This is a genomic window from Sulfurospirillum sp. HTRB-L1, assembly GCF_059415125.1.
This window is the reverse complement of the sequence record NZ_JCAHZR010000006.1, coordinates 1-170,950: the sequence shown is the minus strand read 5'-3', so window position 1 is coordinate 170,950 and position 170,950 is coordinate 1. Positions and strand designations below refer to the sequence as shown.

168 protein-coding genes and 2 tRNA genes are annotated in these 170,950 nt (G+C 47.9%); 57 read left to right on the top strand and 113 right to left on the bottom strand.

The genetic code is table 11. The annotated features are described in order from the left end of the window. Positions 1 to 99: 99 nt before the first annotated feature. Positions 100 to 459 (top strand): hypothetical protein, encoded by a 360-nt coding sequence (locus AC5SLM_RS11130; RefSeq protein WP_495251035.1) that lies wholly within the window; start codon positions 100 to 102, stop codon positions 457 to 459. Positions 460 to 756: 297 nt separating this feature from the next. Here the strand turns inward: AC5SLM_RS11130 and AC5SLM_RS11125 are convergent, their stop codons facing one another. The 9 genes from AC5SLM_RS11125 to AC5SLM_RS11085 all read right to left on the bottom strand — a co-directional run bounded on the left by AC5SLM_RS11125 (position 757) and on the right by AC5SLM_RS11085 (position 11,392). Beyond that, on the bottom strand, positions 757 to 945 hold the full coding sequence (locus AC5SLM_RS11125) for a hypothetical protein (protein WP_495251034.1): 189 nt from the start codon (positions 943 to 945) through the stop codon (positions 757 to 759). Between the two features lie 281 nt (positions 946 to 1,226). Next, positions 1,227 to 4,595: a MobF family relaxase gene (gene mobF, locus AC5SLM_RS11120; RefSeq protein ID WP_495251033.1), complete on the bottom strand. Its 3,369-nt coding sequence runs from the start codon at positions 4,593 to 4,595 to the stop codon at positions 1,227 to 1,229. A 150-nt stretch (positions 4,596 to 4,745) separates the two neighbouring features. Then, positions 4,746 to 5,093 carry a hypothetical protein gene (locus AC5SLM_RS11115; protein ID WP_495251032.1) on the bottom strand — a complete coding sequence of 116 codons (348 nt, stop codon included), beginning with the start codon at positions 5,091 to 5,093 and terminating at the stop codon, positions 4,746 to 4,748. Beyond that, a complete protein-coding gene (locus AC5SLM_RS11110; protein WP_495251031.1) occupies positions 5,083 to 5,325 on the bottom strand; it encodes a hypothetical protein in 243 nt (80 codons plus the stop codon). Before AC5SLM_RS11110 ends, AC5SLM_RS11115 begins: the two co-directional genes overlap by 11 nt. Positions 5,326 to 5,341: 16 nt before the next feature. Continuing rightward, the gene (locus AC5SLM_RS11105; protein ID WP_495251030.1) at positions 5,342 to 7,663 is read right to left on the bottom strand and encodes a hypothetical protein; all 2,322 of its coding nucleotides are present in this window, start codon (positions 7,661 to 7,663) and stop codon (positions 5,342 to 5,344) included. After that, positions 7,660 to 8,394 carry a DUF4373 domain-containing protein gene (locus AC5SLM_RS11100; RefSeq protein ID WP_495251029.1) on the bottom strand — a complete coding sequence of 245 codons (735 nt, stop codon included), beginning with the start codon at positions 8,392 to 8,394 and terminating at the stop codon, positions 7,660 to 7,662. The genes AC5SLM_RS11105 and AC5SLM_RS11100 overlap by 4 nt, the downstream gene beginning before the upstream one ends. Positions 8,395 to 8,498: 104 nt before the next feature. Beyond that, complete coding sequence (locus AC5SLM_RS11095; protein ID WP_495251028.1) at positions 8,499 to 8,771, bottom strand: helix-turn-helix domain-containing protein; 273 nt, start codon at positions 8,769 to 8,771, stop codon at positions 8,499 to 8,501. A gap of 508 nt (positions 8,772 to 9,279) precedes the next feature. Further along, positions 9,280 to 9,356, bottom strand: a tRNA-Met gene (locus AC5SLM_RS11090). Between the two features lie 47 nt (positions 9,357 to 9,403). After that, entirely contained in the window at positions 9,404 to 11,392 is a 1,989-nt protein-coding gene (locus tag AC5SLM_RS11085; RefSeq protein ID WP_495251027.1) for an AsmA family protein, read from the bottom strand. Positions 11,393 to 11,568: 176 nt separating this feature from the next. Here AC5SLM_RS11085 and groES point away from each other — a divergent pair, with 176 nt between their 5' ends. The 3 genes from groES to AC5SLM_RS11070 all read left to right on the top strand — a co-directional run bounded on the left by groES (position 11,569) and on the right by AC5SLM_RS11070 (position 13,864). After that, complete coding sequence (groES, locus tag AC5SLM_RS11080; RefSeq protein ID WP_495251026.1) at positions 11,569 to 11,838, top strand: co-chaperone GroES; 270 nt, start codon at positions 11,569 to 11,571, stop codon at positions 11,836 to 11,838. 34 nt (positions 11,839 to 11,872) lie between these two features. Further along, positions 11,873 to 13,507, top strand: coding sequence for a chaperonin GroEL (groL, locus tag AC5SLM_RS11075; protein ID WP_495251025.1), 1,635 nt, complete (start codon positions 11,873 to 11,875; stop codon positions 13,505 to 13,507). Between the two features lie 93 nt (positions 13,508 to 13,600). Continuing rightward, the gene (locus tag AC5SLM_RS11070; RefSeq protein WP_495251024.1) at positions 13,601 to 13,864 is read left to right on the top strand and encodes a CBU_0592 family membrane protein; all 264 of its coding nucleotides are present in this window, start codon (positions 13,601 to 13,603) and stop codon (positions 13,862 to 13,864) included. A gap of 17 nt (positions 13,865 to 13,881) precedes the next feature. On the opposite strand, the gene AC5SLM_RS11065 is transcribed toward AC5SLM_RS11070, so the two are convergent. The 6 genes from AC5SLM_RS11065 to AC5SLM_RS11040 form a co-directional block, all read right to left on the bottom strand. Continuing rightward, positions 13,882 to 14,031, bottom strand: a complete 150-nt coding sequence (locus AC5SLM_RS11065; protein ID WP_495251023.1) for a hypothetical protein — start codon at positions 14,029 to 14,031, stop codon at positions 13,882 to 13,884. Between the two features lie 106 nt (positions 14,032 to 14,137). Then, positions 14,138 to 16,084, bottom strand: coding sequence for an acetate--CoA ligase (gene acs, locus AC5SLM_RS11060; RefSeq protein ID WP_495251022.1), 1,947 nt, complete (start codon positions 16,082 to 16,084; stop codon positions 14,138 to 14,140). A 118-nt stretch (positions 16,085 to 16,202) separates the two neighbouring features. Further along, complete coding sequence (locus AC5SLM_RS11055; protein ID WP_495251021.1) at positions 16,203 to 17,843, bottom strand: cation acetate symporter; 1,641 nt, start codon at positions 17,841 to 17,843, stop codon at positions 16,203 to 16,205. Beyond that, positions 17,840 to 18,154: a DUF485 domain-containing protein gene (locus AC5SLM_RS11050; RefSeq protein WP_495251020.1), complete on the bottom strand. Its 315-nt coding sequence runs from the start codon at positions 18,152 to 18,154 to the stop codon at positions 17,840 to 17,842. The genes AC5SLM_RS11055 and AC5SLM_RS11050 overlap by 4 nt, the downstream gene beginning before the upstream one ends. Before the next feature lie 129 nt (positions 18,155 to 18,283). Continuing rightward, complete coding sequence (locus AC5SLM_RS11045) at positions 18,284 to 18,955, bottom strand: response regulator transcription factor (protein ID WP_495251019.1); 672 nt, start codon at positions 18,953 to 18,955, stop codon at positions 18,284 to 18,286. Beyond that, positions 18,952 to 20,484 carry a sensor histidine kinase gene (locus tag AC5SLM_RS11040; RefSeq protein ID WP_495251018.1) on the bottom strand — a complete coding sequence of 511 codons (1,533 nt, stop codon included), beginning with the start codon at positions 20,482 to 20,484 and terminating at the stop codon, positions 18,952 to 18,954. Before AC5SLM_RS11040 ends, AC5SLM_RS11045 begins: the two co-directional genes overlap by 4 nt. A 111-nt stretch (positions 20,485 to 20,595) precedes the next feature. Between AC5SLM_RS11040 and AC5SLM_RS11035 the strand changes: the two genes are divergently transcribed. Then, positions 20,596 to 21,573, top strand: coding sequence for an agmatine deiminase family protein (locus AC5SLM_RS11035; protein WP_495251017.1), 978 nt, complete (start codon positions 20,596 to 20,598; stop codon positions 21,571 to 21,573). Beyond that, a complete protein-coding gene (locus AC5SLM_RS11030) occupies positions 21,570 to 22,478 on the top strand; it encodes a cation diffusion facilitator family transporter (protein WP_495251016.1) in 909 nt (302 codons plus the stop codon). Before AC5SLM_RS11035 ends, AC5SLM_RS11030 begins: the two co-directional genes overlap by 4 nt. Here the strand turns inward: AC5SLM_RS11030 and feoB are convergent. Together feoB and AC5SLM_RS11020 are read right to left on the bottom strand one after the other, a co-directional pair. After that, on the bottom strand, positions 22,464 to 24,563 hold the full coding sequence (gene feoB / locus AC5SLM_RS11025; protein ID WP_495251015.1) for a ferrous iron transport protein B: 2,100 nt from the start codon (positions 24,561 to 24,563) through the stop codon (positions 22,464 to 22,466). The two genes, AC5SLM_RS11030 and feoB, sit on opposite strands and share 15 nt — an antisense overlap. Beyond that, entirely contained in the window at positions 24,551 to 24,787 is a 237-nt protein-coding gene (locus tag AC5SLM_RS11020; RefSeq protein WP_495251014.1) for a FeoA family protein, read from the bottom strand. Before AC5SLM_RS11020 ends, feoB begins: the two co-directional genes overlap by 13 nt. A gap of 166 nt (positions 24,788 to 24,953) precedes the next feature. Between AC5SLM_RS11020 and AC5SLM_RS11015 the strand changes: the two genes are divergently transcribed. The 9 genes from AC5SLM_RS11015 to darH are packed head-to-tail and all read left to right on the top strand — an operon-like array spanning position 24,954 to position 32,058. Next, complete coding sequence (locus tag AC5SLM_RS11015) at positions 24,954 to 25,205, top strand: phosphopantetheine-binding protein (RefSeq protein WP_495251013.1); 252 nt, start codon at positions 24,954 to 24,956, stop codon at positions 25,203 to 25,205. Further along, positions 25,192 to 26,292, top strand: coding sequence for a beta-ketoacyl-[acyl-carrier-protein] synthase family protein (locus AC5SLM_RS11010; RefSeq protein WP_495251012.1), 1,101 nt, complete (start codon positions 25,192 to 25,194; stop codon positions 26,290 to 26,292). The genes AC5SLM_RS11015 and AC5SLM_RS11010 overlap by 14 nt, the downstream gene beginning before the upstream one ends. After that, positions 26,292 to 26,936, top strand: a complete 645-nt coding sequence (locus tag AC5SLM_RS11005) for a beta-ketoacyl synthase chain length factor (RefSeq protein ID WP_495251011.1) — start codon at positions 26,292 to 26,294, stop codon at positions 26,934 to 26,936. Before AC5SLM_RS11010 ends, AC5SLM_RS11005 begins: the two co-directional genes overlap by 1 nt. After that, positions 26,933 to 27,286: a hypothetical protein gene (locus AC5SLM_RS11000; protein WP_495251010.1), complete on the top strand. Its 354-nt coding sequence runs from the start codon at positions 26,933 to 26,935 to the stop codon at positions 27,284 to 27,286. Before AC5SLM_RS11005 ends, AC5SLM_RS11000 begins: the two co-directional genes overlap by 4 nt. A 3-nt stretch (positions 27,287 to 27,289) precedes the next feature. Further along, positions 27,290 to 28,591: an alpha/beta fold hydrolase gene (locus AC5SLM_RS10995; RefSeq protein ID WP_495251009.1), complete on the top strand. Its 1,302-nt coding sequence runs from the start codon at positions 27,290 to 27,292 to the stop codon at positions 28,589 to 28,591. A gap of 9 nt (positions 28,592 to 28,600) precedes the next feature. Further along, positions 28,601 to 29,548 carry a dialkylresorcinol condensing enzyme gene (locus AC5SLM_RS10990; RefSeq protein WP_495251008.1) on the top strand — a complete coding sequence of 316 codons (948 nt, stop codon included), beginning with the start codon at positions 28,601 to 28,603 and terminating at the stop codon, positions 29,546 to 29,548. Then, the gene (locus AC5SLM_RS10985; protein WP_495251007.1) at positions 29,541 to 30,680 is read left to right on the top strand and encodes a beta-ketoacyl-ACP synthase III; all 1,140 of its coding nucleotides are present in this window, start codon (positions 29,541 to 29,543) and stop codon (positions 30,678 to 30,680) included. The genes AC5SLM_RS10990 and AC5SLM_RS10985 overlap by 8 nt, the downstream gene beginning before the upstream one ends. Further along, complete coding sequence (locus tag AC5SLM_RS10980; RefSeq protein ID WP_495251006.1) at positions 30,680 to 31,075, top strand: DarG family dialkylresorcinol biosynthesis protein; 396 nt, start codon at positions 30,680 to 30,682, stop codon at positions 31,073 to 31,075. Before AC5SLM_RS10985 ends, AC5SLM_RS10980 begins: the two co-directional genes overlap by 1 nt. After that, positions 31,072 to 32,058 carry a BtrH-related acyltransferase DarH gene (darH, locus tag AC5SLM_RS10975; RefSeq protein ID WP_495251005.1) on the top strand — a complete coding sequence of 329 codons (987 nt, stop codon included), beginning with the start codon at positions 31,072 to 31,074 and terminating at the stop codon, positions 32,056 to 32,058. Before AC5SLM_RS10980 ends, darH begins: the two co-directional genes overlap by 4 nt. Here darH and AC5SLM_RS10970 read toward each other — a convergent pair. The 5 genes from AC5SLM_RS10970 to AC5SLM_RS10950 are packed head-to-tail and all read right to left on the bottom strand — an operon-like array spanning position 32,055 to position 36,265. After that, positions 32,055 to 32,852 (bottom strand): hypothetical protein, encoded by a 798-nt coding sequence (locus AC5SLM_RS10970; protein WP_495251004.1) that lies wholly within the window; start codon positions 32,850 to 32,852, stop codon positions 32,055 to 32,057. The two genes, darH and AC5SLM_RS10970, sit on opposite strands and share 4 nt — an antisense overlap. 7 nt (positions 32,853 to 32,859) lie before the next feature. Beyond that, positions 32,860 to 33,999, bottom strand: a complete 1,140-nt coding sequence (locus AC5SLM_RS10965; protein ID WP_495251003.1) for a beta-ketoacyl synthase N-terminal-like domain-containing protein — start codon at positions 33,997 to 33,999, stop codon at positions 32,860 to 32,862. Beyond that, complete coding sequence (locus AC5SLM_RS10960) at positions 33,999 to 34,265, bottom strand: phosphopantetheine-binding protein (protein ID WP_495251002.1); 267 nt, start codon at positions 34,263 to 34,265, stop codon at positions 33,999 to 34,001. The genes AC5SLM_RS10965 and AC5SLM_RS10960 overlap by 1 nt, the downstream gene beginning before the upstream one ends. 12 nt (positions 34,266 to 34,277) lie before the next feature. Then, a complete protein-coding gene (locus AC5SLM_RS10955; RefSeq protein ID WP_495251001.1) occupies positions 34,278 to 35,408 on the bottom strand; it encodes an ABC transporter permease in 1,131 nt (376 codons plus the stop codon). Continuing rightward, positions 35,408 to 36,265, bottom strand: coding sequence for an ABC transporter ATP-binding protein (locus tag AC5SLM_RS10950; protein ID WP_495251000.1), 858 nt, complete (start codon positions 36,263 to 36,265; stop codon positions 35,408 to 35,410). Before AC5SLM_RS10950 ends, AC5SLM_RS10955 begins: the two co-directional genes overlap by 1 nt. A gap of 167 nt (positions 36,266 to 36,432) precedes the next feature. Between AC5SLM_RS10950 and AC5SLM_RS10945 the strand changes: the two genes are divergently transcribed. Continuing rightward, on the top strand, positions 36,433 to 36,831 hold the full coding sequence (locus AC5SLM_RS10945) for a hypothetical protein (protein WP_495250999.1): 399 nt from the start codon (positions 36,433 to 36,435) through the stop codon (positions 36,829 to 36,831). Here the strand turns inward: AC5SLM_RS10945 and AC5SLM_RS10940 are convergent. From AC5SLM_RS10940 to AC5SLM_RS10900, 9 genes are read right to left on the bottom strand one after another with little or no spacing between them, the layout of a single operon-like run. Continuing rightward, positions 36,826 to 38,010, bottom strand: coding sequence for an AMP-binding protein (locus AC5SLM_RS10940; protein ID WP_495250998.1), 1,185 nt, complete (start codon positions 38,008 to 38,010; stop codon positions 36,826 to 36,828). The genes AC5SLM_RS10945 and AC5SLM_RS10940 overlap by 6 nt on opposite strands. After that, positions 37,988 to 40,099 (bottom strand): MMPL family transporter, encoded by a 2,112-nt coding sequence (locus AC5SLM_RS10935; protein ID WP_495250997.1) that lies wholly within the window; start codon positions 40,097 to 40,099, stop codon positions 37,988 to 37,990. The genes AC5SLM_RS10940 and AC5SLM_RS10935 overlap by 23 nt, the downstream gene beginning before the upstream one ends. Beyond that, on the bottom strand, positions 40,083 to 40,568 hold the full coding sequence (locus tag AC5SLM_RS10930) for a hypothetical protein (RefSeq protein WP_495250996.1): 486 nt from the start codon (positions 40,566 to 40,568) through the stop codon (positions 40,083 to 40,085). Before AC5SLM_RS10930 ends, AC5SLM_RS10935 begins: the two co-directional genes overlap by 17 nt. Then, complete coding sequence (locus AC5SLM_RS10925) at positions 40,565 to 41,089, bottom strand: hypothetical protein (RefSeq protein ID WP_495250995.1); 525 nt, start codon at positions 41,087 to 41,089, stop codon at positions 40,565 to 40,567. Before AC5SLM_RS10925 ends, AC5SLM_RS10930 begins: the two co-directional genes overlap by 4 nt. Then, on the bottom strand, positions 41,089 to 41,781 hold the full coding sequence (locus tag AC5SLM_RS10920) for an SDR family oxidoreductase (protein ID WP_495250994.1): 693 nt from the start codon (positions 41,779 to 41,781) through the stop codon (positions 41,089 to 41,091). The genes AC5SLM_RS10925 and AC5SLM_RS10920 overlap by 1 nt, the downstream gene beginning before the upstream one ends. Beyond that, complete coding sequence (locus AC5SLM_RS10915) at positions 41,778 to 43,298, bottom strand: HAL/PAL/TAL family ammonia-lyase (RefSeq protein ID WP_495250993.1); 1,521 nt, start codon at positions 43,296 to 43,298, stop codon at positions 41,778 to 41,780. Before AC5SLM_RS10915 ends, AC5SLM_RS10920 begins: the two co-directional genes overlap by 4 nt. Further along, positions 43,295 to 44,137, bottom strand: coding sequence for an LpxL/LpxP family acyltransferase (locus AC5SLM_RS10910; protein WP_495250992.1), 843 nt, complete (start codon positions 44,135 to 44,137; stop codon positions 43,295 to 43,297). The genes AC5SLM_RS10915 and AC5SLM_RS10910 overlap by 4 nt, the downstream gene beginning before the upstream one ends. Further along, entirely contained in the window at positions 44,134 to 44,841 is a 708-nt protein-coding gene (locus tag AC5SLM_RS10905; RefSeq protein ID WP_495250991.1) for a glycosyltransferase family 2 protein, read from the bottom strand. The genes AC5SLM_RS10910 and AC5SLM_RS10905 overlap by 4 nt, the downstream gene beginning before the upstream one ends. Further along, positions 44,828 to 45,145 carry an ApeI family dehydratase gene (locus tag AC5SLM_RS10900; protein ID WP_495250990.1) on the bottom strand — a complete coding sequence of 106 codons (318 nt, stop codon included), beginning with the start codon at positions 45,143 to 45,145 and terminating at the stop codon, positions 44,828 to 44,830. Before AC5SLM_RS10900 ends, AC5SLM_RS10905 begins: the two co-directional genes overlap by 14 nt. 144 nt (positions 45,146 to 45,289) lie before the next feature. Here AC5SLM_RS10900 and AC5SLM_RS10895 point away from each other — a divergent pair, with 144 nt between their 5' ends. Then, the gene (locus AC5SLM_RS10895; protein WP_495250989.1) at positions 45,290 to 46,357 is read left to right on the top strand and encodes a class I SAM-dependent methyltransferase; all 1,068 of its coding nucleotides are present in this window, start codon (positions 45,290 to 45,292) and stop codon (positions 46,355 to 46,357) included. Between the two features lie 51 nt (positions 46,358 to 46,408). Further along, the gene (locus AC5SLM_RS10890; protein ID WP_495250988.1) at positions 46,409 to 47,284 is read left to right on the top strand and encodes a carbon-nitrogen hydrolase; all 876 of its coding nucleotides are present in this window, start codon (positions 46,409 to 46,411) and stop codon (positions 47,282 to 47,284) included. Here AC5SLM_RS10890 and AC5SLM_RS10885 read toward each other — a convergent pair. The 3 genes from AC5SLM_RS10885 to AC5SLM_RS10875 are packed head-to-tail and all read right to left on the bottom strand — an operon-like array spanning position 47,273 to position 50,420. Beyond that, positions 47,273 to 47,842 (bottom strand): NUDIX hydrolase, encoded by a 570-nt coding sequence (locus AC5SLM_RS10885; RefSeq protein ID WP_495250987.1) that lies wholly within the window; start codon positions 47,840 to 47,842, stop codon positions 47,273 to 47,275. The genes AC5SLM_RS10890 and AC5SLM_RS10885 overlap by 12 nt on opposite strands. Then, positions 47,835 to 49,208, bottom strand: coding sequence for a magnesium transporter (gene mgtE, locus AC5SLM_RS10880; RefSeq protein ID WP_495250986.1), 1,374 nt, complete (start codon positions 49,206 to 49,208; stop codon positions 47,835 to 47,837). The genes AC5SLM_RS10885 and mgtE overlap by 8 nt, the downstream gene beginning before the upstream one ends. Before the next feature lie 9 nt (positions 49,209 to 49,217). After that, on the bottom strand, positions 49,218 to 50,420 hold the full coding sequence (locus AC5SLM_RS10875) for a peptidoglycan DD-metalloendopeptidase family protein (protein ID WP_495250985.1): 1,203 nt from the start codon (positions 50,418 to 50,420) through the stop codon (positions 49,218 to 49,220). Between the two features lie 206 nt (positions 50,421 to 50,626). On the opposite strand from AC5SLM_RS10875, the gene AC5SLM_RS10870 reads away from it, so the two are divergent. The 3 genes from AC5SLM_RS10870 to AC5SLM_RS10860 are packed head-to-tail and all read left to right on the top strand — an operon-like array spanning position 50,627 to position 53,568. Continuing rightward, positions 50,627 to 51,340: a plasminogen-binding N-terminal domain-containing protein gene (locus AC5SLM_RS10870; RefSeq protein WP_495250984.1), complete on the top strand. Its 714-nt coding sequence runs from the start codon at positions 50,627 to 50,629 to the stop codon at positions 51,338 to 51,340. A 3-nt stretch (positions 51,341 to 51,343) separates the two neighbouring features. Further along, entirely contained in the window at positions 51,344 to 52,723 is a 1,380-nt protein-coding gene (locus AC5SLM_RS10865) for an FAD-linked oxidase C-terminal domain-containing protein (RefSeq protein ID WP_495250983.1), read from the top strand. Further along, on the top strand, positions 52,723 to 53,568 hold the full coding sequence (locus AC5SLM_RS10860) for a YihY family inner membrane protein (protein ID WP_495250982.1): 846 nt from the start codon (positions 52,723 to 52,725) through the stop codon (positions 53,566 to 53,568). Before AC5SLM_RS10865 ends, AC5SLM_RS10860 begins: the two co-directional genes overlap by 1 nt. Here AC5SLM_RS10860 and AC5SLM_RS10855 read toward each other — a convergent pair. The 8 genes from AC5SLM_RS10855 to AC5SLM_RS10820 all read right to left on the bottom strand — a co-directional run bounded on the left by AC5SLM_RS10855 (position 53,488) and on the right by AC5SLM_RS10820 (position 60,746). Continuing rightward, positions 53,488 to 54,753, bottom strand: a complete 1,266-nt coding sequence (locus AC5SLM_RS10855) for a ComEC/Rec2 family competence protein (RefSeq protein WP_495250981.1) — start codon at positions 54,751 to 54,753, stop codon at positions 53,488 to 53,490. The genes AC5SLM_RS10860 and AC5SLM_RS10855 overlap by 81 nt on opposite strands. Further along, positions 54,750 to 56,165 (bottom strand): replicative DNA helicase, encoded by a 1,416-nt coding sequence (locus AC5SLM_RS10850; RefSeq protein ID WP_495250980.1) that lies wholly within the window; start codon positions 56,163 to 56,165, stop codon positions 54,750 to 54,752. Before AC5SLM_RS10850 ends, AC5SLM_RS10855 begins: the two co-directional genes overlap by 4 nt. Beyond that, complete coding sequence (ispG, locus tag AC5SLM_RS10845; RefSeq protein ID WP_495250979.1) at positions 56,165 to 57,229, bottom strand: flavodoxin-dependent (E)-4-hydroxy-3-methylbut-2-enyl-diphosphate synthase; 1,065 nt, start codon at positions 57,227 to 57,229, stop codon at positions 56,165 to 56,167. Before ispG ends, AC5SLM_RS10850 begins: the two co-directional genes overlap by 1 nt. A 181-nt stretch (positions 57,230 to 57,410) precedes the next feature. Beyond that, positions 57,411 to 59,273, bottom strand: coding sequence for a primosomal protein N' (locus AC5SLM_RS10840; protein ID WP_495250978.1), 1,863 nt, complete (start codon positions 59,271 to 59,273; stop codon positions 57,411 to 57,413). Continuing rightward, a complete protein-coding gene (locus AC5SLM_RS10835) occupies positions 59,252 to 59,719 on the bottom strand; it encodes a type II secretion system protein (RefSeq protein WP_495250977.1) in 468 nt (155 codons plus the stop codon). The genes AC5SLM_RS10840 and AC5SLM_RS10835 overlap by 22 nt, the downstream gene beginning before the upstream one ends. Before the next feature lie 18 nt (positions 59,720 to 59,737). Next, on the bottom strand, positions 59,738 to 60,226 hold the full coding sequence (locus AC5SLM_RS10830; protein WP_495250976.1) for a type IV pilin protein: 489 nt from the start codon (positions 60,224 to 60,226) through the stop codon (positions 59,738 to 59,740). A 59-nt stretch (positions 60,227 to 60,285) separates the two neighbouring features. Continuing rightward, positions 60,286 to 60,516: a hypothetical protein gene (locus AC5SLM_RS10825; protein ID WP_495250975.1), complete on the bottom strand. Its 231-nt coding sequence runs from the start codon at positions 60,514 to 60,516 to the stop codon at positions 60,286 to 60,288. Continuing rightward, positions 60,513 to 60,746 (bottom strand): hypothetical protein, encoded by a 234-nt coding sequence (locus AC5SLM_RS10820; RefSeq protein ID WP_495250974.1) that lies wholly within the window; start codon positions 60,744 to 60,746, stop codon positions 60,513 to 60,515. The genes AC5SLM_RS10825 and AC5SLM_RS10820 overlap by 4 nt, the downstream gene beginning before the upstream one ends. 111 nt (positions 60,747 to 60,857) lie before the next feature. On the opposite strand from AC5SLM_RS10820, the gene uvrB reads away from it, so the two are divergent. The 5 genes from uvrB to AC5SLM_RS10795 all read left to right on the top strand — a co-directional run bounded on the left by uvrB (position 60,858) and on the right by AC5SLM_RS10795 (position 66,155). Further along, on the top strand, positions 60,858 to 62,834 hold the full coding sequence (gene uvrB / locus AC5SLM_RS10815; protein WP_495250973.1) for an excinuclease ABC subunit UvrB: 1,977 nt from the start codon (positions 60,858 to 60,860) through the stop codon (positions 62,832 to 62,834). Between the two features lie 46 nt (positions 62,835 to 62,880). Then, a complete protein-coding gene (locus AC5SLM_RS10810; RefSeq protein WP_495250972.1) occupies positions 62,881 to 63,105 on the top strand; it encodes a hypothetical protein in 225 nt (74 codons plus the stop codon). Further along, a complete protein-coding gene (locus tag AC5SLM_RS10805) occupies positions 63,095 to 63,418 on the top strand; it encodes a type II toxin-antitoxin system RelE/ParE family toxin (protein ID WP_495250971.1) in 324 nt (107 codons plus the stop codon). Before AC5SLM_RS10810 ends, AC5SLM_RS10805 begins: the two co-directional genes overlap by 11 nt. A 101-nt stretch (positions 63,419 to 63,519) precedes the next feature. Then, positions 63,520 to 65,625, top strand: coding sequence for an RNA degradosome polyphosphate kinase (locus AC5SLM_RS10800; protein WP_495250970.1), 2,106 nt, complete (start codon positions 63,520 to 63,522; stop codon positions 65,623 to 65,625). Then, positions 65,625 to 66,155 carry a gamma carbonic anhydrase family protein gene (locus AC5SLM_RS10795; RefSeq protein WP_495250969.1) on the top strand — a complete coding sequence of 177 codons (531 nt, stop codon included), beginning with the start codon at positions 65,625 to 65,627 and terminating at the stop codon, positions 66,153 to 66,155. The genes AC5SLM_RS10800 and AC5SLM_RS10795 overlap by 1 nt, the downstream gene beginning before the upstream one ends. Here the strand turns inward: AC5SLM_RS10795 and AC5SLM_RS10790 are convergent. From AC5SLM_RS10790 to AC5SLM_RS10770, 5 genes are read right to left on the bottom strand one after another with little or no spacing between them, the layout of a single operon-like run. Beyond that, positions 66,152 to 66,934, bottom strand: a complete 783-nt coding sequence (locus AC5SLM_RS10790) for a 3'-5' exonuclease (RefSeq protein WP_495250968.1) — start codon at positions 66,932 to 66,934, stop codon at positions 66,152 to 66,154. The genes AC5SLM_RS10795 and AC5SLM_RS10790 overlap by 4 nt on opposite strands. Then, positions 66,931 to 67,521, bottom strand: coding sequence for a phosphoribosylanthranilate isomerase (locus AC5SLM_RS10785; RefSeq protein ID WP_495250967.1), 591 nt, complete (start codon positions 67,519 to 67,521; stop codon positions 66,931 to 66,933). Before AC5SLM_RS10785 ends, AC5SLM_RS10790 begins: the two co-directional genes overlap by 4 nt. A 1-nt stretch (position 67,522) precedes the next feature. Beyond that, positions 67,523 to 68,164, bottom strand: a complete 642-nt coding sequence (gene rpe / locus AC5SLM_RS10780) for a ribulose-phosphate 3-epimerase (protein WP_495250966.1) — start codon at positions 68,162 to 68,164, stop codon at positions 67,523 to 67,525. Between the two features lie 8 nt (positions 68,165 to 68,172). Further along, positions 68,173 to 69,567 carry a chemotaxis protein CheX gene (locus AC5SLM_RS10775; RefSeq protein WP_495250965.1) on the bottom strand — a complete coding sequence of 465 codons (1,395 nt, stop codon included), beginning with the start codon at positions 69,565 to 69,567 and terminating at the stop codon, positions 68,173 to 68,175. Continuing rightward, positions 69,564 to 70,385 (bottom strand): HDOD domain-containing protein, encoded by an 822-nt coding sequence (locus tag AC5SLM_RS10770; protein WP_495250964.1) that lies wholly within the window; start codon positions 70,383 to 70,385, stop codon positions 69,564 to 69,566. Before AC5SLM_RS10770 ends, AC5SLM_RS10775 begins: the two co-directional genes overlap by 4 nt. Before the next feature lie 159 nt (positions 70,386 to 70,544). Between AC5SLM_RS10770 and rpmB the strand changes: the two genes are divergently transcribed. The 4 genes from rpmB to AC5SLM_RS10750 all read left to right on the top strand — a co-directional run bounded on the left by rpmB (position 70,545) and on the right by AC5SLM_RS10750 (position 73,429). Next, positions 70,545 to 70,733, top strand: coding sequence for a 50S ribosomal protein L28 (gene rpmB, locus AC5SLM_RS10765; RefSeq protein WP_495250963.1), 189 nt, complete (start codon positions 70,545 to 70,547; stop codon positions 70,731 to 70,733). A 27-nt stretch (positions 70,734 to 70,760) separates the two neighbouring features. Beyond that, entirely contained in the window at positions 70,761 to 71,903 is a 1,143-nt protein-coding gene (locus tag AC5SLM_RS10760) for a potassium channel family protein (protein WP_495250962.1), read from the top strand. After that, on the top strand, positions 71,896 to 73,086 hold the full coding sequence (gene argJ / locus AC5SLM_RS10755) for a bifunctional glutamate N-acetyltransferase/amino-acid acetyltransferase ArgJ (RefSeq protein WP_495250961.1): 1,191 nt from the start codon (positions 71,896 to 71,898) through the stop codon (positions 73,084 to 73,086). Before AC5SLM_RS10760 ends, argJ begins: the two co-directional genes overlap by 8 nt. Before the next feature lie 115 nt (positions 73,087 to 73,201). Further along, on the top strand, positions 73,202 to 73,429 hold the full coding sequence (locus AC5SLM_RS10750; protein ID WP_495250960.1) for an HP1242/YdcH family protein: 228 nt from the start codon (positions 73,202 to 73,204) through the stop codon (positions 73,427 to 73,429). On the opposite strand, the gene AC5SLM_RS10745 is transcribed toward AC5SLM_RS10750, so the two are convergent. Genes AC5SLM_RS10745 through yajC form a run of 14 tightly spaced genes read right to left on the bottom strand, consistent with a single transcriptional unit; the run spans position 73,426 to position 88,728 of the window. Next, positions 73,426 to 74,097 (bottom strand): 3-methyladenine DNA glycosylase, encoded by a 672-nt coding sequence (locus tag AC5SLM_RS10745; protein WP_495250959.1) that lies wholly within the window; start codon positions 74,095 to 74,097, stop codon positions 73,426 to 73,428. The genes AC5SLM_RS10750 and AC5SLM_RS10745 overlap by 4 nt on opposite strands. Further along, a complete protein-coding gene (locus tag AC5SLM_RS10740; protein ID WP_495250958.1) occupies positions 74,087 to 74,887 on the bottom strand; it encodes a TIGR00282 family metallophosphoesterase in 801 nt (266 codons plus the stop codon). The genes AC5SLM_RS10745 and AC5SLM_RS10740 overlap by 11 nt, the downstream gene beginning before the upstream one ends. Then, complete coding sequence (locus AC5SLM_RS10735; RefSeq protein WP_495250957.1) at positions 74,878 to 75,669, bottom strand: ATP-binding protein; 792 nt, start codon at positions 75,667 to 75,669, stop codon at positions 74,878 to 74,880. The genes AC5SLM_RS10740 and AC5SLM_RS10735 overlap by 10 nt, the downstream gene beginning before the upstream one ends. Beyond that, complete coding sequence (gene mfd, locus AC5SLM_RS10730) at positions 75,666 to 78,638, bottom strand: transcription-repair coupling factor (RefSeq protein WP_495250956.1); 2,973 nt, start codon at positions 78,636 to 78,638, stop codon at positions 75,666 to 75,668. Before mfd ends, AC5SLM_RS10735 begins: the two co-directional genes overlap by 4 nt. Before the next feature lie 6 nt (positions 78,639 to 78,644). After that, positions 78,645 to 79,058, bottom strand: coding sequence for a bactofilin family protein (locus tag AC5SLM_RS10725; RefSeq protein ID WP_495250955.1), 414 nt, complete (start codon positions 79,056 to 79,058; stop codon positions 78,645 to 78,647). After that, positions 78,998 to 79,897, bottom strand: coding sequence for a peptidoglycan DD-metalloendopeptidase family protein (locus AC5SLM_RS10720; protein ID WP_495250954.1), 900 nt, complete (start codon positions 79,895 to 79,897; stop codon positions 78,998 to 79,000). Before AC5SLM_RS10720 ends, AC5SLM_RS10725 begins: the two co-directional genes overlap by 61 nt. Further along, entirely contained in the window at positions 79,890 to 81,044 is a 1,155-nt protein-coding gene (locus AC5SLM_RS10715) for a bifunctional folylpolyglutamate synthase/dihydrofolate synthase (RefSeq protein WP_495250953.1), read from the bottom strand. The genes AC5SLM_RS10720 and AC5SLM_RS10715 overlap by 8 nt, the downstream gene beginning before the upstream one ends. Beyond that, positions 81,041 to 82,591 carry a GGDEF domain-containing protein gene (locus AC5SLM_RS10710; protein WP_495250952.1) on the bottom strand — a complete coding sequence of 517 codons (1,551 nt, stop codon included), beginning with the start codon at positions 82,589 to 82,591 and terminating at the stop codon, positions 81,041 to 81,043. Before AC5SLM_RS10710 ends, AC5SLM_RS10715 begins: the two co-directional genes overlap by 4 nt. Then, entirely contained in the window at positions 82,575 to 83,087 is a 513-nt protein-coding gene (lptE, locus tag AC5SLM_RS10705; RefSeq protein WP_495250951.1) for an LPS assembly lipoprotein LptE, read from the bottom strand. Before lptE ends, AC5SLM_RS10710 begins: the two co-directional genes overlap by 17 nt. Next, a complete protein-coding gene (gene leuS / locus AC5SLM_RS10700) occupies positions 83,088 to 85,532 on the bottom strand; it encodes a leucine--tRNA ligase (protein ID WP_495250950.1) in 2,445 nt (814 codons plus the stop codon). 16 nt (positions 85,533 to 85,548) lie between these two features. Further along, positions 85,549 to 85,887 carry a DUF6394 family protein gene (locus AC5SLM_RS10695; RefSeq protein WP_495250949.1) on the bottom strand — a complete coding sequence of 113 codons (339 nt, stop codon included), beginning with the start codon at positions 85,885 to 85,887 and terminating at the stop codon, positions 85,549 to 85,551. Between the two features lie 25 nt (positions 85,888 to 85,912). Then, positions 85,913 to 86,884, bottom strand: coding sequence for a protein translocase subunit SecF (gene secF / locus AC5SLM_RS10690; protein ID WP_495250948.1), 972 nt, complete (start codon positions 86,882 to 86,884; stop codon positions 85,913 to 85,915). A gap of 1 nt (position 86,885) precedes the next feature. Beyond that, the gene (gene secD / locus AC5SLM_RS10685) at positions 86,886 to 88,463 is read right to left on the bottom strand and encodes a protein translocase subunit SecD (RefSeq protein WP_495250947.1); all 1,578 of its coding nucleotides are present in this window, start codon (positions 88,461 to 88,463) and stop codon (positions 86,886 to 86,888) included. Beyond that, complete coding sequence (gene yajC, locus AC5SLM_RS10680) at positions 88,456 to 88,728, bottom strand: preprotein translocase subunit YajC (protein ID WP_495250946.1); 273 nt, start codon at positions 88,726 to 88,728, stop codon at positions 88,456 to 88,458. Before yajC ends, secD begins: the two co-directional genes overlap by 8 nt. On the opposite strand from yajC, the gene AC5SLM_RS10675 reads away from it, so the two are divergent. Then, entirely contained in the window at positions 88,698 to 90,029 is a 1,332-nt protein-coding gene (locus tag AC5SLM_RS10675; RefSeq protein WP_495250945.1) for an apolipoprotein N-acyltransferase, read from the top strand. The genes yajC and AC5SLM_RS10675 overlap by 31 nt on opposite strands. Here AC5SLM_RS10675 and metK read toward each other — a convergent pair. The 11 genes from metK to AC5SLM_RS10620 all read right to left on the bottom strand — a co-directional run bounded on the left by metK (position 90,000) and on the right by AC5SLM_RS10620 (position 100,654). Next, positions 90,000 to 91,208 (bottom strand): methionine adenosyltransferase, encoded by a 1,209-nt coding sequence (metK, locus tag AC5SLM_RS10670; protein WP_495250944.1) that lies wholly within the window; start codon positions 91,206 to 91,208, stop codon positions 90,000 to 90,002. The genes AC5SLM_RS10675 and metK overlap by 30 nt on opposite strands. Positions 91,209 to 91,464: 256 nt before the next feature. Further along, entirely contained in the window at positions 91,465 to 92,370 is a 906-nt protein-coding gene (locus tag AC5SLM_RS10665; RefSeq protein ID WP_495250943.1) for an AEC family transporter, read from the bottom strand. Between the two features lie 3 nt (positions 92,371 to 92,373). Then, positions 92,374 to 93,027, bottom strand: a complete 654-nt coding sequence (gene aat, locus AC5SLM_RS10660) for a leucyl/phenylalanyl-tRNA--protein transferase (protein ID WP_495250942.1) — start codon at positions 93,025 to 93,027, stop codon at positions 92,374 to 92,376. Then, the gene (clpA, locus tag AC5SLM_RS10655) at positions 93,020 to 95,194 is read right to left on the bottom strand and encodes an ATP-dependent Clp protease ATP-binding subunit ClpA (protein ID WP_495250941.1); all 2,175 of its coding nucleotides are present in this window, start codon (positions 95,192 to 95,194) and stop codon (positions 93,020 to 93,022) included. Before clpA ends, aat begins: the two co-directional genes overlap by 8 nt. 1 nt (position 95,195) lies before the next feature. Next, entirely contained in the window at positions 95,196 to 95,495 is a 300-nt protein-coding gene (gene clpS / locus AC5SLM_RS10650) for an ATP-dependent Clp protease adapter ClpS (protein WP_495250940.1), read from the bottom strand. Continuing rightward, on the bottom strand, positions 95,495 to 96,100 hold the full coding sequence (locus AC5SLM_RS10645; protein WP_495250939.1) for a thioredoxin domain-containing protein: 606 nt from the start codon (positions 96,098 to 96,100) through the stop codon (positions 95,495 to 95,497). Before AC5SLM_RS10645 ends, clpS begins: the two co-directional genes overlap by 1 nt. A 218-nt stretch (positions 96,101 to 96,318) precedes the next feature. After that, the gene (smpB, locus tag AC5SLM_RS10640; RefSeq protein WP_495250938.1) at positions 96,319 to 96,774 is read right to left on the bottom strand and encodes an SsrA-binding protein SmpB; all 456 of its coding nucleotides are present in this window, start codon (positions 96,772 to 96,774) and stop codon (positions 96,319 to 96,321) included. Next, the gene (locus AC5SLM_RS10635) at positions 96,767 to 97,549 is read right to left on the bottom strand and encodes a 4-(cytidine 5'-diphospho)-2-C-methyl-D-erythritol kinase (protein ID WP_495250937.1); all 783 of its coding nucleotides are present in this window, start codon (positions 97,547 to 97,549) and stop codon (positions 96,767 to 96,769) included. The genes smpB and AC5SLM_RS10635 overlap by 8 nt, the downstream gene beginning before the upstream one ends. Next, complete coding sequence (locus tag AC5SLM_RS10630; protein ID WP_495250936.1) at positions 97,546 to 97,782, bottom strand: carbon storage regulator; 237 nt, start codon at positions 97,780 to 97,782, stop codon at positions 97,546 to 97,548. The genes AC5SLM_RS10635 and AC5SLM_RS10630 overlap by 4 nt, the downstream gene beginning before the upstream one ends. After that, on the bottom strand, positions 97,776 to 98,597 hold the full coding sequence (locus tag AC5SLM_RS10625) for a pseudouridine synthase family protein (RefSeq protein WP_495250935.1): 822 nt from the start codon (positions 98,595 to 98,597) through the stop codon (positions 97,776 to 97,778). Before AC5SLM_RS10625 ends, AC5SLM_RS10630 begins: the two co-directional genes overlap by 7 nt. Beyond that, positions 98,597 to 100,654, bottom strand: a complete 2,058-nt coding sequence (locus tag AC5SLM_RS10620) for an ATP-dependent helicase (RefSeq protein WP_495250934.1) — start codon at positions 100,652 to 100,654, stop codon at positions 98,597 to 98,599. The genes AC5SLM_RS10625 and AC5SLM_RS10620 overlap by 1 nt, the downstream gene beginning before the upstream one ends. Before the next feature lie 280 nt (positions 100,655 to 100,934). Between AC5SLM_RS10620 and AC5SLM_RS10615 the strand changes: the two genes are divergently transcribed. Continuing rightward, the gene (locus AC5SLM_RS10615; protein ID WP_495250933.1) at positions 100,935 to 101,843 is read left to right on the top strand and encodes a LysR substrate-binding domain-containing protein; all 909 of its coding nucleotides are present in this window, start codon (positions 100,935 to 100,937) and stop codon (positions 101,841 to 101,843) included. On the opposite strand, the gene AC5SLM_RS10610 is transcribed toward AC5SLM_RS10615, so the two are convergent. Genes AC5SLM_RS10610 through AC5SLM_RS10595 form a run of 4 tightly spaced genes read right to left on the bottom strand, consistent with a single transcriptional unit; the run spans position 101,830 to position 105,569 of the window. Then, positions 101,830 to 102,291, bottom strand: coding sequence for a hypothetical protein (locus AC5SLM_RS10610; protein WP_495250932.1), 462 nt, complete (start codon positions 102,289 to 102,291; stop codon positions 101,830 to 101,832). The two genes, AC5SLM_RS10615 and AC5SLM_RS10610, sit on opposite strands and share 14 nt — an antisense overlap. Further along, entirely contained in the window at positions 102,272 to 104,014 is a 1,743-nt protein-coding gene (locus tag AC5SLM_RS10605; RefSeq protein WP_495250931.1) for a M3 family oligoendopeptidase, read from the bottom strand. The genes AC5SLM_RS10610 and AC5SLM_RS10605 overlap by 20 nt, the downstream gene beginning before the upstream one ends. Before the next feature lie 12 nt (positions 104,015 to 104,026). Continuing rightward, positions 104,027 to 104,599 (bottom strand): aminotransferase class IV, encoded by a 573-nt coding sequence (locus AC5SLM_RS10600; protein ID WP_495250930.1) that lies wholly within the window; start codon positions 104,597 to 104,599, stop codon positions 104,027 to 104,029. After that, positions 104,583 to 105,569, bottom strand: coding sequence for an aminodeoxychorismate synthase component I (locus AC5SLM_RS10595; protein WP_495250929.1), 987 nt, complete (start codon positions 105,567 to 105,569; stop codon positions 104,583 to 104,585). The genes AC5SLM_RS10600 and AC5SLM_RS10595 overlap by 17 nt, the downstream gene beginning before the upstream one ends. A 105-nt stretch (positions 105,570 to 105,674) precedes the next feature. Here AC5SLM_RS10595 and AC5SLM_RS10590 point away from each other — a divergent pair, with 105 nt between their 5' ends. Together AC5SLM_RS10590 and AC5SLM_RS10585 are read left to right on the top strand one after the other, a co-directional pair. Next, positions 105,675 to 108,806, top strand: a complete 3,132-nt coding sequence (locus tag AC5SLM_RS10590) for an efflux RND transporter permease subunit (protein WP_495250928.1) — start codon at positions 105,675 to 105,677, stop codon at positions 108,804 to 108,806. Beyond that, positions 108,803 to 109,240, top strand: coding sequence for a glycine zipper 2TM domain-containing protein (locus AC5SLM_RS10585; RefSeq protein ID WP_495250927.1), 438 nt, complete (start codon positions 108,803 to 108,805; stop codon positions 109,238 to 109,240). Before AC5SLM_RS10590 ends, AC5SLM_RS10585 begins: the two co-directional genes overlap by 4 nt. Here AC5SLM_RS10585 and AC5SLM_RS10580 read toward each other — a convergent pair. From AC5SLM_RS10580 to rraA, 6 genes are all read right to left on the bottom strand, one after another. Then, positions 109,237 to 111,573: an HD domain-containing phosphohydrolase gene (locus tag AC5SLM_RS10580; protein WP_495250926.1), complete on the bottom strand. Its 2,337-nt coding sequence runs from the start codon at positions 111,571 to 111,573 to the stop codon at positions 109,237 to 109,239. The two genes, AC5SLM_RS10585 and AC5SLM_RS10580, sit on opposite strands and share 4 nt — an antisense overlap. A 1-nt stretch (position 111,574) precedes the next feature. Continuing rightward, positions 111,575 to 113,779: a CHASE2 domain-containing protein gene (locus tag AC5SLM_RS10575; protein WP_495250925.1), complete on the bottom strand. Its 2,205-nt coding sequence runs from the start codon at positions 113,777 to 113,779 to the stop codon at positions 111,575 to 111,577. Between the two features lie 3 nt (positions 113,780 to 113,782). Beyond that, positions 113,783 to 115,084, bottom strand: a complete 1,302-nt coding sequence (locus AC5SLM_RS10570) for a surface lipoprotein assembly modifier (RefSeq protein ID WP_495250924.1) — start codon at positions 115,082 to 115,084, stop codon at positions 113,783 to 113,785. Further along, complete coding sequence (locus AC5SLM_RS10565; protein WP_495250923.1) at positions 115,084 to 116,736, bottom strand: FecR family protein; 1,653 nt, start codon at positions 116,734 to 116,736, stop codon at positions 115,084 to 115,086. Before AC5SLM_RS10565 ends, AC5SLM_RS10570 begins: the two co-directional genes overlap by 1 nt. 141 nt (positions 116,737 to 116,877) lie before the next feature. Continuing rightward, complete coding sequence (locus AC5SLM_RS10560) at positions 116,878 to 118,098, bottom strand: BaiN/RdsA family NAD(P)/FAD-dependent oxidoreductase (protein WP_495250922.1); 1,221 nt, start codon at positions 118,096 to 118,098, stop codon at positions 116,878 to 116,880. Next, positions 118,095 to 118,571, bottom strand: coding sequence for a ribonuclease E activity regulator RraA (rraA, locus tag AC5SLM_RS10555; protein ID WP_495250921.1), 477 nt, complete (start codon positions 118,569 to 118,571; stop codon positions 118,095 to 118,097). Before rraA ends, AC5SLM_RS10560 begins: the two co-directional genes overlap by 4 nt. A 239-nt stretch (positions 118,572 to 118,810) precedes the next feature. Here rraA and glmS point away from each other — a divergent pair, with 239 nt between their 5' ends. From glmS to AC5SLM_RS10530, 5 genes are read left to right on the top strand one after another with little or no spacing between them, the layout of a single operon-like run. Beyond that, entirely contained in the window at positions 118,811 to 119,215 is a 405-nt protein-coding gene (gene glmS, locus AC5SLM_RS10550) for a methylaspartate mutase subunit S (RefSeq protein WP_495250920.1), read from the top strand. Further along, positions 119,212 to 120,576, top strand: coding sequence for a methylaspartate mutase (locus AC5SLM_RS10545; RefSeq protein WP_495250919.1), 1,365 nt, complete (start codon positions 119,212 to 119,214; stop codon positions 120,574 to 120,576). Before glmS ends, AC5SLM_RS10545 begins: the two co-directional genes overlap by 4 nt. Continuing rightward, entirely contained in the window at positions 120,573 to 121,760 is a 1,188-nt protein-coding gene (locus AC5SLM_RS10540; protein ID WP_495250918.1) for a glutamate mutase L, read from the top strand. Before AC5SLM_RS10545 ends, AC5SLM_RS10540 begins: the two co-directional genes overlap by 4 nt. Beyond that, positions 121,750 to 123,327, top strand: a complete 1,578-nt coding sequence (locus AC5SLM_RS10535; RefSeq protein ID WP_495250917.1) for an AMP-binding protein — start codon at positions 121,750 to 121,752, stop codon at positions 123,325 to 123,327. Before AC5SLM_RS10540 ends, AC5SLM_RS10535 begins: the two co-directional genes overlap by 11 nt. A 27-nt stretch (positions 123,328 to 123,354) precedes the next feature. Further along, on the top strand, positions 123,355 to 123,819 hold the full coding sequence (locus AC5SLM_RS10530) for an acyl-CoA thioesterase (RefSeq protein ID WP_495251036.1): 465 nt from the start codon (positions 123,355 to 123,357) through the stop codon (positions 123,817 to 123,819). Here the strand turns inward: AC5SLM_RS10530 and AC5SLM_RS10525 are convergent. Beyond that, positions 123,816 to 125,249: a sensor domain-containing diguanylate cyclase gene (locus tag AC5SLM_RS10525; RefSeq protein WP_495250916.1), complete on the bottom strand. Its 1,434-nt coding sequence runs from the start codon at positions 125,247 to 125,249 to the stop codon at positions 123,816 to 123,818. The two genes, AC5SLM_RS10530 and AC5SLM_RS10525, sit on opposite strands and share 4 nt — an antisense overlap. Before the next feature lie 55 nt (positions 125,250 to 125,304). Beyond that, positions 125,305 to 126,171, bottom strand: a complete 867-nt coding sequence (locus AC5SLM_RS10520; RefSeq protein WP_495250915.1) for an AraC family transcriptional regulator — start codon at positions 126,169 to 126,171, stop codon at positions 125,305 to 125,307. A 105-nt stretch (positions 126,172 to 126,276) separates the two neighbouring features. Between AC5SLM_RS10520 and AC5SLM_RS10515 the strand changes: the two genes are divergently transcribed. Next, positions 126,277 to 127,443 (top strand): aminotransferase-like domain-containing protein, encoded by a 1,167-nt coding sequence (locus AC5SLM_RS10515; protein ID WP_495250914.1) that lies wholly within the window; start codon positions 126,277 to 126,279, stop codon positions 127,441 to 127,443. Here AC5SLM_RS10515 and AC5SLM_RS10510 read toward each other — a convergent pair. The 17 genes from AC5SLM_RS10510 to AC5SLM_RS10430 all read right to left on the bottom strand — a co-directional run bounded on the left by AC5SLM_RS10510 (position 127,440) and on the right by AC5SLM_RS10430 (position 139,954). Further along, positions 127,440 to 128,816, bottom strand: coding sequence for a PhoH family protein (locus tag AC5SLM_RS10510; protein WP_495250913.1), 1,377 nt, complete (start codon positions 128,814 to 128,816; stop codon positions 127,440 to 127,442). The two genes, AC5SLM_RS10515 and AC5SLM_RS10510, sit on opposite strands and share 4 nt — an antisense overlap. Before the next feature lie 112 nt (positions 128,817 to 128,928). Then, on the bottom strand, positions 128,929 to 129,291 hold the full coding sequence (gene rplS, locus AC5SLM_RS10505) for a 50S ribosomal protein L19 (protein ID WP_495250912.1): 363 nt from the start codon (positions 129,289 to 129,291) through the stop codon (positions 128,929 to 128,931). After that, positions 129,288 to 129,998: a tRNA (guanosine(37)-N1)-methyltransferase TrmD gene (gene trmD, locus AC5SLM_RS10500; protein ID WP_495250911.1), complete on the bottom strand. Its 711-nt coding sequence runs from the start codon at positions 129,996 to 129,998 to the stop codon at positions 129,288 to 129,290. Before trmD ends, rplS begins: the two co-directional genes overlap by 4 nt. After that, entirely contained in the window at positions 129,998 to 130,522 is a 525-nt protein-coding gene (gene rimM, locus AC5SLM_RS10495; protein WP_495250910.1) for a ribosome maturation factor RimM, read from the bottom strand. Before rimM ends, trmD begins: the two co-directional genes overlap by 1 nt. Then, positions 130,515 to 130,760: a KH domain-containing protein gene (locus tag AC5SLM_RS10490; RefSeq protein WP_495250909.1), complete on the bottom strand. Its 246-nt coding sequence runs from the start codon at positions 130,758 to 130,760 to the stop codon at positions 130,515 to 130,517. Before AC5SLM_RS10490 ends, rimM begins: the two co-directional genes overlap by 8 nt. Positions 130,761 to 130,762: 2 nt before the next feature. Continuing rightward, complete coding sequence (gene rpsP / locus AC5SLM_RS10485; RefSeq protein ID WP_495250908.1) at positions 130,763 to 130,993, bottom strand: 30S ribosomal protein S16; 231 nt, start codon at positions 130,991 to 130,993, stop codon at positions 130,763 to 130,765. Positions 130,994 to 131,063: 70 nt separating this feature from the next. Beyond that, positions 131,064 to 132,407 (bottom strand): signal recognition particle protein, encoded by a 1,344-nt coding sequence (ffh, locus tag AC5SLM_RS10480; protein ID WP_495250907.1) that lies wholly within the window; start codon positions 132,405 to 132,407, stop codon positions 131,064 to 131,066. Positions 132,408 to 132,489: 82 nt separating this feature from the next. Further along, the gene (locus AC5SLM_RS10475) at positions 132,490 to 133,233 is read right to left on the bottom strand and encodes an RluA family pseudouridine synthase (RefSeq protein ID WP_495250906.1); all 744 of its coding nucleotides are present in this window, start codon (positions 133,231 to 133,233) and stop codon (positions 132,490 to 132,492) included. Beyond that, complete coding sequence (gene waaA / locus AC5SLM_RS10470; RefSeq protein ID WP_495250905.1) at positions 133,230 to 134,444, bottom strand: lipid IV(A) 3-deoxy-D-manno-octulosonic acid transferase; 1,215 nt, start codon at positions 134,442 to 134,444, stop codon at positions 133,230 to 133,232. The genes AC5SLM_RS10475 and waaA overlap by 4 nt, the downstream gene beginning before the upstream one ends. Continuing rightward, positions 134,390 to 135,109 carry a zinc ribbon domain-containing protein gene (locus AC5SLM_RS10465; RefSeq protein ID WP_495250904.1) on the bottom strand — a complete coding sequence of 240 codons (720 nt, stop codon included), beginning with the start codon at positions 135,107 to 135,109 and terminating at the stop codon, positions 134,390 to 134,392. Before AC5SLM_RS10465 ends, waaA begins: the two co-directional genes overlap by 55 nt. A gap of 22 nt (positions 135,110 to 135,131) precedes the next feature. Next, positions 135,132 to 135,854, bottom strand: a complete 723-nt coding sequence (locus AC5SLM_RS10460) for a Nif3-like dinuclear metal center hexameric protein (protein ID WP_495250903.1) — start codon at positions 135,852 to 135,854, stop codon at positions 135,132 to 135,134. Positions 135,855 to 135,861: 7 nt separating this feature from the next. Beyond that, positions 135,862 to 136,722 (bottom strand): glycine--tRNA ligase subunit alpha, encoded by an 861-nt coding sequence (gene glyQ, locus AC5SLM_RS10455; RefSeq protein ID WP_495250902.1) that lies wholly within the window; start codon positions 136,720 to 136,722, stop codon positions 135,862 to 135,864. Positions 136,723 to 136,725: 3 nt separating this feature from the next. Beyond that, on the bottom strand, positions 136,726 to 136,986 hold the full coding sequence (locus AC5SLM_RS10450; RefSeq protein ID WP_495250901.1) for a glutaredoxin family protein: 261 nt from the start codon (positions 136,984 to 136,986) through the stop codon (positions 136,726 to 136,728). Further along, positions 136,961 to 137,437 carry a DUF3972 domain-containing protein gene (locus AC5SLM_RS10445; protein WP_495250900.1) on the bottom strand — a complete coding sequence of 159 codons (477 nt, stop codon included), beginning with the start codon at positions 137,435 to 137,437 and terminating at the stop codon, positions 136,961 to 136,963. The genes AC5SLM_RS10450 and AC5SLM_RS10445 overlap by 26 nt, the downstream gene beginning before the upstream one ends. 10 nt (positions 137,438 to 137,447) lie before the next feature. Beyond that, positions 137,448 to 137,945, bottom strand: a complete 498-nt coding sequence (gene purE / locus AC5SLM_RS10440; RefSeq protein ID WP_495250899.1) for a 5-(carboxyamino)imidazole ribonucleotide mutase — start codon at positions 137,943 to 137,945, stop codon at positions 137,448 to 137,450. A gap of 29 nt (positions 137,946 to 137,974) precedes the next feature. Further along, positions 137,975 to 139,231, bottom strand: coding sequence for a peptidase U32 family protein (locus AC5SLM_RS10435; protein ID WP_495250898.1), 1,257 nt, complete (start codon positions 139,229 to 139,231; stop codon positions 137,975 to 137,977). After that, positions 139,232 to 139,954, bottom strand: coding sequence for a chemotaxis protein (locus tag AC5SLM_RS10430; protein WP_495250897.1), 723 nt, complete (start codon positions 139,952 to 139,954; stop codon positions 139,232 to 139,234). A 98-nt stretch (positions 139,955 to 140,052) separates the two neighbouring features. Between AC5SLM_RS10430 and AC5SLM_RS10425 the strand changes: the two genes are divergently transcribed. The 5 genes from AC5SLM_RS10425 to AC5SLM_RS10405 all read left to right on the top strand — a co-directional run bounded on the left by AC5SLM_RS10425 (position 140,053) and on the right by AC5SLM_RS10405 (position 146,797). Further along, positions 140,053 to 141,288 (top strand): tetratricopeptide repeat protein, encoded by a 1,236-nt coding sequence (locus AC5SLM_RS10425; protein ID WP_495250896.1) that lies wholly within the window; start codon positions 140,053 to 140,055, stop codon positions 141,286 to 141,288. A gap of 135 nt (positions 141,289 to 141,423) precedes the next feature. Next, complete coding sequence (locus AC5SLM_RS10420; RefSeq protein ID WP_495250895.1) at positions 141,424 to 142,935, top strand: adenylate/guanylate cyclase domain-containing protein; 1,512 nt, start codon at positions 141,424 to 141,426, stop codon at positions 142,933 to 142,935. After that, positions 142,932 to 143,711 (top strand): histidinol-phosphatase, encoded by a 780-nt coding sequence (locus AC5SLM_RS10415; protein ID WP_495250894.1) that lies wholly within the window; start codon positions 142,932 to 142,934, stop codon positions 143,709 to 143,711. Before AC5SLM_RS10420 ends, AC5SLM_RS10415 begins: the two co-directional genes overlap by 4 nt. Before the next feature lie 72 nt (positions 143,712 to 143,783). Continuing rightward, a complete protein-coding gene (gene glnA / locus AC5SLM_RS10410; protein WP_495250893.1) occupies positions 143,784 to 145,214 on the top strand; it encodes a type I glutamate--ammonia ligase in 1,431 nt (476 codons plus the stop codon). Positions 145,215 to 145,321: 107 nt separating this feature from the next. Then, positions 145,322 to 146,797 carry a potassium/proton antiporter gene (locus tag AC5SLM_RS10405; protein WP_495250892.1) on the top strand — a complete coding sequence of 492 codons (1,476 nt, stop codon included), beginning with the start codon at positions 145,322 to 145,324 and terminating at the stop codon, positions 146,795 to 146,797. Here the strand turns inward: AC5SLM_RS10405 and AC5SLM_RS10400 are convergent. The 5 genes from AC5SLM_RS10400 to alaS are packed head-to-tail and all read right to left on the bottom strand — an operon-like array spanning position 146,794 to position 153,003. Next, positions 146,794 to 148,719: a penicillin-binding protein 1A gene (locus tag AC5SLM_RS10400; protein WP_495250891.1), complete on the bottom strand. Its 1,926-nt coding sequence runs from the start codon at positions 148,717 to 148,719 to the stop codon at positions 146,794 to 146,796. The two genes, AC5SLM_RS10405 and AC5SLM_RS10400, sit on opposite strands and share 4 nt — an antisense overlap. Further along, the gene (locus AC5SLM_RS10395) at positions 148,716 to 149,405 is read right to left on the bottom strand and encodes an ATP-binding cassette domain-containing protein (protein ID WP_495250890.1); all 690 of its coding nucleotides are present in this window, start codon (positions 149,403 to 149,405) and stop codon (positions 148,716 to 148,718) included. Before AC5SLM_RS10395 ends, AC5SLM_RS10400 begins: the two co-directional genes overlap by 4 nt. Beyond that, entirely contained in the window at positions 149,402 to 149,953 is a 552-nt protein-coding gene (gene maf / locus AC5SLM_RS10390; protein ID WP_495250889.1) for a septum formation inhibitor Maf, read from the bottom strand. Before maf ends, AC5SLM_RS10395 begins: the two co-directional genes overlap by 4 nt. Continuing rightward, the gene (locus tag AC5SLM_RS10385; protein WP_495250888.1) at positions 149,953 to 150,450 is read right to left on the bottom strand and encodes a hypothetical protein; all 498 of its coding nucleotides are present in this window, start codon (positions 150,448 to 150,450) and stop codon (positions 149,953 to 149,955) included. The genes maf and AC5SLM_RS10385 overlap by 1 nt, the downstream gene beginning before the upstream one ends. Continuing rightward, positions 150,451 to 153,003 carry an alanine--tRNA ligase gene (alaS, locus tag AC5SLM_RS10380; protein ID WP_495250887.1) on the bottom strand — a complete coding sequence of 851 codons (2,553 nt, stop codon included), beginning with the start codon at positions 153,001 to 153,003 and terminating at the stop codon, positions 150,451 to 150,453. Between the two features lie 293 nt (positions 153,004 to 153,296). Here alaS and AC5SLM_RS10375 point away from each other — a divergent pair, with 293 nt between their 5' ends. From AC5SLM_RS10375 to AC5SLM_RS10360, 4 genes are all read left to right on the top strand, one after another. Beyond that, a complete protein-coding gene (locus AC5SLM_RS10375) occupies positions 153,297 to 154,394 on the top strand; it encodes a DegT/DnrJ/EryC1/StrS family aminotransferase (RefSeq protein ID WP_495250886.1) in 1,098 nt (365 codons plus the stop codon). Continuing rightward, positions 154,388 to 155,290 (top strand): Gfo/Idh/MocA family oxidoreductase, encoded by a 903-nt coding sequence (locus tag AC5SLM_RS10370; RefSeq protein ID WP_495250885.1) that lies wholly within the window; start codon positions 154,388 to 154,390, stop codon positions 155,288 to 155,290. The genes AC5SLM_RS10375 and AC5SLM_RS10370 overlap by 7 nt, the downstream gene beginning before the upstream one ends. After that, positions 155,287 to 156,237 (top strand): ferrochelatase, encoded by a 951-nt coding sequence (hemH, locus tag AC5SLM_RS10365; RefSeq protein WP_495250884.1) that lies wholly within the window; start codon positions 155,287 to 155,289, stop codon positions 156,235 to 156,237. Before AC5SLM_RS10370 ends, hemH begins: the two co-directional genes overlap by 4 nt. An 80-nt stretch (positions 156,238 to 156,317) precedes the next feature. Further along, positions 156,318 to 156,749: a hypothetical protein gene (locus tag AC5SLM_RS10360; RefSeq protein WP_495250883.1), complete on the top strand. Its 432-nt coding sequence runs from the start codon at positions 156,318 to 156,320 to the stop codon at positions 156,747 to 156,749. Here the strand turns inward: AC5SLM_RS10360 and AC5SLM_RS10355 are convergent. From AC5SLM_RS10355 to flgB, 4 genes are read right to left on the bottom strand one after another with little or no spacing between them, the layout of a single operon-like run. Further along, entirely contained in the window at positions 156,726 to 158,513 is a 1,788-nt protein-coding gene (locus AC5SLM_RS10355) for a peptidoglycan D,D-transpeptidase FtsI family protein (protein WP_495250882.1), read from the bottom strand. The genes AC5SLM_RS10360 and AC5SLM_RS10355 overlap by 24 nt on opposite strands. A gap of 6 nt (positions 158,514 to 158,519) precedes the next feature. Then, positions 158,520 to 158,813 (bottom strand): flagellar hook-basal body complex protein FliE, encoded by a 294-nt coding sequence (gene fliE, locus AC5SLM_RS10350; RefSeq protein ID WP_495250881.1) that lies wholly within the window; start codon positions 158,811 to 158,813, stop codon positions 158,520 to 158,522. 6 nt (positions 158,814 to 158,819) lie between these two features. Then, positions 158,820 to 159,314, bottom strand: a complete 495-nt coding sequence (gene flgC, locus AC5SLM_RS10345; protein ID WP_495250880.1) for a flagellar basal body rod protein FlgC — start codon at positions 159,312 to 159,314, stop codon at positions 158,820 to 158,822. 10 nt (positions 159,315 to 159,324) lie between these two features. Beyond that, on the bottom strand, positions 159,325 to 159,753 hold the full coding sequence (flgB, locus tag AC5SLM_RS10340) for a flagellar basal body rod protein FlgB (RefSeq protein ID WP_495250879.1): 429 nt from the start codon (positions 159,751 to 159,753) through the stop codon (positions 159,325 to 159,327). A 147-nt stretch (positions 159,754 to 159,900) separates the two neighbouring features. Here flgB and AC5SLM_RS10335 point away from each other — a divergent pair, with 147 nt between their 5' ends. The 5 genes from AC5SLM_RS10335 (at position 159,901) to AC5SLM_RS10315 (ending at position 165,303) form a co-directional block, all read left to right on the top strand. Further along, a complete protein-coding gene (locus AC5SLM_RS10335; RefSeq protein ID WP_495250878.1) occupies positions 159,901 to 161,064 on the top strand; it encodes an FtsW/RodA/SpoVE family cell cycle protein in 1,164 nt (387 codons plus the stop codon). Then, positions 161,061 to 162,074, top strand: a complete 1,014-nt coding sequence (locus AC5SLM_RS10330; RefSeq protein WP_495250877.1) for a UDP-N-acetylglucosamine--N-acetylmuramyl-(pentapeptide) pyrophosphoryl-undecaprenol N-acetylglucosamine transferase — start codon at positions 161,061 to 161,063, stop codon at positions 162,072 to 162,074. Before AC5SLM_RS10335 ends, AC5SLM_RS10330 begins: the two co-directional genes overlap by 4 nt. A gap of 344 nt (positions 162,075 to 162,418) precedes the next feature. After that, a complete protein-coding gene (locus tag AC5SLM_RS10325; protein ID WP_495250876.1) occupies positions 162,419 to 164,110 on the top strand; it encodes an L-lactate permease in 1,692 nt (563 codons plus the stop codon). A 93-nt stretch (positions 164,111 to 164,203) separates the two neighbouring features. Next, positions 164,204 to 164,668 (top strand): GNAT family N-acetyltransferase, encoded by a 465-nt coding sequence (locus tag AC5SLM_RS10320; RefSeq protein ID WP_495250875.1) that lies wholly within the window; start codon positions 164,204 to 164,206, stop codon positions 164,666 to 164,668. After that, a complete protein-coding gene (locus tag AC5SLM_RS10315; protein WP_495250874.1) occupies positions 164,665 to 165,303 on the top strand; it encodes a LysE family translocator in 639 nt (212 codons plus the stop codon). The genes AC5SLM_RS10320 and AC5SLM_RS10315 overlap by 4 nt, the downstream gene beginning before the upstream one ends. Positions 165,304 to 165,439: 136 nt before the next feature. Here AC5SLM_RS10315 and AC5SLM_RS10310 read toward each other — a convergent pair. After that, a tRNA-Arg gene (locus AC5SLM_RS10310) sits at positions 165,440 to 165,516 on the bottom strand. 183 nt (positions 165,517 to 165,699) lie between these two features. Between AC5SLM_RS10310 and AC5SLM_RS10305 the strand changes: the two genes are divergently transcribed. Further along, complete coding sequence (locus AC5SLM_RS10305; protein WP_495250873.1) at positions 165,700 to 166,596, top strand: nucleoside recognition protein; 897 nt, start codon at positions 165,700 to 165,702, stop codon at positions 166,594 to 166,596. Here AC5SLM_RS10305 and AC5SLM_RS10300 read toward each other — a convergent pair. Together AC5SLM_RS10300 and AC5SLM_RS10295 are read right to left on the bottom strand one after the other, a co-directional pair. Next, the gene (locus tag AC5SLM_RS10300; RefSeq protein WP_495250872.1) at positions 166,559 to 166,942 is read right to left on the bottom strand and encodes a thioredoxin fold domain-containing protein; all 384 of its coding nucleotides are present in this window, start codon (positions 166,940 to 166,942) and stop codon (positions 166,559 to 166,561) included. The two genes, AC5SLM_RS10305 and AC5SLM_RS10300, sit on opposite strands and share 38 nt — an antisense overlap. Then, complete coding sequence (locus AC5SLM_RS10295) at positions 166,939 to 167,826, bottom strand: DMT family transporter (protein WP_495250871.1); 888 nt, start codon at positions 167,824 to 167,826, stop codon at positions 166,939 to 166,941. The genes AC5SLM_RS10300 and AC5SLM_RS10295 overlap by 4 nt, the downstream gene beginning before the upstream one ends. Before the next feature lie 82 nt (positions 167,827 to 167,908). On the opposite strand from AC5SLM_RS10295, the gene AC5SLM_RS10290 reads away from it, so the two are divergent. After that, a complete protein-coding gene (locus AC5SLM_RS10290) occupies positions 167,909 to 168,760 on the top strand; it encodes a prephenate dehydratase (RefSeq protein ID WP_495250870.1) in 852 nt (283 codons plus the stop codon). 9 nt (positions 168,761 to 168,769) lie between these two features. Beyond that, positions 168,770 to 170,836, top strand: coding sequence for a molybdopterin oxidoreductase family protein (locus AC5SLM_RS10285; RefSeq protein ID WP_495250869.1), 2,067 nt, complete (start codon positions 168,770 to 168,772; stop codon positions 170,834 to 170,836). Positions 170,837 to 170,950 lie beyond the last annotated feature (114 nt).

Here is a 170,950-nt window from a genome sequence, read left to right as displayed (position 1 = left end):
CGCCTTTTATCAAGCTCATGGCCGAACTTGAAATTAAGACCCTTGATGAGAGAATTGCGTTTTTGGACATAAAATAAAAAAGGACAAAAGGAGTTTTACATGTACGACAATGACCGAAGGACTGGAACGGACTATGAGTATGAAAAAAATCTCGATGCGCTCATGCAAAAGAGCTATCGCAAAGGCAAACAACTCATCAAGGTAAAATACGCTCCCGACACGGAAGAATTAAGTGACATGGGAACGGTCTATATCATTACCGATGATGTAGATTTTATCCATGCATTGAGTGAAATAAAGCATTATAAAAACATGGTTAAGTTCCTTGATAACAACAAGGACATGTATGTTGAGCTAGTAAAAACTCCCGATGCATTCGACCTTGAATTTGATGTGTCGCATACGATGCTAGAAGCGGTGGAAAACAGCGAAATGGATATTGAAGAGAAGTTGATATAAAGAGGCATTGTCCAGTTAGCCCCTATGCTTAAAAACTAACTGGACAAATCAAGGTGAAACATCATTATAGTTTGTTTGCGATTAAAATAACGATTTGCTTCCTGCTATCTCCTAAGCTTTTCAATTTCACATATATATAGTAAAGTTTTCCACAAATAGCGTGAACCGCACCATTGAATGTTAGGAAAATATACCATTCAAGAAGCACCCCAATGTTGTTGAATGGTAGGAAAATATACAATTCAAACCTACAAAAAACATTCAAACCACTTCAGTCGCACAATACACAAAAGATAATCATACAAGGTTTTGCGAACAGGCTTTAGATGCCTGCTGATAGCCCTTTAAAATACTCTCTATTTTTTGAGAGTGAGAGGGTTCATTCTTTGGGCTAGAGAGAGAAAGAATATCCTTACGATACGACTTGGCCTCTTCCTCCGTATTAAACAGCACGCTCCATGCAGAATATTTCTTATCTTGAATCATCATCATCCTTTTTAAAATTTTTCTTAAAAAAGTGAGTGAATATAATAAATAAATACTTAAGTCGATATAAATCAAAAAGCAAGTAAAGGGCGGGGCTTTTAAGGGGGGATTCAAAATCTAGGTTTGATTTTTTTACATGTAAGAGATTGCCCACCTCCCGATGGGGCACGACCGTTGAGCTTTGCGCCGTGAGAGCCTACGCTTCGCTACGGTCTCCGCACCCTATCGCTACGGTGCATTGCCCCGCAAGGGGGCGCACCTAAACCCTGCGGGGCTATCGGCTATCTTTTCCTCCTTTGGGCTTTTTGGATTTTTGAAGATGTATCATTCGACATACGTTCAACATCACTTGTTCTATCATTCGACAAGGATGTAGAATGATAGGTTTGAGATTCGAATGATACGTTTTCCGTCTCTCGCTTGATGAACGCCATGCGTTCTTCGTGTGGCGTAAGTTGGGTTTTTTCTTCTTTTTTCAACTCTTCCTTGGGGACGCTCTGTGTGCTTTTTTCCAAGTTGAGCGAATCTCGCCAACTTGTGCGGCGTATGATTCGACTTTCCACTTTCGCCTCTGTCGTATCATTCGCCTCACGTTCAGCCTGAAGGCGTATGATACGCTCCTGATACGCTCGATATGCCTTTTTCCACGCCAAAGATACGGCGGATTTCAGTCTTGAGCCAACATGGCCAAGGCTGTGAGTTGTCCGTCGCATTCCATGATGATTTCCATTTCGGGCGCCCATGTGAGCGTCCGCGCCACGGTGCAAAAGCATCTCAGGCCGCTTCTTTGAGCTGGATTTGCGAGGGCGTACCACATTGAGGAGGGGCATTCGCTGCAAGCTCCGCCCTCCACTGCATAATCCATCTGTGCCGTGAGTGCCTTGAATATTGGACTCACGTATTCTACTTGCTCCGAGTGCGTTTTTTCTGTGTTCATTGATTGTCTCCTGTTTTTGATTTTCCGTAAGGTATTCCAAGGTTGAACGCTTGAGCTGTCTTTGCCCAACATTCGACAAAAGTTCTTCTTTGTTTTGCGTGAAAAGTTGAAAGCCATGGGTAGCCCTAGAGGCCTGCACATATAAAGAATTCAAGTTCGCCATCTGCGAATCCGCCAAGGCAAGCACATTGCGCGAAGTCATCCCCTGACTTTTGTAATCCGTCACCGCATAGCCACGCTCGAAAAAATTGTGTTTCCTAATATCGAAACTCTTTTCGCGCCCACTGTCATTCCGCACAGTCACCATACCGTTCTCAATCTTCAGAATCGTGGCTACTTCGCCATTTTCAACCTTGAAGCCGTCTTTCCGACTGTGGATATTTTTCGTGAAAATGATTCTATCGTTCACCGCATAGTCCCGTTGCACCTCCTTGAATGTTTGAATTTCGCCATGCCGTTCGTAAACATCAATATCGCTGACCGAACGTCCAGAACGCACGCGTATGGTTCTATCATCCACCTGCCCCACAACCTCATACATTGCACCACGCTTTGCGCCCTCAATTTGCATGAGCATTCCTATTTCATAGCTTCGCGCATATTGTGAGGCTGTGCCATTGAGATTCACACTCTCCTTTGTGGTGATTTTGTGTCCGACACCAAGATTTGTATTTTGCGCTCGAATTGCCTCATTGAGTTTTTGCCTTTGGTCGTTTTTTGAGGCAATCACCAACGGTTCTCTGTCTCGCGCCTTTTTTTCGTTTTTGTTGCCCTCTTTGAGCCGCCAATACTCTTTTGAAATAGCTTCGATGGCTTCCTCTGCGCCAAGCTCGTGCAACGCATCGGCTTGCTCCAGTATTTGCAACGCCTCCTTCGCTTGCGCAACCGTGAGATGGCGCACAGCGTCTTTCATGTGCACGGTCTCCTGCCGCATGATTTGCGCCATGGTCACCGTTTCGATGTCGGTATTTTCAAGAACACCCTGAAAAGCGCCACCCGCCGCCACGGATTGAAATTGCGAATCATCGCCGACAAAAACAATGCGTGTATTGCTCTTTTCGGCGAGCTCTTGCAGCTGATGCCATTGCGCCGACCCAACCATTCCTGCCTCGTCGAGGATGAGAATGCGCAGGGGACTGTTTTCATTTCTCGGATTTTTTTCTTCCTCAAAGAAAAATTTGTGGATTGTGGAGGACTGAATATTTGAGTCTTTTTCCAACCCTTCCGCCGCCTTCGCCATGAAAGCAATGCCACGAAATTCGACGCCCAAATTTTCAGCTTCGGCGATTTTTCGGATGTTCTCCACGGAGAAAGTTTTTCCTGATCCTGCAAGGCCGCGAATGGCAATGAAGCGGTCTTGCGTCGTCAAAACAGCTTCGATGAACTCTTTCTGCCCTTCCGTCATGCGGAAGCCTTTTTGCGCCTCGGTGAGACGAATGTGTTTTTGAACCGCCTCCGCATCAAGCAGTTGTTTTTGAGTGCCTCGCCCGTTTTCCACCTGCGCCAAAATTTCCGCTTCCTTGCGAATCATTTCATGAGTCGAATAGACCCCAGTTTCAAGGGCACAAATGGTGGTATTTTTCGCCAAGGTCGTGCGATAGTCCTCCATGGTCAAACCATGGTGCAAGCCGTGCTTCATGCACTCCAACAATAGTTTTTTTTCTGAAAAAACGGACTCATTCGCAGTGATGGACTCCGCCGCCCTAGTGATGTGCTCCTGAATCAGATGTGGCGGGACAAATTCAGGCCCTTTCACTTTTTTGATACGATTTTCAAAAAACGTCCCGTCAAGCCCCGCTTGCACCATGCGTTCTTTCGTTTCTTCCTGCCACGCCACTAGATCTAGTTTCGTTTTTGCGTTTTTTGACTTCGCGTTGATCGCGTCCAAAGCCTTCGCGTGATTTGCGACTTCTCGCCCGATTTCTTTTTCATATTCCGCGAGTTTCGCGCGCAATTCGACGCTTCGCCCGCTGAATTCCTCGATTTGTTCACGAGAGTACCCTGCGAGCTCAAAGAATCCTGTTTTCGCGTTCACTTCAAGGCCGTATCCAAGCCCCCGCACCTCCTTTGCGAGCTCATTGCGGAACATTTGCCCAAGAAGCATTTTTGCGCGGTATATTTCGCTGTTTTGCATGGTGCCAGTGCGAGTTTTCCCGCTTTCATCGCGATAGCAAACGGTGTTGAGCAGGAAATTGTGCGCGTGCTCAAGCGGGTCAACAACACCCGTATCCGTCGCCCTCGTGTTGTCGTGCGCGAACGTAGCCCACGCGACACCAAGGGGCTCCACCTCGATGACACGCTCCCCGCCCCACACTTTTGCCTTTGCAAATTCCTTTTCTACAAGCTCCATGGCCCGCTGATTTGCGCGCATGTGGGCATCTCGAAGCTCTTGGGCTCTTGCGGTGTGACCGTTGTGCAACAAGCCCTGCACTTCAAGAGAAAAGGACTTCGGAGGGAAGGTGGAAATGTCGATTCCCGCCCTTCTTTCGGGGTCTCCCGCATTGCGAACTAGTGGTTGACCATTTTGCGCGTGAAAGCCGTTGAGGGTGGCCTCGAAGGTCTCTTTTGAGACCTCCTGACCTGAGGCAAGCCCAAGGGCTTCGAGGCCTTTTCCGTGAAAATGACCAATCTCAGAGTTTTGTTGGTAGTAGTTTTCTTTTCGGTAGTAGCCTAGTGCCTTGGAGGCAGACAGGGGTACGCTCATGGTCACCATTTCATGTCCTTTCTTCGGTTGGGGCACACCCGACCGAAGGCAACCAGTGACAACTGGGTCGGGTGTGAGTGAAATTCAAAAAAGCAAAAAAAGGTGGGAGAGACATGCATACCCAAGCTTCTGTGGCTTTCGGGGTGCTCATATCCATACCTATGCCTTCGAAATGCCTATGCACCCACTGTGATGGGTATGCCTATGTGCTTGGGCCAAGATAGAATCAAGCTTGGCTTTCGGTTGCCCCATGCGAAAAAACCCAAGAAACAGCCCAAGCCCCTGCGTGACATCCATACGCCATGCGTCACGCAGGGCTTCGACGTAGGGAAAATCCACGTCGTACCCATCAATCAGTGAAAGGGCCTCAAGCATGTGCGAGTCATCTACATGTAGAAAAAACTCGCTTCCATCCGCATAGACACACTGGATGCCATTCTCCATTTCCGAAAGCACCGTCACATTGTACATTTGGTGCACATGTTGCACGATAGATTCATTTTTCACGGCACACCTCCAAAATCAGCTCCCGCAAACTCATGTTTCCGAACGGTTGCGCTTTGGGCAAATGCTCGTTGAATTCGTTTTTCCCGAGAATTTGCGACCCGAGAATTTGCGACTCGATGTTTCCAAAACGCAAATTCAACTTCTCCAACTCCGTCGATTGGGAGTCGGCGGATAATCCGCCGAGGGCAAAACCCAAAACAAAACCCAAGATTCCCAAAATAGAACTTTTCATTTTTTCTCCTTTTTTTTCAATTCGCCATAGGGCGGCTGTACTGGCCGCCGCGATTGTCGATTTCTCGACCAATGATGCCCTGCGCATCGCCTCCTGATTCTTCGCCGACCCCTAGCATCTTCAGCAGGATTTCAGCCCCGTTGAAAACAATATAGAAACTCAAAACAACCCCAATGATTGCGAGCGCAACCGAGAAAAACCCTTTCAAGAAAAACAACCCAAAATCCGCGAAATTGTAGGACGCGCTTGTGACTCCCTGCGACATGGTGATGTGAAAAAAGTTTGCAAATTGCTCATCAATCAACATGTCCGTGATGGCGCGAAACAAGTCCAAAAATACGATACAAAGCGCCGCAGAAATGCTCAATGTCAGCGGACGACTCCATATCACGAGGCCCTTCGTCAAGAACTTCCGAATCGCATCCTCCGAGGAGGATGCGAGCATCCAAACGACCATATATGGGGAAATGAAGAGGTATACCACCATTGAAAGGAGCCAGTAGGTGATGACCAAAAACGTGGCGATGACGAGTGTGATGAGTGGGAGGTATTTCACGAGGTAGCTATACAAAAATATGGTAGCGCCGTGCGCCACGGCTTGCTTTGCGCCCGAAATCAAATTTCCAACAAATGGTATTTTTTCGAGGGTCGAAGTGGCACCTCCTACGGTCGCTGAAATCGTCGAAGTCACGGTACCCGCTGCGGGTAGCATCAAATATGGCAAGGTCTCGATGACGTCAGCGACGACAGAGTCGGCCACCACTCCTTTTTCCATCCCCTCGTTTTTTCTGATTTCCTCCCTCGTTTTTTCGAGGCTCGATTGTGATTTCACATTGCGGTCGTATAGCCCTATATTTTCGGAAAACATATTGCCCGATGCGATGAGCGGCAAAGAGAAAAACCCGAAACTTTCGATATTTCGAATCTGAGAATCCGCGAGACTCGAAAGTTGCGTCTGCACCCTCCTATCATTCGACGCCTCGCCGTAGTTGCCGAGAATTCGGTCGTTTTCCTCTTTTTGAGCGACGAGGGTTTTTTGCGCCGTTTCAGAAAAATCGCACAGTTCGAGCGACAGGAGTGCTCTGCGATACTCGGCTCGCAAGGGAGAAATGGTGCTCATTCCCTGCTGAACTCGGTATTTCCCACCCTCTTCTCGAAAAAAGATGTCTCCCACTGCCTTTTCACACGTGCCGAGAATGCCTTCATAGGCTTTGATTTTTTTCTCGTTCGCGACTTGCTCGATGGCTATTTTTTCGACCTCGTCTTTCGACAACAAGCCGCTGTTTTTCCTCTGCACATTCACATACGTCTGCCCGAAAACCTCCGTCACGGATGTTGCGAATTCAACGGATTTTCGGATGGCGGCGCCATAGATGGACTGGAAATTTGTGCGGGATATTTGATTTTCGGAAACCGTGATAGCCCCTGAAATCACGTAAAACGAGTAGATGATAGCCATCGTGTACACCCCCTTCCCCCAGTAATCCGCGGGGTCTTGTTTCCCGCTGATGGTGAGCGTCATTTTTCGGTTCATCAGGAAAAAAGCGGCGAAGGGGAGAACGAGAAAAAGGACCCAACTGTTGATTTGATTGAGCATTTCATCAACATTTGCGAACATAGAAATGTAAAAAAGTAATATCTTGTCGTCGAAGCTTTCCAATGAAAAAGATGGCGTGAAGCTTCCCTTGAGCCGAACGCGATTTTCGATGATTGAACGTTCAAAATCTATCACCTCGTCATCGAAAGTGAGCACCGCAACGAGAAATTGTGCGAAATCCACATCGCGGTCAGTGCGATTGATTTTTCGATATTCAGTGGCACGGTCTTTTTGCGTGGGAAGACTTGCGATGGCGGTTTGTATTTCCTCGGCCGAGGGCGTGGTTTGTGCTTTGATTCCATGGTGGATATATATGTATTCACCCACCTGCTCCATGGTGCCCTCGGAGTGGAAACTCAGGGTCACCTCGCCCGATGAATAGTCCATTTTTGCGACCTTTGCAACATATCCCTCGCGCACCTCGAAGCTCAAGGGAAGCTTTTGCGGGTCGGGGGTTGAGCGGAGGAATTTGAGAACTCCTTCCGCCTCCCTCTCTATTTGCGTGCTTTGCTGTTCTTGTGCTGGTTGCGCCTGTTGCTTTTGGATGGCTTGCGTGGGCATCGTGAAAGCATATGCATTTGAGCCCCCTAGGAGGCTCAGGAGGGCCCAAAGAAAGAAAAGGAATACCTTGGGTCGCATGGTGCTATTTTTCGCTGTTTTGCCCGCTCTTTCAGTGGAGCACAAAGCAGAGTCCGCAGGAAAGCTTTGGGCCCGCAAACGAAGTGCGCGAGGGGATGTCATTTGTCACCTCCCTTCAAGAGCAGGTGCTGATTTCGGAAAAGGAATTGCCACGTGTCGATTGCTTCTTGGGAACTCAGGTCTTTTTGTGACGCGCCATTTCGGAGGTATCCGTTTTTGATCCTGATAGGGGTTGTGATTCGAAACCCCATGGGGTTGTTTTGAGGCAGAAAAAATGCCCGCCCCTCAAATTCTCGAACGCAGTGGTTTTTGAACGAGTGGAGCGACGAGAAAGAGAGATTTTCTATATTTTTTTCTTCTGTGTTGTGTTGTGTTGTTTTCTTTTCTTTTAGCTCAGCGATAGCTCGGCTTCCGCTGAGCAAATGCTGACTTGAGTCTCCTTGACTCAATATTTCGATTTCTTTTTCCATTTTTTTCTTCCTTTCGAGCGCCCCTTTTTGCGCGTTGAGGCGCATTTGAGCGCATTTTTCATCGTATTTTTCCATGCGTCGACAAAGCGATGCGCTCAGGAAAAACTCATCGTTTTCAATCTCGAAAAGGCCATAGTTTCGGATGACCGTCTCGACTTTTGGCGCGCTTGTGCCGTATTTTCGCGCGAGGGAGGGAATGAGGCGTATCGGGTAGCGATATTTCTTCTCTGGGCACCCCCTCAATGTTTCGATGAGAACCCAATATACGCCGTATCCTTCGAGACCTAGTTCATCGATGAGGAGCATACATTTGGGGTCGTCCTTGGCGTTGAAATCGTGAGAAAACCAATAGTTTTCGGACATACGTATCCCTTTGTGTATTTTCATTTTTTGATTTTGGAGGGATTTTGGTACAATTGCAGACCAACACCCTCAACGGTGTTTTCTCCTCGCTCCCTTCTCGCAGTTCAAGCCTCGGAAACTTTCTCTGCTGAGGGGAGCTCTATCGTCGCTCGCAACGACCTGACTGCCACTTTTTGACCCTCTGCCCATGCGACGAGTTCACTTTGTTGATAGTATACTCGACCCCCAATCTTGAAGTACGGAAGGACTCTTTTGCACCGAAGCCCCGCTTGTGTGCTTTGGCGCAGGGGCGGAATGACCTCTATGTCGCCGATGCTCAAGCCCTTTGCCTCCAACTCGATGGAGGATATTTTTCTGTCTTTTTGCGAAAAGCTCATCTTTTCTCCTTTTTCGATTTTGATGCCGAAATCATGACATGTTTTTCGATTTTTCGCCTGAATTCATTGGCGCAGAATCCCTTGATTTAGGGCTTTTCGTTATATATTTCTTATATAAAAGTTATATAAAAGTTATATAACAGTTATATAATCTGAAGTTATGATTTCCCCAAATTTAGGGCTTTTGATTTTTTGGAAAAAAGCATTTTTTTTGATTTTTTTGAGGAAAAACTTTTGAAAAAAGAGTGTTTTTTGGGAGAAATGCAAGTGATTTTTGAGTGTTTTTGAGTGTTTTTGGCTATTTTTGAGAATAAAACTTAAAAAAATAAATTAATTTTGCTGGATTTTTTGGAAAAAAGTGAGATTTAAAAAAATAAATAGTCGAAGTGGGGTTTTGGAATACTTTGATTTTTTAAGTGCGGTAAATAGTGCGGTAAGGTGTTTTTGTGTGGTAAATTTCTTTTGTGGAAGAAGTGGTTTAAACGTCGATTTGAAGGGGTTTTGAAGATGGTGGCGAGGGGGGGACTCGAACCCCCGACCTCCGGCTTATGAGACCAGCGCTCTAACCAGCTGAGCTACCTAGCCACCTAAAATGAGGATGGCATTATATACCGCCACCCCTTATGTTTTGATTAAAATAGCTTTAATAAATCCCGAACAAGTCCTTTTGCTTCGTCTGGAACATGTTTTTCAATCTCTTTGTCCAGTTTCTTTTGAATATACTGGGATGCTTTGATGCTCACGCGTGGGTTTTGCATCTTTCCTTCGATGACACCGCTGAGGTCTTTCTTTTGCACCACGATGTCAAAGGGCACGCGCAGTTGCTCATTTTCGCGCCCAAGCGTTCCTTGCGAAACGCTCAACTGGCTCTGTTCTGCTTTCATTAGCAGGTCAAAAGTGACACTCGTGGGGGAAATCTTCCCTTCAAGCGTCGTGTTTTCATACAATTCCCGCGTGAGGTTAAACCCCGTGGCCACTTGCACCAAGCGCGTCAATTCACTCTCCACTAAGCGCCCTTGGGGAAACGCGGCTTGAAACGCACCCGTATCTTTAGCAACATTGTACACAAGCGTTGCGTTGCCCACTGACTCAAAAACATAGGGCACATCTAGCAATGCGCTCAAGCGTTCAAACACAACACCCGCCAACTCCGCGTCTAGCTGTTCATTGGCAAACACAAAACTACTTTTGCCTCCCAATACTTCCGTCTCACCCCGAGCCCGCGCGCCATGTTCATCAACCCCCACTTCTCCATTCATCGCAAAAGCGCCATGCAAGGCTTGTTTTGTGAGGGGTTTTAGCGCAAGCAATTCCTCTACATGTAACTGGTATTTTGTATTTAACGCCCCCGCTTTTAAATCACCCTGTCCTTGTGTCGTACGCAAGGTCCCCACAGAACTCACAACCTCACTCACAAACTCCACGTTTTCCCCCGCCAAAGAAGCATCCATCGTGGCCCCATAGGTCATCTTAGCAGGAAGCTCGACCCCAAAAAGTTCCAAAATCTCAGCGGCATTGGGAACACCATTGGCCAATCTAAAAGCCACGGTTCCCTTTCGCGTTGCCTGGCTTACTTGCGTGAGTTTTGCCTTTACATGTAAGGCCCCTTTGCTATAACGCGGCTTGCCTAGGCGCATCAAGATTTCTTCCAAAGCCACATTCTCCATGCTCACATCCAAAGCATCATTCTCATAAAACACGCTTATCAATCCGCCCAAAGAGGCCGTTGAAACCTCAGCGCGCAACTCTTCTTTGACTCCTTTTAAGGTAGCATCTAAGGCTAAATTTCCCGCCAAAGGCATTCCTACGAGAGATTCAAGCAAAGCAAGGTTTGGCACCACCACGCGCATTAGGGCATTCCATGCTAGCGTTTCTATATTGGCTTGAACCACAGGAAAACGCACCTCAGCAAGAGAGCTTACAAGCGCCCCCTTGGCCTCAAGTTCTTTGTCTTTTAGTACAGCATGAAGCTCGCCCACATAGGTCACTTTTGGCGGCAAGGCCACGCCGTAATGTTCTTGCACACGCGCCGCGTTAACCAAGCCATCTAAAAGCGTCACCTTACCCACTAGCGTTCCAGATTGTGCAGTGTGCGCTTCCACACTCACCCTTCCTTCGATAAAGCGCGGCTGCCCCAAGAGTTCTAGTATTTGGCCCACGTCAAGGTCTTTGGCTTCTACTTGTGCCGCGTTCAACATCTTCTCTTTAAGGGTTACTTCGTAGGCAATATCCGACCCAAAAGCCTTCCCTATCCCTTGGACAACAAAATCATGCACAAAACCTTTCGCCTCGCCCATTAATGTCAATTTCTCTTGAATCACCATCACAGGGGTCTCAAGCCCTTGGGCTTGGATGTCATAATCCAGCGCGAAACGTTGGTCAAAAAGATTAAAGGTCCCTTTTACCTCCAGTGTTGCGCTCTCCTCTACGTTTAGCACCGCTAAAAGGGAAGAAAAACGCAGTGAAAACTCCCGAATGTCTACCTTTTTTCCAAGGGATTGAGAGGCTTTTTTTTCAAGATACGGACGCACAAGGTTGTTGCCAACTTGCGTAAAAAGAACCCCATACACCACGCCCATGAGCACCAGCACCGCACCTATTATAATGGCGACTACACGCATAACTTCTCCTTTAACTTAACAAGTAAACTCAGAATATGTGAGTCACTTAGACTAAAGTATTGTGATATTTTTGCAAAAAACTGTTGACTTAAGACTAAAAATGTCGTATAATTTCATCACTCAAATTTTATGAGTGCTAAAAATTCAAAATCACTACCATAAGGAAGGACAAAAACATGAACTTTCAACCCCTAGGTCACCGCGTATTGGTTGAGCGTATCGAAGAACCAACCACCACTGCATCAGGTATTATTATACCTGACAACGCAAAAGAGAAGCCTTTGAGTGGCATTGTACGTGCCGTTAGTAAGAAAGTAGAAGACAAGGGCCTTGTGTCTGTGGAAGACAAAGTGGTTTTCGGAAAATACTCTGGCACTGAAATCTCCATTGGCGGCAAAGAATACCTTGTCCTTGAGACAAAAGACGTTCTTGGCGTCATCAAATAACCCCAATACTTACAATTAACTAAGGAGAATACCAATGGCAAAAGAAATTCACTATTCAGACACCGCACGTAACGAACTTTACGAAGGCGTTAAAAAACTAAACGATGCTGTTAAAGTTACCATGGGACCACGTGGTCGCAACGTGCTTATCCAAAAAAGTTTTGGCGCACCTAGCATCACTAAAGACGGCGTTTCTGTGGCTAAAGAAATCGAGCTTAAAAATGCTATCGAAAACATGGGTGCTCAACTGGTTAAAGAAGTGGCAAGTAAAACCGCTGATGAAGCGGGCGATGGTACTACTACCGCGACCGTTCTAGCCCACGCCATCTTCAAAGAAGGCCTTCGCAACATCACCGCAGGTGCAAACCCTATCGAAGTAAAACGCGGCATGGACAAAGCAGCTGAAGCGATTATCGCGGAGCTTAAGAAAATCGCCCGTGAAGTGAAAGACAAAAAAGAGATCGCACAAGTAGCGACCATTTCTGCAAACTCTGATAGCAAAATCGGTACACTCATTGCTGATGCAATGGAAAAAGTAGGCAAAGATGGCGTCATTACTGTAGAAGAAGCCAAAGGCATCCAAGACGAACTTGACGTGGTTGAGGGTATGCAGTTTGACCGCGGTTACCTTTCTCCTTACTTTGTCACCAACCCTGAAAAAATGCAAGCAGTCCTTGACCACCCTTACATTTTATTGTTTGACAAAAAAGTTTCCAACCTTAAAGACTTGCTTCCTGTGCTTGAACAAGTACAAAAAACAGGCAAACCCCTCCTTATCATCGCTGAAGACATCGAAGGCGAAGCCCTTGCAACCCTTGTTGTAAACAAACTTCGTGGTGTGCTTAACATCAGTGCGGTTAAAGCTCCTGGTTTTGGCGATCGCCGCAAAGCAATGCTTGAAGACCTTGCTATCCTCACCGGTGGACAGGTTATTAGCGAAGAATTAGGACGAACCCTTGAGAGCGCCACTTTGGCTGACCTTGGACAAGCTGCAAGCGTTGTGATTGACAAAGACAACACCACTATCGTGGATGGTGCGGGCGCTAAAGAAGCCATCACAGCACGCGTGAGTCAAATCAAAGCGCAAATGGCTGACACCACCAGCGATTATGACAAAGAAAAAATGCAAGAGCGTCTAGCAAAACTTAGTGGCGGTATCGCCGTTATCAAAGTGGGCGCTTCTACTGAAATCGAAATGAAAGAGAAAAAAGACCGTGTCGATGACGCTCTTTCTGCAACAAAAGCTGCGGTTGAAGAAGGTATTGTGATTGGTGGCGGTGCGGCATTGCTTCGCGCTAAAGCAAAACTTAACCTTAGCCTTAGCGGTGATGAAGCCATCGGCGCAGAAATCGTGGGCCGCGCTCTTAGTGCACCCCTTCGCCAGATTGCTATCAATGCAGGGTTTGACGCGGGTGTCGTTGTCAACGCTGTTGAGAGTAACACAAACGAAAACTTTGGCTTCAACGCAGCCAATGGCGAATTTGTAGACATGTTTGAAGCGGGCATCATTGACCCTGTTAAAGTGGCACGTGTAGCCCTTCAAAACGCTGTTTCTGTAGCAAGCCTTCTTCTTACCACTGAAGCAACGGTAAGTGAAATCAAAGAAGATAAAGCTGCTCCTGCAATGCCTGACATGGGCGGCATGGGTGGAATGGGCGGCATGATGTAGTGCCCCCTGAGGCTCCCTTCGCGGGGCCTCACCTCTTCTTTACATGTAACCCCCTCTTCTTTTCTTTCTGATTACTTTTTTAAGGAACCCACAGTGTTACTTTCTTTAGACGTATTTCAATGGATTGGTTTTTTTGGGATGGCATGCGTGGTGTATGCGTATTTTCTCATTCAAGCTGAAAAAGTCCACAAGAGCGATGCCCTCTACCAATGGCTCAACCTCATCGGTGCCATCTTACTCATCATTTCACTTTTTGTACATTTTAATTTGGGGTCGTTTTTGATCGAAGTATTTTGGATTGGAATCACTCTCTACGGAATGGTTAAAAGCCGAAGGAAAAAACGGGCAAACCCCTAAAGGCTTGCCCAAAGAGGCTAGTCTATCTCGATGCCATACTCATCAATCATAATATCTACAGCCACATTGTGACGCTTGGCAAGGACTTTGGTGAATTTATTATTTTTTACAAATTCAATAAATTCTGCAATCTTGTCTTCAAGCTCCTTCACCTGTTCTGCAGTCATATTATCCGGTTCGTACGTAATTTTCATGTCGACCACTTTATGATTTTTCATGGTACCCTCCAAAATTTTTGTCATTATACTTTTTCCATCTAATATTGGTGTGACACTAGGCCATGTTCTTGTAGAGCACTTCAATCTCTTCCACCACGCTTGGGTCCTCAAGGGTTGATGTGTCTTGGGTAATCGCTTCACCTTTAGCGATAGAGCGCAAGATACGGCGCATAATCTTGCCACTGCGCGTTTTAGGAAGTCCCGAGACCATCAAAATGTCATCAATCTTCGCAATCGGCCCAATCTCTTTAATGATAATCGTATTGAGTGATTTGAGAAGACTTATTTTATCTTCCTCTTTTTTGACAACCACATAAGCAAACACGCCTTCGCCTTTGATAGGATCAGGTCTTCCCACTACTGCCATTTCTGCTACATTGGGATGGTCACCAATAGCTGCTTCAATCTCCGCTGTGCCCATACGGTGTCCTGAAACGTTGATAACATCGTCCGTTCGGCCTGTGATGATGATGTACCCATCTTCGTCGTACATGGCCCCATCGCCTGTAAAGTAGACAGGTTTTCCATTCTTCTTGCAATCCCCAAAGTAGGACTTTTCAAAGCGTGCAGGGTCTCCCCAAATGTTGCGAATCATCGATGGCCACGGCTTTGTGATGCACAAGAAGCCCTTTTCGCCCACGGGCGTTGGGCTGCCCTCTTCGTCCATGATTTCTGCCATAATGCCTGGCAGTGGGAAGGTTGCGGATCCTGGTTTAATGGGTGTAGCCCCAGGAAGCGGGGTAATCATATGGCCGCCCGTTTCTGTTTGCCACCATGTATCGACAATCGGACAACGCCCGCCACCGATTTCATTGTAATACCACATCCACGCATCGGGGTTAATAGGCTCGCCCACCGTGCCCAATACCTTAAGACTGCTAAGGTCGTACTTGGCAGGCTCATCAGGCCCGAGTTTATGAAGCAAACGAATCGCCGTAGGCGCAGTGTAAAACTGGTTAATGCGAAGTTCTTCAATCATGTTCCACCAACGACCGATATTAGGATGCTGAGGCACGCCCTCGTACATCACTGTCGTTGCACCCATAGCCAAAGGTCCGTACACAAGGTAGGTATGCCCTGTAATCCACCCGATGTCTGCGGTGCACCAAAAGGTGTCATTTTCCTTCACATCAAACACGTGCTCCATGGTGTACTGCGCCCACAAGATATAGCCCGCGCTGTTGTGTTGCACCCCTTTGGGTTTGCCTGTACTGCCTGAGGTGTAAAGCAAAAAGAGCGGGTCTTCCGCGTCCATCACTTCGGGTTCACAGTGCTGAGACTCAAGGTGAATCAAATCGTTGTAAACAAAATCACGCCCCTCAACCATGTCAATATGTTCAAAGTTGCGCTTTACTACCAAGACTTGCTTGCACACCTCGCCCGCACCTTCTTCAAGGGCTTTATCGACCATGGGTTTTAGCAAATACGGCGTGCCACGTCGGTAAGCACCATCAGCTGTGATGACAAGTTTGGCTTCCGCGTCAATGATGCGGTCTTTGAGCGCTTCGGCCGAAAACCCTCCAAACACCACCGAGTGAATCGCGCCAATCTTTGCACACGCTAGCATGGCAAAAGCGGCTTCTGGAATCATGGGCATATACAGCACCACGCGGTCACCTTTTTTGATACCAAATTTATGCTTGAGCAAATTGGCAAAACGGTTGACACGGTAGTAAAGCAACAAGTAGGGAATAATACGGCGCGAACCGTCTTCCCCCTCCCAAATGATAGCGGCTTTGTTTTTTCGGGTTTTGAGGTGACGCCCGATGCATTGGTGCGTAACGTTGAGCTTACCACCCAAAAACCACTTGTAAAAAGGGGGGTTGCTTTGGTCGAGCACCGTATGAAACGGCTCAAACCAATCGAGTTTTTCTTGGGCTAACTTGCCCCAATATCCCTCATAATCTTCATTCGCTTGCAAGCGTAGCTCTTTGTACTCACACATATTTTTAATGCGTGCCTCTTTCGCAAAGGCGCGATTGGGTTCAAATATTTGTGACATTAGCACTCCTTTGGTAAATTTGCCTAATGATGTCTTTTGAAGGCATCACCTCTGTTTTCACACAAAAAAAAGAGGTGATGCCTTCAAAAATCTCCGAAGAGAACCTTTACATGTAAGCCTAATGGCTCAGCGTTCCTTCTGCTCCGATTCCCGTTTGTGAACGCACAAATTGGTCTTCGTAAGCCAATTTTTCTTTTTGCGCTGACGCACTGGTATCAAGGGTAGAAAACAACCAAATCCCAAAAAACGCCACACTCACTGAAAAAAGTGCGGGGTATTGGTAAGGGAAAATCGCCTTTGACGCATCCCCGTGGAAAATCTCACCCCAGACGATGGGGCCTAAAATCACCAACACTATGGCCGTAGCCAGCCCCAAACTTCCCCCAACAACCGCGCCACGCGTGGTTAATCCTTTCCAATACATCGAAAGAAAAAGGATAGGGAAATTCGCACTAGCAGCAATCGCAAAGGCGAGGCCAACCATAAACGCAATGTTTTGATTTTCAAACGCAATGCCAAACACAATCGCTAGCACACCAATGCCTACTGTGGCGTATTTGGAGATGCGAATCTCTCGCATTTGGTTCACTTCGCCCTTAGCCCATACACTGGCGTACAAATCATGGCTAATGGCCGAAGCGCCAGCCAAAGTAAGCCCCGAAACCACGGCCAAAATCGTTGCAAAAGCCACTGCGGAAATAAAGCCTAGAAACAAATCCCCGCCAACAGCGTGGCTTAAGTGAATCGCCGCCATATTATTCCCACCAAACAAATCGCCACTCACGCTGTCCATGTACGCAGGGTTTCCCAGCAACAAGACAATCGCTCCAAAGCCAATAATGAAGGTTAAAATGTAAAAATACCCAATAAACCCTGTCGCGTAAAAAACCGATTTGCGCGCTTCTTTAGCGTCTTGCACCGTGAAAAAACGCATCAAAATATGGGGCAAGCCTGCGGTGCCAAACATAAGCGCAATCCCAAGGGAGATGGCCGAAATGGGGTCGCTCACCAAACCGCCTGGTTGCATGATACTCACATCATTTTTAATTTCCACCGCACTTGCAAACAGCCCTTCGATGCTAAAATCCACGTGCATCATCACCACAAAGGCCATGAAACTCGCGCCCAAGAGCAACAACACCGCTTTGATAATTTGCACCCATGTGGTGGCAAGCATCCCCCCAAAGGTCACATACATCACCATCAAAAACCCAACCAACACCACCGCAAGTTCATAAGGAATCCCAAACAACACTTGGATGAGTTTCCCTGAGCCTACCATTTGGGCAATCAAATACAAAATCACTGTCGCAATCGACCCAAAGGCCGCAAGGGTGCGAATGGGCATCTGGCGTAAACGGTAAGACGCCACGTCTGCAAAGGTGTATTTGCCAAGGTTGCGCAGCTGTTCTGCAACCAAAAATAAAATCACCGGCCACCCCACTAAAAACCCGATAGAATAAATCAACCCGTCATAGCCTTTGAGGTACACTAGCCCAGAAATGCCCAGAAACGACGCGGCCGACATGTAATCCCCCGCAATCGCAAGGCCATTTTGAAACCCCGTAATGCCCCCGCCCGCGGTGTAAAAATCTTTGGCGGTTTTGGTGCGTTTTGCCGCCCAATACGTGATGCCAAGGGTCCCGCACACAAAGGCCAAAAACATCACAACCGCAGCAATATTTGCCCCTTTTCCCTCCATGGCATCCGCGCCAAAGGCGTACAGTGTCCCCATACCCAAAAGCAACACCACTCTCATGCCTCACCCCTTGCTTCTTCTTTGATTTCGCGCGTAAGGGTGTCAAACTCGCTATTGGCTCTTTGCACGTAGATGCCCGTAAGTATAAAAGCCAGTAAAATGAGTCCAACCCCAACAGGAATACCAAGGGTCATCACGCCCTCCCCAAGGCGTATGCCAAGCACTTCAGGGGAAAAGGCGATAATGAGAATAAAGGTGTAATAAAATCCTAGCATCACAGCAGCAAGGCTCCATGCTAAGCGGGAGCGTTTTTGAACAAGAAGTTGGAACTTTGGATTGGCCCTGACGCGGGCGTAAATCTCTTGATTCACGAGCTCTCCTTAAATCATTCATAGGAAAAACTGTACCAAACAGACGTAGCAAAACCGTAGCATTTCCATGAAGTGAGAATAATCTACACAGTATTTTCTCTTATCATGGGTAGGCGAGTAACAAAGGGGTCAATTCTGGCGATAGTAACGGCTCACCTTGTATCCAATTCCTTTAATATTTACTATAAAATCCTCTTTTAATAATTTTCTAAAACGGCTAATTTCCGCGCGAATGGTCGCGTTATCCACAGGTTCATCATTCCACACAAAACTGCGAAAGCGCTCAAAATCCACAATAGCATCAATGTTTTCGCACAAAAGCGTCAGGATTTGGCGTTGTTTTTTCGTTAGGCTCACAGGTGTTTTGTGAAAATAGAGCTCTTCTTCTTCCTTAAAATATCGGTAACCTTCGCTTAAAATCACGTGGTTGGGGTTTTTGATTTGAAATTCCCGCTTGATTTTATCCACCCGAAGTCCTAATTCCTTAAGATGAAAGGGTTTTTTGAGGTAATCTGCCGCGCCCAGTTCAAAGGCTTGGGAAATTTTTTCAATATCAATGAGCGCACTGATAAAAATCACAGGCGCTACAACCCCCAAGTTTTTCATGCGATCGGCCAACTCAAGGCCCGTGAAACACGGAACGTTAATATCAAAAATCAACAAATCAAACCGCTCTTTTTCAAGGTGCTCCAAGGCCACAGCCCCGTCATTAACCCCTACCACATGATGGCCCAAATCACGCAAATACTCTTCGATAGTCCGACACAGCATGATTTCATCTTCGAGCAATAAAATCTTCACACACGCTCCTTTGCAAAACGGTACTCAAACACGGTGACACCCTCGCAAGAGCGCACGCAAATCTCGACGCCATGGGCATCACAAATCTCCTTAACGATATTAAGCCCCAACCCAAATCCGCCTCTGGCCTTATCTTCGCGGTAGTAGCGCTCAAACAATTTTTCAGGATGAGCAATAGTATTGCCCCTGTTGGTGATGCGCAACACGCAGTGCGCCGTTTCATCCAAAAGCTCCACCTCAATCTTGGTACCAACCTTGGCGTATTTGATGGCATTTGAGAGGTTATTGTCCACAATCCGTTGCAATTCCACCTCGTTAAACCTTACATGTAAGCCCTCACCTGCCTTACATGTAAAGAACACATCATTCCCCTCGGCAACATCTTGAAAATAGGCCAAACGCTCTTGCAAAAACGCTCCTAAATCTAAGGTGTTTTGGGGGTATTGGGCGTGGTGTTTTTTGACCACGTACCCCAAGTCTTCGTAAATATTTTCCAACACCTTCGCCGCCGCTTCAATCTTAGTTAGATAGGGAGTTTTGGGGAGTTTGAGGTTGTGCAATTCGATATTCATCATCATGATGGTCAGTGGCGTGTTGATTTCATGAATGGCATTATTGACAAAGCGGTCTTGCTGTTCTAAAAGCTCGTGCGTATAGGCGATGGAGCGTTGCAGGGCACTGGTTTTTTCCTCAACGATTTTTTCAAGATTGGTATTGAGCGCGATGAGGTCACGGTTTTTTTCTCTGATTTTTGCAATCATCGCATTGGCATGCATGGAAATTTCTTTAAATTCTACAAAGGTCACCGCTCGCTCGTCTACAAATTGGTACGTTCTGGGTGCCTCCTTAAAGGCGGCATCAATCGCCCGAATGTCTTTGGTAATGCGCTGGGTCAAATAGCGGTATTTTAACAAACCCGCCACGTACAAAAACAAGGTCAACGTCCCAATCTTCAGCACAAACGCCATAATCTTTTGCTGCGATTCTTCTTTTTTTGCCTCCACCACGCCAAGAAGGCCATCAAGATAAACCCCGCTTGCTACCCGCCAACCCAAGGGTGCTACCTCACGCACGAACAACAATCCTGGCATCCCCCCTACGGTAAATTCGTGCATCCCTTCGGCTTCCAAGCCCAGTACATGCTCCAAAAAGGCATCTTTGCCCTCGCGAGTAACAAAAAAATGTTCAGGATTGTACAGCACCTGCCCCTTATCTGTCACCACCAAGGCAAAGGTGTGGCGTCCTGCAACCACACTTTTCATGAAAGCGTGCATGGCTTCAGGAAGCTCCTCTTGGGGAAATCTATTTTGCAAAAAACCCAACACGCGCACAAGCTTCAACGCTTCATCAACGCTGTGTTCTTTTTGGGTGGCAATGTAGCGCTCTTTGGCTTCGTGGATTTGTTTTTCCACCTCTTTGCTTTCATTGAAAATCACCACAAATGCGGAGGTTGCGGCGAAGATGGCGGCGAAGATCATGACAATAAGAGTGGTTTGATGAATGCTGGGTTCTTTCAAGTATCTTAACAACGCTTGCCCTTGGTGAAAGAAGTGGGTTGATTGTAACACAACTTGGGCTAAAGCGGGTTGACAAAGCAAGGGGCCTGCGTTAAAATTCGGCACTAACACACAAGGAAACCGATGAACCGATTACCCGCCGAGTGGGAACCCCACGAAGCCCTCCTCTTAGCCCTTCCCCACGAAGATACCGACTGGAACCCTTACCTTGAAGAAATCACAGAAGCTTACGAGGAATTTTTACAAGCCATCACCCGTTTTGAGCCGGTTGTTCTGCTGTGCAAAGATGCCAAAAAAGCCAAAAAACGCTTGGGCCATTTGCCCAACCTGCAACTCGTACAAGCCCGTTTTAACGACACGTGGATTCGAGATTTTGGGCCCATTGACGTGGAAGAATCAGGCCTCATGCGGGCTTATGATTTTACCTTTAATGCCTGGGGAGACAAGTTTGGAAGCTCCCTAGATAACGCCATCACCGAATTTTTGCACGCCAAAAGGGTCTTAGCGGGTACATGTAAGAAAATAGACCTGATTTTAGAAGGGGGAAGCATCGAGAGTAACGGCGAGGGCGTGTTGCTCACCACCAGCACCTGCCTTTTAAATCCTAACCGAAACTGGATGCTCTCCAAAGAAGCCTTAGGGGAAAAACTCGCCAAACTTTTTGGCTTAGACAAAATCCTCTGGCTTGATGATGGACACCTTGAAGGGGATGACACCGACGCGCACATCGACACCCTTGCCCGTTTTATCACGCCTGATACCATCGCGTACGTTACATGTAAAGACCCCAATGATAGCCATTTTGGGCCCTTAAAAAAGATGGAGGAAGAGCTCAAACGCACCCATTTTTCCCTACTTCCCCTCCCACTTCCCACGCCCATCTTGTACGATGACCACCGCTTACCCGCTACCTATGCTAACTTCGTCTTTGTTAATGGCGGACTCATCGTACCTACGTACAACCAACCCAGTGACGCTGTTGCCCTAAAAGCCCTGCAACATGCCCTACCGCACCTTGAAGTAGTCGGCGTAGATGCGAGGGTTTTTATTCGCCAACACGGCAGCCTTCACTGCGCGTGCATGCAACGTTTCGCACGATGACCCTAGCCCGCAAAGCCACCCTTGTTAGTACCGCAACGGCGACGCTTCTTGTGTTTATCAAGCTCGCTGTGGGGCTTGTTAGTGGGTCTGTGGCCGTTTTAGCTTCTGCCATTGACTCAGTACTTGACCTCATCGTCTCGGCGTTTAATTATTTTGCTATTCATAAATCCGAAGCCCCGCCTGATGAGCTTTTTAACTACGGACGCGGGAAAATCGAAGCCTTGGCCGCGGTGATTGAGGGAACCATCATCGCTATTTCAGGTGTGTTTATTTTTTACTCGGCACTCAAAAAAGCCTATGATGGCACAGTGATGACCCACGTGGACATCTCAGCACTTGTCATGCTCGCCTCCCTTTGCATCACCGTTGCGTTGGTGCTTTTTTTGCGCTATGTGGCGCACAAAACAGGGAGTCTTGTCATCAAGTCTGACGCCCTTCATTACCAAACCGACGTTTTTAGTAACGGGGCGATTCTGTTTTCCCTAGGCGTGGTCTATTTCACCGAATTTGAACTGATTGATTCCATCGTAGGTGTGGGTATCGCTTTGTACATCATCCACTCTGCTTACAGGCTTGTAAAAGAAGGGGTGTACATTTTGCTTGACGCGGCACTGGAAGAAGAAGTGGTAGAGCGCATTGTGCATATCATCGAAGAAGAGGCGGATGTGAGCAGTTTTCACAACCTCAAAACCCGCCGCTCTGCCCACACAAGCTACGTGGATGTGCACCTTGTTTTTAACGCCAAAATATCCCTCTTGCAAGCCCACGCAGCCACGGATAACATCGAAGCAAAAATCCGCGCCATCAAAGAAGACGAGGTGTGGGACATGAACATCCACCTCGACCCCTATGATGACTCCAAAGAAGAAGAAGCACTGCGCGAGGCGACACTAGCTCAACAATAACGCCACGCGGTAGACAACAAAGGAAGCACTCCACGCCACGGCGGTCGTAAAGAGGATGAGGTATCCCAAATAACGGTAGCTTCCTGATTCCTTAGTAAAGACCACCGTAGCCGCAAGGCACGGCAAGTAAAACATAACAAAGGTGATGAACGACAAGGCCACAGGAAAGGGAATGCTTGCTTGCAAGACACCCATGAGTCCCTCGCTTTCTTCATCCACCTCTTCCCCAAGGGCATAGAGCACCCCCATGGTGGAGATGATGACTTCCTTGGCCGCCAATCCCGTCTCAAGAGCTACGGTCAGTTTCCAGTCAAATCCCAAAGGGGCAAACAAAAACTCTGTGGATTGGCCAATGCGCCCCAGGTAACTTTGAGCCAACAAGGCTGATTGCAGTTCATTAGCAAGGGTTGCTTGCTCTTCTTCTAGGGCTTGTTCGATTTTAAGCTCATACGTACTCTCTAAGTCTTCGTTTTTAGGGTAACTGCTCGCAAACCACACCAGCACAGACGCCGCCAAGATAAACGTTCCTGCTTTTTTGAGGTACATAAGGGATTTACCCATCACCGTGTGCCATACCAGTTTTGCGGAAGGTAAACGGTATTTTGGCATCTCCATAACAAAAGGTTCGTCTTTGCCCTTAAACACAAAGGCTTTGAGGACTTTTGCGGCCACAAGGCCTAAAAGTGCGCCCGCAATGTAAATCACAAACAGCACATTTCCCGCCTTTTCAGGACCAAAAAATGCCCCCGCAAAGAGCACATACACGGGCAACTTTGCCCCACAACTCATAAACCCGATGATAAAGAGCGTAATCAAACGGTCTTTATCGTTTTTAAGGGTGCGCGCGGCCATGTACGCAGGCACTGAACACCCAAACCCCGTGACAAGGGGGATAAACGACTTGCCATGCAGACCGAAGCGGTGAAAAAAGCCATCCAGCAAAAAGGCTACGCGCGCCATGTAACCCGTGGTTTCTAAAAGCGCGATGCCAAAAAATAAAATCATAATATTGGGCAAAAACATCACCACAGCCCCCACGCCCGCGATGGCGCCATCAGCAACCAGTGAGCCTAACTCTCCATCGCCAAAAATCACCCGCGCTTGGTCGCCAAAGTACCCAAAAAGCGCATCAATCATGTCCATGGGCACAGCGCCTAGGGTAAAGGTGAGTTGAAACAATCCCCACATAAAAAACAAGAAAATAGGAATGCCAAAAAACTTATGAATAAGCACCCCGTCAATCTTTTCAGTCATGGTTTTTTGCTTTTTAGGCATCGTCTCACACACTTCCGTGACCGCCCCTTTGGCATACGCGTAGCGCTCTTCTGAAAAAATTTCCACGAGGTTTTTGGTGTCATAATGCACGTACAGATGCTCTAGCGCTTCTTGAAGCACGGGTAGCACCTCAATCCACACGGGCTCATTGCGCAACTCTTGGTACAGCGCTTTGTTCTCTTGAAGCAACTTCACCGCCACGTCGCGCGCGGAGAGTTTGGCGTGGGCAAACCCTTTTTCACCCAAAAGGGTCACAAGACGGTCTATCTCTTCTTCCACGGGCTCCGAATAACTCATCTTTGGGGCTTGGTGTGAGGTTTTAATGGTAGTCAAACACGTCTCTATGAGCGCTTCTATCCCTTCTTTTGTAAAGGCGGAAACTGGCATACAAGGGATGCCAAGGATGCCGCTAAGCTGCTCATGGTCGATGGAAATTCCCTCTTTTTTGGCCTCATCACTCATGTTAAGCGCGACCACCATTTTATGGTTAAGCTCCATGAGTTCTGTGGTTAAAAGCAAGTTGCGCTCAAGGTTGGTAGAATCTACCACGTTTAAAACAAGGTCATAGGGCTCTTCTTCTAAAAAGCGTTTGGTTACCCGCTCTTCAAGGGTATAATCCCCTAGCGCGTAACTTCCAGGTAAATCGATGATGCGTATCTCATCTTCCCCGCGTGTCAACACCACTTCGGCTTTTTCGACCGTTACACCCGAAAAGTTTCCCACCCGAAGGTTAGCATTACTGATGGAATTAATGAGCATACTTTTGCCCACATTGGGTTGCCCCACTAGGGCGATGGTTAGAGTGGACATACGGGAGTCACTTGGATGGTTTTGGCTTCTTCACGGCGCAGGGCAATCATCGTTCCACCCACTTCAATCTCTATGGTGGCGTTGGTTGCGCTCGCCGCTTTGACGCAAAGTTCACTGCCCCTGCGCACCCCAAAGGAAAAAAACCGTTGTTTTAGCTCTTCTTTTGCATCGATACAAGTAATCACCGCCGCAACACCCACAGGAAGGGAATCTAGTGTCTTCATTTAAACCTTTCTTTGTGATTGATAATTAATTTCAGGATTTTATCCCTCCGACTCTAAATTTCTCCTGAGAATGGGGAATATCACCTTTACATGTAAAAGTATTTTAGTCATAATAAAGATAACTTTAAGTAAACTTCCCCATAAAAAATTTGCAAGGAATTCCCTCATGGTAAGCACCCAAACGCTTAAAGAAGTGATCATTAGAAATCTTAAACTTGAAGACATTACTCCTGATGATATTGACGACACGATGGCACTTTTTGGCGAAGAAGGGCTTGGACTTGACTCGGTTGATTCCATTGAGCTTGTCCTTGCTGTTGACAAAGAGTTTGGCGTAAAAATTGCCGATTCTAAACACTACGAAACGATTTTTGCAACCGTAAAGAGCTTGGCTGATTTTATCAATGCCCCACAATAAGGCCTACATCAACCACACCCACGTTGTCTGTTGTGCGGGCGAAACAAATGAGGCTCTTTTTCACAACATCTGCACCCACGCTTCGGGCATTTCTTGCGTTGAAAAAGACCCCGGTGGCAAAACGGTCGCACTAGGAAAAATCCACACGCCTTACGCTATTGACACCTTGTTACACCTTACATGTAAGAAGGTTTTGAGTGAGAGCAATTTGACGGATTTTTCTGACACACTCTTGTTGGTTGGCTCTTCGGTGGGAGGGATGCAGCACAGTGAAATGCTCTTTTTCCAAGACCACCACTACAAACACATCACCCCTGCCTTGCATACCATCGATGCCATCGCGCACCGCTTAAAACCCTTTTTTACCTTTAAGGATGTTTTTTCCTTTTCTACCGCGTGCACCTCTAGTGCTAATGCCCTTGGTTTTGCCCTTGAAGTGCTTCAAAAAGGACTTTTTCACAATGTTTTAGTGGTGGGCTTTGACACCCTCTCCCAAACAACCATCCATGGTTTTGATGCCCTTGGCGTGCTCGCATCCGCCCCTTGTAAGCCTTTTGACACCCACAGAGAGGGCATGAACGTGGCCGAGGGTCTTGGGGTGTTACTCCTTCAAGACACGCCCCACGAACACAGTGTGGAGCTTGTAGGCGTAGGCTACAGCTGTGACGCACACCACATGACCCAACCTTCCCCTGAGGGACGAGGGGCCCTTGCGGCCATGCGCCAAGCCCTTGGTACCCTTGACCCGCAAGCCGTGGAGTACATTAACGCTCACGGTACAGGCACCCTTGCTAACGATGCTAGCGAAGCGATTGCCATTAGCGCCCTTTTTGGAAACCGCCCCTTTGTCAGTTCTACCAAATCCATCACGGGCCACACTTTGGGTGCTGCGGGGGCCATCGAAGCCATCATTTGTACCCAAGCATTACTCCAAGGGCGCGTTCCTCCCAACACCAATCTACAAGACCCCATCAGCCAAGACCTCACCTTTCCCACCAAGGCCATTGATACACCTTTGCATTACGCCTTAAGTAACTCCTTGGCCTTTGGGGGCAACAACACTTCCCTTTTGTTTGGACGCGCCTAATGGCCTTACATGTAGAGATTTTAAAAAGCGCGTACTTACTAGGAAATCCAACGATTGAGACCCTTCATACAGCCACTCTTGTGCCCAACATGCTCATGCGCCGGCGGCTCACACGAAGCGCAAAAATCGCTATCGAATTACTCTCCAAACTCGACCTCACCACGCGCCACCGCATGGTTTTTGGCAGTGCCTTTGGGGAGCTTGGCGCTTCTGCGGCCATCTTAGATGCCCTCAAAGACCACAACGCCCCAAGCCCAACCGATTTTCAAAATTCTGTCTACAACACTCCGGCTTCCTATGTTTCCATTCTTGAAGGAAACCATCACGAAAGCATGACCCTCTCTTGCGGCGACTCCACCGCAACAGCCATTCTTAAAATGGGTGCTATTAAAGCCATGGACGGAGATGCCCTTGTGCTTGTGTGCCTTGAAGCGTTAAACATTCCCCGCATTGACCAAGTCAACCGTTGTATTGACGTCTTAGAGGGCGGTGTTGCGCTGCTTGTCCGACACACCACCAAAGAGGCCAACCTCACCTTACAACCTAGCACCACCAAAGGGGTGAGCGCGTCCCTTAGCCACATGCTCTACATTGCCCAACACGCCCCTTCCCTTTCCACTCCCGTGCTAAAGATAGACCTGTGAACCTTCCTCACCTTCCCCCCGTGCGTTTTGCCCAAACCCTCTTAAGCCGCCACGCCAAAGAAGCGCGGGTGCAGTGTGTTTTTCCCACGCCCCCTACTCTCCCCATGCTCGTGGAAGCCGCGGCGCAATCTACCGCTGCTTTTAGAGAAGAAGGGAGTCCTCTCATGGGCTTTTTGGTGATGTGCAAAGAGGTGCAAGCCCACGCAAAACCCACAGACACCACGTGCATTTTGTGGATTGAAGAACGGTTGTGTCTAGGGGAGATGTCGGAATTTGCCTTCAAGGCACTCTTGCAAAATGACACCCTTTTGGCGACAGGCTTTGTCACCATCGCCCACCCCAAAGGGTAACCCATGCGTGTCCTTGTTTTAGTGGCGTGGTGTTGGGTTTTTGCCTTAGGCGAGACCACTTTTTTTACCAACGACCCCGTCTTTCACGCCACAACCCCTGTGCACACCGCAGGAAACCCCAACAATCCCCCTGTTGTCTTGGTGCATGGCCTTGGAGATGAAGCCTCTACTATCTGGGATGCTACTGTGAGGTTTTTGGAAAAAGAGTTTTACGTGGTGCGTTTTGATTTGCCAGGCTTTGGGGAGGCTTCCAAGGGAAACCATCTCTACTCTCCTCAACACTACAGCACTTTCTTGCACCACCTCACCAAGCACTACCTCGGGCGTCCTTTTCACCTCATCGGGCATTCCATGGGAGCGGCTATTGCCCTACACCACACCCACACTTACAGCGCAGACGTGCGTAGCCTTGTGCTTATCAGCGCGGCGGGGATTTTGCACCCTAAAGCCTACAGCAATTTTATCATCAACCAAAAGGCAGAAAACTTTAGCCAAGACCACCTCCTAGGGGGGCACTTGCCCACCCACGCCCTAGGGCGTTTCTTACAGCGGGCCTCTACAGGTCTTAACACCTCCGCAATAGACCCTCAGAGTATTTTAAACTCAGAAAAACTACGCCAAACCCTCCTGCGAGGCAATCCTGCAAGCATCGCCGCCCTTGCCCTTGCCCACACCACCTTTAACGGTATCCCTGAGCGTGTTTTGCAAAATACCACCCTTATTTGGGGAGAAAAAGACGATGTTGCGCCCCTCCAAACAGGCTATGTCCTCCACAAACACATGCCCAATGTTGCCTTTTATACCCTCCAAGAGGCAGGCCATCTTCCCATGCTCACCCATGAAAAAGCTTTTTTTACTTTTTTAGAAGAACACTTCCACCACTTCGCTCCGACCCCTTGGCATGCCCCCGAACCAGCAGAACCTGTGCAAGCAGGAACCCTACAAAACACCAATGACCACATTCTCACAGGCACCTTTGAAACACTTGCCATCTACAACTCCCGCAATGTACTCATCCGCGATGCACACATCCGCTCCCTTGTCATCATCAACGCAGACGTGCGCATTGAAAACAGCACCCTTACCCCCTTTGCCGAACCCATACGCCTTCAAAATGCGCAAGTTTCCATCACTGCAAGTAAGATCTTAGGACGTATTCACCTGCACGCATCCACTCTAAACTTAGCCGGTGTTTCTCTTTACAGCGGTGCCCAAGAACCCTTTGTCGTCTCAAGACCTTCACGGTTTATCTACTCTTTATGCACCATTAACGACCACTTAGTGCACGGTCAAGAAACACGATAGGATGTGCCCATGAAACAGATTTTAGTCGTTTATTATTCCCAAAGCGGCCAACTTTCCCGCTTGGTTAAAACAGTTGTCGGGCCCTTGGAGGATGCTTGTGGGGTGGATTATTTGGAACTCAAACCTCTTAAACCCTTTCCTTTTCCGTGGGATTTTTTGACCTTCATGGGCACCTTTCCAGAAGCAGTGGCCCTCACGCCTTGCCCCCTTGAACCTTTTTCCTTACCCGAAAAACATTATGACCTTGTTATCTTGGCGTACCAACCGTGGTTTTTGTCACCCTCTATTCCCATGACCTCTTTTTTAACATCTGATTACGCTAAAAAAGTGCTGTTAAATACTCCTGTTATCACCCTCATTGGGTGCCGCAATATGTGGATTATGGCGCAAGAGAAGATGAAAACCCTCTTACAACCCCTTGGGGCAAAAGTGATTGACAATATCGTGCTAGTAGACCAAGGCAACGCGTTTGCCACTTTTATCACTACGCCGAGGTGGATGATGAGCGGGAAAAAAGATGCCCTGTGGGGCATTTTCCCTCAAGCGGGCATCAGTGAAACAGACATCGCTAAGAGTGTGCGCTTTGGGTATGCCATCAAAGCGGGGTTAGCCAATGACAAAGAGAAGTCTTTTTTGCCCTTATGCGAAGGTTTGGGGGCGGTTGAAGTCGACCAAAAACTCATCAACAGTGAAAAAATCGGCACCAAAAGCTTTCATATTTGGGGAAAATGCATTCAAAAATTCTCCAAAAAAGAAGAGGCAAAGCGAAAGGTGTTTATACTCTTTTACACACTTTTTTTAATCTTAATGATTCTTACCGTTGTTCCACTAAACATGCTCCTTCAAAGCATCCTGCGAAAGCTTAACAAAGCGCGGGTTTTGAAAGAAAAAGCATTTTACGAACGCCCTTCTGGCAACGGACAGCATCGCATAGAGGAATTTTTACCCAATGCCTAACGTTTACATCAATGACATTCAAGTATCTCTACCCAACGCGCCCATTAGCAACGACGAGATGGAAGCCTACCTTGGGTACATCGGCGGCAAAAAATCCAAGGCAAAAAACATTGTCTTGCGTAGCAATGGCATCAAACAGCGCTATTATGTCCTTGAAAAAGAGACCCAAATCCCTCTGTTTACCAACGCGCAACTCACCGCCAGTGCCATTACAAAACTCCAAAGTGCCACGTTCTCCCTTCATGAGCTTGCCTGCCTTTCCTGCGGCACTACCACCCCCGACCAACTCATGCCAAACCACACCCTCATGGTACACGGCGAACTGGGACTTCATCCCCTTGAAACCCTCAGTGCTTCGGGGATTTGCCTCAGTGGCATTAATGCGCTCAAATACCTCTACTATGGCATCAAAAGCGGAGAACTTCCCAATGGCATCGCCACGGGTTCTGAGGTCGTCTCACCCCTCTTGAGCGCAAAAAATTTCACCGAAGAATCCGCTTCGTGGGAACTTCTTGAAAAACAACCCACCCTTGCCTTTGAAAAGGACTTTTTACGCTGGATGCTCTCCGATGGCGCAGGCGCTATACTCCTTCAAAACACCCCCAATCCCAAAGGTATTTCCCTAAAAATAGAGTGGATTGAAGTGCTCTCTTACGCGGGAGAAATGCCTACATGTATGTACAGTGGCGGGGAGTTAAAAGAGGGAAAACTCATCAGTTGGAAACAGTACCCCCAAGAAGAAGTGATGGAAAAATCCCTCCTTAGCATCGGCCAAGATGTGAAGCTACTAAATGACAACATTGTCGAATACACCGTGGTTAAGCCCCTTCGCGCCATCCTTTCCAAGCGGAAACTTGCACCCACAGAAGTTGACTATTTTCTCCCCCATTACTCTTCGCATTTTTTCAAAGAGAAGCTTTTTGCGGGGCTACAAGAAGCCGAGTTTGAAATCCCTTATGAAAAATGGTTCACCAACCTCACCCAATGCGGCAACACCGGAGCCGCGTCCATTTACATCATGCTTGAAGAACTGCTTCGCACCCGCGCGCTTTGCAAAGGCCAAACCCTTTTGTGTTACGTTCCCGAGAGTGGACGTTTTTCAACGGGCTTCATGCTTTTAAAGGTTGTGTAGTGGCGACGCGCATTGACATTCCTCAAGAACCAAACGCGACCTTGGAGGGCATTCAAAAGGTCATGTACGCTACCGATGAAGAAGGAAACTTTCACAAATACAACTACGGCAGCAGCGTTGAAGAGTTTGCCACCAAAGTCGCCGTGGAAGAATACGAACTTCAACAACGCACAGCCCTTGAACAATTCCGCCAAGGCGACGCCTCGCCCCTTTTGTATTACATGTACGCCAACCGCATGGACGTGCCCACCCTAGCAAGCGCGGTGGGTTTTTTTGCCTTTCGCGTCAAACGGCACCTGCGCATGAAACATTTTAAAAAGCTCAACGATGCCACCCTTGGCAAATACGCCGCGCTTTTTAACCTCTCTTTACAAGAACTCAAAGACTTCTCATGACCTTTTCCCATACCCAATCCGCCCACTGCGAAAGCGGTGCCCTCTCAACCTTGCTTAGCGCCTACGGCTACCCCATTAGTGAACCCATGATTTTTGGCCTCACCAGTTCCCTTTCCTTTGCTTTTTTGCCCATTGTGAAAGTCAACGGCTTGCCCCTCATCGCGTACCGAAGCTTGCCCAAAACTATCATCAAACGCACCCAGAATGCCTTACATGTAAAGATGCAAAAACACCATTACACCTCTCCTGCACAAGCAGATGAACATCTTGCAACGCTTTTAGAAGAGGGGAAGATTGTCGGGCTACAAACAGGGGTGTATTATTTGCCTTATTTTCCCAAAGAGATGCGGTTTCATTTTAATGCCCACAACCTCGTAGTTTACGGCGTAGAGGGAGAAGAGTACCTCATCTCCGACCCTGTATTTGAAGCACCTGTGCGGTGTAAAAGAGAGGACTTGATGCGTGCGCGCTTTGCCAAAGGTGCCTTTGCGCCTAAGGGGTTTTTGTATTACCCGCAAACCCAAACCAAGGAGCCAAACCTCCCCTTTGCTCTGCAACGCGCCCTACGCCAAAATGCCAAAACCATGCTCACGCCTTTTCCTTACGCGGGCGTCAAAGGGATGGAAAAACTTGCCCAAAAAATTGCCACCTTGCACCAAGAATCCAACCCAAGACACATCAAAAATTTCCTCACTCACATCATTCGCATGCAAGAAGAGATAGGCACAGGGGGCGGGGGATTTCGGTTTATGTATGCCGCTTTTTTGCAAGAGGCAAAAGCGTACGGACTCAATGGGGACATGCTCGACGAAGCACAACAATGCCTAATAGACTCAGGCAACACTTTGCGCCGTTTTGCCCTTGCCTGCGCTCAAGCAAGCAAGGAGACGCGCCTCCTTGCCTCCCTAAACCCCTCCGCCCTTTTGCAAGAAGCGGCAACGCACGAAAAAAGGGGATTTACCCTTTTGAAAAAAATCCATTAGGAACACTGTTTTATTCCTATAGCTATCATTTTTCCAAGGCTATCTTGGCTTACATGTAAGAAACTGTTTTGCCCCAATGCTTTGGCTAAACTCATCGTTGTGAGGGTTTTGTTAGCATGTTTAAGCCCTGCTAACAATGCCGTATTTTTAGCGGCAAAAGCGCTTACATTGACCCGCGTGTAACCAAAACAATCTTCCTTAAGCAACCCTTGCATGTTCGTTTCTTGAAACATCACCGCTTCCGCCTTAGCTCCTTTGGGCTGGGTGGTTGCATAAAACCACATGCTTTTATCCACGCATCCCTCCGCCACATTGGTAATGCAGTGTTCAAACCTTGGCACCCCCAAAAGCGTTTCATCCACAAGCCCCACCAAAACAGCCTCCACCTCCCCTGCCCTCATGTCCACATGGGCAAGATGCAGGGCTTTTTCCAAGGAAACATCATGGGAGGTTAACATCATGTGCCGTCCTTGCAACCCCAAGGCTTTGGCCACGTAAAAACTGGCATTGGTGTTTAAGCCCAGAAAATCAAAAGGGGCAAGATACCCCTTTTGCATCTGTCCCAACACCCCCATCAAACTCCCCACGGGGCCATACTCTGTCGCCACGTAGACGTGGGTATTTTTTGACAACGCAACGCCTGTGTTGCACTGGAGGGCACCATACACCGCCAGTAAATTAAAGCGATTTGCGCGGCGCATGCCCACTGGAGTTAATTTTGCCACCTCTTGCTTGTACGCTTGAGTAGAGCGGGTCTGGTCCAAGAGTTCATAATCTGCGTGAAAAAACATCACAACCCTCTTATTGATTGCTTAACACAATGGCGGTATTGCTTCCACCAAAGGCAATAAAATTAAATAAAAATGTGGCTTTTTTAAGGTCTTTTAACGGGGTGCGCAAGGGGGCAAAATCCAACATTGGCGTTTCAAAACCCAACACTGCAGGCACAAACCCTTCCTTTGCGCATGCTAGCATCAAGGCGATTTCATTAGTACCACTCGCCCCTAATGTGTGGCCCAAAAAAGGCTTCATGGCACTCACTGGCGAGGTACAGCCATGGACGTGAAACAACTTCAACAGCGCATTCACTTCTGAAACCGTATTGTTCTCACTCCCTGTTGCGTGCGCCTTGATAGCATCTACTTCGCTCAAGGAGATGCCCGCATCCTCTAGCGCCCCATGCATGGCCTCAAAGATAGGAACGCCTGAGGGGTCGCTGGTGGTTTCACTGGTGCTGTCGCAATTGCTTGCCGAACCCATGTAGTAAAAATCATCCGCGTGCCTAGGAGAGGTTTCAAGAAGCAAGACCGAACACCCTTCCCCTAAAATAATCCCGTCGCTTCTGCGGTCAAAAGGGCGGTACATGCCCTCCTTTGAAAGTAAAAGCAAGGAGGAAAATCCCTCAAAAGTCGCCCGATTAAACAGCTCAACACCAAGCACTAACGCCCGCTTGATAGCCCCTTGGCGAAGCATCTTTGCCCCATAGCACAAGGCGTTGGCGCCAGACGTACACGCGGTGGAAAAGAGTACCGCCTTATGCCCTGAACCGACAATGCCCTCAACAAAACTGCCAAAGTGCCCATAGCCTAGATGTTCACACGCCCCCTCTTCACCCAAAGCAATGCGTGCTTCATAAGCAGCCTCGTTCACAGGCATGCTCATAGACGTCGAGCCAATAAAAATAGCTAACTCCTCGCACTCCAAGGGGCTAAGTCCTGCCGTTTTAATCACCTTGCGCACTTCTTCTTCAATCACCCCGTAAAATTTCTCTCGCGCGGTAGGATGCGGGGTTGGCATAGCATAGCACGTCTCATGATGGCGCAAGGTGCGAATCTCTTTTTCATAGCTTTCCCCATCAAGGCGAACGATGGTCTTTGCCACTTCTTGCACCGAAGCCCCCAAGGAAGAGCGCATGCTATAGCCCGTAATATAACACCTCATTAGCGTTTGCGCTCCTTATGTATGTACTCTGCAAGGGTTTGAACACTCACCATAATGGCGCGCATTTTTTTACTGTCCGTCACTTCAACCCCATAACGCTCCGAAAGGGCCATGGACACTTGCAGCGCATCGATAGAATCAAGCTGCAACGCGCCTTCCATTCCAAACAAAGGTGCCCCATCTTCTATCTCTTCAGGCGTAACGTCTTTTTCGCACGCTTCAATCATCAGCACCTTTAACTCTTGTTTTAATCCATCCAATTCCATCGCTTCCTCTCTTTAGCCTTTTTGTCGGCGTGTTATGGCGTAAGCTGCCCCTAAACACACCAGTGAAAATAAACACAACTTCACCACACTCCCGCCCACATCGCCCAGCGAAGCACCGCGCACCATCGCCCCCACAAAGGCATCCAGCGCCCAAAACATGGGAGAGGCTTGGGAAAGAACTTGCATGGATTCGGGCATCACCACCGTAGGCACCATAATCCCTCCAAGGGCGGCAAGAACGATGTTAAACGTCCCGCCTAACAAGGTAGCAACCTCCGTACTTGGGCTAATCACCGCGATCATCAACGCAAAAGAAATAGCAGCAAAAGAAACCGCAAATGAGGCCACCACTAGAGTGAGTCCATTGCCCTCAAACACAAAGGCTTCTCCCCCAAGAAGCGGCAACACGCCCACACCAACCGCCACCATCACCACCAGTTGCACTTGATTGATAAGAAAATAAGGAAGCATTTTTCCCACCATCAACAAAGATGGCGCAACATTGATGCTTTGGATGCGCTGCAATGTGCCCGCATTTTTTTCATTGATAAGCGTGTTGGAGAGAGGAATCAAAATAAAAAACATTGCAAAGATGAGCCACGAAGGAACACTGTGTTGCGCGGACGTCATGGTAATGCTCTGGGCGTTTTCTTGAACATAGACACTTTGAACCAAAATGCCCCCTATTTTTTCAGGGTCGATGCCCGCTTGTACCGCCAAGGCACGTGCCGCAACTTCCAAAGCCGTGCTTCGCAACACCCCCTCAAGTAGCACCACTTGTTGGTGTGCCATCCCTGCACGTGTGTAAAGGCGCAACGCGGGAGTTTCTCCTTCTTCTATCGCCACCGCAAACCCATAGCTTTTTTCCTCCAACAAGGCCTCTGTGGCACTTTTTCCCTCCACTTGGGTAAAGGCAAAAAAACGGTTCTCCCCAAGAGCTTTGACAAACGCTTCATGGGTACTAGAAGGGCCTTTTCCCACCAGTGCTACTTTTATTTTTACATCATAGTGTTGGGCATAGGTGTTCTCAAGAGCCAAAGACATCACCACAATAAACACCGTAGGCATCACAAACAACACCGCTAGGGCATGGGAGTTGCGGATGAGCAGCAGCCACTCTTTTTTTAAAATAGCCCCTAGCATTAGTCCCTCAACTCTTTTTGGGTAATGGCTAAAAAAATGCTCTCCATCTTGCTTTCTTGGGTATCTAAACGCACAATCTCTAGCCCTTTTTCACTTAGCCCCGTTGCAGTACGCGCTAAGCCATTGCCCAATAAATCCACCTCTTGGGTACTCCCATCACTGAGCACCGCCCGCACCTTGCCTTTTTTGCGTTCAAAAAAGGCTCTTTCTTCTTGAAAGACAATCTTTCCCCTATCTAAAATCGCAACTTCATCGCACAAATATTCCACTTCTTCCATATAGTGAGACGTGTAGACCACGCTCATAGCCCTGTCTTGGTTCATTGTTTTAATCATGTCTAAAATATAGCTTCGAGATTGGGGGTCAATACCTACTGTTGGCTCATCGAGGTACAAAATCTCAGGAGCGTGCAAAAGACCGATGGCAATATTTAAGCGGCGTTTCAAGCCCCCTGAGAGCACCCCTGCTCTGCTTTTTTGGTATCCTTTTAAGGAAACCACGTCCAAACAATACGCAATACTATGGCGTAGCTTTTCTTCTTCAAGGCCGTACAATTTGCCAAAAAACAAGAGGTTTTCCATAACACTAAGGGTGGGATAAAAAGCGTAAGATTGAGGAACATAGCCAGAAATAGCCTTAATAGCACTGCCGTGTGTGTCTAGCGAGTGACCAAGCACTTCAACTGTGCCGGAGGTTTTGGTCGTTAGTCCATTTAAAATGGAAATGAGGGTGGTTTTTCCTGCGCCGTTTGGGCCCAACAGTCCAAAGATGCTTCCTTTTTTTATTGTTAAATCTAGCCCTTCAAGCACACATGTCTTGCCGTAATACTTTGAAAGCCCTTTAATCCGAATCGCCATCCGCCATCTTTGTATTAAAATGAACTATGATTGTACTTAAAGCCTCCACAAACAAAGCTTTTATTGCCCCAAACATCACACGCCCAAAAGAAAAAGTGTCGTAATTTTAAGTTTTTTAATATGACGAAACTGATACTATAGTCAAAATTTTTACAAAAAGGATGTACATGAGAAAAGTAACGATTGCACTTTTGGCGGTTGTGATGGGGATGGTCTTTGCAGGGTGTCGCACAGCGGCGGTTTACAATGTGGAAAAAACACCCGTTGTTGCTTCTAGTAGCAAAAAATTGACGGCCCAAGAGACCGAAAAAGCCATCATGCGCGCAGGTGGTCAGCTAGGTTGGGTGATGAAAAAGGTGGAAGATGGACACATCCAAGGCACCCTCAACCTCCGAAAACACATGGCAGCTGTTGCTATTCGTTACACAGGTAGCGAATACAGCATCCACTACCTCAACAGCAGTAACCTAAGCTACGACCCTGCTACTAGCACTATCCACCAAAACTACAACGGCTGGGTTCAAAACCTCGACAACGCCATTCGCGTGCAACTGAGCATGTTATAAAACAGGCAGTATTTTTTTTCCTGTAGCCGTAGTGGGAATCTTTTCCACTACGGCTACATGTACGGGAATGGTAATGTGTTTTAAAAACCTCTTTACTTTAGCGGCAATCTCTTTAGCCTCTAAAGGTGCCCTTAGCTCCACAAATATTTTTAACGTTTCATCTTTGAGCGCCGCCTCATCACGCGCAATATGCACCACCACCCTTTGAATCTGCGGCATTGCCTCTAGCATCTCTTCGATGTTGGCAACCCCCACCCGCTTTCCCGCGACTTTAAGGATTTGGTGGCTACGGCCTATCAGTTGAAACTTACCGCCCTTAAGTTGCGCATAATCAAAGGTTTGTAGCATGCCATTTGTGGAAACGCACTCCCCATTCCACAGCCTATCTGCCACAAAAGAAGAATGCACCCGCATCATTCCCTCCTCTGAGACATCCAATCTCACTCCCTTAAAAGGAGTCCACCACACCTCGCTTCCCGACCTAAAGGCAACACTTCCTGTCTCGGTTGAGCCAAAAATCTGCACCAAGTTGGTTTGAAATTTTTCCACAAACGCTTTGGCAATCTCAGGAGCAAGGGGGCCAGCGGAACTGATAAAAAGGGTTTCTTTTAACACCTTGGTTTCATCTAAACGCAAAAGAGACTTGATGTACAGTGGGGTTGTTACTACGATGCTTCCTGCCTCGGCAAATGCCAAGAGGTCGTGGGGTAAAAAATGCTCTTTTATGACCACATCCACCCCAAGGCGCATGGGCAACATCAATCCCACTAAAAACCCGTACACATGGATAAAAGGCACTGTTGAGATAAAAACACTGGGATTAAAAGTACCAAATTTTTCCACAAGGGCGCTCACGTCTTTTTCGAGGTTTTCCTTGGTTTTTAACACCCCTGTTGGCGCGCCTGTTGTCCCTGAGGTAAAGAGCATCACAGAAAAATCCTCTTGTTCAAAAGGGGAAAAATCCAATGTTTCCAAGCGCGCCTCAAGGGCACTGTTTTGCGCATCCTGCAACACAGCTTTGGCTCCAGAAAAATAGGCACGCAGTATTTCTAACACACTTTTTTCTTTTGATTGTGAAGAAATTTTCACAAGCTTGCCTTCTAAAGAAGGCTCCCTTAAACGCCCATCTACTGGATAACTTCGCCGCGCTTTTGAGTCATCCACAATGACAATGTTCATCCCTCTCCCTTCCCAATAATAACACGCCAATCGCCACCACACCCAAACATGCCACCACACCCAAATCCCGCAAAGCACCCACATGACTTAAGGCCAACACCCCAAATCCCGCGCACGTGCTCAACAATGAAAAAGCAATGGCACTGCGGGTTTGAAGCGCCTCTTTATGGGCCCGCGCCATGTAAACACCATAATCAACACTGAGTGCCAACACCACAAAGGCCATAAACAGGTGCATGATGGACAAGGGGTATTGCGTAAACACCAGCCCCATAAACGCCACAGGAAACACGATGTAAGCAAAGGCAAACACAAAACGCCCCCGACACGCTAACCATACCATCCCCAAAAGAAGCACCACGCCCCCAAGCCCTAGCCACACCATCCGTTCAAAAACGTGTGCCATCCCTTTGGTAAAAAGCGTATTGGCCTCCATGATGTAAAGCCCCTCGTAAGAAGCCAAAGCCAAGCGGTAGGCTTGGGGCATGTACCCTTTGGCCAAAACTCCCTCTGGTGTCTCAAGCACCTCTAGCCCCATCTCGTAAAGTGCTTGGGTTGAAAGAGGAAGATAAGGCTCCCTTAACCGTGCTTCAAGGTAGGCTTCTTCAAAAAAACCCTCCCTAAACCCTGCTGCCAAAGCGGCGGTTTGCACCTTTACATGTAAGCCCAAAAGTGGCGCGAGGGCTTCTGTGCGTTCACGGTGACTTGCCGCATCAACCAATTGCGCAAGTGGAAGCCAGATGTCTGGAAAAGTCTCTTTAAGACGGTGGCTTGAAGCAATGAGCACATCCACGCTAGGGGCTTCAAGCACAAAAGGAAGATGCTCCCCAAAGGGCATGTTGGCCTTAAAAAAGGCTTCATCTTGCAGGCGTTTTTCGTTTTGGTAATCCAAGTGGCGCACATTCGTATCTAATGCAAACCACGGCCAAGCAACCCCAAGGGCGACCAAGGAGCCAAGAACCACGTAGCCATAGCGTAAAGGCCATGTTTTCCACCCTAGCAACGCGCGCTTGGGCGGGGCTTTGAAACCAATGCGCGGGTACAAAAAAGCAAAATGCCCATAGGCCACGCCCAGGGCAATCAAAGCGAACAAGGAGAGCTGTTGAACGAGTAAAAAATCAACCCCCAAAAACAGTGCAAACAAACTTCCCGTAGTAAGAAATCCCCATAAAACGGAGCGATTAAAAGGTTTTTGCGCGGCATAATGGTGGTGAAAATAGTGGTGAAACATATAATCCACCCCGATGCTACTCACCGCCACCCCAAAGGCCAAAACAAACACCGAAATTTCCGCCCACACCAACGCTACCCCGCCCAACGCCACCAACACACACGTGGCCAACGTAGCAAGGGTGTTTAAAAGAAGGGGGACATTTTTCAACATGACAACATAAACAAGGCACAGCAAGAGCGCCGAAACACCCAAAAGCCAATTCACCTCTTTTTGGATATTGTAGGGATTTTCCACAAAATAAAACAGGGGCGAAAACAGATGCACGCCCGCTTCTTCCATTTCCTTTAAAAACCCATACGCCTGCACTGCGTCCGCCTCTGGTTTGAGGTAAAAAACCGACAAAAAGCCTAGCTCTCCCAAGGTCAAATGGCCACGGTGAAGAGGAGCTATTGGAGCTGTTTTGGGAGGGGCAAAAAACCCCAAAGGGTCTTTGGTGTCAACAGGTTGGTAAAAAGGGCTTGAGCTAATCTCCTGCGCCAACGCCGCTAACGCCTTGTTTGCATCCACGCTCTTAGGGGTAAAGGCTTGGGTGAAATAGCGGTAAGTGTCCAGATACGCGGACAATACTGGATTAGAACTCCCTTGGACTTGGGGAACAAAAAACCCGCTAGAGAGCATCGTTGTTTCAAAGGTTTTTATCTTAGCAAGGCTTTGGGCATCCAAGCCCTCCACCGCCACAAATACTTCTTTGGCAGGACTGAGTGTTTGGTACGCACTAGCAAGGGTTTTGTGCTTTCCTTCTGGCAAAAATGCCGACACATCCGTGGAAAAATGCACCTGATTTTTGAGCAACAAAAAGCCTGCAAGCACGCTTAGAAAAATAAAAATATTACTCCACTTAATCAAGGATTTCAATACGTATCCAGTCCTTGTTTTTCATCCTTACATGTAAGGATTCTAAGCCCTCTTTTTTGTACACAACGTCCACATTTTCCAGCACCTCATCAACGGGGTTTTTGGGCACAAGATGCATCTTTTCACCCGTTTCTTCCCACGTAAAAAAAGCGTCCAATTGGGCTTTATCCTCCTCATGCAAGGCGCGAATGAGCATGAAAAAATAGTGGGCACTTGGGGCGGAAGCCCTATCAATCATGCGGTACCCGTGCTCGTCTTGCAAAGAAAGCATTCCTTCAAAATAGACAAGCATCTTTGTCTCAGGCTTGACGTATTCGATAATCGTTTGTTGCTCATTAAAGGTAATCAACCCTTCAAGGGCAAAGGTGCGCCCTAAGCCATCGCTGTAGCGCGTTTCATGAAAGGAAAAGGTTTGCCCAAAAGCACCCACGCCCAAAAGGCACAAGGCTACCAACACGTTTCTTATCATGAAGTAACCCCTTTTAAAAACACGTATTTTCGGTGCAAAAACTGCAATGCCCCACCCAACAAAAACACTCCATACCACCCCAAGGAAGCATAAAACGCCCAGTATGTGGGTGGCGCCATCCACATGAGCGCATGGAGGCAGACATTTAACAAAGCAACACAAGCCCAAAAATAGCGGGATTTTTGCACATACGCCCCCTCTTTTTCATCCAACACAACAACACGCGACGCCATGGCACGAAGCCACACCCCGCCTTGAGGCAAGAGAAAAAAAAGAAAAAATACCACCGCCACAAAAAAGGGAACACCCAAAAGCACACTTCCCTCTTCTAACCCCAAAGCCACCACGCCTGCCACCCCATAAAACGCAGGAAACACAAAGCCTTTTGCCGCCCCTTTGCGCACCCCATACAACCAAACAAGAGAAACCCCAATCATCCCCCATGCCACCAAGGCAATGGGTAAATAACGCAGGGCAAGCAATACCAGCGGGGCGTAAAGCAGCGAGGCCAAATGGGCCATTAGCGCACCATCCCTCCGCTAATCGTAACGACTTCCCCATGTACATAGGTGGCTTTATCACCCAAGAAAAAGACCACTTCAGCCACTTCTTCGGGCTTGCCAAATCGCCCTAGGGGAATCATTCTCGTGATGTTCTTGTCTACCTCATGGGCCATTTCTGATTCGATGACGCCAGGGGCTACGGCATTAACACGAATCCCATAACGCCCCACCTCAGCGCATAACGCCTTAGTAAAGGCGATCATCCCCCCTTTGCTTGCAGAGTAATTCACCTGCCCCGCATTCCCCACTAGCCCAGAAACCGAAGCGACATTGACAATAGCCCCGCTCTTGCGTTTTATCATCTCCGGTAAAAGCTGTTTGGTCACGTAAAAGAGGCTGTTAAGGTTCGCATCCATCACCCCTTGCCACTCCTCTTCTTCCATAAAAAAGAAAAGTTTGTCCCGCGTAATGCCCGCGTTATTCACAAGCACATCCACGCACAACCCGCCAAACACCTCTTTGATGGCCGCAGGGTTTGTCACATCGCACTGTACCACTTCCCCTTTGCCACCAAGGCGCTCTAGTAAGGCGTGGGCTTTTTGGGGCGAAGTTTTACAATGCAAGTACATGTAATACCCCCCTTGGGCAAATGCCGCCGCAATCGCGCTCCCAATCGCCCCCGTCGCACCTGTTATGAGGACTGTTTTCACGCCAACGCTCCCTCTTTCAAGATGGTCAAAACGCGGTAAATGTCTTGGTCCATTCGACGGTCTTCCAAAAGCGGCATCGCTAACGCGCGCACGGCCTCGTAGTAACCCCTAAGCGCAGGAGAAACCTTCTCTTTTCCCCGAATATCCACCCCTTGGGCCAGTCCGATAAAGGCAATGCTAAGCATCAACGCCAAGGGCTCCATCATCTTTTGAAAATCAAGGGCAGCGGTAGTACCCATGCTCACTTTATCTTGGTTGAGCGATTCGGTAGGACGCGAGTGAATAGACGCCGCGGTGGTGTTTTTGATGATGTCAGCACTGAGTGAACTTAAGGTGATTTGCATCGCCTTAAACCCATGAAAATAGTGCTCTTTGGAGAGTTTTAGATTTTCCCCTAGCCCTCGGTTAAACTTGTGGTCCACCAACAGGGCAAACTCTTTGTCTAGCAAATCCGCTACATTGGCAACGCACACCTTAAGGGTGTCCATGGCGTGGGCCACATACCCGCCGTAAAAATTGCCCGAAGTGTAAATCGTGCGGGTGTGGCCATCGATGAGCGGGTTGTCATTGACCGAGTTAATCTCTTGTTCTACCCACCGCTTGGCAATCTCAAGGTTGTCCCGCACCACCCCAAGCACTTGAGGGGCACAACGGATGGAGTAGGTGTCTTGAATGTTAAGCTCATTGTCTGCAAAAAATTGGTCGTAGCGGTCATCGCGCCCGTGGGTCAAGTGCGATCCTTGAAGTTTCTCTCTCATGTTGCGCGCGGTGCGTATCTGCCCATCAAATGGTTTAGAATCATGCACAAAGGCATCCAGCGGAGTCACATCACTCAACAGCACCTCAAACATACCCGCCACGTACGACTCCATACTCGCCAACAACCGCTCAAAGAGCGCCAAATTTTCCACCGCGATAGCGCTCATGGCCGCCGTGCCGTTCATGATAGCCAAAGCCTCTTTGGGTTTAAACACATAAGGCGCGATACCAAGCTTCTCATACACCTCTTTTGTTGGGTGGATTTGCCCCTCAAACCACACTTCCCGCTCACCCGCAATAACCGCGGCGATGTAAGAAAGAGGCGTCAAATCCCCACTAGCCCCCACCGAACCCAAGGAGGGAATCACGGGAATAATCTCTTTTTCCAAGAGCAACGCAAGGCGCTCCAACAGCGCGTAAGAGATTCCCGACCTGCCCTTGGAGAGGGAAATGAGGCGAATCAGCACCATTTTTCGCGAAATGGCTATGCTCAAAGGCTCACCCACCCCACACCCGTGAAAACGGTACAAATTTTGTTGCAACAGCGCACTTTGCTCAAAGGTAAGGTAGTTCTTACCACTAGCACCATACCCCGTAGTCACCCCATACACCGGTTTTCCTTCACGAATTTGCTCCATCAAAAAGTCATGCCCTAGGGCAAATTCTTGACAAAACAAAGCCTCTTGTGAAACACAAACCGATGTTGCTTTGGTGATTTCTTCTAAACTGATAGGACGATTATCTACTGTTAACTTCATTTTTCCTCTTTCCAAAAATGATAAAAATTAAACCACTGTTCTGGATTTTTCCGCACAATCTCTTCTAAAAAAGCCCCATACGCTTGCATGGGCGTTTTGTAATCCTCCCCGTGGAGGGGTATTTTTTGAAAACACACCTTGTAGTGTTGGGGAGCGTGGTAGACAAAGGCGATAGCCACTAAAGGTTTTTGTGTTTTTTGGGCGAAGTAAAAAGGGTTTTTGTTAAAGTTTGCCTTTTTTCCAAAAAATACTATCTCTTCGCAGTATTGCTCTTGGGTTGCTCGGTCTGCCATCATGGCAAGAACCTCGCCTCTGAGCAACACCGACACCGCTTCCATGGAGGCAAACGCGCTTCCCTTGGAGAGGTCGATGATGGAAAGGTTTGGGTTTGGACAAGGCAGCTCTTCTTCAATCCGCTTAATCTCCCCCAATAACGCTTCTTGCATCACCACGCTAATCTTAAACTGTGAAAAACAATTTCCAGCCGCTGCCCAGCCGCCAAAATGCGAAAGCAGTAGCACGCACCCTTCTTCCAACACCTCTTCTAGCGCCTGGGCTTCCCCATCAAACACATACTCCTCAAAGGCAACCCGCGAAATAAAACGGTCGCACATGCACAATGCAAAATGGCGCAAATGGTGAAAATAGACCCAAGCCGAAAAAGGCTTACCAAGGGTTGCATAATACTCCCCCAATGCGACCTTGACATTGGAGGCCACCAACACATAAAAGAAGGTCACAGGGTACATAAGGTAATAAACAAACCCGTACCCAAAAAGGCGGTACAAGAAAAAGACAAGCCGAATACTCCAGCCACTTCCCCGTTGAATGGTACTCACGAACCCTTTGTCCCAAAGAAAAATTTCCGCGGAAGAAGCCTTACATGTACCATGACAATAGCAGCAGTATCCCAGAATTTTTTAAAATGGCTCACACGCTCTTCAGGCCGAGGATAATAACACTCCACCAAAGCCTCTTTAATCTTCCCGCCCTTCCACGCATGGCGTACTAAAACTTCCATCTCCCAATCAAAACGCGCGGTTTTAATAGGGAGCTCAAGAATAGAAATCGGGTAAATGCGAAAGCCTGAGAGGGAGTCGGTAATCACATGGTCCGTATCCCAACAGGCCCAAAAATTGCTAAACCAACGGCCAAATTTTGAACCATTGGGCACATCGTTGATGCCAAGATTTCGCGCCCCAATGATAATCTCACTCTCATCGTCCATCACTGCTAGCATTTTTTCAATCTCGCACGCCAAGTGCTGGCCGTCTCCGTCCATGCTGGCAAAAAACGTTTTGCCCATGGCACGCACTTCTTTTGCCCCTGTAACGATAGCCGCCCCTTTACCTTGATTGACTTCGTGGCGCACCACCCGCATTTTTGGGTGCGAAAAAGAGAGGAGTGAAGCGACATTAACAGAAGAACCATCATCAACAATAATAAGCCAATACCCTTGGTCCAAAACATCACGAGCCACTTTTTCAATACTTTGCGGATTGTTAAAGGTTGGCACGACTACAACAACATCATCCTTTTGCATACATTATCTCCGCCACCTTGCATTCATCTTTTGACACAACAACCTTGTAGCTTTTCTCCTTCTCCTCTACGCTTAGACTCAAAACGCTCTGAGGTAAAACCGTTTGTAAAAATTTTGCCCGCTTTATCTCTCGCCCCTGCAGTCCAAACAGTGCAGCGGAAAGTTCAAGCAAAACAAATCCTGGGAGAATGGGATTTTGAGGAAAATGGGCGGCAAAAATTGGGTGGCTTGCATCACACAGTTGCAACAAACAGTGTTTTTCTTCACGCACAAGCACCGTGTAGAGACCTTCTAAAATAGCCACTCCCTTCCCCCGTAAAATCACACAAAAGCAAACAAAAAACTAACGGTGTATTATATAAATTTAGCTACAATGTCAGCTTAAAATCTCACACAATAGCTCTATTTTCACACAAACCCCTGAGCTTTTTCTCAAAGGAAACGCATTTTGGAACAATTTTTCAACAATAACGACACTGTCTCTGCCCTACAAGCCCAATACAACGCCCAAAAAATAGCCTTCGCCCCCATCATCTTCCAAGTCGCCAGAAGCATGCGTGACCTGGGTGTCCTCCAAGCACTTTACGACCACAAAGAGGGACTAGATTTGGACGCCTTAGAAGAAAAAACCTCCCTGAGCGCCTACGGTCTCCTGACCCTGCTTGAAACAAGCCTGAGCGCGGATATTGTCAAGCAAACACAAGGCCGTTATTTTCTCACCAAAACAGGGTATTTTTTACTCAAAGACCCCATGACTATCGCCAACATGGACTACAACCATCACGTCAATTACAAAGGACTTTTTCATCTTGATGAAGCCATTCAAACCCAGAAACCTGCGGGACTAAAGGTGTTTGGGCCATGGGAAACCATCTACCCAGCCCTTGGCTCTTTGCCAAAAAAAGCCAAAGAGAGTTGGTTTGCCTTTGACCATTTTTATTCTGACAATGCCTTCCCTGCCGCAATCCAAAAGGTCTTAGCCCTCAACCCAAAACGCCTCTTAGACATTGGCGGCAACACAGGGAAGTTTTCCATCGCCCTCACCCAACGCCATCCCTCCTTACATGTAAGCATTGTTGACCTCCCCGAACAGCTCGCCCTTGCTAAAGAACAGATTGCATCCCAAGGGTTACAAGAGCGCATTAGCTTTGTTGCAGGAAACGTGCTTGAAGCTGATTTTGCCTTTCCTACGGGGTATGATGTGCTGTGGATGAGCCAGTTTTTGGACTGTTTTAGTGAAGAGAAGATTGTTGAGATTCTCTCAAAAGCTAAACGTTCCATGGATAAAACCGCCACCTTGTGCGTGATGGAACCCTTTTGGGACAGGCAACGTTTTGAAACCTCTGCTTTTTGCATCATCAACACCTCCCCTTATTTTACCGCCATGGCAAACGGCTATAGCAAAATGTACCATTCGGAAGATTTTTTGCGCCTTGTGAAACAAGCAGGCCTAGAGGTGGTTGAAATCCTAGACCACATCGGCATTTGCCAAACCCTCCTCATGCTACGTGCCTAAGTATTCTTTTAAAGCTTTGCTACAATGTCAAAAACCATTCAAAGGGAGCCTATGAAACTTGCCCTCATTCACCATGCCGTGCGCGAAACCAAGGACGCTACTATCCAAAAAACCCTCGAACTCATCCACGACGCCAGCGCCAAAGGAGCCCAGCTTGTGTTATTGCAAGAGTTGCACCAAGGGCCTTATTTTTGCATCACCGAAGACCCCAAGCATTTTGACCTTGCCAATGACTTTGAAAACGACGTGGTGTTTTGGGCAAAAATTGCTAAGCAATACGGCGTGGTGCTCGTGACCTCGCTTTTTGAAAAACGCGCCCCTGGCCTTTACCACAACACCGCAGTGGTCTTTGAAAAAGACGGAAGTGTGGCAGGCAAATACCGCAAAATGCACATCCCTGATGATCCAGGTTTTTACGAAAAATTTTACTTTACCCCTGGGGATTTAGGCTATGAGCCCATCCAGACCAGTGTGGGAAAACTGGGCGTTTTGGTCTGTTGGGACCAGTGGTACCCCGAAGCGGCGCGCCTCATGGCCCTCAAAGGGGCAGATATTCTCATCTACCCTACCGCTATTGGGTGGTTTGATGGGGATGAGGAAGAGGAAAAAACCCGCCAAAAAGAGGCATGGATGGGCGTGCAACGTGGCCATGCCATCGCCAATGGCTTGCCTCTAGTGGCCATCAACCGCGTAGGCAAAGAGCAGGACGAAACAGGGGTTTTGGATGGCATTCGTTTTTGGGGACACTCTTTTGTAGCAGGCCCCCAAGGAGAACTCTTACATGTAAGCGATGAAACAAGCGAAGAAGCAGTGGTTGTGGAAGTGGATGTAACGCGTTGCGAAGAGGTCAGACGCATGTGGCCTTTTTTGCGCGACCGCCGCATCGAAACCTACAAAGGCCTCACTAAACGCTTTTTAGACGCGTGAGTCCTTTTCAAAAAACCACATCAGGGCAAACATGAGCCCTGATGTTTTGGCGATATGTTCATCAAATAAAAACGCTCTGGCCTTGGCTTTTGGCACGTAAATCACCTCAATCTCTTCTAGGTCAACCCCGCCGCCCTTGTGCAAACGCATCGTTTCGTCAAGTTCAGCATAATACAAGGTTTGCTGGCCGCCTGCTAAGCCCACGGCCGTGTAAAAAGAGGTGATTTTATGGAGGTTTTGAGGCGCAACGCCATAGCCTGTTTCTTCTTCGATTTCCTCTAGGGCAATCTGCGCCAAGGGCTTCTCTTTGTCCACCAAGCCCGCGCACAGCTCATAGGTAAACCCGTCGTTGTTTTTGAGGTAAATAGCAGGGCGAAATTGTTTCACAAAGACAAAGGCGTCGTATTCTTTATGGTAGAGTAAAATCGCTACACTGTTGTGCGCGTCCACCATATCCCATCGTTTTTCTCGCCCATTTTGCACGTAGTGCATGCTTTTGGGCTGAATATACAGCGACTCTACGCACGCTTCGATTTTAACAATCGTAATATCAACCAAGTAAAATCCACTGGGCTAGACCCAAGAAGCTAAAAAATCCCATCACGTCTGTGACGGTGGTGAGCAACACAGAACTTCCCACCGCAGGGTCGATGCCATTGCGTTTGAGTGTTAAGGGGATAAGCGCGCCAAAAAGTCCTGCGCAAAAAAGGTTAATAATCATCGCCGCGCCAATCACCACCCCAAGCAAAGGCTCTCCAAACCACACAAAAGCCACCACGCCGACAATACAGGCAAAAATCAGCCCGTTAATGGTCGAAATGGTCACTTCTTTAATAATCGTCTCTTTGGCGTTACTAAAATCAATCTCCCCAAGGGCCAATTGGCGCACCGTAACCGCTAGGGCTTGGGTTCCTGCATTGCCGCCCATGGAAGCAACGATGGGCATAAGTATGGCCAGTGCGACGTAGGATTGGATTGCTGCTTCAAAAAAGCCAATCACACTCGCGGCGGCAAAGGCGGTGAAAAGATTGACAAGCAACCACACGGCCCGCGCACGGCCCGCTTTGAATAAGGCGTGTTCTTCTTCCGCCTCATCATTAACCCCCGCAAGGTTATAAATCTGTTCTGTTGCGTTTTCTTGGATGATGTCATGGATGTCGTCCGCCGTAATGCGTCCCACCAATCTTCCATGGTAATCAATCACTGGCACCACAGAAAGGTCGTAGTTCTCTACCGTCTCGATAACCGAGTCAATGGTGTCATCGTCTCTGGCAAAAATGGGTTGGTATTCATCCTCAGGAGCTTTTTCCACAAACCCTTTAAAGGTAAGTGAAAAATCGCTCGTAATCAAATCTTCTAGGGGGATGGAAAACCGAAGGGTGTCATAATCATCCACCACAAACAAGCGGTAAATGTTTTCAATTTCCCCTTCTTCTTTCATGTGCTTTAAGCGCGCGATTGCCTCGGAGATTTTCTCATCAACCTTGGCCACAAAGACCTCGGTTTGCATGTACGCGCCCGCTTCTTCGTCATCATAACGGCGCAAACGTCGGATGTCTTCTTGGTCTTCTTTATCAAGGCTTTCAAAAAGTTCTTGGGCTTTTTCTTCATCGATGTCTTCGATATTTTGAAGTAAATCTGTCGCGTCATCGCTTTCGAGTTCTTCGATGGCACCTTTGAGTTGCTCTGGGGAAATTTCATCGATCACATCCTTCAAGATGTGATCAGGCAACTCAATGGCCACGTCTCCCAAGCTTTCGCTAGAGAGTTGTTTTACGTAGTCAATAAAAAGGTCAACGTCGTTTTTGTGAACATGGCGAAGGTGGCGTGCGAGTTCTACGGGGGAAAGCTCTTGGTCAAGGTCATCTTGTAAATAACTTTCGATGACCTCTTGCGAGTGCTTTAAATCTTTCAGTTTTGCCACAAAAATCCTTTAGTTAACAAGGGTTGCCTCTACTTCAATGGGCTCTTCTAATTGCACCATGTACTCAAAAGGTTCCTCGCGCGGGGGAACCGAAGGCTCAGCAAGGGCAAGCTCAAAGCGGGGTTTAAAGGTTCCCACGTGGGCTAAAAAGGCTTTACGTTTCTCCCCTTCTAGTTTTCCTTTTTCAATCTTAACAACACTGTTGGGGTTAATGGCGCGACTGTTCTTGTAAAGGCCAAAGTGCAAATGAGGCCCTGTGCTAATACCCGTACTTCCCACGTACCCAATCAACTGCCCCTTAGAAACCACCGAACCCCGACGTATGCCCTTGCGGTACCCGTTTAAGTGGGCGTACAAGGTTTTATACCCATGTCCGTGTTCGATTTCAATCGTCTTTCCATACCCGCCTTTGGTACCCACGAAGGTCACCCTTCCCTCGCCCGCTGCTACAATCGGCGTGCCTGTGGGGGCGGCATAATCGACGCCCAAATGGGCGCGGTAACGTTTCAAAATAGGATGCCAACGTTTTTGAGTAAAAGGGGAAGAGATGCGTGTGTAACGTACGGGCACGGTAAGCAAAAAGCCTTCAACTTCCTTGCCTGACTCGTCGTAATAGCGGTTGTCATCGTACAGATAAACAAAATGTTCCTTGCCCCGCACTTCAACCATGGCTGCTTCGATTTTTGGGTTGCCATACCGCTGTCCTAACCGCGTGCGTTGGGAATAAAAAATCACCAAACGGTCACCTTTTACCAAACGGCGAAAATTGACACTGTTTTTAAAAGAGTGGACAAATTCATTGGCAAGGGCATAATTATTGGTCGCATTAACGATGTCTTGGTAAGGAGAGAGGGCAATCTCAAGTGTCACACTCAGGGCTTCTTCTTGGTAACTCACTGGCGTGGTGCGAAGTTCGTAGGTATGGGTCTGGTTGTCTTTAATAATGTGGAGTTGCAACTCTTCACCGATGGGAATCAACACTTGTTGGATGGCTTCGTTGTCATCTAATAAGAGTTGGTATTTCACTCCCGACATAATCTCAGCGGCGAGTTCTTGGTCTTCTTTATCAAGGGTATAGTAGATAGAAAGTGGTAGTTGGTGTTTTTCCAAAAAGGTTAAAAACGTCTCGCCCTGTCCCCAGCGGTGCTCTTGCATAGTCGCGCCATGCGCACCAAGCACCATCATCAAAATACATGCCAACCATCGCATCATCATCCTACCCCTTTGCACTAATTTAACGTCTTTCAACACCCATTCAAGCCACTACAACACTAAAGAATGAAAGGATATAGGTTTTGAAAAACGTCAAAGGCGTTTGGATTATACTTGACAATTGCTTACAAAATCCTAGCAACCCCTCAGGGCTTTTTGAGTTCTGGTGAAGTATAATCGACCCATCAAAAGCAAAAGGAGTTCCATTGTTTCGCATCTTCGTCGTTTTTTTGGCATTTTTCTCCCTCGCGTGGGCAGAAGGGCTATTTACCTCCTACACTACCACGTTGCATGAAATCCGTGGCAACACTGCAACGGTTACCGATTCACAGCAACTTGTTGTTGGCTCTAGCGGGATTGTCATCCACCAATTTGACGAAAGCAAATCCTCTATCATTGCGCGCGCTAGTGTGATTAGCAAAGCCGATGGACTCGCCACCGTTCAGTTTGAAGTGTTTGACCTTTTAGAACAATCGGCCTTTCCACTGCCAGGCATTCTTCCCAAAGAAGGTGATGTTATCATCCTAAACTACCTCTACGACCGTGCGCTCATTGTTGCCCCCAACAGCATGGTGTTTAACGAAATCACAGGACATTTTAAAGAGATTCAATGGGTGCATCCTGACCTCATGGGCGCCTACCTCGCTAGCGAATACACGCCCAATCCTGACCGCGATACCTTCCGCAAACTTTGCCAAGCCCACAGCACAGGGGTTATCTTTTTTGCCCTCAACCTCAAAGGCTATTTCGCCGACTGCCAAAGTTTTAAGGTTTTAAAAACCCTAAATTCTGGTCGTATCAGCACATACCAACTCCCTTTTTACACCCGCGTTGCAGGTATTGAAAGCTCTTTTTGGAATTTTGGTTCTAAAGAAATCAGCGACTACAACGCTCATTATGACGCTTTGTTGGTAAAATAACCCATGGACGCTTTACATGTAAAATGGTTTGAGGAGCTTTTGGGGGCGGAAAACGTTTACGCCGACAAGGCCCATTTGCTTGCCTACTCTTACGATGCTACCCGCACAACTTATGAGCCTGATTTGGTGCTTTTTCCGCGCCACGAAGCCGACGTGCAAGCCATTATGCGCTACTGCAATACCCATCGCATCATCATCACCCCACGCGGGGCTGGTAGCGGGTTTACAGGCGGGGCGCTTCCGGCAAACGGAGGCATCATCTTAGCCCTTGAAAAACACATGAACAAGATTTTAGAAATCGACATGGAAAACATGGTCGCCGTGGTGGAACCCGGGGTCATCAACATGGACTTGCAGCGGGCCGTGGAAGCCAAAGGACTCTTTTACCCGCCAGACCCTGCGAGCGAAGAGTACTCCACTCTTGGGGGCAATGTAGCCGAAAATGCGGGAGGTATGCGTGCGGCAAAGTATGGCATCACTAAAGATTACGTCATGGCCTTGCGCGCCGTGCTTCCCAACGGCGAAGCCATCGGAGCGGGCAAACGCACCATCAAAGACGTGGCAGGGTATAACGTAGCGGGTATTTTGATTGCGAGCGAAGGAACCCTTGGTGTCATCACTCAAATCACCCTCAAACTCATCGCCAAACCTAAACTTAAACAGACCGCCATGGGCATTTTTCCCACCGTCAAAGACGCCATGAACGCCGTGTATAAAACCATGGCTGCAGGGGTCACGCCCGTAGCAATGGAGTTTTTAGACAACCTCACCATTCGTGCCGTGGAACAAAAATACGCCAAAGGTTTACCTGTGGATGCCGGAGCCATTCTCATCACCGATGTGGATGGAAACCTAGAGGAAGAAATCCAAACCCAACTCAAAATCATCGAAACGATGTTTTTAGCTAACGGGTGCACCTCCTTTAAACGCGCAAGCACGGCCGAAGAAGCCAAAGAGCTGTGGTTTGCCAGACGCAACGCGAGCCCTTCCATCACCGTATATGGCAGCAAAAAACTCAACGAAGACATCACCGTGCCGCGTAGCAAACTGCCCGAACTCTTAGATGCCATCACCGCTATCGCCCAAAAATACGAGGTAAAAGTGCCCTGTTTTGGCCACACGGGAGATGGCAACGTGCACACCAATGTCATGGTGGATGGCACTAACCCTGACGAGCTTGAAAAAGGCCACAAGGCCATCAAAGAAATCTTCCAAGCGACCATTGATTTGGGCGGCACCTTAAGTGGCGAACATGGCATAGGACTGAGCAAAGCCCCTTACATGACCATGGCCTTTACGCAAGGCGAAATGGAACTCTTTCGCGCCATCAAACGCGCCTTTGACCCTAACAACATCCTCAATCCGTTTAAAATGGGTCTCTAATGCGTTTTCTTCATTACGTGGAATTGCTGAAAAAAATCAAAGACAAGCAACTCATGCACTACGCTTCATCGCTGAGCTTTCATACCATGCTTTCGTTGATTCCCGTGCTTTTGATTTCCATGTCTATTTTTACACAACTGCCAAGTTTTGAAGTGTACTATGAAAAAATGACGAGCTTTATCTTTTCCTCCCTCCTGCCCTCTCACCAAGAAGTCATCTCTGGCTACATCGAAACCTTTTTGGGCAACACGGTGGGCATGGGGGTTTTTGGTTTTGTGGTGGTGCTTTTTACCTCCATGATGTTTTTTTTGGAGTATGAATTCATCATCAACACCCTTCTTAGCGCCCAAAGGCGTAGCTTTTGGCAGTCCCTCTCCTCCTACTGGACACTCATCACCCTCGCTCCCTTGGGGCTTGGGGTCTCTTTTTATGTCTCAGGCATCTTGCACACCATGCTTCAAAGTTCAAGCTTTACCAAGTGGATTAACATCTTGGCTATTTTTCCGTACCTCATCGTCTGGGGGCTCTTTTTTGCCACTTATATGATCTCCTCAAGCAAACACCTCACACCACGCCTTGTGGCCTTGGCTTCGTTCATTGCCTCGCTCATTTGGTACTTGTGCAAAAATTTGTTTGTCTATTATGTGGCGTACAATAAGGCGTATTTGAGCATTTACGGCTCTTTTAGTGTTGTGTTGTTTTTCTTCATTTGGATTTACCTCTCGTGGGTTGTCTTTTTGTATGGCGTAAAATTGTGCGCTTTTTTAGAGGAACAAAAAGGGCACACCCCCCAAGGCAACGACCCCCACCGCCAAGAAGCGCCAGCGGATAGCCAGTACGCTTAACCCCAAATACCCCACCAATGCCCAAAGTGGCGTAGGCACTTCCGCCCCCTCCATGCGCCACGCCAAAAAGGGTTCTAAAAAACCGTCCAACACCCCACCCAAACCCACAACATGCAAAGCCGCGCTCAAGGGGTAAAACACGATAAAAACGATGCTTAAAGGAATAGAACCCACCTGTTGCCATGAGGTTAGGGGAAACCAATAATGCACGGGAATATTCATGGCCAAAAAGACCCAGACGTTTAACAACACCGCGTGCACAGGCGCGCTAAAGCGGTCTTTGAAGTGGTGCAAGTAAAGGAAAATGTAAAACACCCCAAAGACTGAAAACCAAAACCCAATGTGCAGTACCAAGTGAGGAAAAAGAGCCAAGAGGACACCTATGGTTAATGCTAGTGTCCCAAAAGAGAGCAGTTTAATGTGGCGCATCAGCAAGAAAAACCCAAAACACGCCATGACAAAAGCGCGCAAAAAAGAAGGCACAAAACCAATGAGCCACAAATACCCAAAAGCCAACCCAAGCATCACGATGCCTAGGTCAAACGTGGCGTTGCGGTAGGGAAAATAACGGCTTTGAAAAAAGCGGTAAAGAGGACGAAGCAGTCCATACCCAAGAGCCAACAGCACCCCAAGGTGAAACCCGCTAATGGCCACCAAGTGCGAAACGCCCCAAAAGACTACATCTTCACGCAGCTCTTTGGGCACAGGGGTGGCTAAAAAAAGCGCGCTGTATAAGGCTTGCATTTTGGGGCTTTCGTGTTGTGCGTGGATGCTATAAGCTAGGCGTTTTGTCACGCCTTCCTCGCTTACATGTAAAGCGTGAAGGGAAAAAGAAGGAGCAAAAAAACGCTTGGAGAGAAAGTCTAAAAAACGCAGTTTGTCGGTGATAACGTATACACTCACCTGCTCGCCAGGCCTTACATGTAAGGCTTCTTTCCACGCCACCGTGTAGAGCAAGAACGCGTCTGTCTTTACATGTAAGGCAAAATAGGGTTTGCCATTCTTACTCACGCGCGCGTCAGCGAGGAGTAATTCCCCTTCCACGTAGGTTCGCCCTTCCCCTACAAAAGTACGGTATTGGGTAAAAACAAGGCTTACATGTAAAGCAAACACAAGGGCCAAAACCCCAAAACACACCGCTACCTCTTTTGCACTTGCAAACAGACGCAACGGCGCGAGGGTCAAATGAGCGGCCCTTCGATTTTGGCTTCTTTGCCACTGTCGTAGATGATTTCCACAGGCACCCCGCCACGGTCCACAAAGCGCGTGCACGCTTTTTGAAACATGAGGTTGGCGATGCCCACGGGGCCGTTACGGTTTTTACCCACGATGACTTCGGCTTCTTCTTCGGGCTTTTCAAAAAAGGTGCTTCTGTACTCTTTGCCCTCTGCCCGCGCGCGCTGTTCTTTTTCTTTTTCCTCGCGCACACGGTAGACGTCGTCGCGGTAGACAAACAAAATCATGTCCGCATCTTGCTCGATGGCGCCCGATTCACGAAGGTCGCTGAGCATCGGGCGTTTATCGTGACGGCTTTCCACCCCGCGGTTAAGCTGCGAAAGGGCGACGATAGGCATCTTAAGTTCACGGGCCAAAAGCTTCAACCCACGGCTAATCTCACTCACCTCCAAGTGGCGGTCTTTGTTGCCCGTGCCACCCATGAGCTGCAAGTAGTCGATGATGCACAGGCTAATATCCGTATGCTTGGATTTAAGCTTGCGCAGTTTGGAGCGCACGTGGTGGATGTCGGCGTTGCCATTGTCATCCACAAAAAGCTTGCGGCTTTCCATGACGCTACACGCATCGCTCAGGCGCGTCCATTCATCATCATTAAGGTTTCCCACTTTGATTTTTTGAAGAGGGATGGAGGTTTTAGCACTCAACATCCGCAGCATCAATTGCTCAGCGGGCATCTCCAAAGAAAACACCGCCACCCCTTTGTTTAAGTCCAGCGCCTTTTGGGCAAGGTTCAAACAAAAGGCGGTTTTTCCCATGGCCGGACGCGCCGCCACGATAATAAGGTCACCATCTCCAAAGCCCGTGGTGAGGTGGTTTAGCTCTTTAAACCCCGTATCAAGCCCCACTACCCCTTGGTTGCCCCGCAGTTTCATCTCTTTGATGTGCGCCACCGTGGAGCGCACCATCTCAGGCGACTCACGAAACTCCCTGTCGGTGGCCTCTTGGGTGATTTGGTAGAGTTTTTGCTGGATGACATCGACCACATCCTTGGCAGGCATGTCCCGCTCTACGGCAATTTCAGTGATGTCTGAGGTTAGCCGTACCAACTCGCGCTTGATGGATTTCTCTTTAACCTCGCTCACATAAGGCGCGATGGAAGGCAGGGGATTGGTGGAGATGATTTCAAGCATCACCTCTTCATCAAAGCGGTTTTCTTGGCCTAGTTTTTTGCGCACAAACTCTTCATCGATTGGCAAATCCCCGCGCTCACACGCCTCCATCGCTTCAAACATGTACCGGTGCGCAGGCAAGTAAAAATCGCTGGCCTTAAGGCGGCTTGCCACCTCTTCAAACTGGGCAGGGTTGAAAAAAATGGAGCTTAAAATGGAGCGTTCGATGTTGATATTGTGTAAGTTGTCCACTATTTTTCCCCTTCTTTGGCCGCTTTTTCCACTTCTTCTAAAAAGCGTTCCACCAGTTCGTGCTCTTTGAGTTTTGCGACCACTTCACCGTGACGCATCACAAGCCCTTGCCCTTTGCCAAAGGCGATGGCCACATCCGCGTGTTTGGCTTCGCCGATGGCATTGACCACGCATCCCATGACGGAGATGTCAAGGGGCGTTTTGATGTGCTTGGTGCGTCGCTCCACCTCTTCGACGGCTTTAACAAGGTCAGACTCCAACCGTCCGCAGGTAGGGCACGAGATGATGTTGACGCCCGATTTTACCACGCCACTGTCTTTTAAAATGGCTTTACCCACGCGCACTTCTTCTTCTAACTCTCCTGTCATGGAAACCCGAATCGTATCGCCAATGCCCTCAAGCAACAGCGTCCCTAGGGCAATGGAAGACTTGATGGTAGAGTGAAAAAGCGTGCCCGCTTCCGTGACGCCAAGGTGAAAAGGATACGGCGTAAGGGGACGCAACAGGCGGTACGCTTCCACCGTGCGCGCCACGTCGCTGGCCTTGAGGGAAACTTTGATGTCCGTAAAACCCAGATCCTCTAAAAATTTGATGTTATAGAGTGCGGATTCCACCATGCCTTTGGCAGTGGGGCCGTAGCGTTGGTCAAACTCTTTTTCCAGTGAACCCGAATTCACCCCGATGCGAATGGGCAAGTTGCGCGCTTGGCACGCTTTGACCACTTCGGCTACGCGGCTTTTTTCGCCAATGTTGCCAGGGTTAATGCGAATGCCATCCACCACTTCCGCCGCCAGTAACGCCAAGCGGTAGTTAAAATGAATGTCTGCCACAAGCGGCAAGGAACTCCCTGCCTTGATGGCCGCCAAAGCGCGCGCATCTTCATAATCAGGCACCGCCACACGGACGATGTCGCACCCTGCAAAATGCAGCCGTTTAATCTGCTCCAAGGTGCCCTCCACATCACGGGTGCGGGAAAAGGTCATGGATTGCACAGGAATGGGCGCGTCGCCCCCGATGGGAACACCGCCTAAGAGTATCTGTTTTGTGGGATAACGTTGCAGCATTCGTCTCTCTTTTACACGGTCGCATTAGCCCTTTGAGCGGATTTTCGAGACCATAAAACGCTCAGGACGAGCGTTGGACGAGAACCCTCGGAGGTTTGTCAGGATGACAAAACGAGAATGAGCGAATAGGGTTAATGCGACCGTGTTTTTTTGAGACATCTTAACACGCTTTTGCTTAGGGTCAGGAAAACGACACAGGGTCCATGTCTACTTCCACAAGACGCCCTTTACATGTAAGGCCCGCTTGTACCAAAGCGCGTGGGGAGTCTGAGCGCAGTAGCACGTGGTAGCGGTATTTTCCTGCGATTTTTCCAATGTCCGCAGGGCCGTGCCCCACCACTTCCACGCGGTCTTTGTAGGCCACAAGTTTGCCTAGCACTTCTTCCACGACTTCTTTACATGTAAGCTCATTGGCGTGAGCAACAAGCAAACGCAACAACCGTTTAAAGGGCGGGTAAAGGCCTTCGCGGTGGGGTTTTTCTTCTTTTAAAAACCGTTCAAAATCGTCCATGTACGCGTGAAAAAATTCAGGATTTAGGGTTTGGATGATGACTTCCCCTTCGCCTTTTCGCCCACTACGCCCTGCGATTTGAAGGGCAAGAGCGAGGGCTTTTTCCCGCGCGCGAAAATCCCCTTGGGAGAGTTGCGAATCTAGCCCCAAGATGACCGAAAGGCCGATGTCGTGATAATCATGCCCTTTGCTGAGCATCTGTGTGCCCACAAGCACGTCTATCTCGCGGTTGTTAAAGCGTTTTAGGAGAGATTTTAACTGCTTTTCCGTGCGCACTTCGTCGCGGTCAAATTGTTCAAAAACAACCGCAGGCAACGCTTCGCGCAAGGTTTCAGTGACCTCAGAGGTGCCGATGCGGCTGGCTTCCATGGTTTCACTGCCACACGTTGGGCAGGTTTTAGGGATGGGTTGGGCAAAGTTGCAGTAATGGCACACAAGGGCGTTTTTGTGTTTGTGTAAACTCATAGAGACGGCACAAAAAGGACACTCAAACCGCTCTCCACACCCTTTACATGTAAGGTGTTTAAAATGGGCGCGTGTGGGGACAAAAACGATGGCTTGGCGGTTTTTTTCTACCACTTGTGCCAATTTAGCGATGATAGTAGGGGTGAGTTCATGGTGCCCAGATTCGTACACGATGCTTCGCGAACTTTGAAAGTAGGTGCCGCGAAGGCGCATGGTAGGGAGTTTGTCGTAGCTTGTGAGGCTTGGAGTAGCGCTGCCCAACACGACGCGCGCACCCACGTAGGTACCAAGCATCAAGGCGACATCTTTGGCGTTGTAGCGGGGCCTTGAGGAAGATTTATAACTCTCATCGTGTTCTTCATCCACCACGATGAGTCCCACTTCGCGCAAAGGCAAAAAGAGCGCAGAACGTGGGCCCGCCACGATGCGCACCTCTCCTTGATGGATGCGTGCAAGAATCTCTTGCTTTTTAGCCTTGGAAAGTTTGGAGTGCCAGATGGCCACGCGCACCCCAAAATGTGTCTCCAGTCGCTCTTTCATCTGAGGTGTGAGGCCGATTTCTGGCATGAGAAAGACAGCGCTTTTGCCCGCGCACAACACCTCTTGCATCAAAGCAAGGTAAATCTCCGTCTTGCCACTTCCGGTGTCCCCAAAGAGCAAGGCTTTGTCGTGTTGGAGTAAAAAGGCTTTGGCTTTTTGTTGGGCAAGAGAAAGGGCCAACGAAGCGTTACATGTAAAGGGAATGGGGGGTGTTTGGTCTTTAGAGTAAGGCACCATGAGCGCCAACGCTTCGCCCAAAGAAGACCCATAATACTCGCTAATAAACTTCGCGCACTGCATCTGCCACAGGGCAAACACGTCGCCTAAGTCTTGCGCAATCTCTTTACATGTAAAGCTTGGTTTCTCGCACGCCTCTACCACCACCGCCTCTTTTTCGCGCCCTTGCAAGGGAGCACGCACGCGCGCACCGATGGCTAAAACTTGAGATGACGCATAGGTCAAACACGGCTGCGCAGAGCCTAGAAGTGCAAGGGTGTAGTAGTGTGTCACTGGGTTAGCGCGTTGCACAACTCTCCCGCAGGGGCACATGTAAACTGCCCATTCCCCGGAGCGTAAGTAAACGTAACAAGTGAAGCATTATCAATGCGAAAAGTGTAGGTATTGGCACCTGTTTTTAGCCAAGCGGCGGTATTGCCCGTGCTTGAAAGAATGGGGTTTTCTAGGATATTTGTAGTACTTGCGGGGCCTCGGTAAAAAAGCTCTTTACCTGCCACGCTGTGACCAGCAGCATTCACATCATCCAAATCAGCAGGATAGTTGCCATTGCCTTGCATCAGTTGTAATGACCGCTGCAAGACAATGCCACTACGAATTGCGGAAACTTGACTCGCCCCTTTAACAATGGCCGCATCCGTACGTGTCGCTGCCAACCGAGGAATAGCAATTGAAGCCAAGATTCCAAGGATGACAATAACAAAGACCATCTCAATCATAGTAAAGGCGGGGCGCGTCATAAGCTTATCTCCATATCTCTAGCGAATAACTCTTTGTCCGCCTAAGCTTTGATCATTCCAAACCAAATTTCTAATATTTGATAAACCATCTGTATTAGCATCGCTTCCAATAACTTGTCGGCAAATAGTTCCCGCAGTAGTATTTCTTGTAGTGGCCTCAACAGTACCAGCATCATTGTCCAAGGTTAAAGTAATGCAGATTGCACCATCAGCAGCTATAGTATAGGAAATTGCAGTACCTCCAGCTACTACGGCAGTATTGCCAACAGCGGTTATGTTTCTTAACTCATCAGCAGTAATGGCGGTTGTAGCATTAGAATCCGTCCAACTTCCTCTTGCTGTATAGCTTGTCGCCAAATCATTGTAAAGCGTCGCAATATCCGCTGCTGCTCTTGTTACCTCGGCGTCATCTCTCGTCGCTGCCAATCTTGGGATAGCTACTGCTGCCAAGATACCTAAAATTACGATCACGAAGATCAACTCTATCATGGTAAAACCACGTTTCATGGGAACTCCTTTTTTTGTACGTTTTGTTTTAAAACGTGTGAATTATAAGACAAGCGGTATTAACCCTGCCTTAATGTCTGGTCGATTTTTAACGCCATCTCATGCATTTGGCGTTCTTGAGCGTAAAAATCATAGCTTTTTTGCACAAAAGCCGTGAGTAATTCTTTGGTATCTAGCCCTTTTTTCTTTCCCAAAAATAACTCCATGTCCCGCAAAAATGCCTCCGCAAAAGCATCTTCAAGGGTAATTGTATAATCTTTGGACGCAATACTCACCGTCACTTTTTTCATCGTCCTAGTACTGCCTCAATCTTTCCAAAAATATCTTCTGATTCCATTTCTCTTAAACGCAAGTCTTCTTGAAGGCGGTTTATCTGCACATCTTTGGCTTCGCTTTGTGCTTTGACGCTGATAAGCTCTGTGCGAAGGGTTTCATTTTGGGTTTTTAGTTCTTCAAACTTTGCAAGCAAATCTTGAATTCTTCCTGAGAGTGTATTGACCACGCGGGTTTCCTCAAACATCTCCTACTCCTTCTTTTATGTTTCAATACGCCCTTAAAACACTGTTGCAAGAACGCTTTTGGCTATAATGCGCATTGTAGCAAATTTCACCCCAAAAGAAAAAGGAACTCCGTGGCGCTTTTTGACCTTCATAGTCCTTTTGAACCCGCTGGCGACCAACCGGCGGCTATTGAGAAACTCGCCGCTTCGTTGCGCCAAAATAACCGTTACCAAACCCTCGTAGGCGTCACGGGCAGTGGCAAGACCTACACCATGGCCAACCTCATCAAAGCCCTTAAACGTCCCACGCTTATCATGACCCACAACAAAACCCTCGCGGCCCAACTTTACAGCGAATTTAAGGGCTTTTTTCCTAACAACCATGTGGAATATTTCATCTCTTACTACGACTATTACCAACCCGAAGCCTACATCCCTAGGCAAGATTTGTTCATCGAAAAAGACAGCTCCATCAACGCCGAGTTAGAGCGTTTGCGCCTCTCCGCCACTGCTTCCTTGCTGAGTTATGATGATGTCATCTGCATCGCCTCGGTGTCTGCTAACTACGGCTTAGGCGACCCCGTAGAGTACAAAAGCATGGTGCAAATCTTAGAAGTGGGCCAGAGCATCCACCAAAAAACGTTGCTTTTGCGCCTTGTGGAGATGGGCTACACCCGCAACGACACCGTCTTTGACCGCGGGCATTTTCGTGTCAATGGGGACGTGGTGCACATCTACCCCGCGTACAGCCAAGACGAAGCCTTGCGCGTGGAGTTTTTCGGGGACGAGATAGAGCGCATCGCTTATTATGAAGCGCTCACCAATACCCCCTTGCAAGAAACTCAAAAAGTCATCCTCTACGCGGCCAATCAATTCATCGTCGGGCAAGCCAGACTCGCCCAAGCGGTCAAGCAAATCGAAGAAGAACTCTACTTGCGTCTTGCGGAACTTGAAGCCCAAAACAAACTGGTTGAATACCAACGCCTCAAACAGCGGGTCGAATTTGACTTAGAGATGATTCAAGCCACGGGTGCTTGCAAGGGCATCGAAAACTACGCCAGACACCTCACAGGCAAACAACCCGGAGAGACTCCTTTTACGCTCTTTGATTATTTTGAGGCTATGAATAAAGAATACCTTGTCATCATCGACGAATCCCACGTGAGCCTTCCTCAGTTTCGGGGCATGTTTGCAGGGGACCGTAGCCGCAAAGAAGTGCTCGTAGAGTACGGATTTCGCTTGCCTAGTGCGCTAGATAACCGCCCTTTAATGTTTGATGAGTTTATCCACAAAGCCCCTGCGTATCTGTTTGTTTCCGCGACACCCGCCCCTTTGGAGCTCGAACTCTCACAAGGTAACGTCGCCCACCAAATCATCCGCCCCACGGGGCTTTTAGACCCCACTATCGAGATTTGCGAAAGCTCCAATCAAGTAGAAGTGCTTCACGACCGCGCCAAGGCCGTCATCGCCAAAAATGAGCGTGTACTGGTGACGGTGTTGACGAAAAAAATGGCCGAAGAACTAAGCCGTTACTACCTCGAACTGGGCCTCAAAGTCAAGTACATGCACTCAGACATCGACGCCATTGAACGCAACCAAATCATCCGCGGGCTTCGCCAAGGGGACTTTGACATGCTCATTGGCATCAACCTTTTGCGCGAAGGGCTTGACCTCCCCGAGGTCTCCCTTATTGGCGTGCTAGATGCAGACAAAGAGGGGTTTTTGCGCAGTGAAACCAGCCTCGTGCAAACCATGGGTCGGGCCGCGCGTAATGTCAACGGCCACGTCATCCTCTTTGCCTCCAAAATCACGGGCTCCATGCAACGCGCCATCGACATCACCACCCAACGTCGCGATAAACAGCGTGCTTTCAATGAAAAACACGGCATCACACCCAAAAGCACCCTGCGCAAACTGGATGAAAACTTACGCGTCGAAGACCACGGCGAACTGGCCTCGCGGCACAAAAACATCGACAAACTCCCCGCCAGCGAACGGCAAAAAATCATCAAAGAACTCAGCGTTCAAATGCACGCGGCCGCCAAAGAGTTAGAATTTGAAAAAGCCGCCGCATTGCGAGATGAGATTATGAAATTGCGCAAGTTGTAGTTTTTAACCTCTTTTTGCTAAAATCAAGCACCAAAGGAGTCGCAAAATGCAAACAATCCACCTGAATAATGCTGAACTAGAGCAGTATATTTACCTTAAGTACGGTGATGACGACAGTAGTCTTCTTCGCGATTTTCTCACATTCTTAAAAACAGACTTACACACTTCTAACCTAAAAAAATCCCTTGAAGAAGTCAAGCAGTTTAAAGAAGGCACTAAGACCTTATCGACAGCAGAAGATTTTTTGACCGAGCTAAAAAGTGGAAATTAAGGTTACCGACACCTTCAAGAAAGAGTTCAAAAAACTTTTAAAAAAAGACCGACTTCTTATAGCAGAATATGAATTATTAATTGGCAAACTTCACCATCAGCCAGATTTTGGCGTTTCTCTTGGGGATGGAAAATATAAAATTCGGCTCAAAAACCTTTCTAGCAACAAAGGCAAAAGTGGTGGTTACCGTGTTATTACTTATACAAAAATTGAAAATACGATTGTTTTGGTTTATATTTATTCAAAAAACAACATAGAAAGTGTTCTTATCAAAAAGATTGACGCCATTATTAAAGCATTTAAAATTTCCTAGCTAGCACACTACACGCCTTTACATGTAACCTTTTTATTATCCTTTCTTGGGTATAATCAGCCACTTTTTACAGGTAGATTTTTCGCATAAAAGGGGAAACCATGGCTGTTTCACTTAATGATCCATCTTTGTACATCAACCGAGAGCTTTCGTGGTTACGCTTCAACACGCGCGTGCTGCACGAATCCGAAAAGGGTTCGTTGCCCCTTTTGGAACGGCTTAAATTTTTGGCCATTTACGCCACCAACTTGGACGAATTTTACATGATTCGCGTGGCAGGACTCAAACAGCTTTTTGCCGCAGGTATCGTTGTCACTGGTGCAGATGAGCAAGCTCCACTTGATCAGTTGCGTGAAATCAGACGCTATGTGGCCGAAGAAAAAGAGATTTTAGAGGCAAGCTATCACAGCATCGTTAAAGGGCTTGAGCAAGAAAACTTACTCATCCGCTCTTACGATGATTTGGACGAGAGTTACAAAATCAAGGCGGATGAATTCTTCTTCTCCAACATTCTCCCTGTCATCGTACCCATCGCCGTGGACGCAACGCACCCTTTTCCGCACCTTAATAACCTTAGCTTTTCCGTAGCGGTCAAACTCCAAGATAAAGACCGCCCCGAGACAAACAAATACGGCATGATTCGCATCCCACGCGTCTTGCCGCGCTTTTATCAAGTGGCAGATAACGTCTACGTGCCCATCGAATCCATCGTGCACCAACACGCCGAAGAAATCTTCCCGGGCTACCAGCTCATCTCTTCCGCGCCCTTTCGCGTCACACGCAACGCGGACATGGTCATCGAAGAAGAAGAAGCGGACGATTTTATGATGATTTTAGAACAAGGGCTCAAAATGCGCCGTAAAGGGGCATTTGTGCGTTTGCAGATTGAAAAAGACGCCGATCCTGACATCATTGAATTTCTCAATTCCCACATGAAAATCTTTCCCAAAGACATTTACATGTACACCATGCCCCTCAACCTGCCCGCCCTTTGGCAGATTGTGGGCAATAAAGACTTTTCCCACCTCAACACCCCGCCAAACTCCCCTAAAACACTGCCACCTTTTAGCAGCAGTGAGTCGGTGTTTAACGTCATTGAGCGGGGCGATGTGTTGCTTGCGCACCCTTATGAGAGTTTTGACCCCATCACCCGCATGATTAAAGAAGCGGCCAAAGACCCCAAGGTCATCTCTATCCGCATGACCCTGTACCGTGTAGAAAAAAACTCACAAATCATCCAATCCCTCATCGACGCAGCCAGTGAAGGCAAGCAAGTTACCGTGATGGTCGAACTCAAAGCGCGCTTTGATGAAGAAAACAACCTCCACTGGGCCAAAGAACTTGAAAGTGCGGGGGCCCATGTGATTTATGGCATCACGGGCTTTAAGGTTCACGCCAAAGTGACCCAAATCATTCGCCAGATTGACAACAAACTACGGTTTTACATGCATTTTGGCACAGGCAATTACAACGCCAGTACCGCTAAAATCTACACAGACGTGAGTTTCTTTACATGTAAAGAAGAATTTGCCAAAGACTCCACAGCATTTTTTCACATCCTTTCGGGCTTTTCCAAAAACCGCAAACTCGACACCCTTTCCATGTCGCCCATGCAAATCAAAAACCGTGTCATCGCCATGATAAACCACGAAGCCACGCTAGGCACCGAAGGGCATGTCATCGCCAAAATGAATTCCTTGGTTGACCCTGATGTTATCAAAGCCCTTTACAACGCTTCTACGCAAGGGGTTAAGGTTCAGCTCATCGTGCGGGGGATTTGTTGTTTGCGCCCAGGGGTTGAAGGGGTGAGTGAAACGGTTGAAGTCAAGTCCATCATCGGCAAGTATCTTGAACACGCGCGCATCTTTTTCTTTAAAAATGCTCCGGTGCAAATGTACATCTCAAGTGCTGATTGGATGCCGCGGAACTTGGAACGGCGCTTGGAACTCATGACGCCCATCATGGAACCCGCCTTGCGCCAAAAACTCTACGAAGTGCTTCAACTCCAGCTTAACGATAACGCGCTAAGTTGGTATCTGGGCATGGATGGCGAGTACAAGAAGCCCGAGCTTGCCGAAGAGGCCAAAGTGATTGACAACCATCAGATTTTGGAAGATTACATCAACCGCATCTACAAAACCGTCAAAAAAGATGCCACCTCTTCCAAGATTGACCAACTCACTAGAAAGTTGTTCAAGGAGAGCTAATGCGCCTACCTTTTGAGGGCATTTCGCCCGCCATTCATCCGAGTGTTTTTGTAGCACCAAGTGCCGATATCATCGGAGATGTGACCATTGGAGAAGAGAGTTCCGTGTGGTTTAACTGCGTCTTGCGTGGCGACGTGCACCGTATTATCATTGGCAAGCGGTGCAACATCCAAGACCTCTCCATGCTCCACGTTACCCACTACACCCTGCCCGATAAAAGCGACGGAAACCCGACGATCTTAGGTGATGATGTTACTATTGGGCACCGTGTCATGTTGCACGGATGTGTTGTCGAAGACACCTGCCTCATTGGTATGAGCGCGACCATTTTAGACAACGCGCGCATCGGAAAAGAGTCCATCGTGGGCGCGGGGGCGCTAGTGACCAAAAATCAGGTGTTTCCGCCCCGCTCTCTCATCCTAGGTGCCCCCGCTAAACGTGTTCGCGAGCTGACCGAGGAAGAGGTTGCCCAACTTTACACCTCAGCGCACCGTTACGTGGAGTACAAAAATCGCTATTTGATTGATTAGGTTTTAGGGGGTTGGAGCTTGCGTTTTTTGGGGTTTGGCTTGCTAAAATAAATCAAATCCTCCGCCGTGCACACTTCAGGGGGAAGCTTGTCAAGACAGGCGATGAAAATCTGTGCCGCACTTTTAGCATCCGCCAACGCACGGTGACGCCCCTCTTCTTCGATACCCAATACCTCTTTTAAAAAATCCAATCCATATCGCGGAGATTCGATGGTCTTTTGCGCCAAGTCGATGGTGCACAGTTTGCGGTTAAGCATGGGGCCAAAGCCTTGTTGCTCAAAAGAAGCGGAGATAAAATAATAATCAAATCCCACGTTATGCGCCACAAACACCGCATCCCCTAAAAAAAGGCGGAAGGCTTCAAGCACACTCCCAAGCGATGGGGCTTCGCGCACATCCTCAAGGCCAATCCCTGTGAGGGTTTCAATCACCGGAGGGATTTCCTTGGCATGCACCAAAGACTCAAACCGTCCTACTTCTTCGCGTCCTTCTAGCATCACTGCACCCACCTCAATCATCTGTCCTTTAGCTGGGTCGCTGGCGTTGCATTCGATGTCCACCACACAATAACGCTGCGCCTCTACCTTGTTTAAACGGGTAGCAAGTGTCACATGCGTGTCGTTTGTACGCACTAAGGGAAGGCCCATGAGACGGAGTTGTTCCATGTCTTCCACGTCACACGCACACAGATCTTCAATGGATTCAAGGCGGTAAGAAACTTCCGAAAACGGCAGACTTTCTCTGGCGAGTCGCAACGCGATTCTATCAAACCGTCTCACGCGTTCGCTTCTTGGATAAAATCAGCCATTTTTTGGTATGACTTTTTGCCCTTGTGCGCTTCCACGCCGCTGCTCACGTCATAGCCGTAAAATCCAAAGGGGCGAAGTTGGCCCAACATAGCCGCCTCTAGCCCACCCGCGACAATCATTTTGTCGCATTCTGCCCCTTCAAACCACGCTTTTTCAATGCGTTTTCCCGCACCGCCATAGCCTTCCACAAAAGCGTCTACCAAGCGGTAACGGCCAGAAAACCGCGTCAAATCTTCTTTACATGTAACGCGCACCACCGGCAAAAAAGGCACCTCAAGGGCCGCATAAAACGCCTCTGGCGCGTCCCAATGAATCTGTGCTAAGGTCAATTTAACAGCCTTACATGTAGCGTTTACAAAAGCCGCTTCTTCGTTGACAAAAAGCCCTACTTTTTCCACAAAAGGGGGGAGTTTAGCAACAATTTGCGCGGCAACTTCAGGGGTAACAAAACGCGGTGAGGGCGGATAAAACACAAATCCAAGGGCATCCGCACCAAGGGCAATTGCGCCAAGTGCATCCTCAAGGTTCGTGATACCACAAATTTTCACGCGGGGCATGTTAGACTTTTAACGACGCAATAGCATGGGCGTAATCCGCCGAACCAAAGACGTAATTGCCCGCCACGACGATGTCCACGCCCGCTTCGTCCAAATCGCGCACGTTGAGCCCGTTGACGCCACCGTCTACTTCGATAAGCACTTTAGCGTTACGCGCATCAATCATCGCGCGAAGGCGTTTGGCTTTCTCTAGGACGCTGGGGATAAACTGCTGACCGCCAAAGCCAGGATTGACACTCATAAGCAACACCATATCAACCTCATCGAGCAAAAACTCAATGGCTTCTGGCGGGGTATGAGGGTTGAGGGTGAGCGCGGGAGAAATCCCATAACTTCGGATTTTTTGAATCAACCGATGGGGGTGTTTTTCTTCTTCGATATGAAAGGAGATAAATTTAGGCTTCAAGGGTGCGAACAAGTCCACAAAAAACGTATTGTTTTCTACCATGAGGTGAATGTCTAAAGGCTTAGTGGCTGCCTTGGCAACGGCAGAAACTACCACTGGCCCGATGGTCAGATTAGGAACAAAGTGCCCGTCCATGACATCAACATGCACAAGGTCACAACCCCCTTCACAAATGGCTTGAATCTCTTCATTAAGTCGTCCAAAATCTGCCGAGAGAATACTAGGTGCTACGTACATAACGCTCCTTATTTGGTTAAAAATAGTGTCAGGGGCTTGCCTTCTACAAGAAAGTCCACTTGCGCCCCTCTTTTTTCTTTCTTATGTTGAAAAATTTCCGAAACCCGTACAAAGGTACGGGGCATAGTGATGTCAATCTTACGCTGTTTTTTCATCATCTGTTGGACAAACTTTCCTCCGATGATGTTGACAAATTCACCCAAGGCGTCCATGAGGTCTTGACGGGAAGCGTTCGCGCTGTCTTCTAGGAGCACTTGGCACGCCTTGCGCGCTGTTTCTTCTTCAAAGACCACAAGCAACAAGCCACTCAAATCCCCAAAAAATGCCAACGCCACACCCATCATAGAGTCAGTTTCTTGGAGGGTTAGGGGTTGGATTTTAAGGGATTCTTTGTGAACCTTGCATTGTGTCATTGTTTCGATGGTGTGCATGGCGGTTTGGGTGATACCAGGAAGCACTTCGACCAACTGCTTGGTGACGTGTTGGGTTTTTTTCGTATTAATCGCGCCACCGCCACTTTCGCCTAGCAAGGCTTCATCGTCAAAAAAATCCTTCATAGAATCGTACAACAACACCCCTGCATCTTCAAGCTCTTCGCGCAAAGAGTCTGCAATACTGCGTCGTGTCAACCCGCACACGGCAATCGTCGCCCCGTGTTCTGCGCCTGCGGTGGAGAGGCGAGAGAGAAAGTTGACCCCATGCACGTTAATGGAAGAAACCGTGTGGGCATTAAAGAGAAAAAACAAAAACCCCACCCGAAGGGAGTTTTCATGGTAGCGCATGTCAAATTTTTCCACCAATCCCGAATCCACAAAGTTACTCAAACTGTACACGATGACGTTGTCTTTAATGTGTATTTGCAAGTGTTTTTCGGATGAACCGATGTAGGAATTTGAGATAGCAAAATCGTTTAGGGGTTTTTGTTCTGCAAAATGCACTTTGGATTTGGCGATACTAGGCTTGTAGCCTCGCTCGTACAATTCTAACACCAACTGGTTTTTTTGTTCCACGTTGTCGTTGTACACAATAATCTTTTTTTCCTCCAGGTTTTCCCCCAAAGGAACGCCCACAAACAACGCAGCGATGGCTTCGGTTTCGTACAGTGAAAAGGAAACCTTGTGCTGGTACATCTCCATAATGGTATTGTATTTTTTAAGATTGTAGTCGCAAAACCCAATCAGTGCGCCTGTTTTTTCTTGAATTTGCTTGAGCAACTCAACGATGGTCGTTAACCCACGCTTGTTAAAGAAAATCATTTTTTTCAAAGAAATGAGGGCCGCTTCACACTTTTTTTCCACTAAAAATTGGATGTCTTGAGGCTCAATAATCGCTCTGGCATTCTCCCCGTCTAAAAAACCCTGGGGCGTAAAAATGGCTAGGCTATTTTTAAGCGTCGGTCTCATGCTTCAAACTTTGACACACACGCATAAAAATGTTCCACCTGTGCTTCGCTCGCCTCTATCTCCAACTCAAAAAAATTGTTGATTCCACAGCGCACAAACAGATCACGGCTAAGCTCATACTGCAACAAAAGTTTAAAATACACCACGCGATCATTGTCTGCTTCGGGGTCTTTTAAGGCCTGTAAAAAGTGAATAAGCTCCCCAGAAAGCTCCCATTTTTGCGCAATCATACAGGCTAAATCAAAAAAATCAAGCCCACTCATTTTATATAAAATCGCCTCATAGCTCACGGCTTTTTGCGCTTGCAACAAGCGCAAGGTTTGCACCTCATGTTTAAAAATCCCCTCACATGCCGCAAAGGTAGCAGGGATGATGGAAGCCGCCTTGGAGATTTCGATACTTTGGCATCCAAGCTCTTCCATGAGACCTTCCCATTTCACCATAAGTTGCGCTTGGAGCTCTTGAAAAGTGCGCGAATCCAAGTCAAAAACCTCCCAACGCGTGGGCATTAGCAAGCGCGTATAGTAACTGTAAAGGATTTGGCGGGCCCGAAACAGCCCCAACACACCAAAAATCTGGCGCGGTTCTTTAATCTCTGAGCGAAAGCCAAAAATAGGCTTATTGACAATTTCACGCAAATACAGCATCAATGCGCCATCTTGGGCCGCACAATCCGCCGCTTTAACCAAGTCTCCCTCAGCCAGTGCCGCAGAACACGCTTTGACAATCTTTGGAATAGCAGGAACTTGTGCGATATAGTGGTCGATTATGTCACGGGAAATCATGAGCCAAGCACCCTTTTCTTGAGGATAGGCCATGATAGCACCCCTTTCATAAAAAGTCTCTAAATGCAAGCTAAAACCTTTTACATGTAAAGAAAATTGTGGTACAATACGCGCCTTACTTGTACGAGGGGTTTTAAGTCAGTCTTTTGCTTCCTTTTTGTACAATACACCAAATTTTACCAAGGATCCCTAATGGCAAGAAGATGTGCAATTACTGGCAAAGGTCCAATCGTTGGCAACAACGTTAGCCACGCCAACAATAAAACAAAGCGTCGCTTTCTTCCAAACCTCCGCACGATTCGTGTGATGTTGGAAGATGGAACAACACGCAAAATCAAAGTCGCAGCCTCAACGCTTCGCACCATGAAGAAAAACGCGTAACCCGCGTTTTCATGAGGAATCGCCTCCGTGCCGTCCGCGCCCAAGTTTGCGCATAAGCTGAAAAAATTCCTCAACTGGTCTGAAAAGGCCACACCTGAGATAAGCCTCAACACCGAGCTTTACGAACAACTCCGCCCTTTTCGCGTCCCTATCATCTCTGTCGTTTTGGCAATGATGTTTGGGACCCTAGGGTATGTCTTCATCGACGACATGTCCCTCTCCGACGCTGTTTACCAATCTGGCATTACCTTTACTACGGTTGGTTTTGGCGAAATCGCCCCCATTTCCGAACTGGGTCGCCTCTTCACTGTGACGCTCATTATCATCGGATTTGGTGTCTTTTCTTTCTCCATCGGTGTTTTAGTTCAAGTGCTCAACAAGGGCGATCTCATTCGTATCATCAAGGAGCGCAGTATGCTGTACCGCATCGCACGTCTCAAAAACCACTTTGTTATCTGCTATCACAACGAGTTTACCATCCAACTGGCAAAACAATTTCGCGAAAACCATGTCCCTTTTGTGGTTGTAGACCCGGGTGATTCTTTTGCAAAAACCGCCCACCAGTTTAAATACCCCTATTTCTTGCAAGAAGAGCCGCACACGGAAATTGCTCTGTTAAAATCACACTTTTCCAGCGCCAAAGGGATGATTACACTAAGCGAAAACATCGCGGATAACATCGCTCAAATCGCTTCGGCACGGTTGTATGAAAAAGAACTTGGCCTGAAACGCCCTTATTTTATCATGGCCAATGCAGACAATGAAATCGACATAGAAAAGCTCAAAAAACTAGGAGCGGATGCGGTTGTCTCCCCCACCAAACTTGTCGCGCAACGCCTAAGCGCCATGAGCATCCGGCCCGATATGGAAAATATGATTGAAACCTTTTTGTACCAAAAAAAATCTGCCATCGACATGGAAGAGATTGTGGTTCCTGATCACTCTTGGATGCGGTTTAAGAAAATCAAAGAAGCCCATTTGCGGGACATTACCAATGTGAGTATCGTGGGCATTCGCGACGCCAAAGGGAAATTTTCTCCCATGCCACGCGGCGACACCCTCATTGGTACAGGCAGCAAACTCTTGGTGGTAGGCACCATTGAGAGCATCCATGCCACCAAACGCATCATCCGAAAAAAAGAAAAACCCGAGGAATTAAAATATGTTTAACATCTTTCCTATCAAAGGAAGTCTTGAAAATGTTGCAGGCTTTTACTGCGACGGTGTGAGCGTTGGGCTTAAGCCAAATGGGGCTAATGATGTCGCTTTTATCCGCTCCGACGCTCCTTGTGATGTTGAAGCCGTCTTTACCACCAACCGTTTTCAAGCGGCACCCATTGTGCACTTTAAGCGGTATCCTGAAAACTTTCAAACCAACTTTGTGCTCATGAATGCCAAAAACGCCAATGCCATGACAGGAACCAAGGGAGTGGAAGACATTGACGCGCTTTTTGCCTCCTTGCGCGCAACCTATCCCGCGCTTCACAATCCCATCATGAGCTCCACAGGCGTCATCGGCTACCGCCTTAACCAAGAAAAAATTTCCCATGCTTTTTCCAAATTTGATTTTAACGCCAAAAATTCCGACGCGGCCGCCCGCGCCATCATGACCACCGATAGCTTTAAAAAAGAGCTCTGCCTTCGCGTTGAGCCCGAACACGGTGCCCCCTTTCACCTTGCCGCCATTTGCAAAGGAGCAGGGATGATTAACCCTGCCATGGCCACCATGCTGTGCTTCATCCTCACCGATGCCGCACTCCCCAAAGCCGACGCCAAAGAGGCACTCTCTTATGCTGTTGAACACTCCTTTAACGCTGCTAGCGTCGATGGTGACACTTCCACCAACGACACGGTATTGCTACTTAGCAACGGCCAAAGTGGGGGCTATGATAAAGAAGCTTTCAAAGAAGCTTTAGCCTTGCTCACCAAACACCTCGCTCTTGAGATTGTTCGAGACGGGGAAGGGGCGACTAAATTGGTTGCCTTTGAGGTGATTGGCGCAACGACCGACGAAGAAGCCAAAAAAGCCGCCAAAGCCCTTAGCAACTCCTTACTTGTAAAAACCGCGTTGTTTGGCGAAGACCCCAACTGGGGACGCATCGCCTCTACGATTGGGGCGAGTGGGGTTGCATGTAATGATGAAACCCTAACGATTTTTTACGATGATGTGCTTGTCTTTAGCAACACCCACCGTGAACTTGACAAAGAACGCGAGATGAAGGCAGGTAGCGTCATGAAGCAAGCAAGCTACACCATCCGTTGTGATTTGGGTGTGGGTTCTGGCGCATTTACAGCTTATGGCTGTGATCTTGGGCACCAATACGTTACCATCAACGCCGATTACCGCTCATAATCAACCCTTACTTTCTCTCTCTTGCACGGGGCATGGGTGTCGTTCATGCCCCCTTTTTAACCCCTTTCTTAGAGACAGATGGCTATACTTTCACAAAACCACCAAGGAGGTAGCGATGCTACACGAATACCGAGACATCATCTCAAAAGTCAAAGTAGAAAACGCGCATTTTGCAAAGATTTTTGAACGTCACAACGAACTTGATAAAAAGATTGTCGATGTCGAAGAAGGGCGCGAGCATATGGAGCGTTTTGAACTTGAAACCCTCAAAAAAGAAAAACTTCGCCTAAAAGACGAAGCGTATACCATGATTTTAGCATTTAAAGAAGAAAAAGGCCTCTAATCTTCCAGGCTTAAGCCTGGAATCCCCTGTGTTAACACCCCACGTTTTATTTTTCCCTTGCAAAACTCCACGATTTTTCCATGAAACCTTGCATAAAGCTCCACGCGTGAGAGCTCTTTTCCATAAAGTGTTGTTACTTGCGCATCCTCAAGGCCTTCTATTAGCCACTCTTGGAGCATCTCGTAGCTCTCAAAGGTATAGCCATAATAGCGCAGTAATTTATCGGTGTAGCTATCCACCACCATCGCTTCTTTGTAGCAAGCGTAGCACAAAATCCCATCAGCACTCTCAGGGCCTATGCCTCTTTGTGCGAGCAACCAGTCGCGCTCTACTTCTTTGGCAAAGGTTTCAAAGGTTTCAAACTCTGCCTCAATAGCCTGCGCAAGACGCACAAGATTGACGGCTTTAGCCTTAAAACACCCACTTGGGCGAATACACTCCATCACGCGCTGTTCGTCCATTGCTGCCAAAGCCTTTACATGTAAGGCTTTTTGCGCGCGCAAAGCGTCCAAGCTCTCTTCCACGCGCTCCCATTTGGCTTGTTGGGTTAGCACCGCGCCCACAACAACCTCAAATGTGCCGCTGTTGGGCCACCAAAAAGGGTCGCGAGAAACTGCGTTGATGCCTGAATGCTTCAAACCTTCTAGGAGTTCAATGCTACGTCTCATGCCACGCCTGCGTAAGGATGGGGGTATCTTCGTAAAGCTTGATTTTAAAGGCCTCTTGGCACTCCTTACCCGCAAATTCCATCACCACCATCTGCAAAATGCCTTTGCAACGGTTGGGTATTTCAAAAGAGGCAGGAAGACCTGTTAAAAAACGCTTCAAGGGTGCGGCTTCGTCCATACCAATGACATTGTCCCGACACCCTGTTAGGCCAATGTCGCTCAAATACGCCGTTCCTTTTTCTAGTGTCAAATCATCCGTCCCCACATGCGTGTGCGTCCCGATAATAGCAGACACCTTGCCTTTTAGCAGCGCAAACAAAGCGCGTTTTTCACTGGTGGCTTCCGCATGAAAATCAATCAACACCCCATCGTGAGGCTCTAGTGTTTCAAGGGTTTCAAGGATGCTAATAAAAGGATTATCACACATGGGCATGGTAAAGTGGCCCATGAGGTTCACAACCGCCAGCGTATACTCTTTGCTGCGCACATACCCAACACCGCGTCCAGGGACGCCTTTGGGGTAGTTCACAGGACGCAAAATGGGATGGGTTTCCAAAAGAGGAATGATCTCTTTTTTATCCCACGTGTGGTTTCCCCCGCTCATCATATCCACGCCTGCTTGAAAAAGCTCGTGGGCATGTTTGATACTAAGGCCAAACCCATGGCTAGCATTTTCGGTATTGGCAATCACGCAATCTAGGGCATATTGTTCTTTGAGTGCTCTTAAATGGGTTTGAATCAACTTGCGCCCAGGGCGTCCTACCACATCACCAATAAACCCTACTCGCATGTTGTGCCTTTGTTTAAAAATAGGCCGCCATGGGCATTAAAAAACTGCTTGGCCGTGCGCCCGCTTCGTGAAGCACGGGAGGCGGCAAACTGCTTGGCGGCAAGATGAAGCACGGCCTTGTCCCCTTGGTAATCTTTAAAATAATGTTCCACAATGTCTAAGTATTCTTGTTGCGTCCCTTGGTAAAACGAAAGCCATAAGCCAAACCTGTCTGAGAGGGAAATCTTTTCCTCCACCTTATCTGAGTAGTGTAGTTCCCCTTGAGAAACACGGGTGCCTTGGTTGTCGCTCACGTGTTCTGCAATCAAATGGCGGCGGTTGGAAGTGGCGCACACCATGACATTGCGCGGGGGAAGTTCAATGGAACCTTCCAAGATAGGCTTAAGGCCCTTGTAACTCACATCACCTTCTTCAAAGGAAAGGTCGTCGCAAAAAACCAAAAACCAATAGGGCAATTCACGCAACTCATCCACGATTTCTGGTAAATCTTTTAAATCTTCCTTGGCAAACTCAATCAAGCGCAGCCCTTGGTCGTTAAAGCCATTAAGCAAGGCTTTAACCAAAGAGGATTTTCCTGTCCCTCTAGCACCCCAAAGCAACACGTGGTTAAAGGGGTTTCCCTTCAAAAATTGGTGCATGTTTGCCAAAAGCACCTCTTTTTGGCGCTCCATCCCCACTAAATCGTCCAACCCCACCGGGTCAATCTCTTTTACAGGGCGCAAGGTTTGTTTTTTAGGGCGCCAAATGGCCGCTTTGGTGCTTGCCCAAACAATACCGCTCATGCTTTCTCCTTTTTTCGCAAATACCCAAGGGTGGTAGCAAGAATGTCATCGTCGTCTTTGCTTGGGGAGTTCAAGAGCTCTTTTTTTCCACCCTCAAGGGTTATTGTAATGCTTTGCTGGTAATTGGCGATACTAGAAACCTGACACGCCATCCCCAAAATCTTCACCACAATCAACTCTAAAAACTGCTTAGTTGGCGTGTCGATACTCCCAAAACGGTCACACATCTCTTCTTCAATCTCATACACTTCTTGCACGCTCTTGCAGTGGCTTAGGCGTCGGTAAAGCTCTAGCCGGACTCGGTCTTCGCCCACGCATTCGGGGCTAATGTACGCGCTAATGGAGAGTTTTAAATCAATCTCTTTCTTTTCGCTTTTTTCATGGTGCATCAACTCCCCGATAGCATCTTCAAGCATCTTGAGGTACAACGAGTAGCCAATGTTTTTAATGTGCCCACTTTGCGCCTCGCCAATCAAATTTCCCCCGCCTCTGATTTCCAAATCATGGTAAGCAAGCACCGACCCGCTTCCTAAAAAGGAGTTTGACTCCAAGGCGACCAACCGTTTTCTCGCTTGGTCGGTGAGGGCTTCTTTGTTTTCTACTAAAAAATAACAAAAGCCCTGCCGTGCACCACGCCCAACGCGCCCGCGAAGCTGGTGCAAATCTGCAATCCCAAAGTGGTCTGAAGCCTCTATTAGCATGGTGTTGACATTGGGCAAGTGGATGCCCGATTCGATGATAGAAGTTGAAAGTAGCACATCGTATTCGCCCGCTTCAAAGCGCAACATCTCTTTTTCGGTAAAGGTAGCACTCACATGGGAGTGCAGCACTAAAATCCGAAGGGAAGGGATGATTTCACGCAACTCTTTGGCCTTGGATTCAATGCTCGCAATACGGTTGTGCACGTAAAAAATCTGCCCACCTCGGCGAATCTCTCGCAATAACACTTCTTTGACCAAGACACTGTCGTATTCTTTGACAAAGGTGCGCACGTCTTCGCGCTCTTTGGGTGGGGTGAGGATTTGAGAATATTGGCGAATGGAGCTCAGCGCCATGTTAAGGCTACGGGGAATGGGCGTTGCACTCATGGAAAGCACGTGGATATTGGCACGCATATTTTTCAGTGCTTCTTTTTGTTTCACGCCAAACTTATGCTCCTCATCAATCACTAGTAACGCTTGGTTCTTCATGGGTGCACCCAACAGTGCGTGGGTACCGATACACACATCAATACTCCCCTCGGCCAAACCCTTCAAAAGGCTGGTGCGCTCTTTGGTGCTTGAAAAGCGGTCTAATTTAGCCACACGCACGCCAAAATCTTTAAAACGGGCGTTAAGGCTCTTGAAATGCTGAGAAGAGAGCAAGGTGGTTGGAGCGATAAAGGCTGCTTGATAGCCACTTTTGACTGTCGCAAGGATGGCATTCATAGCCACTTCGGTTTTTCCAAAGCCCACATCACCGCTAATGAGCCGGTCCATCACCTTTCCCGAACGCATATCTCCAAACACCTCTTCGATACAACGCTCTTGGTCTTCAGTGTATTCAAACCCCGCTTGGGCACGAAACAAGGCGATGGCTTCATCACTCGCGTCAATAAGGAAGCCTTCCACCAATTCCCGTTTTGCTGCGATGTCGATAATTTCTTGGGCAATTTCAAAGAGCTTTTCCCTGGTTTTGGCTTTGAGTTTTTGGAAACTTCCCTTACCAAGCTTATCAAGCACGGCCAATCCACCACCATCGCTAATATAACGGTCAATGACGTGCAAGTTCTCAACAGGCAGTAAAAGCTTGTCCTCTCCTTGGTAAAGGATGGTCACAAAATCTCGCGTCGCCCCAAGGACGGTGGTGTTGGTTAAGCCTTTGAAAATCCCAACCCCGTAGGATTCGTGCACCACGTAATCCCCAACACGCAACTCGTCCAAAATCATGGACGGGCGCTTGGGGCGTTTTTTAGAAAGGGGTTTGTTAAGCGAGAGGATAATCTCCTCTTTGCTCATCAGATTGACAATCAACGGGCTTTCTTTAAACCGCCCCACCCCTTCGAGTTCTGCGTGTTTTAGCAAGGCTTCGTTGCGCGCCAATAGCGTAATACGCTTGGTCGGATGAAAAGATAAAAAAGTTTTAGGAACACTCACTTCGATATCTTGGTACACCGTTGGCTCAGGCAAGGGAGGGATAGCCAAAAGGCGCGCTGTGTCAAGGGTTTCATCAAAAAGTGCAACCTCGGCGATTTCCCCGTCCATTTTTTGCGCAACCCGTGCTTCAAAATGGCTCAAATAATCCATAGAAAGCTCCCCTAACCCCCAAAATCCCAAAGAGAGCATGTCTTTCACAAAGGCGTCACTAGAAGTTTTCTCCACCGCCGAAGCAACCACGGTATGGCTTGTTTCGTCCAACCCAAACAAGGCAGGCAAAAAGCTCACCGATTCGAGTTCTGTTTTCTCGCTTTTTTGGCTCTCGCAGGCAAAGTAGCGCATGCTTTCAATCTCGTCCCCAAACAAACTAATGCGCACAGGCTGTGAAGCATCGATGGAAAAAATATCGATGATATCCCCACGAAAGGAGACTTCACCATGGGATTCCACCACGTCTACAAAGGTGTATCCCCAGTGCAAGAGCTCTTCTTTAAACTGAGGCAAGGACAAGGTTTCTCCAAAGGAAAGCGTACGCTTAAGCAGTAGTTTGGGAGAAGGAAGGGGATGAAGCAGGGTTCTTAAGGGTGCGATTAAGACTTTTTTAGGGGAAGCTTCATTGGCGAAGTGGTTTAGCGCCGCCAACAAGGCATACAACTCTGCGCTATACGCGCGTAAATCCTCCCCTTTTTTTGCCCTAAAATCAGGCAAAGCAAAGGGTTTTTTACCTGCTAGGGCAACTGCGTCTTTAAGCTTTTGGACTTCTTTATCGTTTTTGGCGATGAGAATCTGTGCCTCACCGCCTTCTTTAAAATATTCGTAACATGCCGCTTGCAAGAGAGTTTACACCTCTTCGATGATGGGTGTGGAGGTGCTTTGGTGTTGGGTTAAAGCAGGTCGGTCTTCAAGGCGAATATTGCTTTGGCCTTGGAAATACGCTTTTGACTCAATCATGAGTTCCTTGGAAAGTACATTTCCGATAAACCTACCTCCAGCTAAAACTTCCACATACGAACAATCTGCACTGCCTTCAAACTCCCCATTGACTACGAGTTTTTCGGCTTTAAGCTCACCTTTAACGCGTCCTTTTTTTCCAATAACCACCACGCTGCTTGAATGAATATTTCCCTCAAGTTCTCCGTCTACATGTAAACGTGATTCTAGGGTAAACTCCCCTTTAATGGTGGCACCAACGGCTACGAGGGTGGTCTCTGAGGAAGAGATGGATCGGTTATCATCTTTAGTAAAGATTGCCATGAGACACGATTCTCCTTTTCAAAAATTTCTTCAAAATTACTACTACTCCAATCTAAAAAATGCTGCGGATCTAAGGGGCGTGAAATAAACCTTACTTCATAGTGTAAATGCGGGCCTGTCGAGAGACCGCTGTTGCCAGTATATCCAATTAGCTGCCCTTTTCGAACAAATTCACCCGATTTTACAATCATGTTTTTACTCAAATGGGCGTAAGATGTTTTAAACCCGTAGTTGTGTTCAATAATCACCAAGTACCCAAACCCGCTCTCTTTGTGGTACCCCGCAAACTCCACAACCCCATCCGCAGGAGCAACAATCGGCGTTTCAAGTGCGGCACGCAGGTCAATGCCTCGGTGAAATTCCCGGCTTTTTAAGATAGGGTGGGTACGCCACCCAAATTTCCCTGTCAAGCCGTTGTTTTCAATAACCCAACCGTTGGGAATGGAGCGAAAAAGATGCTGTTGTTGAGTACTTGTGACGGTGATGTTTTCAAGGCGCTCATCAATACTCGAAGCATCAGGGGTTTTAAGACCAATCAGCTCTTCAATCCCACTCACCTTGTCGTTGATGGCTTCAAATTGTTTGGTTTTTGCCTCGATTTGGCGTTGCAATTTGGCATTTTGCTCGCCCAATTGGTACTCTTTGTGAATCAATTCTTCTTTTTTGTTTTCAAGTTGGCTAAGCTCATGGTACAACATGGAAATAAGCCAGCCTCCAAACACAATCACCGCTATCACGGCCAAGGTAAAATACAACACAAACTTTTTAACCAATTGGTGTAACAAGAGCTGTTTTGAGCCGTTAATATCGGTGATAGTGATTACAAATTTATTACGCATGCCTCTCCTTCAAAAACCGCTCCACCACCGCAAACGAACCAAATACAACGTAGTGTTCTTTTGGGTCAAACTCCCATGTTAATTCCCCTTGCAAAATCCCAAGGCGCGCCAAGGTTTCTACCACCACCTTTTCGCCCGTTGTGCGTCCGTGACAAGGCAGTGGTATAAGGCGCACTTCTTTAATCTTGGGCTTTAAAATTTCCAAAATAACGGGGATTTCTTTATCCAAGTAGCTGTTGTAAAGGAAAATATACTGTTCTTCCGCTAAGGCATGTAACAGTGCGGATGCGGCCATGGGGTTGTGCCCGCAATCTAAGACAATATTGGGGGCAATCTTTTCATGGCGTGCACGTAAGTCTAAGGCTGGAAGGGAGGAGAGGGAGGGAGAAACGCCCAAGATGCGCGCAGCGGTGTACGCTGTTTGCATGTTTTCATAAAAAAACGCAGGAAGGTTTGTTCTTTGAAGGTACGCCCTAATCTCTTGGTTTGTTGCCTCGCAAACCACGGCCTTTGGATGCACCAACGCAACTTCTTTTGCTTGCGCCTGCGCCTGTGCAATGGCCACCACCTCCTCTTCTTGCAAAGGGGCAAGCACGGTGGTGGTAGTGATGCTACGCAATTTTGTGCCCGCAATTGCCTCAAGAGTGTCTCCCAAAAAGCTTTGGTGGTCCATCCCAATAGGCGTGATAACACTCAGGATTTTAGGAAAAACATTGGTAGCGTCCCATTCACCCCCAAGTCCTGCTTCTAAAATGACCACATCACACTCTTCAAAAGCCAAAATAGCCAAAAAGGTGGCGTATTCAAAGTAAGAAAGTTCTTGTGCTAATAAAGGAGGTAAAAGCTTTTGAAGCCTTACATGTAAAGCCTCCAAGGTGGCATCACATACCAAAGTGCCATCTTTCCAAAAGCGTTCATTAAAGGCTAGCAAGTGGGGGGAAGTGTAGTGTCCCACGCGCTTTCCTTGGGTTTTTAGCATCCATGCCAAAAAGCGTCCTGTACTCCCTTTTCCATTGGTTCCCACCACATGAACAAGGGGCAATGCAGGTAGTGCATTTTTAACCGCCTCATAGGCGCGAGGCATCCGTGTTGTGTCAATATGTTCTGAATACAGGGGCTTTTGCGCAAGGGTTTGAGAGAGGGTCATTGAAGGGAAGGCTTTACTTGATTTCTTCCAGACTCTTTAGCATGGTAAAGCATTCTATCGGCTGCTTCAATGGCCTCTTCTTTGCTGTGGTGGGCTTTGCGCTCACTAATTCCACAGCTCACGGTCACGCCAATACGCTCTTTTTTATAAATAAATTTAAAATTCTCAATCACTTTGCGCACCTTATCGGCAAACACAATCGCCTGCTCTAAGGCAATACTGGGCAATACAATCAAAAACTCTTCTCCTCCATAACGTCCCACAAAGTCCACTTGGCGGGTGTATTTTCGCAAAATTTTCCCTATTGTGGAAAGAATCACATCCCCGGCTTCATGACCAAAGGTATCGTTAACATTTTTAAAATGGTCTAGGTCTAAAAAGCAAATACAATAGTCGATTTTGTAGCGCACGTACGCCTCTTCTGCTCGGTCAATTTCTTGCGTGAGGGCGCGCTTGGTTGCCACGTGCGTGAGGTAATCTTGCTTGGCTTCTTGCTTGGCTTCCACGAGGGCAATTTCCAAGCCTTTAATGCGCGTGTGCAGTTTGTGAATCGTTTGTTGGTTAGTAACCATTTTTTGGTGCAAAGCAGTGGTTTCTGTCTCTAGAGAGGAAGCAATATTGATAAGCTTTGCCTGAATGGACTCAAAGGTGTCTTTGGAAAAATTAATCTCTTCCAAATCCCGCTTAATCTCTTGCACTTCCTTTGCGCTGTGCTCGCTGCTGTCAATGAGGTGAAGGATTTTTTTATTAATCTCATCCAAGAGCCTATCAAGAGCACTAATTTTTTCCTGGATCTCTTTTTTATCTAAGTCAATACGTTTTTTGATGAATTGCCGTATGTCGTTTTGAATGGCCGTAGAACCTAGCACTTCAGGCGAATTGCGTAATTCGTAACTAATAGTCGCCAAATCATCGTTCATGCTCGAAGCAATCGAAGGAGTCAAGGTTGCGATAATGAGTGGCGCGAGGGTTTTATACACCGCCGTGTCGTCGTTTTCTTTGCGTAAAAGCTTGTAAATATCATTGACCATAGACTCTAAATCGTCTTTGTTAACAGGGCCAAAGGCGTCTAGCTTTTTAACAAAACTGTCATCGTATTCGTTAATAAAATCAAACCATTTGTCTTTAATAAGCTCGATAGACTGATGGTTTTGCGTAATATCTAGACGTTCAAGGGAGGCACTTGCTAACATGCGCGCGCGCTTATTGGGAAGCAAGCTAATTGCTTGAAGCACACGCTTACTCATCATGACCAACGATTGAATCAAGCGCGCACTTTCGGTAGGATTGAGACGGTTGAGCTTAGCGGTAAAAAAACTTAAAAGCTCATCCACATTTGCCACTTTATGGCGTTTGGCTTCTTGTTGAAAATCCGCATCAAGGCGCTGAAGGTACTTGTCTACCTTTTGGCAATCCTCCACCACAACACCCCGCCCTTTGGCCACTTGGCAAAAAATCTTCGCATAATTATCAGGCGTAAGGGTTAAGTGTTCTTGGCGGAGCTTTTCTAGGCTTTCTTTGATGATTTCATTAATCGTGCTTGCCATGGCGCATTCCTCTGACTGATATTGCAGCCACGTATTCATCAAGGGCATCGATAGATGCGTTTTTAATGGCTTCAAACCGACGCGAATCGCTAATGACACTGTTGGCTTCAATGGTAAAATCGTATTCCCCAGAAGCGGTAATGGTTTCCCTTTCTCCCGTTTCAAACACAGTCGTAATCCTAAGGTTGACCCGTGCTTTATAAGCAGTTACGTACCCATCTTGATCGTAAACCGTTGCAGAAAAACCCACGGAACCAAGTGTAGCGTAAATTTCTGTTTGGGCTTCTTCTTTGGAAACAACATTGCGTCCAAGACGACCAATCATGGCTTCTTTGAGCGCGTCTTTGATTAAGACACTGTTTTTGGGGTCTTTGACACTGATGAGAACATCAATAAAGACTTTTTCGCCCAATACCGACTGGGTGATTTTTGAAGCGGGTCTGTATCCGCACCCTGCAAGCAACGCCACCGCAAGGACTAACCCTAAAAAACGCATCTATTTCACCACCAGATTTACAAGCTTGCCGGGCACATAAATCTCTTTAACGAGCGCTGTATTCTCTAGCCATTTGGCAACTGCGTCCTTGCCTGCGCGCAAAATTTCTTCCTTAGTGGTTTCTAAAGGCACGTGGATTTCTGCACGTCTTTTCCCATTAACCGTCACCGCAATAGTCAGGTTTTCTTCTTCAAAAACCACTTCATTGATGGCGATTGCACCCATGTTCTTACATGTAAAGAGGGTATCGCTTAGTTCCCATGCGGCATGGGGAATGATAGGCTCTAAAATAGACAAAATAACCCAATACCCCTCCGTCCACACCGCAGGGTTGGTTTGGTTATTGAGGGCATTGAGGGCTTCCATGCACGCAGCAATAAGCGTATTAAACGCGTACCCGCTTTGGTAGACTTCGTTGGATTTTTTGAGGGCTTCGTAAACTTTCTTGCGTGCGTATTTTTCTTCTTTGTTTAACCCTTCATGGGCAATTTCAGGCAACAAGGTACAAGGATTGACATTGGCACTCCGTTCCATTAAACGGCGGATAAATTTATACGCCCCTTCCACAGCACTGTCGTTCCATTCCAACTCTTTTTGAGGGGGCGCGGCAAAGAGTATAAAAAGGCGCGCGGTATCCGCCCCGTATTTTGCCACAATGGCATCAGGGTCAACCGTATTGCCCTTGGATTTGCTCATCTTGGCGCCATCTTTAAGCACCATGCCCTGCGTAAGAAGATTGGCAAAAGGTTCGCCAACATCCACGTACCCCAAATCCCGCAACACTTTGGTGAAAAATCGGGCATACAGCAAGTGCAAAATTGCATGTTCAATCCCGCCAATATACTGGTCTACTTGCATCCAGTACCCAGCGCTTTCTTTATCAAAAGGCACTTCATCCCAAAAGGAAGGGTCGCTGGTGTAGCGCAAAAAATACCAACTGGATTGGAAGAAAGTGTCCATGGTGTCGGTTTCACGCAAGGCAGGTTTACCGCATGTGGGGCAGGTTGTATGCTTCCAGGTGGGGTGTTGTTCTAGCGGATTGCCCTCGCCCGTAATCGAAACATCCTCAGGCAAGGTCACGGGCAAACGCGTTTCAGGTACCACACCACACGTATCGCAATGCACCATGGGAATGGGTGCGCCCCAATACCGCTGGCGGCTAATGCCCCAATCGCGTAATTTATAATTAATCACCCGCTTGCCAAGCCCTTTGGCTTCAAAATCTTCGATAATCTTTGCCATAGCTTCCTTGGACGCCAAGCCCGTATAAGGGCCCGAATCCACTAACGTACCATAAGCTGTCATGGCACTAGAAGCATCGTATTCACCCGCCAAAGGTGCGATGCTTTGCCGCACAAGCAAGCCATACTGCCTCGCAAATTCGTGGTCGCGTTCATCGTGGGCAGGTACGGCCATCACAGCGCCCCCACCGTATTCAACCAAGACAAAATTAGCAACCCACACAGGAACACTCTCTCCTGTCAACGGGTGGATGACATCAATGCCCAGAGGAAACCCTTCTTTTTTAGCGCTTTGTTTATCGCGGGAGCTTAACCGTCGCATCGCCTCAATGGCAGCTACTGTTGCGGGGTCCAGGGCATTACATGTAAGCAAACGTGTCACGATGGAATGTTCTGGTGCTAATGCTGAATAGGTCACGCCATAGAGGGTATCAGGGCGCGTAGTAAACACTTCATACCCCTCAAAACCTTCTCCAAGTATTGCTTTTGAAGCATCTGAAAGTGGAAACGTGAAAGAGAGCCCTTCGCTTCGACCAATCCAATTTTCCTGCATCGTGAGTACTTGGGAAGGCCATCCCGCTTTTAACGTCTCCAAATCTTCTAAGAGTTCTTGGGCGTATTGGGTAATCTTAAGATAATACCCTGGCATTTGACGCTGAATAACAGGTGTTCCACAACGCCAACATCCCCCCTCTTCCACTTGCTCATTGGCCAGCACGGTATGGCAAGGTTCACACCAATTGACAGTTGCATTTTTGCGGTACACCAACCCTTTTTCATACATTTGGGTAAAAATACGCTGCTCGTGCTTGGTGTAGAGCGCATCACTGGCTGCAAATTCACGTTTTTTAGAAAAAGAAAGCCCCAATGCGCTAAGTTCTTTGCGCATGTAAGCAATATTTTCATAGGTCCATTTTTTAGGGTGGGTTTTGTGTTTAATCGCTGCATTCTCCGCAGGCATTCCAAAAGAATCCCATCCGATGGGGTGCAAAACATTAAAGCCGTGTTTTCGGTAGTGGCGCGCAATGGCATCCCCAATGGTGTAATTACGTACATGGCCCATATGAATGCGGCCACTAGGATAAGGGAACATGCTTAAGATATATTTTTTAGGCAAATGGGTATCAGGCAAGGGCTCAAACGCCCCTGCTTCATCCCAAATTTTTTGCCATTTTGTTTCTACAAGGGAGGGTGCATACTCCATTAATCATTCTCCTGGGTTAAAATTCATCGCGTGTTTTTGCCGATTCGATGAGCACAAGGGCTAGCGAAAACATGTTGGCAATCACCGCGCCAATGGCCAAAGAGATGGCGATGGTCAAGTTTCCCGAAACTTGCATGATGATGAAGGCAGGAATCAAATGCAAATCTGCCACCAAAGAGCTCGCAAACAATTCTGCCGAGAGGATGTTGCGTACCCCAATTTTGAGCAAGGTCGAGGCAAGGTTAATACTCGCGGCCACAAAAAGGGCGATTTCATTATTGTCGTACAAAAATCCCGCTGTGGTTGTCAGACTCATCAGCGCAAAAAAGATATACGTTACTTTTCCCCAATCCATCGCACTCTCCTTTTAGTAATTACTGCTACACAATACCTTTTTCATACTGAGCACGCATTTTTTCTTTTTCAAGCCGTCGTTTTTGCGCTTCAGCCTCTTTTGCCTTATAGCCCTTCACATCAAACCGCAACCATTGCAGGGTAGGCGAAGCTACAAATACAGAACTGTACGTTCCCACTAAAATCCCCACAAGCAAGGTAAATCCAAACCCATGGATAATCTCTCCCCCAAAAGAAAAGAGGGTCAACACAACAAAAAATGTTGTCAAAGAGGTCAACAAAGTGCGCGACAAGGTTTGCGACACCGAATAATCAATCACAATCTGCAAATCAAGGGTCTTAGACTCTCGCACACTCTCACGAATACGGTCAAAAACGATGATGGTGTCATTAAGCGAATAGCCCAAAATGGTCAGCAAGGCTGCTAAAATATCAAGGTTAATGTCGACGCGAAAGAGCACCAAAGCACCCATAACAATGGAAATATCATGCACCAAAGCAATAATCGCCGCGATGGCAAAACGCCACTCAAAGCGGTACGCGATGTACATTAAAATGGCAATAATTGACACAACAAGCGCCATCAAGCCTTTTTCGCGAAGCTCTGCACCCACTTTTGGGCCCACCATGTCCACGCGACGGATTTCAAATTCCCCCGTGCCTTGGAGCAATTTCCACGCCAAATCGCCCACGTCCTCATCCACACTTTCCGTTGAACCCGAAAAGCGAATGACTACTTCTTCGTCTGAGCCAAATTTGGTAACCGAAGCATCCTTAAATAAAGGCTCTTGGACAATCTTTTGACGAATCCCGTCAATAGAAACAGGTGCGTCGTATTTCACCTGAATCAGTGTGCCACCAGAAAAGTCAATGCCATAGTTAAGCCCGCGTGTTCCTAGGAGAAACAAGGAAGCTAGCACCAAAAAAATGGAAATCACAAGAAAAAATGGGCTTTTATTCATGAAACCATAGGTTTTATCGTTTGAAAAAATCTGCATATTACCCTCGCTTCATGCCAAACCACAACGCCATATTCTTACTGCGTTCGATGCGGTTCATAAGTAAATCATACACGCCGTGTGTTCCTAAAATTGCCGTTAACATAGAGGCTAAAATCCCGATACTAATCGTCACAGCAAAGCCCTTAATAGGTCCTGTACCGTAAGAATACAACACCACCGCGGCAATCAATGTGGTGACATTGGCATCCAAAATAGCGCTAAGCGCATTGGCATAGCCCTGCTCCACCGCTTTTCGAATGCTCACACCTGAGCGCAAAAGTTCGCGAATCCGTTCGTTAATAATCACATTGGCATCCACAGCCATCCCCACAGTTAACACAATACCCGCCATTCCTGGCAAGGTCAAGGTTGCGCCAAAAAGCGCCATGACAGAGATGATGATAAAGAGGTTTGAAATCAAGGCCACATTGGCAATCACGCCCACAAGCCCATAGTAAATCACCATAAAAATCACCACCGCCACAAAGCCAAGCACAAGGGCTGTTAAGCTTGCTTTCACGCTATCAGCGCCCAAAGAAGGCCCGATGCTGCGTTTTTCCAAAAGTTTCACAGGCGCTAAAAGTGCCCCACTACGAAGGGCAATCGCCAAATCGTGGGCTTCTTGAATGCTAAACGCACCGCTGATTTGGCCACTTCCTCCCCCGATGCGCTCACGAATCACAGGGGCAGAATAGACTTTATCATCCAACACAATAGCAAGGTAATTGCCCACATTTTTACCTGTAAAATCGCCAAAAATCTTTGCCCCTTGGCTGTTGAGGGAAAAGTTAATCACAGGTTGATTGTTTTGATCAAAAGCCACTCTAGCATCGGTAAGCATACTGCCATCAAGGATGGGAATGGCTTGCACGAGGTGCTTTTGTTGCGCGTTGCGGGCATCAGGAAAGATAACATTGCCATAACTTGCCGCTTGGGCATCTGTCATGGTGTAAACTTGGTCTTGCCGCTTGCTATCCACCGCCATGAGTTGAAGGTGTGCCGCTTTAGCGATAAGCTCTCTCGCCCGCTGCTCATCCTCGGCTGTTTTAATGCCAGGAAGTTCCACTAAAATATTTTCATCCCCTTGCCGTGCTACCGAAGGTTCCGCAAGACCAAACTGGTCAAGGCGGTTTCGGATTGTTTCAACCGCTTGGTTGATGGCATATTCGATGGTGTTTTCTTTTTCTGCTTCGCTCAAGCTTATGGCGTAGTTAAGGCCAGTTTTTTGCACTATCAAGCCAGGGATTTCAGCGAGCATGGCGTCGAGTTTTTTCTCTTCATCGGGGTCAAGCAAACTCACATTCACCCGATCTTCCCGTACGCGCAAGCCATCCACGAGGATGCCGCCTTCGTCGGTAAAAAACTTAATACTTGAGGCAATGGATTTGATTTTAGAGTGCAGTGCTTCTTTGGTTTCTACACCCAAAAGCATGTGGAGTCCCCCTTGAAGGTCAAGACCAAGGGTTATTTTTGCGCCTTTTTCCGTTTGCAAAAAAGTGGGCAACGCAAACCCAATACCCAAAAGGATGGCCAGTGCAAAAATCACTAGCCGGTATGTCACACCACCTTTAGGCATCAAGTTTCTTCGCGATATAATCACGCGATACTTTGACGATAATCTCGTCATTAAGTTTGACTTTGATAAAATCCTCCTCGGGCTTGTACACTTCGCAGATAATACCTCCATTGGTGATAACTTTATCGCCTTTTTGGAGTGATCCAACCATTGCTTTGTGTTCTTTTGCCTGCTTTTGCTGCGGTCTAATCACAAGAAAGTAAAAAATTGCAAACAGCACCACGAGGGGAAGAAGTGAAGCCAAGATATTTCCATCGCCTGACATACGAATCCTTTAGGAATAAATTTTTAAGGGAGTATTTTAACACTTCTATTATAATAAACGCCTTTTTTTGCGCTTTCCTTCTTTCGGCCTTTCTCTTTCTAGAACACTTCAACTTCTCCTTTTGGCCCTTACATGTAAGCCTTGCCCTGCTTGGCTTTGCCCTCTTATTTTCCCAAGGGGCTAACGGTTTATTTTGGACAGGATTTTTCCTAGGCATTGGCTGGTTTTACTGGATTGCACTTAGTTTTGCCCACTACGGTTTTGGGTACTTGATTCCCCTGGGAGTACTGGGCATCGGACTGTGCTATGGTGTGCTGTTTTGGGCGTGTGGCATCGTACACGAGAGTCCATGGATAAAAGCGGGGCTTTTTTTTGGCCTTGGGTTGATTACTCCCTTTGGTTTTAACTGGTTTGATTGGCGTTTGCTCTTTGTCAACTCCCCTTTTAGCGTAAGCTATCTCGCCCTTGGCCTCATCATGGCAAGCGTGGCGTGGTTCCTTGCATGTAAGGGAAAAAAATGCCTCTTTGGGCTGGTTTTTCTTCTCTTTGCCCTTGAGGGAACAAGGCCCGCCCCCGCCACACTTCCCTTTGAAATCGTCCTCGCAAACACCGCAGTGCACCAATCCCAAAAATGGGAGCGGGCCCATCAAGAAGGGCAAATCGACGCCATCTTCCAAAGTGTCCACCGTGCCATTAACGCCAACGCGCGGGCCATTGTTTTTCCTGAAAGTGCACTACCGCTTTACCTTAATCACCACCCCAAACTTATAGAAGAGTTCCAAACCCTCTCCTCTTCCATCGGGATTTTTGTGGGAGCGCTGAGTGCCCAAAAAGAAGGTATCTACAACTCCACCTACTTTTTTGACCAAGGTGTTTTACGGGTTGCCCATAAGGTGATTCTTGTTCCCTTTGGCGAATCTGTCCCTCTTCCTTCTTTCTTGAAAGATGCTATTAATCGGATGTTTTACGGGGGCGCAAGCGATTTTCTCGTCGCGGCCACACCGAGTGATTTTATCGTAGAAAATATTCCCTTGCGCAATGGGATTTGCTTTGAGGCAACCAAGCCTCAACTCTTCGTAGGCAATCCGCGCTTCATGCTAGCTTCAAGCAATAACGCGTGGTTCACGCCCTCTACCCAGCCCACCTTGCAGCGCTTGCTCTTAAAGCTTTACGCCACCACCTACAACACCACCATCTACCACAGTGCCAACGGTTCGCCCAGTGAGGTCATCTACCCCAAACCAAGCGGACCGTTGGCCTATTTTGAACTTTTACTTCGCCAAGGCGCCAAAGCATTCTAGGGCGTCTAGTTTTTCCCAAGGGTAATCGCTTTGCCCCACTTGACCGCGCGCGGCTACATCTGCGTACAAAAAGGTTTCTTCACTGGGCTTATCGAGGTTAAATTTTTGCGTAATCCACCGTGGTGTTAGGCTAAATTGTTCTGCTACAAAGGTTGAAAGAGAATCATCATTGACCCCCTTGATGCAGGTTCCCATGGTGTCCACCGAAATGGATACAGGTTTAGCAACTCCAATGGCGTAACTTAGCTGTACGATGCATTTCTTAGCCAATCCTGCGGCTACCACATGCTTGGCAATCCAACGGGCCGCATAAAGTCCGCTTCTGTCCACTTTGGTGTAATCTTTGCTCGATTGTGCGCCGCCGCCGATGGGCGAGTACCCGCCAAAGCTATCGACAATCAACTTGCGCCCTGTCAAACCCGAGTCGTGTAAAGAGCTGTGGTTAACATAGCGTCCCGTGGGGTTGATATGAATAATCGTGTCGTTGGGATCATACAAATGGGGAGGTAATCCTGTGTCATCAATCAACCCTTTGATGAGTGCGCGCACCTCTGCGATATCCATCCCTTCCACCGAAGGGGCTGAAACAACAATCGTGTGGATTTTTTGAGGCAAACACTCTTCAAAATTTTGCTTTGTGCCATAATCCATGGTTACCTGCGTTTTAATATCCACTCCCAGTTTGTGGTTGTGGGTTAGGGCATAATGGTACACCTTGTCGCACAACATACGGGCGTAGGTAATGGCTGAGGGCATAAAATCGGCTGTTTCGCAGGTGGCAAACCCAAACATAATCCCTTGATCTCCTGCGCCAATCTCACCGTCTTTTTGATCCACGCCTTGGTTAATATCGGGAGACTGTTGGTTTAATAACACTTGGACATTGACATCATCAGGATGCAAACACTGCTCTTTTGTAAAGGCAGATTTGCCATCATAGCCAATCTTAACAAGGGCTTCTTTAACGATTTGTTCGTAATCAGGGCGCGATGTCGTGCTCACCTCGCCTCCAATAATCACGTGCTTTCCGGCAACAAACACTTCCGAAGCCACACGGGCATTGCAATCAGCAATAAGCAACGCATCCACAATGCTATCGGCGATGATATCGGCGCACTTATCGGGGTGTCCGGGGCTTACAACTTCTGAGGTAAAAAGATAGTGGGAACGTGTTTCCATATTTTGTTTTCCATTTCTTTGTTTTCCAGAAAAAACCGAGGTTCTTTCGTTGTTTTCCATCCTTTTGTTTTCCATTTTTGAACACTTTTCGCATAAGAAATCAAAAAGTTACAAAGTAGAGGTTAAAAGTTCAGAATTGAGGCTTTTGAGCCCACCTTGGTTTCACCTGCGCCCTTGGGCAACAGACGAAGGAGAGATTTTAACTCCTTTTTACTTAGGGTTTTCTAACAAAACTTTCCTACCTTGACTGGCATGCTTATGAGAGATTTAAAATATAATTCCACAAGGGAATACTAACAAAGCTAGCTATAATGCCAAGCCCTAGCGCATTAATCGCCAAATGGCGGTTTAGTCCGCCCTCTATGGCAAAGACCGTCGCCATCGTCATGGTAGGCATGGCCACCTCTAAAAGGGTTACTTTGACCCAAGTTTGGCTCATGTCAACAAAGGGGTAGACTGCCCCAAAAACAAGGAGAGGGATAACCACAAGTTTTAACCCAAGCACCATGGCGCTGTGGTGAAAGTTTTGAAACAGGGTTCTAAATTCTAGTTTCATGCCCACCACGATGGTCACTAGGGGAATCAAGGTCAATTCTAGTTTTTCAAGCACGCTAAGAAGAGGGGTCGGAATCGTCACATCTCGTAAAGCAATTGCCACGACAATCGCCAACAATGGCGGGGAAAGCACGATTTTTTTGGCCAACGCCTTGGGGCGCTCCCCGTGTCCCCCACCCCATGAAATGAGCACCACCCCCACAGTCAAAAGCCCAATAAACGTCACCAACTGGTCGTACATCAACCCGTAAATCACTTCCCCAGAAGAGTACAAGGCCTCAATATACGAAAGCCCCACAAAGGAGGTGTTGCCAAAAGAACAAACCAGCATCAACGTTGCAAGGTCTTTGCGCCCAAGCCCCATGAACTTTCCTGCCGCAAAACTCACCACCAAAGAAAGCCCCAATGCCCCATAGGCAATCCACAGCATCCCTGAGATGGACGCGTCAAACTCCAGTTTATTAATCTGCACAATAGCGATGGCAGGGAGGGAAAAGACCATCACAAACTCAACCAACTCTTTTGAAATATCCCGCTTTACACGCTTAAATCCATACCCCAACGCCACAAACAGCATAATGGGCAGTATCTGCCACACAACCCCCATTGTTTACACCCCTACTCCACACGGATTATTTTTTTCACGCGCCACGTGCTCAAGGTACACATTTCGTGGCATTAACTGCGCGCCAAGGTGCATCAAATGCGGGTTTGGCACTTGCGCATCGACAAAGACCACCCCGCGATTAAAGAGCTCAAACAAAGCCCATAATGCCACCTTGGACGCGTTAGGGCGCAAAGAAACCATGGATTCGGCGCAAAAAATCCCGCCCACACACACCCCATACACGCCACCAACAAGCTCACCTTTTTCTCGCACGGCCACGCAATGGGCTATTCCCTTTACATGTAAGGCCCCGTAAGCCTCTTGCATCGCGGGGGTAATCCACGTAGAGGGTCGCGAGGCGCACAGGGCAACCACCGCGTCAAAGGCGTCATCAAAGTGCACGCTATAGCGTCTGGTGAAGCGTCGCATGCTTTTGGGGAAGGAGAAGGTTTCAGGAAAAATCACACAGCGAGGGTCTGGCGACCACCACAAAATGGGACTGTTTTCATTGAACCACGGAAAAATTCCCGCCCCATAAGCCGCGCTTAAACGCGAGACGCTCAACTCCCCGCCCCACGCCAACAACCCTTCTTTAGAAGCAAGGGAAGGGTCAGGGAAAGCATCCCCCTCTTGCAAAAAAGGGAGGGGGTTAAGCACGGGTGTAGTGAAATTGCAAGATGTTTTTGGAAAAATCCAGATGCACCACGCCTCCCTCTTTGAGCGCGCCAAAAAGGATTTCATCCGTTAAAGGAGCCTTAACCTCTTCTTGAATGACCCGTCGCATCACGCGGGCACCCAACTCTTCGCTGTAACCTTTTTGAGCCAAATAGGCCTTGGCTTTGTTTGAAGCGGTGATGGTGATTTTTTTGGCGACGAGTTGCCCTTCGAGCTCTGCGAGCATTTTTTCTACGACGCGCAACATGTGGCTAGGTTGCAAAGCTTCAAAATGCACAATCGCATCGAGTCGGTTACGAAACTCGGGAGCAAAAAACGTTTTAATCGCCCCATCGGCCTTGAAAGAAGCGGTTTTGGTAAAGCCCATTTGCGCCCCTTCTTTGGTGCCAAGGTTGGAGGTCATGATGACAATCACATTGCGAAAATCCGTCTTTGCGCCATTATTGTCTGTCAAAACCGCCGAGTCAAACACTTGCAGCAAAATGTTGAGTAAATCAGGATGGGCTTTTTCGATTTCATCGAGCAATAATACCGTGTAGGGGTGCTTGCGGATGGCTTCGGTAAGCTGTCCGCCCTCTTCAAATCCCACGTACCCAGGAGGCGCGCCAATCAAACGGCTCACGGTGTGTTTTTCCATGTATTCGCTCATGTCGTACCGCTCAAAATGCACCCCAAGGGCACGGCTAAGTTGCTTGGCCACTTCGGTTTTTCCCACACCCGTGGGTCCTGCAAATAAAAACGCACCAATAGGCGCTTCGGGGCTACCAAGCCCTGCACGAGAGCGCTTAATGGCACTGGTGAGCACTTCGATGGCTGCATCTTGCCCAAACACCGTTGCCTTGAGCGTTTCACTTAAGGTTTGAAGCACTGCTGTGTCGTTAAGGTTTACATGTAAGGAAGGAATATTGGCGATTTTTGCCAAGGTCGCTTCCACGTCGCTTAAGCGCACCTGCGTGCGTTTTCGTGGGTTCAAATGGAACGAAGCACCTACCTCGTCCATCAAATCAATGGCCGCATCAGGCAAAAAACGGTCGTTAATGTGGCGCTTGGCTAACTCCACGGTTGCTTTAAGCACTTTGGGTGGAAAATGCACCCCATGGTGGGTTTCGTAGCGCTCACTAAGCCCCAATAAAATCTTATACGAATCATCCATAGAAGGCTCTGGTATGTCGATTTTGGCAAACCTTCGACTAAGGGCCTTGTCTTTGTCAAAAAAATTGCGGTATTCACCGTATGTCGTGGCGCCGATGCAGCGCAATTTTCCAGAAGCCAGGGCAGGTTTAAGTAAGTTGGATAAATCCATCGCCCCGCCACTGGTGGCTCCAGCTCCCACGATGGTATGGATTTCATCGATAAACAAAATAGCCCCCGTGATTTTTGAAAGCTCTTTAAGGACCTCTTTGAGGCGTTTTTCAAAATCGCCGCGGTATTTTGCCCCCGATAAAAGCGCACCCACGTCCAACGCAAACACACGCGTGTGTTCTAAGATGGCGGGCACCTTTTGTGCCGCAATCGCCAAGGCCAACCCTTCGACGATGGCCGTTTTTCCCACACCCGGTTCGCCCACCAATAGGGGGTTGTTCTTTTTGCGTCGGCACAGCACTTGCTGCATGCGCGTCACTTCCTCTTCGCGCCCAATGAGCGGGTCAATGCCTCCCTCATGGGCCAATTTTACCAAATCAACCGTGTACAATTCTAAAGCCTTGGCTTCGCCTCGCTCCTCACTGCGCGCGGTGATGGCTTCTAAAATCGCTAATTTATCTACCCCTTGCTGGGCCAGTAAATAGACGCTGTAAGAGTGCTCTTCCTCAAAAAGCGCCACCAGCATGTCCTCCACATTGGCTTCGTTTTTTTGCGCCCCTTTGACATGGGCAAGCATCCGCTCGATAGTTCGACTTAGCGCAACGGTCTCAAAAGGCTCGTGGGGCACGTCGTGGGGCAAAGTGCTAAAGTGGGATTCAAGGTGGTGCAAGGCTTTTTGGCGCAACACGTCCACATTGGCATTGCACGCTTCTAAAAGCGCCACCGTAGCTTCTACATGTAAAAGGGCGTAGAAGATATGTTCTAGGGAAATGTACTCATGGCGGCGATCTTTGGCAAACTCAAGGGCACTGCCTAGGGCTGAATTTAAAGCGGGATTGAGCATCATGTTATTCTTCCTCCATCACAGCACGCAAGGGAAAAGCATTGCTTTTAGCCAGTTGATGCACTTGCGTGACCTTTGTTTCTGCGATTTCTCGCGTATACACACCGCACACCCCGCGCCCTTTTTCATGGATGGCAAGCATCACTTCAAGGGCTTTTTCATGGCTATGATGAAACAATTCCACCAAGACGCGCACCACAAAGTCCATGCTCGTAAAATCGTCGTTTAGTAACACGACTTTATACAATCTCGGTGGCGTTAGTTCCACCCAAAGGTCAGTTTCAAGCTCTTCTTTGGCTGCCATTAGTGTTCCAAAATTTTATTCAAATCTTGTTCAATTATTGCCGTGTCAATCTTCCCGATGTAGTACAAATTCTCAGGCTTCTTCTCCCACACATCGGTGACGTGTTGGTATTCGCCCCCTTTGAGCATGACCTTAAAAGGCACCTGCAGTGCGGACTTATATCCAATATCATCGGTCACGCTTTGGGCAATACGGGCGTTGTCTTTGCCATTGGCGATAAAATAATACGCATTGTACCGTCCCGAAAAATTCTCGCGCACATACGCATCGTCCACCTCTTCAAGGTGCGTGAGGGCAATGATAACAAATTCCCCATTACGGCGCAATTGCAAGTCGGTAAGGTGGGGGGCCTCTTCTTTGCACGGTTGGCAAAAGGTGCCAAAAATATCCACCATCAGCACTTTTTCTTCCTCGCCCTCTATCATAAAACCTTTTTCGGTGCGCACGAGGGTTTTTGCGCCACCATGCACATTTTGGAGCACAATTTTTTCACCCACCGCATAAGGCTTCAAGCGTGGAGCAGGACCATCTTGGGGCTTTTCTGTCATGCACCCACTTAAACCTAGTGCAATTAGGGTTCCTACGAGTATGGTTTTCCAGTTCATTCTTTGCATCCTTACATGTAACGTGGGCGTATTGTACAAAATTTCAGTAAACGCACTTTAATATTTCTAGATTAACCCTCGTAGATTTTTTGCCTCGCCCTATTTAAAGACGTGCTTATCCACAATGGGGCCCCAAAGCTAAAGCTTTGACCCATTGGGATAAAGTCTCTCTTGCGGGCGATTCAAAAAATCACCTAAACGTAGCTAAAAACGCTAAGTTAATACCGCTGTTTCATCGCCGCTTGGGCTTCGCGGTCAGCGTCTTTGCGTTTTAAGGTTTCGCGCTTATCGTGCAAGTTTTTGCCCTTGGCAAGGGCGATTTGCACTTTCACCAAGTTTTTGGCACTCAAATACAAGCTCAGCGCCACAATCGTCAACCCGTCCCGCGCCACTTTGCCAATGAGCTTGTCGATTTCCTTGCGGTGCAACAGCAACTTTCGGTCGCGTTTTTCATCAGGGCGGTAGTGGGGATTGGCCGTTTGAGGGAACGAAATGTGCGACCCCACCAGCATCGCTTCGCCTTTAATGATGCGCACATACGAATCTTTCAAATTCACCTTGCCCATGCGAATGGACTTCACTTCGCTTCCTTGCAAGGAGATCCCTGCTTCAAAGGTTTCGAGTATTTCATAATCATGCCACGCCTTTTTATTGCGTGCAATCGTTTTACCCATGGTCTTGTATCCTAAATAAAGTACTCCCACTGCCACTCATTTTCCACGCCCCTTGCACGTAAGGCGCAAGGGCTGGAGTGAGGGCAAGGGCAGGTGCTAATAAATCATTTAACGCCATTGCGTCCATCTCGCGCAGTAAGGTTTCGCTCTTACATGTAAGCATCTCTTTGGCCAATACGGGGTTAATAGTATTTAAAAAACCTTCACGAAAGGCCTTGTATACTTGGGGTGTTGCGCAAAAAATAGGGGGCGTAAACCACTCCAAGAGTGGCACCTTCTCTTCAAAGGGTTCAATAATCTCCCCAATGCCACGCACGTTTGCACTCGCAACATCGTAGACAAAAAAGGGCACATCTGCCCCGACCTTGGCCCCCAAAGTTGCCAAGGCCTCCACGCTTAAACCCAAATTCAAAAGCCCATTGCACGCGCGCAAAAACGCCCCTGCATCCGAACTTCCACCCCCAAGCCCTGCCCCTTGCGGGATTGTTTTGTTTACATGTAAGGCATGGAGGGTAAAAAACTCTTCCAGTTGCGTTTTAAACCCCGCTGCTTCAAGCACGCGGTAGGCCTTGGTTAAGGTATTTTCCTCAAACGCACACACCGTGCCCATGCCCTCAAGTTCAAACCCCGCCCGAGGCGTTGGCTTTGGCATAAAGGTGAGGGTGTCGCACAAGGCGTCCACGCGCACAAAGCGGGAAGCTAGCTCATGGTACGCCCCACGCGTGCCTGTGATTTTTAAAAAAATATTGATTTTTGCCGGCGCAGTAAAGGTCATTGTTTCGCTTTTAACCGCTTAGATAGGGCGCCAAGGTCGGGTACCTCTGCACTTTTGCTTGCGACAATATTGCTATCTTTGACCGCCTCTGCTAGTTCGCTACGCAAAATGAGTACGTCTTTGGGGGCTTCAATCCCAAGCTTGACCACCCCTTTAGAAATCCCCATCACGCGCACCACAACCCCATCCCCAAGGCAAATCCCTTCGCCCTCTTTTCGCGAGAGTACTAGCATCGCTCCATCCTGTTGAGTTGATACACCACGCCCTCATGGGTGATGTCAATGATTGAAAAAAATGTCTCAAAAACCACCAGATAACGCCCTTCTTCTTGGTGTTCAAACCCCTCTTTTGCTAACACTTTGCCATCTAAAAAATCCGCCTCGCCCGCGTGGTACGTGTTGAAAGGCAGGTCAATAACCCCCAAGGGGTCAAGGGCGCGTTCATTTTCATAGGAAAATACCCCTTCATTGAGGCGTTCAAGCGCACTGAGTGCACCTTCAAACCCAAGTTTCGCACTAATCATTTGGCCAATGGAACGCACATACGCCCCTTCGCTTACACGCACCTCAAAGGTGATAAACGGATGGCAATACTGCACCAGTTTCGCTTCGTAAATCTCCATCTCCACGGGCGCTAAAACCACTTCTTTGTCTTCTCTAGCAAGAGCATAAGCGCGCTTCCCGTCGATCTTTTTGGCACTAAATTTGGGGGGAACATACACGTGTTTTCCCACAAGGTTTTGAAAAATGAGGGCAAGGGAATCAGGATGAAAAGGCAGCATCGTTTCAACCGATTCGATGCGTTCGCTGTCTAAACTCTCACTTTTCGCCCCCACCCACAAGGTGGCGCGGTATCCCTTAGGCGTTTTATTTAAAAACTGAAACAACTTGGTGTAGGTCCCAAAAGCGACAATCAAACACCCGCTCGCAAAGGGGTCAAGGGTGCCTGAAAAGCCCGCTTTTTTGACACCGTATTTTCGTTTTAAGCGGCTTAAAAAATGGTTGCTTGAAAGGTTTGGGGGCTTATGGGCGACAAACAAACGGTTCATTAAATTTTTTCCACAAAAGAGGCTAAAATATCCCGCTTAGACCCACCAAAATTGATTTTGAGTTTAAACTCGCGCCCTACTTTGCTAATCTCCACCACGCGCCCCATCCCAAAGATTTTGTGTTTGATCAAATCACCTTTTTTAAAGGAGGTGGTTTTTTCTAGCACCAAACTTCCCTCACACACCCCCGATTCTTTTAAAAATCGGCTTTTGGAAAGTTCCGTACGCCGCCCTTTGTAAAAACGGCTTCCTGAAAAACTGAGAGTTAACTCTTTGCGCGCCCTGGTGATGGCCACATACCCCAAACGCCGCTCTTCTTCGATGTCGCTTCCATCGCCCACTAGCGGGAAGAACCCCTCTTCCATACCCATCACAAACAAATGGTCAAATTCCAATCCCTTGCTTGCATGCACACTCATAATCATAATGGACTCTGTGTCAATTTGGTCTTGATCGCTTTGCAAGGCCAATTCGTTTAAAAAATCATCCACCGAAAGGTCGGGGTTTTGCTTGATTTGGTCGCGAAACAAGCCGTAAAATTCATCAATGTTCGACACCCGCTCAAGGGCATCGGGCAATTCGCTGTAGTATTTTTTCACCCCAAAGGTCTCTTCAAGGGCGTCGATAATCTCATACGTCGCCCCGCTGGCCACTTCGCGCAATTTTTCTAACTGTTCCACAAAAAGCACCAACGCTTCGCTGGCTTTTTTACTGCTCACGCCCTCTAGCGAACGGGCATATTTGGCGATGTAATCATACATGGACAAGCGTGCTTCGTGGGCACCGCCTAGGAGTTTATCTACGGTCACTTTTCCCAAACCGCGCTTGGGACGGTTGATGATGCGGCGTAAGGAAAAATCATCATGGGGGTTTGCCACAAGGCGCAAGTAGCTAATCAAATCTTTGATTTCAGCCCGCTCATAAAACTTCACTCCCCCGACCATTTTGTACGACACGCCCTCACGGTTTAGTCCCTCTTCCAAAGAACGGCTCAGGGCGTTGATGCGGTAAAGTACCGCAATTTCCTTAGGGTTTACTCCTGCGTCAATGAGCGTACGAATTTTTGCGGCAATAGCGCGTGCTTCTTGGGTTTCATCGCTGGATTCTAAAAAAACGATGGCTTTCCCATCGCCCCTTGTGCTCTCAAGTACCTTCCCCATGCGCCCACGGTTGTGGTCAATGAGTTCATTGGCTGCGGCGAGGATTTGGTTGGTAGAGCGGTAATTTTTTTCCAACTTCACCACTTTGGTGTTGGTAAAATTTTCTGCAAATTCTAAAATATTGCGGATATTTGCCCCACGCCATCCGTAAATACTCTGGTCATCGTCCCCCACCACACAAATGTTTTCATGGGTGGAGCACAATTTGCGAATGAGGCGGTATTGTAAGTCGTTGGTGTCTTGGTACTCATCAATCATAATGTACTGATACCGCTGGCTTGTTTGCGTGCATAAGGCAGGGTTTTCTTCTAAAATCCGATAGGTTAGCACCAACAAATCATCAAAATCCACCAGATTATTTTGTGCCAAATAGGCTTCGTATTGCTCATACAATTTCGCGATTTGCTTGTAGTTTTTTTGCTCCGCTTGCACCCATGCTTCACTAGGGGAAATGAGGGAGTTTTTATAGCGCGAAATCTCACTGGCCACAAGGGAGGCTGGCAATTCACCGCCAAAGTTTTTAAGGATGCGCTTTTTGTCGTCCGTATCAATCACCACAAAACTGTTTCTACGCCCCAATTTTTCCATGTGGAATTTTAAAAACAACAACCCAAATTTGTGAAAGGTGCACAACAAAGGAGGATAAATCAAAGAGGCATGGGTCTTTGCTAGCATCGCCATGGCGCGCTCACGCATTTGTGTGGCGGCTTTGTTGGTAAAGGTCAGGGTCAACGTAGAAGCAGGGTCAACCCCCACTTCTCCGATCAAATACGCCAACCGCGATGTGATGGTTTTTGTCTTCCCACTCCCCGCCCCTGCTAGAATCAACACAGGGCGACTCACCTCTTCTACCGCTTCACGTTGCGCTTCATTAAGCTCGTCTAAAATCGCTTGCATGCTTCTCTTTCGTGATGAAATTTCCTGATTTTTTATAGTATAGCAAAATAAACATTAGGCCTCTCTTTCCCCCTTTTACGGGGCTTATACGCCCCTTTTTTAGGCGTTTTCACTCGCGGTGCCTTCTCGCATTGCGCCCACAGGCGTTTACGGGTTTCATAAAAAGAAAAAAGCGTATTATGAGGTTGTTTATATTATCAATCTTAGTTATAATGTCCATCGCATTCTCCGAACTTACTAGGCACCGTTGCCTTGAAAATTACACCCTGTAAGGATTAAAATGTTAAGAGATTTTACAAAAATCGAAACGTTTTTGGCTGTAGTAAAAGAAAAAAGTTTTTCCAAAGCCTCCAAGAAACTCGGCATTAGCCAACCTGCGGTGACCCAACAAATCAAACTTTTAGAAGAGTACATGGAAGCTGCCATCGTAGACCGAAAAAAGAATGGCATCAAGCTCACCAAAGAAGGGGAAGAACTCTATCGGATTGCTCAAAAGCTTGAAAAGCATATCCTCAGCGCCGAAAAAGAGTTGATGCGTGTCATCGGCAAGCAACTCACCTTTGTGATTGGCGCGTCCTTTACTATTGGAAATTATATTTTGCCTGATTTTATCGGGAACATTAAAGATGTCATCAATAACGATGTCATGATTAAAGTAGATGATTCAACGGTGATTCTTGAAAAATTGCTCGAAAAGAAGATTGACGTGGCACTCATCGAACATCCGCTTCAAGAAGAAGGGGTGGCGTTTCGGGAGTGGATAGAAGACGAATTGGTCTTGATTTCTAAAAGCCCGCTTCCAAAGCTTGTTAAAAAAGAGGAGCTTTACAGCTACGACTGGATTTGCCGTGAAGAAGAATCTTTGACGCGGAAAATCATCACCGAAGCCTTTCATGGCATCGGCGTGGATTGCCAACACTTTAACCTTAAAAGCATCGTCACCACCTCAACGGCTGCAAAACAAATGGTGTTAAAATCCTCCGACCAAGGCACCCCAACAGTCTCTATTGTTTCCAAACACATTGTTGAACACGAAGTGGAAAACGGGCAACTTCACATTGCGCGCGTCAAAGGCCTTAAGCTCACCCGCCCTCTTTTTCTTGCCCACCTTAAAGAGCGTAAAAACGACCCTTTTGTTGACAGTGTGTGCACTTACATCATGGGCAAGAAAAGCCTTAAGGCTTTTTAAAGAGTTTTTCGTTTTCGGGGTTAGAGAGTAACGCCACCATGGACTTTTCAACCCCGCCTTTTTCCGCCATCCCCGCCGTTACTTCATTTTCTTTGGGAATGGAGAGGTTGATAAGAACAGGCGTTTCCTCGATGACCACTTGTAAAATAGCGCTCAGGGGAACGTGCACCACGGAGCCCGTATTTTCCTTCCCAAACCCTGCTTCAAACACCAAGGTTTGTTCATCCACCCGTGCGCTCTCGTAGGTGTAACCCGCCAACACAAACATGGTGATGGGTTTAAAATGTTGGGTGATGTGCGCGGGCAAAGGGGGATCAAAATCCACCTCTGCAATGTTGGTCAAAATAGAAAAATGAACCCCTTCTTGAAACAACAATTCTAGCGTTTCGTGGATATGTACCCGCATTAAGCGGACAAAAATCTCATTTTCAAGAAATTCTTGAAGCATCAACACCTCCCTTAAACTCTCGAACAAGTGCTTCCACCTCTCCAAGTCCAATCTGCCAAAAGGCCTCATCGTCAATATCAAACCCAAAAAGCGCCACAAGCTCCCGTGGACTCTTGCTTCCTCCCGCGCTCAAAAACTCCCCATAACGGGAGATAAAATCTTTACATGTACCCCGTTTATACAGCCCGTACAAGGCCAACACGAGCAATTGCCCGTAGCTATACGCGTAGCAATAAAAAGGCGTATGGATAAAATGAGGAATGTAACTCCACCACATTTCATACTGCTTCGTCAGGGTAACACTTGGCCCAAACATCTTAGCACTTTCTTCGTTCCAGTAGCGGTTAAAGGTTTCCAAAGAAAGCTCACCCTCGTGCGCATGAACGCGCCGTTCAAAGGTTGTGAAATTGATTTGGCGGTACAAGGTCGCAAAAATATCTTCGATTTTCCCCGCCAAGAGTTGCTGTTTTTTCTCCCCGCTTAAGCCCTCTTTGATGGCATCAAAGACCAACATTTCGGCAAACACAGAAGCGGTTTCGGAGGTGGTTAATGGCGTATCACCGTTTAAATACCCCACACCATTGGAAAGAAACTGGTGAATCGCGTGGCCCATTTCATGGGCCAAGGTAAACACATCACGCCGTTTGTCGGTGTGGTTTAAAAGCACGTAAGGGTGTGCTTCAGGGGTAGCAGGATGGGAAAAAGCACCCCCACGCTTGCCTTTTTGAGGGTACACATCCACCCATCCTTGAGTAAAAGCATCCTTAGCAATCTGGGCAAACCGCGGAGAGAAACGCTCAAACGCATCTAGTACAATCGCGCACGCATCCTCGTACGTATAGGTTTCATCTTCGCCCCCTAGTGGCGCGTAACGGTCATAATCGTACAAGGTTTCATACCCCAACAAAACCCGCTTGGTCTCGTAGTACTCTTGCACCAAATCAAACCGCGCTTGGGTTGCATCAATCAAGGCATCCACGCTTTTTTGAGAAATTTTATTGTCTTTGTGGCGTGGTTCTTCAGGGGTTTGATACGCCCGCAATTCACATTCTGTGGCGTGGTCTTGCTTAATCATGTTAAAAATATACGCCAAAAGCGGTTGGTGAGGCTTTAGGCCTTTGCTTAGTGCTGTAGCCGCTTTGTGGCGCACGTCACGGCTAGGGTCATGGAGCAAGCTTAGCACCTTTTCTTCGGAAAGTTTTTTACCCTCGTACACAAACTGTAACCGGCTAAAATGCTCATCAAACAACCGCGAAAACGCCGAGGCGGAGGTGGTAGATTTTTTGAGTAAAATACGCTCTTCTTTTTGGCTTAACTGATGGGGTTTGGCCTCTTGGAGGGATTCCAAATAGTACGCATAAGGTTTTGCATGTTCAATAAACTGACGTTGGGTATTTTTTGGTAGGCGGTTAAATTCCAACTCAAAAAAGAGGATTTTCTCATGCACCAAGGTGGTCGCTTGTTGGTATTTGGCTAAAAATCCGCCCTCGTTGGCATCTTTTGCAAAGCGCAAAAACGCGTAGGTCATCACACGACCAAGGAGTTCCAAAATACTCTCATACGCCCGAAGTGATTCTAAAAAATCTGAAGCACGAATGTTTTTGAGGTTTCCCTTCATGAGGGCTTCAAAACTCTGCGCACGCTCTGAAGCTTCCTTTAACGCTTTGTCTGCTTCTGTTTCATTCGTAAATAGGGCGTCTAGGCACCACTGGGTACAACTCATAACCTTCCTTTGTTAAAACACTATCGCGTTTGTATCGTATTCTTGCCATTCAAGCAAAGCGTTCATTATAGCAAATTTCTCCGCATTTCTTAAATCTTGTATCTCCAAAGGGGCTTCACGCATTCTTCCCTCTTTAAGCCACCGCGCACGCGCCGTTCCTTTCAAAAGAGGCTCTTGGGGCGTTAGCCATACCCCTTTGTGACGCAGGGCGATATTGGCAATGGACGTATCGGTTAATCGCCCCTTACATGTAAAGAGGATTTCATCGGCATTAGCCGCGTCTTTGGCCGCGTCTATCCACTCCCGTTGCAGGTATTTATAAGGGTAGGTTTGAGAGGTTTCGACCACTTTAAAGGAGCGAAATTCTCGGGGTACCAAAGGGGCATACACCACCGAAAGAAGGGTGTTGGCGTAAGTAATCTTGCACCGGCACGTCCCTAAGGGTGCGTCAATGCACGTGGCCAAATCAAGCCGTGTTTCTACCCCAAAAAGGGCTTTAGACGTTGCCCAAAAACGCGCATTATGAAAGTCTACATGTAAGGGTTTTCCCTCGCGAATCAGCAGGGTTTCAAAGCAAGGGGACATAGATTTTATCAACCATTTCTTGGTATTCTTTGCAAGCATCGCTCAGTAAGGTAATGCCGCCGCCACTTTTATACACATGCCCTTCGCCTTCTTTTTCCACAAAACGAATCATCACCGCCGAATCCACCCCATGCCCATCATACACCCCAAAAATACCCGTAAAATACCCACGCGCATACCCCTCTACTTCTGCAATAATCTCCACTGTTTTTTTCTTGGGTGTTCCCGTAATCGACCCTGCAGGAAGCAAACTCCCCAAGAGCGACCCAAGGGTTTCGTGCCAATTTTTGGGCAGTGCGCCACAAATATGGGAACTGGCTTGTAGCAGTCTTTTCCCGCCTGCTTCGATCTCCTCAAGGTAACGAAACCGCTTGACATGAACGCGTGAAGCAACCAAAGAAAGGTCGTTGCGCAACAAATCCACCACCATGACGTGTTCTGCCTTTTCTTTTTCATCCTCAAGCAACTGGGCACGCGCACGGGGCACACTCGCGTCTATCGTCCCTTTCATGGGAAAGGTGTGAATCGCATCTTGTGTAATCTTCACAAACCGTTCGGGAGAGAAACAGACAAATTGGTCTTTTAGCAAACACCGAAAGGGGGCATTTGAGGCGTAAAAAAGGTGTTCTAAGACCAAAGGGGTTTCTAAAATACTCTTACATGTAAGGTTTAATAAATACGTATTTCCGCTGCGAATCTCTTCTTGAACCCGCGTGTGCATCGCGTCATAGGCCGCAAAAGGGATGGGTTTTTTCGCCAACTGCGAGGGAAGGGTAAGCTCTTGGGGAGGGGGAGGAGCAAAACCACGTCCCTCCAAGGCGTACCACACCACACCACTTGGCGCACTCAGCGGTTCGATATGCCACGTACGTTGGTCAAAGCTCACCATGAAAAAACACGGTTTTTTTGCGGCGCCGTAGGTATTGAGTGTTTGTTCAAAAGAGGGGTTTTGCTCTTTACATGTAAGCACGCAATCCCCTTTGTGTGTTTGGTGGATTCTAACACAACCCCCCTTACATTTTGTTAACACATCTTTGCTATAATCCCCACTCATCTTAACCCAAAGCGACCCTGCATGTTTGAAAAATTTGTCCGTTTTTTCATCGAAAACTCACGTCTAAATTACACCTTTTTTGTGCTCATTTGCGTGGTTGGCATCTGGTCATACAACAAAACTCCCAAAGAAATTTTTCCCTCTTTTGAACTGGATGTGGTGCGCATTAGCGGTTCTTATTCGGGCACAAGCATCGACATCCTTGACAACATCGTCGTGCGCGAGATAGAAGATGAGGTTAAAAGCATTGAAGGGGTAAAAGAGATGACCACGGTTGTCTCCCCAGGCAGTTTTTCCATCATTTTAGAACTTCAAAAAGGTACGGACAAATACCACACTTCTGACAAAGTCAAAGATGCTATTGACGCGGTAAAAAGTAATTTTCCCAGCGACATGGATGACCCACGCGTTAGCATCGCTTCCACCAATCAACGCGTCGCTCGGGTCTCACTGGCTTCTACGACCCTTTCGCGGGGCGATATCATCGAAGCGGCCAAAGACATCAAATCAAAGCTCCTTACCATCCCTGATATCTCCGACATCAGTATTTATGGCGACTCCGATTTGTACTTTAACGTGCGCCTTAACACATCCAAAATCCACAGCTACGGGCTTACCAAAGAAGGGGTTATCGCCGCGCTCTCCAACATTTCGTACATTTTTCCCATCGGCAAAATCGAAGACTCCACCAAGCACGCCTTTCTCTCGACTTACAACGGTCAAAAAACCGCCGAATTGATGGAAAAAACACGCATTAGCGTCGAAGGAAAGCGCCTTTTTCTTTCCGATATTGCCTATGTCGAAAGACGCCACGAAGACGCCTCAACCCTTGCTTCTTTCAATGGCAACAACTCCATCACCCTCTCCCTTGACCAACTCGACACGGGCGATGCCTTGCAAATCGTTGCCGAACTCAAAAAACGCCTTGTCGTGCTTGAGGGTGAGTACAAAGACCTTATCTTTACCCTCCATGATGACCGAAGCGACCGCGTCCGCGACCGTCTCAATATCGTTATCTCCAACATTCTCCTTGCTATTTTGCTTGTGGGAGGCATGATTGCCTTGCTCATTAACCGTCGCGTCGCGCTCATCGTCACTATCGGAATCCCCACATCTTTTGTCATGGCGGCGGTCTATTTTTACCTCTTTGGCTTTACCATCAACATGATTTCCCTCACAGGCGTGCTCATAGCCCTTGGCATCGTGGTGGATGATGCTATCGTCGTAGCTGAGGCTATCCAACAGCGCATTGAGGCAGGTGTTCCGCCCCGTATTGCCGCAGTAGAGGGGGTTAAGGAAGTAGCAACCCCTATCTTTTTTGCTTCGTTGACCACCTTGTTTGCTTTTATTCCTGCACTCATGATTTCAGGCACACTGGGCATGACCATCAAGCTCATTCCCATTGCCCTTTCGGCACTGTTGGTTGCTTCTTTGGTAGAGTCTTACCTCTTTTTGCCTATTCATGCGGCCGATGCGCTCTCGCCCAATGCCAAGGTGCTTTCTTGGGAAAAAGCCAATCGCATTTACCAAAACCTCATCCATTTTGTCATGCGGTGGCGCAAAAGCTTTATCGGGCTCTTTTTTGTGGTGGTACCCTTGCTGATTTACCTGCAAATTGCCGATGCAAAATTCCAAATGTTTCCCCGCTTTGATGCAAGCACCACAGCTATCAACATCAAAGCCGATGTGAACACCAAAATCGAAGAGTCTTTTGCTATGGTCCAAGAAATTGAGCGCGACCTCATGAAAAAGAAAGGAGATTTTCATATCTCAAGCATTTCAAGTGTGGCTGGCTATCGGCTTGATGCGGACCGAAACCGTGAAAATTACCCCTATGTCATGAGCATGACCATTGAGCTTGACAAGCTAAAACCTATGAACGTCATCGACAAATACATTACCCCTTATTTGAGTTTTTACTATGACCCCGAAGGGCGCACAAGGGAGCTCTCTTCGGGGAAAATCTCCCAGCAAATTCGCCAATTTATCGAACAGCAAAACTACAAAGAGCGCTTTAACCTCAAAGAGATTGCTGTGGCAGAGAGTCGGGTTGGGCCCATTCGCTCCGATGTTAAAATCGGTATCATTTCCAACAATAATGCGCTCGTCCTTGAAGCCATCGACACCCTCAAGCGCGCCATTTTAGAAGTGGGAGGCGTGACAGATTTGGCTGATTCTATTACCCTTGGTGCGGATGAAATTAAACTCAAAGTTACCCCTTATGGCGAACAACTCGGCGTGAGTGAAGGGCTTATTGGAAAAACCCTTTCCAACCTTTACCTCTCCCGCAAAGTTGCTACAGCCTTGGACGATGACCATTTGCTAGAAATCAAAATCGAAAGCGCCACTAAGGATGATTTTTCCCTTTTGGAGATGACCAACATCACCTTACCTGATGGCAGAACCGTACGGCTTAGGGATGTTGTAGAGTTTCAAGTCAACACCTCCTTTGAAAAAGTCCTCAAAGACTTTGGCGAACGCACCTTTTTTGTGTATGCCACCCTAGACCGCGGGCAAATTTTGGCCACCGAAATGCTCGCGCGCATTAAACCTGTCACCGACGAATTGGCCCAAACCCCAGGAATGAGCTTAAGATTTTTTGGGGAAAAACAGCGCAATGATGAGTTGCGTGAAGACATGACAGCCGCCACCTTGCTTGCCCTCACACTCATTATGCTCTCCATGCTCTTTATGTTTAATTCCTTTAAAGACACCTTCATCGTCATGTCGGTTATTCCTTTTTCACTCCTTGGGGTCTTGGGCGGGCACACCATTATGGGCATGACCCTTTCCATGACTTCCCTCATTGGCGCCCTTGGTCTTGCGGGCGTTGTCATTAATAATGGTATCATTATGATGACGTACATTCGCCAAAGCCGCAATATGGAAGAATTGTTCGTTCAAGCCACCAAACGCTTGCGCCCCATTGTGCTTACTTCTTTAACGACGCTCATTGGGCTTGCTAGTCTTATTTTCTTCCCCACAGGGCAAGCAGTTATCTTTCAACCCCTTGCTGTAGCCCTTGGATTTGGGCTTGCGTGGGGAACGGTACTCAATTTGCTCTATGTTCCAGCCCTGTATGCGCTGCTGCATCGCCGACGCTTTGCAAGCTATACAGGAGAAGAAATTCAACAACCAAAGGAGATTGCATGAAACTTGTTTTAACAACATTAGCATTAGGTTCTGTCTTAGTTTTTTCGGGGTGCACCCCCGCAACGCACAGTGCGCAAAGCGTAGGACAGATTGAACAGGTCCATTACGGGCGTGTGGTGAGTGTACGCGGCGTTACTATTAGCGATTCTGGCGCAGGTACATTAGGAGGCGCTGTTGTGGGTGGCTTAGCAGGAAGCACCATTGGGAGCGGGCGAGGCAATACCCTTGCCATCGTTGGCGGCGCACTTGCAGGCGGTGCTGTGGGCAGCCAGATGAACCAATCCGCAGGCCAAGAGTTGACCATCTTGCTTCAAAGCGGCGAAGAAATCGTTACCGTGGTGAGCAATAAAACCACCGCCTTTTCCTTTCGCGCTGGCGATGAAGTAGCTGTGCGCATTCGCAACGGCCAAATCACCGCTATTAACGTACGCTAAAGCCCTTCAAAATCCACCTTCACCTCATCGATAAGATGAGCGGGGAGGTGGAGCTTTGCATACTCAAGATACAATCCCGAACTGTAAAAAAACTTTACGAGCTCCTTATCAAGGCCCTCGTCTTTTGCCATAAAATATAAAATCTTCATGGCATCTGAGAGGGTATTTGCTTTTTTGTACGGTCTGTCCGCCGCTGTTAGCGCTTCAAAAATATCCGCGATAGCCAAGAGACGCGCTTCAAAGCTAATCGCCTCGCCCTTTAAACCTTGGGGATACCCTTTGCCGTTGATTTTTTCGTGGTGGTTAGCCGAAATTTGTGGCACTTCTTTGTACTTTTTAGGGAAAGGGAGTTGCGTGAGAATGTCTAGGGTGATTTTTGCATGGTGGTTGATAATATCCCGCTCTTCTTGGGTCAACGTCCCTTTTTGCACACTCAAATGTTCCGCCTCTTGGGGCGTCAATACCACAAACCCTTGCTCTCCTACCTTAAAAGGCTCTTTTGCCAATTGCCAAATCGCTTCAACTTGGGCATCAGGAACAAATTCCGCCCCAAGGTTTGCCTGCTCCAAGCGCGTTACAATCTCTTTGCATGTTTGGATTTTTTCCTCTTTTTCCTCTGAAGAAATTTCCCCCTTAAGGCAAGCAATCTCGCAGTGAAGCTGTATGTTTTTAATCCGCTCCCTCACCAAGGCGATACGGTCAAAAATGCCTTCAAGTTTTGTTGCCTTATCAAGTACATACTCAGGCGTAGCTAGCTTGCCAATATCGTGCATCAGTGCGGCAAAATGAAGCTCTTTAAACCCTTGGTGGGTGTAGGTTTTTGAAGAAAAAACCTGTGTGTCTTGATGCACCTTTTTGGCAAACATCATGCTAATCTCTACCATGCGTTCAATGTGCCCCGCCGTATGGGGAGATTTCATCTTGATGGCGTAAATAATGCTCTTTAAAAACCCTTCCAACAACGCTTCTAAATCTTCAATCAGCATCGTATTAGTAAGGGCAACCGCCGCTTGCGAAGCCAAAGACAATCCAACCTGCGAATCCTCTTCACTAAACACACCGCCCTCTTCTTGTTGGTGCTTGTTAAGCAGTTGCAACACCCCAATAATCTCCCCCTCGTGGTTTCTAAGGGGAAGTACCAACATGGAACGGGAGCGGTACCCTGTGTTCGCATCAAACCGCTTCGTGCCTTCAAAATTAAACCCTTCGGCCTCGTACACATCAGGGATGCAAATAGGTGCACCCTCAAGAGCGCACGTTACGGCAACCATGGTCGTATTTGGCGTTCCATCTGCTTGGTACAACGGCAAAGAAGGCCACGTGATGGGGTCACTTAATCCACCCATGCGAATCCCAAGGGAATCCGTTTGAACGACCTTAAACACCAAAGCCTGCTCTTGCAAAAGGTACAGCGTCCCTGCGTCGGCACGGGTAATCTTTTTTGCCTCTTCTACAATCATTTCCAAGAGCGCATCAATCTGGTTTTGCGCCGAAAGTGCCACACCAATGCGGTTTAAACGCTTCACCTTGTCGGCCATCTCCTCTTGGGGAATCAGCGCTCCTGTAGCATACGCGATAACTTCGTTGCCCTTCAAAATGGCTTCAATGGGAAAAGAAGTAAGCTCTTTTTCCACCTCCAATGCATACGAAGGTTTCAGATGGTACACGTAACACAACAGATTCTCGCGTGTGAGTTTTTCCAATCCCCGTGCCAACACACGCGGAGAAAAGTGTTTGCTTGCGCGCGCCACCTTTTCAAGGGCATCAGGAAAGGAAACATCTACAATAAACGCCCTTACATGTAAGGCTTCGTTTAAGTACGTCCAAAGCCCTTCGTGGTCAGTCGTGTCGCTGGTAAAAAAAATCCCTTGGCCATCCTTGGTCACTTCATACCCGCAACAAGGCACCGTATGGTTTGCCAAAATAGGCTTTAGCGCGTACCCTTCCACCACATACACTTCATTGGGCTCAATAGGCACAAATTCCACCGCTGGAGCTTGGGTTTGGACCAACTCCAAGGAGCTAAAATCTGGCCAAATCTCCCAGTTAAACAGGTGCGTTTTAATGGCCTCTAGGGTTTTTTGGAGGCCGTAAAATCGCAAGGGTTTGGTGCGTTTGGCAAAAAAATTATCCACCAAAAACGCCCCGTCAATAAGGTGGTCCAAGTGGGAATGGGTAAAGAAAATATGGTCTACATGTAAGGCTTCCTCACCCAACGCTTCCAAAATATTGCCCGCGTCAATAACAATGTGCTTAGACACTTGCAAACACGTTGCCGCCATTCCTTTGCCACTACGCCCACCGTGAGCTCCTAAAATGCGTAGACCGTCCATGCTATCCCTTTGTTTTGTGTTCAAAAATACCATCAAATACCCCCTCGGGAGGGTGGGCTAGAAGGTGTTCACAGCGCTGAGCGTAAAGGGCATAGACCACAGGATTCATGCTCAAAGCTCCATGGGTTTCAAAGAGAACTTTCGCACGTGCAAAGGCACTCTTATGGTACAACGCCACTGCTTCATGAAAGAGCGCCAATTCTTCTTCAAGTGCTTGAGGCGTACATGTAAACAAATATTCCCCCGCGACCCCTGCTTTAAAATCATGCACTTGCCAAATCTCTACCGCTTCTTTTTTACCCTTCACTCGCACCTTGTCCAAATAACGCAAATAATACTCTTTTTGCAAGCGTTCTTTGGTAAAGTGGGAGATTTGGCAGGTCGCGCCATAATACTTACACAACGATTCAATGCGCGCACCAAGGTTTACCGCGTCCCCGATGGCGGTGTAATCACTCCGTGAGCTTGAACCCATCTCGCCCACAATGGCCATGCCCGAATTAATACCAATCCCAATAGCCAAAGGCTCAATGCCCTTCTCTCGCGTCATCTTCACGCACGCCTCAAACCGAGGGTCTTGCTTGATTTTTTCATTTAACCCTTTAAGGGCATGGAGTTGCATCAACGCGGCACTTACGGCCACATCCCCATGGTTTGGCACGGTGTTAGGAGCGTTCCAGTACGCCATAATGGCATCTCCCATAAATTTATCAACCGTGCCTTGGTGCTTGACAATAATGTCTGTCATGGGGTCCATCAGCGCGTTCATAAATTCAATGAGCACTTTGGGGCTAGGCATGGATTCGGAGATGGTGGTAAAATTGCGCACATCGGAGAAAAAGACCGTAATGTCCCGCTCGTGCGCGGCGAACACATCTCCCTCGTTTTTGATGAGGTCTTCCATAACTGCCGAGGAAACCTTGGCGGCAAATTTCTTTTTAATCTGCTCTTTTTGACGCCCTTCCAAGTAATGATTAAGCCCAAGCCCCAACAACAGCAACACCCCAAAAACACCAACAGGAAGTACAGTGGAGAGCATAATTCCCTCTTTGGCTAACAGCCAAAAGTGCATTCCGCCAAGGCTAGCTAGCACAAACGCCGATCCTACAAATGTCACCAACGCACTGGGCTGGATGAGCAATACAAACCCTGCCAACGCCACTCCTGCAAAGGTAAGTAAATCCACCCCTTGTGACCAGGAGGGTTTTGCAAAAAAACCACCGTTGAGGAGATTGTCTATGGCGTTGGCATGCACCTCAACGCCAGGAAACACACTCTCAAGCGGAGTCGAACGCAAATCCAGCAATCCTGCCGCCGAGGTTCCCACCAATACAACCGCCCCCTCAATCCCTTCCACTTTCCCTTCAATAACATCAAGGGCACTGATGTAGCGGTAAGTAAAAGAGGGTCCATGAAACCCCACCATCATGCGTCCATGCGCATCGGTGATAATCGCCCGCTCCCCTAGTCCAATACCCACGATCCCTTGGTCATCGTACTGCACTTCGATGCGCTGAACCCCCAAAGCCAAACGCACCATTTCCACACTTAAGGCAGGGTAGAGTAAGCCCTCGTATTCCATTACTAAAGGAATACTGCGCACCACCCCATCCATATCGGGAATGGTATTAAAATAGCCCGAAGCATACGCCGCTTCCTCAATAGCAGGAAGGTTTAAAATAGCCCGATAAGGGCGAAAAAGGCTTACATGTAAAGGTTTGTTACGCTCAATAATCAAAGCAGTTTGTTTGGGCGTCCCCTGAGGGTCAATCCCATCAGGACTCATGGCAAAAACATACCCTGGCACCGTTGGCGTATTGGCAACTGCGTGGGCTAAAATGTCATCATAATCGGGCACATTTTCATGGCTCAGTCCCAACTTCGTAAGAACCCGCGCAGGTGAACTTGCATCCGGCTCGGCAAAGACAATATCTAACCCAATGATGCCAGCCCCACCACGAGTGAGGTTGTGAAGCAACTGCGCAACACTATCGCGGCTCCATGGCCATTGCCCCAAGGCCTTAAGGCTCCGCTCGTCAATATCAACAATGACAATGCGCGTATCGTGCGCCTTGGGGCCACGCAGTTGAAGCATGATGTCATTGACCTTCATCTCAAAAGGTTCCAACACCCCCATGCGCCACACTGCGAAAAATCCCGCCATCACGCACAAGGTCATCACCCCGTGAAGCAGGATTTTCCGCATTCTTTAAAAGCCCCATGCTATACTGGCGGTTGTTGTCACTTTGTCATAGTCAAAAGGGGCATGGTTAGAGTGATTATCCACGTAGCTTACATGTATACTCACCCCCAAGTCCTTAGAAAGCGCACGGCTTAAGCGCAAACCAAACTCATCCCGTCTGTCTTTGCGCTTGGTTGAAAAAATCGCGTCCGTATCGCTGTAGTGTGTTCGAGTTTGTAAATAACTCAACGTACCTTGGATTTTATAACCTAGTGCCTTGGAAACTTCCACGCCATAACGCCATTTGTCTGCGTCCACGTCGGTACGCTCACTGTACACTTCGTCATCTTTTGTATACCCTGCGCGCAACGCAACCATCCAAGGGTTTTGGGGCGCAAACACTTTCCGCAACGTAGCGTTTAAATGGTGCCCTTTGGTGTCTAGGTGTTTGTTTTGGCTGTAATAAGAACGGCGAAAGTTATATTCACCCTCAAGTTGCAAGGTCGGGTCAATCAAATACGACCCCTTCATCCCAACACTCGGCGCGCCAAGGTAGCCTTTTCCGTCTATGTAGACTTTATCAAACCCCACAGGAAGCCCGATGCTATAGCGTCCTTCTTTGAAAGTAGGCGCCGTATTTAGAGAAAAAAGAGCAAGGTTATTTTCCGTGGTATGGCGGTGAAGCTTGCTGTAAAACACCCCACTTTGCTCCATACTCCACCCGCCACGAAGGCCCATGTCGTAGCTGTGGTTCAGTGCTGCGATACCAAAGGCAAAGGAGTCACTTTTCTTTTTGGTCCCTTCAAGAGAAAGACCACCAAAGGAAGGGATAAGAAACTCTTTTTTGCCAATGTCGTTGTTGATATTGGTATCGTACCCCAATCCCGCAACCACCGAGCCACTCACGCGGTGTTTTGCCATCGCCCCATCTACATGGGCTTTAAAGGCAACGACTACTTCGCGGATATTGTTTGGCAACGTCGCCCCAAGCACGCGCTCTAACTCCGTACTTGCCAGTTCCAACTGTCCCCCTTCAAAGTAAACCCGCGCCATTTCAAGGCGGGTTCTAGCATGGGAAGGGTCTAACATCAGCACGCGCTCAAAAGCCGCCAAGGCTTCATCATACCGCTTGGTCTCAAGAGCACTGCGCCCCAAGAGAAAGTTTAACTCCGCATTGGCAGGGTCTTGCTCCACCAAGGAAACATATGCTTCGTACGCTTGGCCAAATTGGTTCGCTTTGTATAACGCTTCTGCTTCTTCAAGCGTCACCCCCTGGGCACCACACACTGTCCATACCGTCACTGCGGCTACACTTAAAAACCGTTTCATTAGCGCACCGCCTTAAAGACACCAATAGCGGTTTTTTCATCCGCTGTTGCTTTAAAAGCACCACCAAGGGCTTGGGCTTCGTCGCCATAAAATTTGCCAGAGATATTAGACATACCATCATCCACAACGGTGTTGTTGATTTTTATTTCCCCTGTTGCCGTAAATACACCACCAGCAATGCCATCAAGAGTTAGCTCATCAAACCGCCACACCTCAGGAGTGTTTCCGTTGGTTTGAAATTGAATGTAGCTTTGTGCTTGCAATGAGGAATTTCCTCCCCCAAAATCAAAGGCAAGCAATACTGCGTTGTTGGTAACTGCATCGATACCCGCATAGGTATTCGCACCGCTGTCATACACATAGCCAATGCTTTTACCCGTGTATGTATACGACGTAACATGCGTCATGTCTGCAACCCTATCGCCTATGTGCGTTGCAGCATCTCCAGCATCCAATCCTGCGACCCAAAAATTCAGAACAGGACTAGCGTGCGCATGCCCATCTACTTGCCAATACCCCCATGAGACATACTCGTTTGTCTGGGTGTTTTCTGATTGAAGCCACAGGTCAGAGTAATCATCAACCCCCAAAATACTAAAGCGGTTAAGATCAACATAGCTCATGGTCTGTTGGCTTGGTGATTTTTGAAGCAAAACTCCTTCAGAATAAACATAGATAAACGAGTCGCTATCAACTTCAAACTCACGCATATATAGCTCAAATGTCCCATTGTGCCAAAATGCACCAGAACTTAGCGAAGTAGCAAATCCTTCAAGCACAACTCCATCCTCAGGAGCTGGGGCATCGGCCGCCAAAGACACTGTCCAATAAGCAGGCTGTGCATACGTCATGGAAATGGGTTGACACTTAGGCGATGTTCCCACAAAACCAGCCCCGCAAGAAGAACCTCCAAGAAGCGCCTCAAGCACCTCTTGTTGTTTTTGACTATCAAGGGCGGCTTGGGCTAAAGGAGGAGGGGAACTTTGGAGTGGAGGGGAACTTTGGAGTGGAGGAGCACTTTGAGGCGGAGGAGAATCTTGTCCTCCTTGAGGCGCACCTTCCTCATTTTTCTCATCAATCGTGTCCATGTCTTGAGGGGTAATGCCTTGTGGCGGTGTTGGGTCTTGGCTTGGATATACCCGTGTAAAGCTTCCCGCTGGCACATCTTCACTCGCGCCCGTATCCAAAGAAGTTACTCGAATTTTTCCCCGCAAACACGCAATCATATCACCCCCACTTCCCGTGCGTCCCTTGATGTGCGTTCCGCGAATCCCGATGGTCGCCGTTTTGGTTTGAATCGAAAAATTCTGCGGCGCAACTTTTCCAATCTTCCCCGTAATCACCCCAAAGGTTCCTTGAGCAATCCCAAACTTTGCCTGAGGTGCAACCGCGTCATTGAGGTAGGCATCGATACTAAAATTCGTATTTTTTCCCAATGAAACAATCGTGTCATCCTTAAAGCGCATCTGCACTTGAGCGCCCTCTCCTGTGCGCACCTCGTCTTTTTCCAAAAGCGCCATACCAGACAAAGCAGTAAGCGTCTGCGTGTCCCGAAGAATACGCGCCTCTCCCACCGCCAAAGTTATCTCACCCACCGCTCCATGGAGCAACGTTAGCACCCCTAGCAGCATCCAAACTGCAATACCCCGCATGGTAATCCTTTTTGTAAAAATTGTGTTTTTTACATCATATTATCCTATCTCTTAAATTTTCCCCTCTAAAACTTTATTTTAAGGTATTTATCTTGTAAAGTGCTCCTTATGCTACATGTAGCATTGTTAAAGCAAGGGGTACTAACCCCCAAAAGCCGCCATCATGCGCCCTGCTCTAATCCCGCTCGCCCACGCAAAATGGAGATTGTATCCCCCGCAATCTCCATCCACATCTAGCACTTCCCCACTAAAATAGAGCCCGCGCACCTTGCGTGAGGCCATGGTTAAAGGGTCAATCTCTTCCATCGCCACGCCGCCAGCCATCACTTCAGCCGTAGCGTAGCCTTTGCTCTCTTTGATCTCCCACTCAAAACGTTTGCACCCGTGCACGAGGCGGTTTAAGGTTTTAGCGTCCAGTGTGCTTGCCCCGTGAAGCCCCAGATGCTCCAAAACCAAACGGGCCAGTTTGTGGTGCATCACTCCTTCTAGCCACGTTACTAAAGGCATCGTAGAGAGTAGGTTTGCGCGTTTTTGAAACAAGCCCTTTAAGGCTTCTTTGGAGAGAGAAGGAAACAAATCCAAACAGACCGCCACCTTGTGCCCTAGAGCAAGGCTTGCCACCACTTCGCGGCTCGCGTCTAAAATGGCTAACCCCGAAAGTCCGTAGCTTGCAAACAGCACGTCTCCTTGGTGCACACCACGAACGCGCCCATCCACCACAACGCTCACCGCACAAAACCACTTCACCCCACTTGCCAAACCCACGTCTTCCTTGGTGACTAGCTGCACCAAAGAAGGAAAGGTCCCATGCACACGGTGCCCAAAATGTTGGGCAAATTCTAACCCGCGCGTGCTACTTCCAAGGGTTGGCACACTCGCCCCGCCCGTGGCAACAAGCACCGCGTCAAACACCTGAGTGCCTTCTTGCGTTTCAAGGGCAAACACGCCGTTTTCTTTCTTTACATGTAAGACTTCACATTCAAAGACAAACTCCACGCCCAAAGCCTTACATGTAAAGGTTAACATCTCCACGACCGTGCGGGCCTGAAAGGACATGGGGAAACATTTCCCTCCCTCGTCTGCCACGATTTCCACGCCCAAGGCTTTAAAATACGCCACACATGCCTTGGTGTCAAACCCCGCAAGTACGCGCGCTACCGCGTCTAGGGCGTTGCTGTGAAAATGCTCCAACCCCAAGGCAAGGTTGGTGATGTTGCACCGCCCGTTGCCTGTGGTTAAGAGCTTGCGCCCGCACTTGGCATTTTTCTCAAACACCTTTACATGTAAACCCGCGCGCGCCGCTTCAATAGCCGCTACAAGGCCCGAAGCCCCTGCCCCGATGATGGCACACCGTTTGCTCAAATTAAGGCTTCCTTGCTCACAATCACCCCGTCCATGTCCGCGTACACATAAGCACCTGGCTCAAACCGCACACCGCCAAACTCTACCGCGTGGTCCACAAAACCTGGCACCACATTGGGGCATTTTCGAGGACAAGTGCCTAGTGCCCATAACCCAATTTCAACCTCTTTGGTCACATGCACATCGCGCACGTAGCCATTGACCACGAAGCCGCTCCACCCGTTTTTGTGGGCTTTTTTCATCAAATTCTCCCCCACGACCCCCACATACGCCCCTTGCACATCCACTACCAACACGCGCCCTTGGCCCGCTTGGTCTAGCACGCTAATGAGCTCTTGGTTGTTTTCATTGAGCTTCACCGTCACCAAAGGGCCTTTCATCTTTTTCTTGCCCCCAAAATTACTAAAGCCCGCCCCTAAAACTTGAATCTCTTCCTTACATGTATCGCATAAATCTGCTGTAAAAAATCCCATCGTGCACCTCCTGAAGTAACATTAACCCAAAGGGGCTTGTGAGCGGATTTTCTTGACCTCAAGCATTTAGGACAAATGCGGGGCAAGAACCCTCGGAGGTTTGCCAGGACGGCAAACCGAGAATGAGCGAATAAGCCCCTTTGGGTTAATGGAAATGGGTCAGATTATACCATTTTTAGATATTTTTGATACAATTTCCCCCATTATTCCCTATGCTCACTCCCTCACTAGGCTTGCCCATGAAAGTCGTCACAGGCGTGGTCGGAAACGACATCCACGTTGTTGCTAACCGTCTCATTCACATCTCCCTTGAAGCCCGCGGATTTGAAGTGTTTAACCTTGGCGTCAACACCTCCCTTGATGAGTTCATCGACGCCCTCATCGAAACTAAGGCCGACATCTTGCTCATCTCTTCCCTCAACGGCGAAGCCGAAGGATGGTGCCGCGAATTGCCCTTCATCAAATCTCAACGCGACCTTGGCAATGTCACCTTTATGATTGGCGGCAACCTTGCCGTGGGCGAAGCCAACCACGACACCATCGTGCCAAAATACCAAGCCTACGGCTTTGACCTTGTGTTTCACCAAATCGACCTCAACACGGGCCTTGACCGTCTGGAAGCCTACCTAAAGGAGCGCGCATGAGTTTGTTTGAGCGGGAGCGCCAGACCATCGTGTCCAACGAATACGTGGACAATTTTGATTTTGCCGAGGTAGAAGAGTTTGTCGCAAAGGCCGATAAAAACCTCTTCATCTCTCACCACTACGCCACCAAAACCAAGATGCTCGTCCAACCCCGCGGGGGTTTTCCCACCTACCAAAAAATGTTCAAACTCTACGAGACTTTCGCGGGGGCTGGCATCGACGTGTTGCCCATCACTATTGATTCGCACACGCGCCTTAACGACTACGCCAGTGCCAAAAAAATGCTCATGCTCTCCGAAGAAAACGAAACCGACATGCTCAACGGCTACCCGCTCATCAACCATGGCTACCGTACCACGCGCAAAATGATGACCCATTTCAACCTCCCCGTGAGCCTACGCCATGGCACACCCGATGCAAGGCTCTTGGTGGAAACGGCCATTGCCAGTGGGATTTTTGAGATTGAGGGCGGGCCCATCACTTACATGCTTCCTTACTCCAAAAACTTCCCACTAGATAAGGCCTTTTTGTACTGGAAATACGTGGAAAAAGTGTGCGCCCACTACTCTACTCTAAACCTGCCCATCAACCGCGAATCCTTTGGGCCGCTCACCGCCACCTTGGTACCACCCGCCATCACCATCGTCATCCAACTCCTTGAAATGTTGCTTTCTTTAGAAGAGGGGGTGCGGAGTTTTTCCGTGAGTTTTTCCCAGTCAGGTTCGCTCTCCCAAGACATCATCACTGCTAAAGTGCTCAAAAAACTCGCCCCCCATTACGCCGCCTTGCACGGATGCGCGGGCGCAAAAACACAGCTAGTCTACCACCAGTGGATGGGTGCGTTTCCGCGCAACAAAGAGTTCTCTGACGCGCTCATCACCACCGCCACCCTCATCGCCACATTGGTAGGGGCCGATAAAATCATCACCAAAACCCGCGACGAAGCCTTTGGCATCCCCACCATGGAATGCAACGCCCAAGCAGTGGCCAACACCCAATACATCCTACGCATCGTCCAAGGCTTGCCCCAGTTTGAAGATGGTGAAGAAGAAGAACATTTAGAGCTTGCCGTGCATGCCATCATGGAAGCGGTCTTTAACGACCCCGCCGACTCCCTATGGCGCAAGGCGTTCAATGCCATCAAACAAGGCATCATCGACGTGCCTTTTTCGCCCCACATCATCAACCACAACGCCATTTTAACCCTGCGCGACCCCAGTGGGTCGATTCGCATCGTAGAACCGGGCAATGTGCCTATCCCTGCGCGTTGCCTAGCATATGAGCGGGCAAAGGCGGGAAGCTTTGAAAACAAAACCGCCATGGTCGAAAAAATCATCCACGACATTGGAGTCATGCAATGAAATTGTTAATCGACGTGGGAAGCACCTACATCAAAACCGCCTCCGCCCATGGTCTTAGCCAACATTTTCGGGATTTTTCGCGCCCCATCCACGAAGATTTGCGTGCCAAATGCGGGGAATTGCTCCAAGGCGTGCCCAAGGATGAGATCTACATCTGCTCCTCTGCAAATGGCGGGTTAAGCACGCTCATCATCGGCTTAACCCACTCCTTTAGCCTCAAATACGCCAAAAACATTGCCTATAACGCGGGCATCAACATCATCGATACCGTGCTCTACAAAGACATCGCCCACGCTCCCGTTCCAGGCGACGTACTTGATGTGGTCATTTTAGTAGGCGGGATTGATGGCGTAGGAGAAGTGTTTGATGAAGCTTTATTAACCTACCTTCAAAGCCTAAACTACACCAACCTTGTCTATGTGGGCACGGCCCAAGATGCGCCCTTTATCCGCGCCAACCTACCCCATGCCGTCCTTTTACCCAACATCATCGATGAGCGCTTGCACATCCAAGAAGAGCCCCTTAAAACCACGCTGACCAACCTTTATCAAGCCGACATCATGGGCAAAGAGGAGATTAAAGAACTCTACGCCATCACCGCCAACCAAATCTACCCCACGCCCTACATCGTCAACCGCGCGTTGCCGCGCATCGGGGAGCAACTCGAAGTGGTGGACCCCTTTATCGTCCTTGACATTGGCGGGGCGACGACGGACATCCACTACAGCAAAGACCTTGTGAGCGAACGCTTGCTCACGGGCAACGCTTACGACCGCTTGGTTTTTAAGAAACTAGGCGTGTACAAATCCAAAGAGAGCCTCATCCACGCGGCCAAACAAAACGAGTACGTGTACGAACTCTTAAGCACGCTGGATGTGACGGAGAAAATCTTTGAAGAACACAGCGAAAAAGCCTTACATGTACTCATGCAACTCTCTATCTTTTTAGTGCTGTATAAAACTTCTAAATTTCACCAAGGTTACATTACTTTGAGCCTCGAGCGCCTAGAGAGCATCGTGCTCACCGGCGGCATCACTAAGGTACTTAGCCTAGAGGAGTGCGAAAGTATTTTGCACTTTTTTTACAAAAAAATCCTCGGCCTCCACCACGCTCCCGCGGTGGTTTTAGACACCCATTACGCCATTTGGACCCTTGGCATCACAGGAGAACACCATGTCGATTAACTGCATCCGAACCCTGCTTGAAACCGCGGCACACACGAGCCCTGAGGCTATTGCCCTCATTGAAAAAGAGCGGCGCATCACCTACGGCGAGCTTTTTGAAAAGGTCAACCAAGTGGCCACCTACCTTGCAAGCCTTGGCCTTCCAAAAGGGGCGCGGGTTGGGGTCTATTCTCACAAAACCCTAGAGCAATGCATCGCCATCTACGCCTTGCTCTCACTAGAGTACATTCTTGTGCCCATCTCCAGACTCCTCAAACCTGAACAAGTGGAACACATCATCCAAGATTGCGCCATTAGCTGCGTGTTAACCGATGCTAAAAAACTCCCCGCCTTACAAGAGAGCAGTTTTGAGGGCACCATCATCACCTACGAAGCGTGTGATAAGGCCCTTGTTTCTTTTGAGGAAATCTACAAATGCTGCGCCAAGCACTTTACATGTAACATCCTTGGCCATGCCAACGCCGCCATCACCTACAGCTTTGGCGCATCCGCCTTGCCCAATGGCATCGTCCTTGCCCACCGTAACCTCATCGACTCGGCGCGGGTGGTTTCCCAGTACCTTGACATCCGCACAAATGACGTCATCTCAGGCATTTTGCCTTTCATCTTTGACTACGGCCTCAACCAACTTTTTTGCGCCCTCTACAAGCACGCCACCCTCGCCTTGCACCGCCTTGTGCTTCCTTCGGATTTTTTTAACCACCTCATCCAAGACAAGGTAACTATTCTTCCCCTTATGCCCATTCACCTTTCGTTGATGTTCGATGAAGAACCTAGCCACCGCCTGCCCCATCCTGAGCTTTTGGGGCACGTGCGGACCATCACTTCCTCAGGCGGGAAAATCACACCTAAGATGCTCCAACACAGTGCCGCCCTCTACCCTAAGGCCAAATTTTACTCCATGCACGGCCTCACCGAAGCCTTTCGCTCTACCTACCTCGACCCTTCCCAGCTTGCCATCCGTCCAAACTCCATCGGCAAGCCCATTCCTGATGTGGAAGTATACGTGCTCAACGAAGAGGGAAAAGCATGCAAACCCCGCGAAGTGGGCGAGCTGATTCACCGTGGCGGGTACATTTACAAAGGCTTTTGGAACGCGCCAGATGCCACTGCTAAACGCTTCAAAAGTGTGCAAATACTCAAAGAAGTGGTTGACCTTGAGGGGCAACTTACCGATGAGATTGTCGTAGCCAGCGGGGATTATGTGTACGCTGATGAGGAAGGGTTTTTGTACTTTGTGGACCGCAAAGATGACATGATAAAATCTTGCGGCTTTCGCGTTAGTCCTTATGAGATTGAAACGGTAGTGTACCACCATGTGCCCTCCGTCAAAGAGTGCGCGGTCTTTTCCATTCCCGATGAAGCCACCGAGGAAGCCATTGTCTTGTGCTACAGTGCCCTTAGTGAGATTCCAAAAAACGAACTGCTCTTTGAACTCAAAAAACACTTGCCCAACCACATGCTTCCCGCACGCATTCTCTACAAACCGCGCTTGCCTCTGACGAGTCCTAGCCAAGGGGAAATCGATAAAGAAGCCCTCAAAAAAGAGGTGGTGGCCGTTGAATAGTTTACATGTAAGGATATTTTAGTGGAAATGCTACCCTTTGAAAAACACAAGCTCACCATGTCCGTTCTCATGACGCCCGATAAAGCCAACTTTGCAGGCAAGGTCCACGGAGGCGACATTTTAAAGTACCTCGACCAAGTGGCCTACGCGTGCGCTTCACGCTATTGCGGGCATTATGTAGTCACCGTGAGCGTCGACCAAGTGGTCTTTCAAAAGTCTATTCTTGTGGGAAATTTGGTGACCTTTTTAGCCAGCGTCAACTACACCGGGAAAACGTCTATGGAGGTGGGCATCAAGGTCATTGCCGAAGATATTCATAAAGGCACGGTCACCGAAACCAACAGCTGCTTTTTTACCATGGTGGCGGTGGACGAAGAGGGAACGCCTTTGTATGTTCCGCCCCTTGAACCCCAAACCGAAGTCGAAAAACGCCGTTTTCACGACGGCAAAAAACGCCGCGAACTACGTCTTCACGGCTACAGCAATCTCTAGCTTCGGCTTCGAATGATGTTTTTTCCCAAGGACTTCGCGGAGTACAACCGTTCGTCCGCCTCGCGTAGCATCTGGTCAATGGTGCGCGAGGTACTGTTGTCTGCAATGCCTAAACTAAACGTGTACGACACATGGGTGCGCGCATCTATACTTACAGGCGTTTCGCCCACGTAATGCTGGATTTGCGAACAAATTTTTTCGGCTTTTTTTAAAGACATATCGTAAAAACTAATGACAAACTCTTCACCACCAATGCGCGCAAACAGCATCCGCTCATCTAAAAACCCGCGACAGGCATCACAAAAGTGTTGCAACACCACATCGCCTGCTGCGTGCCCGTAAGTGTCGTTGATGAGTTTAAAATCATCCAAATCGATCAACGCCACGCACACGGTTTTCTCCTCTTTGGCTGCTTGACTTAACAGCGGGTGAATGGTTTCAAAAAAACTCCGCCTTGTTTGCACCCCCGTAAGCTCGTCCACGTACGCAATTTGTTCTAACTTTTTCACTACTTGCTCAAGCTCTTGGGCGGTGTTTTGCAAGGCTTGTGTTCGCAAGGCAACGGTTTGTTCTAAGATTGTCTTTTCTTTTTGGGCCTCTTTTTGGCGAAAAAAGATGAGTAAAAAAATCACCGTCGCCATGCTACTGACCACAAGTAAAAACAAATACAACGCCTGTTTTCCTTGCGCTAACATTTCGCGGGAGTGTAGCGTACGAAGCCCATAAGCCTCTCCATTGCTGTGGCGCCCAAGAATGATAACATTCTCCACGCTACTAGGCTGCCGATGCGTCAGGACATCAATCCCACGCCCTGCCATACTGTAACGCTGTGGCACCCCTTGCACTTCAAAAGAAGGCAAAAGGCCAATCTCCACTAATTCTGGATTTTGGCCCAGCAAGAGCGTCGCGTCAAGTTTCCCAAGGGCCAACAACCACCCGTTTGAAACTGCGCTCGTGTCGGAGTTGTTAATAGGGTGCTCCTCGTAAAAATAGATCTCTCCCTCCAAAAACAAAAACCCCCGAGAAGCCTCTTGGTTGCTCGCGACCATCTTCTCCACCACCACTTCAGGATTAGAGAGTTTAGGGGAAAACACGGGCAATACTAGCGTGCGTTCAAGATCAAGAAAAGCCATTGCGTACACATCAAGACTTTCAAGGGTGTGGCTGTTTTCTCGGAAATTAGCATACACATACTCTTTTGATTTTGTCTGCATAAACCCATAGGTATCGTCCCATTCCGCATAATCTTTTAATGTTTTTTTTACAAAATCGGTTTGGGCGTGTATGCCTTGGAGCAAGGCCCCCACAATCCGTTCATTTTGAGAAGCTTCAAGCACATAATAACTCGAAAGAATATAACGGTGTGTTGCAAAAAGAAGGGTAAGCAGCATAAGCACAAGCGCGCCAGCAAGAGACAAATACGTTTTCAATAGGGCTCCTAAACTTCGTTCGGGGTCATTATAACGCGGGGGAACTAAAGGGGAGTTATGTGTACTTCACAGGAACACAAAAATCAAGCACATAGGTTTCATCGGATGCCATAAAATGGTTTTTGTAGTAACGGGTAAAGGCGGGCAAAGGCAACTTTTCAAAGCCGCTTTGGGGAAGCCATTCGTAATACACGCTGTCCATTTGCTTTAAAAAATCCCCAAACACTCCCTCAAAGGGAAACACCGCACACAGCATGCCAGGGATGCGCATGATCCCCACTTCCCCCTTGGCAAAATGGGTTTTTTCAATCTCCAAACACGCCACATAATGGCACTTTTCCAAGGGCACAAACCGCGGGTTACTGTGGTGTAGCGCCAGCATGGGCGCGTGGGGTGAAACCCCTTCTTTTTGCGCCCACTCAAAGAGCTTCAGCCACGGGCGCTGGATGCTTCGGTCATAACCAAGATGACGCACATACGCCACTTTGCGTGAAGGAAAACGCACAATCTTGGGTGGCGTTAAAAGGGGTAAAATGGGGCGTAAATGGGCATCCTTATCTTGGTCCACTTCGCGCCACCGAGAAGGCGTGGTGCCAAAATGCCCCTTAAAGGCGTGTGTAAAGCTAGCACTTGAGCCAAACCCCGAAGCATGGGCAATCTCAAGCACCGCCATTTGAGGGTTAAACAACAAGGCGTTGGCCGCATTTTCTAGGCGCACCCGCTTGATATACCCATGCACGTGCTCGCCCATGTGGGCGTAAAACAGCCGATTAAAATGGTACATGGAGGTAGAAACATACGCGGCAATATCCTTTACATGTAAAGGTTGCGCGATGTCAAGATGAATCTTATAAAGCGCATCGTTGATTTTTTCACGGTGCAATTGGGTTGTGGTGTGGCGTTGCATGGAGGATTGTAGCATATTCGCACTTTTAAACAAGGAAAATCGCACTTTTGCGATACTCTGATTTTTTTTCTTGTTTTATACTTACACCACGGCAATACCTATTTTTTTAAAGGGCAACCTATGAAACTTTCTCACGGGGCATCTCGCATCAAACACTCTTTCGTGCGCAACATCTTGGCGCTCACCCAAAAACCAGGCGTCATTTCCTTTGCAGGAGGCTTGCCTGACCCTTACCTTTTTCCCATCACCCCCATCAAGGAGGCCATAGCGTCGTTGATGCAAGAGTTGGATGTCTCTTTGTTCCAATACGGCCCAACCCAAGGGTTTTTACCTTTGCGCGAAGCCCTTGGGGCGCAGTATCAGTACAAAGACATTCCCGCATCCGCAAAGGATATTTTAATCACCACGGGGAGCCAACAAGGACTGGATTTAGCCTGTCGCGCCCTCATGAATCCTAAAGACGCCATCGTAGTGGAGTCTCCCACTTACCTGGCTGCCTTGCAACTTTTTCGCTCCCACGAAGCCACCATTCACACGGTTGCTATTAGCCCCGAAGGCCCTGATATTCAAGCCCTTGAGGCGTTGTTTCAAACAGGTACGATACGTTTTTTCTACACCATTCCTACCTTTCAAAATCCCACCGGCTTTACATGTAGCGCGCCATTGCGCCGCAAAGTCGCCGCTCTAGCCAAGCAATACGGGGTGTGGATTATTGAGGATGACCCTTATGGCGCGTTGCGCTATGAAGGAACTACGCCTCCTTCTTACGCCACCCTTTTCCCCGAGGGCACGATGGTCTTGGGCACCGCCTCTAAGGTTGCAGCTCCTGATTTTAGGCTAGGTTGGCTCTATGCGCCCCAAGAAGCACTCGAAGCGTGCGTTAAATTCAAAGAGTGTACGGATTTGCAAAGCAGTTACTTTTTTCAGCGCGTGTTGCATGAGATGATGACCAACGACACCTTGCGCACCCACCAAAAAAGGCTCAAACGCGCTTACGTGCAAAAACGTGACACCATGGTAAGCGCACTCAAAGAACATTTTGGCGAAGCTTTACATGTAGAGGTTCCAGAAGGGGGAATGTTTGTGTGGGCAAGCTTAAAAGACGGACGTGACACTATGGAGTTGTTTCATGAAGCCATTAAACATCATGTTGCTTTTGTGCCTGGCTCGGTCTTTTTTCCCTGCGGTGGCGGGCAAAATACCATGCGGCTAAATTTCACCCATGCCACCACTGAAAAGATTGTCGAAGGGGTTGTTCGCCTTAAAAAAGCGTACACCTTGTTTTAACGTTTTTTGTTCTCGTACACCCGCTCGCTAAATTCTGCAAAGCGTCCCCGCACGGCTTTTTGCAGGTCAATGGCAAACATGTTCAGTTCTTCATGTTTTTGCGTGGTGAGCTTCAAAAGGCTAGTGAGGCCATTGTTGTATTTGTTGAGGTACGGATTGTCGATTTGACGGTTTGAACCAATAACAATGGCCATACACGAATTATCAAGACGCGAAAGAATAAGTTGGGTGGTGTTTTCTGAACTGTTTTGCCACTCGTCTAAAATCACCACTGCATCGCTCAATGTCCGTCCGCGCGCCTCTCCTGGCCAGAGTTTTTCGATGCGGTATTTTTGGGTTAATTCCACAATCTTAGAACTAATAGCTTCGGCGTCTTCTTTGTTTTCATTGCGCTTTAGGGCTTTTTTAGCAATAAACTCCAAGGTGTCGTACAAGGCCATGTTGTAGATGCGAAATTTCTCATCATTTCCCGAAAGATACCCTACATCTGCCCCTTTATCCAAACTCTCAATAGAGTTGCGCACGTAGACAATCTTGTCGTAATGCCCCTTGTCCACTTGGCGCATCGCGGAAGCAACGGCGATGAGCGTCTTTCCGCTTCCTGCTTTGGCATCGATGACAAGCAAATTATACAGGTTGCTCAAAATGGCTTTCATGAAGAATTTTTGACGGGTGTTAACAGGCTTAACTTTCATGCCACGAAAATCTAACTCACTCACCACTTGCAGCATTTCGTTATAGACCAGCGCGTAAACCTTACTGCCATCTTCCACGACAAATTCGTAGCAAAAATTATCGGGACGGTACTCAGGGTCAATGTGCGTAATGGGTTTGTAAATCGCCACATTAAGCGCATCTTGAGTAGTCTCGATAGTCTTGAAAAACTGCTGTTTGGGCACTTCGGAGCGGTCTTCGTGCAAGGATTCTGTTTTAATGTTTTTAAACAATCCAAAAATCCGCGCGTAGACGTCGATGGAGACAAAGATGACCTTGTGTCCTTTGTAGTACTCTCGCGCCACCTCAGCCACTTCGATAATGCGCTTGTCGTTGCTCTCGGAAGTGTGGTTGTACTCAATGGCCGCGTCGTAGTGGGATTTGGCGATGAGATGAATCTGGTATGGACCGTGAAAAAGCTTGACGACCTTGTACGCGTTCTCGTGGTCAACTTCTTTAACCTTCGCTTCGGCAATAAAGCGTGCAAATTCCCTAGCTTGGTACCCAAGCTCGTCCATGAGGCGTTTTTTTTCCTCAAGTTCAATCAGTACCGTCTCAGGAACAACAACGATGTTTTTGCCTTCTTGGGAGAGGTTTTTGATGTTTTGGAGGTTTTGAAGAATGATGTTGGTATCAACGACGTAGATTTTGTCTGCCATAACCGCCCTTTGAAAGGAGATAAGGCATTGTAACACAAGAAGGTTACATGTAAACTACGAAAGAGGGGTTAAAAAAGAAACAGCGCAGGGAAACCTACGCTGTTTTTGGAGGTTATTGTGGACGTTTAAGTTCTTTAATACGTGCAGATTTACCACGAAGACCACGAAGGTAAAAGAGTTTAGAGCGACGGACACGTCCGCGTCTAAGCACCGTAATCTCTTGGATAGAGTCGCTAAAGATAGGGAAAATACGCTCAACACCGACGCTGTTTGCGCCAATTTTACGGATAATAAAGGTTTCGCCTGTACCCGTACCACGACGTGCAATACACACGCCTTCAAAATTTTGTACACGTTGTTTTTCGCCTTCTTTAATCATAACGGCGACGCGAAGGGTGTCTCCCCCTCGAAAATCGGGAACATTTTTGCTAGCAACTTGCGCGCTTTCAAATGCGTCGATATACTTATTTCTCATCGGTGGTCCTTTTTTTGACACGTTAATGTTTGATTTGCATAGAGGTCAGGTCTGTAAAACTGAGTTTTTGCACACGCCATCACTTTTTTTAAGCCTGCAATTCTAGCATGGTTACCCTTTAAAAACTCTGAGGGAACACACTTTTTTTTAAATTCGTTAGGTTTTGTAAACGAAGGGGCCTCCAATAGGTCTCCCTCGAAGCTCTCTTCGTCCAAAGAAGCGTCATTTCCAAGCACCCCTTCGACGTTTCGGCTAATGGCATCGCACATCACCATACTTGCTAATTCCCCGCCCGTTAAGACGTAATCCCCGATGGAAAAAAGCTCATCCGCATACTGCTCCACAATGCGCTCATCAATCCCCTCATACCGCCCGCACACAAACACCACATGTTCTTTTCGTGCCAAACGTTTCGCATCGTTTTGTGTAAAAGGCTTGCCCGCAGGCGCTGGAAAAACAAGATGGGCTCGCGGAGAATTTGCCAATACACTCGCCAAAGCATCATCCAAGGGCTGTGGCCCCATCAACAATCCTGCACCACCACCCACTTGGTAATCGTCGACTTTTTTATGGCGTGAAAGGCTAAAATCTCGGGGGTTGAGGTAGTCTAGTGTAATCTTTTCCTCCGCCTTTGCCCGTCCCAAAATCGAATCTGCAAAGTACCCTTCAATCAGGCTAGGGAAAAGCGTCACGAAACTAAAGCGCATCACAAACTCTCTAACAGCTCGCGTGCGTCTTTGGAAAGAATCTCTTTAGCATCAACGTTTACATGTAAGACATAACGATCCCCGTAAGGGATTAAAAAAGTAGAAGCAAGGCCTTGTTCGACCAAATGGGGTGCGGTGGAAAGCAAGAAATAATCTTGCGTCCCAATACGCTCAATTTCTTCAACCACGCCCAACACTTCCCCGTTTTCTAAGACCCGACATCCGATGATGTCAAACCAAAAATATTCGCCCTCGCCAAGGGAGCACGTCTGCTTGGTTGCCTCAACGGTTGTGTACAAGAAGGTATTGGTCAGGGTACTAGCACGCTCTCTTTCTTCATAGCCAGCAAAGCGAACGTGAAAGGTTTGAGCGTTAAAGGCGCAAATGCGCAAAGGGGAGCCTGAAGCGGTGTAAAAGGTAGCACCAACGCGAAATTGTTCTGGAAAATCGCTATGGCTGTGAAGCTTTAGGTCACCCTTGAGCCCCACAACCTTACCAATTTGTGCAACTTCCAGTTCACTCATCGTTTGCTTTGACAGTAATACGGTAAGACATGCCGTTTTTAGCTTTGTAGCCTGCGATTACTGTTTTTAAAGAGTTTATCATCTTACCATCTTTGCCAATCAGCTTTCCCGTGTCGCTTTTATCTGCATAAATGATAATTTCCGCGAACGTTTCATCAACGTCCACGCGCTCTACACGCACCAATTCTGGGTGATTGACAATCAACTTAGCAAACGTGCCTAAAAATGCATGTGCCATGGTTATTTACCGGTAATTTTAGTTACCCTGTCACTCAATTTAGCACCCACACTCTTCCAGTATGCTAAACGCTCTTGGTCGAAGTTAATGGTCTCTGGCTGTGTTAATGGATTGTAATACCCAATTGATTCAATCCAGCCACCATCTCGGCGCTTACGGCTGTCTGTTACAACAATTCGGTAAAAAGGTTTTTTGTTTCTTCCCATACGGGTTAATCGAACTACGGTTGCCATTGTGTTGGTCTCCTTGAAATTTTTGTCTTACGGCTTAGTAATGAAAGCGTCGCTTTCACAAATAAACCGTCTAGCGCGGAAATCCGCCTCTAGCGTTTTGTCCTAGCATGGCTTGCAAGTCTTGCATGCCACGTTTTCCCGAAAACCTCTTTGCCATTTTAGCGGCATTGTGAAATTGTTTTAAAAAACGGTTCACTTCCACTTGGGAAAGTCCCGCACCTGCGGCGATACGACGCTTGCGGCTATTGTTGAGCAAATCGGGTGCTTCACGCTCTTTTAGCGTCATGGAACCAATCATCGCCTTAATGCGTTTCATTTCCACGGAATTTTCTAAATCCACATCCTTCAGTTTGTCTGCCATCCCCGAAAGACCAGGAATCATCCCCAACATGGACTTCATACTACCAAGCTTTTTCATGCTCTCCATTTGGTCCAGAAAATCATTAAAGTTAAACTCCCCTTTTTTGATTTTCTTGTTCATCAGCTTGGCTTGCTTCTCGTCAATCACCGCACTGGTTTTTTCCGCCAAGGTAGCAAGGTCACCCTCACCCATGATGCGTCCCACAATACGCTCAGGCAAAAAGGCTTCCAAATCTGCCGCTTTTTCACCCATCCCGATAAAACGCAAAGGCACACCCACTTGATGGGCAATGCCTAGGGCAACGCCCCCTTTGGTATCGCCATCGTACTTGCTTAAAATAACGCCCGTGATGCCTAGCGCCTCGTGAAAACTCGCTGCCGTTTTGACCGCATCTTGACCGCTAAGCGCATCGGCCACGTAAAAGACTTCATGGGGTGCAATGGCGCGGTGAACTGCCTTGATTTGCGCCATCAGTGCCTCATCAATAGCCAAACGTCCTGCAGTATCCACCAAAAGCACATCATACAACCCTGCTTTTGCCTTCTCTAGGGCTTTTTTAGCAACCCCAACAGGATCGGTTCCGCTTTCATCATAAAACAAATCCAACTCGTGCTGGGCACACAATTGCTTCAACTGTTCCACTGCCGCAAGGCGCTGAAGGTCACACGCTGCGATGAGTACTTTCTTCTTTCTTAGCTTCAAATAGGTCCCAAGCTTCACCGTCGTTGTCGTCTTGCCAGACCCTTGCAAACCACTCATAAGCACCACCGTTGGGGGCTTGGAAGTGTACACAAACCCTTGGTTGCCAGGGGCAGTGAGAAGGGTTGTTAAGTTCTCCTTAATGGCCTGCAAAAAAGCAGCTTGGCCGATGCCTGCTTTTTTAGTGTCCGCCTCGACTTTTAGCAAAAGCTCTTTGGTCACCTTGTGGTGCACATCGGCTTTTAAAAGGGCTTTTTTGAGTGTTTCGAGGGCTTTTTTGAGTGCCTTATCATCATCTGCAAAACGAAGTTTATTAATGGCAGATTTAAACGATTCACTCAATACTCCAAACACATCGGCTCCTTTTATAAATTACGATTGATTTAGCTTGCGCACAAAAGAGTGCAATAATACAGAAAAATTTCTTTAAGAACCTTTAGACTCCGCTAAAACCGTACTTTTTAAAGGCGCTGGGCAGAGGTGCTTTAAAGGTTTGACCAAACAACGTGACCGAATACGCGTGCAACATCACGCGGTCTGCTTGCTTTCCACCGTATTTATCATCCCCTAAAATAGAAAGTCCGATGGAGCGTAAATGCACGCGGATTTGATGGGTTCTACCTGTTTGAATAGAAACTTTAACAAGGGAATGTTTCCCTTCCACAAGGTATGGCTCCACAAGGGTTAAGGCAGGTTTGCCATTGGCAGAAATCTTAGACACCGCGCCCCCTTTGCCTTTGATGGTCAAAATCGGTGCTTCAATACGTGCAGGCTCAATGCATTTTCCTGACACCGCCGCAAAATAAATCTTTTCCACCCGCATCTCTTTAAACTCTTCGATGGCCGCTTGGCGGTATTCTTCGTCTTTTACTAAAATCAAAACACCGCTTGTCTCTTTGTCTAGTCGGTGCAGCAACGGATACCCATGGCTCGTAGCAAGGTCTTCTGAGAGCACAAAGGCGGGTTTGTCAAGCACGAGTACTTTATCATTTTCAAAAATCGTTACAGGCTTGGCGGGTTTTTCTACCTTAAACTCCGTGTCCGCCGCAAGATTGCCCCGTGCTACAAGCACTTTTTTTCCTTTAGCATACACCAACCCTTGGTCAATCATCTCTTTCGCTGCACGGTTAGAGATCCCCTCTTGCGTAGCAAGAAGCTTATACGCCTTCTCTTCTATCATTCTCTTTTCTCCAGTTTTTGATTAATAAATGCCACAACAGGCCCAAGGGCGTCGTGGGGTTTTGGAATGGCGGGCAAAAGGGGCTGTTCCAACAACGCCGCCAACGCCCCTAGCTCTACAAGATGCGCACCCTCAACTTGGGCAAACAAGGCTTTTTGGTTAAAAATATGTTTTCCTGAAATCACGGCATTGCCAAAATACGCTGGCTCCAAAGGGTTGTGTCCACCCACCCCCTCCACAAAAGAGCCTCCCAAAATACTCACATCGCCCAGAGCATACATGTCTACCAAGGCGCCCATGGTGTCACACAAAAAGAGGTCACACTCCCCAAAGCCTTCTTGGGAAAAACGGCGGTACGTCCAACCTCGCTCCTTTGCCAAATCGTCCAACAAAAGGTCCACACGCTTAAAGCGCTCAGGATGACGCGGGACAACAATGAGCATGTCCGAGGGTTTTTTTACAAAGGCTCCTAAAAGCAACGCCTCTTCCCCTTCGTGAGTGCTAGCCATCACAATCGCCCGCCTGGAAGGTTTTGGGTAATGCACCTTTGCCTTAGGCACATGCACCGCCTTGATATTGCCCGTCACCACCACATGGCGCGCACCCAGTTGCACAAGGCGCTCTTTGTCTGTTTCACTCTGGGCAAACACAATATCCACGTGGGCAAAAATACTCCGATACAACCACCCAAACCGCAAATAGCTACGGTACGATTTATCACTAATGCGCGCATTCATAAGGGCTGTTGCCATCCCTCTTTTTTTGGCCACCACAAAAAGCATGAGCCACAATTCTGCCTCGGTAACAACCAGTACTTTTTGCTTGCCAACCCACCACGGAAGCAACACTTCAAAGGGCAAAAAACGCCCCTCATCCCCCACCTCGCACGCCGCAGCATACCCTGTTTGGGTGATAGCACTGATACTCACCTTGCCCTTTACTTGTGCTTTTAAAGGAAGAAGCGAGTTGACTTCACCAAGGGAACACGCGTGAAGCCAAACGTCGTGATGGTCAAAGGGAGGGTTATTCCAAAGCCAAAACCGCGCAGGGAGGCTGCGGCGGTGTTTGGCTTTACATGTAAGAAAAAAGAGGAAAGGAAGGGCCACCACATACGCAAGTGTAAGAACGCTCGCGTAAATAAAAGGAAGCCACATGCTCACGCTTGTGCCGTTTCCGCTTCCTTGTAAAGAATACGTCCACAGTGTGGGCATGTAACAATGTCTTCGCTCTTTAACACAGCGGCGTAAGTTTTATCATTTACACGCATAAAACAGCCATAGCATGCTTGTTTGCGCACAGGAACCACGGCGGTATTCTTTGCCCATTTGCGAATTTTTTCATAAAAGGTCAAGATTTTCTGGCTCATCTCTCCCACAAGTTGTTCTTTTTTTGCGTACACATCTGCGCGTTCTTTATCGATGTTTTCCATCGCTGTGGCAATGTCTGCTTGCGCATCCGCTACCTTTTGCGCGGCCGCTTCAAGTTGGGCGTTTGCTTCTTCTAAGTAGCTGTTTTTTGAATCAATAATCTTATCCAAGCGGTTAATTTCTTCGTTGGAAAAATCGCACTGTTCTTTGCAAATCTCTTCTTCAAGCTGTAGGGCTTTTTGTTCTTTTTCGGATTTGATGGCGCCAACTTTTTTAGCAATGTCTTTGATTTTGTCAGAAAGCTCAGCAAGGTGTAATTCGTGTTGCGATTTTTTAAGCCGTGCTTCTTTTGTTTGCGCTGCTAACTCGTCCATCTTTGCTTGCGCTTCATTCTTGGCATCTTGAGCACCGTTAAGTGCGCGTTCAATCTTCTCAATGCGCGGTCCAAAATCATCAATCTCTTGATCAATGGTTGAAAGTTGCACTAACTGTTTCAAATACTTATTCATACGTGTTTGTCCTTATGGTCTGCTAAATGATGGTGAAGGGGTTTTTAGAATTCGACATTATAACTTTTAATGGAAAATTTTTCAAATGGGGTGCGAGCACTTCCCCAAAATAGCGCTCGCTCTCAAAATGTCCAATGTCGATTAATCCAAGGTTATTGGCTTTGGCTTCCATGGCTTGGTGGTATTTGATGTCGCCCGTTAAAAAGCAAGAAGCTTCAATGTGCCCTATCAAATCTCCCCCTGAACCTGTGGTCACCGCTACGGTTTCTACTACGCCTTCCAAAACAACGGTGCGCAACTGCTCCACGCCTAAAACTTTCTTTACATGTAAAGAAAGTGCTTCAAAGCTTCCTTTAAAACGGCATACGCACACGTACTCTTCTTGGCTTAGCACTTCAAACTCCAACACGTGTTCGCACACGTAACGGTTAAGATGGCTTTTGTCAATGTTCGTGTGCATGGCAACAAGTCCGATGTTTCTGCGCAGCATGGTTTTAAGCAAAGAGGCAGGATAGCACCCAGTATCCAGGCGTTTTAGCCCTTTAAAAATCAACGGATGATGGGCAATAATCAACGTCCCATCAGGCACGCTTTCTAGCACATACTCATCCACGTCAAGGCACAAGCACACCGTCTCAACCGCATCTTCCATCGACCCCACCAACAAACCGCTGTTGTCCCAAGACTCTTGGCTTGCAAAAGGGCTCAGGGTGTCAAGGTAGGTGTAAATCTCTGCGAGTTTCACGCCATGCTCACTTTGTGCTGGCCTCAACGTACGCCAACGCACACCCTTTGGCCAGTTCGCGAATTTTCAAAATGTAATTTTGGCGCTCAGTTACTGAAATCGCCTTGCGGGCGTCTAGCACGTTAAAGGTGTGAGAGGCAAGCAAACAGTAATCGTACGCAGGCAAGGGAAGGTTGGCTTCCAAACACCGTTGACACTCCGCCGACGCGTTGGTAAATTGGGTCAAAAGCATGGACACGTCGGCCACTTCAAAGTGGTATTTACTAAACTCCACCTCCCCTTGATGGTGCACATCGCGGTACGTTGTTTTTCCCGCACTGTTTTCATTCCACACGATATCAAACACCGAATCCACTTGCTGTAAATACATGGCCAAACGTTCCACACCGTAGGTAATCTCCACCGAAACAGGCTCGCAAGGAATGCCGCCCACTTGCTGAAAGTATGTAAATTGCGTCACTTCCATGCCATCAAGCCACACTTCCCACCCAAGGCCCCACGCCCCTAGGGTTGGAGACTCCCAATTGTCTTCCACAAAACGAATATCATGGCGCGAAAGGTCAAGTCCAAGCACTTCAAGGCTCTTTAAATACAACTCTTGAATACCCTTAGGACTTGGCTTAATGAGCACCTGAAACTGGTAGTAACTGCCCAAGCGGTTAGGGTTCTCTCCGTACCGCCCATCGGTTGGGCGACGGCTGGGTGCAACGTAGGCTGTTGCCCAAGGTTTTGGCCCAAGGCTACGCAAAAATGTAGCGGGATGGAAGGTTCCCGCCCCTGCAGGATGATCATAAGGCTGCACAATCGTGCACCCTTGTTTTTGCCAAAAATCTTGCAATGTGAGCAACATTTGAGAAAATGTCATCAATGGTTATCCTTTTATTCCAAGTTCTTTTTTTAGGGTTCCTTCGTTAAACCCGCACATCCAGTGGTTTTCCACCACGATGACAGGAATCTGAAAACACCCGTGTTTATTACACTGAGACTTCGCCAAGGGGTCTTTCAAAACGTCAACATAACGGTACCAAATACCGTGACGCTTAAAAAAAGCCTTTGCCTTTGCACACCAAGGACACGCAGGTGCCCCAAAAAGCGTTACATGTAACCTAGGATTCTTTTTTGTAGTTTTCAACCGCATGGTTCCACATGAGCTTGTATTTGCGTTTTAAAAATTCCACTTCTTCTTGGGCATAGCGCAATTGTTCCGTCAAGGTTTCGATGGTCTTGCGGTCTTCGTCGTACAATTCTTGCATGGAAAACAGCGCTTCTTTTAAAAAACGGTTTTCCCCCTTAAGGGCTTCTAGGGTCTCATCTTTTGCATCAAGCACTTTTTCGTGTAAGCCCAAGATGGTTCCGATAGTCTTTTCCACAAAGTCTGTGCCAATGAGTGGCGTGCCTTCTTTGGAGTACGTGGGCGCAGTACTCGCAGGAACCACGCTGTGGGTTCCTGCGGAGGCCTCTACAAACATTACCCCTTCTTCCTCACGAGACTTGAGCTCGCCTTTTTGGATAAGCGCTTCAATACTTTGCCTATCCAAATGCACCAATTTGCAAAATTCGTCAATCTCAAGCCACGTTTGCATAGGGTTTCCTTTATGAGAGCAAAACTTCAATCTCTTCTGAGTCTGTTTCTACCTTTTTTGCTTTTAAAATGCGGTCTTCTTTGAGTTTCGCATCCAATTCCGCATCCGCTAAAGCCAAAATTTGCATCGCCAAAAAGGCACTGTTTACAGCCCCTGCACTGCCAATGGCCACGGTGCCCACAGGCATTCCTCCTGGCATTTGCACGGTAGAAAGCAAAGCGTCCATCCCTTGAAGCGGCGAGGCGTCCATAGGCACACCAATCACAGGCCTTGTAGTCATGGAAGCAACAGCGCCCGCCAAATGGGCAGCCATTCCCGCTGCTGCTACAAATACTTGGGCGCCTTTGGCTTCCGCTTCTTTAATGTACGTTTTCGTACGCTCAGGGCTACGGTGGGCCGAAGAGATTAAAATCTCATACTTCACGCCAAACTTTTCAAGGGTTTTGGCGCATTCGTTCATGACCTCAAAATCACTCTTGCTTCCCATTAAAATCGAAACAAATTTCATCCTTACTGTCCTTTCGTGTGTGGTTGGTACTAGCGTCGCAAAAAAGAAAAAGCAGGTAGCGCACAAGGTAGCTTAACCGCTTGGGTATTGCCACTGTGCACCGCTTCTAACACTTTGCCATTGTGGGTTTGAATCTTCGCAAAACGAAGCATCACGCGCCCCTCTTTTACACACATTTCCCCCATGTCATTCTCGCACGCATCAGGCACGGGCGCATTCCAAGGCAACATCACCTCGTACCACTCCTGCGGCCTTACGGTGTCTTTGGCATGAAAGGTTTCCCCCGTTTCATCCACAAGGCCAAACACTTGAAGGGAGCCTTCCATGATGGAAGTTTCTAGGTTTTGGGCGTGGTGCTTTTCAAAGGGACGATGCACCAAATACCCATCGCTAAAGCCCCTGTTTTTCGTGGTATTAAGCTCCTCTTCGTAGCGACTTGCCTCAAACGCCCCCGCCAACGCATCTTCAATGGCCATGCGGTAAGCGCGTGCCGTTGTCGCAACATAATAAGGGCTTTTGGTGCGTCCTTCAATCTTTAGCGCATCCACTACCCCACTTTGGATAATCTCTTCTACATGTACTGCCAAATTTAAATCTTTAGCGTTCATCACATGGGTGCCTGCTTCATCTTCTTCAAGGCGAAACAAGGTGTCGGTTTCTTCGTTTTTCGCATACAAGGTGTAAGGAAAACGGCAATCATTAGCACAGCTTCCACGGTTGGGCACGCGACCACTTTGCACCGAACTAATCAAACACCTCCCGCTGTAAGCAAAACACATAGACCCGTGCACAAACGCTTCAAGTTCCAAATCAGGAAGTTTTTCTTTGATGCCTGCCAAGTCTTTAAGCCCAATCTCTCGTGCCGCGACGATGCGTTTTACCCCAAGGTCCCAATACACTTGCGCGTCAAGGTAATTGAGCACATTGGCTTGGGTGGAAAGGTGAATGGGAATCTGAGGCGCTAGGGTGCGCGAAAGACGCACAACCCCTGGGGTTGCCATGATAAAAGCATCGGGCTTCATGGCCGCCATCTTCAAAATATGTTTTTCCAACAAAGCAAGTTGTGCATTAAAAGGAAAGCCGTTAATGGTCACGTAAATCTTTTTTCCCAAGGCGTGGGTGTACGCCACTGCCTCTTCAAAGCTCTCATAAGTAAACTCTTTGCCAGAACGAATGCGCAAGGAAAAGTGGCTCACGCCCCCGTACACCGCGTCCGCGCCATAGGCCAAGGCAAGTTTTAATTTTTCAGGATTTCCCGCGGGGGAAAGCAGCTCAGGGCGTTTCAATTATTTCTTTCCAAGGGTATCAATAAGCGCTTCAATATCTTCGTTGGTAACCACATCCGCCGTGGTGCTATCTCCGTCAATGTGAACCGCTGAACTTACCCGCTTAGAATCTTCGATTTTTCCCTCAAACAAGCTACTCATGTAGTGCGACAACGCACGCATGACGTTAATAACCCGTTCAATTTTTTGGCGATGAATATCTTGGTATTGCATAATATCCATGGTCATCATAATCTCATCTTCAGCCACTTGCGTGTTCATGATTACCGCGTCCATTTTTTCTTTTGCTTGGGAGATTTCCTCTTGCGCCTGAGCAAAACGCTCCACATTGGGGAATTTTTCCATCAAGAGCGAAAAAAGTTCAAGGGTGTTATCAAGGGTGCTTGTTACCTCGCTCGCTTCGTTTTGCACTTCGCCAAGGGCGGCACTAATGGCTTCTAGCTTGTCAAAAACTTCGGTTGCTTTGATTTCAGAATCCCGCGTCACATCATCGAGTTGATGCACCATTTTGTGGTCTTGGGTTGGTGGGGGTGGTGGCCATGAAAGGCTTGAAGAAATGCGGTAGCTACTGGCACTAAACTCTTCCTCGGCGGCCTCTGGCGGGCTCGCCTCCTCTTCGCAGGCCTCTTCTGCTTCTGCATCAGCAAAGTCTTCTTGGGCAGCCTCTTCGCCAATCTCATCAAGACCGCCGGCCATTAACGCGTCAAGCTCTTCTTGTGTCATTGCAATACTCCTAGGTGTAGACAGTTAGGAGAGATTATAATAAAGTTTCGTATAATTCAAGTTTAAAGCCCTTACATGTAAGGATAAAAAGGAAGAGAATGGGGAATCTGTTTTTGGGTGTGCTGATGAGTATGGTGGTGCTATTTTTAACAGGATGTGCGCCTAGCTATAGTAGCTTAAGCCTTGAGCAAAAACGTGAATTTTACGAACACATCACACAAGAGGTGCACGCACACCAAAGTCAGGGTGAGGTGTATGAAGCCCTAGGATACTTAGGGCAAGCCGTGCAAGAATACGCCCAAGCCAACTTCTACACCCACACCGCTGAGAGCGAAAAAATGAAGGCTTTGCGCGCACGCATCGAAGAAGAAGGACCACGTGCTTACTACCGTGGCAACGCAGCGTTGGCTCAAAAAGAGTATGTGCAAGCCCTCAAAGAGTTTAACACCACCTTGCGCATGAACGCGCAATTTGAGCACGCAAAGCAAAAGCGAGATGCACTCTTGTCGCTACCCGAACTTGCAGGGGCATTCAACAACAAAACCGCCAAGCTCAAAGAGTTGCTAGCCCTGCCTTCGCCAAATACAAAAGAACAAGAAGAGCGTGACCACCTTGCCGATGAATTGCTGTATTGGCACCATGAACATCCCCTTGCCCTTGCGCACAAAATAAACAGCTTTGCGCGAAAAAATCAACAAGCCCTAGAGGGATTAGACTACCTACAAACAGGGCATAAAGCACTGCTAGAGAATGATTTAGAAAAGGCCGAAACAGCCTTTAAACATGCACGCGAACTCGCAGTGACCAGAAAAGAAGCACTGCAAGGATTGGTTGCTTTGCAAAAAAGAAAAGATGCGATTTACTACCACTCTCTTTCCCGACGCGAATATGCCAAACATAACATCTCCCAAGCATTGCACTATAATCGCCAATCCACTGAGGCTGACCAAGATTATTTCCCCGCGAAAGAATTTTTAACCCAACTTCGCAAAGAACAAGGACACCTTCAATCCAAAACGCGCCTCCAAGAAGGGCGTGAACACCTCAAAAATCACCGTTACCTCGAGGCCCTAGAAGAGTCCCGCGCCCTTCTTAAGCTCATGCCCAACAACGTTGAAGCAAAAGAACTCCTTCTTGATATTAAAAACGCCATCAGTAGCAACCTCCCGCAATTGCTTAGAGAAGGAGAGGAGCTTTTTAGTCAAAATCGACTCAAAGAAGCGGCGCAACGTTTTGAAACCGTATTAGTTGTCAACCCAAACAATACCGTCTCCCTCACTTACCTCAAGCGCGTCCACAGCCGTCAAGAAACGGTACAAATGCTTGGCCATTAACATCCACTCCAAAATCACTCCAAAGTGCGTGTGATTTTGGAGTGACAACTCCCCTTGCTGGCACTAAAACTCCTTCTTATGTTTATTGTATTAGACTTCATAAACAATTTTTTCGGGTAAAGGACAAGTCTCTCTATGGGCACTTCAAACAGCCAAGAAACACACGCTTTTGACACCACACACAAAACTAAACCTTTTTGGCAAGAGATAAGCTTGCAAGAGGCAAGCCCCCTTGTGCGGCAGTGGCGAAGAAAGGGCGGACTGACCTTTAAGCTTGTTGAAATGATTGTCTTTGTTGTGCTTATGGCTGTCATACCTTTGAGTTATTTGTTTAACGACATCATGGAGCGCTCCATCAGTGAAAAAGCCCACGAAGTGGGTCGGGTCACCATCGAACGCGTGGCCGATGCCTCCTTTAACGCCCTTGCTGAACGCACCTTTGAAAACAGGGTAACCCTACTAGAAATGCTCAAAGAAACCAAGGAAACCAAAATGGTTGGTTTTTTGGATATTTCTATTTACGCACTAAACCGCGAAGGGGAAACACACAGCTTTGACTATTTTACGGGCTTTGACGAGACAAAAGACCCCCTGCAAGACCCCGCGCTCATTGCGCAGTTACTCAAAAGTCAAGATAAAACCGTCAGACAAGATGTTGTAACCTACCACAATGAACATGGGGTCTTTAAAGCCATGCGCTTTGTACGCCCCATCTTATTTCAATTTGAAGGCAAACATCATGTTATTGGAGCCGCTATTTTGCACTATGACCAAGACGTCATTTTAGGCCCCATTCGTCAAGCAATCCTCTCCACCACGCTCACCACCTTGGCCATTTTATTTCTCTCTGTTGCTTTGGCATGGTGGCTTTCCAACCGCCTTAGTCGCCCCATCCTTAGCATTGCAAATGCAGCCAAAGAGGTGGCCACTGGCAATCTTGATGTTTACGTAGACATTCACACACATGACGAAATCGAGGCCTTGGCCGATGAATTTAACAAGATGGCCAAGGGCTTAAGAGAACGCCAAAAAATGCAAAAATTTGTCTCCGAATCTGCCATGAATCACATCCAAGATGATTCGGCTAAAATCGAATTAGGGGGCGGAAGTTGCCTTGTCCAAACCTTTCTTTTTAGTGACATTCGTGACTTTACCGCCATGAGTGCTTCAAAAAAACCCGATGAAGTGGTCTTGATTATCAACCGTTATCTTGATTTGCAAACAAAGATTATTCAACGCTACGGTGGCGACATTGATAAATTTATTGGAGATGAAATCATGGCAACCTTTAAAGGAGAGGATGATTTATTGCGTGCTATTATGGCTGCCAAGGAGCTACAACAAGCAGTAGCAAGGGAAAATACGGCGCAACAGGAGAAAATGGCGGTGAGCGTAGGCGTTGGTATTAACCGTGGCGAAGTCATCGTGGGCAACATGGGCTCACGAGAGCGTATGGACTTTACAAGCATTGGCGCAGCGGTCAATCTGGCTGCTCGCCTTTGTTCTAAAGCACAGCCAGGCGAAATACTCGTAAGCAAGGCGCTCTACCATACCTTGAATCAAAACTTAGGCGGCCAAGACAAAGGCTCCATCCTCGTCAAAGGGTTTACCGACCCTGTAGACATTATTTCAATCGAGCACCCATGATTGTTGATTTACACAACCACACCCCATTATGTCGCCACGCCTCAGGCACACCTATGCAGTATGTAGAGGCAGCCATTGAATCACAGTGCCACTATTACGGCTTTTCTGACCATGCGCCCATGGCCTTTGACCCCCATTACCGCATGAGCCTTGCGCTCATGGATACCTATGAAGCCATGGTCCAAGAAGCCAAGGTGGCCTATGCTGGCCAAATTCAAGTTCTCCTAGGTTACGAAGTAGATTTCCTTCAAGGTTACATGGAAGAGTCTGTCTTATCACGACCTTGCGATTACCAAATCGGGTCAGTGCATTTTTTGGGGCAGTGGGGGTTTGACAACCCTGAGTTTATTGGCGAATACAAACACCGTGACATTGACAGCATCTGGCAAGACTATTTTGATGCCATCGAAGCCATGGCTAAAAGCCAGCTTTTTGAGGTTGTCGGACATCTTGATTTAATAAAAGTGTTTAAATTTCTCCCCAAAAAAGACGTGCGCCTCTTGGCCAAACAAGCCCTACTGGCCATCAAAAAAGCAGATATGGTTGTCGAGATTAACACCGCAGGCTTTCGCAAGCCCATTGGAGAACAATACCCCTCCAAATCCCTCCTAGAAGAAGTGGCTAGCCTTGACATTCCCATCACATTTAGCTCCGATGCCCACGCCGTAGAACACGTCGGACAAGGAGGCGAGAAGGCGGTGGCACTGGCAAAAGCACTAGGGTATAGAAAATGTGCAATTTTTTCCAATCGAGAGCGCGAATTGATTACTTTTTAATCATCCCTTACAGCCGTTTTTTCAACCCAATGCGCTACAATACTGCCAACGATATCTTAAACAGGAGTTCTTATGGGAAAGTTTGTCAACAGCGTCGAGGAGTTTTTCTCTTATTGTAAAGAGAACGAAGTAAAATTTGTTGATTTTCGTTTTACAGACATCAAAGGCACATGGCATCATGTCACTTACACTATTAGCGCGGTTAGTCCTGACACCTTTAAAAGTGGGATTCCATTTGATGGTTCTTCTGTGGATGCATGGCAACCCATTAACCGTTCAGACATGGTCCTTATTCCTGAAGCCGAAACAGCGTTTTTAGACCCCTTCACTGCAGACTCTACTATCATTGTCATTTGTGATGTTTACGACATTTACAAAGGTCAAATGTACGAAAAATGCCCACGCAGTATGGCTAAAAAAGCAACCAAGCATCTTAGCGAAAGTGGCGTAGGCGACACAGCTTATTTTGGACCAGAAAACGAATTTTTCGTGTTTGATGATGTTAAAATCAAAGACGAAATCAACTGTGCTTCTTATTGCGTTGACTCTGAAGAGGGTGCTTGGAATGATGCAACAGACTACCCTGATGGCTACAATACAGGCCACCGACCACGCACCAAGGGCGGCTATTTCCCTTGCCAACCTATCGATTCCATGGTAGATTTGCGGGCTGAAATGGTACAGGTTCTTGAGCAAGTGGGTCTTGAAGTGTTTGTGGTTCACCACGAAGTTGCTCAAGCTCAAGGCGAAATCGGTGTAAAATTTGGCACTCTTGTGGAAGCGGCAGATAACGTGCAAAAATACAAATACGTCGTACGTATGGTAGCCCACCTCAATGGCAAAACAGCCACCTTTATGCCAAAACCCCTTTACGGCGACAACGGCAGCGGGATGCACGTTCACCAATCCATCTGGAAAGACGGCAAAAACCTTTTCTTTAAAGAAGGCGAATATGCAAACCTTAGCGACATGGCACGCTACTACATCGGTGGTATCTTGGCACACGCACGCAGTGTTGCTGCCTTCACCAACGCATCTACAAACTCATACAAGCGTTTGATTCCAGGGTTCGAGGCACCTTCTATCCTCACGTACTCTTCTCAAAACCGCTCCGCTTCTTGCCGCATTCCTTACGGAAGTGGCGAAAAATCTACCCGTATTGAAATGCGCTTCCCAGACTCCACAGGCAACCCTTACCTTGCTTTCACTGCCATGCTTATGGCGGGTCTTGATGGGATTAAAAACAAAACAGAACCTGCGGGTCCTATGGATGAAGATTTATTTGAGCTTTCTTTGGATGAAATCCGTGAGCGTGGCATCAACCAAATGCCCCACACCCTTCGTGGTTCACTAGAGGCAGTTATTCGTGACAACGAATACCTCAAGCCTGTAATGACCAAAGAGTTTATCGACACCTACCAACACTACAAATTTGAAACACAGGTATGGCCTTATGAAGCACGGCCCACACCTTTTGAGTTCAAAACTACCTATTCTTGCTAATCCTAGGGGCTTTAATGCCCCTAGTCCTCCTTTGTATTCCTTCTTCTTACCACCTTTTTTTAGCTTTTCTTAGCTACACTTTTACGCATATTACCACAGGAGGAAAGATGGCCGGCACACTTGAAGTCTATTTGATTATCGCCGCAGGCCTAATGCTCCTTAGCGTCGTTGCTAGCAAACTTTCCGACACCTTTGGCATTCCTGCCTTATTTATTTTTTTAGGCATTGGCATGCTTGCAGGTTCCGATGGCATACTTGGTATCTATTTTGATGATGCGTTTTTTGCCAAAAGTGTGGGAACGTTAGCGCTTATATTTATCCTCTTTGCAGGTGGACTGGACACCCTTTGGAAATCTATTCGCCCGGTACTTAAAGATGGCTTGCTTCTTGCCACCTTGGGGGTTATATTAACAGCAGGGCTAGTAGCTGGGGCTGTTTATGCCCTTTTGGAAGTCTCACTCCTTGAGGCACTTTTACTAGGGGCTATTATCTCTTCCACTGACGCGGCTGCCGTATTTGCTATTTTTCGCGCCAAAGGCCTTGCTATTCACAAACGTCTTAGCTCTCTCCTTGAGCTTGAATCTGGCAGCAACGACCCTATGGCTATTTTTCTTACTATCGCTATACTGCAAGTCATCGCCCTGCCCCAAAGTGCAAGTTTTGAAGAACTGCTCTTGGAGTTTGTTTTGCAATTTCTTGTGGGCGGCATCATGGGGTATGGATTTGGCGTCATCATGCCTTCTTTGTTCAATAAACTTCATCTGGCCCATTACGGACTCTACACAGTTTTTAGCATCGGATGGGTTTTACTGCTCTTTAGCGGTACAACTTTTTTAGGCGGCAATGGTTTTTTGGCCGTCTATATCGCAGGCATTTGCATCAATGCGCGGGAATTTGTGCACAAAAAAAACCTTATCGGATTTCACGACGGTCTTGCGTGGATTATGCAAATTTGGGTGTTCTTAACGCTAGGGCTCTTGGTCTTTCCCTCAGAACTCCCCGCAGTCGCCCTTCCCGCCCTTGGCATCGCCTTGTGGCTCATTTTTGTCGCACGCCCCATAGGGGTTTTGATCACACTCTATTTTAGCACCCTTCCCTTGCGCGAAAAGTTATTTACTTCATGGGTGGGGTTGCGTGGGGCGGTGCCCATCATTTTGGCAACCTATCCGTTTATTTACAAACTCGAACACGCTTCTTTAATCTTCAATACCGTGTTTTTCATTGTACTTACTTCCATTCTCATCCAAGGAAGCACCCTTCCTTTGGTTGCGCGCATCCTTGGCGTGGAAGCCCCACCTGAAAAAGAAGCGCAAGAACCCCCTAGCTCTCCGCTGCTAAACCGTACTTTGAAACAATTTTACATCGATGCAAACACCTACGCATCGGGAAAAAGTTTAGCGGAGTTAACGCTTCCTTTGGATTTTTTAGTGCTCCTTTTAAAACGCAAAGGAGAATATATTAAACCAACGGGCTCCACCATTTTCATAGAAGGCGACTTGCTCTTGGTGCAATGCGAAGACACCCTCGTCTTCAACCAAACCTTTGCCTTTTTGGACAATGGCCCCAAGGAACCTTCCCTTTAGAAAATAAGTCCTCCCTCTTGGGCACCATCTGCTCCTTGTGAGGGGCGTGGTAGAGGGGAGAGTGGGGTGTAGTATTCTTGTTTTCCTTGAATCGTAACGCTCTCAACACCCCTTGGACGCACAAAAGTACGGCGAGTTTGAGGGTAAAGCGCGAGGTATTCTTTCATAAAATCTGCAAAAGCAGTGCTTGGAGACCGCCCGCCTGTTTCGCTTTTGTTCATCGGGCTGTTATCATCGTTGCCAAACCAAACCAATACCTCAATCTCAGGGGAAAAGCCACAAAACCACGCATCCACGTTGTTGTTAGTTGTTCCTGTTTTTCCTGCAATCTCAAGGCCTGGCACCTGCGCTCTGCGCCCTGTTCCTCGTGCCACCGCTTCTTTTAAAATATCGACCATCAAAAAACTTTGCTCAGGGGTAGTGAAAGGTTTTTTGGTGGCTTCAAAAGTACGTGCATTGCCAAACCTGTCATTGATTTTTTTGATAATCAGTGGGCTCACCATCTCTCCACCATTAGGAAAAGCCGAATACATTTGCGCGTAAGCCAAGGGGGAAATACCAAAAGAGCCTAGGGCAATTGTTAAATCTTGGGGCAAACGCTCAAAACCCATGCGGGTCAAGTCTCGATGTACCACATCAAGTCCCAAAGCCGAAAGCAAGTTGATTGTTGCTAGGTTTCGTGAATGCACAAGGGCCTCTTTTAGGGTGACGAGTCCTTCAAAATTTTCCCCATAATTTCGCGGCTTCCACTCATCCTCACTCTCTTTATCCGAATAGACCCTTGAGATATCAGGAATCTGTGTCAAAGGAGAGTAGCCTGCGTCCAAAGCACGTTGATAGATAAAGGGTTTAAAACTACTGCCAGGCTGCCGTGAGCTTTGAATGGCACGGTTAAAATGGCTACGCGTATAGTCCATACCTCCCACCAATGCTAGCACTTCCCCTGTCCCATTTTCCATGGCAACGAGTGCACCGTTTAACAGTGCCTCATCCGCCTCAGGATTGCGTTGTAAAATAGCTTCTTTTTCGCGGTTAAGTGCTTGGTGGCCCGCCTCTTGAAGGGCAAGATCGATGGAAAGGTGAATCTCATACCCCCCACGGCGCAAATCTTCCAAATAGACACTTGCTTGTTTAATCACCTCATCCACCACGTATGGCGCACGGTTTTGCGTCAATGTTTCATCAAAAACCACAGGAAGCTCGTTTAGTGAAGCGATATACTCCTCTTCGCTTACCCACCCTAGGGTATTCATCCGCGAAAGCACTTGGTTGGCGCGGGCAAGGGCAAGGTCAAGATTGCGCGTGGGATCATACGCGCTAGGGGCTTTGGGCAAGCCCACCAACATGGCAACCTCTTTGAGTGTTAGTTCCGCCAAAGACTTGTTAAAATACCCTAAGGCCGCTGTCTTGATGCCATAATACCCGTGTCCAAAATAAACATGGTTTAAGTAGCGCTCTAGGATTTCTTCTTTTGTCAACTCGTTTTCAATCTTGAAGGCCAAGATGACTTCATTGAGCTTGCGTTGAAAGGTTTTATCGCGAGAAAGCACCACGTTTTTTACCAACTGCTGTGTAATGGTGCTCGCCCCTTCCACAAGCTTCATCGCTTGGATGTCTTTAATAGCCGCGCGAAAGATGGCCTCCATGTTAATCCCGCCATGCTCAAAAAAAGCCGTATCTTCGATGGCCACAAGGGCTTCAATGACGCGCGGAGGAATCTGTTCGTAAGGCACAAACAACCGATGTTCGCCCTCAAACACATTGGCTACCAATTTTCCGTGCCGGTCAAAAAGCTGTGTTGTGAGCTTTGGTTTGTAATCGATAATCGCGTACGCATCAAAGCGCACTTGGGCATAAATATACAACAATCCTGCCAAAACACTAAGCACTAAAGCGCCCAATAATCCTAATACTATTCTCATTGACGAAATCCTCTTGTAGCAAATCCTGCTGCTAGTAATGCCTTGGTATAAGGATGCGAAGGCGCGGCAACAAGCGACGCCATCGCTCCTCTTTCTACAATCTCACCCGCGTTTAAAATCGCAATCTCTTGGCACACTAACGCAGCCGAGTGCATGTCATGGGTCACAAACAAAATCAAAAATCCAAGCTCTTCTTGGAGCTGTTTAATCATCTCAAGCACTTGCTCCCGCGTTGAAGCATCAAGTGCCGTTGTTGGCTCATCCATCAACAACAGTTTTGGGTGATGGGAAAGGGCCATGGCAATGGCCACGCGTTGTAATTGCCCTCCGCTAAGTTCTGGTGGATACCGTTCAAGCAAGGCGGGGTCCAACTTCACCATCGCACAAAATGTTTCTGGCTCGGGGTGAAAAAACTGCGCCCTGATGCGCGTCAAAGGCGACAAGGCAGTAAAAGGATTTTGGGGCACGAACCCAACGCTTTTACCCCGCTCTAGCGCAAAAGGTGCTTCGTAATCCAAGTCTACATGTAAACGCTGGGGCGCCATGCCAAGCAAGGCCTTGAGCGTCAAGCTTTTCCCGCTCCCACTTTGCCCCACTAAAGCCATGGAGTGGGCGATGTGAAAGTCAATATTCACCAACACATGCTCTCCCGCAACGATATTCAAATGCTTACATGTAAAGCTCATGGTCGCTCCAAAAAAGGCAAAAGCTTTTCCACACACAAGCCCATGGCAGTACTCTCAAACCCCACAACACTACGAATATAAGGCTTGCAAAACCCTTCCACTTCCACCGCTCCGGCTTTGCCCTGCCATGCGTCACGCGCAAGGTAAGCTTCCTGTTCTTTGCGTGCAAAAGGGACAAATTGGTAGTGGGTCACCGAGAAATCGACAAAAAGAAGCCGTGGGGTTTGGTACATCATGCACGTCATAATAGAAACTTTGCTGCCACTTTGAAGCTCCAACATCTCGCGTGCCGCTTCACGCGTAGGTGCTTTTTGAAGCAATTGGCCCTTACATGTAACCACCGTATCGGCTGCTAAAACAGGGGTTTTGAGGCCGTAAAGTTCTATAAAACGCTCCAACTTTCCCTTAGTAGCATGGTAGGCAAACTGTTCTGGTGCCCCATAGGGCAAACTTTCTTCATCAAAATCTACACCTTGTTGCGTAAAAGCGATGCCCGCTTGGTGCAACAATGCTGCGCGTGTGGGTGAGTTTGACGCCAAAATTACCATCAGTGTCCTCGAATGACAATCCCCAAATAGGCCCCGATAATCCCCAACACCGCGTTGAGCGGTATAAGATAATTCAACATCAAAATCAAGTTTTCCTGCACTTCCACATACTCATCTTCCAAGAGTGCTTTTTTGGCGTTTTTGTATTTAAAAACCATGTAGACGAAGTTAAAGGCGATAAACACCCACAGGGCCTCTTTGGTGTGAATAAGGTTGTACGTGGTAGGGTCGCCGTATTTAAACCCAAGTCCCACGCTCATAAACACCGAGGTGATAATCATCACAAGCATCACCGGGACCACAAAATAGCCAAACCGGCGCATCAACTCCAGTCCTTTAGAAAGGCGCTCTTTTTCGTTTTCAAGCCCATCGATGGTGGGTTTTACCACAAAGCGCATCACCACCAAACTCCCCACTAAAAGCATGGCCGTCACGATATGCAAGAGGATAATCCAGCGCGAAAAATTGCCAAAGATTTCCATCAACACTTCGCGCATCTAGGCCCCTAATTTTGTTTTAGCAAAGGCTAACGCTGCTACTTTGGCTGCTTCTAGCCCCGCAGGATTTTTACCGCCCGCTTGGGCAAAATCGTCCCGTCCGCCACCACCGCCACCCACATGCGGCGCTACTTCTTTAATCCACTCGCCCGCTTTCAAAGAAGCGTTTTTGACCCCTGCGGCTATCATAATCTTGTCGTCTTTGAGTTGAAACAACAAGGCCGCCACCGAAGGCTTAGCGTTTTTAAGTTCATCAATACTTTGCTTAATGTCTCCCGCGCCCACCGCAGCGATGACCACTTCCACACCGCCAAGCATCACGCTTTGCAAGGTTTCACCCGAGTTTGATGAGAGGGCTTGCACCTCTTTTTTAAGGGTTTTAATCTCTTCTTTTAGTCGCCCCACACCTGCCAAAACATCTTGATTTTTAACCGCTTCTTGGGCCTCTAAAAGCCCTTCGCGCCACGAGGAGGCAAGTGCTAGGGCACTTTTACCACACACCGCTTCGATGCGTCGCACGCCTGCACTGACGCCTGCTTCTTTCACGATAAAAAAGCTGCCAATGCGCGCGGTGTTGTTTACATGTACACCCCCGCACAGCTCTTTGCTCGTCGCTCCAAAACTCACCACGCGCACTTCATCACCGTATTTTTCCCCAAAAAGCGCCATCGCACCGCTAGCCTTGGCCGCTTCAATCCCCATGTGCTCCGTCATATTACTCTCGCCCTTAGCGATGCTGGCGTTCACAAAGGCCTCCACAGCCTGCACCTCTTCTTTGCTCATGGCTTTGGGATGGGAAAAGTCAAAACGCAACCGCGTGGCTTCCACGAGTGAGCCTGCTTGGGCCACATGGCTTCCTAACACGTGTTTGAGTGCTGCGTGCATGAGGTGGGTAGCGGAGTGGTGCTTGATAATCTCATCCCGCGCTTCATCCACAACGGCTGTGACTGCATCGCCCACTTTTAACGGGGCAGTTGGATTAATCTGCGAAAGATTAAGGCCAAAGAAAAGTTGCGTATCCAACACCTTAGCAACACCCTCTAGCACACCCGTGTCGCCACACTGCCCGCCACTTTGGGCGTAAAAAGGAGTGGTTTCCAAAAAAACCCATCCCTCTTTACCCGCTTCCAAAGTTTGCACGAGCTTAAACTCTTCATCCATCAGTGCCACGATGCGCGTCTCTTGGCGCAAGGTGTCGTATCCGCAAAAAGTATTAGCACCAAATTGCTCAAGTAAGGGTTTAAACTCCCCACTGGTGGCTTTGTCCCCACTGCCTTTCCACGAAGCCTTGGCCCGTTCGCGCTGTTCTTGCATCAAAGCATCAAAGCGGGCACTGTCTACATGTAAGCCTTTGTCGCGCAACATGTCTTGGGTCAAATCCAGCGGAAACCCAAAGGTGTCGTACAGCTTAAAGGCCACCTCGCCACTAAAGACCTCTTTGGTCTGTTCAAGTTCGGCTTGAAACAGCTCCAAACCTGAGGCGATAGTGCCAAAAAAGCGTTCTTCTTCAAGGCGAATCTGCTCACGCACTGTCTCTTTTTTCTCCACCAAGTAGGCGTAATGTCCGCCCATTAAGTCGCATAGCGTGTCTAAAAGCGTGTGCATGAACGGCTCGGTGATGCCTAGCAAATACCCGTGGCGCACGGCACGGCGCAAAATACGGCGCAACACATACCCGCGTCCTTCTTTATCAAACCCTACCCCCTGGGCAAGCAAAAACGCCACCGCGCGAATGTGGTCTGCAATCACCCGATAGCTCGCTCCCGTGTCGTACATGTAAGGCTTTCCGCAAAGCTGCGCAACCTTTTCGATAAGGGGCATAAACAGCGTGCTGTCATAATTGCTAAACTTGCCCTCTTTGACGGCCACCATGCGTTCAAGCCCCATGCCTGTGTCGATAGAAGGCTTAGGCAACGGCGTTAGTGTGCCATCACTGGAACGCTCATACTGCATAAACACCAAGTTCCAAATCTCTAAAAAGCGGTCGCCATCGCCCCCCATGTAATCTTCTGGCCCATTAAAATGCTCCGCCCCTTGGTCGATAAAAATCTCACTGCAAGGCCCACACGGTCCCGTGTCGCCCATTTGCCAAAAGTTATCTTTGTCGCCAAAACGCATAATGCGCTCTTTGGGCACATGACGTTGCCATAACAGCTCCGCTTCATCGTCGCTCTCGTGCACCGTGACCCAGAGTTTTTCTTTGGGCAAACCCACGACTTCTGTGACAAACTCCCACGCTAGGGCAATAGCGTCTTCTTTAAAGTAATCCCCGAAGGAAAAATTGCCAAGCATCTCAAAAAACGTGTGGTGGCGCGCGGTGTAGCCAACGTTGTCAAGGTCATTGTGCTTGCCTCCTGCGCGGATGCAGGTTTGGCACGTGGTGGCACGTGGTGGGTTTGGCAAAGGAACCTCGCCCGTAAACACGGATTTGAAGGGCACCATGCCCGCATTAACAAACAGCAATGTCGCATCTTCTGGCACCAACGGCGCACTTGGCATAATCTTGTGGCCTTTTTTTTCAAAAAAGTGTAAAAACTCGGCTCTAATGTCCATGAAATCGCTTCCTGTGAGTAAAAAATTGGCCTATTTTAGCCAAGAAAGGTTTAAACTACGCCTAGCACGCATCTTGAGGGCTTATGGACGGATTTTAACAGTTTTGCAAGAATTCAAAGCACCAAAGGTGCGCGAGCCCTGCGCGCAGCTGTACTTAGCGTTAGCGTAGCTTTTGGAGCTTTGCTCTAAAAGCGTATAGAAATAAAAAAGGCTTTACATGTAAGGCCTTTTTATACCCCTAAAAGCATCGGGGGAGTATAATCGTCCTTACTATTTTGACACAAGGGACTGCCATGAAACTGCCTTTTATCGACCTCAAATCCCAATACGAAGCCCACAAAGACGAAATCAACCAAGCTGTTTTAAACGTACTCGACTCCACGCAATTTATCATGGGGAAAGAGGTAAAAACCCTAGAAGAAACATTGGCCCATTTTTGTGGCACCAAACACGCTCTAGCGTGCTCTAGCGGCACCGATGCCCTTTTGCTTGCCCTCATGGCGTACGACATCGGGCCAGGAGATGAAGTCATCACCTCTCCTTTTACCTTCATCGCCACCGCTGAAGTCATCGCTTTTTTACGTGCAACACCCGTGTTTGTGGACATTGACCCCCTAAGCTACAACCTAGACCCTGCCCTTTTAGAAGCGGCGATTACGCCCAAAACCAAGGCGATTATGCCCGTTTCCCTTTACGGCCAATGCCCCGACATGGACGCCATCAATGCCATCGCCCAAAAACACGGCATTCCCGTCATTGAAGATGGGGCGCAAAGTTTTGGGGCAACCTATAAAGGCAAAAAAAGCTGCGCCCTTTCCACCATCGGATGCACGAGCTTTTTCCCTTCCAAGCCCCTTGGCTGCTACGGAGATGGCGGGGCGATTTTCACCGACGATGACGCGTTGGCCAAAAAAATGCGCATCCTTTTAAACCACGGTCAAGAAGAGCGCTACAAACACGAATACGTAGGCATCAACGGGCGTCTTGACACCATCCAAGCGGCCGTTTTAAATGTCAAACTTGGCTATTTTGACGAGGAGATTGTAGCACGCGAACGCATTGGTGCACGCTACAGCCAACTCCTTAAAGACGTGCTCATTACCCCTGCCCTTTCCACGGATTGCACCAGCGTGTATGCCCAATATTCCGTGCGCGTTCCAAACCGCGAAGAGGTCGCCAAGGCACTCAACGAAGCGGGCATCCCCACAGCCATCCACTACCCCATCCCTTTGCATCTTCAACCCGCCTTTACCTATCTTGGCTACAAAGAAGGGGATTTTCCCTTAAGCGAGGCCGTTGCTAAAGAGATTATGAGCCTTCCCATGAGTCCGTTTTTAACCACCGAACAACAAGATTTAGTGGTAAACGCCCTTAAGGAAATCCTATGCTAAGGGTGGCACTCATTGGCCTTGGCTCCATGGGAAGAAACCACTACCGCGTCTTAAAAAGCCTCCCCAACGTGGAAGTGGTTGCCCTGTGCGATGTGGTTAAAAACGATAGCTTTAGTGAGCCTTTTTACGACAGCGTGGACACCCTTTTAGAAGAAGCAGAATTTGACGCGGTTCTTATTGTGGTGCCTACCTTCTTGCACAAAGAAGTGGCGCTAAAGTGCCTTGGAAAAGGCAAAGACGTGTTTATCGAAAAACCCGTCGCGTCCAATTGCGAAGAAGGGCAAGAGATTTTAGACAAAGCCACCAGCGTCGGCGCAAAGGTATGCGTGGGCTACATTGAGCGCTTCAACCCCGTCGTTGAGGCGTTGAAAGCGGAGCTTGAAGAGAAAGAAATCTACAGCATCGGCATCACTCGCGTCGGCCCTTTCCCTCCGCGTATTGCCGATGTGGGCATTCTCACCGACCTTGCGGTGCACGACATCGATTTAATTCGCTTCATCACCGGCCAAGAGATTCAACAAACGGCCATTTTCAAATCCCAAAAAATCCACAACCACCACGAAGACAACGCTATTTTGTCTTTCAAGCTTGAAAATGAAGTGGTGGCAAGCATCACCACCAACTGGCTCACCCCCTTTCGCAAACGCACCATCGAAGTGGCCACCAAAGAAGCCTATTACGAAGCGGATTTGATGGAACAAACCTTGGTAGAATACTCTGCCTACCAAAAAAACTTTTCTTATGTCATTCGCAACTGCATGGTAAAAAAAGAAGAACCTTTGGTGCGCGAACTAAGAGCCTTTGTGGACTTTGTTAAAACCGGCAAAGAAAACGGGCTTAGCACCGTAAAAGACAGCATGATTACCCTACGCATTAGCTCAGGAGAAGGGGTGTGAGCAAGGGGTTAGTGCTTTTAAACATGGGCGGGCCGAACAACCTTGATGAGGTTAAAGTATTTTTGCACAATATGTTTAATGACCCCAACATCATCACGGTCAAGAGTGACCTCTTGCGTCGCTTTATTGCCTTTATCATCACCACTTCCCGCGCGCGTCAAGCTAGAGAAAATTACGCGGCACTTGGGGGAAAATCCCCTCTTGTGGACTACACTAAAGCCCTTGTTGCAAAGCTTCAAGAAGCACTTCCTGACACCTACGTTACCTATGCCATGCGCTACACGCCTCCTTTTGCCGCCAGTGCCATTGAAGAGCTAAAAACCCACGGGGTGACACAGCTGTGTTTATTGCCCCTTTACCCTCACTATTCAACCACCACAACCAAATCTTCCCTAGAGGATTTTGAGGCGGCCTTAAAAGAGGCAAATTTTGCGCCCGCACGTACCGTTGTCCCTCGTTTTTTCGAACACCCAACCTACAACCAAAGCATCATACAGCGGGTCAAAGAAGCCCTTGGGGAAGAGGATTCCCGCGCCTATGTTCTCCTTTTCTCCGCCCACTCTTTGCCTCAAAAAATCGTCGATGCGGGAGACCCTTATCAGCAAGAAGTGCTAGCACACGCGGCACAACTTAAAAAAGAGTTGCGCGAAGCGGGGCTAGTCTTTCAAGCCACACACACGGCCTATCAGTCCAAACTTGGACCCATCCAATGGCTTAAACCCGAACTTGGCGAAACCCTCAAAACCCTAAAAGGAAAAAAAGTACTGATTATTCCCATTGCCTTCACCATTGACAATTCTGAAACTGAATTTGAATTGTGGATTGAGTACAAAGAAGAGGCTGAAAAATTAGGAATTCATACCTACAAGGTTGCCAAATGCCCTAACGATCACGACCTTTTTGTGCAAGCCTTGCGTGAAATCACCCAAGCTTCCACCAGCGCCTAGGGGGTTTTGTAACTTCCTTTACATGTAAAGGAATATTTTTTGCTTGTCATGGACAATCCCTCTCATAAAGGAGTTTGTCCATGAAAGTCGAACAAAGCCAGTTGGTCCAATCCCTCACCCTTGCCAAACAAGGCATCGAAGCCAAATCTGATGAGTTTTCCGCCGAATTAGAGCGTCAATTAATGCAAACCATTAAAAGCCAAACCTCATCCTCCGAAGAAGAGCAAGACCCCGAAGTCGTAGCCTTCAAAGAAAAACTCACCTCCATGGGTGCCGCTACTTTCCTCCAACAGCTCAATATGGAAAAGATTGAAAAGCTGTTAGAGGAAAAACGTAAAGAACTCATGGAGACCTTTAATGTTGAAGGACTTGAAGGAGAAGATCGGGCCAATGCCCTAGCAGAGATTGAAGAAATTTTGCAAGATTACGCCAAAGAACTTCAAGAGCGTATGGCAGCCAAAAGAGAACTTGAAGAGAAAAAAAGTCCCCTAGCTTCCCTCCTCACCAATTAACGAGGGAATCAAGTACTGCTCGTCTATCATCTTTTGCACAATAGCACGAAATATGGGCGCTGCACTCAAGGAGCCAAAATAATGGTAAGGTTTTTTTGGCTCCTTGGCAAGTACGCCAATGGTGTAGCCATTGGTTTCGTCGTTTGCAAAGCCAAAAAAAGTACCGTTGTAGCGATTGACATATTTTCCGCCCGATGCAATATGGGCCGTTCCTGTCTTCCCCCCAATCTCTAGGCCTTCCATGGCCGCCACTTTGCCCGTCCCTTGGCGCACTGCTTTAATCAGCACCCGCTTAACGCGCTTGGCAACCGCAACGGGCAAAACCTGAACTTCTGGCGGTCTAAGAATAGGATACAACTTCCCGCTAGCGTCTTCAAAGGCAACCCCGATGCGGGGCACAAGCATCCTGCCATTGTTATTAAACACATTGTAGGCTTTTAAGATTTGCATGAAATTGACCTGCAAACCATAGCCATACCCAATGGTCCCCTTGTACACTTCTGAGTTAAACCGCTGCAAGGGCGGCATATTACCTGGGCTTTCATAGGGCAAATCCACCCCTGTACGCTCCGTAAAACCAAAATCTTTAAGGCCTTGGTAATAAGGAATCGCGTCTAGTTTTTGCGCTAACTGAACCGCACCCACATTAGAAGAGTATACAATGACATCTTCCGCACTTAGCCATTCTGTCTCTTTGGTATCACGAATAGTATGCCCCCCGAGTCGGTATTTCCCCCCGAAGGTGCGCACTAAATCAAAGGGGTTAATTTTTTCCTCTTTAAGTAAAAGTGAAAACATAATGGTTTTCATCACCGAACCTGGCTCAAAGGCATACTCCACCGCGGAAGCATTAAGCGAAGGATAATCTTCCCTTCGGATACTGTTTGGGTTATAGCGATTGCTAGAAGCTAACACCAATAGCTCCCCTGTGTCATTTTTCATCACAGCAGCGATAATTTCTTCGGCATTGAGTTCTACTTTTTTTTCATCCAAAATGCGCTCAATCATCTTTTGAAGTTTTAACGAAATAGAGACCCGCATGGCATAACCATCAATGCGTTTTTTTGCTTCTGAGTCTCGGTTTAAAATAAGCGTATTGCCAATATCCCTTGGTGCAATCAACAGCGCATCTTGAATAGGCCTAAGGTACTGCTCATGCTGCCCTTCTATGCCTTTCACTCCCTCCACTTTTGTGATGGGGCCTTGGTCTATTTTTCGGATGTAGCCCAAAGAGGGGGTAAAGATGTCTCCTTGGGGATAAAACCGGTATTCGCCGCTTTCTGAGATGCTTAGTCCCCGCAAAAAAGCCAAACCAGAATCGGGGTCTTCGTACGTGCGAAACACGCCAAGGCGGTACAATTTACCCGCCAATTCTTGCAAATATTCTGCGCGCTTCGCATCAATTTGATAGGAAAGCACCACATTACCCCGCTGTGCATCAAGACGTTTTTGAATCTCTTTGGGGTCTTGGTTGCTGTACAGCGCAAAAAGATTTATAAACAGTTCTTTTTTATTGGGGTCAATGTTGCGGGTGTCCACCATGGCTTTGTACAATTTTTGGCTTGTTGCGATAACAAAACCATCGTTGCTAACGATGGTTCCGCGCAAAGCTGTAGAGGTTTGGCTGGTTTGAAGGCGTGGGAGCTTACGGTCAATCTGCGACCAATACAACAAGGTCCCAATAAAAATGATAAATCCAAGGCTAGTAAGTGAAAAAAGGAGAAGGATTTTCGCCTTTTTTCGGTCCAGTGGCGGGTGTTCCATGAAGGGTTAAATCTGTGTTCTTGAAATCTCTTTGTAAGCACTTAAGGCTTTGTTGCGGATTTCGAGCATGAGTTTCATGCTTGTTTCTGCTTTGCCAATCGCAATCGCGGCTTGATGCAAATCTTTAACCTCGCCAGTGGCGATATCTGCTGCTGCCTTGTCGGCATTTTCTTGTAGGGCATTTTGGCTTGAGAGGGTCTTTTCAAGCACTTTAGCAAATTCATCCCCTTGGGCAACGCCTTTGGTATCTTGCTTTGGTGCGAGCATCTCTAGGGTAGAGATGGAGTTAATTCCATTCATCGGTTACTATCCTCTCATCAAGTCTATCGCACTTTGGGCGATGGTTTTTGCACTTTGGTACGCTGAAACATTGGCCTGATATGCCCGTGTTGCTTCGATTAGATCGGCCATTTCAATGACGGGATTAATGTTAGGATACGCCACATAACCCTTTGCGTCTGCATCGGGGTGGGTCGGGTCGTATTTGAGGCGAAAATCCCCATCATCACGCACTACTTTGTCCACAATGACGCTCATTATAGCAGGTTTGGCATCCCTTTGCAAAAAGCTGTCATCCAAGGGGTTTTCGTACTCCAAGAAGGCATTGTTTTTGTTGATTTCTTGGTTGAGTGCCTCGTTAAAATCAATGGCGCGAAACACCACCTCTTTACGCCGATACGCCCCGCCTTCTGCCGTGCGCGTGGTGTTGGCGTTGGCAATGTTGGAACTGATAATATTCATGCGGAAACGTTGGGCTGAGAGTCCGTAGCCGCTAATGTCAAAATCGCTTAAATAAGCCATTGATTATCCTTTATATTTTTCCAGAAGCTTCAATCACGCTATGAAAAATTGCACTTTTCTTTTTCATAGCCTGCGTGAGGGCGTCAATCATGATGGCATTTTTACTCATTTCGGTTGTTTCCACGTCTAAATCCACCGTGTTGCCATCATTGCGCGCCAAATGGCCATCGCGCAAGTAAATCATCCCTGCACCAAAATCATTCTCTGATGCTCCTTGCAAATGACTTTCGTGAGAGCTTGCCATCTTTAGCTCTTGAGGTTCCTTCACCCCGTACATCTCTTGTGCTTTATTGATAAGTACGGTTTCAAAATCCACATCACGTGACTTGTAAAAAGGCGTGTCGATGTTGGCAATGTTGCTCGCAATCATTTGCTGACGCAAGGAGCGCCCAGCAAGGGCTTGTTCTAACAGTGGCTTGGATTTGTGTGTCGTGACCATTTTGCTCTCTTTTTTAGGCTTTACATGTAACGCCGTAGCGCACAGCCAATTAAAGCAATTTCCGTTCCAAGAGCAAGCATGGCCCTAGGGAGTTTTTAACGCTTTTTTGGTACAATCTCCCACACAAACCACCTAAGGAATCAACGCTTGGCGACAGACAAAACCCTCTTTTACCTTTGCTCTTTTTTGATTGGCGTAGGCGTGGTGTTTTCCTTGTCCCTTCCCGTGTTTACCGTCCTTTTTTACAACTACAGCCCCTACCATTTTTTCGTTCGTCAGTTTGCAGTGGGAATGATTGGCATCTTGATTATGTGGGGACTTTCCAACCTCGACCCCGACAAGTTCATGAAGTGGATTGGGTTTTTCATCTTTTTTAGTTGCATCCTCACCATGAGCCTCATGCATTACCTTCCTGACTCCCTTGTCACCGAATCAGGCGGGGCAAAACGCTGGATTCGATTGCCCGGATTTTCCATTGCACCGGTTGAATTTTTCAAGATTGGGTTTGTTTATTTTTTGGCATGGAGCTTCGCGCGCAAGCTCGACGAAGAGCAAAAGTCCCTCAAAGATGAAATCAAACTCATCTTGCCCTACATTGGCGTCTTTCTTTTGGTGATTTACCTTATTGCGATTTTGCAAAACGACCTAGGACAGGTGATTGTGCTAGCACTTACTTTGGCAGTGATGGCATTTTTTGCAGGCACAAGTTTTAAGTTTTTCTCTTTGGCTATTTTAAGTTCTGCTTTGGTGTTTGTCACCGCGGTAGTGAGTTCTGAACACCGTATTTTGCGCATTAAAACGTGGTGGGCTACTATCCAAAACATGGTGCTTTCCCTTTTTCCCGAATCCATCGCCTCAGTATTGCGGGTTGAAGATGCTCCCGAACCCTACCAAATCTCCCACTCCCTCAATGCCATCAAACACGGCGGCCTCTTTGGTGAAGGCTTGGGTGGCGGGATTTTCAAGCTAGGGTTTTTAAGCGAGGTGCATACGGATTTTGTTTTAGCAGGCATCACAGAAGAGATTGGTGCTATTGGCGCGGTGTGCATTACGCTGATTATCTTTGTAATTATTTACCGCATCTTCCGCATCTCGGGCCGTAGCCAAAACCGCGTGTATTATCTTTTTAGTCTAGGAATGGGACTTTTAATCGTCTTTTCCTTTTTAATGAACGCCTATGGCATCACATCCATTACGCCCATTAAGGGCATCGCCGTTCCTTTTTTAAGCTATGGGGGAAGCTCTTTGCTTGCCCTGTGCGTGGGCATGGGAATGGTCCTCATGGTGAGCAAGAAAGCGAGGAATGTATGACACTTATTACCGGTGGGGGCACTGGCGGGCACCTTTCTATCGCCAAAGCCTTGTGCGAAGCGTACAATGCCCTTGAAAAACGTCCGTGCTATATCGGTTCAACCAACGGCCAAGACAAGGCGTGGTTTGAAGGGTATCCTGGATTTAAAAACACCTTTTTTCTTCCCACCAAAGGGGTGGTAAATCAAAAAGGATTGGGCAAGCTTTTTTCCTTGGGAAGCATTGTAAAACAGGTCTTTACATGTAGGGCTTTGTTGCGCCAACTTGGTATTACGCGCGTTATTTCCGTAGGCGGGTACGCCGCAGCCCCTGCGGCTTTGGCGGCACTTAGCCTTGGGATTCCCCTTTACATCCACGAGCAAAACGCCGCAGTAGGAAGGCTTAACAGTTTGCTTCGCCCTTTTGCTAAAGCTTTTTTTAGCTCCTACGACAGCGCTTCTCCTCTTAAAGATTACCCTGTTGCGGCGCGGTTTTTTGAAGCGTACCGTCCCAGAAACTCCCTCAACACCTTGCTTTTTTTAGGAGGAAGTCAAGGAGCTAGGTTTATTAACGCGCTAGCAAGAGTCCTCGCCCCTGCCCTTGCCCAACAAGGCGTGCGCATCATCCACCAATGTGGAAAAAGCGAATTAGCCTCTTTTCAAGCTTTCTACGCCGAACAAGGTATTGACGCAGATGTTTTTGCCTTTAGTGATGCCTTACATGTAAAGCTTCGCGAGGCCGACGTGGCCATTTCTCGTGCGGGTGCGGGAAGCGTGTGGGAACTTTGCGCGGCTGGCATTCCTGCTCTTTTTATTCCCTTCCCCCACGCGGCTAGCGACCACCAATACTACAACGCCAAAGCCTTTGCTGACCAAGGCCTTGCGGGCGTGTTACGCCAAGAAGAGGCAACCCCAGAGGCCGTACTTGCATGGCTTCAAAACCTTCCTATTGCGCGCATCAATCAAACCCTTCCCCAACAGCTTTCCAAGGGAGGCGCGCAAGCTATCGTAGCGCAGATTGAACGCTCCTAACCCCCTTGTCAAGTTGTTTCAAAACTACTCATCTTAAAAAATTTCACCCCCCTTTCTTTTTTTCTTTTTGAGGGCTTCTCGCAAAAGTCCTCAAACAAAGGTCTTTCATCCCTTTTTTAACTTTCTGGGTTGCGTTGCTTTTGCGCCGCGTTCCAATGCCCACTATTTCGACATGGCGCGTTTTGTAACACTCCTTGGTGCAGCCACTTCCCCTTTCTCTTTTCTCTTTTTCTTATAAAAATGTAACTCTTTTTATCATTTTTTCGTCATGTGCACTTCATCTCTTTGTCATGCGTGGTCGCTACCATGCCCTTAGTTTAAATCTACATTAGAAGGAGTGCCCTATGGGTTTAGGTCTCTATGCATTGTTTGCATCAATGCCAATCATCCTCTCGGGAATTTTGCTTGTTGGTATGCGTATGCCAGCAAAAAAAGCAATGCCGATTGTCTTTGTTGCAACTGCGTTGATTGGTGTTTTTGTGTGGGACATGAGTGTCACACGCGTTATCGCGTCTACCTTGCAAGGTGTTGTTATCACTGTTGCCGTGTTGTGGATTATCTTTGGAGCCATTTTACTCCTCAATACGCTCAAACATTCTGGCGCAATCACTACCATTAAGGCAGGGTTTAATGGTATTAGCCCCGACCGACGCGTACAGGTAGTTATCGTTGCTTGGCTCTTTGGTTCATTTATCGAAGGCGCTTCTGGCTTTGGTACCCCAGCAGCCGTAGCCGCACCACTCCTAGTGGCCATTGGCTTCCCCGCCATGGCAGCGGTTATGATTGGGATGATGATTCAAAGCACGCCTGTTACCTTTGGTGCTGTAGGTACGCCTATTTTGATTGGTGTTAATGCAGGTCTTGATAAAGCAACCATTAGCGAGCGCCTTTTGTCTGTAGGCTCCAACTGGGATGCTTACCTTCAAGCCATTACGTCTCAAGCAGCCATTGTTCATGCCATTACAGGGACGTTGATTCCCCTGTTTATGATCATGATGCTCACCCGCTTCTTTGGACGCAACCGTTCTTGGACAGAAGGGCTTTCCATTCTTCCTTTTGCTATTTTTGGCGGCCTTGCCTTTACCGTACCTTATGTGCTTACGGGTATCTTTTTGGGCGCAGAATTCCCTTCCATCATCGGGGCACTTGTGGGCCTTGCCATCGTCGTTCCTGCGGCAAAAATGGGCTTTTTAATCCCCAAAAACACATGGGATTTTGCCCCTGTGAGCGAATGGCCAACGGCTTGGATTGGAAAACTTGAAATCAATCTTGACGCCCTTGCGGGTAAAAAACCTATCTCCTTAACCATGGCATGGGTTCCGTATATTCTTGTGGCGCTTATCTTGGTTATCTCTCGTGTCAACACAGACTTTAAGGCCATGTTGCTTTCATTTAAAATCCCTTTTGCCAACATCTTGGGACAAACAGGCGTCAGCGCAAGCATTGAACCGCTTTACTTACCCGGCGGGATTTTGACCTTCGTGGCTATTGTTACCTACTTTTTACATGGCATGAAATTTGGTGAGATGAAATCAGCCGTTAAAGAATCCAGTGCATTGCTTCTAAGCGCAGGTTTTGTACTTATCTTTACGATTCCCCTTGTGCGAATCTTGATTAACTCTGGTGTCAACGGTTCTGAGCTTGCCAGCATGCCAATCACTATGGCGACTTGGGTTGCCCAAAGCGTGGGCGATGTTTATCCTTTCTTTGCTTCATGGGTAGGAGCACTTGGTGCGTTCATCGCGGGCTCCAATACTGTCAGTAACATGATGCTTGCCCAATACCAATTTGGTGTTGCTGAAGCCCTTGGGCTCTCCACCGTTTTCATGGTTGCCTTGCAAGCTGTAGGTGCAGCTGCGGGTAATATGATTGCTATCCACAACGTCGTAGCCGCTTCTGCAACCGTAGGACTTCTTGACCGCGAGGGAGAAACCTTGCGCAAAACAGTCATTCCTACCATTTATTACCTTGTTGTCACAGGCATCATCGGCCTTGTTGGCATGTACGTATTGGGCATCACCGACCCACTCATGTAACCTAAAAAGGGCCAAGATTTTTGGCTCTTTTTCTTTTTTTCCTTAATCTCCTTTGTGGTATCATACGTCTTTTGAACCCCAAAGGAGAACCCCATGCCCACCCCCTTTACCGTTCGCATTGCCACCCGCGATGACGCTTCTAGCATTGCTGAATTTAACGTCTTCTTTGCCAAAGCCCATGAAAACCGCCAACTCTCCCTTCCTGTTACCGCCGCGGGCGTACGCCATGTATTTGACTCGTTTAACAACGGCCTTTACGTAGTCGCCGAGCGCAAAGGGGAAATCATCGCCGTCACCATGGTAACCCGCGAATGGAGTGATTGGAATAACGGAATGTTTTATTGCATTCAAGACATTTTTGTCCTTGCCAATGACCCCGACAAAGAAATTCATGATGCCCTGCTTCACAAAGTACGCGCTTTGGCCAAGGAGCATGAAAATGTATGTGGCATCCGTCTTTATGCCCACAAAGACGACACCCAAAGCCAAGAACACTACCAAAAACTCAACCTCAAAAAAACCCCTTATCGCATCTATGACGAGGTATTTTCCAAATGATTAGTCTTGAAACCTTGCTTCTTTTTATGGCCGCTTCCACCTTGCTAGCCCTAAGCCCTGGGCCTGATATCTTGTTTGTCATCACCCAAGGCATCACCCGAGGCGCCAAGGCGGCATTAGCAACGACCCTCGGGCTAACCTCAGGGGTTTTGATACACACCACCGCAGCAGCCCTTGGCATTTCTGTGATTTTCCAAACATCAGCCCTGGCCTTTAGCCTTGTTAAATACGCGGGTGCGTTGTACCTGTTTTACCTGGCATACCAAGCCTTTAAACATCGCAATGAACTTATCCGCATCAACACTAAAGAAGGGAACACCGCACCAATCAGTCTTAAAAACCTCTACGCCAAAGGGTTTTTAATGAACATCCTCAATCCCAAAGTTTCGCTCTTTTTCTTGGCTTTTTTGCCTCAGTTTGTCTCGCCAAGCGCAGGGGCTGTGCCGTGGCAAATGGTACAACTTGGTATCGCCTTCATGGTTGTCACGGTTCTTGTTTTTTCCACCTGCGGACTCTTGGCACACAAGGCCAGTGCGACACTCATGCGCAATCCTAGCATCGCCAAAACCATCAATACCCTTTCGGCCTTTGTCTTTGTGGCACTTGGACTAAAACTTGCCTTTGCCCAACGCTAAGCCTTACATGTAAGCGTACAACTGCCAAGAATTAATAGGTGGTTGTGCGCATTAAGGTTTGTGTTTTTTTGTGTCAAGAGCAGAGGAGGTGTCTATTTTTCTTACATGTAAAAGGAAATAAAAGAAGGGTAAAAAGTGGTGCGCCCGACAGGATTCGAACCTGTGACCTCCGGTACCGCAAACCGATGCTCTATCCAGCTGAGCCACGGGCGCACTATGTTTTAAGGTCAGTATTGTACCTTCTTAATTCTTAAAAAAAGGAAAATCTTTACCAAGGCACTGAAAAAAGGAGCTTTTTGCAAGAGGTCATGCCCTTCTTTTTCTTGCTATAACACTTTTGCGTTAAATCCCTTACATGTAAAGGATTTTTGCGTTAACATTTGCTACACTTCCCCTATGAAATTCTCCCTCAAAACCTCTTTGAATCGCGCGCGCCACAGCGCGTGGATTGTCCTAAAACTCATTGTCCCCATTTACATTCTTGCGGATGTCTTGTTTTACTACGAACTCTTGGGCAAAATCTCTTTTATTTTTATCCCGCTCACCGCCGCCTTGGATTTGCCTAGCGAAGCCGCACTTTCTCTTGTCAGTGGCATCTTTTTAAACCTCTATGCCGCCATCGCTTTTGCCGCACCCCTTGGTCTTAGTGCGCGCGAATGGACGATTTTGGCAGTTTTTTTAGGCATCTGCCACGCCCTTTTGGTCGAAACCCTCATCATGCACCGCTTGCAAATCCCCCGCACCTATTCTATCCTTTTGCGTTTTGGAGTCGGGCTTTTAGCAGGTTGGGCCACGGCCTCTCTTCCTTTGTCTTGGTTTGAGACAAGCACGCATACCCAAGCTCTAGCGCTCATCACCCACTCTTCTTTTTGGGCGATGCTAGCCCATTCCCTTAAAGAAGCTTGCCTTTTGGCACTTGAAGTGATGGTACTTGTTGGGGTTATTATTTTACTTCTTGATTTCATCAAATCCCTCAGCATCATCGACCGCTATGCCAAGCGTGTCACCACAGCCTTTAGCCTAGGAACAGGGACGATTCTTGGCATCACTTATGGCGCGGGCGTGCTTATTAGTGAGTATGAAAACGCCACCATGTCCACTAAGGAAGTTTGGTTTGTGGGAACATTTTTGATGATTTGCCACGCCATCATTGAAGATACAATTTTATTTGTCATCTTTGGCGCAAACCCGTGGGTGATTGTGTGTTTGCGCCTCTTCTTTGCGACGGTCTTTGCCTGCGCCATCACCTTTTTTCTTACAAACCGTCCTTCTCCAAGTCATATACCAAGGTAAGGTACTCCACAAAATCCTCCACCTTCATGTAGCCTGGCAAAAGTTCCACCACCTTTTGGCTCACCGGATGAATCAAGAGCGATGTCGGAAAGTGCGCAACACCAAAGCCCAATGCGTGCGCCTCCTTGCCTTCCATCCTAAGAAGCACATAAGAGGCACTTAAGGCATGCTCATATACACCGCTCTCCACTACTTCTTTATGCATTTTGGCACACCACGGGCAACTTGGCAGCTCCACAAAAAGCCACACAAGCTTTTTTTCTTGGCGCGCACGCTCAAAAACATCTTCCATCATCGAAGCCACCCCTAAGCTCACAACACACATAAGTGCTATCCACAGTTTCATGCAATTTCCTTTGATTTTCCCATTTTTTGAACACTAAGCCCCAAGACAATCAACACAAGTCCCACTACCGTAGAGGGTAAAATTGCCTCTCCCAACACCAAACCGATAAACACCAAGGATAAAAACGGCGAAAGGAAAATCAAATTTGCAATTTTCGCAGTTTGGCGCGTTAAGCGCATCGCTTGAAGCCACAAAAAGAACGTGATACCCATCTCAAAAACTCCCACATACACCGCGCCTACGACCCCTTGCCACGGCATGAGCACCAAAGCCCCTTGAACCCACGCCCACCCAAGCACCAACACAAACCCACTGGCAAAGTTTAAAAATAATCCTATCAGCGGATCTAACGCCCATTTGGTACTGTAAATCCAATACATCGCCCACAACAGCGTTGAAGCCAAGGCTAGCACCACGCCTGCGGGGTTGCCAAAAGAAAGTCCCAACACATCACCGCGCGTTGCAATCACGAGCACACCTGCGTAGCACACTATGCCCGCTAGCACATCTTGCCACCGCAAGGCTTGTTTTAAAACAAGAACGGACAAATACGCCAAGGTCAACGCCCACGTATAATTGAGCGCTTGTGCCTCTTGGGCGGGAAGCAAAGCATAGGCTTGAAACAAGACCAAATAATAAACAAAAGGATTAAGAGCCCCAAGGGCAAACATAGACAAAACGTATCTCTTGGGAAGAGCACGAAACAAGACAAACTTACCTTGCCACCACAACAACACCCCAAGCACCAATAGCGACACCCCCGAAGCAATCACCAAAAGCTGCACAGGAGTCACATAAGCGAGTGAGAGTTTAAATGCTGTTGCCACACTGGACCATAAAAAGACCGCGCTAAGGGCGTACATCGTAGCAGATTTTTCAGCCATACTCTTCCGTTTTTGCAATGATTATACCTAATCCGCTCTTTACAAACCTGCGGGTATAATACACTTCAAAAAAAGGAATCTCGTGAACGACATCATCATCGCCTACCAAGGAGTGGAAGGCGCGTATTCTCATCTTGCTTGCAAAACTGCTTTTCCAACTTCCATTAGCATCGCTTGTGATACCTTTGTAGATGCCATGAAACTTGTCGAATCTGGCACAGCCAACTTGGCTATGATTCCTGTGGAAAATTCCACGGCAGGAAGAGTCGAGGAGATTTACCGCCTCATCCCAAGACTAGAACTAAACATTATTCAAGAGCACTTTGAGCCTGTCAGGCATTGCCTTCTTGGTCTCAAAGGAAGCACACTCGAAACCATCACAACCGTTGCTTCTCACCCTCAAGCCCTCGCCCAGTGCTACCTTAATATCACCAAACACAACTACATGGCCGAAGCAAAATTTGACACCGCAGGCTCCGCCAAAGAAATCAAAGCCCTTGGAGACCCAACCAAAGCAGCCATCGCTTCAAAAATGGCAGCAGGCCTTTACGGCTTAGAGATTTTAAGTGAAAATTTTGGCGACCTAGCGAGCAACACAACGCGCTTTATTGTTCTTTCCAAAGAAAAAGTACTCCCCGAATACGATGCCACAAAAGAATACATCACTTCCCTCGTATTTCAAGTACGCGACATCCCTGCCGCCCTTTACAAGGCCCTTGGCGGTTTTGCAACCAACAGCGTCAACCTCGTCAAACTCGAGAGTTACTCTCCTTCGGGAAACTTGCAAGTTAGCCAATTTCACCTCGATATTGATGGTCACCCCTGCAACCGTAGCCTTGTTTTAGCTTTAGATGAATTGCGCTACTTTGCCAAAGAAATCAAAACCTTGGGCACGTACGAAAAACACCCCTACCGCTTTGGGCAAAAACGCTAAAGGAAAAGCATGGAACACACCCACACAATCGACAGCGTTTGCACCTATTGCGGCGTTGGTTGCGATATTGCCGCCGAGGTTACAAACAACACTATTCAAGCGATCAATGCCCATCCCGAAGGCGTTGTTTCCCAAGGTAAACTCTGCGTAAAAGGTAAATACGGCTTTGGCTTTGTCACCGCACCCGATCGCCTCAAAACACCGCGCATCAAAAAGCGTTTTTTGGCCAACAACCCCGCGATTTTTGAAGCCATCGCACCCCTACTAAAGGAGTATGATGCACAATGGATGGAGACAACCCTAGATGCTGCCACTACTGCAGCGGCTATGAAACTCCAAGAAATACGCCAAAAATACGGTGCTAAAAGCATTTGCGCCCTAGGCGGGGCACGGACCTCTTGCGAGAGTGCCTATTTGCTCCAAAAATTCACCCGCCATACCCTAGGTTCGCCACATGTGGACAACTGTGCAAGGGTTTGCCACGCTCCAAGCCTTAAAGGGATGCGCGAAACTATTGGGGAGGGGGCCGCGACCAACCCCTACAACGACATTTACAACACAGAATTTATGATTATCATCGGCTCTAATACCACCGAAGCCCACCCGATTATCTCCAATCGCATCGTTGATGTAGCAACCAAACACGACAATCTTGCCGTATTTGACGTGCGAGAAATCACCCTGCACCGTTTTGCCAAATACAAAGCCATTCTTCCCCACGAAGCCAACCTGATGGTTTTAAACATGCTTGCCTATGTGATTATCGATGAAGAACTCTACGATGAACATTTTTTAGAAGACAGGACTAAGGGTTTTGCCGAATTTAAAGAAAAAATCCTAAACGACCCTTTTGCCAACCCTGCCTACTTTGAAAACATTCCAGGGTACGAACACCTTAGCAAGCTCATTCCCAAAGTTGCCCGTGAATACGCCCTTAAAAACTCCATGATATTTTGGGGGCTTGGCATCACTGAACACGTGGATGGCTCTTATGCGGTCATGGCCATCATCCACCTTGCTCTCATGACAGGAAATGTGGGTAAACCTGGCGCAGGTCTCATGCCATTGCGTGGCCAAAACAATGTCCAAGGCGCCTGCGATATGGGGATGTTGCCCAACTACGCGCCCGACTACCAAGCACCTAAAGAAGTGGGCATGATGACGCCAAACCTCATTGATGCGATGCAAGAAGGGCATATCAAAGCGCTTTTAAATATGGGCGAAGACATTACCCACATTCACCCCAATACCAACAAAATCACCAAGGCGGTGGAAAATTTAGAGCTTATTGTTGTACAAGAATTGTTTATGACCGACATTGCCACCCGCGCTGATATTGTCATTGGGGTCAAATCCGCCTACGAGAAAACGGGAGTGTATGTCAATGCTATGCGCCGATTGCACCTTTCCCAGCCTTTAGTGCACTCAAACTTGCCTGATGATTGGGAAGTGATTCAACAGATTGAAAACAAACTTGTAGGAGAGTACCATTACAGTGATTCTAAAGGGATTTGGAATGAGGTACGCGAAGTGGCCTATCGACGTTTCTCAGGAGCAAGCTACACGCGCCTAGAACGCCACCGTGTTCGCGGCTTGCAATGGCCTGTGCACACAGAAGACACGCCCATTTTGCACCAACTGGATTTTCGCACCGAGGATGGCTATGGACGGTTTTGTTATCACCCCTACCTCTTGCGAGGCATGGTGCAAGAACTTACAAACAATGCGCTTACGGGCTATTACCTCACGACAGGCAGGACCCTTGCCCAGTACAATAACGCATCTCAAACCTCGCGTAGTGAAAAACTTAACAAGCGCTACGATGAAACTGTTTTATTGGTGCACGAAGAGGATGCAAAAGATTTTCCAACCTCCTATGTTGTCCTTCAAACTGCTTTTGGAAAAAGTGCGCCACTGCGTGTCAAATTTACCGATAAAGTGCAACCAAAAACCTTATTTTGCACCTTCCACCATGCCGCCTCTAATATCAACCATCTTTTTGGAGACCGACGCGACAACTTAACAGGTACAGCAGCCTTCAAGTCCATTAAAGTTGCCATTATTCAAGCCCCTTAAAGAATGGGGCTTTACATGTAAAGCACACGACCACAGTAAAAAGACAATAAAAATTGAAAAATATTTATAAATAAAATAAAATAAAATAAAATAAAAATAAAAATAAAAATAAAT

Coding starts and splice junctions, on each gene's coding strand:
- AC5SLM_RS11130 (WP_495251035.1), top strand. CDS start 100: ATGTACGACAATGACCGAAGGACTGGAACGGACTATGAGTATGAAAAA.
- AC5SLM_RS11125 (WP_495251034.1), bottom strand. CDS start 945: ATGATTCAAGATAAGAAATATTCTGCATGGAGCGTGCTGTTTAATACG.
- mobF (WP_495251033.1), bottom strand. CDS start 4,595: ATGGTGACCATGAGCGTACCCCTGTCTGCCTCCAAGGCACTAGGCTAC.
- AC5SLM_RS11110 (WP_495251031.1), bottom strand. CDS start 5,325: ATGAAAAGTTCTATTTTGGGAATCTTGGGTTTTGTTTTGGGTTTTGCC.
- AC5SLM_RS11105 (WP_495251030.1), bottom strand. CDS start 7,663: ATGACATCCCCTCGCGCACTTCGTTTGCGGGCCCAAAGCTTTCCTGCG.
- AC5SLM_RS11100 (WP_495251029.1), bottom strand. CDS start 8,394: ATGTCCGAAAACTATTGGTTTTCTCACGATTTCAACGCCAAGGACGAC.
- AC5SLM_RS11095 (WP_495251028.1), bottom strand. CDS start 8,771: ATGAGCTTTTCGCAAAAAGACAGAAAAATATCCTCCATCGAGTTGGAG.
- AC5SLM_RS11085 (WP_495251027.1), bottom strand. CDS start 11,392: ATGCGTGTAGTCGCCATTATAATAGGTGCGGTGCTGGTGCTCATGGGC.
- groES (WP_495251026.1), top strand. CDS start 11,569: ATGAACTTTCAACCCCTAGGTCACCGCGTATTGGTTGAGCGTATCGAA.
- groL (WP_495251025.1), top strand. CDS start 11,873: ATGGCAAAAGAAATTCACTATTCAGACACCGCACGTAACGAACTTTAC.
- AC5SLM_RS11065 (WP_495251023.1), bottom strand. CDS start 14,031: ATGACTGCAGAACAGGTGAAGGAGCTTGAAGACAAGATTGCAGAATTT.
- acs (WP_495251022.1), bottom strand. CDS start 16,084: ATGTCACAAATATTTGAACCCAATCGCGCCTTTGCGAAAGAGGCACGC.
- AC5SLM_RS11055 (WP_495251021.1), bottom strand. CDS start 17,843: ATGAGAGTGGTGTTGCTTTTGGGTATGGGGACACTGTACGCCTTTGGC.
- AC5SLM_RS11035 (WP_495251017.1), top strand. CDS start 20,596: ATGAACCGATTACCCGCCGAGTGGGAACCCCACGAAGCCCTCCTCTTA.
- AC5SLM_RS11030 (WP_495251016.1), top strand. CDS start 21,570: ATGACCCTAGCCCGCAAAGCCACCCTTGTTAGTACCGCAACGGCGACG.
- feoB (WP_495251015.1), bottom strand. CDS start 24,563: ATGTCCACTCTAACCATCGCCCTAGTGGGGCAACCCAATGTGGGCAAA.
- AC5SLM_RS11020 (WP_495251014.1), bottom strand. CDS start 24,787: ATGAAGACACTAGATTCCCTTCCTGTGGGTGTTGCGGCGGTGATTACT.
- AC5SLM_RS11015 (WP_495251013.1), top strand. CDS start 24,954: ATGGTAAGCACCCAAACGCTTAAAGAAGTGATCATTAGAAATCTTAAA.
- AC5SLM_RS11010 (WP_495251012.1), top strand. CDS start 25,192: ATGCCCCACAATAAGGCCTACATCAACCACACCCACGTTGTCTGTTGT.
- AC5SLM_RS11005 (WP_495251011.1), top strand. CDS start 26,292: ATGGCCTTACATGTAGAGATTTTAAAAAGCGCGTACTTACTAGGAAAT.
- AC5SLM_RS10995 (WP_495251009.1), top strand. CDS start 27,290: ATGCGTGTCCTTGTTTTAGTGGCGTGGTGTTGGGTTTTTGCCTTAGGC.
- AC5SLM_RS10990 (WP_495251008.1), top strand. CDS start 28,601: ATGAAACAGATTTTAGTCGTTTATTATTCCCAAAGCGGCCAACTTTCC.
- AC5SLM_RS10985 (WP_495251007.1), top strand. CDS start 29,541: ATGCCTAACGTTTACATCAATGACATTCAAGTATCTCTACCCAACGCG.
- darH (WP_495251005.1), top strand. CDS start 31,072: ATGACCTTTTCCCATACCCAATCCGCCCACTGCGAAAGCGGTGCCCTC.
- AC5SLM_RS10965 (WP_495251003.1), bottom strand. CDS start 33,999: ATGAGGTGTTATATTACGGGCTATAGCATGCGCTCTTCCTTGGGGGCT.
- AC5SLM_RS10960 (WP_495251002.1), bottom strand. CDS start 34,265: ATGGAATTGGATGGATTAAAACAAGAGTTAAAGGTGCTGATGATTGAA.
- AC5SLM_RS10955 (WP_495251001.1), bottom strand. CDS start 35,408: ATGCTAGGGGCTATTTTAAAAAAAGAGTGGCTGCTGCTCATCCGCAAC.
- AC5SLM_RS10950 (WP_495251000.1), bottom strand. CDS start 36,265: ATGGCGATTCGGATTAAAGGGCTTTCAAAGTATTACGGCAAGACATGT.
- AC5SLM_RS10945 (WP_495250999.1), top strand. CDS start 36,433: ATGAGAAAAGTAACGATTGCACTTTTGGCGGTTGTGATGGGGATGGTC.
- AC5SLM_RS10940 (WP_495250998.1), bottom strand. CDS start 38,010: ATGAACATTGTCATTGTGGATGACTCAAAAGCGCGGCGAAGTTATCCA.
- AC5SLM_RS10930 (WP_495250996.1), bottom strand. CDS start 40,568: ATGATAAGAAACGTGTTGGTAGCCTTGTGCCTTTTGGGCGTGGGTGCT.
- AC5SLM_RS10925 (WP_495250995.1), bottom strand. CDS start 41,089: ATGGCCCATTTGGCCTCGCTGCTTTACGCCCCGCTGGTATTGCTTGCC.
- AC5SLM_RS10915 (WP_495250993.1), bottom strand. CDS start 43,298: ATGAAGTTAACAGTAGATAATCGTCCTATCAGTTTAGAAGAAATCACC.
- AC5SLM_RS10905 (WP_495250991.1), bottom strand. CDS start 44,841: ATGCAAAAGGATGATGTTGTTGTAGTCGTGCCAACCTTTAACAATCCG.
- AC5SLM_RS10890 (WP_495250988.1), top strand. CDS start 46,409: ATGAAACTTGCCCTCATTCACCATGCCGTGCGCGAAACCAAGGACGCT.
- AC5SLM_RS10875 (WP_495250985.1), bottom strand. CDS start 50,420: ATGATGCGATGGTTGGCATGTATTTTGATGATGGTGCTTGGTGCGCAT.
- AC5SLM_RS10865 (WP_495250983.1), top strand. CDS start 51,344: ATGGACGCTTTACATGTAAAATGGTTTGAGGAGCTTTTGGGGGCGGAA.
- AC5SLM_RS10860 (WP_495250982.1), top strand. CDS start 52,723: ATGCGTTTTCTTCATTACGTGGAATTGCTGAAAAAAATCAAAGACAAG.
- ispG (WP_495250979.1), bottom strand. CDS start 57,229: ATGCTGCAACGTTATCCCACAAAACAGATACTCTTAGGCGGTGTTCCC.
- AC5SLM_RS10835 (WP_495250977.1), bottom strand. CDS start 59,719: ATGACGCGCCCCGCCTTTACTATGATTGAGATGGTCTTTGTTATTGTC.
- AC5SLM_RS10830 (WP_495250976.1), bottom strand. CDS start 60,226: ATGAAACGTGGTTTTACCATGATAGAGTTGATCTTCGTGATCGTAATT.
- AC5SLM_RS10825 (WP_495250975.1), bottom strand. CDS start 60,516: ATGAAAAAAGTGACGGTGAGTATTGCGTCCAAAGATTATACAATTACC.
- AC5SLM_RS10820 (WP_495250974.1), bottom strand. CDS start 60,746: ATGTTTGAGGAAACCCGCGTGGTCAATACACTCTCAGGAAGAATTCAA.
- AC5SLM_RS10810 (WP_495250972.1), top strand. CDS start 62,881: ATGCAAACAATCCACCTGAATAATGCTGAACTAGAGCAGTATATTTAC.
- AC5SLM_RS10800 (WP_495250970.1), top strand. CDS start 63,520: ATGGCTGTTTCACTTAATGATCCATCTTTGTACATCAACCGAGAGCTT.
- AC5SLM_RS10795 (WP_495250969.1), top strand. CDS start 65,625: ATGCGCCTACCTTTTGAGGGCATTTCGCCCGCCATTCATCCGAGTGTT.
- AC5SLM_RS10785 (WP_495250967.1), bottom strand. CDS start 67,521: ATGCCCCGCGTGAAAATTTGTGGTATCACGAACCTTGAGGATGCACTT.
- rpe (WP_495250966.1), bottom strand. CDS start 68,164: ATGTACGTAGCACCTAGTATTCTCTCGGCAGATTTTGGACGACTTAAT.
- AC5SLM_RS10775 (WP_495250965.1), bottom strand. CDS start 69,567: ATGAGACCGACGCTTAAAAATAGCCTAGCCATTTTTACGCCCCAGGGT.
- AC5SLM_RS10770 (WP_495250964.1), bottom strand. CDS start 70,385: ATGGCCTATCCTCAAGAAAAGGGTGCTTGGCTCATGATTTCCCGTGAC.
- rpmB (WP_495250963.1), top strand. CDS start 70,545: ATGGCAAGAAGATGTGCAATTACTGGCAAAGGTCCAATCGTTGGCAAC.
- argJ (WP_495250961.1), top strand. CDS start 71,896: ATGTTTAACATCTTTCCTATCAAAGGAAGTCTTGAAAATGTTGCAGGC.
- AC5SLM_RS10750 (WP_495250960.1), top strand. CDS start 73,202: ATGCTACACGAATACCGAGACATCATCTCAAAAGTCAAAGTAGAAAAC.
- AC5SLM_RS10745 (WP_495250959.1), bottom strand. CDS start 74,097: ATGAGACGTAGCATTGAACTCCTAGAAGGTTTGAAGCATTCAGGCATC.
- AC5SLM_RS10740 (WP_495250958.1), bottom strand. CDS start 74,887: ATGCGAGTAGGGTTTATTGGTGATGTGGTAGGACGCCCTGGGCGCAAG.
- AC5SLM_RS10735 (WP_495250957.1), bottom strand. CDS start 75,669: ATGAGCGGTATTGTTTGGGCAAGCACCAAAGCGGCCATTTGGCGCCCT.
- AC5SLM_RS10725 (WP_495250955.1), bottom strand. CDS start 79,058: ATGGCAATCTTTACTAAAGATGATAACCGATCCATCTCTTCCTCAGAG.
- AC5SLM_RS10720 (WP_495250954.1), bottom strand. CDS start 79,897: ATGCGTAATAAATTTGTAATCACTATCACCGATATTAACGGCTCAAAA.
- AC5SLM_RS10715 (WP_495250953.1), bottom strand. CDS start 81,044: ATGACCCTCTCTCAAACCCTTGCGCAAAAGCCCCTGTATTCAGAACAT.
- AC5SLM_RS10710 (WP_495250952.1), bottom strand. CDS start 82,591: ATGGCAAGCACGATTAATGAAATCATCAAAGAAAGCCTAGAAAAGCTC.
- lptE (WP_495250951.1), bottom strand. CDS start 83,087: ATGCGTTTTTTAGGGTTAGTCCTTGCGGTGGCGTTGCTTGCAGGGTGC.
- leuS (WP_495250950.1), bottom strand. CDS start 85,532: ATGGAGTATGCACCCTCCCTTGTAGAAACAAAATGGCAAAAAATTTGG.
- AC5SLM_RS10695 (WP_495250949.1), bottom strand. CDS start 85,887: ATGGATTGGGGAAAAGTAACGTATATCTTTTTTGCGCTGATGAGTCTG.
- secF (WP_495250948.1), bottom strand. CDS start 86,884: ATGCAGATTTTTTCAAACGATAAAACCTATGGTTTCATGAATAAAAGC.
- secD (WP_495250947.1), bottom strand. CDS start 88,463: ATGCCTAAAGGTGGTGTGACATACCGGCTAGTGATTTTTGCACTGGCC.
- yajC (WP_495250946.1), bottom strand. CDS start 88,728: ATGTCAGGCGATGGAAATATCTTGGCTTCACTTCTTCCCCTCGTGGTG.
- metK (WP_495250944.1), bottom strand. CDS start 91,208: ATGGAAACACGTTCCCACTATCTTTTTACCTCAGAAGTTGTAAGCCCC.
- AC5SLM_RS10665 (WP_495250943.1), bottom strand. CDS start 92,370: ATGGGGGTTGTGTGGCAGATACTGCCCATTATGCTGTTTGTGGCGTTG.
- clpA (WP_495250941.1), bottom strand. CDS start 95,194: ATGATGCTCAATCCCGCTTTAAATTCAGCCCTAGGCAGTGCCCTTGAG.
- clpS (WP_495250940.1), bottom strand. CDS start 95,495: ATGGCAGCCAAAGAAGAGCTTGAAACTGACCTTTGGGTGGAACTAACG.
- AC5SLM_RS10645 (WP_495250939.1), bottom strand. CDS start 96,100: ATGAACTGGAAAACCATACTCGTAGGAACCCTAATTGCACTAGGTTTA.
- smpB (WP_495250938.1), bottom strand. CDS start 96,774: ATGGGTAAAACGATTGCACGCAATAAAAAGGCGTGGCATGATTATGAA.
- AC5SLM_RS10635 (WP_495250937.1), bottom strand. CDS start 97,549: ATGACCTTTACTGCGCCGGCAAAAATCAATATTTTTTTAAAAATCACA.
- AC5SLM_RS10630 (WP_495250936.1), bottom strand. CDS start 97,782: ATGCTAGTACTCTCGCGAAAAGAGGGCGAAGGGATTTGCCTTGGGGAT.
- AC5SLM_RS10625 (WP_495250935.1), bottom strand. CDS start 98,597: ATGAACCGTTTGTTTGTCGCCCATAAGCCCCCAAACCTTTCAAGCAAC.
- AC5SLM_RS10620 (WP_495250934.1), bottom strand. CDS start 100,654: ATGCAAGCGATTTTAGACGAGCTTAATGAAGCGCAACGTGAAGCGGTA.
- AC5SLM_RS10615 (WP_495250933.1), top strand. CDS start 100,935: ATGTTAAGAGATTTTACAAAAATCGAAACGTTTTTGGCTGTAGTAAAA.
- AC5SLM_RS10610 (WP_495250932.1), bottom strand. CDS start 102,291: ATGCTTCAAGAATTTCTTGAAAATGAGATTTTTGTCCGCTTAATGCGG.
- AC5SLM_RS10605 (WP_495250931.1), bottom strand. CDS start 104,014: ATGAGTTGTACCCAGTGGTGCCTAGACGCCCTATTTACGAATGAAACA.
- AC5SLM_RS10600 (WP_495250930.1), bottom strand. CDS start 104,599: ATGTCCCCTTGCTTTGAAACCCTGCTGATTCGCGAGGGAAAACCCTTA.
- AC5SLM_RS10590 (WP_495250928.1), top strand. CDS start 105,675: ATGTTTGAAAAATTTGTCCGTTTTTTCATCGAAAACTCACGTCTAAAT.
- AC5SLM_RS10585 (WP_495250927.1), top strand. CDS start 108,803: ATGAAACTTGTTTTAACAACATTAGCATTAGGTTCTGTCTTAGTTTTT.
- AC5SLM_RS10580 (WP_495250926.1), bottom strand. CDS start 111,573: ATGGACGGTCTACGCATTTTAGGAGCTCACGGTGGGCGTAGTGGCAAA.
- AC5SLM_RS10575 (WP_495250925.1), bottom strand. CDS start 113,779: ATGCGGAAAATCCTGCTTCACGGGGTGATGACCTTGTGCGTGATGGCG.
- AC5SLM_RS10570 (WP_495250924.1), bottom strand. CDS start 115,084: ATGAAACGGTTTTTAAGTGTAGCCGCAGTGACGGTATGGACAGTGTGT.
- AC5SLM_RS10565 (WP_495250923.1), bottom strand. CDS start 116,736: ATGCGGGGTATTGCAGTTTGGATGCTGCTAGGGGTGCTAACGTTGCTC.
- rraA (WP_495250921.1), bottom strand. CDS start 118,571: ATGGGATTTTTTACAGCAGATTTATGCGATACATGTAAGGAAGAGATT.
- glmS (WP_495250920.1), top strand. CDS start 118,811: ATGAAAGTCGTCACAGGCGTGGTCGGAAACGACATCCACGTTGTTGCT.
- AC5SLM_RS10545 (WP_495250919.1), top strand. CDS start 119,212: ATGAGTTTGTTTGAGCGGGAGCGCCAGACCATCGTGTCCAACGAATAC.
- AC5SLM_RS10540 (WP_495250918.1), top strand. CDS start 120,573: ATGAAATTGTTAATCGACGTGGGAAGCACCTACATCAAAACCGCCTCC.
- AC5SLM_RS10535 (WP_495250917.1), top strand. CDS start 121,750: ATGTCGATTAACTGCATCCGAACCCTGCTTGAAACCGCGGCACACACG.
- AC5SLM_RS10530 (WP_495251036.1), top strand. CDS start 123,355: ATGCTACCCTTTGAAAAACACAAGCTCACCATGTCCGTTCTCATGACG.
- AC5SLM_RS10520 (WP_495250915.1), bottom strand. CDS start 126,171: ATGCTACAATCCTCCATGCAACGCCACACCACAACCCAATTGCACCGT.
- AC5SLM_RS10515 (WP_495250914.1), top strand. CDS start 126,277: ATGAAACTTTCTCACGGGGCATCTCGCATCAAACACTCTTTCGTGCGC.
- AC5SLM_RS10510 (WP_495250913.1), bottom strand. CDS start 128,816: ATGGCAGACAAAATCTACGTCGTTGATACCAACATCATTCTTCAAAAC.
- rplS (WP_495250912.1), bottom strand. CDS start 129,291: ATGAGAAATAAGTATATCGACGCATTTGAAAGCGCGCAAGTTGCTAGC.
- trmD (WP_495250911.1), bottom strand. CDS start 129,998: ATGCGCTTTAGTTTCGTGACGCTTTTCCCTAGCCTGATTGAAGGGTAC.
- rimM (WP_495250910.1), bottom strand. CDS start 130,522: ATGAGTGAACTGGAAGTTGCACAAATTGGTAAGGTTGTGGGGCTCAAG.
- AC5SLM_RS10490 (WP_495250909.1), bottom strand. CDS start 130,760: ATGGCACATGCATTTTTAGGCACGTTTGCTAAGTTGATTGTCAATCAC.
- rpsP (WP_495250908.1), bottom strand. CDS start 130,993: ATGGCAACCGTAGTTCGATTAACCCGTATGGGAAGAAACAAAAAACCT.
- AC5SLM_RS10475 (WP_495250906.1), bottom strand. CDS start 133,233: ATGATAGAAGAGAAGGCGTATAAGCTTCTTGCTACGCAAGAGGGGATC.
- waaA (WP_495250905.1), bottom strand. CDS start 134,444: ATGCCCACACTGTGGACGTATTCTTTACAAGGAAGCGGAAACGGCACA.
- AC5SLM_RS10465 (WP_495250904.1), bottom strand. CDS start 135,109: ATGAATAAGTATTTGAAACAGTTAGTGCAACTTTCAACCATTGATCAA.
- AC5SLM_RS10445 (WP_495250900.1), bottom strand. CDS start 137,437: ATGCAAACGTGGCTTGAGATTGACGAATTTTGCAAATTGGTGCATTTG.
- purE (WP_495250899.1), bottom strand. CDS start 137,945: ATGAAATTTGTTTCGATTTTAATGGGAAGCAAGAGTGATTTTGAGGTC.
- AC5SLM_RS10430 (WP_495250897.1), bottom strand. CDS start 139,954: ATGACACAAGAAGAGCTTGACGCGTTAATGGCCGGCGGTCTTGATGAG.
- AC5SLM_RS10425 (WP_495250896.1), top strand. CDS start 140,053: ATGGGGAATCTGTTTTTGGGTGTGCTGATGAGTATGGTGGTGCTATTT.
- AC5SLM_RS10420 (WP_495250895.1), top strand. CDS start 141,424: ATGGGCACTTCAAACAGCCAAGAAACACACGCTTTTGACACCACACAC.
- AC5SLM_RS10415 (WP_495250894.1), top strand. CDS start 142,932: ATGATTGTTGATTTACACAACCACACCCCATTATGTCGCCACGCCTCA.
- glnA (WP_495250893.1), top strand. CDS start 143,784: ATGGGAAAGTTTGTCAACAGCGTCGAGGAGTTTTTCTCTTATTGTAAA.
- AC5SLM_RS10405 (WP_495250892.1), top strand. CDS start 145,322: ATGGCCGGCACACTTGAAGTCTATTTGATTATCGCCGCAGGCCTAATG.
- AC5SLM_RS10400 (WP_495250891.1), bottom strand. CDS start 148,719: ATGAGAATAGTATTAGGATTATTGGGCGCTTTAGTGCTTAGTGTTTTG.
- AC5SLM_RS10395 (WP_495250890.1), bottom strand. CDS start 149,405: ATGAGCTTTACATGTAAGCATTTGAATATCGTTGCGGGAGAGCATGTG.
- maf (WP_495250889.1), bottom strand. CDS start 149,953: ATGGTAATTTTGGCGTCAAACTCACCCACACGCGCAGCATTGTTGCAC.
- AC5SLM_RS10385 (WP_495250888.1), bottom strand. CDS start 150,450: ATGCGCGAAGTGTTGATGGAAATCTTTGGCAATTTTTCGCGCTGGATT.
- alaS (WP_495250887.1), bottom strand. CDS start 153,003: ATGGACATTAGAGCCGAGTTTTTACACTTTTTTGAAAAAAAAGGCCAC.
- AC5SLM_RS10375 (WP_495250886.1), top strand. CDS start 153,297: ATGAAACTGCCTTTTATCGACCTCAAATCCCAATACGAAGCCCACAAA.
- AC5SLM_RS10370 (WP_495250885.1), top strand. CDS start 154,388: ATGCTAAGGGTGGCACTCATTGGCCTTGGCTCCATGGGAAGAAACCAC.
- AC5SLM_RS10360 (WP_495250883.1), top strand. CDS start 156,318: ATGAAAGTCGAACAAAGCCAGTTGGTCCAATCCCTCACCCTTGCCAAA.
- AC5SLM_RS10355 (WP_495250882.1), bottom strand. CDS start 158,513: ATGGAACACCCGCCACTGGACCGAAAAAAGGCGAAAATCCTTCTCCTT.
- fliE (WP_495250881.1), bottom strand. CDS start 158,813: ATGAATGGAATTAACTCCATCTCTACCCTAGAGATGCTCGCACCAAAG.
- flgC (WP_495250880.1), bottom strand. CDS start 159,314: ATGGCTTATTTAAGCGATTTTGACATTAGCGGCTACGGACTCTCAGCC.
- flgB (WP_495250879.1), bottom strand. CDS start 159,753: ATGGTCACGACACACAAATCCAAGCCACTGTTAGAACAAGCCCTTGCT.
- AC5SLM_RS10330 (WP_495250877.1), top strand. CDS start 161,061: ATGACACTTATTACCGGTGGGGGCACTGGCGGGCACCTTTCTATCGCC.
- AC5SLM_RS10325 (WP_495250876.1), top strand. CDS start 162,419: ATGGGTTTAGGTCTCTATGCATTGTTTGCATCAATGCCAATCATCCTC.
- AC5SLM_RS10320 (WP_495250875.1), top strand. CDS start 164,204: ATGCCCACCCCCTTTACCGTTCGCATTGCCACCCGCGATGACGCTTCT.
- AC5SLM_RS10315 (WP_495250874.1), top strand. CDS start 164,665: ATGATTAGTCTTGAAACCTTGCTTCTTTTTATGGCCGCTTCCACCTTG.
- AC5SLM_RS10305 (WP_495250873.1), top strand. CDS start 165,700: ATGAAATTCTCCCTCAAAACCTCTTTGAATCGCGCGCGCCACAGCGCG.
- AC5SLM_RS10300 (WP_495250872.1), bottom strand. CDS start 166,942: ATGAAACTGTGGATAGCACTTATGTGTGTTGTGAGCTTAGGGGTGGCT.
- AC5SLM_RS10295 (WP_495250871.1), bottom strand. CDS start 167,826: ATGGCTGAAAAATCTGCTACGATGTACGCCCTTAGCGCGGTCTTTTTA.
- AC5SLM_RS10285 (WP_495250869.1), top strand. CDS start 168,770: ATGGAACACACCCACACAATCGACAGCGTTTGCACCTATTGCGGCGTT.